Here is a 227,896-nt window from a genome sequence, read left to right as displayed (position 1 = left end):
AATCCATGCGGCTGTAGGTCCAGCTGTGGCGCAGGATCGCCAGATCCACCAGCCCCAGCACCGCGACGATGATCGTCGCCGCCAGCACCGCCTGCGGCAGGAAATACAGCAGCGGCGTCAGGAACAGCGCCGCCGCCGCGATGCCCAGGGCGGTAAAGGCCCCCGCCGCCGGGGTTTCCGCGCCTGCGTCGAAATTCACCACCGACCGGGCGAATCCACCGGTCACCGGGTAGCCGCCCGACACCGCCGCCGCGATGTTGGACGCGCCCAGCCCGATCAGCTCCTGATCCGGGGCGATGCGTTGGCGCCGCTTTGCCGCCAGGGTCTGCGCGACAGAGACGCTTTCGACGAAACCGATGACAGAGATCAGCAGCGCCGATAGGAACAGCTGTCCCCAGAGATCGGCGGAGAAGGACGGCAGGGTCAGCGGCGGCAGGCCGGTGGGCACCTCGCCCACGATGCGCACGCCCCGCTCTTGCAAGTCCAGCGCCCAGACCGTCAGCGTGGACAGCGCCACCGCCAGCACAGGCCCCGCCTTGGCCAGCAGATCCGCCAGGCGCGGCGGCAGGCCAAGGGACCGCAGCAGCGGCTTCAGCCCGCGCCGTACCCAGAACAGAAAGCCGATGGTCGCAGCACCGATGGCCAGGGTGATCAGGTTGGTCTGCCCCAGATTGCCGATCAGGCTGCCCAGCAATTCGGGCAGCGTATGGCCCTGCGCGGGCACGCCGAAGATATGTTTCAGCTGCGAGGTGGCGATCAGCAGGCCCGAGGCGGTGATGAAGCCCGCGATCACCGGGTGCGACAGGAAATTCGCCAACGCCCCCAGCCGGAACAGCCCCATCACCAGCAAGATCCCCCCCGACAGGAAGGCCAGGGTGATCGCCGCCACCGCGTATTCCGCCGTCCCCTGAAGCGCCAGGTTCCCCACCGCCGCCGCCGTCATCAGCGACACCACCGCCACCGGCCCCACCGCCAACGTGCGCGAGGTGCCGAACACCGCATAGGCGACCAGCGGCAGGACAGAGGCATAAAGCCCCATCTCCGCCGGTAATCCCGCCAGCAGCGCATAGGCCAGCGATTGCGGTATCAACATGATCGTCACGATCACCGCCGCCACCAGGTCGTTGGTCAGGGTGGCGCGCCCGTAGTCGCGCGACCAGTCGAGGATGGGCAGATATCGGGCAAGCGCGGCGCGGCGACCGGTTTGCGGGCGGGGACTGGTCATGGCGGGTCCGTTCGGTTGGCGTGGCCTCTGCGGCGCTGGCGTCATATAAATATATTTGAATATGATGCGCAAGCAGGCCGCCCGCTATCCCTCTCCCAGGTAGCGGCGCATCGCGGGGGACGGATCGGCAAAGGCCTGCTCCATAGGCACCGGAGCGGCGGCACGGCCCTCGTCCACCATGATCACGCTGTCGGCGATGCGGCGCGCGTCCTCGGGCGCGTGGGAAACCATCAGCAGGGTCGCGCCGGTTTCCTCGGCCACGCGGGCGACCAGGTCCAGCATGTCGGCGCGCAGCGCCGGGCCCAGCGCGGCAAAGGGTTCATCCAGCAGCAACAGCGGCCGGTCCTGCATCAGCACTCGGGCCAGCGCCGCGCGACTTTGCTGTCCGCCCGACAGCGCGCCGGGGCGGCGGTCGCCCATACCGGACAGGCCGACCCGGTCCAGCGCCTGCGCGATGGCCGCGCGATCTTCGCGCGTCAGGCGGCCCGTGGGGCGCAGGCCCAACCCGACATTGCGCGCGATATCCAGATGCGGAAACAGATTGCCATCCTGGAACAGCATCGCCACAGGCCGCTGCCCCGGCGCCAGCCCGTCAAGTCCGCGCCCCTGCCATCGGATCTGCCCGGCCTGCGGATCGACGAACCCGGCGATGGCGTTCAGCAGCGTGGACTTGCCCGCCCCCGACGGCCCGATCACCGCCACCCGCGCGCCCTGCGACACATGCAGGTCGGCGGACAGGGAAAAGTCCCCCTGGATCAATTCCACAGCATCAAGATCAAGCACGCCCGCCCCCCAGATCAAACAAGGCAAACAGCCCGAAACTCAAACACAGCAGCAACAGCCCGACCCCTGCTGCCGCCTCCATCTGGTAGGCGCCCATCAGGCGGTACATGAACAGCGGCAGGGTGGCGCGCTCGGGATCCGCGAACAGGGTGATCACCCCCAGATCCCCCATCGACAACGCCCCCGCCAGCCCCGCGCCATAGCCCAGCGCAGGTCGCATTCGTGGCAGCAGCAGCCAGCGCAGCCGCGCCAGCCCGCGCAGGCCCAGCTGATCCGCCAGCGGGCCGTGGTCCCGCTCGACCCGGTCCAAGGCCGGGGCGATGACCCGCAGGCAGAACGGCAGAGCCATCAGAACGTTGACCAGCGTCGTCATCGCCAGCGCCAGGCGGCTGGGGGCGATCAGCGGGTTTGCGATCAGGAAATAGCCGGTGCCCAGCACCAGCGCCGACAGGGCCAGCGGCATCAGGCCCAGAACCTCCACCCAGCGGCGGCGGGCGGCGGCAAGGGTCAGGGCCAGCCCGGCGGCCAGCAGCGCCGACAGCACCGCCACCACCAGAGAATTGCCCGCCGCCTGCCACAGCCCGTCCGGCATCCGGTCCAGCCCGCCCACACCGCGCCAACCCACGGCCAGCAACGGCCCGGACAGGAACACCACCGCCACGGACAGCACCGCAGCGTCCAGCAGACGCCACGCCCCCCCCGGCGCATCCCGGCGCATCACGGCACGGTCCAGCCCGGTGCCGCTGCCGTCGGCCACGGTCACGCGCAACGCCACCAGCGCGGCGGTGGCCACGATGGCGAATTGCACCAGTGCCAGCATCGCCGCGCGACCAAGGTCGAAGTCAAAGCGGAACGCCTGGTAGATCGCCAGCTCAACCGTCGTGGCGCGCGGCCCACCGCCCAGGATCAGCGCCACGGCAAACGACCCGAGGCAAATCGCGAAAATCGCCGCCAGCGCGCCGGGCACCACGGCCCGCAACATCGGCCATTCCAACAGGCGGAACACCTGACAGGGCGGCAGATCCAGCTGCGCCGCCAGGCGAAAGCGTTCGGCCGGGATGGCCTGCCACCCTTGCAACAGCATCCGTACCGCCAGCGGCATGTTGAAGAAGACATGGGCCAGTACCACGCCGTGCAACCCGTAGATCCGCACCGGGTCCAGCCCCGCCAGACCCAGCAGATCGTTCACCACGCCCTGGCGGCCAAAGACGGTCAGCAGCCCGGTCACCGCCACCACCACCGGCAGGATGAAGGGCGCGCCGGTCAGCACGATCAGCGCGCGGCGCCCGGCAAACCGCCGCCGCGCCAGGGCGCGTGCCACCGGCACCGCCAGCACGACAGAGACCAGCGCCGACAGCGCCGATTGCAGCAGGGTGAACCGAAGTGCAGCCCAATCCGCCGCTCCCGGCGCCACGCCGCCCCCCGCCCGCCACAGGATCGCGGCCAGCGGGGCCAGCAGGCACAGGGCGACGGTCAGCGCCGCCCCGACGCCCAGCCTGCCGCCTATTGCGACAGGGCGCCGCGCCATTCATCCAGCGCCGCGTCCCGCGCGGCCTGCGCCTCCTCGGCCGACATCAGCAACGGCGTTTCGGGCTGGATCAGCGTCTCGAACCCGGCGGGCAGCCCGCCTTCGGGCAGGACGGCGGGATACATCCAGTTGGTCGTCGGCAGAACCGCCTGCGCATCCGATCCCAGCAGATAGGTCAGGAAATCCTGCGCCAGCGTCTTCTGATCGGAACTCTCCAGGATGCCGGCGACTTCCACCTGCATGTAATGCCCCTCGTCGAAGGGCAGCGCGACCTTGCTGTCGTCTTCTTCCGCGATCAGGTGATAGGCCGGAGAGGTGGTGTAGCTGAGGACCAGATCGGCCTCGCCTTCCAGAAACAGCCCATAGGCTTCGGACCAGCCGGGGGTGACGGTCACGACATTGTCTGCCAGCGCCTCCCAGATTTCGCCCGCGCGGTCGCCATAGGCGGATTTGACCCACATCAGCAGCCCCAGGCCGGGGGTGGAGGACCGAGGGTCCTGGATGACGATGCTGCGATCGCTTTCCGCCAGCGCCTCGAAGGAGGTGGGGTGATCGGCGCCCGCCTGCCCGACAAAGGCGAAATAGCCCCAATCGAAGGGCACGAACCGGCTGTCGTCCCAGGCGATGGGCAGGTCGTATTCCGCGCTGACGCCGTGATCGGCGAACAATCCCGTCTCTGCCGCCGCGCCGATCAGCGCGGTGTCGAGACCCAGCACCACGTCGGCCTCGCTGCGGGGGCCTTCCAGCCGGACGCGCGACAAGAGGGCGGCGCCATCCCCGGCGGCGACGAATTCCACGTCACAGCCGCAGGAGGCCTCGAACCCCTGTTCGATGGCGGGGCCGGGGCCCCATTCGGTATTGAAACTGTCGTAGGTATACACCGTCAGAACGGGGTCCGCGGCCAGGGCCTGGCTGGCAGCCAGACAACCCGCGGCACATATCAGATGCTTCATGGCATCCTCCTTTCGTTGCTACGGGCGAAGAAGAAAGCGGCCTACCCTCTGTGGGATCGGGCCTTACCTTCCCTCCGCCGGTCTTAACCGGGTCAGGTTCAACGGGTTCGCATCGTGCATCTCAGCCACTGGGGCACCCCGAGGTAGGGCCGAAACTAGAACGCCGAAGACGGGAGAGCAAGGGCAACCGCGCCTGGCCGTCACCCGGACAATTGCACCCTCCGCGCCTTTGAGCTAACCCGAAGCGGACCAGCCCGGAGCCTTTCATGTCCTTCAATACCTTCGGCCACCTCTTCCGCGTCACCACCTGGGGCGAAAGCCATGGGCCCGCTCTGGGGGCCACGGTGGATGGCTGCCCGCCAGGCATCCCCATCGACGCGGCCGCGTTGCAGATCTGGCTGGACCGGCGCAAACCCGGCCAGTCGAAATACACTACCCAGCGGCGGGAACCCGATCAGGTGGAGATCCTGTCCGGCACATTCGAAGGCCGGACCACCGGCACCCCGATCCAGCTGATGATCCGCAACACCGACCAGCGGTCCAAGGATTATTCCGAGATCGCCGAGAAGTTCCGCCCCGGCCATGCCGACATCACCTATTGGCAGAAATACGGCATCCGCGATTATCGCGGCGGCGGCCGGTCCTCGGCCCGCGAAACGGCCGCACGGGTGGCGGCCGGCGGGGTGGCCCGCGCCGCGTTGGCGCATCTGGCACCGGATCTGCGGATCACCGGCTACATGACTCAAATCGGCCCGCACAGGATCGACCGCGAGGCGCTGGACCTGTCGATCCTGGATCAGAACCCGTTCTGGTGCCCTGATGCGGGGGCGGCAGAACATTGGGCCGGCTATCTGGACGGGCTGCGCAAATCGGGCAATTCCGTCGGCGCCGTGGTCGAGGTGATCGCCAGCGGCGCCCCGGCCGGGCTGGGTGCCCCGATCTATGCCAAGCTGGACACCGACCTGGCCGCCGCGATGATGTCGATCAACGCCGTCAAGGGCGTGGAGATCGGCGAGGGCATGGCCGCCGCCACCCTGACCGGCGAAGAAAACGCCGACGAGATCTTCATGGGCAATGACGGCCAGCCGGTCTATTCCTCCAACCACGCGGGCGGCATCCTTGGCGGCATTTCCACCGGGCAGGATCTGGTGGTGCGCTTTGCAGTGAAACCGACATCCTCCATCCTGAAGACACGGCAGACGATCACCCGCGCGGGCGAGGCGGCGGAGATCATCACCAAGGGCCGCCACGACCCCTGCGTCGGCATCCGCGCCGTCCCGGTGGGAGAGGCGATGATGGCCTGTGTCGTGCTGGACCACCTGTTGCTGCATCGCGGCCAGATCGGCGAGGCAGGCGGGCGGATCGGCTGAATGCTGAACGTTCTCTCCGTCACCCTGCCGATCTTCGCGATCATCGCCCTGGGCTACGGGCTGACGCTGCGCGGGGTTTTTGCACCGGAACATATGCAGACGCTGGGGCGCTTCGTGCTTCAGGTCTCCTTGCCCGCGCTGCTGTTCTACACCTTTGCCACCCGTGATCTGGGAGAGGTTCTGGATATCCGCTACCTGATCGCCGTGGGCACGGGCGCGGCGGCGACGCAGGCGGTGGCCTGGACCGTGATGCGGGTGCAGGGGCTGGGCCCGATGCGGCGCGCGGTGGCGGTGATGGGCACCGGCTGCTCCAACTCCGCCTTCATCGGCTATCCGATGCTTCTGATCGTCATGCCCGAAGTCGCGGCCCCGGTCCTGGCGATGAACTTCCTGGTGGAGAACTTCATCGGCACCCCCATCGGCCTGACCCTGCTGGAGGCCGCCCGCCCGAACGAGGGCGCCAGCCTGTTGAAACGCGTGGGCCGCCCGGTGCTGTCCGTCCTGCGCCGGCCGATGGTGATCGGGTTGCTGCTGGGCCTGGCCTTTACCCTGACCGGCCTGCCCCTGCCCGCCACCGCCGATCGGTTCCTGTCGCTGCTGTCGGCCCCGGCCGCGCCCATCGCGCTGTTCGTGATCGGCGGCACGCTGGTGGGGCTGGAGATGCGCGGCGACGTGAAGATCGCGGGCCAGATCGCGGCGATCAAGCTGATCGTGCATCCGCTGATGATCTGGCTGTGTCTGGGACTGCCGGTGCTGTTCGGGCTGGGCGCACTGTCGCCCGAGCTGGTCTTTGCGGCGCTGCTGACCGGGGTGCTGCCGATGTATACGATCTACACCATTCTGGCGCAGGACAGCGGCCATTCCGGGCTGGCGGCCATGGCCCTGGTCGGGGCCACGGCGGCATCGTTCTTCACCATCTCGCTGGTGCTGCTGCTCTACCTCTGAGCGCCCTCAGACGGAGGAGGCCGCCAGCGCGGCGTCCATCAGCTCCCGAATCTTGACCTCGCGGGTGTCGGCGATCAGGCGCCCGACCTCGCCGTCGCCCTTCAGCACCACCAGCGTGGACCGGCGTGGCACACGCAGCCGCTGGGTGAATTGCGACCGGGCGTAGGTGTCCCAATCCACGGCGATAAAGGTGATGTTGGCCTCGTATTCCGGGTTCTCGGCCTTCAGCCGATCCATGACCTGTTCCTGCGCCTTGCAGGTGGCGCACCAGCTTGCCTTGAAATCCAGAAACACGGTTTCGCCCGCCGCCAGCCGGTCCTTGACCAGGCCGGGGGTGTAATCCAGCGGCGCGGCGTGGATCGGCAGAGCCAGAAGCGTGGCCGCGGCGGCCCCGGTGGTCAGGAATGCGCGTCGTATCATCAGGTTTCCCTTTCTATTCATATGGAGACAGAGAGGTTGAGCAGCCAATTCGGCATCGCCTCCACTGCCCAGGCCTCGATCGCGTGATGCAGCCGGAACAGGATCGCCAGGCCCACGGCGACGAAGATCACGCCCAGGATGGCGTGGGACCGTTCGGCCAGATGGCGCATCCGGTCGCGGTGCCGGGTCAGCAGCGACCGCGCCCCATAGCCCAACCCCAGAACAAGGGTGGCGACACCGCCGGCAAAGAAGGTCATGATCACCGCCGCGCGGCCCAGGCTCTCCCCCGAGGAGGCCAGCGCGATCGCGCCGCCCAGCGTCGGGCCGACGCAGGGGCTCCAGACCGCACCGAGAAGCAGACCGGCCAGAAACTGGCCTCGTGCGCCGCCGGCCTCGATCCGACCGATACGGGCATCCGCCCCGGCAGCGACCCCCGCCGTGGCCATCGAAAACACCGCCCCCGCGCGCGGCAGCAACAGCACCGCGCCAAATCCGATCATCAGCACTGCCCCCACCTGGGAGATCAGCCGTTCGTCGATGCCCAAGGCAAAGCCGAAACCGGCGACCACCACCCCCAGCACCACGAAGGACAGCGCCATCCCCCCCGCCAGGGCCAGCGGCCCGCGCGGACTGGCCTGCAAGGCAGCGCCCAGGACAATCGGCAGAACCGGCAGCACGCAGGGGTTCACCAGGGTCAGCAGACCGGCAAGATAGGCAAGGATCAGCTCCATGCCCAAGGGTTTACCCGTGCGCGCGCCGCTGTCATCCAACATATCCGTGAGGCATGGCCTCGCCTTGCGCTGACCGGTTCGCCTATCGGGCCGGGGCCTGCTTGGCCAATTGCACGGCCAGGATGCCGGCCATCACGATCAGCACGCCGACCACGTCCAGCGGGCCGATGCGTTCGCCCAGCACCACGGCCGCGACCAGCACACCGAAGAACGGGTTCAGGAAATGGAATGTCGCCGCCCGGACCGCGCCGATCATGTTGACCAGCGTGAACCAGACCCAGGTCGCAATCAGGCCGGGAAACAACGTGGTGTACAGAAAGGCCACGATCAGCTGCCAGGTCCAGGTCACCTGCCAGTCTTCCAGCAGCAGGGCCGCCACGGCCAGGCAGGCCGATCCGACCAGCATCTGCAACCCGACCACCATCAGCACGTTCCCCCCCGACGTCGCGCCGCGCGCCGTCAGGGTCGCAACGCTGAGGGCTGCGGCACCAAGCAGGCACAGCAGAATACCCAGCGGATCGGAGCCCGCCTCGATCCGGGTGCCCATGATCAGGGCGGTGCCCACGAACCCCAGCAACAGCCCCAGAATCGCCAGCCCGCGCAGCCGCTCCCCCAGCAGCAGCCAGCCCGCGGCGCCCACCATCAACGGCATGGTCGACGCGATAATGGAGGCAAACCCCGCCTCGATCCATTGCATGGCGACGAAGAACAGGCCCAGGTACAGCGCGTTCTGGCAGATGCCGAAGATCAGCGTGGCCCGCCACTGGCCCCGGTCGAGGTGCCAGCTTTGTCCCGATGCGCGTGCCACGGCGATGCCGATCATCCCCGCCAGCAGAAACCGCAGCGCCAGCGAGGTCAGCGGCGGCGCCTGCGCCACGATCACCCGCGCCGAGGCAAAGGCCGAGGACCACAAGAACGCGAACAGCAGGCCCAGCGCCACGGCTTTCAGCGTCAGGCCGGGGGCAGCGTCAGGGCCGGAAGAATGCTGCGGGGTCAGGCCGGGAGCGGGGCGCATAATCGTCCTTTCGGGGCAGGTGCGGGCGGTCTGGGGCGGTTGGGGACGGACAGAAACGGGCAGCGGGCGCGTGGACCCCTTGCACCGGCCCCCGCGAAGACCGGCACCCTGCCGCGACTGGCCGGCGGGGGCAAGGCCCGGCAAGCATGCTCCGGCGGGCACGACGCCTGCGGGTGGACACCGACGGGAGGATGCGGACAGGTGGCCGATGCCGGGCGGCACCGTGGACAGCCCCGAATGCGGGGCGGTCGCGGCTACCTTCGGACAAAGAAAAAGGCCGCCCCGAAGGGCAGCCCAATAACAACCGGCAGGGCCGGAGTCGGATCAGCCGTTGACGCTGTCCTTCAATGCCTTGGCGATGGTCATCTTGACCACCTTGTCGGCGTCTTTCTTGATCTGCTCGCCGGTGGCAGGGTTGCGCACCATCCGCTCGGGGCGTTCGCGGCAATAGATCTTGCCCACGCCGGGCAGGGTCACGGCACCGCCGGCCGACACGGCATCGGTGATCACCTTGGTGATCGCATCCAGCGCGGTGGATGCGGTTTTCTTGTCGGTGCCCATTTCCTCGGACAGCTGGGTCACGAGCTCGGTCTTGGTCATCGGTTTCGCCATTTCATGGTCTCCTTTCACTGCCCGGATAATGGGCCTCGTTTGCGCCATTTAACCTTATGTTGCGGGACAACACAAGAATTTGCCCTGCTTTGCAAGCCCTCGCCGAGATGCGCCATATCGTGACCCGAGGTCACAAGAACGCGGTTTCGTCAAAGGACCGCAGCTTGCGGCTATGAATTCGTTCCAGCGGCATGTCGCGCAGCCGTTCCATGGCCCGAATTCCGATCATCAGGTGGCGTGCGACCTGCGTCTTGTAGAAATCGCTCGCCATGCCCGGAAGCTTCAGCTCTCCGTGCAACGGCTTGTCGGAAACGCACAAAAGCGTGCCGTAGGGCACCCGGAACCGGAACCCGTTGGCCGCGATCGTGGCGCTTTCCATATCCAGCGCGACGGCGCGGCTCTGGCTCAGGCGGTGGACCGGGCCGCGCTGGTCGCGCAATTCCCAGTTGCGATTGTCCAGACTGGCCACGGTGCCGGTGCGCATGATCCTTTTCAGATCATAGCCCTTCAACCGTGTCTCTTCGGCCACAGCTTCTTCCAGTGCGATCTGGATTTCGGCCAGCGCCGGAATCGGCACCCAGACCGGCAGGTCGTCGTCCAGCACCTTGTCCTCCCGCAGGTAGGCATGGGCCAGCACGAAATCGCCCAGCGATTGCGAGTTCCGCAGCCCGGCGCAATGGCCGACCATCACCCAGGCATGGGGGCGCAGCACCGCGATATGGTCCGTCGCCGTCTTGGCGTTGGAGGGGCCGACGCCGATGTTGACAAGGGTAATCCCCATGTTGCCGGGCCGTTTCAGGTGATAAGCGGGCATCTGTGGCATCTTCAGCGTGGCGGGGATATCGCCCAGCGGCTCCGTGATCTCGACATTGCCGGTGCTGACAAAGCTGGTGTAGCCGCTGTCGGGATCGGCGAGCGCATTGCGGGCGAACGTCTCGAATTCAGAGACGTAGAACTGGTAATTGGTGAACAGGACGTGGTTCTGGAAATGCTCCGGGTCGGTCGCGGTGTAATGCGCCAGCCGGGCCAGCGAATAATCCACCCGCTGCGCGGTGAAGGGCGCCAGCGGTTCGGTCCCGTCGGCGCCGGGCGCATGGGTGCCGTTGACGATGTCGTCATTGGTGGTCGCCAGGTCAGGAACGTCGAACACGTCGCGCAGCGGGAAATCCGCCGCGCCTTCCTGCGGGATGGTCACCGCGCTGGAGGCGACGGCGAAATGCACCGGCATCGGCGTATCCGAAACGCCGATCACCACTTCCACGTCATGGTTTTCGATCAGCAGCCGGATCTGCTGGGTCAGGTAATTGCGAAACAGATCAGGCCGGGTGATCGTCGCGGCATGGGTGCCCGGCGCCGAGACATGGCCAAAGCTCAGGCGGCTGTCCACCTTGGCAAAGCTGGAGGTGGTCAGCCGGATCTCGGGGTAGAAGGCGCGGATGCGGCCCTGCGGACGGCCCTCGCGCATCGTGGCCTGAAAATGGACTTGCAGGAAATCCGCCGCCTGCCGGTACAACAGCATCAGCCGATCGACCGCCGCGGCGGGATCGCGAAACCCCTGCGGCGCGGGGTGGTCGGGGGTCTGGATGTCGGCGGCTGTGATCTGCGGCATGTGCGGCTCCGGCTTTTGTCTCTTTTGCGCCGTTTTGCCCCTGTAACACAAGGGCCACGCTTCGCACTTGCACCTGGCGGCGGGGGGCCGCATGAACGGGGGATGACCCGGTGCCTTCTCTCTGTCGGTCACGGCTATTCGGCCCGTGCCCTTGCCCGCCTGCTGCCCCGCGATGCCTGGGAGGTTCACGGAACCACCCGCAGCCCGGAGCGCCGCGCCGCGCTGGCCGATACCGGCGTGGTGGCGCATGTCTTTCCCGGCGACGACCTGTCCGGGCTGCTGGACCGGGCGACGCATGTCCTGATCTCCGCCGGACCGGATGACACCGGCGATCCGACCCTGCGCCACCTGCACGCCGCCATCGCGCGCAATGCCGCGCGGCTGGACTGGGTGGGCTACCTGTCCACCACCGGGGTCTATGGCGATCACGGCGGCGGCTGGGTGGACGAGGACACGCCCCTGACCCCCAGCACCCGGCGCGGCCGCGCCCGCGTCGCGGCCGAGACGGAGTGGCGCGCCATCCCCGACCTGCCGCTGCACATATTCCGGCTGGCGGGGATCTACGGCCCCGGACGCGGTCCTTTTGCCAAGGTGCGGGCCGGCACGGCGCGGCGGATCCTGAAGACCGGACAGGTGTTTTCCCGCATCCATGTCGACGATATCGCGCAGGTGCTGGCCGCCTCCATCGCGCAGCCCGATCCCGGCGCTGTCTACAACCTGTGCGACGATGACCCGGCTCCGCCGCAGGACGTCATCGCCCATGCCGCGCAGCTGCTGGGCCTGCCCCTGCCCCCGGCCGAGGATTTCGACACCGCCGAGATGACCCCCATGGCCCGCAGCTTCTATGCCGAAAGCAAGCGGGTGCGGAACGACCGGATCAAGCGCGACCTGGGCGTCACCTTGCGCCATCCCGACTACCGGTCCGGCCTTGCCGCCTTGCTGAAGACAGAAAACACTGGACCTGCGTGAACCGGACAGCGCACCGTGCGTTGGCATCTCATGGAGACAGCAACCATGGCAGACAGCCCCCGCCACAGCGGCACACAGGATTTCCGGCAATTGTCGGATATTCTGGACGCCATGGAAAACGCCGATCGCGACGGACAGATCACCATCGGTGACATCCTGGACGAGGTCGGCACCCGGTCCTTTGCGCCGATCATCCTGGTCCCGGCGCTGATCCTTGTCTCGCCGCTATCGGGGATCTTCGGCCTGCCGACGATCGGGGCAATGTTCATCTTCCTGATCACGGCGCAGAAACTGGTGGGGCGGCACACTGTCTGGATGCCCAATGTGCTGACCCGGCGCGGCGTGCGGACCCAGCGGGTGCAAAAGGCCGTGAGCTGGTTGCGCCGCCCTGTCGCCTGGATCGACGCGCGCACACACCGGCGGCTGACGGCCTTTGTCACGCGGGCGACCAACATGTTCACGCTGACGGTGATCGCCGCCATCTGCCTGGTGATTCCGTTTCTCGAAGTGCTGCCCATGGTCACCTCGGTCTTTGCGGCGGCGATTGCGCTGTTTGCCATCGGCCTTTTGGCGCGGGACGGGCTGTTCACCCTGCTGGGCTATGTTCAGGTGGGCATCAGTGGATGGCTGGTCTGGTGGCTGGTCACCACCGGAACGGGCGGCTGAACTCCCGGCCTGACCCGGACGGGTCCGCGCGCGGGGCCGTTTTCAGGCGCGGCGGCTCAGCCGCTCTACGCCCAGAACGTCCAGCACCCGTGCCTCGATATCCGCAGCGCTCAGCTTTGCGGTGGCATACATGTCCTCGGGCGTGGCCTGATCGATGAAGGTATCGGGCAGAACCATGGACCGGAACTTCAGCCCGCCGTCAAAGACCCCTTCGTCCGCCAGCAACTGTGTCACATGCGCGCCAAAGCCGCCAACGGCGCCCTCCTCGATCGTGATCAGCGCCTCGTGGTCGGCGGCCAGTTGCAGGATCAGTTCCCGATCCAGCGGCTTGGCAAAGCGGGCATCGGCGATGGTGGGGGCGATCCCCCGCGCCTCCAGCGCCTCGGCGGCTTTCAGAACCTCGCCCAGACGGGTGCCAAAGGACAGGATGGCCACGCGCCCGCCTTCGCGGATCATGCGGCCCCGGCCGATTTCCAGCACCTCGCCACGTTCCGGCATCTCCACCCCCTGCCCTTCGCCCCGCGGGTAGCGAAAGGCGATCGGCCCCGCGTCATGCGCGGCGGCGGTGGCCACCATATGCGCCAGCTCCGCCTCGTCGGCGGCGGCCATCACGACAAACCCCGGAAGGTTGGACAGGAAGGCGATGTCGAAGCTGCCCGCATGGGTCGCCCCGTCGGCGCCCACCAACCCGGCGCGGTCCACGGCAAAACGTACCGGCAGGCGCTGGATCGCGACATCATGCACCACCTGGTCATAGCCGCGTTGCAGGAACGTCGAATAGATCGCGCAGAAGGGCCGCAGCCCCCCCGCCGCCAGCCCGGCGGCAAAGGTCACGCCATGCTGTTCCGCGATCCCCACGTCGAACGTGCGCGAGGGGAAGCGTTCGGCCATCAGGTTCAACCCGGTGCCATCGGGCATCGCGGCGGTGACGGCGCAGATGCGGGGGTCTTCTCCCGCCAGCCGCACGAGTTCCTTGCCGAAGACAGAAGTATAGGACGGCGCGTTCGAGGCCTTCTTGGCCTGCTTGCCGGTGGAGACATCGAATTTGCCCGTGGCATGGCCCTTGTCGTCCGCCCGTTCGGCGGGGGCATAGCCCTTGCCCTTCGTGGTGATCGCATGGATCAGGATCGGCCCGTTGGCGCGGGTCTTCACCGTGCGCAGCACCGGCAACAACTGATTCAGGTCATGGCCGTCGATCGGCCCGACGTAGGAGAACCCAAGCTCCTCGAACAGGGTGCCGCCGACGGTCATGCTTTTCAGCATTTCCTTGGCCCGCTTGGCCCCCTCCTGGAAGGGCGGCGGCAGCAGGGACACCGCGCCCTTGGCTGCGGCCTTGAACTCCTGGAACGGGGCGCCGGCATAGAGGCGCGACAGATAGGACGACAACGCTCCCACCGGCGGCGCGATGGACATCTCATTGTCGTTCAGGATGACGATCAGGCGTTTGCCCAGCGCACCGGCGTTGTTCAGCGCCTCGAAGGCCATGCCTGCGCTCATCGCGCCATCCCCGATCACCGCGATGGCATCGCCCAGCCCATGGTCCGGCGCGCCGCCCAGATCGCGTGCCACGGCAAAGCCCAGCGCGGCGGAAATGGAGGTGGAGCTATGCGCCGCACCAAACGGATCAAACGGCGATTCAGACCGTTTGGTGAACCCCGACAGCCCGTCCTTCTGCCGCAGGGTGCGGATGCGGTCGCGACGTCCGGTCAGGATCTTGTGCGGGTAGCTCTGGTGACTGACGTCCCAGATCAGCCGGTCGCGCGGGGTGTCAAACACGGCATGCAGCGCGACGGTCAGTTCCACCACGCCCAGCCCGGCGCCCAGATGGCCGCCCGTCTCGGAAACGGCGGAAATCGTCTCGGCTCGCAGTTCTCCGGCCAGCTGCCGCAATTCCTCATCCGTCAGCCCCTTCATGTCGGCGGGGGCGGCAATACGGTCAAGAAGCGGGGTCTTGGGGCGGTCGATGGTCATGGCGGCCTCCTCCTCTCGGGTGGCTCAGGCTTGGCGCGAGATAACGAAGCGCGCGGCCTCTCGCAAGCGGTCCGCTGCCGCGCCGTAGGGGGCCAGCGCATCACAGGCGGCATCGGTCAGGCGCTGCGCCTCGCCCCGCGCGCCGTCCAGCCCCAGCAAGGAGACAAACGTCGCCTTGCCCGCGGCGTCGTCCTTGCCCACACGTTTGCCGGTGCGGGTCTCGCAGCCCTCGACATCCAAAATGTCGTCGGCGATCTGAAAGGCAAGGCCCAGATCGCGGGCATAGGCGCGCAGCGGCGCGGGATCAGCGCCCGCCATCACCGGCCCGGCGGTGGCCGACCAGTCGAACAGCGCCCCGGTCTTCAGCGCCTGCAACCGGGTGATCTGCTTCAGCGTCAGGGGGGTGGCGGCGGTTTCGGCGGCGATGTCCATCACCTGGCCCAACACCATCCCCGCCCCACCGGCAGAGCGCGCCAGCCCGGCCAGCAGCGCCAGCCGCCGCGCATCCGGCAGGTCGGCCCCCGCCACCAGGTCAAAGGCCAGCGCCTGTAGCGCATCGCCCACCAACACGCCGGTGGCCTGGTCCCATTTGACATGGACGGTGGGCTGCCCCCGGCGCAGGTCGTCGTCATCCATGCAGGGCAGATCGTCATGGACCAGCGAATAGGAATGCATCGCCTCGATGGCGGCGGCCACGTCCAGCGCCGGCGCGCGGTCCACGCCATGCAGCGCCGCGCCCTCCAGCACCAGGAAGGCGCGCAGCCGCTTGCCGCCCGCGCAGGCATAGCGCATGGCCTCGCCCAGCGTGCCCTCCACCGGGGCCAGGCGCTGCGACAGGCGGGTCGACACGGCCGCGACCGCATCGGCCAGCGCGGCGTCGAACATTCAGAGACCCTCGGCCGGTTTCAGCCCGGCGGCGGAGCCGTCGCCATCGGTGGTGATCAGGCGCACCTTTTCCTCCGCTTCCGCCAGCTTGGCGTCGCAATGCTTCTTCAGAAGCGCGCCACGCTCATAAAGGGCGATGGATTGTTCAAGCGCGACCTCGCCGTTTTCCAGCTGGGTCACGACGCCCTCCAGCTCTTTCATCGCCTGTTCAAAGGACATTTCGGGAATCGGCTGATCGGACGGCTGATCGGGCATGGCGGGAGTCTCCTGGTGACCTCGGGCTGCACCATAGGCGGGCGCGGGGCAAGGTTCAATTCCGGCGCGCCGCCCGGGCCCGGATGACGCGGCGCCCCGCCAGATGTCGCGCGCCCGGCGGCGCGGGCAGGACCGCGCGGATTGACGAAACACCACCGCGCTCGCCATTCTGAGGGGATGAACCTGCTGCGCGAAACATCCCTGGATACCCACCCCGAAGCGGCAATCGACGCCGCCCGCCGGATGGAGGAGATCCTGACCGCCCATCCCGACGGCGCGGTGACGGAGATCCTGCGCCTGGTCCCCGACCGGCGCGCGGTCTTTGCCGGGCATTGGCAGGGCAGAGCCGCAATCTTCCGGTTGGCTCTCTGCGCGACGGAAACGGCGGAGATCACCGCCCAATGGGGCGAAATGCAGCGCCTCGCGCCCACGATGTCAGACGGCCCGCACCGCATCGCGTCGCCACTGGCGCTGCTGCCGGGGGGCATTGTGCTGGTGGCCGGCACTGTCGCGGGGGTGCCGCTGCTGAACCATCTGTGGGCGCTGGACCCCGCGCGCCGCATCGCCGAACAGGCCCGCGCCGCCGGATGGCTGGCCGCCTATACCCGGAACACCGAGGATTGGCGCCCGGTCAATCGCGGCCCCTGGCGCAGCTGGGCGGCCGAGGCGGTGCCGCGCCAGCCCCATCCCCGCCTTCAGAAGGTCGAGGCGCGGCTGTTGCAAAAATTCCACCGCCTGTCGCGCCTGATCGGGGGCGATTGCACGTGGCGCACGGTGATCTGCCACGGCGATTTCCATCCCAACAACCTGTTGCGCGACGATCAGGCCCTGCATGGCATCGACCTGGGCGCCGGGCTGCGCGCGCCGGTCTATCGCGACGTGGCGCGGTTTCTGGTCCATGCCGCCCGGCGCGACATGTTGCCCGGACGGCGCCGCCATTTCGGCGTCGATGCGGAGGGTTTCGACGCCTTTGCCGACGCCTTCCGGATGACAGAGCGGGAGCGGACGCTCTACCTGCCGTTCTTCATCACCTTCGAGACGCTGATCCGGGTGGAGCATCCGCGGATGCCGGCCAGACGCATCGCCCATACGCGGGCAATGTCCGACGCCCTGCTGGAGGATCTGCGCCAGCTGGTGCGCGGCTGAGCGGACAGGCCCGCCAGGCCGCGCCGCGCCTTCATCCAGCCCCGGCCCCCGCCTGGCCCCGGCCCCCGGCGGCGATCAGGGCATCCACATGCGACGCGGCAGAGGCGGCCAGCCCCTCCAGCCCGTAGCCCCCTTCGAGGCAGGAGACCACGCGCCCCGCGCACAGCCGATCCGCCGCCGCGCAAAGCTGTTCGGTGATCCAGCCGAAATCCTCGGCCTCCAGCGCCAGACTGGCCAGCGGATCGTCCTTGTGCGCGTCGAACCCGGCCGAGATGAAAATCATCTGCGGCGCGAACCGCTCCAGCAGGGGCAGGATGCGGGCGGTGACGATCTTGCGGTAGATATCGCCCTCCGTCCCCTCCGACAGCGGGATGTTGGTCACGGTGCCATGGGGGCCCGTCTCCGCCCGGTCGCCGGTGCCGGGATACAGCGGCATCTGGTGGGTGGAGACGAACAGGATGCGCGGATCGTTCTGCACCAGATCCTGGGTGCCGTTGCCGTGGTGCACATCCGGGTCGATGATGGCCACGCGGTCCAGCCCGTGGACCTCAAGCGCGTGTTTCGCGGCAACGGCGACATTGCCGAACAGGCAGAAGCCCATCGGCTTCCGCGCCTCCGCATGGTGGCCCGGCGGGCGGGTGGCGACAAAGGCGTTGCGCGCCTGACCCGCCATTACCATATCGACCGCCCGGCAGGCCCCACCCGCCGCCCGCATCGCGGCGGCCAGCGATCCGTTCACCATCCAGGTGTCCGGGTCCAGCTGCACCGCACCCGCCCCTGCCGCCGGTTCGGCGGCGCGCACCGCGTCCAGATGGGTCTGGGGATGGGCGCGCAGAAGCTGCTCATCGGTGGCGCGCGGGGCGTCGTGGCGGTCCAGCGCCTTGCCCTCCAGCGCGGCCAGCACGGCATGAAGCCGCTCAACCCGTTCGGGATGCCCCTCCGGGGTGATGTGGCCGTGGCAATCCGCGTGGGTCAGCAGTGCCGTGGTCATGCGCCTTTCCTCCCTTGTCGTCCGCGCGGGCCTGGCCCGCCTCACTCCGGCATCAGCATGTAGCCCGCGCCACGCACCGTCTGAAGGTAGCGCGGCTGCTTCGGATCGCGTTCGATCTTGCGCCGCAGCCGGGTGATCTGCACGTCCACCGCGCGTTCCTGCGACTGCCCGGCATCCCGTCCGGCGCCGCGGCCCAACTCCTCAACCAGTTGCAGGCGGGACAACGATTCGCCGGGGTGCGCCGCGAAGACCCGCATCAGCTGCACCTCCGTCGCGGTCAGCCGCACCGGCGCATCGCCGCGCCACAACTCCCCCCGGTCAAGATCATAGCGGACCTCTCCCAGGTGCAGCACCTTGGGCACCGCGTCACTGCTGATCGTGTCGGGCACACGGCGCAGGATGGCATTGATCCGCAGCAGCAATTCGCGCGGCTCGAACGGTTTGACCAGATAATCGTCGGCGCCGGCCTCCAGCCCGCGAATGCGGTCCTCCGTTTCGCCGCGGGCGGTCAGCAACAGCACCGGCGTGGCCGAGGTTTCGCGCAGGCTGGCCGTCAGGCTGACACCGTCCTCGCCCGGCATCATCACGTCCAGCACCAGCAGGTCGAATTCCAGCCCCTGCAACAGCCGCCGCGCATGGGCGGCATCGCGCGCCTGCGAGGTCAGGAACCCGTTGCGGCGCAGGAACCGGGCCAGCAGGTCGCGGATACGTTCGTCATCGTCGACGATCAGGATATGCGGCGCGGGGTCGATCATCCCTTGCCCTCCCGCAGGGTGAGGCAGGTGCGGCGCATCTCCGGCTCCATCATCGCTTCCAGCACCTGACGGAACCCGGCGACGGCCTCCGGCCCGGCCTGGCGATAGGCGGCCCGCATCTGGCGGCGCTGGGCATGGGACAGCCGGGCCTCCAGCGCGATGCCTTCTTCCGTCAGGTAGAGGTGTCGCTCGCGCTTGTCGGCACGTCCGACGCGGCTTTCGACCATGCCATCGGCGACCAATGTGCGCAGCACACGGTTCAGCGATTGCTTGGTCACGCCCAGGATGGTCAGCAGACGGTTCACGTTCATCCCCGGCGCGCGGGCGATGAAATGCAACGCCCGGTGGTGCGCGCGCCCGTAGGCCAGCCCCTCCAGGATCTGATCGGGCGCGGCTGTAAAGCCCCGGTAGGCGAAGAACATCGCCTCGATCCCCTGCCGCAATTGTTCGTCCGTCAGGAAAAGGAGGCTGTCGCCCAGCTGTGTATCGGACATGGATCCTCCGGTTTCTGGCCTTTGCGAAACTACGTCAGCGGCAGGGCCAATCCAATACGTTTCTCCGGCCGCGCGGCAATATAAGTCAGCCTTGTTGACATGAAACGAATCTCTGGCTAGGAAAACCCCGTAGCAGCGCAACTTTTTGTCCCTGCCGGACCTGTCGCGCGCAACAAATGAAAATTCTGCAAGGAGACGGGCCGATGAGCGCATATGATGATCGCGACGGCAAAATCTGGTTGGACGGTGAGATGGTCGATTGGCGCGCGGCCAACGTACATCTGCTGAGCCACGCGCTGCACTACGCCTCCTCCGTGTTCGAGGGGGAGCGCTGCTACAACGGCAAGATCTTCAAGAGCGTGGAGCATTCCGAACGCCTTATCGCCTCTGCCCGGATGCTGGATTTCGAAATCCCCTACACTGTCGAGGAAATCGAGAAGGCGAAATACGACATGCTGGCCGCCAACGGCTGGACCGACGCCTATGTGCGCGTCGTCGCCTGGCGCGGCGCGGGAGAGGACATGGGCGTCTCGGCCCGCAAGAATCCCGTGCGCCTGGCCGTCGCCGGCTGGGAATGGGGCAATTACTACGGGGATGCCAAGATGGTCGGTGCCAAGCTGGACATCGCCAAGTGGAAACGCCCCTCCCCCGAGACGATCCCGGTGCATGCCAAGGCCGCCGGCCTCTACATGATCTGCACCATGTCCAAGCACGAAGCGGAGAACAAGGGCTGCTCCGACGCGCTGTTCATGGATTATCGCGGCTACGTGGCAGAGGCGACCGGTGCCAACATCTTCTTCGTCAAGGACGGCGAAGTGCACACCCCGCTGGCCGACGTCTTCCTGAACGGCATCACCCGCCGCACCGTCATCGGGATGCTGAAGGACCGCCAGATCCCCGTGCACGAACGTCACATCATGCCGGAAGAGCTGGCGAGCTTTGAGCAATGCTGGCTGACCGGCACCGCGGCCGAGGTCACCCCCGTGGGCCAGATCGGCGACTATACCTTCGAAGTCGGCGCCCTGACCCGCGATATCGCCGAAAGCTACGAGGCGCTGGTGCGGAGTTAAGTCCACCCACCCCGAACGACGAAGGGCCGGCCCCCGAGGGACCGGCCCTTTTTCATGCGTGGCGCGTGCCCCCTACCCCGGCGACATCCCCCGCAGCCGTTCGGACCGGCGGCGCAGGAGTTCGACCGTGGTCAGCAGCGCGATGGAGATCACCACCAGGATTGTCGCCACCGCCAGGATGGTCGGCGAGATCTGTTCGCGCAGTCCGATGAACATCTGCCAGGGCAGCGTCTTCTGCGCGGCAGAGCCGACGAACAGCACCACGACCACCTCGTCGAACGACGTGATGAAGGCGAACAATCCACCGGAGATCACCCCCGGCAGGATCAACGGCATCTGCACCCGGAAGAACGTGGTGACCGGATCGGCCCCCATATTCGCCGCCGCCCGTGTCAACGACCGGTCGAAGCCCACCAGCGTGGCCGTCACCGTGATGATGACGAAGGGGATGCCCAGGACTGCGTGGGCCAGGATCACCTTGATATAGCCGACAAAGCTTTTTGACAGGCCCAGGGATCCTTCGAGGAAATTGCCCAGCGTCGAATAGAAGAAGAACATCCCCGTGGCCGAGATGATCAGCGGCACGATCATCGGCGAGATCATGATCGCCATGATCGGCCGGCGAAAGGGCACATGCGATTGCGACAGCCCGATCGCCGCCAACGTGCCCAGCGAGACGGAGATCATCGTCGCGATGGGCGCGATGATCAGGGAGTTCTTCAGCGCCAATTGCCAGTCAGAGGTGCCGAAGAAGTCGCGGTAGTGCTTCAGCGAATAGCCCTCGGGGTCAAGGCGCAGCATCTCCGGGGTGAAGGTAAAGAAATCCTCGGCGTTGAAGGACAGCGGCATCACCACCACGATCGGCGCGATCAGGAAGAAGAAGATCAGCCCGCAGATGAACATCAGCGTGTTGTGCCACAGGGTCTGGCCCGGGGTGGAATAGATCGGCACCCCGTCCCGGAAATGGCCGCGCCCGATCCAGTAGACGAACCACGACATCACCGCCCCGATCAGCCCCAGCCCCAGGAATCCGCCAAGGCCGGCGAACAGCAGCCCCACCACGGCAAAGACCGCGATGGTGCCCCAGCGTCCGACCTGCCGCGACGGCGCGAAGGTCAGCAGCCCGTAGGCCAGCCCCGCCCCGATCACCGCGCCGAGGATCACCCCGACCAGCGCCGATCCCAACGCGTTCCCGGCGACAAAGCCGAAGAAGGCCCCCAACACCGCCACCATGGGAATGGTAAAGCCCGTCAGGCTGGGCGTTCCCTTGTCTATGCTCAGATCCGACATGGCGTTACCCCAGCTTCACGTTGTCGATGCCGACGATCTTGTCATAGGCCCAGTAGAGGACCAGCACGACCGCCAGGAGGATGGCGCCCAGCGCGGCCGCAAGACCCCAGTTGAGCGACGAGGAAATGTGATAGGCAATCCGGTTCGAAATGAATGTCCCGGTGGTGCCGCCGACGATTTCCGGCGTGATGTAATAGCCGATCGCCAGGATGAAGACGAGGATGGAGCCCGCCCCGATCCCCGGCACCGATTGCGGGAAATAGACACGCCAGAACGCCGTCCAATTGGTCGCGCCCAGCGATTTCGCCGCCCGCAGATAGGTTGGCGGAATGGTCTGCATCACCGAATACATCGGCAGGATCATGAACGGCAGCAGGATATGCGTCATCGCCACGATGGTGCCGAACTGGTTGTTGATCATCACCAATCGCGACCCGTCCCCGACAAGGCCCATCCAGACCAGTACGTCATTTATCACGCCCTGCTGTTGCAACATCACCTTCCACGCCGAGGTTCGCACCAGAAGCGAGGTCCAGAACGGCAGCAGCACCAGAATCATCAGAAGGTTTGCGGTGCGCATCGGCAGGTTGGCCAGCAACCAGGCGATGGGATAGCCCAGCAGGATGCACGACCCCATGATCATCAGCGACATGAACAGCGTGCGACGAAACAACTTGCCGTAGATCTGTTCGTTGTCGGGCCGCATCTCGAACCCGTCGGCACCCAGTTGGCCATCCACGGCATTCATGAAATAGCCCGGCGTGTAATCCGGCGAATAGACTTGCAGCGTCTTCCAGATCTCGGGCGACAGCCAATCCTCGTCCGCGTCCTCGAACTGCGCCTGCAGGGAAACCGTCTCGAACTCTCCGACGGCGGCGGCAGCCTGTTCCAGGCGCGGGCTGACACCGGCGACATCGGCGCCATTCGTCAGGTCGGAATACAAGGCGGTGAACAGGAAATCCTCGACATCCTCTTCCAGCACCTTGTCGCCTTCGTCCACGTTATACTGCTTCCACCGCTCCCAGGTCCGGGCGGTGAAGGGCAGATGCTCGGCCGCCGGGCCGCTCAGCATTGCGGCCCATGTCTTGGGATCGGCCCATGTCGGGTCCAGCGCGGTGAATTGTTCGGTGTAGATGTCGGTGTCGAACCGGTCCACCCGCCGCCCCGTCTTGCGAAACAGCGAGGACACGCCGGTCTGTTCATAGTTCAGTCGGGTGCCCAGCCGGGTGTGGTTCTTGTATTCGGCAGCGAACCACATATCGACATAGAGCGCGGTGAACGCGTCATCGCCGGGCAGCTCCTGCGCCTCTGAATCCCAATCGGCCAGCACATCCACCGTTTCGGGCAGCGTTTCGGACACGATCTGGTTCTCCACCGATCGGAACAGCATGTCGCCGATGGGCACGATGAAGGTCACGAGAACAAAGATCAGCAGTGGCGCGATCAGCATCAGCGCGCGCATCTTCTCCCGCCGCAAGGCGCGGCTGAGACTGCGTTTCAGCGGCGTGCCGTCAGCGGCCAGCATCGGGCCGGATTGGTCCTCCGCCTGATCGGCAGAGCGTAAGGCATTGTCCGGTGTGGGTCCGGTAACCTTGTCCGGTCCGGTACTGCTGTCGGTCATGTCAGGCGCCCTCCACGACGATAATGGTGCTGGTGGCGGACCTGCGGCGTATCGCGGCGACCTCCTGGTATTCGGGGTCGTGATACGCGGCGCGGGCCGCGTCGTAGCTTGGAAATTCTATGACCACGTGGCGGCTTTCGGCCGTCCCCTCGGGCGTCTCGGACGTACCGCCGCGCACGACAAACCGGCCGCCGAGGCGCTCCAGAATGGGCGTGTCGAGACGGATGTATTCCGCGTAATCGTCGGGGTCGTTCACGGTGATATGGCCGATGATGTACCCTTTGGGCATCGTCGCGTCTTCCCTGTGGTTCTTGTTGTTCCGCGCCGCCTCTCCGGGCGGTTCGGGAAACCGGCCCCCCGAAACGGGGACCGGTGCGGAGCGGACACGTGGCCCGCCCGTCAGGCGCTATGCCTTATTGTGCCAGCCAGGACTGGAACTTGGCGTCGATGTCGTCGCGGTAATCCGCCCAGAACTCGTAGTTGTAGAGGAACGTGTTCCCGGCATTGGCCGGATCGGTGGGCATGTGCGGACCCATCTCGATGCCCAGTTCGGCGTGCTGACCGACCAGCGGCGCGGAGGACGCGCGTGCCGGGCCGTAGGAGATGTATTTCGCCTGGTCAGCCAGACGCTGGGTGTCGGTGGCGAACTTCACGAAGTCCATCACGCGGGCCAGACGATCCTCGGGCAGGCCGGTCGGGATGATCCAGCCGTCCAGGTCGAACACCTGCGCGTCCCACATCATGGCGACGGGCTGGTCCTGCTCCTCGATCACCGAGAACAGGCGACCGTTGTAGGTGGAACCCATGAAGACTTCGCCATCGGCCAGCAGCTGCGGCGTGTCGGCGCCGGCGGACCACCAGATCACGTCGTCCTTGATGGTGCCCAGCTTGGCCAGGGCCTGGTCCTGCCCTTCGGGCGTGGCGAGAACGTCGTAGACGTCTTCCTTGGCCACGCCGTCACACAGCAGCGCCCATTCCATGTTGTTGATCGGACGCTTTTCCAGCGACCGCTTGCCCGGATAGGTTTCCAGGTCGAAGACATCGCAAATCTCGCTGGGCGCGTCGGCGCCTTCGGGAACCATGTCGGTGCGGTAGCCGAAGGTGGTGGAATAGACGATCTGCGGGATGTAGCAATCGCTCACCAGCATGTCGCCGAAATCATCCTCGGCCTTGGAGCCGTCGTCGCCGTCGGCCAGCATCTCGTTGAAGTCGATTTCCATCGCCAGGCCTTCGTCGCACAGACGAATTGCGTCCGCCGCGACGACGTCGACCAGATCCCAGGTGATGTTGTCGGCTTCGTTCATGGCGCGGAGCTTGGCCACGGCCTCGTTGGAGCTTTCGTCCCAGACGATATTCACGTCGGAATTCATCTCCTGGTAGGGCTCCACATAAGCTTTCTGCTGGCTCGCCTGATAGGCGCCGCCCCAGGACACAAGCGTCATGTCGTTGGCCATGTGGCTTTCGGCATGGGCCGAACCCGTGGCGACGGTCAGCGCCGCGGTCGCCAGAAGGGTGTTGGTCAGTTTCATACTGGTCTCCCTAGTTTTACCCGTTTTGGGATTTGTTTGGGCGTCCCGTCACGGGTGCAGACGGGATGCCGCATCGGTCCGCGCCGGACTGGCGGCGCGGATATGCCTTCTCACGCGTCGAGCGCGTGACAATCCTCGGGCAGCCAGCCGATTTCGATCTGCTGGCCGGGCGTCAGACGCTGCTGGTCCGGCGCGTTCCGGGTCTTGATGATGAAATCGTCCTTGCCGGCCACGCGCAGGCGGGTCCGGAAAATGTCGCCCATGTAAATGAATTCAAGCACTTCGGCCTTCAGGGTGTGGGCATCGTCGGACAGGCGGTCACGGTTGTATTCCACCCGCTCAGGCCGGATCGACACCTGCGTCCGATCCCCCACGCCGCCGACATTCACCGCCTTGGCGTCGATGACCTCGCCGTCGTCCAGCTCGACCGTGCACAGACCGCCCGGGCGGATCTCCTTGACCACGCCTTGCAGGGTGTTGTTCTCCCCGATGAACTGCGCGACGAACGAATTCTGCGGGCTTTCGTAGAGCTGATCGGGCGGCGCAAGCTGCTGGATGCGGCCATCGTCGAACACTGCAACCCGGTCCGACATGGTCAGCGCCTCGGTCTGGTCGTGGGTCACGTAAACCACGGTGATCCCCAGGTCATGCGCCAGCTTGGTGATCTCGAATTGCAGGGTTTCGCGCAGCTGCTTGTCCAGCGCGCCCAGCGGCTCGTCCATCAGCACCAGTTCGGGTTCGAATACCAGCGCGCGCGCCAGGGCGATCCGCTGCTGCTGGCCACCTGACAGTTGCGCCGGACGGCGGCCGCCGAAATCGCCCATCTGCACCATGTCCAGCGCACGCATGATCTTGGCCTCGCGGTCGGACTTGCCGATCTTGCGGACCTCCAGCGGAAAGGCGAGGTTCTCGGCCACGGTCATGTGCGGAAACAGGGCATAGTTCTGGAACACCATGCCGATCCCGCGTTTGTGCGGGGGGATGTTGTTGATCGGCTTGCCGTCCAGCTTGATCTCGCCGTGGGTCGCGGTTTCGAACCCGGCCAGCATCATCAAACAGGTCGTCTTTCCCGATCCCGACGGTCCCAGCATCGTCAGGAATTCGCCCTTTGGCATCGTGAGGTTCAAGTCTTTGACGACAAGTATCTCGCCGTCATAGCTTTTCTGCACGCGTTCGAATTCCACGAACGCGGCGCTCTCCGTTGTTTCAGCCAAGATTGGCTCCCCGTTTTTTCCTGCGGCTTTTGCCGCTTATCGTTTAACAACTAAACAGACACAGAGGGTCCAGTGCAACCGTCGGCTGCCCCCCGCTTACAGGAAGAAGCCGATTCGACTCTCTGATCAAGTGACCTAGGGCATACCTTGCGGAAGTCTCGCCTCAATTTCAGGCACTGCCCGAAGACGACCCATTCCGCAACGGAAACGACACCGGTTCCACTGCGGTTTTCACGATATTTTACAATATGTTGCCGCTTATCCTGAAAACGTGCCCAATTGCGTGGCAAAGGCGCATCTTTTGCGCCTTGTGGCCCTGTCGGGTGCGGGAATCTGCATTGCTGCGAGACGCGCCCCCGTGTTCAAAGAAAAAATGCCAAGGCCCGGCAAATGGGGAGACCTGCCATGATGGAACTGCAAAAACATCTGCCCTTTTCCGATGAGGAATATCAACGCCGCCTGAACAAGACCCGCGCCGCGATGGAACGCGCCGGAATCGAGGTGCTGAATGTCACCGACCCGTCGAACATGGCCTGGCTGACCGGCTATGACGGGTGGAGCTTTTACGTGCACCAGGGTGTCGTGGTCTTTCTCGATCGCGATCCGTGGTGGTGGGGCCGGATGCAGGACCGTAACGGGGCATTGCGCACCGTCTGGATGGAAGACAGCCGGATCCACGGCTACATCGACAGTTTCGTGCAATCCACCGACCGCCACCCGATGCAGGACCTGGCCTCCAACCTTGTGGCCATGGGGGTAGGCACCGCGCGGATCGGCGTGGAGATGGAGAATTACTACTACTCCGCCCGCGCCCATGCCGTTCTGACCGCCGAACTGCCTGACGCCACCTTTGTCGATGGCACCGCGCTGGTGAACTGGTGCCGCGCGGTGAAATCGGACGAGGAACTGGTCTTCATGCGCCGCGCCGCGCGCATTTCGGAGAAGATCATCGACGGGCTGCTGGACCGCGTCGAACCCGGCGTACCCAAGAACGAGATCGTGGCCGAGATCTACCGCGACGCGATTCGCGGCGTCGATGACGGCTGGGGCGACTACGCGGCCATTCCGCCGCTGTTGCCCTCCGGCTCTGACGCTGCGGCGCCGCATCTCACCTGGGACGGCCGCGCGTTCAAGGAGGGCGAGGCGACGTTTTTCGAGATTTCGGGCTGCTACCGCCGCTATCACGCGCCGTTCTGCCGGACGCTTTACCTGGGGCAGCCGTCGGACATCCTTCTGGCGGCGGAGGACGCGCTGGTCGAAGGGCTGGAAGCGGGGATCGACGCGGCCCGCGCCGGCAACCGCGCCTGCGATGTCGCCCATGCCCTGGCCGCGCCCTTGGAGCGGGCCAACATCACCCGTGGCGAACGCTGCGGCTATCCCATCGGGCTGAGCTACCCCCCAGATTGGGGGGAGCGGACGATCTCCTTCCGGGCAGAGGACGAAACGGTGCTGGAGGCGGGGATGACCTTCCACTTCATGCCCGGCCTGTGGATGGCTAACTGGGGGCTGGAGATCACCGAATCCATCCTCATCACCCCGGACGGCCCGGCGGAAACGCTGTGCAACCGGCCCCGCAAGATGTTCGTGAAGACATGACCGATCTCGCCACTGCCACCAACATCCTGGAAGAGCTGATCGCCTTTCCCACCGTGTCCTCGGACAGCAATCTGGACATGATGGCCGCCATGGCCAACCGTCTGGACGATTGCGGCGCGCGGGTGGAAATCCACGCCGACACGACGGGGCGCAAGGCCAACCTCTTTGCCACCATCGGGCCGGAGGCACCGGGCGGCATCATGCTGTCCGGCCATTCCGACGTTGTCCCGGTGGAGGACCAGCCCTGGACCGCCGATCCCTTTGCCATGCGGGCCGAGGGCGGGCTGTTCTACGGGCGCGGCACCTGCGACATGAAGGGGTTCATCGCCGCCTGCCTGGCGATGGCGCCCGCCTATGCCCGCCGCACCCTGCGCCGGCCGATCCATTTCGCCTTTACCCATGACGAGGAGGTCGGCTGCCTGGGGGCCCAGTCCCTCGCCGCATTGCTGTCGGATCGGGAGGTCAAGCCCGCGCTGGCCATCATCGGTGAACCGACCGAAATGCGCATCATCGAGGGGCACAAGGGGTGCTGTGAATACACCACCCGCTTTACCGGGCTGGAAGGGCATGGATCGCTGCCCGACCAGGGGGTGAACGCGGTGGAATTCGCCACCTACTTCGTCACCCGCCTGCTGGAACTGCGCGCAGCCCTGCAAATCCGCGCGCCAGAGGGATCGCGGTTCGATCCGCCGTGGACGACGATCAACATCGGCCGCCTGACCGGCGGGCATGTACACAACGTCATCCCCGGCGCGGCGGAAGTGGATTGGGAAATGCGGCCCGTGCAGGATCAGGACCGCGTCTGGGTGCGCGAACAATTGGAGGAATACGTGGACAGCCAGCTGCTGCCCGCCATGCGCCGCATCTGGCCCGCCGCCAGTATCGAGACGGACATCATCGGAGAGGTCGCCGGGCTGGAACCCATGGATCTGAACGCCGCCCGCGCGCTGGTGTCGGAGCTGACGGGCGCCAATTCCGCCGATGTCGTCGCCTTCGGCACAGAGGCTGGGCTGTTTCAGCAGATCGGTATGTCCGCGGTGATCTGCGGCCCCGGCTCCATCACCCAGGCGCACAAGCCCGACGAATTCCTGGCCGCGTCGCAATTGTCGCTGTGCATGGACATGCTGCACCGCCTGGGCGCCCGGCTGGGTCCGCGGCATTGAGAGCAGGGCGCAAGGCGTAATCCCGGGCGGCCCCCGGCCCCGCGATCAGGCGCGGCCGGGGGCGTTTCCCGGATGGTCAGGCTGCGGTGAACAATCCCGCCTCTTTCACCGCCGCCATGCCTTCATCCAGGGACCGGCGGGCGCGGGTGATCAGCTCGTCGATCTCTGCCCGCGTGATGACCAGCGGCGGTGAAATGATCATCCGGTCGCCGACATGGCGCATGATCAGATTGTTGGCAAAGCACCGCTCCCGAACCATGTAGCCGACTGTCCCGGCATCGGCGGCGAATTTCGCGCGCCGCGTCTTGTCCGGGGTCAGTGCCAGCGATCCCATCATGCCGACGATCCGGGCCTCGCCCACCATCGGGTGATCGGCCAGCGCCTCGAATTGCTGTTGCAGATAGGGGCCGGTGTCCTCCGCCACGCGCTGGACGATGGCTTCCTCCTCCAGGATACGCAGGTTTTCCAGCGCCACGGCTGCGGCGACCGGGTGGCCGGAATAGGTGTAACCGTGGTTGAACTCCGTCGCGCCGATCACGGCGGCGATCTCGTCACTGACGATGGAGCCACCGATGGGCTGGTAGCCGGACGACAGCCCCTTGGCGATGGTCATGATATCCGGCGTGAGTCCCATGGTCTGAGAGCCGAACCAGGCTCCCGTCCGGCCAAAACCGCAAATCACCTCGTCCGCGACAAGCAGGATCTCCCGCTCCTTGCAGATGCGCGAAATCTCGGGCCAGTAGGTTTCGGGCGGCACGATCACGCCACCGGCGCCCTGCACCGGTTCCGCGATGAAGGCGGCGATGGAGTCTTCGCCCAGCTCGTCGATCTTGGCTTCAAGCTGACGGGCACAATACAGGCCGAAATCGTCAGGGGACATGTCGCCGCCCTCGGACCACCAATCGGGCTGATCGATATGGGCGATGCCGGGAATCGGCATCCCGCCCTGCGCATGCATCCCCTTCATCCCGCCAAGAGAGCCGGAGCCGACGGAGGATCCGTGATAGGCGTTCCAGCGCGAGATGATCGTCTGTTTGGCTGGCTTGCCCTTTTCTGCCCAATACGTCCGCACCATGCGCAGATTGGTGTCATTCGCCTCGGACCCGGAGCCGGCGAAAAAAACATGGTTCAGATCACCGGGCGCCAGCTCCGCCAGCTTGGCAGCCAATTGCAGCGCCGGCACGGTCGTGGTCATGAAGAAGGTGTTGTAATAGGGCAGTTCGCGCATCTGGCGCGCCGCCACGTCGGCCAGTTCGGACCGGCCATAGCCGATGTTGACGCACCACAGCCCTGCCATCGCGTCCAGGATCTGCGCCCCCTCGCTGTCGCGCAGCCAGATGCCGTTCCCGCCGGTGATGACCCGCGCACCCCGCGCCGCAAGGTCGGTCTGGGTGGTGAACGGGTGCATGTGGTGGGCGGCATCCAACGTCTGAAGCGCCGCCGTTTCCATATGATTGGTAAGGTCCTGCATGGAGACTCCGCTTTTTCTTGTCGAAGGTCACGCTACATCCGGTTCAGGGCAAACGCCATATTGCGCAGACGCCGGATTATTGCTTGGATCGGCGCGCAAGGACGAGAGAACCAAGTCCGACGGGAGAACATCATGACCAAACAGATCGTCACGCTCACAGCCGTCCTGGCACTGGGGGCAACCGCCGCCCTGGCCGAGGAAGTGCGCGTCTACAACTGGTCCGACTACATCGACGAAGAGCTGCTGACCAAGTTCGAAGAAGACACCGGGATCGAGCTGATCTACGACGTCTTCGATTCGAACGAATTGCTGGAAACCAAGATGCTGGCCGGGGGCTCCGGCTATGACGTCGTGGTGCCCACCGGGACGTTCCTGCAACGTCAGATCGCGGCCGGATCGTTTCAGAAGCTGGACAAGTCCCAGCTGCCCAACCACGAAAACCTGTGGGACGTCATCCAGAAGCGCACAGATGTCTACGATCCGGGCGGCGAATATTCCATCAACTACATGTGGGGCACCACCGGGCTGGGCGCCAATGTCGGCAAGGTGACCGAAATTCTGGGCGAGGACGCGCCCCTGGACAGCCTGTCCCTGATTTTTGATCCCGCGAATGCGGAACAGCTTCAGGAATGCGGCATCCACGTTCTGGATGCCCCGACAGAGATGATCCCCGCCGCCCTGACCTATGCCGGCTGGGACAATCCCGATGACAAGAGCGAGGAAGCCCTGGCCAAGGCCGAAGAAGTGCTGAGCGCGATCCGCCCCTACGTGCAGAAATTCCACAGCTCCGAATACATCAACGCGCTGGCGAACGGCGACATCTGCGTCGCCTTCGGCTGGTCCGGGGACATCCTGCAATCGCGCGACCGCGCGGACGAGGCCGACAATGGCGTCGAGATCGTGTTCAACGCTCCCAAGGAGGGCGCGCTGATGTGGTTCGACCAGATGGCCATTCCCGTGGATGCGCCGAACCCCGAGGGTGCGCATAAATTCCTGAACTTCATCATGGATGCGGAAAACGCGGCGGCGGCGTCGAACTACGTCTATTACGCCAACGGCAACAAGGCCGCGCAGGACCATCTGATCGACGACGTGAAGAACGATCCGGCGATCTACCCCAGCGACGAGACGCTGGAGAACCTCTACACCGTCACCCCCTTCGGTCCCAAGGAACAGCGCCTGCTGACCCGGACCTGGACCCGGATCAAATCCGGCACCTGAACGTCCACCGGGCCCGCGTCTTGGCGCGGGCCCAATTCATTTTGCAGGTGACATGCCACAAACCGTATTCGCCCCCTGGGCCGACCCGTCCAACAAACCCCTGATCCGCTTTCAGCAGGTCACCAAACGCTTCGGCGATTTCACGGCGGTCGATTCGCTTGATCTCGACATCTACGAACGCGAATTCTTTGCCCTGCTGGGCCCGTCCGGTTGCGGCAAGACCACGCTGATGCGGATGCTTGCCGGGTTCGAGAACGCGACCGAGGGAAAGATCCTTCTGGCCGATCAGGACATCGCGCCGATCCCGCCGAACCGGCGGGCGGTCAACATGATGTTCCAAAGCTACGCGCTGTTCCCGCATCTGTCGGTCTGGGACAACATCGCCTTTGGCCTGCGCCGGGAGACATCCGACAAGGAAAAGATCGCCGCCCGCGTCGAGGAGATGGTCAAGCTGACGCGTCTGGGCAAATTCGCCCGCCGCAAACCGCACCAGCTGTCCGGCGGCCAACGGCAACGCGTGGCGCTGGCCCGCAGCCTGGCCAAGGCGCCAAAGCTTCTGTTGCTGGACGAACCGCTGGGCGCGCTGGACAAGAAACTGCGCGAGGAAACCCAGTTCGAGCTGGTCGATATTCAGGAAAGCACCGGCACCACCTTTGTCATCGTTACCCACGACCAGGAAGAGGCGATGACCGTCGCCTCCCGCATCGCGGTGATGGACGAGGGGAAGCTGATCCAGGTCGACACCCCCGACCGCATCTACGAGGCGCCCGGATCGGTCTATGTCGCGGATTTCATCGGTGACGTGAACATCATCCCCGGCCGCGCCCACCAGACGGGCGACCGCGTGCAGATGGTCTGGGCCGAAGGGCAACCGCCCTTGTCGGCCACCACCACCCGCGATTTCGGCATCGACCAGACCTGTTACCTGGCGATCCGCCCCGAGAAGATCGCCATTTCCGCCGAACGGCCCCAGGCCGCCAACTCGGTGCAGGGAGAGGTCGTGGATATCGCCTATCTGGGCAATATCTCCACCTATCACGTCCGCATTCCCAGCGGAGAGACGATCAAGGCGCAGGAGGCCAACACCCGCCGCATTTCCCGCCGGTCCTTCACCTGGGAAGACAAGGTCTGGCTGTCCTGGTCGCAGACCGCCGGCGTGTTGCTGGACCGTTGATGCCCCGCCGCACCACATATCCGCCGCAAGGATCCCGCCCATGCGCCGCCTGATCGTTGTCGCCATCCCGTATCTGTGGCTTCTGGCGCTGTTTCTGGTGCCCTTCCTGATCGTGCTGAAGATCTCGCTCAGCGATGTGGCACTGGCCCGACCGCCCTACCTGCCGCAGATCGACTGGTCGGCGGGCTGGCAGGGTTTCCACGATTTCCTGTCACAACTGGATTTCGAGAATTTCATCTTCCTGACGGAGGATAATCTTTACTGGAAGGCCTATCTGTCCTCCCTTCGGATCGCGTTCCTTGCCACGCTGATGACGCTGATCGTGGGCTTTCCCATCGCTTACGCCATGTCCCGCGCCCCGGTGCATTGGCGCGCCACGCTGATGATGCTGATCATCCTGCCATTCTGGACCTCCTTCCTGATCCGGGTCTACGCATGGATGGGAATTCTGTCGCAGGGCGGGCTGTTGAATGCCTTCCTGTTGTGGCTGGGCGTGATCTCCGAACCGCTGACCATCCTGAACACCGACATCGCCGTCTATATCGGCATCGTCTACACCTACCTGCCGTTCATGATCCTGCCGATCTACGCCACGCTGGAGAAACTGGACGAAAGCCTGATCGAGGCGGCGGAGGATCTGGGTTGTTCCCGCACCCGCGCCTTCTGGCTGGTGACGGTGCCGCTATCGCGGCCAGGCATCATCGCGGGCTGTTTCCTGGTATTCATCCCGACCATCGGTGAATTCGTCATCCCCTCGCTGCTGGGCGGATCGCGGACATTGATGATCGGCAAGATCCTGTGGGAAGAATTCTTCAACAATCGCGACTGGCCCGTGGCTTCCGCCGTGGCGGTGATCCTGCTGCTGATCCTGATCGTGCCCATCATCCTGTTTCAGAAGAACGAACAGAAAAACCGGGAGGCCGAGGGATGAACCGTCTCAGCTGGTTCAACACCGTATCTCTGACCCTTGGCATGGCGTTTCTCTACCTGCCGATGGTCATCCTGGTGGTCTATTCCTTCAACGCATCCAAACTCGTCACCGTCTGGGCCGGATTCTCCACCCAATGGTACGGCGAATTGCTGCGGAACGAGGCCTTTCTCGACGCCGCGCTGGTCACCGCGCAGGTCGGGCTGATCTCCTCCACCATCGCGACGGTGCTGGGGACCATGGCGGCCTATGCGCTGGTGCGGCTGGGGCGGTTTCCGGGCCGCACGCTGTTCTCGGGCATGATCTACGCGCCGCTGGTGATGCCCGAGGTGATCACCGGCCTGTCGCTGCTGCTGCTGTTCATCGGGCTGAACATGGATCGCGGTGTGCTGACCATCGTGCTGGCGCATACGACGTTTTCCATGTGCTATGTCTCGGTGGTGGTGTCCTCCCGGCTGGTGAGTTTCGACAAATCGGTGGAAGAGGCGGCGCTGGACCTGGGCGCGACGCCCTGGCAGACCTTTCGTCTGGTCACCCTGCCGATCATCGCCCCGGCCGTGATCTCGGGCTGGCTGCTGGCCTTTACCCTGTCGCTGGATGATCTGGTGATCGCGTCCTTCACCGCCGGACCGTCGGCCACGACCCTGCCGATGAAAATCTTTTCCGCCGTGCGGCTTGGCGTCTCGCCCGAGATCAACGCCCTGTCGACGCTGATGATCGCGGTGGTGGCGGTGGGAGTTATCACCGCCTCCCTGATCACCAAGCGCAGCGCCCTGCGCCAGCAGCGCGAGGAACGCGAAGCCGCCCGCGCCGAGGCGCAGGCCACGACCCCCTTCGCATGACGATCCACCCATGACCCGGTTCGCATGAAACATCGCCACATCTATGGGCCGCATGCCTATTCCCGCATGCCCATCGCCGATTGCTACTGGTCGCAAGACGTGCCCGATGCGGCATTGGACCATCCCCCCGCCACCGGGCGCATCCGCTGCCGCACCCTGGTGATCGGAGCGGGCTACACCGGGTTGAACGCGGCGCTGGCACTGGCCGAGGATGGCGGCGACGTCATGGTGCTGGATGCGCAATTCCCCGGCTTTGGCGCCTCGGGGCGCAATGGCGGGTTCTGCTGCCTGGGGGGGTCCCGCGCGTCGGACGGGGCGCTGCGCCGGTTCGGCACCAAGGCCCCCGCACAGGTCCGCCAGGCCGAAGCCGCCGCCATCGCTCATGTCGACGCCCTGCTGAACCGGCTGGGCATCGACGTCGACCGCCATTCCCGGGGCGAAGCCGTGATGGCCCACAGCCCCGCCATGATGAAGACCCTGCGCGCCGAGGCCGAGACCCTGAACCGTCACGGCCTGTCCGCGCAGTTGATCGAACGCGCCGACCTGCCCGCGCACGGGTTGCACGGACCGAAGTGGCACGGGGCGCTGCATGTCGATGCGGGCTTTGCCCTGCATCCGCGCAAGTATCTGGCCGGGCTGGCGCGCGCCGCCACCCGCGCGGGCGCCCGCATCCATGGCCGCAGTCCCGTGACCGAGGTCCGCGCCGGGGGAAGACAGCTTTGCGTGACCACCCCCACGGCAGAGGTGGAGGCCGATCGCCTGATCGTGGCCACCAATGGCTACATGTCCGAAACCCTGATCCCGTGGTTCCGCAACCGCACCCTGCCCGCACAAAGCGCCGTGATCGCCACCCGCCCCCTGACGGCGCCGGAGCTGGAGGCCCAGGGCTGGACCGCGCCCACCATGGCCTACGAGGAACGGCGCCTGCTGCACTACTTTCACCTGACGCCCGACAACCGCATGGTCTTTGGCCAGCGCGGCGGGCTGATCGCCACGGCGGCGAATGATCGGCGCATCCGGGCGCGGGTCCGGGCGGATTTCGACCGGCTGTTCCCGGAATGGCGCGGGGTGGAGACGCCGTTCAGCTGGTCGGGGATGGTCTGCCTGACGGCCTCGCTGACCCCCTATTGCGGGCCGATTCCGGGGTTGCCGGGGGCGTTCACCGCCTTTGGCTACCATGGCAACGGGGTGGCCATGGGCAGTTACCTGGGCGCCATGCTGGCCGACCTGACCGAAAGCCGCTGCCCGCGCAACCCGCTGCCCCTGGCCTTTACCGCGCCGCCCCCGCGCTTCCCGCTGGGGCGGGCCCGGCGGTTGTGGCTGGCGGCGGAATACGGCTGGGCACGGCTGACCGACTGACCTTGCGTGCGCTCAGCCGCCCCATTGCATGGTCTTGGCCTCGCGGGCCTTGTTCCGCTGGATGCCCAGGTGGCGTTCACGCAGGATGATCGCCACGCCCGCGCCGATGATGATCAACGCGCCGATCAGCATCTGGGCCGTCGGAACCTCCGCAAAGATCAGATAGCCGATGGCCAGCGCGAAAATCATCGAGGCATAGTCGAACGGCGCCACCAGGCTGGCATCGGCAAAGCGGTAGGACGATGTCAGAAAGATCTGCCCGACCCCACCGATCAGCCCCGCCAGCACCAGGTACAGGCATTCCCGCGTCTCGGGGATCGCCCAGCCGAACGGTGCAGTGCACAGCGCCAGCACGCTGGAGGTGCAGCTGAACCAGAACACGATCGCGCTGGTCTGTTCGACCTTCACCATGTTGCGGATGTGAACCTGCGCCAGCGCCGCGCAGACCGCGCCCAGCAGGACGATGACCGCGCCGGCGGCCTCGCCCATTTCCACGGTGGGACCGCGCAGGGCGGTCAGGCGGGGGGACAGGACGATCAGCACGCCGATCAGCCCCACGGCCACGGTGGTGATGCGAAAGACGCCGACCTTTTCGTCCAGGAACATCGCGGCAAAGACGACTGTCAGCAGCGGCGCAGCATAGCCCAGGGCCGTGACCTCCGGCAGGGGCAGAAGGGCAAGCCCGGCGAACATCGATCCCATCGCGCAAGACCCGATGAACCCGCGCCAGACATGGGCCATGGGCGATTTCACCCGCAGGCCGGTGCGTAATTCGCCGCGCGCCACCACCCAGAGAAAAATCACCGGCAGCGCAAAGAACGAGCGGAAGAACACCGCCTCGCCCGGCGGCACCTGGTCCGAGGCCGCCTTGATCAGGGCCGACATGGTGATGAAGCACAGCACCGCCACCAGTTTGAACGTGATCCCCTTCAGTGGTTGCATGTTCCGCCTGTCCGTTGCTGCCATTCCGTTCTCTGCCCCTGCGCCGCAGAGGTCAATCGCAACGCCAGCCTTGCGACATCCGGCCTGTGCCCCGCCTCGCGGGCGGCCCTGTGCGGGGCCCTGCGCGGCGCGGCAGGATTGACCTTGGCCCGCCGGGCGCCCAAGGTCAGGGGCAAATGCGCGCCCGCCGCGCCCAGCACGGAGTAACCGAGATGCCACAGGCCCTGACCAGACCCCTTGTTGCGGCGCTGCCGCTGATCCTGCTTGCGGCAACAGCCCAGGCCCATACCGGCGAAGGCGTGTCGGGCGGGTTTCTCAGCGGGTTCACCCATCCGATCCTGGGCTGGGACCACGTGGTCGCCATGGTGGCCGTCGGCCTGTGGGGGGCGGTGCTGGGCCGGCCGGCGCTTTGGGTGCTGCCGGTGGTCTTTCCCATGGTGATGGCCCTGGGCGGCGCGGCCGGGGTGCTGGGCGTGCCGCTTCCGGCGGTCGAGACGGGGATCGCGCTGTCGGGTGTGGTGCTGGGCCTGCTGGTCGCCTTTGCCGTGCGCGCGCCGATCGGCGTCGCTGCGGTGATCGTCGGCGCCTTCGCGATCTTCCATGGTCATGCCCATGGCACCGAACTGCCGGTGGCTGCCAACCCGGTGGCCTATGGCGTCGGCTTCGTCATCGGCACCGGGCTGCTGCATCTGGTCGGCATCGGGCTGGGCGCCCTGGGCGGTTCCGCCACCGGGCGGGTGGTCCAACGGGCCGCAGGCGGACTGATCGCGGCCGTGGGCGGTGCGTTCCTTCTGGGCCTTGCCTGACCTCTTGCGCGGGTTCCGTCTGACCACCCTGCGCCCGGCGCTGTCCCCGGCCCTGCTGCTGACCGGCGCCGGGGGCGGGGCGTTGGCGCCGCGCCGGGTGTCGGCGCATGCCTTTGCCGCCGGATCCGACAGCTACGACGCCTTTACCGAGGGAGCCGGTTCCGTCCTGCTCTATCCGGAAGTATTGCTGCCATTGGTGGCGCTGGCCCTGCTGGCCGTTCTGCACCGGGCCGAGGCCCTGCCCCGCGTGATGCCCCTGCTGCTGGCCGGGGCCGGGCTGGCCCTGCTGCTGGCTCCGCGGTTGGGCGAGGGCACGGCACCCGCTGCCATGGGGTTCGGGATCGTTCTCGCCGCCCTTGCCGCACTGGTGCCCAACCGCCTGCCCCGTCCGGCGCTGGCGGTTCTGGCGCTGACCACCGGCGGGCTGAGCCTGAGCAGCCTGCTGCACGGGCAGGATCTGTCGGCGCTGCCGGTCACATTGCTGCTGGGCGTGCTGTTCGCCGCGCTGCTGCTGCCGATGACGGTGGGCGGAGCCGCGCGGCTGGTGATGCAGGGCACGGGCGGCTGGCGCGCCATCGCCCTGCGCGTCGCGGCCAGCTGGATCGCCGCCATTCTGCTGCTGATGCTGGCCTTTACCCTGCGGGGGTAGACCGCGCGGGCGACCGGCGGGGCCTACCCGCCCACCGGCCCGCCATATTGGGCATCGGTCACCGGCTCTTCCCAATCGGTGGTGCGACCGTCGAGCGCCTCGTGAATGGCAAGGTGGGTCATCGCCACGTCAGGCGCGGCGCCATGCCAGTGGCGCACGCCGGGCGGGAACCAGATGACATCACCGGGGCGGATCTCCTGGATCGGTTCGCCCTCGATCTGCGCGCGACCGATCCCAGCGGTGACATGCAGCGTCTGGCCCAGGGGGTGATGGTGCCAATTGGTCCGCGCGCCGGGTTCAAAGGTGACCAGCGCGGCCTGCACCCGCGCCGGGGCGGGCGGAGCGGCGACGGGGTCCATGCGCACCCGCCCGGTGAACCATTCTGCCGGGGCCTGGCGCGAAGGGCGGCTGCCGTTGCGGGAAATCTCCATCCTGTTCTCCATTCGCGTAATTCATGTGAAAAGACCCGCCCCCACAGCCGGGGCGGGCCTGTCGTCACGTCATCCGGGCGACCGCGCGGATCATTCAGCCGCATCGCGCCGGGGCAGCACCCAATCCGGGCGCGGAAAATGGCAGGTGTAGCCATTGGGGAACCGCTCCAGATAATCCTGATGCTCCGGTTCCGCCTCCCAGAAATCGCCGGCCGGCTCAACCTCCGTCACGACCTTGCCGGGCCAGAGCCCGGAGGCATCGACATCGGCAATCGTGTCCTCTGCCACCTGTTTCTGCGCCGCGTCGACATAATAGATCGCGGACCGGTAGCTAAGCCCCAGGTCATTGCCCTGCCTGTTCAGCGTCGTCGGATCGTGGATCTGAAAGAACACTTCCAGCAGCCGCCGGTAGGAAATGACTTCAGGATCGAACAGGATCTCGATCCCCTCGGCATGGGTGCCGTGGTCGCGATAGGTCGCATTCGGCACGTCCCCCCCGGTATAGCCCACGCGGGTCGCGGTGACGCCGGGCAGGTTGCGGATCAGATCCTGCATCCCCCAGAAACACCCTCCCGCCAATACGGCACGTTCTTCGCTCATCACAAATCCTCCACTTGATCGACATAGGCGCCGTAGCCCTCGGCCTCCATCTCCGCCTTGGGGATGAAGCGAAGCGCGGCGCTGTTGATGCAATAGCGCAGCCCGCCGCGGTCGCGCGGACCGTCGGGAAAGACATGGCCCAGATGGCTGTCCCCGTGCTTTGACCGGACCTCCGTACGGACCATGCCCAGGGTCCGGTCCTCGATTTCGACCACGTTGTCGGCCTCCACCGGCTTGACGAAGCTGGGCCAGCCGCAGCCGCTTTCATACTTGGCTGCCGAGGCGAACAGCGGTTCCCCCGACACCACGTCGACATAAAGCCCGCTGCGCTTGTTCTCCAGCAAGGGGCCGGTGCCGGGGCGTTCCGTGCCGCTTTCCTGAGTGACACGGTATTCTTCGGGCGTCAGCCGGGCCAGCGCCTCTTCGGTCTTGCGATAGTCAGCCATGGCTACTCCTTGTCTGCTTTCCCATGATGTGGCGGGTTCGGATCCGAAAAAAAGACCCGTCGCGCAACGGTGATCCACCGGCAGGTTTCAGCCAGATGCCGCAGCGGCAATCCAAGGGCAATGGAACTGGCGGTCTCCCGCGCAGGATTTCACGCGTTTTGCGCCGGGACAAGCAGATCCCCGCGCGGATTGCGCAAACCCCACCGCCGGGGGATCCCATTCCTGCCCCGGTCCTTATGTCCCTGTCACAGGCGGCGCCCGAGGAGAGGCTCGCCGACACACACGATCAAAGGAGAGATCCACATGACCTTCCGTTTCAAGCCGCTCGGCGTTGCCGCGATCCTCGCAGCATCCGTTTCCACCGCCGCGCTGGCCGAGGCCGAGGCCGGTCTGGGCGCTGACGTGAACACAGATGTCACCGCCAATGAAGACGGCGCTTCCGTCGGCGCGGGCGTCGATACCGGCGTCACCGCAGGGTCCGACACCACTGCCCAGGTCGGCGCCGATAGCGACCTGAACGCGACCGGCGAAACCGGCACCGCCACCGAGGGCGCCACCACGCTGCGCGCCGGCGCCAATGTCGACATCGAAGGCCTGGAAGACGGCGTTGCGGTGGATACCGTGACCGTGTCCGAAATGAACGTGAACCAGGACAGCCTGGACGCCGTGACCAATGAATTCGGCGGCGAACTGACCAGCATGCGGGAGCAGATCGACGCCAATGCCGACCTGATGGCCGCGCTGGAAGCCGAGGGCTACAGCTCGGAAGACGTGGTCAGCGTCTGGCAGACCGCCGAAGGTTCCGTCTCCGTTCTGGTCGACGACCGCTCCTGATCGGTTTCGCAAAGAACACCCGGATCGACCGGGCGTTTCTCCCCCGCATGTGTCATGGGCCGTGCGGGGGTTTTTTCGTGCCGGGACCGCTCCCGCGCTTTCCGCCGGGACCATCGCGCGGCGGAATCTTGCCGGGCGCTCACCGAAACCGGCGAAACCGCGCCGATCGGGCGGCCACACGTCGGCCGCCGGAAACCCGTTGGGCAGGCTGCGCAATTGGCGCCACGGCGCCCGCCGGAACCGGGATGTCGGGAGGCGCCGATGCCGCGCCGTCGCAGTCAGTCGGCCATAGCAAAAAAGGCCGGAAACCTGACGCCATCTCGCGTCGTTCTCCTTGCATACCTCGAAGGCATTTGCAAAAGGAGGCCCTTCTCATGACCCATGGCACCAGATTTTTCGCCATTCTCGCCGCAACCGCGCTGACCAGCCCGGCCTATGCAGGCTCCGTTTCCGCCGATGTCGGCGCCAGTGTCGGCGATATCGCCGGGGCGGATGTCAGCGTCGGGCTGGGTGGTGACAGCGTCGCCGATGTCGGCGCCAGTGTCGGCCATTCCACCAGCGCCGATGCCGGCGTCACCGTCGGTGGCGCGTCGGGCAACGGCGGCAGCAATGTCGCCGGCGCAGATGTGACCGCCAATGTCGGCGATGCGTCCTCTGGCGGCGGCGTGACCGCCAATGCCGATGCCGGCGCCACGATCGGCGGCAGCACGGATGGCGGCACCACGGGCGGGCAGACCGCCGGGAATGGCACCGGGACCGGCACGTCCGGCGGCACGACGACCGACGGCACCACCACCACCACCACGGAGACCACCGCCGTGGCCGACAACACCGCTCCCGGCTCCACCCTGATCGGCGAGGGTACGGCCCAGGCAGCGGGCACGACCGCCCGGAATTCCGTCCTGCTCTGCTCGACGGGGGACGAAAACTGCGAAAACGAATGACAGATCTTGCAGCGGCAGCCGGGCGGCTCCGCCCGCCCGGCTGAACCTGGCGCGTCCGGCACCCATCGGGGCCGGGCGCGTTTTGGTTCGATCCGTGTGACCGGGCCGTGGGTTACCCCGCGTCCAGCCGCGCCACCGCCCAGCGGGCGGCATCCGCGACCTCTTCAGCAGGATCCTGCGCCAGGGATTGGGCTACGGGCCGCAGTCGCGCCGCCCCGCTGTTGCCGATGGCATACAGCACGTTGCGCACGAAACGGTCGCGCCCGATCCGCTTGATCGGGGAACCTGAGAACCGCGCCCGGAACGCGGCATCGTCCAGCACCGCCAGTTCGGCCAGCGCCGGGGCCTTCAGATCGTCGCGGGCGGCGTAGCGGACCTCCCGGGCGTCCTGCGCGAACTTGTTCCACGGACAGACCGCCAGGCAATCGTCGCAACCGTAGATGCGGTTGCCCATCAGGGCGCGCAACTCAGGATCCACCGGGCCCTTGTGTTCGATCGTCAGGTAGGAAATGCAGCGCCGCGCATCCAGCTGGAAAGGCGCCGGAAACGCATCCGTGGGGCAGATGTCCAGGCATTTGCGGCAGCTCCCGCAATGCTCCTGCTCCGCCGGGTCGGCGGGCAGGTCCACGGTGGTAAAGACCGACCCGATGAAGAACCAATTGCCCAGCCCCCGGCCCAGCAGGTTTGTATGCTTGCCTTGCCAGCCCAGCCCGGCGGCCTGGCCCAGCGGCTTTTCCGGCACCGGCGCGGTATCGACAAAGACCTTCACGGCCTCGCGCTCGCCCGCCTGGGCCAACAACCAGCGCGCCAACCGTTTCAGGCGTTTCTTCACCAGATCGTGGTAATCGCGGTTCTGGGCATAGACCGAAATCGCCCCATGTTCGGGCCGTTGCAGCACCGCCATCGGATCATGCGTCGGCGTGTAGCTTTCGGCCAGCATGATGACCGACCGGGCCTCCGGCCACAGGGCGGCGGGGTCGCCGCGCCAGTGTTTCCGGTCCTCCAGCCACCCCATCTGCCCGTGCCGTCCCGCATCGAGGAAGGCGTCCAGCCGGGCCGGCACCTCCGGCACGTCCCAGGGGCGGCAGATGCGGCAGGCGTCGAACCCTTCGGCCCCCGCCTGGGCCACCAGCGCGGTTTTCAGCTCTGCCGGGGCCATCGGCGCGGAAGTTCGGCGCGCGGCGCCCATCGGATCAGAAATCCAGGTCGGCGTAATGCGCCGGCGGCGGGAAGCCCGCGACATTGTCCATCAGGATATTGCGGAACGCGGGGCGCGACTTGATCTTGGCATACCAATCCTTCACCACGTCGCTGCGGTTCCAATCCACATCGCGGATGTAATCCAGCGACGACAGATGCGCGGCGGCCGCGAAATCGGCCAGCGTCATCCGGTCACCGGCCAGCCAGCGGCGGTGATCCAGCAACCAGGCCATGTAATCCAGGTGATACTTGATCGCCTTGGCGCCGGCCTTGACGTTGCCACTGTCGGGAAAGCCCTGCTTCATCACCTTCTTGTTCACCCGCTCGTACAGCAGCTTCGACGTCACCTCGTGATGGAACTTGTCGTCGAACCACGCCACCAGGCGCCGCACCTCGAAGCGGGCCAGCGGTTCGGAGGGCATCAGCGAAGGTTCGGGATGCACTTCTTCCAGATATTCGCAGATCGCGGCGCTTTCGCTCAGGACATGGCCGTCGATCTTCAGCACCGGCACCTTCCCGGCAGGGTTGCGGCGCAGGAAGGCGGGATCCTTCTCCCAATAGCGTTCCTCGATCAGTTTGACCTCGATCTTCTTCTCGGCCAGCGACAGCCGCACCTTGCGGCAGAAAGGGGACAGGGGGACGTGGAAAAGCTCGGCCATAGTCTGCTGATGTAACCTCGAAACACTGTGTATGTGCCGCCCGTCGGGGCGAAATTCAATCCTCGAAACAGGCGGCGCGGCCATCGCGGGCAATCGTCGCCGCGCCATCGCGAATCCGGGCGGATTGCCGCCGGACATATTCCCCCGGTTGCGATGCCGACCGGCTTTGCGGGGACGGCAGGATCGCCGCCAGACGTGCGGCCTGCACATCCGTCAGCTTTGCCGGAGTGACTCCGAAATAATGGTGCGACGCCGCCTCGATCCCGAACACGCCTTCGTCGAATTCGGCAATGTTCAGGTACACCTCGACGATGCGCCGCTTGCTCCAGAACCCTTCGATCATCGGCGTGATCACCGCCTCAGCCGCTTTTCGGACATAGCTGCGACCGTGCCAGAGATAAAGGTTCTTGGCCACCTGCTGCGTCAGGGTAGAGCCGCCGCGCCGCCCGCCATCGGCAATCGCCAGCCGGATCGCCGACATGTCGAACCCCCAATGGGTGCAGAAATTCGCATCCTCCGCCGCCACCACCGACCGCGCGACCACCGGCGCCACGTCTTGCAGATCGACCCATTGGCGGTCGATCTCTCCCAATCGCAGCCGTTCGCGCAGCATGTAGACCCCGCCGGCCGGATTCACCACGGCGTTCAGCGCGACCAGCCCGGTGAACAGCAGCGCCACCACCAGCACGATCCGCAGCGCCCACCCCAGCAGCCAGTGAAACGGCCGCACGCCGCCCACCTTGCGAGTTGGCTTGCGGGCCGATTTCCGCGCCGGTTTTCGGCCCTTTGCCGTGCTCTTTTTCGCCTGTCTCGCCATCCGTCTTCTATATGCTGCTGCCCGGTCACGGGGCAAACGGGAAACGTGCATGAAAAAGGGGGACCATCGGCCCCCCTTTGATCTTCGCTCTTGTGGCGCGGGTCACTCCGCCGGGACGGCGCTGGCCTCCTGCGAGAGCGGATGCGCCAACTTGTCCAGCATCTCCTTGGGGCAGACCTGGACGAAATTGCCCAGCTCCACATCCCAATGCTGAAGGATGTCGGCGGCCTTGCGGCTGCCCGTCTCCGCAGCGTGACGTTCGACCAACCCGCGCAATTGCTGCTGCCAATGATCCACCGTGACATCGCAGGTCACCAGTGTCTCGTGGTTCAGCATGGTCTGGGCCAGCTCCTCGGGATCATGGAGATAAGCCATGCCGCCGGTCATCCCCGCGCCGAAATTCGGCCCGATGGAGCCCAGGATCACCGCGACACCACCGGTCATGTATTCGCACCCGTTGGAGCCGCAGCCCTCGATCACCACCTTGGCGCCGGAATTGCGCACGCCAAAGCGTTCGCCCGCCCGACCGGCGGCAAACAGGTGTCCGTCGGTCGCGCCGTAAAGGACGGTATTGCCGATGATCGTGTTGGCCGAGGCGACCAGCGGGCTGGCCATCGACGGCCGCACCACGATGGTGCCGCCCGACAGACCTTTGCCGACGTAATCGTTGGCCTCGCCCGAAACTTCGATCTTCAGGCCCGGCGCGGCGAAAGCGCCCAGCGATTGCCCGGCCGATCCCGTCAGCTTGACCGTCAGGTGGTCGGGTTGCAGCGCGTTGCGCATCCCGAATTTCCGCACGATGTGGCTGGAGGTCCGGGTGCCGACGGTCCGGTGCGTGTTCTGCACGGCATAGGACAGTTGCATCTTCTCGCCATCACGCAGGAACCGCGCGGCGTCGCGCACGATCTCTGCGTCCAGGGTATCGTCCACGGCGTTCCGGTCCTTGTCCCGGTTGTAGACGATGTCCTTGGCACCATCGACAGTGATCAGCAGCGGGTTCAGGTCCAGATCATCCAGATGATCCGCACCACGGCTGACCTGATGCAGCAGATCGGCCCGGCCGATCACCTCGTCCAGCGACCGCGCCCCGATGGAGGCCAGGATCTCGCGCACTTCGGAGGCATAGAAGGTGATCAGGTTAACCACCTTGTCGGCATTGCCCGTGAACTTGCCGCGCAGCGCCTCGTCCTGGGTGCAGACGCCGACGGGGCAGGTGTTGGACTGGCACTGGCGCACCATGATGCAGCCCATGGCGATCAGGGCGGCGGTGCCGATGCCGTATTCCTCGGCCCCCATCATCGCGGCCATCACGATGTCGCGGCCTGTGCGCAGCCCGCCGTCGGTCCGCAGCGTCACGCGCGACCGCAGGTTGTTCATCGCCAGCACCTGATGCGCCTCGGTCAGGCCCATTTCCCAGGGCAGGCCGGCAAACTTGATCGACGTCGCGGGGGACGCCCCGGTGCCGCCGTTGTGGCCCGAGATCAGGATGATGTCCGCCTTGGCCTTGGCCACGCCCGCCGCGATGGTGCCAACGCCCGAAGAGGCGACCAGTTTCACCGTGACCTTCACCGTGGGGTTGATCTGCTTGAGGTCGTAGATCAGCTGGGCCAGATCCTCGATCGAGTAGATGTCATGGTGCGGCGGCGGCGAAATCAGGGTCACGCCCTTGGTCGAATGGCGCAGCCGGGCGATCAGGTCGGTGACCTTCATGCCGGGCAGCTGACCGCCCTCGCCTGGCTTGGCGCCTTGGGCGACCTTGATCTCCAGCTCTTCGCATTGGTTCAGGTATTCAGCGGTCACGCCGAAGCGGCCCGATGCGACCTGTTTGATCTTGGCCGACGGGTTGTCGCCGTTGGGTTCAGGTACGAAATGCGCCGGATCCTCGCCGCCCTCGCCGCTGTCAGACTTGGCGCCGATGCGGTTCATCGCCACGTTCAGCGTCTTGTGCGCCTCCGGCGAGAGGGCGCCCAGGGACATGCCCGGCGTCACGAAACGCTTGCGGATGGAGGTGATGCTTTCCACCTCCTCGATCGGGATCGCCTTGGCCAGCGGCTTGATCGCCAGCAGGTCGCGCAGGTGGATCGGCGGATTCGCCTGCATCCGGGCCGAAAACTGCTTCCAGATCTCGAACGAACCGCGATCACAGGCCGCCTGCAACATGTGCATGGTCTGTGCTTCCCAAGCGTGGGTCTCACCGGTCTTGCGCGCCTTGTAGAACCCGCCCATGGGCATGATGTTCTGACCGCCACCCCAGCCAAGCGCCTGTACCGTCTCAACTTTCTTCTGGATGCCGGAGACGCCGATACCGCTGATGCGGCTGGTCATGCCGGGGAAGTATTCCGCACACATGGCGCGGGACAGGCCGACTGCCTCGAAGTTCAGACCGCCGCGATAGGAGGAGATCACCGAAATCCCCATCTTCGACATGATCTTCAGCAGACCCTGATCCACCGCCTCGCGGTAGCGCGCGACCGCTTCTGTCAGGGGCCCGTCCAGCAGGCCCCGATCAATGCGGTCGGCCAGGCTGTCTTCGGCCAGATAGGGGTTCACGATGGTCGCACCACAGCCGATGAGAACGGCGAAATAATGCGGATCGACACATTCGGCAGAGCGGACACCCAAGGAGCAGAAGGTCCGCAGCCCCTTTTTCGTCAGCCAGGAATGCACGGCGGAGGTCGCCAGGATCATCGGCATCGCCACGCGATCCGGGCCTTGCGCCTGATCGGTCAGCACCAGATGGCCCCCGCCAGAGCGCACCGCATCCTCGGCCTCCGCACGGATACGTTCCAACCCCTGGCGCAGGGCATCTTCGCCGCTGCCAGCGGGGAAGGTGCAGTCGATTTCCACCAGGTTGGCGTTGAAATGCTCTTTCAGCTCTTCGAATTGGGCATTGCCGACAAACGGGCTTTCCAGCACCAGAATTTCGGTCTGGGCACTGCTTTCGTCCAGCACGTTCTTCAGGTTGCCGAACCGGGTCTTCAGGCTCATCACGCGGTATTCGCGCAGGCTGTCGATCGGCGGGTTCGTCACCTGAGAGAAGTTCTGCCGGAAGAAATGGCTCAGCGGGCGGTACTTGTTCGACAGCACCGCCGACGGCGTGTCATCGCCCATGGAGGCCAGCGATTCCTTGGCGTCTTCGGCCATGGGCGACAGGATCTGTTCCAGATCCTCCACCGTGTAGCCGGCGGCGATCTGACGCTTGCGCAGCTCTGCACCGGAATAGATCGCGGTTTCCGTCACCGCACCCAGGGCGCTGTCCAGATCGACGATCTTGCCCACCCAGTCGCCAAAGGGTTGGGAGGCGGCCAGCTTGTCCTTGATCTCCGTGTCGTGGAACAGCTTGCCGTCCTTCATGTCCACCGCAAGGATCTGCCCCGGGCCAAGCGCGCCCTTTTCACGCACGGTCGCCTCGTCCGTGGGGACCATCCCGGCCTCGGACCCGGCGATCAGCAGGCCTTCGCCGGTCACGACATAGCGCATGGGGCGCAGGCCGTTGCGGTCCAGCCCGGCGCAGACCCAGCGGCCGTCGGTCATGGCCAGGGCGGCGGGGCCGTCCCAGGGTTCCATCACACCGTTGCAATAGGAATACATGTCCCGCCAGGCCTGCGGCAGTTCCAGCGCCTGCTTGGACCAGCTTTCGGGCACCAGCAGCGTCTTGGCCATCGGCGCGGACCGGCCGGAGCGCACAAGAACCTCGAACACCGCGTCCAGCGCGGCACTGTCGGACGACCCCTGCGGGATGATCGGCTTGATATCCTCGGCCAGGTCTCCGAACGTGGCCGAGGCCATGCGGATCTCGTGGCTTTTCATCCAGTTGGAATTGCCCTTGATGGTGTTGATCTCACCATTATGGGCCAACATCCGGAACGGCTGCGCCAGCCACCATTGCGGGAAGGTGTTGGTGGAATAGCGCTGGTGATACAGGGCAAAGGCGCTTTCGAACCGTTCGTCCTGAAGGTCGGGATAGAAGACGGCGACCTGTTCGGCCAGCATCATCCCCTTGTAGATGATCGACCGGCAGGACAGCGAGGCGATATACAGATGGTTGATCCCGGCGGCGGCCGATGCCTTCTCCACCCGGCGGCGGATCACGTATAGCTCCCGCTCAAAGGTTTCCTCGTCCACGCCCTTGGAGTTGGAGACAAGGATCTGTTCGATCTCCGGACGGGTGGCGTTGGCCTTGTCGCCCAGACATTCGACATCGACGGGAACGTGGCGCCAGCCATAGATGTAATAGCCCATGCGCAGCACTTCGGCCTCGACGATAGTCCGGCAGGTCTCCTGCGCGCCGAAATCGGTGCGCGGCAGGAACACCTGGCCCACGGCGATCAGCTCGTCCTTGCGGGGTTCGTGGCCCGTCCGCTTGATCTGGTCATAGAAGAACGGAACGGGGATCTGGATATGAATGCCCGCGCCATCCCCTGTCAGCCCGTCGGCATCCACCGCACCACGGTGCCAGATCGCCTTCAGCGCGGCGATGCCGGATTCCACCACCTTGCGGCTGGGTTTGCCGTCGATGGACACGACCAGCCCGACCCCGCAGGAGGAATGCTCCTCTTCCTCGGCATACATGCCGTTCTCGGCCATCCACTTGCGCTTTGCTTCCTCGGCGGCGGCCCAGCTTGCATCGTACTTGGTCATGGCTTGTCTCCTTCACAAAGGAAATGATGGCTGTCTTGGGGGGCGGGGCGCGCCGTTGCGCGCGGGGCGGCGGCCCGGTTCATTCGGCCGCCATGACGGTGGCGGCGCCCAGATCCTGAAGGATCGCGGCGGCGCAATCGCGCCCGTCGCGGATCGCCCAGACGACAAGAGAGGCGCCGCGCACGATGTCGCCCACGGCATAGACGCCATCCAGGCTGGTGCGGCCCGATCCGAATTCGGCGCGCACGGTGCCCCAGCGGGTCACTTCAAGTTCGGGCTGGTTCCACAGGGCGGGCAGGTCTTCGGCCTCGAACCCCAGGGCCTTGATCACCAGATCCGCATCTTCGGCGTAATCGCTGCCCTCGATCAGTTCCGGCGATTGCCGGCCCGAGGCATCGGGCGCGCCCAGGCGCATCCGCTGGATCATGGCGCTGCGCACCACGCCGTCGGCGGCGCCGCCCGGCTCGTCCACCCCGGAGGTGAAGCCCTTGGGCGCGGTCAGCCAGACGAATTCGACGCCCTCTTCCTCCGCATTGGCGACTTCGCGTTGGGATCCGGGCATGTTCGCCCGGTCGCGGCGGTAGAGGCATTTGACCGATTCGGCGCCCTGCCGGATGGCGGTGCGCACGCAATCCATGGCGGTGTCGCCGCCCCCGATCACGATGACTTTCTTGCCCTCGGCGTTCAGCTCGCCGCTTTCGTATTCCGCGACTTCATCACCAAACCCGACCTTGTTGGAGGCGGTCAGGTAATCGATCGCGCGCACGATCCCCTGCGATCCGGCACCGGGACCGGGCAGTTCGCGGCTTTTGTAGACGCCGGTGGCGATCAACACGGCGTCGTGCTTGCCCCGGATCGCGTCAAAGGACAGGTCTTCGCCAACGTTGCAATTCAGCACGAATTCGACGCCGGATTTCTCCAGCAGCTCGATCCGGCGCATCACCACGTCCTTCTCCAGCTTGAACCCCGGAATGCCATAGGTCATCAGCCCGCCGCCCCGGTCATAGCGATCGTAGACGGTGACCTGCACGCCTTCGCGGCGCAGCATGTCCGCCGCCGCCAGTCCGCCAGGGCCGGCGCCAATGATGGCGACGCTTTCGTCACGCTCCTGCACGGGGGTGATGGGCTTGACCCAGCCTTTGTCCCATGCGGTGTCGGTAATGTATTTCTCAACCGCGCCGATGGTCACCGTGCCGTGGCCCGACTGCTCGATCACGCAATTGCCTTCGCACAGGCGGTCCTGCGGACAGATGCGGCCGCAGATCTCGGGAAAGGTATTGGTGGCCTGCGACACTTCGTAGGCCTCTTCCAGCCGGTTGGTTGCGGTCAGGCGTAGCCAATCGGGGATGTTGTTGTGCAGCGGGCAATGGCTTTGGCAGTAGGGAACACCACATTGGCTGCACCGTGCCGATTGTTCTTCGGCCTTGCGGGCGGCATATTCGGCGTAGATCTCGTTGAAATCCTGCTTCCGCGCGCCTGCCTCGCGCTTTTCGGGCATATCCCGTTCGACAGTCACGAATTTCAACATCGGTTGCTTTGCCACGGCGCAGCTCCTTCCCGTTCCGGTACAAGTGGCGTTCTACGCAAGGGCCGCGCGAATGAAAAGGCAGAACAACTGACCTATTTGCAAGATTACTGACGCCCGCAGAGGGCTGCGCGCGGCTTTCGGGATGAATTTAGGTGACACTTCGGACCCAACTCCGCCCTTCCCTCAGCTTTTCAATGCGTTATTCAGAGGCCAGAGCCAAAGGAACCTTGCCATGCCGCTTCTGCACCTGTTCATCCTAGCCGTTATCCAGGGGATCACAGAGTTCCTGCCCGTCTCCTCCTCGGCGCATCTGATTCTTCTGCCAGGGCTGACCGGGATGGCGGATCAGGGGCAGGTGATCGACGTGGCCGTGCATGTCGGCACGCTGTTTGCGGTGATGATCTATTTCTGGCCGGACATGCGCGGCGTTTTTGGCGCTCTGCCCGGCCTGCTGCGCGGGCGGACCGACAGCACAGGCGCGCGACTGGCGATCCTGCTGATCCTCGCCACGATCCCGGTGATCCTGTTCGGGCTGGTGCTGAAGGTGACGGGACTTGACGACAGCCTGCGCTCCGTCGCGGTAATCGGCTGGACGATGCTGATCTTCGGCGTTGTCCTCTATGTCGCCGACCGGCGTGGCGATACCGGCGCCGGCGCGCGGGACTGGACGACGCGCCACGCCTGGATCATGGGGTTGTGGCAGGCCATCGCCCTGATCCCCGGCACCTCGCGGTCCGGCATCACCATTACCGCCGCGCTGTTCCTGGGCTACGAACGGCGCGAGGCGGCCAAGCTGTCGATGCTGATGTCCATCCCGACGATCATCGCCGCTGGTCTTCTGGCGGGCGCCGAGGTCGTGGCCCATGCCGACGCGCAGGCCGCCCGGGACGGCGCGATCGCCGCGATCTTCGCATTCGGCGCGGCGATGCTGGCGCTGGTACTGATGATGCGTCTGCTGCGGTCGGTCAGCTACACGCCCTACGTGATCTACCGGATGTTGCTGGGCGGTGGGCTGCTGCTGTGGGCCTACGGGATCGTCTGATCCCGCAGGCAGCGGGATCCCGCGCGGGTTTGCGGGATCAGGCGCGAAGGTTGCGCGCCGAATCCTTGATCTCGGAATATTGGCCGGAGGGGCGGTAGACCCACAGGTAATCTGGCAGCACCGTTTCCGCGGCGACCGGGGCGATTCCCAGCGCGTCGAACCCCGGCTGGCTGCCATCCGCCACGTTGTCCCGCGCCAGGTTGCGCACCTGATCCCGGGTCAGCGTTCCGTTATGGATCAACCCGAAGCTGACGAATTGCACAGCGTCCAGCCCCATCGCCATCAGGTGCGCCACCCAGAACGGCAGACCCAGCAGCAGCTTGCGCCGCCGCACCACGCCCAGCATCCGGGTCATCCACGCGCGGAAGGTCGCGGTGTCCGGGCCGCCCAACTCGTAGATACCACCCGGCGCACGGCCTTCGGCACCCAGCTGCGCGGCCTGGGCCACGTCATCCACGTAGACCGGCTGGAACGTCGTCCCGGCCCCCACCAGCGGCAGGATCGGCGTGATCTTCGCCATCCCGGCGAACCGGTTGAAGAATTCGTCCTCCGGCCCGAAGATGATGGAGGGGCGCAGGATCATCGCCTCGGGCATATGTTCCAGCAGGGCCGCTTCGCCCTCTGCCTTGGTGCGGGCATAGTCGCTATCCGACTCGGCGTCGGCGCCAATGGCCGACACATGCACCAGACGCGCCACCCCCAGATCCTTGCAGGCCCGCGCGATCCGGCCCGGAGCCTCCGCCTGAACGGCGTCGAACCCGTTCTTGCCACGCTCCGACAGGACACCAACGCAGTTCACCGCCGCATCCGCACCCTTCAGAACCTCCGCGACCGAGGCATCGTCGCGGATATTGCAGAACACCGGCTCGACCTGCCCGACGACACCATAGGTCCGCACGAACATCGCTTCGTTCGGGCGGCGCACGGCGACGCGCACGCGCCAGCCGTCCTTGGCCATCCGCCGCGCGACGTAACGCCCGACAAAACCCGATCCGCCGAAAATCGTGACCAGCTTGGACATGGCCAACCTCCAGGTATCCGCAAATTTCCAGTCTTCCTGAGGGTGTTCCTAGCTTCGGAACGGCCCACCGGCAAGACGTTAAGCAATTCCCGGCAGAAATCCTGAAAATCGCCGTTGACACCCCCGGCACCCACCCATATACGCCTGCCTCACGACACCTGCCCAGGTGGCGGAATGGTAGACGCGCTAGCTTCAGGTGCTAGTGTCCGCAAGGACGTGGAGGTTCGAGTCCTCTCCTGGGCACCATTCGTCAACCCCGAAATCCAAGCATGCTTGATTTTCAGGGGTTTTCGACGGGTGCAGCACGAAAACTGCCCCACAATCCGCCCCACACAGAGATCGTAGGTCAGCCAGCCTGGTCACATCCTTCGGGCTGCACGCGCAAGATCATGCAGCCGCGCCGCGTACCACCGAAGTCCCGCATCGACCCGGAGCCGCCGGCCGGCGTCGACCGGAAGAGGGTAGAAGTCCTCGCTCTGAAGCGAGAGGAGCGTGTCGACGGCCTCGTCGAGCGCCATCGCGAGTTCGGGGGCCGCTTCCGACGGAGCGAAGCACGCCTCGATGGCCTGCCGGAACGCTGGGCCGTGCAGGCCCGGAAATCGCCGGAGAAGATCATCGAGGCCGCTCCCATGGCGGCGAAGAAACTCCTGGGTCAGTCGGATGGCGGTGTCCTTGGGCACACCAGTGCCTGAGTTCATGGTGATGGTTTGCAGTTTACCCATGCGGGTCCTCCTTCTTGCCGGGGACCGGCGGCACAGTGCCGCCTTGGAATATCCACCGGACTTCAAGGACCGCCGCGCAGGAGGACGCGGCGGAATGGATCCGCGACGAAGGGACGCCGTCTCGGGTCCGTTTCGACATGCCCGGATGTTCCGGTCCGTTAGCGACAGGTCGAATTCTGAGTTCTTGTAGTCTTGGCTCCGCTACGCTGCTCTCGGGAGCGGCCTCCGAACAAAGGCCGATCACGACAGCAGCGCAGGCCCATCGGGCTATTTACCCCCGGCAAGCCCGCCCTTCTGGAACTCCATGATCGCGGACAGTCGCTCATGGGCCGATAGACGGGCCTCGAAGACCACCGTGCCCGGAGAGCACTTCGAAAATCCCGCCAGCGATGTCGCATACCCGATGGAACTTAGGGCAATGCTGGCCGTCCTGATGATGGGAGCCTCGCAGAACTCGACATCACGTTCTGCGAGCCTTGGCTCGAGGACGATAGCTTTCCCATCGACAAGGAAAGCCACTGCGACGAGGCTGTAGATGGGGGTGTTGCGGTGGATGTGTCGGCACCATGCCGCAGTCCGTCCGAGATCCGCGGCGATCGCGGGCTTTCGGAAGAGCAATTCGGGTTCGAAGTCCATCTGTCGTTCTCCAGTCTCGACGGCTCTCACACAGAAGAGCCGTCGAGACTGGAGAACGCTTTTCGCCTCGATAATCGCGTCCAGATACAATCTCTCCCAAAATTGTGGGTATAGTAGAATTCAACCTCTCTGAAGCTTAACGATTTCCGAGACTTGGCATGCTGCGCAGTCAGCAAGAACGGGTTTTGGGACGTCACGTTCATCCATTCGACGCCGCCCATTCAGTTGCTCAGGTCCCCGCATCCGGATTCAGCCAGCAGATGACCGGGGTCACATGCACGGTGGTACGGGGCGATCCGGCATCTGAACGGGGCGACCTGCATTTTGGACGGGGTCCATCGGGGACCAATTGCTCTGAGCAACCTCAAGCTGGAGCCCCCATGCCCATAAATGATACCTATGTCGTCCCCGCGCCCGTCGTGAATTTCCTGTGCGAACACGAGCGCAGCTTTTTGGCCCTTCGCCTGGTCCATGGCCTGCTCTACGTTCTCGACACTGCCCTCAGAGGCAAAATGGCACTCGTGCCTGCGCACTTCTCCAAGGAACACAGCGTGCGCACGAGCACCCTCGCCGCAGCCGTTGGCCCGGAAAAGGCCACGGACAACCGATGGGTGCACGCGGCGTGCCTCGAGCTCGCCGACCAGAACATCCTGAAGAACCCGACCGTTCAGGGACGGGTGTTCCGGTTCGAACTCGACAAGAAATTCTCCGCGACATTTTCGACTCCGACGACGGCATTCGCGGTCATGCGCACCGATCAGATCCGGCAATGCCGCACCCTACATGACCTGATTTTTCTCTCGCTGACGTGTCTTCACGGCGGCAAGGATCGCCCCCGGTTCCTGCTTCCACGTATTCCTATGCGTCTCGAGCCTGAGTCGTCTCCAAGCTCACTGCTCCCGCAGGAGCCACCAGTGCAGGACCCGTGGCGCGTGCCGTGGTGCAAGTCCAGCCGATCGTGGGTGAACGCAGCAATCCGGACGAGCCAGATACTCGACCATGGCTACCTGATCGCACCGCGCCAGGACATGATCGACGACTTCGTCTCCGAGGTCGCGGTCAAGATCCAGACCACGAAGACGAAGTGGGAGCGCGGCACGCTATACAAGTTTCAACCGGGAACGCGGAGTGTCATCGAGATCCCCACCGGTGGGACCAAGTCCGTGCTGAACGCCGAAGCCCTCGCGCACAAGTGGCACCAGACCATCATCCAGTAGCACGTGAGAAATCGACGCCGGCGCATTTCCGTGCGCCGGCGATCGACTCCAAATCCTTCCCAGACACCAACATCTGGAGAAGAAAATGATCGCCCCCACACCTCACATGCCTGAGAACCTGGCCCAGAAGCTGATCGTTGCCGCCCGATCGTTTCAGCGCGACTACGACGCGATGACCCTCGCAGAAGCGCGTCGACTGCTCGGCCGTCATGACTTCCGAGTGCCCGTCCTGTGCTCTCTTACCTTCCATGGAAACGGCAATCTGAAACAGGTCAACGTGCGTGAAAATCTGAAGTGCAAGGCGCCGTTCCCGAGGCAATTCGTCTCCTCCATCAGGATCTTCGCCACTCCTGAGCAAGGCGCGAACGACCTTCGTTCGGGCTGCTTTCGCTGGATTGCGGAGGACGCTGCCGAAAGGTTTCTGACCGAGAGGCGCCATCGAGCATTCCAGCTGTCCGACGGGGAGATCGAGGCCCTTCTCCGCAGGATCCCGGAGTATGCACCCTATAAGGCCGTCGACTTCGAGGACGTGTGCTTGCTGGCGATCCGGCGGATCGTCGAAACGGAGCATGAGCTGCGCCGCGGCGAAAGCAAACATGCCCGCCTCTTTCGCCACGCGCAGAAGATGCCGAGCGGCTTCATAACGGACCTGGAGGAGGAGCGCGCGGACGCACGGTCTGAGTGGGATGAAGATATCGCGAAGGGATACACCCCCTTCATTCCCTTCGCATACCGGAGTTGGCCCGAGGAGGAGGCTATCGTCCTTGCCCAGAGGCAGCGGACTTATGAGGCCCTTTTTCGGTAAATTCGTGGTGCGCGGAGTGGCGCTCCTGCGCCCTCAGCCGGACCTCGTACGGACGCGGACCGGCGCCTTGCGTCGGACCTTGATCGCTTTCTTGAAGGGAGTGTACGACACCTCGCGCACGTAAGTTTCTGGATCGATCTCGACATCCTGACCTTCGGGCATTTCCATCTTCTCGCCTCTCTGAGCCATAGCGATGACGTCCTCGTATCCTGACCGCAGGGATGTGCTGTGCACCGCCTCCCGCGCGGCGTCTCGTGCCTCCTGTTCCGTCTTCGCATCAGCGATCTTGCGCCTCTCGGCCGCGGCCTCAACCTTGCGCGCGGCCTCCCTCTCGGCCGCGATCCTTTCGGATGCCTCGAGCCGCGCCCGCTCCCGTTCAAGAGCGCGGCGCTGCTCCCAGGCCATCCAAATTTCGGCGTTATGCTCTTGGGTCTCTTTCCGCGCCTTCACGCGACCAGCGTAGTGAGGCGCGGCACCGTGGCTTGCCTGAGGCCCGACGTGCGGCTGTGCGACCAAGCCTACCGGCGCATCGCCCGCGGCCGCCATTTCTTCATTGGATCGCAGATCGACCCGCGCATCAGAACCTACGCGTTGCAGAGCAGCATTAGTCCGAATTTCCCACTCGCCCCGCATGTCCCGAAACTCGGAAGAACGCCCTGGTCCGCGGTCAAGGCTGTGGATCTTCTCCCCGAAGAATCCGGTGTCCGAATCCTTCTCCCGGACGGACTTGAGGATGTGAGCATGAAAGTTGAGGTTGGTTCGTTCAGGGTCTGCGAGGATTCTGAGGTATTCTTCCTGATCGATAGTCCCGGCCCGATACCGACGCTCTACTTCCCGGCCGTCCGACCTGTCGTGAAAGCGCGGGGCGTGGATCGCCCATTGCGCGGCCAGTCCGTATCTGTCCTTGAGATTGCAGCAATAACCGTGAACCAGCCGGCGCATCTCGTCGAGCGGCAGCTCGGCCGGGATCGACACCTTGATCTCACGCGCCATGCGCGCATTCCTCTTTGTTTCAGCGCGCTCGGCTTCGTTCCAGAGCCGTTCGATACCAGTCACCCAATTGACAGCCCCTTCCGCCAAGAGCCCGCCGCGCCGCACGTAGGAAAAGGTCTGCCCTGTCCGCTCATCGTGCAGGCGGCAGCGCGCGATGTAGGCGGCCCGGGCGACGGCACCAGCGGTCTTCCCACGCGTCAGTGGCGAGATGGAAAAATGGCATGCAGCGTGTTTCATGCTGAGGGAGATCAGGCCCCGGCCAGGATCTCGCCACGCCAAGAAGCCCGCGGCAGGCGCGCTGCAAACGGAGTTTGCGTAATTGCGCCTTCCGAGCCTTCGGCTCGTCAGGTTGGAAATCCTACGAAATCTGACTTGGTCGCGAAAAACCTGGAGCGAAGCGCCGAACCAGGCACGACATTCCCTTCGAGAACCGCGATGAAAGGATCCACGGGATGTCGAGAAACCTGAAAAAGATCGAAACGCTGACCCGCGAGATCGAACAGAAGAAGGCGCTACTGTCTGACCTCTCGCAGAAGGCGAAGGAAGAGACTCGCCGCGCCGAAACACGCAAGAAGATCATCTATGGGGGCGCGTTCCTGGCATTTCTCGAGACTGTCCCTGCGGATAAAGCTCAGCAGATTAAGGACAAGATCAATGCCATGATCACGAACAAGAAGGACAGAGAATTCCTCTCCTTACCGGACACGTAAGCTCGAACGCTGCGGCGCCGTTGACGGCTGCCATGGCGACCCGTAGGTTTGGAACAAATAACGAACAGGCGCCCTCATGAAAACCTTCGTTTCCTACTCCCACCGCGACGAAGCCACTCTGGAAAGGCTGAAAGCCCACCTTTCCCCCCTTCGACGCGATGGCCGTATCGAAACTTGGTATGACCGCGAGATTCGCGCCGGCGGCGAGATCGACGGAGAGATCTCGGCCGAGCTGGAAGCCTGTGACATCGTCTTCCTTCTGATCAGCCCGGACTTCCTGAACTCGGACTACTGCATGGACACCGAGATGACCCGAGCCATGGAGCGTCACGACGAGGGAACAGCACGGGTAATCCCGATCATCGTGGAAGACTGCTATTGGAAGTCGAGTCCATTCATGAAGCTCAAGGCGCTGCCGAAGGACGGGAAGCCGATCAGCAACTGGACCAATGAGAACACCGCCTTCCTGAACATCGTCGAAGAAGTTGCCCGCGTCCTCGATGAAATGGATGAGGCGCTTGTTTCGGCGCCAGGCGGCGCAACCCGCCCGGAGGCGCAGCCACGGAAGTATCGGGTCCAGCGGCACTTCGATGACATCGATCGGAGTGACTTTCGAGACCAGGCATTCGATGAGATCCGGAGATATTTCCAGGAGGCGGCGGCCGAGTTGGACACCCTTGAGGAACTCCGCGGTCGGTTCACGGCGAGGTCCGACAAGAAATTCTCCTGCACGGTGGTGAATCGCAGCCGGATGCAGGGCGGGACCGCGCACATCACCGTCCGTTGCTCGACGGGCGGCCATGGGTTCGGGGACATCTCTTATGTCTTCGCGGAAGACTCTGCGGACAACACATCCAATGGGGGCTTCAACGTCGAGAACGACGATTACGAGATGTTCCTGACGGCCACGATGAACTTCATGCGGGGCAACCAGGAAGATCGCATGACGCCCCACCAGGCGGCAGAGAGCCTCTGGACGGAATCCCTGCAGCAAGCGGGAGTGAGCCTTGCCTGAGACAATCCCATTCCGATGCAATAACTGCGGTCATCGATTTACAGCCGACGCGTTGACCGAGAACGAAAAGCGCGATGCCCGCGAGGAGCGCCGGCCCACGTCCAGCATCCATTGCCCAAAATGCAACCGGACCGATATCCGGCGCGGCTGGGAATGACTGCCACCTGATCGCTTTCCCCGGAAACCGTCATCCCCTATCCTGTCGTCGACAAGCCGGGCCGCGAAGATCCGGTGGCAAGAACGAGGGACGGGCATGCCGCTGCTACATTGGCTGACGAGGGATGAGGATCTGCGGGCGGCGGATCGGGTGCCGTATCGGCTGCTCGACGAGGTGCCCGATCTGAGAGCCGGAGAGAGCGACGAGGGGCTGCTGGTGCAGGGCGACAACCTCGAGGCCCTGAAGGCGCTCCTGCCCTTCTACGCGGGCCGGGTGAAGTGCATCTACATCGACCCGCCCTACAACACCCGGTCTGCCTTCGAGCATTACGACGACAGCCTCGAGCATGCGAAATGGCTGGCCATGATCGTGCCGCGCTTGATGCTGCTGCGCGAGTTCCTGAGAGAGGACGGGTCAATCTGGATGTCGATCGATGATCGCGAAGGTCACTACCTCAAGGTCGTCATGGACGAGATATTCGGCCGAAGGAATTTTCGGTGCACCTTCATCTGGAGGAAGGTGGACAGTCCGAACGATAACAAAGTCCCAATTACGCCGGATCACGAGTTCATTCTCGTCTACGAGAAGAATTCTGAACAGGCGGGCTTTCGGCAGAAGAGCGACGAAGGCCTCCTTGAATCTTATCGCATGACCGACGAAGAGCCGCGTCCCCACCGGGATCGATTGATTAAGAAGAATGGAAAGAACTCTTTGCGGGCTGACAGGCCGACAATGTTCTTCCCGATCGAAGCTCCAGATGGAACGGATGCATGGCCGATACATGACGACGGACGTGAAGCCAACTGGGCCTTCGGCAAGAAAGGCATCGAACAACTGCGCAAGGAAGGCCGCCTTATCTGGAAGCAGCGAGAGAGACTGGGCGAAATAGTCTGGGTTCCATACAGCCGAGAATTCGCGAGCAACGATCCCAAACGTCCTAACGAGACAATATGGACAAATGAACACACCACCCGGCAGGCGAAAGCTCACGCAAGAGAACTCCTACCAAGTGTTCAGCCGATCGACACGATAAAACCAGAGAAGCTGATCTCCCGGATTCTCCATATCGCCACCAACCCTGGCGACCTCGTCCTCGACAGCTTCGTGGGCTCCGGAACGACGGCAGCCGTCGCCCACAAGATGGGCCGCCGATGGATCGCGGTCGAGATGGGCGAGCATGCCCGCACCCATTGCGCCCTGCGTATGCAGAAGGTCATCGAAGGCGAACAGGGCGGCATCTCGAAGGATGTCGGCTGGGAGGGCGGCGGCGGCTTCCGCTTCTGCACCCTCGGCCCGGCGGTCTTCGACGAGGACGGCCGGATCGACCCGGCCATCCGCTTTGCCGACCTCGCCCGCCATGTGTGGTTCTCCGAGACCCGGCAGCCCATGACCGACACCCCGGCCGGCCCTCTTCTGGGCGTGCATGGCGAGCGGGCCGTCGCCCTGCTCTACAACGGCATCCTGAAGGATCGCAGCCCCGGGGGCGGCAATGTCCTGACCCGCGCGGTGCTGAAACTGATCCGGGATGACCTCGCCACGGCCGCGCCGGGTTTCGAGGGCGATCTGGTCGTCTACGGCGCCGCCTGCCGCCTGTCCGAGGCCACGCTGAAGGATCAGGGCATCCTGTTCCGCCAGACCCCCTACGACATCTCGGCGAGGACGTAACCCATGCAGCTCAAGACCTACCAGAAGGCCACGCTGGACACCCTCGACGCCTTCTTCGCCCGCGCCCTCGCCACCGGCCCCGCTGAGGCCTTCCAGCACGCCGTGGACGAGCAGGAGAAGCTTGCCCGCCTCGAGAGTCGCATACCAGAGCCACGGACCTACAAGCCCCTCGAGGCGCTCCCTGATGTGCCTTACGTGCCGACCGGCGGCGGCAAGACCCTGCTGGCGGCCGAGACGATCCGCCTGGCCACCCGAAGCTATCCGCGCCGCACATGGCCCCTGACGCTTTGGTTCGTGCCCTCGGACGCGATCAAGTCCCAGACGGTGGATGCGCTGAAGGACCGGACCCATCCCTATCGTCGCAGGCTCGACGAGAATTTCGGCGGGCATGTCCGCGTCTTCGACATCACCGAGTTCGAGATGCTGCGCCCGCAGGATCTGGCGCGGTCGGCGTGCGTCGTCGTCTCCACGATCCAGGCCTTCCGGGTGGCGAACACTTCCGGCCGCAAGGTCTATTCTCACCACGAGGAGCTGGAACCGCATTTCTCCGGTGTGCCCACCGACGGGATGGAGGTCGTGTCGCCCGAGGAGGCGGCCGAGAACGACATGCTGACCGAGGGGGCGGTGAAGTTCTCCTTCGCCAACCTGCTCTACCATCAGCGGCCCCTGATGATCGTCGACGAGGCGCACAACGCCGTCTCGGGCCTGACGCGCGAGGTCCAGGCCCGGATCCGGCCGGCCGCCATCGTCGAGTTCACGGCGACCCCGCGCGGCCGCAACAACATCCTGCATTCCGTCACGGCGAGCGCCCTGAAGGACGAGGAGATGATCAAGCTCCCGATCCGGGTCCGGCCGCATGACGACTGGCGCGAGGCTGTGACGGGTGCCGTGGCGACGCGGAACATGCTCGAGGAAAAGGCGAAGCGGGACCGCAATCACATCCGGCCAGTGGTGCTCTACCAAGCGCAGGCGCGGAACGGGCATCCGACGGTCGCGGAGCTCAAGAAGTATCTCATCGAGGAGAAGCTGATCCCCGAGGACCGGATCAAGATCGCGACCGGGGAGCAGCGCGAGCTGGATGGGGTGAACCTGCGCGATCCTGCAGAGCAGACCCGCCACGTGATCACGGTGGACGCGCTGAAGGAGGGCTGGGATTGCCCCTCGGCCTACGTCCTGTGCGCCACCCAGAGGCTCCAGAGCCGGGGCGCCGTCGAGCAGCTCCTGGGGCGGGTCCTGCGCATGCCCTACGCGGCGCGCCGGAAGAACGCGGCCCTGAACTGCGCCTATGCCCATGTCTCGGAGCCCTCGTTCCGCGAGGCGGCGCAGGCGCTGACCGACAAGCTGATCGACATGGGATTCACAGACGAGGAGGTCCGGGAGTCCCTGAAGCCGCGCGGGGTGGAGCAGAATGACCAGGGAGATCTCTTCGATCCTGATCCCGTGCGCCCGAAGCCCGTCCTTCAGTTCACCGTGCCAGACAGCCAGGATGCTCGTGAGCGCTTGAATGGCTGGCAGGACGAGGGTGTCGACTACATCCAGCGCGATGACGGCACTTTGGTCGTCGGCGTGAAGGGCGAGGTGACCGACGAGATCGCCCAGGGCGTCCGCGAGATCACGCGGGAGGAAGATCATGCCCATTTCGATGCTCAGCTCGAAAAGCATCGGGCAACTGTCGAGGCCAGCCGCACGCTCGCCCAGAAGGGGCATGTCATCGAGATCCCCCAGCTTCTGGTGGAATTGGTGGGCGAGACCTTTCTCGCCGAGACCGATGCGATTATGGAGCGCGTCGACTGGTCCCTTGATCGACATCCGGCCCGCCTGACCGAACAGGAGCTGAGCTTCCACAAGTCCCAGGACGTCATCGAGATCGACCTCGAGGGTGAGAAGCTGGTCTACAGTCGCATGACAGAAGAGCAGCCGATCCTGTCCGGCCTGCATGCTCCTTCGGACGCGGACCTCGAAGCCTCTCTCGTGCAATGGCTGGAGCGCGAATGCCGGGTGCCCGATGTTCCGCAGGCGGAGATGCTGCCGTGGATGGCCGCCATCGTGGCAGACCTGGTCACGAACAGGGAAGTCAGCATCCGCACCCTGATCGACTGGCAGCACCAGATCGCGGCGCGGATCCGGTGGAAGATCCAGGTGATCCGCAATGAGGAAAAGACCCGAGCGCACCAGATGGCGCTGTTCGACGATCAGGCGAAACCGACCTGGTCCGACAGCAACGTGGTTCGGTTCGACGACACGATCTACCAGAACGTGCCCACGCAGACGATCGGAGCATTCCGGTTCAACCGGCACCTGCTCGGTGCCGATCGAGCCCCTCTCATCGATGGAGACCTCAACGGCGAGGAATTCCAGTGTGCCTGGAGCCTCGACAGCCTTGAGGAGGTCGATGTCTGGGTCCGGAACGTAGCGCGGCATCCGGACTCGTTCTCGCTGCCGCGGGTCGGTCGTCGGTTCTACCCGGACTTCGTGGCGAAGCTCCGAGATGGCCGCATCTTCGTCGTGGAATACAAAGGCGAGCACCTGATCGGTGCGCCCGAGGCGCGCGAGAAGGATGCGATCGGGCGGATCTGGGCCCGCACTACGGGGAATGTATTCCTCATGGTGCGGAAGGTGGCCCATGGCGTCGAGATGGCCGATCAGATGAGGAATGCCTTGACGAAGTAAGAGTAGCTTTACCGCGACCAGCGATCCCGAAGCGAGACTACGGATAGGATCTGATGCAAGAAGTATCCGCTCCCTATGTGGGAGCATATGCCTTGACAACGTCATGGGAGCAACATATCTTGACCTTGCTTGAGAACATGGCTAAAGCGCTCTCATGAGGATCATTTCTCGGCCTACACTGCGTGCTTTCGGAGAGCGTTTTCCGGATGCGAAGACTCAGCTCGATGCTTGGTGGGCGGAGGCGAAACGAGCGTCTTGGAGAACACCTTCGGACATCAAGGAGCTGTATCGGAATGCAAGCATTCTCAAGGGCGGACGAGTGGTCTTTAACATCTGCGGGAACAAATATCGACTGGTAGTCAAGTTTGACTACGAAATGGGGATTGGGCTGATCAGGTTTGTAGGAACCCACAAGGAATACGATCAGATAAATGCGGAGGATGTGTGATGATTGAGAATCGTATTCGACCAATTCACTCAGAGCACGATTATCGCTCTGCAATTTCTCGGGTTGAGGACCTCATGGAAAAGGAGCGCTCCGAAGCGGAGAATGATGAACTCGACGTCCTTGCGACACTTGTCGAGGTATATGAAGATCAGCATTTTCCAATGGATGCACCTGATCCAATAAGTGCAATTAGATTCCGCATGGAACAGATGGAGTTGAGCCAAAGCGACTTGTCGCCGATTCTTGGGAGCCGGGCGAAGGTATCCGAAATTTTAGGCGGGAAACGTAGCCTTACTCTCAAGATGATTCGTGCCCTGCACTCGCACTTAGGTATCCCGGCGGATGTTCTTATTCGGGGCGGCAGCAGCCTCCCGGAAGCCCCGGCTGGCATCGATCTCGATTCCTTCCCTTTTGCTGAAATGGCAAAGAAGGGTTGGATAAATAAAACTGCGGATTTCAAAGATCGCGCTGAAGAAATCGTGCAAGACTTGGTCGCTTGCGCCGGTGGTCAAGAGGCGCTTCCCAAGGCGCTTTTTCGGCAAGGTGGGGGCGCAAGAGCAAATGCCAAGACTGATGTAAATGCTCTGCAGGCATGGTGCCTTCATGTGCTCTGTGAAGCCCGCAACTCCGAACTGAAAGGAGTATACGATCCAGAGACGATGGATTTCGATTTCCTTCGTGAGCTGGCCCGCCTTAGTACTTTCGATCAAGGGCCAAAACTTGCTAAGGAAAGGCTTGCAAAACATGGTATTGCCTTGGTGGCTGTCGAACATCTACAGAAGACCTACCTTGACGGTGCAGCGCTCTGGACGATCGACAAGATTCCAGTTGTGGGCATGACGATCCGATACGATCGGCTCGACAATTTCTGGTTTTGCCTGCTCCATGAACTTGCTCACCTTTGGCTGCATTTTCCGGACGGGAGCGACGGGGTTTTCATCGATGATCTGCAGCTCCGAGAACGCCATCATGAAAAAGATGACGATCGAGAGCGGGAGGCCGATAACGTGGCGCAAGAAGCCTTGATACCATCTGATCTCTGGAACGAACATCCGGTGCGACAGCGACCCAGTGTGCAGAATGTCTTGTCCTTGGCCCGTCAAGCGGATGTGCATCCTGCAATTGTCGCCGGCCGCGTGCGACATGAGACAGGAAACTATAGGCTACTTTCGCAGTTTGTCGGTGCGAGAGAGGTACGCCCTCTACTGATAGAAGGAGCCGCATGAGAGCACGGCGAGGCGCCCAACAAGGCGACCCCGCCGCTAAGAAAACGTTAGGGCGTCAACGGCGCGACGCTCCGAACGTAGCCTCGGAACCCGAAGCACTCTCTTGGTAGCACTCGAGAGATAGACTGTTCGGGACTCCAGGGCAAATTATTTCCACAAGCGCCGAGGAGAACGCCACGATGGCGCAGAAGAAGAAACTGACACCCGAGCAGGTGTCTATCATCAAAGCCCGGCTCGCGCAGGGCGACTATCAGCACCGCATCGCGGCGGACTTCGACCTCAATCAAGGTCGGATCAGTGAGATTGCGACCGGTAAGCGCTTCCCGGATGTTCCGGCGTCTGTCTCGGAGACTGAACATGTCTGACAAACTCTTCAAGCCGGGGCAGAAGGCTCCCAAGTCTGGGCAGTATGAGATCACCGGCCCCCGCGGCGGGCGCTCCGGAATTGAGCGGACCGTTACGAAAGGAGAGCCTCTGCCGCCACCAGAAGGAAAGGGACAGAAGTATCGGCTGGTAGATCCGACCAAGCATCGACGCCGCTGATATCGCAAGGGACGCGGCCCACTGTGGGCCGCGTCGACAACAATACTTAACTCAGACCACTTCATCCAGGATGCGGGCAAGATCATTGCTCAGTCCTCGAGTTTCGGCGATAACCCGTTCGAGCGCGAGAACGATAGGCATATATTGTTTTCCATCCTCTCTCGCTTGTACAATGCGCACGATGACCTTGCGGGCAGCTTGGAGATCTTCGACAGTGGGGGGCACGACAACCTTCCATCTAAGTTAAGATGGAAAGGAAGTCGGATCGTTTCGCCAGGTGCAGAAATCATCGCAGTCGCCAGGTTCCGGAAATCAGCATCCGTTGTCAGATCGCCAGCCGACACCAGCGCCGGAAGCTATCGGAGACGATGGCCTTTTTCTTCGAGAAGCCTGTCCACTTCTTCCCAAAGGTCGGCGATCGGCCGCGGTGACCAGCCATCGCCGTCGTAAGCTACCATTTCCTGCAACAGAGCACGAAGCGGTAGGTCGAGTTCACTTCCGTATACCGGTCTGCCACGGACGCGACCTATCGAATGCCCCATGAGAAAGGCACGCTCCTCGTTCTTGATGCCGGCCGCCTTCATGCGATCTTCGAATGAGTGGCGTGTGCCGCTGATGACGTAGCGGCCATCTTCACCTTCAGGGAGCGGAGGGAACAGACCGTTCTCTCGAAGGAACTTGTTCACTGGCCCAGAGAACTTCGCTTTCCCCCGATGCCCGGGAAATCCTGTCGGATTTCGGCGCATTGCCGCCAACGCCGGCCCTTGGAGGACGAGAACCCGCGTTGACGCCTTGCTCTTTAACTCACGCCGATCTGGCCCATCCAGAACGACGCGAAATCTGATGTGGGGAATCGGGTGGTCCAGATGAATATCGGATTCGGGCACATCGTATATTTCCGATGCACGGCAGCCACCGGTCGCCGCGATGATTGCGATGTCTGACGACTCCTGTTCCAATCCTTCGAGGATGCGGTCGTTGATCAGGCGGTTCCTCACCCATGTCTCAGGAAGCGGAAGCTTCTTCCGCTCATCATCTGCGTATATCAGCTTCCCCACGCCCAGTCCCTTGAAGACGTTATTGCGCCTACTCTTCGGCATTCGAATATCATCATAATGTGCGTCAATCATCTGACGAACATATCTGATTTGTTTATTGGCATAGTTTGTGGTCACTCCACCCGGTTCAGCGAGCTTCTTCCAGTGGGCCTCATAGTCGGTCGCATCTTGCTCCGAGATCGTGAGTATCGTCCGTTCACCGATCTGAGCGATGAAATCTCGCGCAGCGCGCTTGAAATTCCCGCACCACTCACGACGCTGACGTGCGTTCTTGGCGCGAATGTCATTCGCCTTCAGGATGGGCATGCGCTGAGCCATCTCGTGGAGGGTCATATCGGGGAGTTCGATGGCTCCGAGTGCCGCCGGGACTGCCGGGGACAGAGGATCCACATTGGCAATGGCCTCGATCCGGGACAGGAGGTCGTTGACAGGCCCTGTAATCAGTTCATCCATTGGGCTGAAGGTCATCCCCCAGGCCTTCAGTAGGTCGACCGAGGCATCGAATGTTGCTCGTGTATCCGCGGCCCGACCTGCGCGGCGTGCCCTCCACTCGTTGAAGAGAGCAAGCCTGACGTTGGCACAGCGTGCTTCGGCCACGACGAGGTCTCTCGTCTTCAGAGACCTGTTGATCTCTCGGAGGGGTTCGACGTCTGCAAACTCATTCGGAACCCGCATGCGGAGGTAGTAGGTCTTGCCACGCAACTCGACATGGCGTGCGGTGTCTGACGGCATAAGAGTTGCCCCACATTATGCCCCACACGGGAGCGGTTCTCGGAAACCCCACCCGCAGCCGGGTGGAGCAATTTCTCCCGAGAAACTGGGAACTTCCGTCAGCCGAGGGAAAAATTGCTTTCTCCCTCGGGTCTGCATCTCCTGGGCACCAAAGTCCCCACCCTGGAATACTTTGGAATTGTTGGATCTTTCGCCATTCAGATCCTCTGCGACGGCCCTCCGGGCCATGTTGGCACGTCCTGTTTTCCCATATTTCCACGAACCGATCGCCCGCGTCTGCGGCGAGGGTTCGCTTCCCTCCGCCCCGACTCTGACGTAGCTTGGCGTCATGTTGGATCTGGTCGCTCTCCTGGTGTTGGCGCTGCCCCTGCTGGCGCTGGCCTTGCGGCGCTGGCGTCGGGGCCGGCGCGCCTATGTCGTGGTGGACGGGTCCAACGTGATGCACTGGAAAACCGGCGCCCCCGATCCGGCCTGCCTGCGCGAGGTGATCACCCACCTGGCCGCGCAGAACCTGGTGGTCACGGTGATCTTTGACGCCAACGTCGGCTACAAGCTGCGCGGAACCTACATGGACGATGCCGCCCTGGCGCGAGTGCTGCGACTGCCGGCCGCCCATGTGCAGGTGGCGCCGCGAGGCACTCCGGCGGACCCGATGATCCTGGCGGCGGCCCGGCGATTGCGCGCCCGCGTGGTCAGCGACGACAGGTTCCGCGACTGGGCGGAGGATTACCCCGAAGTCACACGGCCCGGCCTGTTGTGGCGCGGCGGCTTTCGGCGCGGAAGACTGTGGCTGGACCCCGCGCACTGACCGGGCCGCCCCCGACCCGCACGCCCTGTCTTGTGGCACGCGCGCCCCGCGTCTATCCATGGGCGCAGGGTAAGGAGGAACCATGAAACTATACGATTTTTCCCATGCGCCGAATTGTCGGCGGGTGAGGGTCTTTGCCGCCGAAAAGGGTCTGGACCTGGAATGCGTCCCCGTCGACATGACCAAGCGGGAGCAGATGTCGGACGATTACGCCCGCATCAACGACCGCATGTTGCTGCCTATGCTGGAACTGGAAGACGGCACGCGCCTGCATGAATCGGGGGCGATCTGCCGCTACCTTGAGGAGATGCACCCCGAGCCGCCCCTGTTCGGAACCGACCCGCTGGAGCGTGCGCGGGTCGAGGCCTGGAACCGCCGGGTGGAGCTGGAGGGGCTGACGGCCGCCGCCGAGGTGCTGCGCAATGCGTCCCGTCACTTTGCCGACCGTGCCCTGCCCGGCCCGCGCAACTACGCCCAGATCCCGGAGTTGGCGGAACGCGGGCGCCAGCGGCTGGACGTGTTCTACGACGCGCTTGACCGGCAATTGGGAGAGACCCCCTACCTGGCCGGAGACCGGTTCAGCATCGCCGATATCCTGGCGCTGGTGGTGGTCGATTTCGCCGCATCCGCCGGACGGCACCCGGCGCCCGAAGGCGCGGCCAACCTGGGGCGCTGGCATGCCGACGTCTCGGCCCGGCCATCGGCCAAGGCCTAGCGCGCCAGCGCCGCCGTCAGCGCGGAGGCGGGAAAACAGGTGGCAGGGCGGTTCGCGCCCTCCTGCCAGCGCCCGATGGAACGCCGGGTCTTGAACCCCGGCAAGCCATCCACCCCTCCCACGTCATGCCCCCGCGCCACCAACCCGCGCTGCATCCCCGCGATGTCGGCGCGCGACATCGTGTCGATCCCTTGCCAGGCACTGGTGAAATCGCCGCTGCCAAACTGGATCCGGTCCCCCACATGACCGACGAACAGGGCGTAAAGGTCGCTCATGTTGTATTCCTTCAGCACGTAGAAATTCGGCGTCACCAGGAAGGCCGGGCCCAGCCGCCCTGCCGGCAGCATCAGGGATGCCTGGCCGCGCAGCTCATGGGCCGGGAACGGGCGCCCCGAGACGCGGGTGATGCCCATCGCGGCCCAATCGGACAGCGGACGGCGCTGGTCCGGCCCCTCCAGCGTGCAGGACAGCGCGTCGGGCAACCGCACCTCGAACCCCCAGTCGCGCCCGGCCAGCCAGCCGTGTTCGGCCAGGTAGCGCCCGATGGAGGCCAGCGTATCCGCCTGCGACTGCCAGATATCCGCGCGCCCGTCGCCATCGCCGTCGGCGGCGTAGCGCAGGAAATTCGACGGCATGAATTGCGGCTGCCCCATTGCCCCGGCCCAGCTGCTTTTCATCGCGCCAGGCGGGGCATGACCGGCCTGGGCGATGCGCAGCGCGGCGATCAGTTCGTCGGTGAAATAATCGGCGCGGGTGCTCATGAACCCCTTGGTGCCCAGCACACGAAAGGCATTGTGCGGGATGGGGGCGCGGCCATAGCTGCTTTCCCGGCCCCAGATCGCCAGGATGATGCGGCCGGGCACGCCTGTGGCGCGTTCGATCGCGGCCAGAGTGGCGGCGTGACGGCGGGCCTCGTCCCGGCCGATGGCGGTGGCACCGCGCACCGCGCTGCTGACGAAATAGCGGCCCGGCGCGCCGAATTCGGCCTGGCGCTGGCGCTGCGGGACCTTGGCCGTCGATCCCGGCGGCACCAGATCGGGCAAGTCCCAATCCAGTGTCACCCCCCGAAACGCGGTGTCAAAGGTCGCGCGGGCAACCCCTTCGGCACGGGCGCGGGGCCACACCCGTGCCTCCAGCCAGCCGCGAAACTGGCGTTCGACCGACGCGCGGTCCTGCGCGGCCAGGGCGCCGGGCAGCAGCAGGCAGATCGTCAGAAACAGGACACGCGACACGGACATGGCAAACCTCGGGGCAGGGAAACGCGCCTTGATCCTAGCCGTCCCGCCCGGCCCTGTCGTGGTCCATTCCCGACGCAGGCAACAGGCCGCCGCCATCGCCACAGGAGCGGAGCCATTTGCATCATGGCCGCGCGCGGACTACATCCCCAGAAGCCGAAGCCCACATGCCGGAACACGCCCGTGACCAACCATCTTTACCAGAACGACCTGCCCGAAGGGCTGGACCTTGGCCCCGTGGTCGCGATTGATTGCGAAACCATGGGCCTGAACCCGCATCGCGACCGGCTGTGTCTGGTGCAGATGTCCGGCGGCGACGGCCATTCCCATATCGTGCAGATCGCACGCGGCCAGACCGAGGCGCCGAACCTGGCGCGGATGCTGGAAGACCCCCGGGTGCTGAAGCTCTTTCACTACGGCCGGTTCGACATTGCCGCGATGTTCAACACCTTCGGGGCGTTGGCGGCCCCGGTGTATTGCACCAAGATCGCCTCGCGACTGATCCGCACCTATACCGACCGGCATGGGCTGAAGAACCTGTTGCAGGACCTGCTGGGTGTCGACATCTCCAAGCAGCAGCAATCCAGCGATTGGGGTGCCGAAACGCTGACAGAGGCCCAGCTGTCCTATGCCGCCTCCGACGTGCTGCACCTGCACCGGCTGCGCGAACAGCTGGACATCCGACTGGCCCGCGAAGGTCGGACAAAGATGGCACAGGCCTGTTTCGATTTCCTGCCCACGCGGGCGCAGCTGGATCTGGCGGGCTGGCCGGAGACGGACATCTTCGCGCATTCGTGACCGCAAGGGGCAAGGGGCAAGGGGGCAAGGGCGCAACATGGCACTAAGTGACCGATCCTACACACGGTTCGTGAACTGGGCAAAGATCCTGTTCCTGGTGGCCTCGCTGTCGATCCTGTCCACCGTCTTCCTGACCTCGCGCGGGCGCGATACGTCCAACCATCTGCCCTACACCACCTTTGACCTGCGCGAATCCGCCCGGACCGAACGCGCGACCCGGCCCAGCTTTGCCGGGGTGACGGATTCGGACGACCGCATTGCCTTTACCGCCGAAACCGCCCTGCCGGTGGGCGATGGCCAGATGCTGGCCGACGTGGTGGATGCACGGATCGACCTGGCCTCCGGCGGGACCATCGCCTTTACCGCCGCGAATGGCACCGTGGCCTCCTCTGCCGACCGGGCAGAGCTGGAGGGCGACGTGATCATCACCTCCTCCGCCGGGTATGTCGTGCGGACAGAGCGGCTGATCTCCTCGATGAAGCGAGTGGAGGCGACGGCGCCGGGCGCGATTTCGGGGGAGGGGCCGCCCGGCACCTTCACCGCCGGCGCCATGCACCTGACATCGGATCCCGAAACCGGGGCGGCCGAATTCGTGTTCACCAAGGGGGTCAAGCTGCTATACGATCCCGGAACTGCCGAGGACTGACCCGATGCTGCTGCGTTTCCTGATCCTGACCCTGCTTGCGCTGGCACCTGTGATGGCCTCTGCCCCGGCCATGGCACAGGGCGCCAACATCGCCTTTGGACAGGCCCGCGAGGACCGCGACGCCCCCGTGGAGGTCGAGGCGGAGAACCTGTCCGTCGATCAGAACGACGGCACCGCGATCTTCACCGGCAACGTGATCATCGTGCAGGGGGAGATGCGGATGACCGCGCCGCGCGTGCGCATCGTCTATGACGAGGACGGCGCCCGGGTGGAGGAAATGCGCGCCACCGGCGGCGTCACCCTGGTCTCCGGCCCCGACGCGGCCGAGGCCGACAGCGCCGACTACAACATCGACCGGGGCGATATCCTGATGCGCGGCAACGTGTTGCTGGCCCAGGGGCAGAACACCTTTGCCTCCGACCGGATGGCGGTGAACCTGGATGCCGGCACCGCGCAATTGCAGGGCCGGGTGCGCACCGTCCTGCAATCGGAGTGATCCCATGACCGCCCCCGACCTGAACCTGCGGCAGGGCACGCCCGGGCTGCGGATCGAAAGCCTGCGCAAATCCTATCGCAAGCGCGTGGTGATCCGCGATGTCTCGATGGAGCTGAACCGCGGCGAGGTCGTTGCCCTGCTGGGCCCCAACGGGTCGGGCAAGACGACGACGTTCTACGCCGTCGCCGGGCTGGTGATCCCCGAGGGCGGGCATGTCTTCATCGACGGGCGCGACGCCACCGGCCTGCCGATGTATCGCCGCGCGCGGCTGGGCATCGGCTATCTGCCGCAGGAGATGTCGATCTTTCGCGGAATGAACGTCGAGGACAACATCGCCGCGATTCTCGACATCACCCATTCCGACCGGTTCAAGCGCCGCGAGCGGCTGGAGGAACTGCTGTCCGAATTCTCCATCGAACATTTGCGCCGCGCCCCCGCGCTGGCGCTGTCGGGCGGGGAACGGCGAAGGGTTGAAATCGCGCGTTGCCTGGCGGCCGATCCGAAATACCTGCTGCTGGATGAACCCTTTGCCGGGGTCGATCCGATCTCCGTCGCCGATATCCGCCACCTGGTCGCGGATCTGAAAAAACGCGGTATCGGCGTGCTGATCACCGATCACAATGTGCGTGAAACACTGGAAATCGTCGACCGCGCCTACATCTTGCATGATGGCAAGGTACTGATGTCCGGCACGCCCGACGACGTGGTCAGCAATGACAATGTGCGGCGCGTCTATCTGGGCGACAGCTTCAGCATCCGGTGACCCGCCCGCCGGGCCGATGCAGGCGGGTGTCGGCCGGCTGTCCAGGCATCCGGGCGACAAGCTGCCAGTGTCAGGATTTGGAAAGGCTGATATGCGGAATCCGTTGACAGATCACCGGGATATCCCGTCAAATGATCCCATGGCAGTACACGGTCAGTCCTCTTTCCCCGCTCGGATTTCTTGCAATGATCTGACGTGGATCAAGGACACCGCCCTGCCGATCCACAGCATTCGGACGTAACCCTCTCCGGCGGAATCCCCCGCCGGATCGCGCCCGGATTGTCACGTGAAGGAGACGGAATGCGCTATCAAATCACAGGCAAGCAGATCGACGTCGGCGAGGCCCTGCAGACTCACGTCAAGCAGGGGCTGGGCGAGGTTGTGGACAAATATGCCGAACGCCCGACCGACGCCACGATCGTGTTTTCAAGGAGCGGACATGAATATGTCTGCGAAGCGGTGGTCCATCTCAGCACTGGCTTGAATGCTCAGGCCAAGGCACATGCCACTGAAATCTATGCCTCTTTCGAAGCGTGCAGCACAAAGATGGAAAAACAGCTGCGCCGTTACAAGCGGCGGCTGAAGGACCACCACAAAACGCGCGCGGAACCGGTTGAAAATGTCGCCGCCTCCTCGTATATCCTCGCGTCTGACGAACATGGCGAGGAAGCGGATACAGATACGCTCCAGCCCATCATCGTCGCCGAGATGGAAGCCAGGATACCGTCGCTGTCGGTCGGTGAGGCCGTCATGCAAATGGAATTGGCAGGCGCACCCGTGTTGGTCTTCAGAAACGAGGGTAAGGACAGTCTGAACGTTGTATATCGCCGCGACGACGGCAATATCGGGTGGATCGACCCACGCAACTGACCGGACCATCCGAGACGAGCGAGCAGAGGCATCATGAAACTGGGAGACATCCTGACCCCTTCCGCCGTGAAGGTACTGACCGCTGCATCCAGCAAGAAGCGCTTGCTGCATGAGGTCGGTGAACTTGCGCACCAGGCCCTCAGCCTGGAGCAGGGCGCCGTGGTGGAAGCGTTGATGGAGCGCGAGGCGCTTGGCCCGACCGGAGTGGGGGAGGGCGTCGCCCTGCCCCATGCCAGGCTGGACGGGCTGCAAAGCGTTCAGGGCGTATTCATCCTGCTGGAACAGCCGGTGAATTTCGATTCCGTCGACCGTCAGCCGGTGGATCTGGTCTTTGCCCTCTTTGCGCCGGAACAGGCGGGGGTGGAGCATCTGAAGGCGCTTGCCTCCGTCTCCCGCACCCTGCGGGACGAGAACCTGCGCAAGAAGCTGCGCGCGAACCGCGATATCGCGGCGTTGCACGCGCTGCTGACCACCGAACAGAAGATGAAGGCGGCCTGACAGGCCGTCCTCACGGGGCCGCGCCACGGGATGGCGGGCCCCTGCCCCGCAGGCGTGACCGCAGCGGTCAACGCCAGGGACCGAACCCGAACATCATGTAATCGCGCTGATAGACCTCGGCCGCCCTTGCCTCCACCTCCGCATCGTAGATGCGGGCCAGGGCATGGGGCGTGTCTTCGGGTGCCATCTCCGGCTCTGCCGGGTCGGGAACGCCCAGCTGCTGCGCCAGCGCGGGCAGCCAGGCGGTCATCTCATCCTCCCGCAGGATCAGGTCAGGCAGGGCAAAGCTGCCGAATCCCTCCAGCGCGGAGGCCTGGGTGGCCCAGTTGGCATCGATGCGCACCGCGGTCTGCCCGGCCAGGTTGGCCTTGAGAAAATCAAGAAACGCCAGGAAAGCCGTCCGGTGCTGGGCCAGCGTATATTCCGGGGTGCCGCCCCCCTCCCCCGGGATCGGCAATTTGAACCGTTTGCGCAGGACGCGTCGGATTTCGCCAAAGCTGCCCTTGTCCCGGCTGAGAATACGGCGGCAGAACACGTGATGCGCCCGCGCCACCGGATGACGCAGGATGGTAAAGCTGCGGTGCCCGACGTTCTGGCGTTTCCATTGGCGCAGGGTCTTCTGGTTGAACTTCGCCGGCAGATCGCCGGGTGCCACATCGTCCAGCCCCGCCAGCCAGCGCCGCACCTCCGCCTCCGGCCCGCCCCGCAGCGGCAGGTACATCAGCGGCGTCCGCGCGCCCGCGACGTAGGACGGCACCTGCGCCCCGCGGCGCGGTTCGAAATTCGGCGTGCGGTTCAGGTTGAACCGGTCCAGCCGGGCCAGCGCCTGCTCCATCTCCGGGAAATTGGCCACCTTGTCGGCCAGAGCCTGCGGGTTCTGCGGCTTCAGGCTGCGATCCAGCTCTGTCAGACGCTGCTCCGCCCCAAGAAAGGCGCCCAGCCCGTTGATCACCGCAACGTCCTGTAGATCCTCGTAGGCCAGGTAGAACGCCGTCTGCCCGGTGGTCTGCAACGCATTCAGCACCGTGATCTGGAACGCCTGAAGCGCGCTCATCTGCGCCTCGAACTCCGCCGGATCGAAGGTCACGGTGGTTTCCTTGCGCCGCCGGACATCGGTCAGTTTCCACTGCCCGGTCTGCTGCGCAATCTTCCACGACACGTAGCTTTCGGCCGGATTGCGGGTCAACACGATCTTCGCGCAGCGCGGATCGGGCAGGGCGATATCCAGCACGCGGGGATCGTGGTCGTGAAAGAACCGGAACCCCGCCAGCCCCGGCGCGGCCTTCACCGCGTCGATCAACTGCGCCGGATCGGCATCTCGGGTCTCCTGCGATATGCCAAGGCAATCGTCGCGGTTGGGATAGCCGATGAAATGCGGGTTGAAGGCCTCTCCCAGGCAGGACAGGTGATCAAAGGCGTTCAGGTTGGTTTCCAGGAAATTGGACCCTGTGCGCATCTCGGCAAAGACGATGAAATAGTCGAACCGGCTCATTTCTGTACCAGATATGGTTTGCGTGTCTTGCCGGGCCGCGCCCCGCCGGCCGGGTCGTCCAGGGCGGGGAAATCCCCCATCAGGTAGGGATGCATCCCCTGGTTCTTCAGCGTTTGCAGGAACTGGCCAAAGCCCGACAGGTCGGCCATCTTCGGCGCCTCCGTCAGACGGCGGGCGCTGCGGGTCTCCATCTCGTCGACGGCAGTCTGCAACGGCTCCATCGGGCTTTCAACGAATTCCGCCATGGTCCAGATGCGGAACCGGGCCTTGGCATGAGGGGAGCGCAGGGCCTCCAGAAATTCCGATTCGACCTTTTGCAGGCGCGCCGCCTCCGCCCGGATTTCACCGAAATTCAGGTTTGACCGGAACAACGGCACCGCCCAGGCCCCCGAGATCACGGCGACCTGCGCATTGCTGTCAGCGGTCAACAGCGGCACGATGCCCTGGTTGTCGGCGGGACCATATTGAAAGCACTGACGTTCGCCCCGGGTGTTCCAGATCATGTTGGTCAGGTAGGCGCCCGGATTGGCGTCACGGATCGCGGCACGGGCCGACAGCGCGCCATTGATCACCGGCTGCCGCCCGGCGAATTCCGCATCCCCCGGCCCGAAGACATGGCCATGCACCCGCACCCCGCTGGTCCGCGCCAGCCACATCTCGAAATCTTCGAACAGCTCTGCAAATCCTTGGAATACGGTATATTTCGATGATGTCAGCCCATTCTCCCACCCGCCGTGGGGGAACCGGCTTTGCATGTAGAGGCCCGGCCGCCCGCGTGTCCGACGCTCAACCGCCTTGGAGAATATGCGGTCGATCTTGCCGGGATTCGGCTCTGTCCGCTTGCCGCCCTCCGCATCGGTCAGGAAGACGCGGTAGAGGCGATTGGCCTGGGGCCAGATCTTGCGCGCGACAAAGCAATCGGACCGGCGCAGCAATTGCAGGTGATCGTCATAGAAAATATGCGGTTTGCCCTGAAAATCGAACTTCGACAGGGTCAGCGAGCGGCTCTCGATATCTGTGGAATAGCGCCGGGCCAGCGTCTGGAAATAGCTTTCGTCCGGAATCCAGACCCGGCGGAAATAGCGGTCATGCAGCCTGCGGTCCGGGTCTTCAAGGATGGCGGACAGCGTGCGCCGGGTCAGGCACCACCACTGGCTGCCCATATGCGGCACCAGCCCCTTGGGGATGCGGCGCCGGAACCCCAGGCGCCGTTGCAGTGCGACATAGCGGTCGAACAGCCGCCGCTGCCGTTTCCATGAAAACGGAAAGCGCAGGGTGAACCGCTCCGCATCCAGCCCGCCGACGGTCCAGGGGACATCGGCGGTGGTCGCGCTTTCGATGAAATCGGTCTGCGGGCGGGCGGCCAGGTAGTCCTGCAACTCCCGCACCGGGCGCAGCGGCAGGCAGGAGCCGGAGGCCAGATAGACGTGCCGCACCTCGGGAAAATCGTGCAGCATCTTTTCCGATGCGCCCTGCGTGGCCTGCACGATCCCCCAGGTGCCCCAGTCACAGCGGAACCGGGGGGAAAACCGGATCTCGGTTTCGTCCGACAGCTCCTTGCGAAAGGCGCGGTAGGCGCGGGCGCTGACCTTTGCGTCGCAATGGATCACCACCGGGCAGCCCGCCGCCGTCCAGTGCCGCGCCACCTGCGCGGCCCGGCCCAGCGCGGTGTGCACCAGCATGACGATCCCGACACTCATCCCTGCCCCCTGCCGGCCACGAGGCGGGACGCGGAGGGTAGTGCGCTCATGCCCAATTCCCCTTGGACATCAGGCCCAGAATCTCCAACTGGCGCCAATTGATGTATTTTTCCGACCATTTGCACCACAGGTCCGGGTTGTCCTTCAGATGCGCCGCATAGGCGGTATATTCCTTGGAGGCGGCATAATGCTGACGGCGGGTCAGTTCTTCTTCGGCCTTGGCGGTGAAGGTGTCCAGAAACTTGGCATGGAGCAAGACGCCGCTGGCTTTTTCTCCGCCCCATTCGTCATAAACCTGGTTCAATCCACGCGGCAACAGCATGTGGGTGGAGGAGACATAGGCATAGCTGCGGTCCCATTTCACCAGCGGGATCTTGTTCAGCGCCGGGGCCTTTTCCGGGGTATCGGCAAAGAACACCCGTGTGCGCGGCCCGCCCTGGATCCACAGGTTGCCATAGGTCGGATTGCGCCGGATCGTGTAATTGCCGGCGTCGAACCAGCTGGCGATCTCCATCGGGTTCTGCCCGGCACGATAGGGCTGCGCGTCGATCCGGCCCTTGGGATACATGTCCAGCAGCATGGCCGAGAACGACTTGATCGAGGACGCGTCCAGCCAATCGGTCAGCGCCGGCAGGGGACGCGTGTCGCAGAACGGGTAGATCAGGAATTCGTCCGGATCGACGACGAGCGTCCAATGCCCATGGGCATGGCGCATCTGCAACGCGGTCAGCCAATCCATCCCGAACCGCGCCCGCTTGTAACTGCCGCGCGTGGTCCAGACCGAACAATCCTGCTGCCCCGCCAGATAATCGCCCGACCCGTCGTCACTATCATTATCGACGAAAAAGAAGTGAGAGACGCCCAGGTCGCGGTAATATTGCAGGAAATAGGGCAGGCGGATCAGTTCGTTCCGCACGGTGGAAAACAGCAGGATATCGCGCCGCCGGATGGTGCGGGTACGGTCCGCCAGGTTGCGCAGCTGGTGCTGTTTGCGACGCGCGCGAACCAGCCAACGCTTGCGCCGCAGCCGCAGCCGGTATGTGTTCACAGCGCCCAATTCCGCCCCTTTGCCCCGTCATCCGTGCCCGACCGGGATCAGATCACCGCCAGCACGGTATCGAAATGGTCGCCCCAGCCCGGAAGCGCGCGGGACTGGCCCACAGGTCCGGGCCCCGTCCCGGCCACATGATCCCGCGTCATGTTCATTATCTGTTTCGCCCAAGCATAGATATCGTTCCGGGGCAGGTAAACGGGAAACTCCCCCAACACCTCGCGCAGGGCGGGCAGGTCGTGACACAGCACCGGAACCCCGGCCAGCGCCGCCTCTGCCGGGGGCAGGCCGAAACCTTCGGCCAGGCTGGGAAACAGCTGCGCCGTGGCGTGGCGGTGCAGGGTGACGATCTGACCATCGCTCAGTCCCGGGCATTCCAGAACGGCATGTCCCGCCAGCGGATGGGCCTGCAACCGATCCAGAAGCGCGGTATTGCGCCAGCCGCGCGCGCCGCAGATCAGCAGGCGGGGCACCTGTCCGGGCGGCAGCTTGTCGGCCATCTCCTCCCAGGTGTCCAGAAGATGGGCGTGGTTCTTGCGCGGCTCTATCGTGCCGATGACGGTGAAATAGGGGTGGCCGTCGCGCAGCGCATTGGCCAGCCAGTCGGGCAACGGCTCGGGCGCGGCGGCGGTGACACCCAGCAGGGCGGGCACGATCGGCGGTTGCGGCACGGCGGGGTTGAAATGGCGGGTGATGCCGGCGGCGGTGGTGCGGGAATTGGCGATCACCAGATCGGCTTGCCGCTGCACCAGATCCAGGAAGGCGCGAAAGCGCGGCACGCTTTCCGGACGCTGCCAGTCCGGGTGGTCCAGCGGGATCGTGTCATGCACCAGAACGGCGATGCGCAGGCGCGGCACCCGGCGCAGCGCGGTGCAGATCCGGGCGGTCAGGTTGGTGTGGCCGGTATTCAGATAGGTGGTGCCGGGCGGCAGGATGCGGCGAAGAACCTCCCCCAGGCCGCGCCGGGGCGCACGCGCCCGCGCCAGCCGATAGGCATCCGCCTGCCCCCGGCGCTGGTCGGCATCCAGCCGCCGCGCCAGCCGCATCAACGGCGGGGCCGCGCCCCAGGGCACCGCGCCCGTCACCCGGTCGCGCAACGCCGCCATCCCGGCCCGGTCCAGCACGGCGTGGCCCCAGAAACAGCGTACCAGCCCATAGACAGGATCGTCGCGGCGCAGCAATTCCGACAGGTAGGCCAGTTCGACCCGGTCCACCCCGGTCAGCCCGCGCCCGGCGCGGCTGACCAGCCGGGTCAGGTCCAGCAGCCGGGCGGCGGGACGCTCAGCCCTCGTAATGTCCGCTTTGGTGCCACCGCCAGGCATCGGCAATCATCTCCTGCAAGGTCGAGCGGCCGGGCGACCACCCCAGTTCCACCCGCGCGCGGGTGGAGCCGGAGACCAGCCGGGTGCAATCGCCCGCCCGGCGCGGTCCTTCTTCCCACGGGACGGGGCGGTTTGTCACCACGCCGGAGGCATCCATGACCTCGCGCACCGAAAACCCGGTGCCGGTACCAAGGTTGAACACCCGCGTGCCGCGCCCGTCCAACAGCCAGCGCAGGCCCAGCACATGGGCATCCACCAGGTCGCAGACATGCACGTAATCGCGGATGCAAGTGCCGTCGGGCGTGTCGTAATCGGTGCCGAAGATGGTCAGCTCCGGGCGCTTGCCGTCGATTGCCTCAAGGATGATGGGCACCAGATGCGTCTCGGGACGGTGGAATTCACCTACCTCCCCCTCGGGATCAGCCCCGGCGACGTTGAAATAGCGGAAGATCACCGATTGCATCCCGGCGGAATGGCCGAAATTCTCCAGGATTTCCTCGATCGCGCGCTTGGAGGAGCCATAGGCGTTGATCGGCAATTGCGCGCTGTCCTCGTCCAGCAGGACGTTGTCCTGTTCACCATAGGTCGCGCAGGTGGAGGAGAAGACGAAGTTCAGGCACCCCGCCTCTGCTGCCGCCTCGATCAGGTTGAGCGAGCCAAGCACGTTGTTCCGCCAGTAGCGACCCGGCTCGGACATGCTCTCTCCGACCTGGCTGAGGGCGGCGAAATGCATCACGGCGACGGGGGAATATTTGGCAAAGACCTCCGCCAGTCGCGACTTCTCCAGCAGGTCGCCCTGTTCGAACGGGCCGAATTTCACCGCGTCCTTCCAGCCGGTGACCAGATTGTCGAAAGTGACGGGCACGAACCCCGCCGCGCGCAGCGCCTTGCAGGCATGAGAGCCGATGTAGCCCGCGCCGCCTGTTACCAGAACATGTGCATTCATGCGTGGGATCCGCGCGCTCTATTCGGCCGCGGCCCGGCTGCCGCCCACGATATCCTGAAGGTATTCCATCAGCTCCCCGCGCAGATCGTCGCGCGACAGGCCAAAGGACACGGTGGCCTGAAGGAACCCGGCCTTGGAGCCGCAATCGAAGCGCTGCCCGTTGAACCGGTAACCCAGCACGTCGCGCCCGGCGTTGATTTCCTCGGCGATGGCGTCGGTCAACTGGACTTCGCCGCCCTTGCCCTTCTTCATCTGGTCGAGGTTCTTCATGATCTGCGGTGTCAGCAGGTAGCGGCCGATGACCGCCAGGTTCGACGGCGCCTCGCCCGGTGCGGGCTTCTCCACCATACCACCGACAGAGACGACATTGCCCTTCGTCTCCTTCACGTCCAGCACGCCATAGGCATGAGCCTTGTCCTCCGGCACTTCCATGGCGGCGACCATGTTGGTGGGATTGTCCTCGAAAGCTTCGACCATCTGTTGCAGGCAGGGCTTGTCGGCGGCGATCACGTCATCGGGCAGGATCACGGCGAAAGGTTCGTTGCCCACCAGACGCCGCGCGCACCAGACTGCGTGGCCCAGGCCCAGCGCCTTGTGCTGGCGGATATAGGCGATCGCGCCACTGTCCATGTTGGTGGTCTTGAGAATGTCCAGCAGGTCATCCTTCCCCTTCTTGCGAAGTTCGGATTCCAGCTGCGGGGAATGGTCGAAATAATCCTCCAGCGCGCCTTTCCCGCGAGAGGTGACGAAGATGAATTCCTTGATCCCGGCGGCGCGCGCCTCGTCGATGGCGTATTGGATCAGGGGGCGGTCCACCAGAGTCATGATTTCCTTGGGAACCGATTTCGTCGCCGGCAGGAATCGTGTGCCCAGGCCCGCAACGGGGAAAATTGCCTTTGTAATGCGTTTCTTCACTGGTCGACCTCATAATTCATTGTGCGGATACCGGTTGATGCACGGATCCCAAGGCTAACATGCCCTTGGTTAATGATACATGTTCACCCTTGGTGAATTGAGGCGGAACCGCGGTATCATCGTGGAACTGCCAACGTCTCAGGCATCTTCGCGGTTCCACCTCTGGCGGGTGATCCGGGCCAGTTCCCGGCGCTGGCGCGCGGCCGGGGTCCAGAGTCGCAGCAGCCGGTCGCTCCGGTCACTGCGCCCCCACAGCCCCCCCGCCTGCCGCCACAGGCCGGTTTCGGCCTCCATCGAGACCTTGTGAAACAGGGCGCTCAGGCTGAAATCCAGCAGGGTGACGGGCCGGCCTTGCCGGGCCAGGGCGCGGGCCTGCGCCCGGATGGCATGGCGGCGGAACGGTTTGGTGCGCAGCACCACGGGCGCGCCGCGCAGGCGGGGCGGAACCGGACGGAACCAGCCCGGCGGGTGCGGAATGGGCGGCAAGGTGTCGCCGGGACGCATCAGCCCCTGTGCCAGCCCGTGATCCAGCCGCCGCAACAGGCGCCGCACCCCGGCAGGGTCCAGCCGACCGGTCACCATGTGCTCCAGCAGCCAGCGGCGACGTTCAGCGCGGAATCGGGCGCGGGCCCCGTCGCGGCTGTCCTGCGGGCAATGGCGCAGCAGGAAGGCCGACAGGCTTGCCCCGATCTCATAAAGGTCACGCGGCGTGCGATCAGCCCGGCGCAGGGCACTGGCGGCATAGCCGTGATGCACCTCGGCCAGGGGCACCACCGCGGTAACGGCCCCGGCACGGGCCAGCCGCATGTTCACATCCGCCTCGTCCAGGTAGAAGGCGAAGGCCGGATCGAACCCGCCGATCCGCGCCAGTTCACTGCGCCGGAATGCCATGTTGGTGCCCACCGTCTTGATCCCCCGCCCCGGCGCACCGGTCAGCAGGGTGGTGCGCTGCGGATCGACCTCCAGCGGCACGGTGTCGCCCGTGGGGGTGATCGCAGCGGCGCGGGATTGAAAGGTGATGCCGTTGCGCCCCCGGACAAAGCCGGTGGCGGCGGCCACGCGATCCTGCGCGAAGGGGCGCGCCAAGTGGGTCAGCCAGGCGGTTTCCGGCACCGCGTCATCGTCGATGAAGGCGACGATTTCGCCCGCTGCCACCGCCACGCCCCGGTTGCGCGCCACGGATATGTTGGCGCGGTCGAATTCCACCAGCTTGGCCTCCGTCGCGAGGGCAGAGCGGCGTACCACCTCGGCGCCCTGCGGGCAGGCGACCACCACGACTTCGAACAGGTCATAAGCCAGGCGCGACAGGCCGGTCAGGCAACGGGCCAGCTCGGCCGGGCGGTGACGGCTGACGACAATGACGCTGACCGGCAGGGGGGCCATCGTTCAGGGCGCCTTCAGGTCGACCCCGGGGGCAAGGGCGATGAAGAACGGATTCTCGTAGCCGTCCTTGCCGTAGGTCAGGGGGCCATGGTCGTCGAACCGCACCACCTGTCCGCCCGCGCCGCGCAGCACGGCATCACCGGCGGCGGTGTCCCATTCCATGGTGCGACCCAGACGGGGATAGAGATCGGCCTCCCCCGTGGCGACAAGGCAGAATTTCAGCGACGACCCGGCAGAGCGGCTGTCGGCCACGGCATATTTTCCGATATAGGCATCCGTCGCCGCATCCCGGTGCGACTTGGAGGCCACGACCGCCAGTGCGGCGTTGTCCGGCGTGCCGACGCGGATGGGTTTCAGATCGCCCGGCGCGGACGGGTCCAGCGCGCCGGTTTCCTCGACGCTGGTGCCATCGGCAAGGGTATAGAACATCCGGCCACGTGCCGGGGCATAGACGACGCCACGGACCGGCACGCCGTCCTCCACCAGCGCGATGTTGACGGTGAAATCGCCGCGCCGCTTGATGAATTCCTTGGTTCCGTCCAGCGGATCGACGATCAGGAAGGTCGCCGCCCCACCAGCGTGGGAGGCCGCCTGTTCCTCGGTCACCAGGTAGACATCCGCGAAGGCGTCGCGCAACCCGGCCGAGATCAGCGCATCCGCCGCCTCGTCCGCGGCGGTGACCGGGCTGTCGTCCGACTTGGCCTTCACCTCCAAATCGTCGCTTTCGTAGATCTCCATGATCCGTGCCCCCGCTTCGATCGCAAGCCGGCGCATTTCGGCCACAAGGTGTTGGTAATCCACTGCCTGATCCTTTGTCCCTTTTGCGCGCCCGGCCGCCGCGATTGATGGGCGGGGGCGCATCGCATATCATCGCCCATAGGGGCACCATCCGGTTTCGACAAGAAAAACACCCCCGGGCAGGCAAAGGCAACGAGATGTTTGAACAACGCAAGCCGCAGAACACCCTGGGCTCCGCCGTCGCGATGCTGGAGCTGATCTACCATTCCACCGCCCATGCGATCCGCAAGACCCACAACAACGCCATCCTGTCGATCCTGAACAACCTGATCCGGATGATCGTGATGATGGGCGTGTTCTACGCCATGTTCGCCATCCTGGGCCTGCGCGGCAATGCGATCCGGGGCGATTTCCTGCTGTTCGTGCTGTCGGGCGTGTTCCTTTACATGACCCATGTGCGCACCGTCGGCGCCGTCGCCGGGGCCGAAGGACCGGCCGCCCCGATGATGAAACATGCGCCGATGAACACCGTGATCGCGATCCTGTCGGCGGCGCTCTCGGCGCTTTATGTGCAGGTGCTGACGCTGGCGGTGATCCTGTTCGTCTACCACGTCGCCTTTGTCCCCGTGGAAATCGAAGACCCGATCAGCGCCTTTGGCTGCGTGCTGATCGCCTGGTTCACCGGGATCGGGGTCGGCATGATCTCCATGGCGTTGAAACCCTGGTTCCCCGAAGCGACGGCGATCCTGACGCAGCTGTACACGCGGGCCAACATGATCGCCTCGGGCAAGATGTTCGTGGCCAACATGCTGCCAGGCTACATGCTGCGGATGTTCGACTGGAACCCGTTGTTCCATGCCATCGACCAGGCGCGGGGCTACACGTTCATCAACTATTTCCCGCGCTATTCGAACTGGCATTACCCGGTGCTGGTGGGTCTGGCGCTGCTGATGATCGGCTTCATGGCGGAATTCTACACGCGCAAGCATGTCTCCCTGTCCTGGGGCGCGCGGCGCTAGGAATCAGTCGACCACCCGCAATGTCAGGTTCAACCGCCCGCCGCCGTGCAGCAGGGTGGAGGACCCCGGCCGGATACGGTCCACCCCGTGAAACAGCAGGCGCGCCGGGCCGCCCATCACCGCCACATCGCCGGAATCCAGCCAGACCGATTCAGTCTTTCCGCCGCGTTCGGTGTTGCCGATGCGAAACAGCGCCGATTCCCCCAGCGAGACAGAGACAACGGGCCAGCCGAAATCGGCCTCGTCCCGGTCCTGGTGCAGGCCCATCCGGGCGCCTTCGCGGTAATGGTTGACCAGGCAGCAATCCGGCCGCCGGTCCAGCCCGGTCACTTCGTCCCAGATCCGCAGCACCCGGTCGGGAATCGGCGGCCAGGGCTGGCCGTCCGGGTGCCGCGCCTCGTAGCGATAGCCACGCCGGTCGGTGATCCAGCCATAGCGCCCGGCCGAGGTCATGCGCACCGACATCTCCTTGCCCCATCGGGTCACGGGGGTGACAAACGGCGCGGCACGCACGACCCGGCGCAGATCCTCGACCAGAGCTTCCTGCGCGGGTCGGTCCAGAAAGGCCTTCAGGATCCGCACCCCCCGTATCTCCAATGTCTCCGCCATGTTTTCCGTCTCCCCGCCCGGACCGCCCAGCCGTGCGCGACCTTACGTCCGCACTGCAACGTTTTGCAAAATTTGGCCCGTGGCGGCGCCAACCCGGCTTGCAGCCCCCATGGCCCCTTCTTATATACGCCGAGAACCGTGGCAGACAGACATCTGGCCGCCGCGTCTCGAACGGGTGGCGGATGCCGCAACGGGTCTTCCTCCCGTCACATCGCCTCAATTGGAAGGGATTGAACACATGGGTAAAGTGATCGGTATCGACCTCGGGACCACCAACTCCTGCGTTGCCATCATGGATGGTTCGCAGCCCAAGGTCATCGAAAACTCCGAAGGGGCGCGCACGACGCCCTCCATCGTCGCCTTTACGGATGACGAACGTCTTGTCGGTCAGGCCGCAAAGCGCCAGGCCGTTACGAACCCAAGCAACACCGTCTTTGGTGTCAAACGCCTGATCGGCCGCCGCGCCGACGATGCGGACCTGGCCAAGGACAAGAAGAACCTGCCGTACAACGTGATCAACGGCGGCAACGGTGATGCCTGGGTCGAATCCAAGGGCGAGAAATATTCGCCCAGCCAGATCTCTGCCTTCATCCTCGGCAAGATGAAGGAAACGGCGGAAAGCTACCTGGGCGAAGAGGTGACGCAGGCCGTCATCACCGTCCCCGCCTATTTCAACGACGCCCAGCGTCAGGCCACCAAGGACGCCGGCAAGATCGCCGGGCTGGAAGTGCTGCGGATCATCAACGAACCGACGGCTGCGGCCCTGGCCTATGGCCTGGACAAGGACGAAAGCCAGACGATCGCGGTCTATGACCTCGGCGGCGGCACGTTCGACGTGACCATCCTGGAAATCGACGACGGCCTGTTCGAAGTGAAATCCACCAACGGGGACACGTTCCTGGGCGGTGAAGATTTCGACATGCGGATCGTCAACTACCTGGCCGAGGAGTTCAAGAAAGAGCACTCCGTCGACCTCACCCAGGACAAGATGGCGCTGCAACGTCTGAAAGAAGCGGCGGAGAAGGCCAAGATCGAGCTTTCGTCGTCCTCGCAGACCGAAATCAACCAGCCGTTCATCTCCATGGGGGCCAATGGCCAGCCGCTGCACATGGTCATGAAGCTGACCCGTGCCAAGCTGGAAAGCCTGGTCGGTGACCTGATCAAGGCCTCGCTGAAGCCCTGCCAGGCCGCGCTGAAGGATGCCGGCCTGACCAAGGATGACGTGGACGAGGTGGTCCTGGTCGGTGGCATGACCCGCATGCCCCGCGTGATCGAGGAAGTGACCAAGTTCTTCGGCAAGGAACCCCACCGCGGTGTGAACCCGGACGAGGTCGTCGCCCTGGGCGCCGCCATCCAGGCCGGTGTTCTGCAAGGTGACGTGAAGGATGTCGTCCTGCTGGACGTCACGCCCCTGTCCCTGGGGATCGAAACGCTGGGCGGTGTCTTCACCCGGCTGATCGACCGCAACACCACGATCCCGACGAAGAAGTCGCAAGTCTTCTCCACCGCCGAGGATCACCAGAACGCCGTGACCATCCGGGTCTTCCAGGGGGAGCGGGAAATGGCTGCGGACAACAAGATGCTGGGCCAGTTCAACCTGGAGGACATCCCCCCCGCACCGCGCGGTATGCCGCAGATCGAAGTGACGTTTGACATCGACGCCAACGGCATCGTGTCGGTCGGCGCCAAGGACAAGGCGACCGGCAAGGAGCAGACGATCACGATCCAGGCCTCCGGCGGTCTGTCCGACGCGGACATCGACAAGATGGTCAAGGACGCCGAGGAAAACGCCGAGGCGGACAAGGCCCGCAAGGATCTGGTCGAAGCGACCAACCAGGCGGAGAGCCTCATCCATTCGACCGAAAAGTCGATGGAAGAGCACGGCGACAAGGTCGATCCCACCACGATCGAGGCCATCGAACTGGCCGTTGCCGCCCTGCGGGACGAGCTGGAATCCGGCGATGCGGACAAGATCAAGTCCGGGATTCAGAACGTCACCGAAGCCGCGATGAAGCTGGGCGAGGCCATCTACAAGGCGCAACAGGACGACGGTGAGGAGCAACAGCCCGCCGCCGATACCGCCGCCGGATCGAACTCGGAAGACGACGATATCGTCGACGCCGATTTCGAAGATCTGGACGACGACAAGCGTGCGTAAAAAGGCATAACGGAACCTTCGGGGCCGGTCCTCCTTTCGGGCGGGCCGGCCCTCTGCGTTCCAGAGGAAGGGAAACCCTCTCGTGGCGAAACGCGATTATTACGAGGCTCTCGGCGTATCGAAATCCGCCGATGCCGACGAGCTCAAGAAAGCCTTCCGCAAGAAGGCCAAGGAGCTGCATCCCGACCGCAACAAGGACAACCCCGGCTCGGAAGAGCAGTTCAAGGAAGTCAACGAAGCCTACGAGGTCCTGCGCGACGCCGAGAAGAAGGCCGCCTATGACCGGTTCGGGCATGCGGCCTTCGAAGGCGGAATGGGTGGCGGCGGTGGCCGTCCCGGTGCCGGTGGACAGGGCGATTTCGCCTCGGCCTTCTCGGATGTGTTCGACGATCTTTTCGGCGATTTCATGGGCGGTCGCGGGGGCGGTGGGCGCCAGCGCGCAACCCGTGGCGCCGACCTGCGCTACAACCTGCGGGTCACGCTGGAAGAAGCCTATGGCGGGCTGCAGAAAACCATCAATGTCCCGACTTCGGTGCAATGTACCGCCTGTGACGGTGCCGGTGCCGAAGGGGGTGTCGAACCCACCACCTGCCCCACCTGTTCGGGCATGGGCAAGGTTCGGGCGCAACAGGGATTCTTTACCGTCGAACGCACCTGTCCGACCTGTTCGGGCATGGGTCAGATCATCAAGAACCCCTGCAAGGCCTGCGGTGGCCAGGGCCGTGTGGAGCGGGACCGCTCCCTGTCCGTGAACATCCCCGCCGGCGTCGAAACCGGCACCCGCATCCGCCTGGGTGGCGAGGGGGAGGCCGGGCTGCGCGGCGGCCCTTCGGGCGATCTCTACATCTTCATCGACGTGGCGAAACATCCGCTGTTCGAACGGGATGGCAAGGATCTGTTCTGCCGCGTACCTGTGTCGATGGCCGCTGCGGCCCTCGGTGGCGATATCGAGGTGCCGACGATCGACGGCGGCCGATCCCGCGTGAAGATCCCCGAAGGCAGCCAATCCGGCCGCCAGATGCGCCTGCGTGGCAAGGGCATGCCCGCCCTGCGCGGCGGTCCGGCGGGTGACATGTTCATCGAACTGGCCGCCGAAACCCCGGTTAACCTGACGTCGAAGCAGAAAGAACTGCTGCGCGAATTCGAGGAGCTGTCGGCGGACAACAATCCTGAACGGGAGACATTCTTCAAATCTGTCAAAGGGTTCTGGGATTCCATGAAAGGGTGATGCCCCTGGCGCCTCTCCACATTACCACAGAGCCGGCCCCGAAAAGGGCCGGTTCTTTCGTATCTGGTGAGTGGGATTTAACCTTCTCTAAACTTTCGGCGCGGATGCTGACGGCATGTCCGATCCCGCGTTCCACGAATCCCCGCACCTCTTCTCCGATGACGAGGCCCCCGCCCAGGCGCTGCAATCCGGGGGGCGCCTGCCGTCCTATATCCGCGATCATCGCGCCCGGCTGCGCGACAGGTTCCTGACGGCGGGGGCACATGCGCTGGCGGATTACGAGATGCTGGAACTCATCCTGTTCCGCGCGATCCCTCGCCGCGACGTGAAACCACTGACACGCGCCCTGCTGGACAGTTTTCACGATTTCAACGGCGTGTTGACCGCCCCGCCGGATCGGCTGTCGCGGATCAATGGCGTCGGCCCCGCCGTCATCTGCGAGCTGAAGGTGGTGGAGGCCGCAGCCCAGCGGCTGGCCCGCTCCCGCGTGATCAAACGCGATGTCGTCAGCTCCTGGCAGGCCCTGCTGGACTATTGCCACGCCACCATGGCCCATGGGGAGGTCGAACATTTCCGGGTTCTCTACCTCGACCAGAAGAACAACGTGCTGGCGGACGAGGAACAGGCGCGGGGAACCGTCAATCACGTCCCGGTCTACCCGCGGGAGGTCGTGAAACGTGCCCTGGATCTGAATGCCAGCGCCTTGATCCTGGTGCATAATCACCCGTCAGGCGATCCTTCGCCTTCTCCCGCGGATATCGACATGACGGAACAGATCGAACGCGCCTGCGCGACCATGGGGCTGGTCCTGCATGATCACCTGATCATCGGGCGATCCCGCGAAATCAGCTTTCGCGCCGATGGCTATCTCTGATCTTCCGGCTCTGCTGCGGCGGCATCCTCCCGCAACCAGACCTCCACCCGTCGGTTCGCCTGCCGGCCCCAGGCGCTGTCGTCGCAGGCCATGGGCAGCGCCTCGCCAAAGGACGCAACCTCAAGCGACACCCGTTCCAGCGATCCGTTCACGACACTGGCGCGGATGGCTTCGCGCACGGCCTCCGCCCGTTGAAGAGAGATCCCCCGGTTCAACTCCGCACTGCCCGCCCCGTCGGAGAAACCGATCAGAACCACCCGTTTGCCGTCGAATTCGCCGCTTTCCAGCGCGCTGGCCAGCAATTGCACGTTGGACTGGGATTGCACGTCCAACACCGTTGACCCGGCGCGAAACCGAAATGTCGGTGACAGGCGCTGCATCGGGCCCAACACGCGGACCATGCGCTGCAACTCGGCCAGGCTGGTCTCTGCCCCGGCCTGCCCGATGGCGTTGGCGAACCGCTCCCCCTGGTCGGCGATGGCGATCCGCTCCATCGCCTGGTCGACGAACCCGGCCCGGCGAATCACCAGCTGGGCAGAGGGGCCGGCGACATAGGCCAGAAATTCGCGCGCCAGTTTGGGCAGGCGATATCCCGGCCGGTACAGCAGCACCGGCATGGTCAGGGGGTAATCCTCTGTCTTGGCGGCGCGGCGGGTGGCACCCACCGTGAAGCCGCAGGCGCCGGAGAGCCGGAGGGGCTTGGTTTCGCCCGGCTCGCTTGCCACGGCAAGGCCGATGGCAAAGGGGTCGGTCATCACCGCGTCGATCAGCCCGGCATTGTCACGGTGGCGCGTGGCCGTGTCGCTGGCGACCAGCTTGGCCGGTTGCATCAGAAGATCTTCCGCCGCCTGTCCCGGTCCGCTGTCGGCGTCGCGCAGGTGCACGGCGATGGGGGCGTCCGGGCCGCCCAGATCGCGCCAGTTCACCACCTCTCCGGCAAAGACCCGCGCCAGGTCGGGGACAGAGATCCGAGCAACCGGGTTGTCGGGCGCGACGACCGGCACCAGCGCATCCAGCGCCACGACCAGCGACCGACCGCGCCGCCGCAGATCGCCCAGCCCGGCTTCCTGCGCCAGGGCGTTCTCGTTGGTGCGAACTTCGCGCAGCGCCATGACGATATCGGCGTGATCGGCCAGAAGATCGGCGAAACCTTCGTTGGTGGTGCCGCTGCGAATCACGAATTCTCCGGCCAGACGCCCCTGTTCGGCATGGGTCAGCGTATAGCGCACGACCCCCTGCTCGATGTCCTCGCGCCCGACGGAATAGCCATAGCGCAGGCCAAACCCCTCTACCAATGCCGGCATCAGGACATCGCCCGCCGTCGCAGCGCCGGAAATTTGCAGCCGGGCGACATAACTTTCAAGATCCGGGCACCCCGGGCCAGCGCACAGGACACCGGTACCATCCAGGGTCAGATCTCCGAAATCGGTCTGGACACGGTAGAATTCACCGTCGAAGCCCAGCAGGTTGCCCACGATTTCGACGCTCCCGTCACGGGAGGTCAGCGTGACATCCTGGGCGAAGGCCAAGCCTGCGCTCCATACCAAAAAAAGTGCGGCGATCCTCGCCGCACGCCAAATGTGCATCCAGTGCCCCTTGGGACCGCCCGTCAGTTCCGGGCGATCTTCAGGTCATTCACAATGTTTTTCAACACCAGATACTCTCCCGTCGCGTCGCAATCGGGAACCGTGACTTCCAGATCATGGCTGTCCGCCATTTCCCCACGCAGCACCGACAGGACAGAGGCATCGACAGACCGCCCACAATTGTCGGTTGTCACCTCTGCCTCGATGCTGATCGCGACGGTGCCGTTCGTTTTGGCGGTTGCGGTGGGAAAGGTGTAGACATCGGCCAACATGGGCTCAGGCGCCTCGGGATTGCCCAGACGGGTGATCAGGCCACCCTCGCCGCGCGCGGGGATCGTGATGTCGCGATCAGCGCCCGCATAGACATGTCCGGCACTGTCGTAATCGGCGCCATATTCCAGTGCGTGCAGGCCGAAACCCGCACCGCCCTTCCATTGCAGAACGGTGCGATCGTAAAAGTCGATGGACGGCACTTCGGCGAAGGCCATTACCGTGGTTTCATCAGAGAAGGAGATGAAGAAACCCGCCGATTCAGCCAGCGCGGGCACCGTGACGTTCAGACGTCCCTCGGCATCCGTCACCTCGGTAAACACCAGCCCCTGATGAAGAATTGTCACCCGGTCATCGCCCAGACAGGGGGCTGCGATCTCAAGAGCGACCATCGCTGCGGCGCCTGCGGTGGCCTTGGCGGTGGGCACGCAGGCGGCGTCATTCACAATGGGCGCAGATCCGGCGGCGGGCAGGCTGTCACCCTCGGCAAGGGCCAGGCGCACGGGGTCGGGCATGTCGGGACTGGTGTCATCAGATTTCGGCGCCGATACATTGAGCACATCGCCCATGCCAGGCGCGGTTCCTGCCGACAGGTTGTCCGCCAGATCCGGGCGCGGAGAAGGCGCCTGCGCATCGCGTGACACGGGTGCGTCCTGCGGCGCCGAGCCGGAGACCGGCAAGCTGGCGGAGACGAATTGAGCCCCCTGCGGCGCCGCGGTCACCGCCGCGTCCAGAGACACCGGAGGCTGCGCCAGGTCGACCGCTTCCGCAACCTCAGGCTGCGACGCGTTGTCAGGCTGGAGAGCGGAGGAAACGGGGGCGGGGCCGGAGGATCGAAACATCGACATGGAGCCGACAGCCGTCTGCCCCTGCATCATGTAGCCAACGCCGCCCGCCGTGGCCACGGCGGCGACACCCAATGCGATCTTGCGTACCAGTGACATCGAACCCTCCACGATTCCATCGCGTCGGAGCAGGATATCGCCCGGAAAAAGGGCGCCCATGTGGCACCGGGGGGGAGTCTATGCGACGCCCTTGCCCGCCTATGCGGCGTATTCGGGGAGGGGCCGGGCGTTCAACCGCCCGGCGTGTTGCGCGTGGTCAGACCAGCGCGCCGTGGCAATGCTTGAACTTCTTGCCCGATCCGCAAGGGCAGGATTCGTTGCGCCCCGGATTGCCCCAGGTGGCGGGGTCGTTCTCGTCGAACCCTTCGCGGGCGGCGCCCTGAACGTCGGGATCGGCCTGGCGCGCGGTGCTCTGCTCTTCCAGCGCGGCGCGCTGCGCGGCGGCCTGACGTTGCAGCTGGGCCATCTGGGCCTGCATCTCTTCCTCTGTCGGGGGGCGGATGTTGGACAGGGTCCGGGTCACGTCCTCCCGCAGGCTGTCCAGCATGGACTGGAACAGGGCGAAGGCCTCGTTCTTGTATTCGTTCAGCGGATCGCGCTGCGCATAGCCACGGAAGCCGACGACCGAGCGGAGATGCTCAAGCGTGAGCAGGTGTTCGCGCCATTTGCCATCGATCGTTTGCAGCAGAACCTGCTTTTCGATCATGCGCATGTTCTCGGGGCCGAAGGCGGCTGTCTTGCTGGCCATCAGCTCGTCGCTGGCCTTTTCCAGGCGTTCTGCGATGTCCTCATCGTCCACGCCTTCTTCGTTCGCCCAGTCGGCAACCGGTACATCCAGGCCCAGATGTTCGCGCGCCGCCTGTTGCAGCCCCTCGGTATCCCATTGATCCGCGTAGGTTTTGGGCGGCATATGGGTCTGGATCAGGTCGCCGATGACTTCATAGCGCATGTCCTGCACGATTTCGGACTGGTCCTGCGCTTCCATGATTTCCCGACGCTGGGTAAAGACCAGTTTCCGCTGATCGTTCATAACGTCATCGAATTTCAGCACCTGCTTGCGCTGATCGAAATTGCGCCCCTCGACCTTGGCCTGGGCGCGTTCCAGCGACTTGTTCACCCAGGGGTGAATGATCGCCTCGCCTTCCTTCATCCCCAGCGAGGACAGCACCTTGTCCAGCCGTTCGGAGCCGAAGATGCGCATCAGGTCATCTTCGAGCGACAGGAAGAAGGATGAGCGTCCAGGATCACCCTGACGGCCCGAACGGCCGCGCAGCTGGTTGTCGATGCGACGGCTTTCGTGGCGTTCGGTGGCCAGGACGAACAGGCCTCCGGCCTCCAGCACCTTCTGCTTTTCCTCGGCATGCTGCGCCTCGATCCGGGCGCGCACTTCTTCGGGGTCGGCCTCGGGATCGGTTGACAGGGCCTCGTGCACCTTCATCTCGACGTTGCCGCCCAGCTGGATGTCGGTGCCGCGGCCGGCCATGTTGGTGGCGATGGTGATCGCCCCCAGTTTGCCCGCGTCGGCGACGATCTGGGCCTCTTGTTCATGGTGCCGTGCGTTCAGCACATTATGCGGCAGCTCTGCCGCCGTCAGCAGCTGGGCCAGCGTCTCCGACTTCTCGATGGAGGTGGTGCCGACCAGGACCGGCTGACCCTTGGCATGGGCCTTGGTGATTTCCTTGACGATGGCTTCGTATTTCTCCCGCTGGGTGCGGTAGATGGCGTCATCCTCGTCCAGCCGCGCGATGGGACGGTTGGTCGGCACTTCGACCACGCCCAGGCCGTAGATCTCGGCGAATTCCTCCGCTTCGGTCATGGCGGTGCCGGTCATGCCCGACAATTTGTCATAAAGGCGGAAGTAGTTCTGGAACGTCACCTGCGCCAGGGTCACGTTCTCCGGCTGGATCTGCACGCCTTCCTTGGCCTCGATCGCCTGATGCAGGCCCTCGGACAGGCGGCGGCCGGACATCATGCGGCCGGTGAATTCGTCGATCAGGACCACATCGTCGCCGCGAACGATGTAATGCTGGTCGCGGATGAACAGCTTGTGCGCGCGCAGGCCCTGGTTGACGTGGTGCACGATGGTCGTGCTCTCGGGATCATAGAGGGTCTGCCCCTCTTCAAGCAGCCCGGCCTCGTGAAGCTTCTGTTCCAGGAATTCGTTGCCATCTTCGGTGAAGGTGACAGAGCGCTGTTTCTCGTCGACGCTGAAATGCTCCTCGGTCAGCGAGGGGATCAGCCGGTCGATGGCGATATACAGATCGCTGCGGTCCTGCGCCGGGCCCGAGATGATCAGCGGGGTCCGGGCCTCGTCGATCAGGATCGAATCGACCTCGTCGACGATGGCGAAGTTGTGCCCGCGTTGCAGCATGTCCTTCAGGTCGGACTTCATGTTGTCGCGCAGGTAATCGAAGCCGAGCTCGTTGTTCGTCGCATAAGTGACGTCGGCGCGATAGGCATCGCGCTTCTCCGCCTCGTTCTGGCCGGGGTAGATCACGCCGGTCGTCAGACCCAGGAAGCCAAAGACCTTCCCCATCCATTCGGCATCGCGCCGCGCCAGGTAATCGTTCACCGTGACCACATGCACGCCCTTGCCGGACAGCGCGTTCAGATAGGCCGGGAAGGTCGCAACCAGGGTCTTGCCCTCGCCGGTCTTCATTTCGGAAATATTTCCCTGGTGCAGGAAAATCCCGCCCATCAACTGGGTATCGAAGGCGCGCAGGCCCAGGGCCCGGCGGGCGCCTTCCCGGCAATTGGCGAAGGCTTCGGGCAGGATCGAATCGAGGCTCTCACCCTTCATCGCGCGGCTCGCCAGGACCTCCGTGCGGTCCTTCAGCTCGGCATCGCTCAGCTTCTCGAACTCTGGTTCAAGCGCGTTGATCTTCTCCACGATGGGGCGTGTCGCCTTGATCTTGCGGTCGTTTGGCGTGCCAAACACCTTTTTGGCGAGAGTTCCGATACCCAGCATGTTCGATCCGTTTCCGCTTCTGACATCATCGTGTGTCGGGGGCTGCTTGTGCCGCCGTGCCGCGGATTCTATGAACGTGACCAACAGGCCGCGGGCCCAAGACACCAAGGCGATGTAAGTCCCGCACCTGAGAGTGTCAACGCCGCGCCCCGGCGCGGCCAACCGAAGGATTCCTCATGTTGCACAAGATGACCTGCGCCGCAGTGATGGCGCTTGCCCTCCCGACGCTTGCCTTTGCCCAGGATCAGACCCAATCCCAGACCACGGCAGAGACCGCACCGGCCGAAGACACGGCCCCCGCCGCCAGCGCCGACACCGTGCTGGCCAGCGTCGGCGACACGGACATCACGTTGGGTCACGTCATGCTGGCCCGGGCCGCACTGCCCCAACAATACCAGCAGATCCCGGTGGAGATGCTGCTGCCCGGCATCGTCGACCAGCTGATCCAACAGGTCGTCCTGGCCGAGGCGATGGAGGGCGACACCCCCCGCCGCGTCGAACTGGCGCTGGAGAACGAGCGGCGGTCGCTGATGGCCTCGCAGGCCGTGGCGCAATTCCTGGAAACCCCCATCTCGGATGCGGATGTGCAGGCGGCCTATGACGCCAAGTACGGCGAAACCGAATCCGCGACGGAATACAACGCCTCCCACATCCTGGTGGAAACCGAGGAAGAGGCCAACGCCGTGGTGGAAGCCCTGAACGGCGGCGCGGATTTCGCGGAAACGGCCAAGGAAAAGTCGACCGGCCCCAGCGGCCCCAACGGCGGCGAACTGGGCTGGTTCAGCGCCGGCATGATGGTGGAAGAGTTTGAAAACGCTGTCATGTCCATGGAAAAGGGCGCGATCAGCGATCCGGTCCAGACGCAATTCGGCTGGCATGTCATCACCCTGAACGATAGCCGGGAGAAGGCGGCACCCGCATTGGAAGAGGTCCGCGCAGAGTTGGAAACGACCCTCCAGCAAGAGAAGGTCAAAGCCTATATTGACGGACTCGTCGAAAAGGCGGATGTGGATCGGAGCGCCGTCGAAGGGTTCGACGCGTCGCAACTCAACAACGCTTCGCTGCTGGAGTAATCCATGGTCGCCACCTCCGTCTCGCCCCTCGCCCCCGCATCCTTTCCCGATCTTCCAGTGATCGGAGGGGTCCGATTCGCGGTGGCCGAGGCGGGGGTGAAATACCGCGACCGGCCCGACGTCTGCCTGATCGCGCTGGACGCGGGCACCACGCTGGCCGGGGTTTTCACCCGGTCGGCCACGCGGTCGGCGCCGGTGCTGGATTGCCAGGCCAAGATCGGCATCGCCTCTACCGCACCGGCGGCCATCGTCGTCAATTCGGGCAATTCCAACGCCTTCACCGGCAAGAACGGCGTTGCCTCCACCCGCGCGGTGACCGGCGCTGTGGCCAGCATCCTGGGGATCGAGGAAACGCGCGTCTTTTCCTCTTCCACCGGGGTGATCGGCGAGAAACTGCCCCATGAAAAGATCGTGAACAAGGTCGCGGACCTTGCCGGCGACCTCTCCCCCGAGGGGATGGAGGACGCGGCACGGGCCATCATGACCACCGACACCTTCGCCAAGGGCGCCGCCGCGGATGTCACCATCGGCGGCGCCAAGGTGCGGATCGCCGGGATCGCCAAGGGGTCCGGCATGATCGCGCCGGACATGGCGACGATGCTGGTCTACCTCTTCACCGATGCCGCCGTCGAACAATCCGTGTTGCAGGACATGGTGTCGTCGATCTCCGACCTGACGTTCAACTGCATCACCGTGGACAGCGACACCTCCACCTCCGACACGCTGCTGATGGCCGCCACCGGCGCTTCCGGTATCCGCGTGACCGAGGGGGACACCAATTTCATCGAGGCCCTGCGCGGCGTCATGCTGGACCTGGCCCATCAGGTCGTCCGCGACGGCGAGGGCGCGACCAAGTTCATCGAAATCCACGTGACCGGTGCCGCATCGGATGCAGACGCCCGAACCCACGCGATGTCCATCGCCAATTCACCGCTGGTGAAAACTGCGATCGCGGGGGAAGACGCGAATTGGGGCCGCATCGTCATGGCGATCGGCAAATCCGGTGCCCAGGCGGATCGCGATCTGTTGTCCATCCGGTTTGGCGACGTGACCGTGGCTGAACATGGCTGGGTCGCTCAGGGCTATTCCGAAGACCAGGGTGCCGCCCACATGAAAGGCGACAAAGTCGAGATCGGCGTGGATCTTGGCCTGGGCGGCGGCACTGCCACGGTCTGGACCTGCGACCTGACCCACGGCTACATCGACATCAACGCCGACTATCGCTCGTGAAGGTCGTTCTCGTCTCTGCCGTCGCGTTGATCGACGTCGACGGCCGTGTATTGCTGGCCCAGCGGCCCGAGGGCAAGTCCATGGCGGGCCTCTGGGAATTTCCCGGCGGCAAGGTGGAGCCCGGCGAGACGCCGGAGGCCGCGTTGATCCGCGAATTGCACGAAGAACTGGGCATCGACACCTGGTCCTCCTGTCTGGCGCCGTTGACCTTCGCCTCGCACAGCTACGACGACTTTCACTTGCTGATGCCGCTGTTCGCCTGCCGCAAATGGAACGGAACGCCGCAACCGCAGGAAGGGCAAGTCCTAAAATGGGCACGGGCGCATGAGTTGCGGGATTTCCCCATGCCGCCGGCGGACATCCCCTTGATTCCCCTCCTGCGCGACTGGCTTTAAGCGCCGATTTCCGTCACCTCGGCAAATATAGGTCACGATATCGCCCTTGATTCGCCACATTGCGGTGAGGGCCCGCCGATTCCACCTACAAAATCCCTAAATTAAGGTGTACACATCGAACTCGATATTTGGGGGAATAGTGCCATGCTCAGAACCATCATCCTCGGATCCTGCATTTCCGTTCAGGGTCTCTTCGTGCGGTCCCTGGCCGATGGCCGGATCGAAGTCCGCGTCGGCGACCGCCTGTTCGCCGGCCGTCCAGTCAGCGCATCCGCCGCCGCCTGAACACTCCGGCCGCCAGGCCACACCCATCGCGCACATGAAAAAGGGCAGCCCCATCGGGACTGCCCTTTTTCATGTCTGTCATCCGCAGGTTACAGGGTCCGCGTGACTTCCTGACGCTCGAAGATCTCGATGACGTCGCCGGCGCGCACATCTTCGTAATTCTCGAACGCCATGCCACATTCCTGGCCGGATTGCACTTCGGACACTTCGTCCTTGAACCGTTTCAGCGTCTTCAGCGTCCCTTCGTGGATCACCACGTCGTCACGCAGCAGGCGCACCCCGGCGGACCGGCGGGCGATCCCCTCGGTGACAAGGCACCCGGCGACACGGCCGACGTTGGACACCTTGAACACGTCCTTGATCTGCGCATAGCCGATGAAGTTCTCGCGGATCTCGTTCGACAGCAAGCCGGAGGCCGCCTGTTTCACGTCATCCACCAGATCGTAGATCACCGAGTAGTACCGGATCTCCACGCCTTTCTGGTTCGCGGCATTCCGTGCCGGCGCATTGGCCCGCACGTTGAAGCCGAAGACCGGCGCGCCGGAGGCTTCGGCCAGGCCGATATCGCTTTCGGTGATGGCGCCGACACCGGAGTGCAGGACACGCACGCGCACCTCGTCGTTGCCGATCTTTTCCATCGCCTGAACGATGGCCTCGGCAGAGCCTTGCACATCCGCCTTGACCAGGATCGGAAGCTCGGAGACTTCCTTGTCGTCCTTGGCCTTCTGCATCAGCTGCTCAAGGGTCGTGGCGGCACCTGCGGCGGCACGCTGATCCTTGGCTGCCTGCTGGCGATATTCCGCGATCTCGCGGGCCTGCGCTTCGGTCGCGACGACGTTCAGGACGTCGCCGGCCTCCGGCGTGCCGTTGAGGCCCAGAACCTCCACCGGGACGGAGGGGCCGGCATCCTTCACGCGGGCGCCCTGGTCGTTCTCCATGGCGCGAACCTTGCCCCATTGCTCCCCGACGACGAAGATGTCGCCCTGGCGCAATGTGCCGCGCTGAACCAGAACCGTGGCCACGGGGCCGCGGCCAACGTCCAGCTGCGCCTCGATCACGGCACCTTCGGCAGCGCGATCGGGGTTGGCTTTCAGTTCCAGGATCTCAGCCTGCAAGGCAATGGATTCCAGCAGCTCGTCCAGACCCGCGCCGGTCACGGCGGAGACTTCGACATCCTGCACCTCGCCCGACATCTTCTCGACGATGACTTCGTGCTGCAGCAATCCTGCGCGCACCTTGTCGGGATCGGCGGCGGGACGGTCACATTTGTTGATCGCCACGATCATCGGCACGTTGGCGGCCTTGGCGTGGTTGATGGCCTCGATCGTCTGCGGCATGACCGAATCATCCGCAGCCACCACCAGCACGACGATATCCGTCACCTGTGCCCCGCGCGACCGCATGGAGGTAAAGGCGGCGTGACCCGGCGTATCCAGGAAAGTCAGGACAGCGCCGCCATCGGTTTCCACCTGGTAGGCGCCGATATGCTGGGTGATCCCGCCGGCCTCGCCCGCGACGACCTTGGTCTTGCGGATCGCATCCAGCAGAGAGGTCTTCCCGTGGTCGACGTGGCCCATGATGGTGATTACCGGCGGACGTGCCTTCAGATCGCCTTCGGCATCCTCCACCCGGTGGATAACATCCTCCACGTCGGAGGCGGAGACCCGAACAACCCGGTGGCCGAATTCCTCGATGATGAGTTCGGCAGTGTCGGCATCGACCGTCTGATTCTGCGTGACCATCATGCCCATGTTCATCAGGGACTTGACCACGTCGGCGACGCGTTCCGCCATGCGGTTCGCCAGCTCCCCGACCTGAATGGCCTCGGGCAGTTGCACGTCACGCACGACCTTCTCGCGCTGCTGGGCACCGCCCATGGCCTTCTGACGGGCGCGCTCCTGCTTCCGCTTCATCGCAGCCAGGGATTTCTGACGCCCGCCTTCGCCGCCCGTAAGCGCCTGATTCAGGGTCAGTTTACCGGCACGACGGCCGCCGTCATCCCGGCCACGTCCGCGGTTGCGGTCGTCGCGCTCAGGCTGGGCACGGCCACGGGGCGGCGTCGCCTTGGGGCTGCGCTGCGGCTTGGCGTCGTCCGCTGCGGGCGCCGGCTGGGCAGCTTGCGCTGCGGCACGCTTGGCGTTCTCTTCCTCTTCGCGGCGGCGGCGGTCTTCTTCCTCCGCCTTGGCGCGGGCCTTTTCCTCGGCCTCGCGCTGCTCACGCTCTTTCTGTTCCGCTTCGTCGCGGCGGCGCTGCCGTTCCTGCTCCCGGGCCTTTTCCTCGGCCGCGCGTTGGGCGGCTTCGTCCGCTTCACGGGCCTTGGCGGCCTGCACAGCCTTCAGCCGACGCTCCATCTCTGCGTCGGTGATGCCCGCGGGACGCCGCGAGGGATCGCCCAGAGGGCCGGAACCGCCGCCGGATCTGGAGCCAGCACCCTGCTTGGGCACCACAACCCGCTTGCGCTTCGTCTCCACCACGACGTTCTTGGTGCGCCCGTGGCTGAAGCTCTGCTTCACGTTCCCCGACCGGGGACCGCCACGCACACCCAGAGTTTTCTTGCCGTCGTTGTCGCTCATCTAGCTTCAGTTCCTTTCGGGCGGCCCCTGCCGCCTCTCGTCGTCGTCAAGCCGTAGGCCTTTCAACCTTGCGGCTTCCTCTACAACACGTTTGCTCGCACCACCAGTTCCTAAGGCGGCGTGTATGACAGTTTCACGACCGAAGGCCAAGCCCAGCTCGTTCGAGGTGAGCCAGCCGATGAAGCTGCCGCCATAAGGCGTGGACAATTTCGACTTGCCACGCCCTGATCCGTCACTGGCCTGGACCAGCACTTCGGCACGGTCCTTGTACAGCCAATCCTTGACTTTCTCGTATCCGGCAACGGCATCGCCGGATTTGCGCGCCATGGCCAGAAGGTCCGTCACGCGCCGCAAAAGCAGTGTTTCCACCAAGTCCGGCAGCCCGTCGGGCACGATCACCGGCGCCTTTGCGCCACGGGCAAACAATTTCTTTTTCACCGCCGTTTCAAGGGCGGAGCGATTCGCGCTGACCCAGATGCCCCGTCCGGGCAGCTTTTCCAGCACATCCGGGACAATTTGCCCCTCCGGGTCCGCCACGAACCGGATCAACCCGCCCTTGGGCGCGGTCTCGCCGGTTGCGACGCATTTCCGTTCGGCTTCGGCCTCGCGGGATCTGGTCTGTCCGCCTCGGGTCATATCGTTCACCCCCGGCCCGTCCGGCCTTACGCCTCGGCCTCCTCCGGCGCGTCATCGCCGCCGGCGTCGGTCTCTTCCTCGGTTTCCGCCTCCAGATCGGCGGGATCAACCCAGCCCAACTGAATGCGCGCGGTCATGACCATCTGCTGCGCCTCCTCCAGGGAGACATCGAATTTTTCCAGCAGACCTTCGTCCTTGACCCGCTCGCCATTGACGGAGGTCCAGCCACCGGCCAGTTCCCAATCCGCGCAGGTTGCGAAATCTTCCAGCGTCTTCACGCCGTCTTCGGCCAGGGCTTCGATCATTTGGGGTGTCAGACCGTCGAATTCAACCAGGCTATCCTCGACACCCAGTTCACGCGCGTGTTCCAGCGCCGCCTTGGCACGGGCTTCCAGGTAATCGCGGGCACGGGCCTGAAGCTCGCCGGCGGTGCTTTCGTCCACACCATCGATGACCAGCAGTTCGTCCGCCTCCACATAGGCGACTTCCTCAAGATTGGTGAACCCTTCGGAGACCAGAAGCTGGGCAAAGAACTCGTCCAGATCCAGCGTGTCCATGAACAGCTTGGTCCGTTCCTCGAATTCCTTCTGACGGCGGGCGGATTCCTCCTCCTCCGTCATGATGTCGATGTCCAGCCCGGTCAGCTGAGAGGCCAGGCGCACGTTCTGACCGCGCCGGCCGATGGCCAGGCTCAATTGCTCGTCGGGCACGACGACCTCGATCCGCTCCGCTTCCTCGTCCAGGACGACCTTGGTCACCTCCGCCGGTTGCAGCGCGTTCACCAGGAAGGTCGGCTGATCCTCGTTCCAGGGGATGATGTCGATCTTCTCGCCCTGAAGCTCGTTCACGACAGCCTGCACGCGGCTGCCGCGCATCCCGACGCAGGCGCCCACAGGGTCGATGGAGCTGTCGTAGGAAATCACCGCGATCTTGGCCCGCGACCCGGGATCGCGGGCGACGGCCTTGATCTCGATGATGTTGTCGTAGATCTCCGGCACTTCCATCTTGAACAGCTCGGTCATGAATTCCGGCGCGGTCCGCGACAGGAAGATCTGCGGGCCACGGGTCTCCCGGCGCACATCCTTGATGTAGCAGCGGATGCGGTCCTTCGGGCGATAGCTTTCACGGCCGATCTTCTCGTTTCGGCGCAGGATCGCCTCGCCCCGGCCGACGTCGACGATGACATTGCCGTATTCCTCGCGCTTGACCTCGCCGTTGATGATCGTGCCAACGCGGTCCTTGAACTCGTCGAACTGGCGGTCACGCTCTGCTTCGCGGACCTTTTGCAGGATCACCTGCTTGGCCGATTGCGCGGCGATGCGGCCCATTTCAACCGGCGGAACCTCTTCGACGAAGGTGTCGCCCACCTTGGGGTCGGCCATGTATTGCTTGGCCTGGTCCACGGTGAATTCGGCCTGGTAATTCTCCAGTTCCTCTTCCTCCACCACGGTGCGCACGCGGGTAAAGGTGGCGCGGCCGGTCTTGCGGTCGATGCTGACCCGGATGTCCATCTCGGCGCCGTAGCGGCTCTTGGCGGCGCGGGCGAGGGATTCTTCCATGGCGTCCACGACGAGGCCCGGATCAATCATCTTCTCGCGGGCGACGGCCTCGGCGGTCTGAAGCAGTTCAAGCTGGTTGGCAGAGGTGATCGCCATGTCTTAGTCCTCCTCGGAACCGGATTCCGTTTCGACGGAATCAAAATCGTTTTCATCCAGGTCGCCCGCCTTCTTGCGGACCTTCAGCATTTCGCGGACCAGTTCATCGGTCATCACCAGCTTGGCCTCGGCCAGCCAGTCGAATTGCAGGCCGATGGTGCCCTCGTCGACATTCACCAGCACCTCGCCGCCCTCGACACCCGCCAGCATCCCGCGAAAGCGTTTGCGGCCTTCGATCAGCTCGGCGGTTTCCAGCTTGGCTTCGTAGCCTTCGTAGGTCTCGAAATCCTTCAGCCGGGTCAGGGGGCGGTCGATCCCGGGGCTGGAGACTTCCAGGTCATAGGCATCGGCGACCGGATCCTCGACATCCAGCACGGCGCTGACGGCGGTGGAAATCTCGGCGCATTCATTGACCTCGATCCCGCCTTCGGGACGTTCGGCCATGATTTGCAGGGTCTTGGTGTTGCCGCCCATCAGGCGCAGGCGCACCAGTTCGAACCCCATGTCTTCGATGACGGGGGTCACGATTTCAGCCAGGCGGCGGTCGATGGCGGTTTTGGCGATCAGGTCGGTCATATCATCCGGGCACAAAAAAACGGGCGCGCGGCCCGTTGTAGCATCCGGTGGAGCGTCGGAGCCCTGCACCAACACGCCGCTGTTGAGGGGGATATAGGCCCGCCCCGTCAAAGTTGCAAGCGGATTCCGGGGCCACCCCTCGCACCCGACCGTCCGGCGACCGGCAAACCGGGCCCGTCCGGCACCCCACGGGGTCGCAACAGACCCCTCCCCCCCGCCGGAGGGAGGTGCTAAGGCATTGCCGCAACGGAAGGAACTGCCCATGACAGACATTGCCCCCCAACCCGCGCCGTCCCCGCCCCACCCTGGCTGGGTGCTGATAGAAGACACCGGATTCCTGGGCCACATCGGGCCGATCTGGCGGCTGGACCGCGACAGCGCGCCGGCCCTGCTGGGGTTTGACGCCGCCGACCATCACCGCAACACCAATGGCGTGGTCCAGGGCGGAATGCTGATGACACTGGCGGATCGTGGCATGGGGATGGCGGCACATGGCGCCTCCCGGACGCCGGTGGCGACGATCTCCTTTACCTTCGACTTCCTGGCGGCGGCTGAAATCGGCCGGTTCGTGGAACTTCACCCCGAAGTGATCCGCATGACCGGCGGCATGGTCTTCATGGAGGGCCGGCTGTTTGACGGCGACGCCCTGATCGGACGTGCCTCCGGTGTATGGAAACGGCTGAAACCGCGCCGTTAGGTCGCCGCGATCCGGTTCATCACCCGCACCAATTCCTCGGAAATGCCGGGTTCGGACAGCGCATGGCCCGCCTGCCCGATCATCCGCAATTCCGAATTCGGCCAGCGGCGCGACAATTCCCACGCCGTCTGCGGCGGGCAAACCATGTCATAGCGCCCCTGCACGATCACCCCGGGGATGTGTTCGATCCGGCCCATGTTGTCCAGGATCTGCCGATCCTCGCCCAACCAGCCGCGATGGGTGAAGTAATGGTTCTCCAACCGGGCAAAGGCGCGGGCGTAATCCGCCGGCGGCTCTCCTCCGTGCCCGCTGGAGGAGATGGAGGCCAGCGCGTTTTCCCATGTGGACCAGGCCTTGGCGTGGATGACCTCCTGCCGCATGTCACCGCAGAACAGGCGCCGGTGATAGGCGCCGATCATGTCGTGACGTTCGTCCTCGGGGATCGGCGCGATGAAGCGCTGCCAACTTTCGGGCCAGAAGGCCGCAGCACCGCCGCCGTAGAACCAGTCCAGCTCCCCTTCTGTCATCAGGAAGACGCCGCGCAGCACCAGATGGGTCACGGCCTGTGGATGCGCCTGCGCGTAGATCAGCGCCAGCGTCGCCCCCCAGCTGCCGCCGAACACCGCCCAGCGCGGGATGTTCAGTGTCTCGCGGATCGTCTCGATGTCGCGCACCAGGTGCCAGGTCGTGTTGTCCTCGACCGAGGCATGCGGCCGCGACCGGCCACAACCGCGCTGATCGAACAGGATGATGCGATAGCGGTTCGGATCGAAGTAGCGTCGCATCGCCGGGCTGCATCCACCGCCCGGCCCGCCGTGCAGCACCACGACGGGCCGCCCTTCGGGGTTGCCCGCCTGCTCGACGTAGATGGCATGGCCTTCGCCCACCTCCAGCACCCGTTGATCAAACGGGTCGACCGGAGGATAGAGAAATTGCGCTGCGCTCTTTTGGCCCAAATGCTTGTCCATGAAACGTCCTATGTTAAGGGCTGATCACAACATGAAGTGCAGGAGCGCCGAATGCAAACGGCAGGCAACACCGTAGACCCCGCAGAGGTCGCCAAATTCGAGGCCATGGCCCAGGAATGGTGGGATCCGCATGGCAAGTTCAAGCCGCTGCACATGCTCAACCCCTGTCGGCTGGACTACATCACCACCCAGATCGCGGCGGAATTCGGCCGCGATCTGACCGCGCCGCACCCGTTCGACGGGCTGCGTCTGCTGGATATCGGTTGCGGCGGCGGGCTGCTGTGTGAACCCATGGCCCGGCTGGGCGCCACGGTCGTCGGCGCCGATGCGGCGGCAGGCAACATCCCTGTCGCCCGGGTCCATGCCGAACAATCCGGGCTTGAGATCGACTATCGCCACACCACCGCCGAGGCGCTGGCGCAGGCGGGTGAACACTTCGACGCCGTGCTGAACATGGAGGTCGTCGAACATGTCGCCGATCCCCTGTCCTACCTCACCGCCTGTCACGATCTGCTGCGCCCCGGCGGGCTGCACCTGTGTTCGACGATCAACCGCAATCCCAAAAGCTTTGCCATGGCCATCGTCGGCGCCGAGGTGGTGATGCGGTGGCTGCCGCGCGGAACCCACGACTGGCAGAAATTCATCACCCCGGAGGAGCTGTTCGACCTGCTGCGCCGTGCCGGGCTGGACCCCGTTGATCGCAAGGGCTTTGTCTTCAATCCGATCAGCTGGCAATGGCGCCTGTCCGATCGCGATCTGTCGGTGAATTACGTCACCGCCAGTCTGCGGCCGGAATAGACCGGGCCAACCGCGCCCCTGCCGCCAACAGGACGGGAACCGCCGGCACCGCGCTGCGTTGGCTGGCCATGATGCCCGCCCGCGCCCTGCCCCGTCGATGATCGACGCGCTGTCCCTGCCCGTCGTGCTGATCCTGTTCGCCGGATCCGCCGCTGTGGTGGCGATCTGCGGCGTGGTCATGACCGGCCTTGCCGACCGTCTGGCCGACCGCACCGGGCTGGGGGAGGCCATCGTTGGCGCCGTGATCCTGGGCGCGGCGACGTCGCTGTCGGGGACCGTCGTATCGGTCACGGCGGCGCTGGACGGGCGCGCCTCGCTGGCGTTTTCCAATTCCATCGGCGGGATCGCGGCGCAAACGGCCTTCCTCGCGCTGGCCGACATGGTGTTCCGCCGCGCCAACCTTGAACACGCGGCGGCGGAGGCCACGAACCTGGTTCAGGGCATCCTGCTCAGCTTCCTGCTCCTGCTTCCCTTCGCCGCCTTTGTCACGCCCGAAGTGACCATCCTGGCGGTGCACCCCGTCTCGCTGCTGATCCCGGCCGCCTATCTTTCCGGGTTGGCGATCAGCCGCGCGGTGCGGGCCGACCCGATGTGGCACCCGGTCAACACCCGCGACACCCGGCAGGATGCCCCGGAACCGGAGGACAGCGCCACAGCGCGCAAGCCCACCCCCCGGTTGGTCGCGGAATTTGCCGGATTGATGACGGTGATGGGCCTCGCCGGTTGGATAATTGCCCAAAGCGGCGCCGCCGTCGTCGACCGGATCGGCCTGTCGGAATCGCTGGTGGGCGCGCTGATGACGGCGGTCGTCACCTCCCTGCCCGAATTGGTCACCACCATCGCCGCCGTGCGGCGCGGCGCGTTGCAGCTGGCCGTGGGCGGGATCATCGGCGGCAATACCTTCGACACGCTGTTCCTGACCGCCGCCGACACCGCCTATCGCGACGGGTCGCTATATCATGCGGCCACGCTACAGGATTATTTCTGGGTGGTTACCGCCGCGCTGATGAACGTCACGTTGCTGGGCGGGCTGTTCGTGCGCGAACGGCGCGGCCCGGCGGGGATCGGGTTCGACTCGCTGGCGCTTCTGGGGATCTACGGCGGTGCGGTGGCGATCCAGATCCTGGCCTTTGCCTGACCGGGGCCCGGCGGGGGCGGGGGACGCTACCGCTCGTCCTCCATGTTGGCGCGGAGGTCGCGCAGCACGGGCAGCGCGGCGCGCACCTTGTCATCGCCGATGCGGGTCACGACCTCGGTGATCATCGGCGCGATGGCCGACAGCGCGGAATCCCGCGCCTGCCGCCCGGCGGGCGACACGGTGACCATCTTGCGCCGGGCGTCGTCCCAATCGGGGCGAATATGGACATAGCCCGCCCATTCCAGTTTCGACAGCGTGTTGGTCATCGCACCGCGCGTCACGTGAAACGCCTGCGCCAACTGCGCCGGGCTGCGCTCCCCACCAACCCGCGCCAGATGGTTCAGCACCGAAAAATGCGAGATTTCCATACCCTTGGGCATCACGCGGCTCAGCCGATTGCGAATCATCTGGTCGGCGGCGAGAACCTCGGAAAACAAGGCGATGGCCAGGGAATTGGAGGCGTCGTTCATTGCAGCCGGACATTGCGATCGTGGGTGAGGGAGGGCACCCGCGCCCGCGCGCCATCCACCGCCGCCGGGTCCAGATCCACATAGCCGATACCCGGTTCGGTCCCCATGTCCAGCAGGACCTCCCCCCAGGGGGCGACAACCATCGAATGGCCGTGAGTCTTGCGCTGCTTGCCCCGCGTGGCGGCATGGGTCCCGCATTGCGCAGGCGCCAGGACATAGCACCCGGTCTCGATCGCGCGGGCGCGCAGCAAGGGTTCCCAATGGGCGGCCCCGGTGACCGGAGAGAAGGCCGCCGGCACGGTCAGGATCGTGGCACCGGCCTGCGCCAGCATCCGGTGCAGGTAGGGGAACCGCACGTCGTAGCAAACCGTCATTCCGATGGTGCCAAAGGAAGTCGGCGCCACAACAGCGCGGGCACCGGGGCGGTAGCCGGCCGATTCGCGGTAGGTCTCCGTCTCCGAAACCTGCACGTCGAACATGTGAACCTTGTCGTACCAGGCGGCGATACTGCCGTCCGGAGCGACCAGGAAGGAACGGTTGGCGAACCGCCCGTCGGCATCGCCGGTCTTCAGCCCCAGTGAGCCGATCAGCACCCAGATCCCCAGCTTCGCCGCCTGCGCGCGCAATCCGGACAAGGTGAGATCCTCCGCCTCCCCGGTCAGCACGGCCTGCTGATGACTGCGGGAGGCGGAGACACAATTGCTGACCTCCGGCGTCAGGACGAACCCCGCGCCCCGCCCGGCCGCCTCCGCCACGCGGTCCCGCAGCATCGCCAGGTTCTCCTCAGGCAGGTCGGAGGAGGTGATCTGAAGCAGCGCAGCCTTCATGCGCCTGCCAGCAGCGTATCCAGCTTCCCCGCGCGTTCCAGCGCCTGAAGCTCGTCATTGCCGCCGACATGCGTCTTCCCGACAAAGACCTGCGGAACGGTGTGGCGACCGTTGGCACGTTGCATCATCTCCTGTTTCATCTGAGGGTCGCCCAGAACGTTGATCTCCGTGAAATTGACCCCCTTCTGGGTCAGCAGGCGTTTTGCCATGTGGCAAAAACCGCAGAGGGGAGAGGTGTAGATTTCGACAGGTTGCATAAGAGACTCCGGTGTTCTTTTCCCGGAATTTAGGGCGGTTTGCCCACCCGCGCCAGTACCAGCACCGAAACTGGTCCCGATCCAGCCGCCAGACAGGCGCGCGTTGCCTCAGCCAGGGTGGCGCCGGTGGTCATCACGTCGTCCACCAGAAGGACCGGCCGCCCCGACAGCCCGGACGCATGGCGCGGCGCCACTGTCATCTGCCCCGCCAGCGCATCAAACCGTGCCTCCCGGCCCAGCCCGTCCAACACCCGTGTGGCGCCGGTGCGGATCAGCAGGTCCGGCACATCCGTCAGCCGCGCCTGCCGGGCGATCCCTCGCGACAGCAGCGCCGATTGGTTGTAGCGCCGTCGCAGACGCCTGCGCCAATGCAACGGCACCGGCGCGACGATCATCTCCGGCACGGCCAACCCCCGCGCCGCCCGAACCATCCAATCCGCCGCCGCTATGGCGATATCGTCGCGATCCGCATGTTTCAGCCGCAACACCAGGTCACGCGCCCGCCCCTCGTACAACAGGGCCGCCCGTCCCCGCAGCCAGGGGCGTCCCGTTTTCATGCAATCGTCGCACAGCGCATGTTCCCCGGCCTCCCCGCCCGGCAGACCGATGCCGCAATGATCGCATATCACGCCGCCGATGAACGGTGTCTCCCGCCAGCAGGGCCCGCAAAGTCCGAAATCGCTGCCCACCGCCGCGCCGCACCCCAGGCAGGCCGGTGGAAACAGAAGCCGCAGGGCGGATTGCATGTGCTGCCTCATCACCCTATCTCCGCCCCATGCATGCGCCCGACCTATTTGACTCGCAGGCCCTGACCCTGCATCGCGCCCGGCGGATCGACCCGGCGATGTATCTGCACGACCTCGTAGCCGATGACCTGCATGATCGCCTGTCGATCGTTAACAGGGAGTTCACAGAGGCCGTTCTGATCACGGGTTTTCCCGAATATTGGAATCAAAAGGCACGCAATCTGCCCGTGAACCCGCGAAGCCTGCAAGCAGACGACGTGCTGGACCTGGCCCCCGCCAGTGCCGATCTGATCTTGCACGTGATGGACCTGCACTGGCGCAACGATCCCGTCGGTCAACTGATCCAATGCCGACGCGCCCTGCGCCCCGACGGGTTGCTGATCGCCGTCTTTCCGGGCGGCGAGACATTGACAGAACTGCGCCAGGCGCTGGTTCGGGCGGAATTGGCGCTGACCGGCGGCGCCCATTCCCGTACCGCGCCCATGGGCGACCTGCGTGACATGGGCGGCCTGCTGCAACGGGCCGGGCTGGCCTTGCCGGTGGCCGACCTGGACCGCCACACGATCACCTTTCCCGACTTGACCACTCTGGTTCGCGACCTGCGCGGGATGGGCGAGACCTCGGTGCTGCGCGACCGGCCACGCCAAATCCCGCCGCGCCTCTTGTTCCCCGCGGCCGAGGCCGCCTACCGCGAGGCCCATGCAACCGACGACGACCGCCTGCCCGCCACGCTTGAGCTGCTGACCCTGACCGGATGGGCGCCGCACGACAGCCAGCAACAGCCCCTGCGGCCGGGATCTGCGACACAATCGCTCGCCCAGGCGCTTGGGGTGCCGGAAACGCCGGCCAAGGATTGACCCGCGCGCCCGGTCGTCTATCTCCGCCGGATAGCCACAGGAGACCGACATGGCCGATCCCCTCCGCCCGACCCACGCCCCCGCCGATCACCCTGTTCTCCCGCGGGAGAAGGTCGGCGTGCTTCTTGCCAATCTCGGCACGCCCGACGGCACCTCCTATTGGCCGATGCGGCGCTACCTGAGCGAATTCCTGTCCGACCAGCGGGTGATCGACTACCCGCGCTGGAAATGGCAGCCGATCCTGCAAGGCATCGTCCTGACCATCCGGCCGTTCAAATCCGGCGCGGCCTACAAGACGATCTGGAACGAGGCGGCGGACGAAAGCCCCCTTATGACAATCACCAAGCAGCAGACCGCCAAGCTTTCGGCCCGCCTGACGGACCGCTACGGGGCGCGGGTGATGGTCGATTACTGCATGCGCTATGGCAACCCTTCGACGGAATCCAGGGTCCGCGCCATGGTCGCGGCGGGTTGCACAAAAATCCTGTTCTGCCCGCTTTATCCGCAATATGCGGGCGCCACGACGGCCACCGCGAACGACCAGTTCTTCCGCGCCCTGATGGCCGAGAAATGGCAGCCCGCCAGCCGCACCCTGCCGCCCTATTTCGACGATCCCGCCTATATAGATGCGCTGGCCGCGTCGGTTGAAAACGGCTACGCTCAGGCGACGGAGAAGCCCGACATCCTGGTCTGTTCCTACCACGGGTTGCCGTTCCGCTACCTGACGGAAGGCGACCCATACCATTGCCATTGCGTTAAGACGACGCGCCTGCTGAAGGAACGTCTGGGCTGGGCGGATGACGCCATCACCACGACATTCCAGTCAAAGTTCGGCCCGGAAGACTGGTTGCAGCCCTACACCGTCGAGGAGGTCGCCCGCCTTGCCCAGGCTGGGAAAAAGCGGATCGCGGTCATCGCGCCGGCCTTCTCCGCCGACTGCATCGAAACGCTGGAAGAGATCAACGAGGAGATCCGCGAAAGCTTCGAACATGCAGGTGGCGAGGATTTTACCTACATTCCCTGCCTGAATGACACCGACGCCCATATCGACGCGCTGACGGGGCGGATCCTGGCGAACCTGGCGGGCTGGCTGGACTGAGCCCCGCCGGGGCCGCGCGCGCCGCAGCCACAAGGCAGACACAACCGGACATGAAAAAAGGCGGTGGATTGCTCCACCGCCTTCATTCTTCAGACTGTATTGCGCGACTTAGTCGGCAACAGCAGCTGCGATCACTGCCAGAATCAGCAGCGGGATCAGGATGCCAGCAGAGGAGCTGGTGGTCTCTTCAACGATGACCGGAGCTTCGATGATCGGCTCGGCGTAGGAGCCGGCCATTGCGGTCGAAGCAGCACCGGCGAAGGCAGCGGCGAGAACGAGTTTCTTCATGTTATCCTCCAGATATTTGCCCTCCGGCGCAGCGCCGGAAAGCACCCAAGACTTACCTCGTGAGTATGTCTAAGCAGCTTCCAAATACGAATGCAAATGCAACTTGGCCCGGGGGCGCGCAGGTCTGGGGAAATGTCGTCAAATAAGCAACACTTGCGTGCCCACACGGGCCAACTCGTACAGCTCTTCGATATGCTCGTTGTACAGGCCGATGCAGCCGTTGGAGGATTTCCGACCGATCTTGCGCGTGTCGTGGGTGCCATGGATCCGGTAATAGGTCCAGCTCAGATGCAGGGCACGGGTGCCCAATGGGTTGTCCGGGCCGGGGCCCACGTAATCTGGCCATTCAGGATTGCGCTTCTTCATCGACGGGGTCGGGCGCCAATCCGGTTCGGGATCCTTCAGCGTGACGCTGGTCCGGCCGCGCCGGGTCAGGTCATCGGTCAGGGGGACGGAGGTCGGGTATAGCTTGTAGATCGACTGATCCTCGCTCCAGTAATGCAGGGCGCGGCTGTCCACGTCGACCAGGATCGCACCCTTGCGCGTGTCAGAGAAATAGGGCCGCCAGTCCAGCGACCGGAAAGAGGACATGTTGCGGCGCACGATCTCGTTCGGATCCCGCTCCACCACGGTCGAATTCTCGAACGGGGTGCGGTAATCGGCGCCAGCTGTTTGAGACAGGGCCGGAGTGGCAAGCAGCGCCGCACCACCGGCAAGGAACGCGCGACGGGAGGATATGGGCGATTTCTTCATGCTCATGATGTCTTTCCAGGATAACGGAATTTTGCCGCAATCATATGATGCAAACCGGTCGCTCGCAATTCAAAGGGGCGTCATCTGGCCCCGTTTGGCCCGGAAGGGTTTGAAAGACGGCGCAAGGGGCGCTAGATCTTCTTCGAAACAATGAATTCGGGTTCCATGCGCCTTACCTTTGCTACTGCTTCCGCCGCACTGATCGCCTTGGGCGCCTGTGCCACGCCCGCCCCGCAGGAGACCCGCCTTGGCGCGGACGGAAAGCCGCTGCCGCGTCTTTACCGCATCCCCGCCAGCGGTCAGGGCAAGATCCAGTACGAGATGCTGGATGCCGTCAACGCCCTGCGCCAGGCCGCCGCCGCCCCGCCGGTAGAGCTGAACGCCGCGCTGAACGCCGCCGCCGCGACCCATTCGCGCGACATGGCCCGGCAGAACCGGCCCTGGCATTTCGGATCTGACGGCTCCTCCCCCATCGAACGCGTTGCACGCGCCGGTTACCCCGGCATGATGCTGGGAGAGAACATCTCCGAGACCTATGAATCGGAGCTTGAAACCCTGTCCGCCTGGATGGACCAGACCGATACCCGCCGCGTCATCCTGGACAAGCGCGCGACCGATCTGGGCTTTTCCTGGCACCAGGAAACCAACGGCAAGATCTGGTGGACACTGCTGATCGGCGGACGGCCGGTCACGCCGGGCAGCGCCTGAGGGTAAGCCCCTGAAATCATTTGAATTTCACCCCTCCCGCCAGACCGGGCGGGGCGCTTTGGTTTGCGCCTATCGGTAGATGGAGATCGGGGTGCCGTCGCGGACCATGGAATAGATCTCTTCCATCTCGCGGTTGGAGACAGCTATGCATCCCGCCGTCCAGTCACGCCCGCCCTTCCGATATTTCCAGGGCCGACCGTGGATGAAGATATCCCCGCCGGGGCTTTTCTGCGCCTGCTGCGCAAAGGCGCGGTCATCCGGGTTGGGATAGTTGATCCCAATGGACAGGTGGAATTCACTGTTCGGGTTGCGGCGGTCGACCGTATATTCACCCTCCGGGGTTTTTCCGTCCCCTTCGAACTGCTTGTGCCCGGCAGGGGCAAAGCCCAACCCGATGTCATAGGATTTCAGCACCTCCTGCCCATGCAGGAGGTACATCTTTCGATCCTCCTTGAACACGGCGATGTGTGTCACCTCTGGCCCGTGATAGGTCTTGAACTTGGAACAGGCCGTGGCAGTCAGGGCCAGGGCCAATACCAGAAGGATGCGGAAGAAGCGCATGGGAAACTGCCTCGTTTTTATGCGATTTTCCTCACCGATACAGGGTTCCCCCCGCCTCTGAGAAGGGGCATTCGCCCGCTCACGCGGAAGTGAGCGTGAAACCCGCGACCACCTCCACATGCGGAGACCAGCGGAACTGGTCGACCACGGTGACAGGGCCCATCACGTATCCGGCCTCCACCAGCGCCCGCGCATCCCGCGCGAACGTCACCGGATTGCAGGAGACATGGGCCACCACCGGCACCTGCGCCGCCGCGATCTGCGCAACCTGTGCCGCGGCGCCGGCGCGCGGCGGGTCGATCACGACGGCATCGAAACCGGCCAGTTCTTCCGCCGTCAGCGGGTCGCGGAACAGGTCTCGCCGTGCGGTGGTCAACCGATGCAACCCGCCCGCCTTGCGCCAGGCCAGGGCGAGCGCCTCGATCATCGCGGCGTTGCCTTCGACGGCATGGACTTCCGTACCGGCGGACAACGGCAACGCAAAGGTGCCACAGCCGGCGAAGAGATCCGCGACCCGTTTGGCGCCCCGTGTCACGCTCAGGACCGCATCGCGCAAGGCGGCCTCCCCCTCCCGCGTGGCCTGAAGGAAAGCGCCGGGGGGCGGCACGACGCGGGCCGGTCCCATCTGATGCGACGGCGGGCGACGGGTCACGACGACCTCGCCTTCCCACGACAGGCGGGCCAGATCCTGCGCCTGCGCCACCTCGGTCAAGCTCAGGCGCAGTGCCTCGTCCAATGGTTTGCCGCCCGTGACCTCTACATCCAGACCGCCATCCGACAGGCTCACCTTCACAGAAATCTCGCCCTTGCGTGCGGCCCCTGACCGGGCCACAGCCCGCGCCGCCGGAAGGCCGGCCATCAGCCCGGGCAATAGCAGCTGACAATGCGAAATCTCGACAATGCTGCCCGAAGCCCGACCGTGGAACCCCGCCAGCGCCCCCTGCTTGGTCCGTCGCGCCGACAGGACCGCCCGCCGCCGCGAGCGCGGCGGAGAAGTCAGAACCGAACCGATCCCAAAGCCAAGGCCCTGACGACGCAACGCTTCTTCGACGATACCGCGCTTCCAATCCGCGACGAAATCGTCTCCGGCATGCTGCACGGCGCAACCACCGCACGATCGAAAATGGCGGCACGGCGCCGCAACCCGCAGAGGCGAAGGTTCGAGAATGCGCAGCTCCGCCAGTCGGTCGCCTTGCAATGTGCCGCTGACGACCTCCCCCGGAAGGGTCATCGGGGCGAATACGGGCCCACGGGCGATTCCATCGCCATGATGGCCCAAGCTTTCGATCTGGTAAGTATCCATGTGCCGCATCTATCCCAGCCCGCGCAGCTGGGGAAGTCATCGGATGACGGCCTCTCAATGATAGAACCATTGCGAAAACTCGCCGAAATCCCGGCTGACCTGATCCTGCTGCACAGGCGAAAGCACCTTGAGATAGTCAAAAACCACCTCCGGCTGGACGCTCATTCCCCGCGTGTTCTTGTAGCGCAGGTTGTGTAACACCGTGTGTTTCAAGCGGAATTCCAGCCCGACATGGCGAAACATCCGCTCCATCACCTGCCTGGCGTTCATGGCCAACCCTTCAAGCGACAGACAGTGAACATTGGGCCACCCGACGGCTTTGACATGTTCGGCATAACACGTTCTGAGATATGCAATTTTCGAAGGCCTGTAGACGCCGTACCACGCGTTGAAATCCTGAGCCGAGGCCCGTTTGAAATCCGACGCAACAATCGCGCGGGGGTCTTTGAACGTGACGATAATCGGTCGCCCGCCTGCGCGATTCGTCACCGCCTCCAACGCGGACAGATATCGTGGCGTTTTATCGAAAATCCGTCGCACATCCGGTTTTAGCACCCGAGAACTCGACGATAGCCGGTCATAGAATTCCCCGAAATCAGGCGCCTTGCAGCAATCTTCGAACTCCGCCTGCGTCACGCCCCAACCTTTGACCATATGACTTGCAAACGGCTGAAAGTCCGCAAATTTTTCCGGACATTCACATAGCAGAACGCCGCATTCGAATCCCGAATCCACGCCGTCAACCTGGCGGAACAGGTCCGACACCAGGGTCGTGCCACTGTGCTCCAGCCCACAGATCAGAAACGACGGCAGCATTTTGTTAAACCTTTTTGCCTAGCGATAGAGGAAGGCGCCGTTCCGACCCATCCGGCCCGGTGCCTGTCAGATGAATAATGGGGATCAGGTTAAGAAATGGTTTTTTTCGATTTCGGATTGTTCGATGTCTACGTTCGCTGACCCTCCTGCGGAGCCGGGTCGAAACCGCATCGCCTCGATTGTGCGCGATTTTGCAGCCCGCAGTAGCGAAGGCGTGGCGCCCCCCCCCGGTTTCGACGTGGCCTCCTATCTCGACATCAATCCCGATGTCGCTGCGATTTGTCCGCCCGGCCCTGATCAGGAAAAGGTCGCGATCCGCCACTTCCGCAACCATGGAGCGAGCGAGATGCGTCGCCTGCTTCGTGATGGGCAGGGGATCGACCACCCGGACAGCCGCCTGCTGACCGACCCGGACATGCGCCAATATTGGCGCGCCTGGCTCCGCGTGCTGACCGGCGGCACCGGGCAGACGATAATGGACCTGTTGCGCTCTCACCCCCGTGCCATCTGGTTGCAGCTGGGGTTTTCCGTTCTGACCTACCTTGCCGCGCGGCCCAACCTCGCCGCCGAGGTCGAGTCCGTGGAGGAAGCCGCGTTCCATTTCCTGGAATTCGGCCTGGAGGAGGGGATTCACGGGCGCCCCGAACGATGGGAAAACGATTTTGTTCTCGCCCGTTATGGCGTGTCGACGGAAGGTAAGACCACCGCTATCGCACTCCTGTCGGAGCTGCGCGGCACGGCCCTCGCGACCTCTGCCCACGGCTTTTGCCTCCCGCTGACAGAAGTTGAGTTCTGGCATGGTTTCGGCCTGGCCGGTCAGGCTTGCGCAGAGCGGTTCGACCCCGATTTCTACCATGCCGCCGCAACCCGCGACGGCATTCCCCCCAGTCGAACGGACCGATTGCCCCTGATCCGCCACTTCTGCAGCCACGGCATCCGCGCCGGGCTGCCCCTGGGGCCCGGCCTGCAACCAGAGGATGACTTCTTGGCCGATCCTGCCATTCAGGACCACAACCCGCCCGTTGCGGGGACGGCGCCGCTTCCGGTTCGGTATCGGTGGTGGTTGAAATCCGGCCTGACCGTCGGCGCCGCGCCCAACCTCGCGGCCTGGGCACGGATGACCTACGGGCTGTCGCTTCCGCCGGGCATCACCACCCAGCTTAAGCGCGCCGCCCTGGCCGACCCGACGCTCCGCCCGTTGACGATGGCGGGACGCATCGGCCACCTGGTTGCCCACCCCCTGCCCGGCCTGGCGGCTTGCGACGGCCAAGCGACCGGTATGCCGCAATTTCTGACCGATGTCGCGGATCGTCTCGCTTTTGGAAAGGACAGTGACAGCGCCCTCTCCCTTTACCGCCTGGCGTTGGAGGCCATGCCAGATTTTTCCCGTGCCCGCGTGCACTTGGCGGACCTGTTGCAGCGACAGGGCCGGTTGATCGAATCGCGCCACCAACGTCAGAAACTGCCACCGGACACTCGCGGAGGCTGGAATCGTATCGCCTCTGGCCGGATCGCACTGGATCTCGGCAACCCGGCAGAGGCGGCAGATCACCTGGCCTCCCTGCCCGAGGACGGCGAAGGTGATGTCGCCCTGAAACAAGCACGCGACGCACTGGCGACGCAGCTCGTCAACAAGGTTTGGCAGAATCATCCCGAGCATGTAGCGACAGAAGGGTTGCTTGCCACCCAGAAACTGCTGCGGCGCTGCCTGACCGCTTTCGCGCCGCCGCATCCCTGGCCATCGCCGCCTTTTCGTCCGACAAGATCGGTCGCAGTGATTGCCGGGACCGACCTGCCGCAATGCCACCTCTATCGTGCCGAACAGAAAATCGACCAGCTGACCGCCGCCGGCCTGAACGCGACCCTCTACGATACCTCGGACGACCTGGCCGCGTTCAAGACTGCCATCGGAACCCATGACACAGCGATTTTTCACCGTCTGCCGGCCGTTCCACCGGTGGTTGCCGCCATTCTGACCGCACGTCGATCCGGGTTGATGACGGTTTATGATATCGATGACCTGGTGTTCGACACCGCGCATTTTCCGCCGCCGCTCGACGATTACGCCGGCCAGATCAGCGCCGCAGAACACGGGACGATGGCCTGTGGCGCAGTGCTGTTCGATCATGCCATGCGCCTGTGCGATATTGGCATCGCCTCGACCGCCGCGCTGGTTCCGTTTCTCCGAGAACGGGTCCGCACCGGCCAAGTCCTGCACCATCCCAACGCATTGGGAAAGAAGCATTTATCCGCGATGAACCTCCCGTCAAACCAGCCACGACCCAAAGATCGCGTCGTAATGCTCTATGCCTCCGGAACCAAGGCACATAAATCGGCTTTTCACGACATCCTGGAGCCGGCCCTGGCCCGAATTCTCCGCCGTTTTCGAAACCGGGTGGAGCTGCGCCTCATCGGAGAGTTTGGCACGTTCCGCCACCTTGATACATCCGACCCTGCGGTCACGCTTCTGCCGCCGAACTTTGACTTCAGTGCCTATTGTGCCCTGCTGGCGGAGGCGGATATCGCACTATCGGTGCTTGCTCCCACAGAGTTTACGCATTGCAAAAGCGAAATAAAATGGCTTGAGCCTGCGCTTTTCGGGATTCCCGCAGTGGTCAGTGCAACCGACACCATGCGAGATGTGGTGATCGACGGGGAAACCGGTTTTCTATGCACAACCAGCAAGGAGTTTGCCCAAACGCTCTCCCGCCTGATCCGGCAGCCCGACCTTCGAGACCGAGTTGGCCAAGCCGCCAGAACCGCCGTTCTCGCCTCACGTCAGCCCGACCAGATGGGACGGCGGCTCGTTCAGGGGCTGGCAGGGGTAACCACCGGCCTGCCAGCCAGGGGCCGCGCAGCCGAACACCGAACTACCAAGATTGCCCACCCTGCAATTCAGGCCCCGAAGACGAAGCCCAAAATCTTGCTGGTGAATGTCTTTGCTCCGCCGCAGCGGATCGGTGGCGCCACGCGTGTGTTTGAAGATCATCTGCGCCTGCTCCGCGATTCCTCTGCTGAAAAATACGAGGTGGAGATCCTGTGCACCGCGCCCGGCCCCACCGTCCCAGAGCTGCAAATCGGCGAGTGGAACGGGTTGCGCCGCTGGGCGATCGCGGTCGGCAGCGATGACGAAATGCGCGGCCACAACCCACGAATGACCACACCTTTCACCGAACTTCTACGACATGCCGCGCCAGATTTGGTGCATTTTCACTGTATCCAACGCCTGACCGCCACCATCGTTGATGAAACCCGCCACGCCGGCCTGCCCTATGCCATCACGGCACATGATGGGTGGTGGATTTCGCCCAACCAATTTTTGCAAAATCCGCGCGGCCAGCAGGAGTTGTACGATTTTTCCGATCCGATAAATCTTCCTCCGCGCGCGCAATCCTTGCAGGCCGCATTAACGGGCGCCCAGGCGGTACTGGCCGTATCGGCCCCTTTCGCAGCACTTTACCAAAGCTGCGGCGTCCCCAATGTGATCACGCTGGCGAACGGCATCTCTTCGTTTCATCCGCTGCCACGCCTCCCGTCGTCAGATGGTCGTTTGCGGTTGGGACATTTCGGCGGGGATACCCGTCACAAGGGCGCACATCTCCTGCGGGCTGCCTTGACCTCATGCGACTATCGGCACCTGTCGCTCACCCTCGTGGATAACGCCATGGCACCAGACAATTGTCGCACCGAAACCTGGGGTACGACGCCGGTCACACGGATCGGACGCCAACCGCAAGACGCCATGCCGGCCCTGTTTGCACGAACCGATGTGCTCCTGGCTCCTTCTGTCTGGGAAGAAAGTCATGGTCTGATCACCCGAGAAGCATCAGCCGCCGGACTTTGGGTCGTGGCCTCCGACCGGGGTGCGATCGGCGGCGATATCATCGAAGCAAAATCGGGGTTTCGCATTTCGGTGGCGAATTATCTGCCCTTGGCGGCTGTGTTATCGGAATTCGACAGAAATCCTGCCCATTTTGCCAAACCGCCGGCACCCCCCCCCGTCCTTCGTCCCGTACATCATCAAGTCACCGAACTGACAAAGCTTTACGACACCTGGCTGTCAGAGAGGCGGACGGGAGAAGACATATTGGTCTGATGGCAGGCGATTGCCCCTTCGATGCTATCGAACCAGGTCAGCCGCCCCCCCTCCAGAACCGCGCCAGCGGTGCAACTTTGCCGCAGGAATTCCATCGAATGACTGACGACGATCGCCCCCGCACGCTTCAGCCGCGCCTGAAAGAAAGCCTCGCTTTTCCGCCGGAAGGCAGCATCCCCGACAGCGGTAATCTCATCCACTAGATAGGTATCGAATTGCAACGCCATGGTCATACCGAAGCTGAGCCGCGCCTTCATTCCGGAGGAATAGGCACGTACGGGGAGGTGAAACTTCGGTCCCAACTCGGCAAAATCGCGGACGAACCGGATCATTCCCCCGCTATCGGCCCCGTAGATTCGTGCCACGAACCGGACATTCTGCACCCCGGTCAGATCCGGGTGCAACGCACTGGCCAACCCGAGGGGGAACGATACACGGCCACTGGTCAGCACTTCGCCAGAGGTGGGGGCACAGGTACCCGCAATCAGCCGCAGAAGGGTCGACTTTCCGGCGCCGTTTCTCCCCAACAGCCCGACACTGACCCCTGTCGGAAAGCAGGTATCGATCGAATCAGCCACGACCAGGCGCCGCCCATCCAGGACGTGGATCTTTGTCAGGCCGCGCAGCACGATCATGCGCTAGCGCCTGTCCTTGAGCGCATAGGCGGTCAGCAATGTAGCCGCCCAGAGCAGCGTGGAAAAAAGCCCGACAAGTACCATCCACAACCATCGGTCGGGATGCGTTGGGGATTCGGCCAACGTCGGGTTGATATGCGCTGCCAGGTACCGGCTTTGCCGTATGGCCCTGGCTTGGGCAGCATCGAAGGCCGCAAATGCCGTTTCATAAGCCCGCTCTGCCACCTGTACATCCACTGCCAAACGTTCGTACTCTCCCAGAAGGTCCGCGAAGGCCGGATCTTCGCGACCATTCCCGTCACCCTCTCCCAGCTTCTGCTTTTCCCCGGCAATCCGGGCTTCGATCACGTCGACGCGGCGTTCGGACTGTCGGATTCGCGGGTCTTGCGCACGGGCTGTCTGGCGCAGCAAGTCGAGATCGATCATCGATTGCGCCAGCTGAGCCTGAAGCGACGTCAACAGGCTGGCCTGACCGTGGATCGTGGCCTGCGGATCGACGATCTGGGTTCGGTTGCGAAACCGCGTCAATGCGCTGCGGGCCCGTTTCAGCAGATCGACGGATCGCGCCAGTTCGACCTGGGCATGGCGCGTGGCATCTCTGCGGGCCTCGTCCGACAACCTGTTGATCATGATGGAACATTCGCGCAGGATCAGTGCGGCGATCGCTTGGGCATCACGGGCGGAATAGGCTTGGACCTCGAGGTCGATCAATCCCGTACCATTGTCCGTGTTGACTTGGACGCGCCGGCGCCAGTGCCGGGTCAGATCTTCGATCCTGCCCGGGGGTCTGAACGCGAAGACCGGATCACCCGCCAGCCAGCCCCCAGGTTGCGACCAGGCCCTGCGCAAATCCAACCCGGCTTCGATGCGGCGCACCAGCACGCCGCTCTGGATAAAGCGATAGAGAATATCCGTATCCGACGATGCTTTTCCGGCCAGGGCGCTCATCCCGCCCATGAAATCCAACGCCGGTCCCTGGTCGTCGGCCCGGACCGAAAACCCCACGCGGGAGACGAATCGGTCTGCCGCACGCGTCCACAAATACCAGCCCGTCACCGCCAATGGCATCACAACCATGACCATGAAAGTCATCATGACTGCGCGATGTCTTCGCCGAAACCGCGCGGGGCGGACGGGTGGCGGGACAGGTCGTCCCAGCCCTGCATTGGAAACACCGCTCACCTGTGGATCCTTTCGTGACCCGTGTTGTTCAGATCGTCATGGCAACACGGAACGGCGCGCGGTTTCTTCCTGCGCAACTGAATTCCATCGCCGAACAGAAGCATCAATCCTGGCAATTGCTGGTCGGGGACGACCGTTCCGACGATGGAACCCGCGCGATTCTGAGGGGGTTTGCGGCCCGGCACCCCGGCCGTGTCTGCATCGTGACCGGACCGGGGCAGGGAGTTGCCGCAAATTTCCTGAACCTCACCCAGCGCGCAGTCGAGAGAGCGCCGGGGATGCCATTGGTCTTTGCCGATCAGGATGACCTGTGGTGGCCGGGACGGTTGGGCAGTGCCCTTGCGGGCATGGACGCAGGGGCCGGCGACGTGGTCGCTCATGCGTCGCGCATCGTGCTGATCGACGCGCAGGATCGGTATCTTGGCTGCGGAGGTCGGGTGCAACGCGGACCGTCCTTTGGCAATGCGTTGGTTCAAAACGTACTTCCCGGGCATGCTCTGGCCCTGTCGCCGGCGGCAGCCCGGACATTGGCCCGATCCGCCCCTGTGGCACTGGCGGCCGGGGTCGCGTTTCACGATTGGTGGGCTTACCTTCTTGTTGCTGCGGTCGGTGGCCGGATCACGCTGGGGACAGAAGTCACCGTCGGATACCGGCAGCATCGGGGCGCCCAATTTGGGTATGGCGCCCGGCACCGCATTGCGCGGGCCTGCGCGGCGATCAGCGGTACATATGCCGACTGGATTTCCGCCAACCTCGCTGCCTTGGCCCGGATCGAGGATGTCAGCCCAGAGGCGCGGCGCCTCGCCGAATCTTTTTCCGACGCACGGATCAACCGACGGGCCCACCTGTCGATCGGACGCCATGGCGTTCATCGACAAGGAGGCGCAGGAGACATGGCCTTGCGGGCGCTGGCGTTTATCGGGCGGCTCTGACGTCATTGGACTGCTCTGAGTCGGGAGATCAGGCTGCGATCCAGGACCACAAAACCGGACACCTGCCGCGCCGTAACGGGGTCCAGTTCGCTCAACAGCCTTGGCCAGGCGGCGGCTCCCGGCCTGGGACCGGCATTGATCGCAGGCGGGATGTCGACGTTTCGCGCCAGCAGTTGGGACATTCCCGTAGCGGCCTCCTCCATCGCGTCGGTAAAGAAAACGCGGTTCAGCTTCTTTGCGTTGGTTTCCGCCAGGGTCAGCCTCTCTTCGTTGGAGAGCGCGTCGTATTCCGCGCTGCCGCGCACCCGGCCGGTGGCAAGGTAGCGGGTTTGTGCATTGTCGTAGTGATCGCGAATGAAGTTGCGCCAGATTGCGTCACCCCCTTGGAAATATGCGCTGGGCGACCAGATGAGAGCCCGGTGCAAACCCAGATATTCCGGGCGCGCCAGGATCGCAGGGTCCAGGTGGGCGGCCTTGTGCCGAAGGTAGTAGTAGAATGAGGCGATCCGCTCCTCCGGGTTACGGAGAAGGGTGAACACCAGATTGTCGCCGCCAGGAAAATCGGCTGCGTCCCAGTCCAGATGCCCGGAATAGAGCCTGTAGCCCCGGGGAAATTGACCTTGCCCGGAACACGCCTGCGTATGAACCCGAACAGGGGAAACGCCTTTGCGCCCATAGACCCGCATGAGCGCCGCGTGCACCGCCTGACCGCCAGTGCGCGGAATATGAGCAAAGACACAGATCGGCAGCCGCTGCGCGCGCGCGCGACCGAAACGCCAGGTCATCATGCTGTCGCCTCCGCAAGGTCAAGGACATCCGGGGTGAACGGCGCCTCCGTCATCGATTGCACCGCATGAGCGAACTTTCCCGGCTGCGCGGGGTCGAGATGCGCAAGTTGCCAGGGTGCGTATCGCCACCAGCGGGATCGCAGCACTGGCGAGATCAGATCGGGCGGCAATCGGTAGCGCTTGATATGCGCGGGGTTGCCGGCGACCACGGCATAAGCCGGCACGTCCTGAGCGACCACGGCACCCGCCGCCACCACGGCACCGTCACCGATGCTGACACCGGCGCAGATGATCGCGGCATGGCCGATCCACACGTCATTTCCGATCCGCGTGACTTGAACCCGGGTCGGTGGTCGGCTCGGTTTGACCCTGTAGGCGTGGAACTCCGCAGCGCCATTGAAACCACCGCCCAGATCAAACAGCCGGTCGCCAAGATAGAAGGAGGGGCTGGTACTGACCCAGTCGGTGGGGTGGTTCTGGCGCCCGATCTGCACGTCTTCGCCGAAAGAACAGTAGCGGCCTATCCTGGCGGCAAAGCAGTAGCCGGAGACCTGGTAGGAAAAGGCACCGAGGTCGAGCGAGTGTTCGAACTGGGTCCACTTCAGGCTGGCCGGCGCCTCGATCCGGGTATTGCGGGGGAGGGAAACCCGGTTGCCGGGCCGCGACAGCAACTCGATCCCGCGCGCGGCCAGGGTGGCACGGCTGACTTCGACACGGGTCATGCGGCAATCGTCCGGCGCGGCCCTGCCCCCGGACCGCGGGCGCGGGCATCCATGGCGAGAGCCTGCCAAACCCGTCCCGCGGCGACCGAAGGGTCGGGATGGTACGGCAGCAGGTGACCGTTTGGTGCCTTGGCAAGGGCCTCCCCCTGGGCGCCAAGATCGAAGCCCAGCACAGGCAGACCGGTGGCAAGCGCCTCCCATGTGGTGAAGGAAAACGTTTCCGGCCAGACCGACGCGATCAACCAATGCGTGACCCCGTAGCGGCGGGCGAGGCCGGAAATCTGACGGGGGACATACCCGCCATGGATCATGGCATCAGGGATAGGGCATGTCGGATCCAGGTTGCCCATGATCACAAGATCGCCCCCCAGCGCATGCAGGTGCGGAGAGAGCGAGGCCAACACCCTTGCCCCCTTGGCCGGGTTCGCATGGCCCAGCACTCCCAGACAAAGCGCGCTGCCCGAAACCGGCGCGCGGATCGCGGCAGGAACGTGAGGCAGGCGATGGGGACGGATGTGGATACGGTCGGCGAGGCGAGGCCATTGATCCGCAACCAGATCCGCGCTGGCAGCACTGAAGACCGTCATCTTGTCGGACGCCTCTGCCAGATTGCGCCATTCCGATTGCCAGTGGCGCAGCGTAACCAAACCCCCATCCGGGCGCCTGAGGGCATGGGCTGGATCGCCCTCCTCCGGCAGGCCGCGAAAGGCGTCGTTACGGCCCAGCAACGTGTAGGAGGGGGAAAGAGGGAAATAGTCGTGGAAACACAGTTCAAGCCTGTCTTCTGGCCCTTTCAACCCACACAGAAAACCGGGCAGGGTGATCGGATCGGGATCACCGACCCCGCAGGAATAGGAGATGTGGCGCCGGGATGGCAGCGCGCACAGGGTCTGAACCATGGCGGTGTCATCGGTTTCACCCGTCACGACGACACCGACGGCGTGGAGTTCCAGGCGCCAGCGGCGCACGCCGCCGACGCGCAGGACAAGCGCGGCGCCGTGGTCTTCGGTGTCCTTGGCCAGGCGCTGGCCCAGGGCGGTTTCCGCCCCGCCGCCCATCGAATGGGCAAGATGCACCGGAAGGGCGCCGATCGCCCCGGCCCAGGTGATGCCCAGCGCCAGGCGCGCGGCCAGCAGGGGATCGCGCGCGATGAAATCCTGCACTTGCTGATCATGGTCGGGGTGACGGCGGGCAATCAATGCGTTGTGGCGCGTGACCAACGCGGCTTTCCTTGTGCCGAAACTGCCGCCACCGCGATGTTCGACGAAAACGCCCGGGTGGATCAGGTGGCGCCCGCCCAGGGCGCGGATCCTGTGGCACCAATCGACTTCCTCGCCGTAGCCGGGGGAAAACACCGGGTCGAAACGGGGCACGCGTTCCAGCCAGCGGCGGGAGATTGCCATGCAGAAACCCACCCCGCAGGGCGCGTCGACCGGGGCCATGGCCAGCCGGGCGGCGACCTGGTCCATTGCCGCCGCCTGGCCTGGCAACAGGTCGACCTGTCCGCAGATCACCGGGGCCGATGCGATCTCTGCAAAGTTGGACATCGGCGTCACGCTGGCGATCCTGGGCCGCGACAGCGGCGCCAGCAGACGTGGCGCCCAGCCGGACGGCAGGAAGGCGTCGGAATTCAGTAGAACGATCGGGCCCCGGCCCTGCGCCAGCGCAGCGGAAAAGCCGCGGTTCGCAGCATCCGGAAAGCCGCGATTGCGCGGCAACTCGATCAGGGTGGTGCACGAGCGGCGGGCGGCACACCATTCCCGCAGGAAAGGACGCACAGCAGGGTCGGCGGAACAGTCGTCAACGATATAGAGGTGCCAGGGCAGGCAGGTGTTCCGGTCAATCCGGTCCAGGGTTTCGCGCAGCAGCGCCAGTGCGTCATGCACCGGCAACACGATCGCGACCGGCCCCTGGTACCCGCCGGGATCGGGACCATCGCGCCAGGCCAGCGGTGGCAGCACCGCCGCGCCCGAGAACGGGACCAGCCCCAGATGCGTCTTTACCCTGTGCCGGGCTTGCAGGCGCCGGGCCGGGTCGCGCATCAGCGCGCATAGCATCAGCGCCGGCGCAGCCCGCAGGAAGTCGCGCAGAAATCGCAGGGGCAGCCACCTGCCCCGCGGTATCCCGTGGGCGGCAAGATAGCGCGCGCGCAACGCAAGAAGATGTGAAACCATTCCGATCCCGTCCGTCATACCAACCATTCGGCTGGCACCAGATCACCCGGATCAGGTTTCCGTTCGCTTAATTTTCCCACCCTTCAGAGCGGTTTTTCCGGCGAATTCTACAGATCCTCCCCGGCAGGCTCCGGGGAATCGTCTTGCAACGCCCCGGCAACATCGGCCCCGACTGCGGCCCAGTCGCGCAGGTCGGTGGCCGCGATTCGGTCCTCCAGCGCCTGACGATGGGCGGGGTCGCACAGGCGCCGCACGCCCTTCGAGATCGAGGAAATCGAGGCCGGATCACAATATTCCACCAGTTCCCCCCCCACTTCGGGCAGGGAAGTCACAGCGGAGACGAGGCCCGTTTTTCCATAGGCCAACCCCTCTCCAACGGGCAGGCCCCAGCCCTCGTAAAGGCTTGGCATCGTGGTAAAAACGCAATGCCGGTAAAGATATTCCAGGTCGTCGTCGCCCGGCTGTTCAACGATCTGCACCCAACCGCCCCACCCGCCTGTCGCGTCGAAGGCGCGGAAGAAATCGTCGTTCAACCATCCCCGTTTGCCCGCAAGAACCAGGCGCGGCAGGTCGACGCCGTCCTCCTGTGCCAGGCGCGCCCAGGCCTGCGCCAGGCGCCAGTTGTTCTTGTGCGCGGCCATGGTGCCCACACAAAGCGCATAGGGCAGTTTGGCCACGTCCCGTATATCCGCGCGGCGATGCCGTTCCGCGCTGAGCCCCTTGCCAACCTCCGCCGCAATGTGGCCCGAGACGGTCGCCTGGGCCAGTGGCGTGACGTGGATCGGCACCGACCACCCCTGTTCGGCCTGGACCTGCGCCAGATCACGGGCGGTGGCCTGGGAATTGGCCAGGAAGATCGTGGCCAGCCCGGCCATCCGCGTCAGCCAATCCAGGAAATGCGCCGGGTTGCCATGCACCATGCCGGGCAGTTTCAACGGGATGACATCGTGGATCAGAACTGCGATCCGGGCGCCCTGGCGGGTCAGCGCGGTCAGCGCGTCCACCGTCTGGGGCGTGTCCCAGCCAGAGCCGAGGATGCAGACGACATCCCCCGGCGCCACATTCAGGGGCGTCGCAACCGGCGCGCGCAGGGCCGCATCCGCCGGGGCGCGGCGCAGGTCGCGCCATTCCGCGACGCTCAGTCCGCGGCGCCGCAGGTAGCTTTCGTTGCCCCGCGCGGCTTCGAGGTCAAGGCGGGCCTTGTGATAGCGGTATTTCAGCGTCCCGCGGGGGTATTTGTGCAAGGTCTGGTCCGCCCGGTCGCGGGGCGGCTTGCCCCCGCGATCCAGTGCCAGCGCCGCCGCGACGGCATGCGGGGCCATCCGGTCCAGCGCCAGCAAGGGGCCGGCGGAACAGGCAACATATCCACCGCTGCGCGCATCGTGGCGGATCAGCCGGATGTTATCGGGCCCCAGCGACTGCGCGGCGTGGCGGATGATCATCAGCGCGGCACGCTGGATCCCCGCCAGGGTGTGATTGCTCCCGACCTGGGCCGCGATATCGGTGATGTCGAAATGGTACACCGCCTGCTCCGCGCCTAGTCGTAGCTTTGCTTTTGCGCGCCGAACATCCCGGCATACAGCCCGCCCTGCGCCATCAGATCGGCATGGCTGCCCGTTTCCACCACCTTGCCGGCGTCCAGCACGTAGATCCCATCGGCATGGGTGATCGCGGAAAGACGATGCGCCACGATGATCGTGGTCTTGCCCTCGGACAGTCGGGACAGGGCGCGCTTCACCTTGTCCTCAGTGCGTTGATCCAGCGCCGAAGTCGCCTCGTCCAGCAGCAGGATCGGAGCAGAGCGGAGGAAGGCACGCGCGATGGCGATCCGCTGTTTCTGCCCGCCGGACAGCTGACTGCCCTTCGGCCCCAGCGGCGCGTCGCCACGGGCGCGGATCAGGTCGGCGATCTCTGCGTCTTCGGCGGCGGCCCAGATTTCGTCATCCGTGGCCTCGGGCCGGACATAGCGGATGTTTTCCCAGATCGAATTGTTGAAGATCACGATATCCTGCGCCACCACGGAGAACGCATTGCGCAGTGCCTTGACCTGCAACTGGTTGATCGGGGTGCCGCCGATGCGGATTTCTCCGCCGTCGACATTGTAGAGCCGGGTGAGAAGCGACAGGATCGTGGTCTTGCCGGAGCCCGTCGCGCCGACGATGGCGGTGGTGCCGCCTCCGGGGATCGTCACGTTCAGCCCCTCGAACAGGGGGTGGTCGGCGGAATAGGAGAAGGTCACGTCATCCAGCACGATATCGCCGGTCAAGTCGAAATCGGCGCGCGCCTCGGGCGCGTCCACGATCGACGGCTTCACCCTGTAAAGGCTGCGCACCCCGTCCAGGATCACCAGGTTGGCCTGCAACCGGGCAAAGAATTGCGCCAGCAGGCGGGCCGGGTCGAAGACCAGCACCAGCCCCAGCAGGAAGGCGATGATCCCGGCGCCGTCCAGCCCGTAGTCGCCCGACAGCACCATGTAGCCGCCGCCGCCGATCACCAGCACGTAGACAAAGGCCGACATCAGGTCGATGGAAGGCATCACCAGCGCCTGCGCGGATTGCAGGCGGATGGTCAGGCCGCGGATTTCGCGTGTGGATTTCAACAGGCGTTCCCGTTCGTTGGGCTCCTGTCCCGAAATCTTCACGGTGCGCATGCCGTTGGTCATTTCCTCGATCCCGCCCATGTAATTGCCCATGGCGTTTTCCGCGCTGGCCTGGATCGACTTGATCCGCGAGGACACGGCCTGCATCAGCAGGATGATCATCGGCAGGACCAGCACGAAGGCGGCGAAAAGGACCGGCGACTTGTAGATCAGGTAGGCGGAGACGATCACCACCGTGGCCGCATCGCGCACCGCGCCGACGGTCTGCTGACCGACGAACTGGCTGAGGTCGTCGGCCTGGTTTACCAGTCGCAGGATGATTTCCCCGGCCGGTGTCTTTTCGAAATAGGCCAGGTCCAGTGTCATCAGGTGGTCGATCAGGTCGCGGCGCAGCTCCAGCACCGCCTCCGAGGCCAACCAGACCGACACGCGAGGCACCAGGTAGGACATCAGCGCCCGCATCGCGAAGAGAAAGAAGACCACGGCGCAGACCTTGATCAGGTCGCTGGCGGCTCCATCCTCGAAAATGACGCGCAGGCCATCCTCTGTCAGGGCCAGGAATTGCTGGTAGACCAGCCCCTGCACCAGGATCATGCCCAGCACCACCAGCAGAAGCGGCGCGCGCTTTTTCAGGTAGGTGGACCAGAACCAGCGGATATTATCCTTGTCCTGATCATTGAACATTGCGGGGCGGTCAGTCTGGGTACGGCGGAACGGAAGTCGCATGTCTTGCCTCGTCTCGGCCTCGTCTCGGGCTTCGGGGCATGTAGCCTCTTTCCCGCGCCGCGTCACCCCTTCGGCGGGTTCGGGACGGGCGGGGGTCCGCCTCCGCCGGGCGTATCCATCGAAAGAAGCAGGCGCTCCGGCACCGCTCGCGGGTGTTTTGTCGCGAAACTCACCGCGCCGTCCTCGGGCGGAGGCCGCCCGCCCATAGCCCGCCGGAGGTGTGGCGCGGCGTTGCGTTCTGCGGTAGCAGGGGAAAAACCCCGGTGGAGACAGCACATATGGCGGCAATCGAGGCAGAGACGGCACAGATCGACGCCGTCGGACGCAAGGTTCTGGAGACGGAAAGCGCGGCCCTCCAGCGCCTATCGACGGAACTTCCGGCGGATTTCGCCCCGGCCGTGCAACGCATCTTGGCGCTGGAGGGTCGAGTGATCGTCGGCGGCATCGGCAAATCGGGCCACATCGGTCGCAAGATCGCGGCCACGCTTGCCTCGACCGGGACGCCGGCGCTGTTCGTTCATGCCTCCGAAGCCAGTCACGGCGACCTGGGGATGATCGGCGCCGGAGATGTCTGCCTGCTGATCTCCAATTCCGGGGAAACCGCCGAATTGGGTGACATCATCGCCTATACCCGTCGGTTTTCCATCCCGTTGATCGGCATTTCGTCGCGCGCGGACAGTGCGCTGATGCGCGCCGCCGACCTGCGCCTGCTGCTGCCCCCCGCGCCGGAGGCCTGCCCGATGGGCATGGCGCCGACCACCTCCACCACCATGACGCTGGCCCTGGGCGATGCGCTGGCGGTGGCGCTGATGGAATGCCGCGGCTTCCGGGCCGAACATTTCGCCGTCTTCCACCCCGGCGGCAAGCTGGGCGCGCAGATGGCCCGCGTCAGCCAGTTCATGCACGGTGGCGGCAGCCTGCCCGTGGTCGACGTGAACACGCCAATGGCCGACACGCTGCTGGAAATGACCTCCAAGGGGTTCGGCATCACCGCCGTCACCCGTGACGACGGTAGCCTGGCCGGGATCGTCACCGATGGCGATCTGCGGCGCAAGATGGATGTGCTGATGCAAAGCCGGGCGGGCGATGTCGCCACCCGCAATCCGGTCACCGTCTCGCCCGATCTGCTGGCGGCCGAGGCGCTGGCCCTGATGAACGAGCGCCGGATCCTGGTTCTGCTGGTCGTCGATGGCGCGCATCGGCCGCTGGGGGTTCTGCATGTCCACGATCTGTTGCGCGCGGGAGTTGTCTGAATGAAAAGTGTCATCGTGATCCCGGCCCGCTACGCCTCCTCCCGCTATCCGGGGAAGCCGCTGGCCGAACTCACCCTGCCCGACGGCAGCCGCAAGAGCCTGATCCGCCTGTCCTGGGAGGCCGCCTGCCAGGTGGAGGGGCCCGACGCGGTATTCGTCGCCACCGATGACGACCGGATCCGCCAGGCGGCGGAGGCGTTCGGCGCTCAGGTCATCATGACCACGCCGGAGGCCCGCAACGGCACCGAACGCTGCGCCGAGGCGCTGGCCAATGCCGGGCTGGCCGCCGATGTGATCGTCAACCTGCAAGGCGACGCGCCACTGACGCCGCCCTGGTTCGTGGAGGCGCTTCTGGCCGAGATGGCCCGCCAGCCGCAGGTCGGCATGGCGACCCCGGTGCTGCGTTGCGATCCCGTCACCTATGGCCATTTTGTCGAGGACCGCAAAGCCGGACGGGTCGGTGGCACCACCGCCGTGTTCGATGCGGCGGGCGATGCCCTCTACTTCTCCAAGGAAGTCGTGCCCTATGTCGACCCCGGCAAGCTGCCGGATCCCGTGCCCGTCTTCCATCATGTCGGTGTCTATGCCTACCGTCCCGAGGCGCTGAACGCCTATCTCGGCTGGGCACCCGGCCCGCTGGAATCTCTTGAAGGATTGGAACAGCTGCGCTTTCTCGAAAACGGGCACAAGGTCCGCTGTGTCGAGGTCGACGGGCGTGGCCGCGTGTTCTGGGAGCTGAACAACCCCGGCGATGTCGCCCGGATCGAAACCGTATTGAAGGAGCAGGCCCAATGACCGACCCGCGTATCGTCGAAATCGGCGGCATCCCTTTTGGCGGCGACAATCCCATCGCCCTGATCACCGGCCCCTGCCAGCTGGAAAGCCTGGATCACGCCCGCATGATGGCCGAGAAGATCGCCGAGGCCTGCGCGCCCACCGGCACCCGGTTCATCTTCAAGGCGAGCTATGACAAGGCCAACCGCTCCTCCATCTCCACCCGGCGGGGGCTGGGCATGGAGAAGGGTTTGGAAATTCTGGGGCGCATTCGCGACGAATTCGACGTACCTGTCCTGACCGATGTGCACGACCCCGCCCAATGCGCCCCCGCGGCCGAGGTCTGCGACGTGCTGCAAATCCCAGCCTTTCTGTGCCGGCAAACCGATCTGCTGCTTGCGGCGGGCAAGACAGGCGCGGCAGTGAACATCAAGAAGGGGCAGTTTCTGGCCCCCTGGGACATGGCCAACGTGGCGGAGAAGGTCGCCTCTACCGGGAATGACCGCGTGATGCTGTGCGAACGCGGAACATCCTTCGGCTACAACACCTTGGTGACGGATTTCCGGGGACTTCCGACGATGGGGGCGACCGGATGGCCGGTGATCTTCGACGCCACCCATTCGGTCCAGCAGCCCGGCGGGCAGGGCACCACCAGCGGCGGACAACGTGAATTCGCGCCGGTTCTGGCGCGCGCGGCCTGCGCGGTGGGGATTGCCGGATTGTTCATCGAAACCCACGAAGACCCGGACAACGCCCCCTCGGACGGGCCGAACATGATCCCGGTGGACCGGATGGCAGGGCTGATCGCCGAATTGCGCGCATTTGATGCATTGCGGAAGGAGGGCGTGCAGGGGATCTGACGAATGCTAACCCTTTGGTAAGGTTTGGCATGGCAGAACACCGCAAGTTGGTTGCTTGCGAGGGGCGGATGCCCGACCTGTCGTCACATCATGATCCGCCTTTGCGCCCGGTCATGCCCCGCATGATCACCGGCCGGGTTATCCTGGCCCTTGTCTTGCGGGAAATGTCGACGACCTATGGCAGATCGCCGGGCGGGTATCTCTGGGCGATCCTGGAACCGGCCCTGGCGCTGGCCCTCATGGTGGCGATCTTCGCCGCCGGATTTCGCACGCCGCCGCTGGGCCGGGATTTCGCGATCTTCTTTGCCACCGGCTACCTGCCATTTGCCATGTTCTCCGCAACTTCGCAGAAGGTCGCGCAAGCGTTGAATTTCAACCGACAATTGCTGGGCTTTCCCCGCGTGACCTTCCTTGACGCCCTGTTGGCCCGGTTCCTGCTGGCGGTCCTGACGCAGGCGATGGTCTCTGTCGCAATCCTGGCGGGCATCGTGATGCTATTCGAAACCCGCACGATCCTGGATCTGTCGGTGATCGTCGGCGGCTTTGCCCTCGCCGCCGGCCTCGGGCTGGGGGTGGGGGTGCTGAACTGCCTGCTGATCTCCCGGCATCAGGTCTGGCACAGTGTCTGGTCAGTGCTGACGCGACCACTGGTTCTGGTTTCCGGCGTCCTCTTCTTGCATGACGGCGTGCCGGAACCCTGGCGCGGATGGCTGGAATGGAACCCGCTGGTCCATGTCACCGGGCTGACCCGAAGCGGATTCTACCATGGCTACGATGCGGGCTATGCCGACCCTCTTTATGTGACAGGGTTGGCCCTTGGCCTGGGAACCATGGGATTGCTGTTCCTGTCGCGATGGCACCGCGACCTGCTGGATCGATAGATCAGACCTCCCGCCAGGCGGTCCAGCTGCCACCGGCGAACACTCGGACAAAGATCTTGTTCCGGTCCGCCGGAGGATCTGTCAGATGGGCCGTCTGCGTTGTTCCGCCCTGCCCGTCCGCTGCGGTCCGTACTGTGCCGCAGGCGCCCGATCCGCCGGGGGTGGCGGCGGTGGTGGCGTCGAACCGCGACAGCCCTTGCGGCAGCGCATCCAGATCGCCGCCTGACGCATCCATCGCGGCGATCTCCGCCCCTTGGGGCAGGATCACCCGTCCGCTGGCCGGATCGCATCGCAAGCTGTCGACCCAGTTGGCGCCATCCACGCTTACCTTGATGGCAAAGGTATCGCTCCCCGTGGTCCCCATCTCCGCGCGCCCCGCCCACCCGGTCTGGAACAGCAGGCTGGCGGTTTCCGCCGGCGCGGACTTGTTCACCGTGATCCGATGGCCGGCCCCGGCGTGAGACAACAGCGTGCCCTGCCCCTGCACCGCCAGAACATTTGCCACATCGGCTGTGGTGCCGATCCCGACCCCGTGAAGGTTGTCCAGTTCCGGCAGGTCCGCAATCCATCCGGTACCGTCAAACACCAGGGTTTGACCCTCTGCCAGACAATGCGCACGCCAACCGGGGCCGGGGACCGTGTAGATCCAGCCACTGGTATCCCAGCTAGCCACCTGTCCCGCCCGCCCCGCCCAATCGCCGATGGCACCGGCGGCGATCAGATGGCTCTGTCCGGTCGCCGGTTCGGCGGGGGGCTGGATGCGATCGCGATCCTCCACCGCCAATTGCACCGCGATGTCGAGCCGGCGTAGCGCCTCGTTATGAGTGACATGCTTCTGGGCTTGCGCGGGTTGCAGATACGGCAGGGACAGCTTGGCAGAGGTATCGGACATCGGGGCGCTCCTGTTCGGGTCGGTCCCGAGGCTAGGTGCAGGAATGTTAACGACCCGGTGGGCCACCGTAACGATAGGCCCCGCCCCGTCCCCAGCCGCAAACGCAAGTCCGGCCTAGGACGTTTCCCGATCCGCCCCCAGAAACCCGCCCGATTGCCGGGCCCAATACCGGGCGTACAACCCGTCCAGCGCCAGCAATTCATCGTGACTGCCCAGCTCGACAACGCGGCCGCCATCCATCACCGCGATCCGGTCCATATGGCTGATCGTGGACAGGCGGTGCGCGATGGCCAGAACGGTCTTCCCCTCCATCACACGGTCCAGCGCCTGCTGGATCTGGGCCTCCGATTCGCTGTCCAATGCGCTTGTTGCTTCGTCCAGGACCAGAATCGGCGCGTCCTTCAGGATGGCGCGAGCCAGAGCGATGCGCTGCCGTTGGCCGCCGGACAATTTCACCCCCCGTTCCCCCAGCCGCGCGTCGTAGCCGGTGTTGCCCAGGTGATCCGCCAGTTCAGGGATGAACCCGCCGGCCTCGGCTTTGTCAGCGGCGGAAAACAGCGCTTCCTCCGTCGCATCCGGGCGACCGTACATGATATTTTCCCGGGCGGAGCGATTGAACATCGCGGTTTCCTGCGTGACCATCCCGATATGATGGCGCAGGCTGTCCTGCGTCACGTCGCGAATGTCCTGCCCGTCGATCTCCACCCGCCCGGTTTCGGGATCGTGCAGGCGCAGCAACAATGCGACCAGCGTGGATTTTCCCGCTCCCGAAGCCCCGACGATGCCCAGTTTCTGCCCGGCCGGGATCTCCAGGTCGATGCCCTGCACCCCGCCGGTGTCGCGCCCGTAGGCAAAACTGACGTCGTGAAACCGGATGGTGCCGCCTTGAACCCGCAGACCGGTGGCACCGGGACTGTCGGGCAGGCGACGCGCCCGTGCCAGGGTTTCCATCCCGTTCTCGACCTCGCCGATATTGGCGTAGATCGCCATCAGGGTGAAACTGACCCAGCCGGTCATCTGCGCCACGCGCACTGCGATGCTCCCCGCCGCGACGATGTCGCCCTTGCTCGCCATGTCGATGGACCACAACCACAGCGCGCCGCCGACCAGCACCACCGGAAGAACTCCGGCCAATGTCATCAGGCAGATGCGGAACCCGGCCGACAGGTAGCCAAAGCCGACCGCCGTCCTGCGAAACCGCTGCATTGCGCCCAGGGCGGCGCGGTCCTCGTGATCTGCATGGGCGAACAGCTTCACCGTCTTGATATTGGTGATCGTATCGACGATCTGTCCCGACAAACCAGCCCGCGCCCCGGCGCGCTTGGCCGATTGGTGGCGGATACGCGGCAAAAAATACCGGATCAGCAGGACATAGGCCCCAAGCCAGACGATGAACCCCACCGCCAGCCGCCAGTCGATGGACACCATCAACGCCACCGCCCCGCCCATGGAAGCCAGGGCAAACGCAACGACATTGATCAGTTCGACCACAACGTCGGTCATCGCGCGCCCGGTCTGCATCTGCTTTTGCGAGATGCGACCGGCGAAATCGTCGTCAAAGAATTCGACCGATTGGCCCAATGTCCAGCGGTGCAGCCGCGACAGCACAAGGTTGAAGACATTGGGCGCGATCACCACCGATACCGCCGCTGAATTCAGGCCCAGAAGGATCGGCCGCGCCAGCAGAAAGAACACCAGCGTCAGCGCGATCAGCCCCATGTTGTGAACCGTGAAAAACCCATCGGGGCCCAGCGCGTCTGCCGCGTCGATGACCCGCCCCAGGATGTAGGCGGTGCCGGCCTCCATGACCCCTGCCGCAGCGGAGAGAAGGGCCGCAATGACCAGCGCGGGAAAGGCCCCGCGCAGGCCCCAGCGCAGGAAGGCCAGCAGCCTTTGCGGCGGCGGGCCGTCGGCGTGGGCAAAGGCGTCGATCAGGTTTTCTGGTCTTTTCAAGGGCATGGGCAGGATCCGATCCCGGCGAACATCCACCCTTGCCCCTGTGCGGTCAAGCCCGGTTCAGCAAGGCCGCGCGGTCGAGCGTAAAACCGGACGCGATCCAGGTCGCCTCCAGTCGCCGTAACGTCGCGCCAAGCTGCGGGCCGGACAGAGCCGGCATCAGATCCGCCGGCCGGACCGGGAAAACCTGCGCGGCGCCAGCTTCGGCGGCCAGCATTGCCTCCGGGTCCAGCGGCAGTTCGAACAATGCCGCGCGCAGCAACAGGATGTCCCGCGTCAGGACCGCGCCATGTCGATAGCCCAGCTCTGCGGGCGCCGCCGGGCTGGCCATCGCATCGCGCAGCAGCGCCAGCTGCCTGGCCTCTGCCTTGGAGAGGCGCAGGGCGGAGGCGGGGTCTTCGCCCCCGAGGATGGCCAGGCGGCGAATCGGGTCGGGGGCGACCCTGTCTTCAAGGTGGACCAGCGGGCCCAACCCCCGCGCGTCTGCCCCCGGCAGGGCCAGGGACAGGGCGCCGCATTGCGCCATCACCGCAACCGATTGCGCCGGGTCGTGCGCGCTCAGCAATTTGCGCATTTCGGCACCGATGCGTTCGCGAGACAGGCTGTCGATCCCCTCGACCTCCTGAGCGATGGCGGCGAGGGTCTCTGTCTCCATCCCGGCGTCGGGATCGCCGTACCAGGCGTGGAACCGAAAGAACCGCAGGATACGCAGGTAATCTTCGCGAATGCGTTGCGCCGGATCCAGGATGAACCGGAATCGCCGCTGCGCGAGATCTGCCAGGCCCTGGCCCACCGGGTCCAGCACAGTGCCGTCGGGCCGGGCGTAAAGGGCATTCATGGTAAAGTCGCGGCGCAGGGCGTCGTCTTCCATCCGCGCGGCAAAGGCCACGACAGCGCGTCGGCCGTCGGTTTTCACATCGCGGCGAAAGGTCGTTATTTCAAAAGGCTGGCCGGAGGCAATCACGGTGATAGTGCCATGATCGATCCCTGTCGGCACCGCTTTCATTCCGGCGTCGCGTGCCAGCGCCATCACCTTTTCCGGGTGGGCATCGGTGGCAATGTCGATGTCGCCGACCGGCACATTCAACAGCGCATCGCGCACGCAGCCACCGACAAACAGCGCCTGGTGCCCGGCCTCGGTCAGCATCGCGCAGACCGCCTGCGGCGCCGGTTCGGCGATCCAACGGGCCGTGATGCGGGTCATCTGTCCAGGGCCGCTGCCAGCCGGCGCAGCATCAGCGCCGTCGCGCCCCAAATGTAATAGGGCCCCCAGGGGACGGTGTAATATTGCCGCATCACGCCGCGCCAGCGCCGCCCCTGGACCTGGTATTGGCCCAGGTCCAACAGATGCGCCATCGGCACCCGGAAGACTTCGGCGACTTCGCCCGGTTCGGCGATGATGTCGAACGGTGCGGAAATGCGGGCAATGACCGGGGTCACGCTGAACGCGGTGACGGTCACATGGGGCGTCAGGTAGCCCAGGATTTCGACCCGGTCGCGCGGCAGCCCGACCTCTTCTTCGGCCTCGCGCAAAGCGGCGGCGGTGACATCGGGGTCGGTCGGATCGACCTTGCCACCGGGAAAGGCGATCTGGCCGGGATGATGTTTCAATGCCGGCGAGCGGCGGGTCAGCAGGACGTGAAGATCGCCGCCGACATCCTCCAGCGCGACAAGCACACCGGCCGGGCGGGTCTGGCCACTGCTGGTCGGGGCCAGTTCCGGGTTCAGGTCGAAATCCGACGAAGGCGGAGGCGGCGTTTCCAGCGCCTCCGCAATCCGTCGGTAACTGGCTTCTTCAGCCTTCATCATCGCCCTTCCGGGGTGCTTCGGCCTCGAACCCGACGGTGGCGGGGTCCAGAACGTAATGGGCACCGCAGAATTGGCAATCGGCTGTGACCGTGCCTTCGTCCGTGGTCATCTTTTCGATGTCCCGGGCGGAATAGATCGACAGGCTTTGCCGCACGCGGTCCTCCGAACAGGTACAGCCGAAGCGCACCGTCTGGGCGTCGAAGACCCGGGGCTGTTCCTCGTGAAACAGACGCATCAGAAGCTGCGTCGGCGTCACGTTGGGACCGATCAGTTCCAGCGCCTCCACCGAATCCAGCAGGATGTTGGCGCGGTTCCAATCCTCTTCCTCGTCGCCGTCCACCAGGTCGGAGGCAACCAGAAGACCACCGTCGCCGGTGCCGCCCTCGCCGGTGACCGAAGGGGAGGCCTTGGGCATTTTCTGCAACATCATGCCCCCCGCGCGCCAATGTTCGGCGCCGCCCACCTCGGTCGAGCGGCCAAAGCTGAGGGAAAACCGGGTCGGCAGTTGTTCGGACTGGGCGAAATAGGCCTCCGCACATGCGGTCAACGAGCCGCCGGCAATCGGGGTGATCCCCTGATAGGGCTGCATCCCTTCCCCCTGGTCGATGAGGATGGCGAAATACCCCTCCCCCAATTGGTCGAACGGGGCGGCGTCAGTCAGACGGTCGCGGGTGAACCCGGCATAGGCGCGGATGCGGGCGGGTTCGCCTTCGGCAGTGGGGCCGTAGTAATCGGTCGCGATCATGCGTACCGCGCCCTTGGTCTGAACCTGAAGGGACAGCTTCCACCGCAGTTTGATCGTCTGGCCGATCAGGGCGGTCAGCAGGGCCATTTCAGCCACCAGCGCCTCCACCACGGGGGGGTAGTCGTGCTGCCGCAGCACACCTTCGAGCACCCCGTCCAGGCGCGCGACACGGCCACGGATGTCGGATGTATCCAGCTGGAACGGCAATACCGTGTCGTCCCAGGCGATCTTGCTGCCTATTGTCATGAGGTCCTCGACGCTTGCTCTTGGCATAACCCGGTGCGAGGTAAGGGGCAAGCGAGCCGGCTTCAAGGAGCGATGGGCAAATGAGACGATACGGAGCGCGACCGGACCCCGATCGCCGCTACACCGCCCGGCCGGGCGCCTATGCCATCCTGCCGCGGGGCGGGCGGGTGCTGGTAACCCTTCAATCCGGGCCGGAGCCCGAGCTTCAGCTGCCCGGAGGAGGCATAGACCCCGGAGAATCCGCGATTTCCGCCCTGCACCGCGAGGTGGAAGAGGAAACAGGATGGGCCATTGCGGCGCCACGCCGGGTGGGTATGTTTCGCCGCTTTGCCTACCTGCCGGAATACGATCTGCACGCCGAGAAGATCTGCCATGTCTTCGTTGCACGGCCCCTGCTGCAACGCGGTCCGCCGACGGAACCGGGGCACTGCGCCCTGTGGATGCCCCCCGCCGCCGCGGTGACGCGGCTGGCCAACCCGGGCGATGCGGCGCTGCTGCGACAGGTGATGGGGCGGAGGTGATCCCGCGCCGGGCGCTAGATCAGGAATTCCGCCAGGATCGTGTCGTGGGTGATATCGCGGTAGGTAAAGCCATGCGCGCCCAAACGGTCGAACAGCGCATCGAAATCCGCAGCTTCCCTGGCCTCGATCCCGATCAGGACCGAGCCGAAATTGCGCGCCGATTTCTTCAGATATTCGAAGCGTGCGATATCGTCGTCAGGGCCCAGCAGGTTCAGGAATTCCTTCAGCGCACCGGGCCGCTGCGGCAGGCGCAAGATCAGGTATTTTTTCACCCCGCCGTGGCGTTGCGCCCGTTCCTTGACCTCGGGCAGGCGTTCGAAATCGAAATTCCCCCCGGAGGTGATACAGATCACCCGCTTGCCCCGGATCTCCTGTGCCAGGGGGGCCAGCGCATCGACGGACAGCGCCCCGGCAGGTTCCAGCACGACGCCCTCGATGTTCAGCATCTCCAGCATGGTGATGCAGATCCGGTCCTCGGGCGCGGCCAGCACGTCACCGGCCGCGATCCCCGCCAGCCGGGCCCAGGGCTGTTCACCGATCCGGGCCACGGCCGCGCCGTCGACAAAGCTGTCCACCTTGTTCAGCGTTACGGGCTGCCCTGCCTCCACCGCAGCGGCCAGAGACATGCCTCCGGCGGGTTCGACGAATTTCAACCCCTGGTCGGGGCCGAAATAGCTGCGGATGCCCGCCGCCAGCCCGCCCCCGCCCACCGGCAGCACGATCAGATCCGCACCACCGGGCATCTCTGCCTCGATCTCGGCCCCGATGGAGGCCTGACCCAGGATCACGTCCTCATCGTCGAAGGGCGCCAGAAAATGCCCCCCCGCCTCCGCGCAGAAGGCCTTGGCCTCCGCCAGGGTGTCGTCGAAATAATCGCCGATCAGCCGGATCTCGATATGATCGCCGCCGAAGATGCGGGTTTTCTGGATCTTCTGCTGGGGCGTGGTGACGGGCATGAAGATCACGCCATCCACCCCGAAATGCCGGCACATATAGGCCACGCCCTGCGCATGGTTGCCCGCGCTGGCACAGACGAACAGCCGCGCGCCATCGGCCCGGCGCATCGCGTTGAAGGCGCCGCGCAGCTTGTAACTGCGCACGGGCGACAGGTCTTCGCGTTTCAGCCAGATGTCGGCGCCATATTTGTCCGACAGGTGATCGTTGCGCGACAGCGGGGTCGCGGGAAAGACCTGGCGCATCGCCACCATTGCGGCGCGGGCGCGGTCGCGGAAATCTTCTTGGTCGCTCATCGTCTTTCCATGCCCCGGCGCGGCGGTCTGGGCAAGGGCACAACCTTGTGCCTTTGGCGAAAACCGGCTATCGCCGCCGGTGATCATTGCGAAGAGGACGAACATGACCGCTCCGAAGAAAGTTGTCCTGGCCTATTCCGGCGGCCTCGATACCTCCATCATCCTCAAGTGGCTGCAAACCGAATACGGCTGCGAGGTCGTGACCTTCACCGCCGACCTCGGCCAGGGGGAGGAGCTGGAGCCCGCTCGTGCCAAGGCCGAGTTGCTGGGGATCAAGCCCGAGAACATCTATATCGAGGACATCCGCGAGGAATTCGTACGCGATTTCGTCTTCCCGATGTTCCGCGCCAATGCCGTCTACGAAGGGCTGTACCTGCTGGGCACCTCCATCGCGCGGCCGCTGATTTCCAAGCGCCTGATCGAGATCGCCGAGGAAACCGGCGCCGATGCCGTGGCCCATGGCGCCACCGGCAAGGGCAACGATCAGGTGCGGTTCGAACTGTCCGCCTATGCGCTGAACCCCGATATCAAGGTGATCGCGCCGTGGCGGGAATGGGATCTGTCCTCCCGCACCAAACTTCTGGCCTTTGCCGAGGAAAACCAGATCCCGATCGCCAAGGACAAGCGCGGCGAGGCGCCGTTCTCCGTCGATGCGAACCTGCTGCACACCTCTTCCGAGGGGAAAGTGCTGGAAGATCCGGCAAATGACGCGCCCGATTACGTCTACCAGCGCACCACCCACCCCGAAGAGGCGCCCGACACCCCCGAATTCATCGAAATCACCTTTGAAAAGGGTGATCCGGTCGCGATCAACGGGGAGGCCATGTCCCCCGCCACGATCCTGACAAAGCTGAACGAACTGGGTGGGAAGCACGGCATCGGCCGTCTGGATCTGGTCGAAGGCCGGTTCGTCGGCATGAAATCCCGTGGCATCTACGAGACCCCCGGCGGCACCGTCCTGCTGGAGGCGCATCGCGGCATCGAACAGATCACCCTGGACCGGGGCGCCGCCCACCTGAAGGACCAGATCATGCCGCAATATGCGGAACTGATCTACAACGGCTTCTGGTTCTCGCCCGAACGCGAAATGCTTCAGGCGCTGATCGATCGCAGTCAGGAGCACGTCTCCGGCACCGTCCGGCTGAAGCTGTACAAAGGTCTGGCGCGCACCGTCGGCCGCTGGTCCGATCACTCGCTCTACTCCGAAGAGCATGTGACCTTCGAAGATGACGCCGGCGCCTATGATCAGAAGGACGCCGCAGGGTTCATCAAGCTGAACGCCCTGCGTCTGCGCCTGCTGGCCATGCGGGAACGGCGGCTGAAGACGTAATCGCAAGGGTTTCACATGAAACGCCCCAAAGCGCAGGCTTCGGGGCGTTTTTCATGCGCGGGGCATTCTTGCGGCTGGGGCAGGATCAGGGGACCAGCTTTTCCGCCACCAGCCTGTCGTAATAGGGCATCGCGGCCTGCGCGATCCGTTCCACGCGCCTGTCCTGTTCAGGCAGATCCCCCTCGGGCCCGGCAAAACCCGTGGATCTATGCACCGCCGCGTACCAATGCGGCGCCCAGACGCCATCCGCAGGCTTGGGCCCCGCAGGCCAGGACAGCATCGCCGGATCCCAATCCAGCCCCAGCCGATCGCAGATCGCGCGCAACATCCCCTCGGGATCGCGGCGAATATCGGCGCTGTCGACCACCACGGGATCCAGCCCCCGGTCGCGCAGGATATCGAACAGCTCGGCCAGTTGCAGGAACCCGACATCGGCGAGGGTGACATTGTCATACCCCTTGGCAAAGCTGGAGATCACCCGGTCGGGATGGCGCAGCAGGATCAGGTGCCGGCATTGATCCAGCCAGTCCAGCGGCGTGTCGGGCAGGATATGCTGAGCCATGTGCTTGTGATAGACATGGCGCCCCTCGGGCAGCGGCGCGATCAGGTCGGCGACCACGGTGCCCATGTCGTCGGACTGGGCGGCCAGCACCTGTTCGCGCATCGGGTGATACAGGCCGGTACGCGTCAGATAGGCGGCGTAGAACGGTTCGTCCACGGCCGTGAAATCCGCCCGGTTGCCAAAGGCATACATCATCGCGGTGGACAGGTTGCGCGGCCCGGACCAGGCGGCGATCCTCATGCCCCGACCTCCTGCATGACGCGCGCCTTGTACAGCTCTCGCAGGCGGGCCGTCACCGGACCCAAGGTGCCGTCGCCGATCACCCGACCGTCGATTTCCCCCACCGGCGTCTGCGCGCCGAACGTCCCGGTCAGAAAGGCCTCCTCCGCGCCGTAGCACTCCACGAGAGAGAAGTTCCGCTCGAACACCGGAATGTCGTTCCGCCGACACAGGTCGATCACATGCCCCCGGGTGATCCCGTTCATGCAGTAATCCCCGGTAGAGGTCCAAACCGCGCCCTTGCGGACGATGAAGAAGTTGCAGGCGTTGGTCGTGTTCACGAAGCCATGGACATCCAGCATCAGCGCCTCGTCGGCACCTGCCTTTTCGGCGGCGATACAGGCCAGAATGCAGTTCAACTTGGAATGGGAGTTCAGCTTGGGATCCTGGGTCATCGGCAGCCCGCGTTGATGCGGCACCGTGGCCAGCCGGATCGGCCGCCCGACGCGCGGAACGGAATGTTCCGCGATGATCGCCACCGTCGGCCCCGAACGGGACAGCGACGGATGCTGGAACGGCCGGGACTTGACCCCGCGCGTGACCATCAGCCGGGCATGGGCATCCGTTTCCATGCCATTTGCCTGGCGCACCGCCTCCAGCGCGGCTTTCAGGCCGGCACGGTCGATGCCGATGTCCAGGTCGATGGCCAGCGCTGCCTCGAACAGCCGGTCCAGATGCGCATCGACGAAGGCCCAGCGCCCGTTGTACAGCCGCAGCCCCTCCCAGATCCCGTCGCCCAGCATGAAGCCGCTGTCATAGATGCTGACCTTGGCGTCCTGCGCGGCGACCACCTTGCCGTTCAGCCAGAACATCAGATGATCGTTGCGGGGGTCATGATCGGCGTCATGGGTCGTCTGTTCGGTCATACATTCTCCACTCTTGAACCGAAGCAGGTTTGCACGAAAAAAGCCGAGGCGGAATACGCCCCGGCAGTTATCTGATTGAAAACCAATGGAACGAGGGTGGTGAATACGGGTCGCACCCCGCACTCACCCATGCGGTTCTCGGCCATAGACACGTAAGCCGGGAGCGGGAGTTTCAATTATTTTTCTCTTCTGCAAAAAATTTTCGCCCCCCTCCCTCACCGGACGTCACCAAGCCGTGAGAGGGCTATCGCCGGCGCCCCTGCCCCGTCAGGCTGGCCGCGATACAAACGGAGGTTCCCATGCCCAGATCACCCAGTTTTCCCCTGCGCGCCCTGACCCTGCTGGCCGCGACCGCCCTGCCCCTGACCCCCGTCCAGGCCGCCCCGACCGAGGAGATCATCGTCGCTGGCGGCTGTTTCTGGTGCGTCGAAGCGGATTTCGAGAAGATCCCCGGCGTGACCGAAGCCGTATCAGGCTTTACTGGCGGGGATGTGAAAAATCCCAGCTACAAGCAGGTCACCGGCGGCGGCACCGGCCATTACGAGGCAGTGCGCATCACATTCGATCCCGATCGTGTTTCACGTGAGACATTGTATGACCGGCTGGTGCATTCCATCGACGCCGTAGATGACGGCGGGCAGTTCTGCGACCGCGGCAACAGCTACCGCCCCGCGATCTTTGTCGCCAACGCGGCAGAGCGTGCCACCGCCCAAGCTGTCCTGGACGACGCGGCGCAGGAGCTGACGTCGCGCGGTATCACCGATCCGATCGTCGTGCCGCTGCTGGACCAGGGACCATTCTACGATGCAGAGGCCTATCATCAGGATTACTACAAGAGTCAGGATCTGATCCTGACCCGGTTCGGCCCCCGGCGAAAGGAAAAGGCCTATGAGCTGTATCGCGACGCCTGCCAGCGCGACGCGCGGCTGCGGCAGCTCTGGGGCGACGCGGCCTTTCCCGGGGTGGGTGGCTAGACCTCGTCGCGCCTGGGGATCACGTCGGCGGTGCCGTGGCGCGTGACCATCAGTGCGGCGGCCCGCTGCGCCAGGTCCAGCGCGTCCGCCATAGCCAGCCCCTGATCCAGCCCGGCCACCAGATAGCCGGTGAACGTGTCGCCCGCGCCGGTGGTATCCACCGGGGTCACGCGCGGTGCGGCGACGTCACGGGTGGTGCCGGGGCCGGTGGCAATCCAGCGGCAGCCAGCGCCGCCACGGGTGATCACCACATCGGCCACTGGCAGCGCCTCGGGCGCGGTGCCGGTGGCACGAGTCAGCTGGTCGGCCTCCACCTGGTTCATGACCAGCAGGTCCAGGTGATCGAGCATTGCGGCAACGGCCGTGGCCTCGAACGGGGCGGCGGCATAGGCCAGGCGCAACCCGCGGGCGCGGACCAGGCGGGCAAAGGCCTGCTGGCCCGTTGTCTCGTTCTGGGTGATGGCGATGTCCCCCGGCCGGGCCGCGTCCAGCGCGGCGGCAACCATTGCATCGTCGATCTGCCGGTTGGCACCTCCCAGGATGATGATCTGGTTCTCGCCCGCATCGTCCACCGCGATGATCGCCTGTCCCGACGGACCGTCCAGAACGGCGATATGGTCCACGCCGACGCCGTAATCCGCCAGCCGGTCGCGCATCCAGATGCCATCCTGACCGACGGCGCCGATCTGCTGCACCATTGATCCCGCTCGGGCGGCGGCGACGGACATGTTGGCGCCCTTGCCGCCCAGCCCCTGGGCAAACCCGGTGGCGGTCAGCGTCTCTCCGGCCACCGGCAGATGCGGCAGACGATAGACCAGATCGGCATTGACCGAGCCGAGGTTCCAGATCGTCATCGGATCACTTCACCTTGCAGGCGGCCAGCACGGCCATGTTCAGGATGTCGTTGACGGTGGACGTGGTGGAACAGACCTGGATCGGCTGGTCCACGCCGGACAGGATCGGGCCGACCACGGTGGCGCCCGCCATCTCCTGCATCAACTTGACCGAGATGCTCGCCGAATGCCGCGCCGGCACCACCAGCACGTTGGCATTGTCCGTCAGCCGGGCAAAGGGATAGGCAGCCCGCGACTTGGCGTTCAGGGCCACATCTACCGTCATCTCCCCCTCGTATTCGAAATCGACCCCCCGTTCCTTCAGTACGCGCGGGGCGACGTGCATCTTGGTCGCGCGCTCCGACACCGGATAGCCGAAGGTGGAGAAGGACACGAAGGCGACGCGCGGTTCCAGCCCGAAGTCGCGCACCACCTCGGCAGAACGTTCGGCGATGGTGGCCAGATCGTATTCGTCCGGCCATTCATGCACCAGCGTATCGGCGACAAAAACAATACGCCCCTTGTGGATCAGCGCAGTGACCCCCACGGCGCCATGTTCGGCATCGGCGTCGAAGACATGGTTGATCAGCTCCATCACATGGGCCGATTTTCGCGTCACGCCGGTGATCATCGCATCGCCATGGCCATGGGCCAGCATCAGTGCGGAAAAGACGTGGCGATCCCGCGCCGCCAGGCGGTGGATATCCACCTGGTCGTGGCCGCGCCGTTGCAGCCGGTCGTAGAGAAAGCTCTTGTACAGTTCCAGATTGCCGGTGTTGGCGGCGTTGACGATCTTCAGTTCCTTGAAGGCGTCACCCATGCCGGCGGTTTCCAGCTTTTCCCGAACGTCCTGCTCTCGGCCGACGACCAGCGCCTCCCCCAGCCCGCCACGCTGGTACAGCACGGCGGCGCGCAGGACGCGGGGGTCGTCACCCTCGGCAAAGATCATGCGGGCCTGGGCGTTACGGGCGCGGGCATGAATGCCGCGCAGGATGCTGGCGGTCGGATCCATGCGGGTCTTCAGGCTCAGCTCGTAGGCATCCATGTCCACGATGGGCCGCCGTGCGGCACCGGTGTCCATGCCCGCGCGTGCCACGGCAGGCGGGATGCGGAAGATCAGGCGCGGATCGAACGGCGTGGGGATGATATAGTCCCGGCCAAAGGTCAGCGCCCGGCCATAGGCCATGGCGACCTCGTCCGGGACGTCTTCGCGTGCCAGCTTGGCCAGGGCCTCGGCACAGGCGATCTTCATCTCGTCGTTGATGGCGCGCGCGTTGATGTCCAGCGCACCCCGGAACAGGTAGGGAAAGCCCAGAACGTTGTTCACCTGGTTGGGGTAATCGCTGCGGCCCGTGGCAACGATCGCGTCCTCGCGCACCGCATGGGCGTCTTCGGGCGTGATCTCGGGATCGGGGTTCGCCATGGCAAAGATCACCGGATCCGGCGCCATGGAGATCACCATCTCCTGCGTCACGGCCCCCTTGGCCGACACGCCCAGGAACACGTCCGCGCCGTTCATCGCATCGGCCAGGCTACGCAGGTCCGTCTTCACCGCATGAGCCGATTTCCACTGGTTCATCCCCTCGGTCCGGCCCTGGTAGATGACGCCCTTGGTGTCGCACATGATGCAGTTTTCATGCCGCGCGCCCATGGATTTCAGCAGTTCCAGACAGGCGATGCCGGCAGCACCCGCCCCATTCAGGACGATGCGCACGTCTTCGATCTTCTTGCCTGACAGGTGCAGCGCGTTGATCAGACCGGCGGCACAGATCACGGCGGTGCCGTGCTGATCGTCGTGGAAGACGGGGATATCCATCTCTTCCTTCAGGCGCTGCTCGATCATGAAGCATTCGGGCGCCTTGATATCCTCAAGGTTGATGCCGCCGAAGGTCGGGCCCATCAACTTTACCGCCTGGACGATCTCGTCCACGTTTTCGGTGTCCAGCTCGATGTCGATGGAATTCACGTCGGCAAAGCGCTTGAACAGCACCGCCTTGCCCTCCATCACCGGCTTGGAGGCCAACGCGCCCAGATTGCCCAGCCCCAGCACCGCCGTCCCGTTGGAGATCACGGCGACCAGGTTGCCCTTGTTGGTGTAATCATAGGCCGTCTCGGGACTTTGGTGGATCGCCTCGCAGGGCACGGCGACACCGGGAGAATAGGCCAGGCTCAGGTCGCGCTGCGTGGTCATCGGGACCGTGGCGCTGATCTCGAACTTGCCGGGCGTCGGCTCCAGGTGAAAGGCCAGGGCGTCTTCCGGGTTGATCTTGATCCTGCTCATGCGCTGCACTCCTCCAAAGGCTTTCTGCTCTTACACGGGGCGGTGCCGCCGCTCAACCGCTCGTGGCGGTTTCGGCTTTCGCCCGGCGGCGGGGATTTGTACCGTGGCGCCGGTAATTTCACGGGGGACCACAGTGAACAAAGCCGCCAATGTCACGCCCATGATGGCGCAATTCCTGGAGATCAAGGCGCAATATCCCGACGCGCTGCTGTTCTACCGGATGGGCGATTTCTACGAGATGTTCTTTGACGACGCGACCGCCGCCGCCGCCGCGCTGGACATCGCGCTGACAAAACGCGGCAAACATCTGGGGGAGGATATCCCCATGTGCGGCGTGCCGGTGCATTCGGCGGAAAACTACCTGCTGACCCTGATCCGCAAGGGGTTTCGTGTGGCCGTCTGCGAACAGATGGAAGACCCGGCCGAAGCCAGGAAACGCGGATCCAAATCCGTGGTGCGGCGCGATGTCGTCCGCCTGGTCACCCCCGGCACCCTGACCGAGGATTCCCTGCTGGAGGCCCGGCGCCACAATTACCTGGCCGCCTTTGCCACCGTGCGCGACACCCATGCGCTGGCCTGGGTCGATATCTCCACCGGGGCGTTTCACGTGATGCCCCTGCCGCAGGTGCGGCTGGGCCCCGAACTGGCGCGGCTGACCCCGGCCGAACTGCTGATCCCCGACAGCGCCGAACCCGACCTGCGTCCCGTGGCCGAGGATCTGCGCCTGCCGCTGACCCCTCTGTCCCGCGCCAGTTTCGACAGTACCGGCGCGGAGGTCAAGCTGTGCGATCTGTTTCGCGTCGGCACGCTGGACGCGTTCGGCAGCTTCGGCCGGGCCGAGATCGCGGCAATGGGGGCCATCGTCGATTACCTGGAGATCACACAGAAGGGGAAATTGCCCCTGCTGCGTCCGCCTCAGCGCGAACAGGGCGAGGCGATCGTGCAGATCGACACCGCCACCCGCCGCAATCTGGAGGTGACGCAGGCCCTGTCCGGCGGGCGCGCCGGATCGCTACTGGCGGCGATCGACCGGACGGTGACGGCGGGCGGTGCGCGGCTGCTGGAACGGCGGCTGTCTTCCCCCTCGCGCAGCGCGGACGTGGTGGAGGACCGTCTGGCCTGCGTCGATTTCGCCGTGGCCCAGACCCGCTTTGCCGGCGACATCCGTGATCTTTTGCGCCGGGCGCCCGACCTGGACCGGGCGCTGTCACGGTTGGCACTGGACCGTGCGGGGCCGCGCGATCTGGCTGCGATCCGCAACGGGCTGGCGCAGGCGCAGGCGATCCGCGATCGCTGCACGGAGGCCGAGCTTCCCCCGCTTCTGCTGCGGGCCGCCGATGATCTGGGCGGACACGATGACCTGCTGGACCTGCTGGACCAGGCGCTGGTCGCCGAACCGCCGCTGCTGGCGCGAGACGGCGGGTTCATCGCGCCGGGCCATGACGCGGAACTGGACGAGGCGCGCAAGCTGCGCGACGAGGGGCGCGGCATCATCGCCACGATGCAGGCCGACTACGCGGCAGAGACAGGCATTTCCGCCCTGAAGATCAAGCATAACAACGTGCTGGGCTATTTCATCGAAGTCACGGCCACCCATGCCGACAAGATGCTGCAACCGCCCCTGTCCGAACGGTTCAAACATCGCCAGACCACCGCCAACCAGCTGCGGTTCACCACCCCCGACCTGTCGGAGCTGGAAACCCGCATCCTGAATGCCGCCGGACAGGCCCAGGGGATCGAATTACGCCTGTTTGCCGAACTCTCCCACGCGGTGATCGACGCAGCGCCGCAGATCGCGGGCACGGCGCGGGCGCTGGCGGAATGGGATCTGGCAATTGCGCTGGCCGACCTGTCGCGGGCAGAGAATTGGACCCGACCGTTGGTCGACACCTCCCGCGCACTGGAAATCGAGGGCGGCCGCCACCCGGTCGTCGAACAGGCGCTGCGCCGCGACGGCGCGCCCTTTATCGCCAATGATTGCACCCTCAACGCAACAGGGGACGGCGCGGCGATCTGGCTGCTGACCGGGCCGAACATGGCCGGTAAATCCACCTTCCTGCGACAGAACGCGCTCATCGTCCTGCTGGCGCAGATGGGCAGCCACGTCCCCGCCCGCCGCGCGCGGATTGGCATGGTCTCTCAGGTGTTCAGCCGCGTCGGTGCGTCGGACGATCTGGCGCGGGGGCGGTCCACCTTCATGGTGGAGATGGTGGAAACCGCCGCGATCCTGAATCAGGCCGACGACCGCGCGTTGGTCATCCTGGACGAGATCGGGCGCGGTACGGCCACCTATGACGGGCTGTCCATCGCCTGGGCCACGCTGGAGCATCTGCACGGCGTCAACCGCGCCCGCGCCCTGTTCGCCACCCATTATCACGAAATGACCGAACTGGCGAAGCGGCTGGAGGGCGTGGACAATGCCACCGTTGCCGTGCGGGAGCACGAGGGCGACGTGATCTTCCTGCACGAGGTGCGAGCCGGCGCCGCCGATCGCAGCTATGGCGTGCAGGTCGCGCGGCTGGCCGGGCTGCCGGACAGCGTGGTAGCCCGCGCCCGCGATGTTCTGGCCTCACTGGAGGAAAACGCCCGCACCGGGGGCGGGCCCAAGGCCGTGATCGACGATCTGCCGCTGTTCGCCGCCGCGCCTCCGCCGCAGCCACAGTCGCCGCAGACCGCCGCACTGCCCGATGCGCTGGCAGAGCTGCTGGCCAATCTGCACCCCGACGACCTGTCGCCGCGCGACGCACTGGATATGCTCTACAAACTGAAAGAGGCGTCGCAATCGGGCTGATTGCAACGCCTCTGTATCCGGGTCGGAGGTCCAGCCGCCGCAGCGGCGCGGCGATCAGCCCTGGTTGGACGACACGCCGACCTGCGCGGGGCGCAGCAGCCGGTCGCTCAGCATGAAGCCCTCGGCCGAGACCTGGATGATCTCCCCGGCCTTGGTGCCGGGCACGGGGGCCTCGAACATGGCTTCGTGCATGTTGGGATCGAACTTGTCACCCACCTGCGGCGAAACGGGTTCGATGCCGTGGCGCTGGAACGTGTTGACCAGGTCGCGCAAGGTCAGTTCCACCCCTTCCAGCAGCGGCGCGTCCTCAACCCCCTTCTCGCCAGCCGCATCCAGCGCGCGGCGCAGGTTGTCATAGACGGGCAGCAGATCACGGGCCAGTTTGGACCCGCCGTATTGTTCTGCCTCGCGGCGCTGCTTGTCCGCGCGCTTGCGGGAGTTCTCGGCATCGGCCAGGGCGCGCATGAACTTGTCTTTCAGCTCGTCCCGTTCGGCCCGCAATGCGTCCAGCTCGATCGCGTCTTCGTCGTTTTCTTCTTCCTCAAGACGGAGGGATTCCTCTTCGATGGAATCGATATCGTCCAGAAACTGTTCGTCCTTCGGCTCAGCCATCGCTCACCTCTGTTGCCGGTTCGAGATCATCCGCCCGACCAGCTGCGCTGTGTAATCCACGATCGGCACGATGCGTCCGTAGTTAAGCCGCGTGGGCCCGATAACGCCTACCGCGCCGATGATCTTTCGGTCTGCGTTCATATATGGAGAGACCACCAAAGAGGAACCCGAAAGTGAAAAAAGTTTGTTCTCGGAGCCAATGAAAATACGCACCCCCTCGCCATCCTCGGCCAGATCCAGGAACTCGGCGATATCCCGCTTGCGCTCCAGGTCGTCGAACAGGCTGCGGATCCGTTCCAGGTCTTCCTCGGGCGCGCCTTCGCCCAACAGGTTGGCCCGGCCACGCACGATCAGCCGCTCATGCTGGGTCGTGTCCTCGGCGTCCCAGACGGCCAGCCCGCTTTCCACCAACGTCTGCGCCAGCGCGTCGATTTCCTGACGGCGGCGGGTGATCTCCTCCGCGACGGCGTGGCGGGCCTCCCCCAGGGTGCGGCCCTCGATGATGGCATTCAGGAAATTCGCCGCCTCCCGCATCGAACTGGGCGTCTGGCCAGGCGGCGGGTTGAAGATCCGGTTCTCCACATGGCCATCGCCGAACACCAGAACCACCAGCGCCCGGTCATGCGCCAGCGAAACAAATTCGATATGCTTGATCGGTGCTTCGTGTTTCGGCGCCAGAACCAGCGATGCCCCCTGCGTCGCCCCCGACAGCGCGGCGCCGATCCGGTCCAGCATTCCGCCGATATCGCCCTGATTGCCCAGCGTCGCGTCCAGCTTGGCCCGGTCTGAGATATCCAGATCCCCGACCTCAAGAAACCCGTCCACGAACATGCGCAGCCCTTGCTGCGTCGGCACCCGCCCGGCGGAGATATGCGGACTTTCCAGCAGGCCCAGGAATTCCAGATCCTGCATCACGTTGCGCACCGTGGCGGCGCTGACCTTCTCGCTCATCAGGCGGGTCAACGTGCGGGAGCCGACCGGCTCCCCGTTGTCGATGTAGCCTTCGACAACCCGGCGAAACACCTCGCGGGAGCGGTCATTCAATTCGTCCAAGATCGATATGCGTTCTATCATTCTCTGCCCTGCCCTGCCTGTCATGAAAGAGGCCGGGACGCAAAAATCAACGGGGCGCTTGCCATCACAGGTGTCGCACGCGTATCACGCCCCCGACAATCCCCGGAGGTAACATGCGACCGTCAGGACGCGACTTAAACGAAATGCGACCGGTTTCAATCGAAACCGGGATCACGAAACATGCAGAAGGCTCCTGCCTGATCCGCGTGGGTGACACCCATGTGATCTGCACCGCCACGGTCGAAAGCCGCGTGCCCCCGTTCATCAAGGGCTCTGGCCTGGGTTGGGTGACCGCAGAATACGGCATGTTGCCGCGTTCGACCACCTCGCGGATGCGGCGCGAAGCCTCCGCCGGAAAACAGGGTGGGCGCACGGTGGAAATCCAGCGCCTGATTGGTCGGTCCCTGCGCGCCGGTGTTGACCGTGTGGCCCTGGGCGAACGCCAGATCTCCATTGATTGCGACGTGATCCAGGCCGATGGCGGGACGCGCTGTGCCTCCATCACCGGCGGTTGGGTTGCGCTGCGCCTGGCGGTGAACAAACTGATGAAGGCAGGCGAGGTGATTTCCGACCCGCTGGTCGATCCCGTCGCCGCCGTCTCCTGCGGGATCTATGCAGGCCAGCCCGTGCTGGACCTCGACTATCCCGAAGACAGCGAAGCCGGCGTGGACGGCAATTTCGTCATGACCGGATCCGGCCGCCTGATCGAAGTCCAGATGTCGGCCGAAGGCTCCACCTTCTCCCGCGCGCAGATGGATGATCTGATGGGTCTGGCAGAAAAAGGCGTGGCCGAGCTTGCCGCCCTGCAAAAGGCCGCTTGCGATGCGTAAATTCAGCGGCGATCGCCTCGTCATTGCCAGCCACAACGCCGGCAAGTTGCGGGAGATCGCCGCGCTGCTGGACCCCTACGGGATCACCGTCAGCTCTGCCGCCGACCACGGCCTGGCAGAGCCTGCGGAGACGGAGGACACCTTTGCCGGCAATGCCCGGATCAAGGCCCACGCCGCCGCACGCGGCACCGGTCTGCCCGCCCTGTCCGATGACAGCGGCATCACGGTGGAGGCGCTGAACGGCGCGCCCGGCGTCTATACCGCCGATTGGGCCGAAACGCCCGAGGGCCGTGATTTTCCCATGGCGATGACCAGGGTCTGGACCCTGCTGGAAGAGAAGAACGCCCCTGCCCCGCGCCGTGCGGCTTTCAACTGCACGTTGTGCCTGGCCTGGCCTGACGGTCATGACGAACTGTTCGAGGGCCGCGTGAATGGACAGGTCGTTTGGCCAATGCGCGGTGCACAGGGATTTGGCTTTGACCCGATCTTCCTGCCCGACGGCGAAACTGAAACATTCGGCGAAATGGACCCGATCCGCAAACACGAGATGTCGCACAGGGCAGATGCCTTTGCGAAGTTCGTAAAGGGTTGTTTTGACTGAGGATTGGCAGGCCGGCGGCTTTGGCATCTATGTGCATTGGCCGTTCTGCCAGTCCAAGTGCCCCTATTGCGACTTCAATTCCCACGTCGTGGCAAACGTGGACCAGTCCCGCTGGGCCCGCGCCCTGTGCGCAGAGCTGGAGCGTTACGCGGAAATCGTCCCCCATCGTATCGTGAATTCAGTGTTTTTTGGAGGTGGGACCCCATCGCTGATGGAACCCGCCACCGTGGACGCTGTTATCTCCACCATCCGCCGTCTCTGGCCCCAGGGCAATGACGTTGAAATCACCCTGGAGGCGAATCCCGGATCGGTGGAGGCCGGGCGTTTCGCCGGATATGCTCAGGCCGGGGTGAACCGTGTTTCTCTGGGCGTACAGGCCCTGAACGACGCAGATTTGAAACGGCTGGGACGTCTGCATTCGGTAGATGAGGCGCTGCGCGCCTTCGACATCGCACGCAATCAGTTCAATCGGGTCAGTTTCGATCTGATTTATGCGCGCCAGAACCAAACCTTGCAGGATTGGGAAGCCGAATTGACCCGCGCGCTGTCGCACGCGGTGGATCACCTGTCGCTCTATCAACTCACGATCGAAGACGGCACCGCGTTCGGCGACAGGTTTGCCCGAGGTGGTCTTCGTGGTCTGCCCGAAGACGATACGTCTGCCGATATGTATTTGATAACTCAGGAAATCTGCGCCGCACACGGCTATGAGGCCTACGAGGTATCAAACCACGCCAAGCCCGGCGCAGAAAGTCGGCACAATTCACTTTATTGGCGCTATGGCGACTATCTCGGCATCGGCCCGGGCGCCCATGGGCGCGTTACGCGTCACGGCCAGCGCCACGCAACCGAACAGCCCCGTCAGCCAGGCGCCTGGCTGGCTGCTGCCGAACAAGGCAATGCTGATAGCGTATTTGTTCCTCTGTCAGGTCGGGACCAAGCCGAAGAATACCTGCTGATGGGCTTACGTCTTGCCGATGGTATCGATCTTCACCGCCTGGCCAGCCTGAACGGCACCCGCGTGAAAGAGGCGCCGATCGCCTTGATGCAGGAACTGGGTATGATCCACCGCGACGGCCACAAGATATGGGCTACCCCTCAGGGTCGGATGGTTTTGAATGCCGTCCTCTCCGAATTGGCGGCGGCGCTCTGAATGCGGCTGCTTTGGGCGGTCTTCGGCTTTACCGCCCTGGCTCTCGGCGGGTTGGGCATCGCCCTGCCCCTTCTGCCAACCGTGCCGTTTCTGCTACTGGCAACATTCTGCTTCGCACGCTCGTCCGAACGACTTCACAATTGGCTGATAAATCACGAAAAACTCGGCCCGCCGATACGGGATTGGCAGGAAAACGGCGCGATCTCCCGCCGGGCCAAGGTATTGGCGACGCTCTCGGTCCTTGCGGTTTTTTGTCTGTCGGCCGCCATCGGGTTGCGCTCCGAACTACTGATGATCCAGGGCGCAACGCTTTGTTGTGTGATGGTTTTCCTATGGACGCGGCCTAACGGCCCGCGCTGAGGATCTGGCACAACTCATCCAGCTGGTCCAGGGAATCGTAGCGAATCGTCACCGCCCCGCCTTCAGCACCGGGCTTGTGATCCACGAACACCCGCATACTGAGCGCCGCGGAAAGATCACCCTCCAACGCCTTTGTGTCGGCATCCTTGTCGACCGCAGCACGCGCCACCGAAGGATTTTTCGGCGCCTCATTGCCCGATTTTGCCAGTTTTTCGGTCTCCCGTACCGACAAACCGCCTGCGATCACCGTTCGGGCGAGATCCACCGGCGAGTCCGAGGTGATCAAGGCCCGAGCATGCCCTGCCGACAATTGCCCCTCACGCAGGAATTCCTGAACCTCATCAGGCAGTTGCAGCAGGCGAAGCACATTCGCGATATGGCTGCGGCTCTTCCCCAGAGCCTCCGCCAGTTTTTCCTGCGTATGGCCGAATTTCCCCATCAACTGGCGATACCCGGCTGCTTCTTCCACCGGGTTCAGGTCTGCGCGCTGAATATTCTCGATAATCGCGACTTCCAGAACCTCTGTATCGTCGAAATCTCGCACCAATACCGGCAATTCATGCAAGCGGGCCAATTGTGCCGCGCGCCAACGCCGTTCCCCCGCCACGATTTCATACAAATCGGACGTTCCGGGCTTCTGCCGCACGATCAAAGGCTGGATCACGCCTTTGGTTTTGATCGAATTGGCCAGTTCCTTCAGCTGATCTTCGGTGAAGCTGCGGCGCGGCTGATCTGGATTCGGAACGATTCGTTCGATCGGGACCAGAAGATCCGGGCGTTTCGGAACGCCGTTCCCAGCCTCCCGTGTTGTGTCCTCGGCCGAAACATCAGCCATCAACGCCGAGAGCCCACGGCCCAGACCACGGTTTTTTTTCTTTTCCATCTGCTGCCTCTTATCTTGGTCTCGTCAGGCCGCGGCCATTTGGTTCTTTTCCATCAATTCCTGCGCCAGGGCCCGATACGCAGCCGACCCCTTGGACCCGCCATCAAACTGCAAAACCGGCATCGCATAGGACGGGGCCTCACTGACACGCACATTTCGGGGAATGATGGTCCGAAACACCAGATCGCCTAGGTTGTCACGCGCATCTTCTTCGACCTGCTGCGAAAGGTTATTGCGAGAATCGTACATTGTAAGAACGATTCCTTCGATCCGAAGGTTCGGATTCGCGGATTGCCGCACCTCACGAATGGTCAGCATCAGCTGCGACAGGCCTTCGAGCGCAAAAAACTCGCTTTGCAGTGGCACCATGACCGAATGCGCCGCCACCATCGCGTTCACCGTAAGAAGGTTCAACGAAGGCGGACAATCGATCAGAATGTAATCATATGCAAACCGCTCCATCGCTGGCTGACGCAGTGCGTCATGCAACAGATAGGAGCGTTTTTCGTTTGCAATCAATTCGATATCCGCAGAGGACAGATCTATGGTGGCCGGGACGATTTCCAATCCGTTCACGTCTGTCTTCAAGATGACTTCGTCCAACGGTACTTCGTCCAGAAGAAGTTCGTAAGTCGTATGCTCCCGGTCCTCCGCCTCGATCCCCAGCCCCGTGGATGCATTCCCCTGAGGATCCAGGTCAATCAACAATACCTTGTTGCCCTGTTCAGCCAGTGCAGCGCCAAGGTTGATCGCGGTCGTGGTTTTTCCGACACCACCTTTCTGATTGGCCACAGCGATGATTTTCGGACCGCCGGTCCTCAAGAGGTCTGGCAAGGGTGAACTCCTTCGATCTTAAGGATGACAGCATCTGGATCGGTTTTACTGCGAATGGCTTCCCAGTCAAAGCGCCATTGTTCCTGTGCCCGGGAAACCTCATCTTTCCAGGTCACACCCTTTGAAAACAAGGCGATTCCCCTTGGCGCAAGATGTAGATCGGCGAATTCCAGCAACCGGGAGAGAGGCGCCAGCGCCCGGGCGGAAAGAACTTCGGCCATTAGAGGAGGTATTGATTCGATCCGCTCCGCCAATACGTCGGCTGGAGCGTTTGTATCGCGTATCACCGTCCGAAGAAAAGTCGCCTTGCGCGTATCAGATTCGACCAAGGTAACGCGCTTTGGCGTGCCACGGTCGCGTGCAAGAAGTGCCACGGGAAGACCGGGAAATCCGCCGCCGCTTCCCAAGTCAACCCAGTGTTGGCATTTAGGTGCAATATCGGCAACCTGAAGAGAATCACTCATATGACGTGTCCACAAGTCCGCTACTGTGGATTTGGCCACCAGATTGATCCTTGGGTTCCACTTCTTCAGAAGGGCGGCATAAGTTTCCAACGCCCCGTATGTTTCACGTGAAACATTCTCGCGATTCATGCGGATTTAACCTCCCGACGACGACGGAGGCGAGAGAGAATCAAGGCAAGCGCAGCAGGAGTCATGCCCTCGATCTTCCCGGCCTGGGCAAGATTTGCGGGTCGCGCGTGAGCAAGCTTTGCTTTCAATTCGTTGGATAGGCCGTCCAACACTGAAAAATCAAATTCATGTGGGATTTCATGGTGTTCATCGCGCCGGAGCGCCTCGACATCCAGCTTCTGTCGTTCGATGTAATTCGCATAAAGCGCATCTCTTGACAGTTGCGCCGCGACATCGGGATCAATCTCATCTACGCGGTCATTCAACGACCGAAGATCATCGAACGACACATCAGGAAATGCGAGTACCTGGAAAAGAGACCGGCGCGACCCATCCTGGCTAACTGCCAACCCCGATTGTTGAAGCTCCCGCGATGTTACTGAAATATTCTCAAGAAGACACCGCCCAGTTTCAAGCTCTTCAGCCTTTTTCGAATACGTCTTGGCACGCTGCCTGCCAACCAGACCAGTGGCAATCCCCAGCGGGGTCAACCTCTGATCCGCATTATCCGCCCGCAAGGACAGTCGAAATTCCGCGCGTGAGGTAAACATCCGATACGGTTCTGTCACGCCCCGGCTGGTCAGATCATCCACCATGACGCCGATATAGCTGTCCGCGCGGCTGAACATCAACGGATCCCGATCAAGTGCTATAAGCGCCGCGTTTGTTCCGGCTACCAGACCCTGCGCGGCGGCTTCTTCATACCCTGTGGTCCCGTTTATCTGGCCTGCGAGATAAAGTCCCGGAACTGCTTTCACTGCCAGTTTGAGATCGAGAACGCGAGGATCCACATAGTCATATTCAATGGCGTAGCCCGGTTGCAAAATTTCAGCTGACTCCAACCCATTGATAGAACGTACATAATCCTCCTGGACGTCCTCAGGTAGAGACGTGGATATACCGTTGGGATAGATGACGTCGTCCGTCAGACTTTCGGGTTCAAGGAAGATCTGATGCGACGTCTTGTCCGCAAATCGAACAACCTTGTCCTCTATCGACGGGCAGTACCGCGGGCCGATCCCATCGATATGTCCGCCGTACATCGCGGAACGATCAAGGTTTTGGCGAATGATTTCGTGTGTGCGTTCATTTGTATGCGTCACTCCGCAGGAAACCTGCGGCGTAGCTGTGCGCGTGGAAAGAAACGAGAAAAATACCGGGTCGTCATCTCCTGGTTGTGCTCCAACAACACTCCAGTCGATCGTTTTCCCGTTCAGTCGCGGCGGAGTCCCTGTTTTCAATCTTCCAAGTGGAAGACCAAAGCTGTCAAGCCGTTCAGCCAGACGGATCGACGGTTTATCGCCCATTCGCCCACCAGAAACTGTTCTATCACCGACATGGATAAGGCCCCGCAGAAATGTGCCCGTCGTCAGAACAACAGCTGATGCGGCTATTTCACTACCGTCGGAAAGGACAACGCCTGTAACCTGGTCCCCCGCCATCAGAAAATCGGCGACCTCTCCTTCAACCACCGACAAACCTGGGCAATTCTGAATCTCTGAAAGCATCTCATTTCGGTAGATGGCGCGATCGGCCTGGGCTCGCGGTCCTTGCACGGCCGGTCCCTTGCGGCGATTCAACAGCCGAAATTGTATGCCTGCTTTATCTGCGACGCGTCCCATGACGCCATCAAGTGCGTCAATTTCCCTGACCAGGTGCCCCTTGCCCAAACCGCCGATGGCCGGATTGCAGGACATAACCCCGATTCCGGAAATATTCAGTGTTATCAATGCTGTGCTGGCGCCAATTCGTGCAGCTGCATGGGCGGCGTCACACCCTGCGTGACCACCCCCTACGACTATGACGTCAAAATGTTTCACGTGAAACACTCCTATTTGCCGATGCAAAAACTAGAGAATATCTCATCCAAAAGGTTCTCGACATCGACGGCACCTATCAGAGAATCGAGCGCGCGGATAGCGTCACGAATATCTTCTGCAATCAGATCTGCGAGAGCGGAGTTCGCCACCAACGCACCACGCGCGTTTTCCAAAGAAGCCAAGGAGCGAACCATCGCGGCACGATGGCGTTCGCGCGTAGCGATACCAGCACCCGCAACACGTTCCCTCAATTCGTCCGAAATCTCTCTGACAAGAACATCCAGCCCTTTGCCGGTGACCGCACTGATGGCTTGCGGATCCCCGGTCAGGTCCCCCTTGGTTCTGAAAACGCAATCACCCGGACGAAGCGCAAAAAGCGGCTCCTCGCCGCCCGCGACAAGATAGACGCAAAGATCCGAAGCCTCTGCCCTTTGGCGCGCGCGATCAATCCCCATGGTCTCCACGATGTCATCAGTCTCTCGCAGCCCGGCAGTATCAAGAAAGGTTACCGGTAAACCGGCCAAATCCATCCGGACCTCGATCACGTCTCGGGTCGTTCCAGCGATATCCGAGGTGATCGCCGCGTCACGACCTGCCAAGGCATTGAGCAAAGTGGATTTTCCCACATTCGGCGCGCCAAGAATCGCCACTTCGAAGCCAGACCTTATCCGCTCGGCGATAGAGACGCCGCGGACCTGATGATCCATGGTTTCTATCACGCGCTCAACCAACGCAATGACTTCGGGTGTGACGTCCACCGGAACATCCTCATCCACGAAATCTATCGTCGCCTCGATGAGAGAGGCCGCGCGAATCAGATCGAGACGCCAGCCATTTGCCAAATCCCCAAGCTGACCGGACAGGATCCGTTGGGCCTGAAGGCGTTGCGTCTCGGTCTCCGCGTCAATGAGATCCGCCAATCCTTCGACCTGTGCCAGGTCCATCCGACCGTTTTCCAACGCGCGCCGGGTGAATTCCCCAGCCTGGGCAGCGCGAAACCCGTTCAGCTTGCCAAGCCGCGAAAGCACCGCCGTTGTGATGGCTGGACTGCCATGTATCTGAAGTTCAACGATATTTTCTCCGGTAAAACTAGCCGGAGCATCGAACCGCAGAACAAGAGCCTCGTCCAGCAAGGATCCGTCACGGTCCTTCAAAGCGCGCAGTGCGATAACGCGTGGAGGCGGATCAGCTATTTGAAAGGCCGCGAAGACATCCCAAGCACGAGGGCCTGAAATCCGGATGACGGAAACGCCCGCCCGGCCCGGCGCGCTCGCCAGGGCAAAGATGGTTTCCATGGACAACTCCTTCTCGGGGCGATCCCGAGATCAGGTATTCATCGAATCGAAGAATTCCGAATTGCTCTTGGTTTGTTTCAACTTGGAGATCAGGAATTCGATGGCGTCCGTCGTGCCCATCGGGTTCAGAATCCGACGCAGAACAAAAGTCTTTTGCAGATCGATTTTGTCCACCAGAAGCTCTTCTTTGCGGGTGCCGGATTTCAGGATGTCCATGGCCGGGAACACCCTTTTGTCTGCGACCTTGCGATCCAGAACCAGCTCAGAGTTCCCGGTGCCCTTGAATTCTTCAAAGATGACTTCATCCATGCGGCTGCCCGTATCAATCAGCGCAGTCGCAATGATGGTCAGAGATCCGCCTTCCTCGATATTTCGTGCGGCGCCGAAGAACCGTTTAGGACGTTGCAGGGCGTTGGCGTCGACACCGCCGGTCAGAACCTTGCCCGAAGACGGCACTGTCGTGTTGAAGGCACGCCCCAGACGGGTGATGGAATCCAGCAGGATCACCACGTCGCGCTTGTGTTCCACCAGGCGCTTGGCCTTCTCGATCACCATTTCGGACACCGCAACGTGACGCGCGGCAGGCTCATCGAAGGTAGAGGAAATCACTTCCCCCTTCACGGAGCGCTGCATATCCGTCACCTCTTCAGGCCGTTCGTCGATCAGCAGGACGATCAAATAGCATTCCGGATGATTCGTCTCGATCGAATGCGCGATATTTTGAAGCAAAACCGTCTTACCCGTTCGTGGCGGCGCCACGATCAGAGAGCGCTGGCCCTTCCCGATCGGCGCGACCAGGTCGATGATTCGGGCAGAGCGATCCTTGATCGTCGGGTCCTCGATCTCCATCGTCAGGCGTTCGTCGGGATAAAGCGGCGTCAAGTTGTCGAAGGACACCTTGTGGCGCGCGCGCTCCGGCTCTTCGAAATTGATCTTCATCACCGAGGTCAGCGCGAAGTATCGTTCATTATCATCGGGTTGCTTCATCAGCCCCTCGACCGTGTCGCCGGTACGCAGGGAGAATTGGCGGATCATGTCGGGGGAGACGTAGATATCATCGGGGCCCGGAAGGTAGTTCGCTTCGGGCGAACGGAGGAAGCCGAAACCATCCTGAAGCACTTCGAGCACACCATCGCCGCCGATTTCCCAGCCTTCATCCGCACGCTCGCGGAGAATCTGGAACATCATCTCCCCCTTGCGCATATTGGAGGCGTTCTCGATCTCAAGTTCCTCTGCCATGGACAGCAAGTCCTTGGGGCTCTGTGCCTTGAGATCAGAGAGATTGAGGCGTTCGTTGCTCATGAAAATATCCTCGACCGGCCTGATGGGCGCGCGATCTGTGCCATGCAATGGGAAACTCCGGCCCGGACGGGCGGTTGCGGTGGTATTTAGGGATGCGTCGGCCGCGAGTCAATCGTCCTTGACGCCGGGCCTGGTGGCTCAGAACCGCAGAACAACCGAAAAAACGATGAGCACAAGGAGCATCGTCGGCAATTCGTTCATCATTCGGTAACGTTTTCCGGTCAATCTGTTCTCACCAGCTGTGAAATCCTTCCTCCGCCGGCCCAGCCAGTGGTGAAACCACGTCATTGCGAGAACGCCTGCTGCCTTCGAATACGGCCAGATCGCGCTCCAGTCGACGATTCCGGGCGTCAGGGCCAGCATCAAACCAAAGACCCAGGTGGCGATCATGGCCGGGTTCATGATCGCGCGGAGCAGTTTCCGCTCCATCTCCTGGAACAGGGGGTCGATGGGGCCACCGATTTCGGCACGTTCCGCGTGATAGACGAAAAGGCGCGGGAGATAGAAGAGACCCGCCATCCAGGCGACGACGGACACGATGTGAAGCGCCTTTGTCCAAGGGTACAGAGTGATCAACAGGTCGGTCATCCCACGTCTCCGCTTCTTCTTTCTAAGAATCTTAAAAGAGATGTTGTTGTTGTTTGTCGACCCGGATTCCTGTGGATTATCGACTCCCGCACAGTTTCATCCACATCTTCACAGGCTGCGTACATCGGGTGGATAAAACTTTCGACCGATTTTGCCGTCTTGGAGAAAAAGCAGCAAAATGAGAGATTTATGGATGAAAAGCCGCAGGATAATCCTGTGGATAACTCTGTGTAGGAAACAGGAAGAACCGTGTTTTGGGGACAGATCGGTTTATCCCCCCCACAGGGGGGCGACTCAGTGCGAATCTGTTCACGACTCACCTACTTATCCCGTCGCGGCGGGAGCCTTGCACCTCCTCCCCAAATTGCTCAGAACTTAGTCGCAGGTTTTACAGCGGGTTTTCCACAGAGATGTCCCCCACGTCCTCCTCTCTTGTTCTTGCCTCCGGGTCGCAGATCCGGGCGCAGATGTTGCACGCGGCGCAGGTGTCTTTTGTCGTTGAAAAGGCGCGGGTGGACGAAGCGATGGTCAAAGCGTCGCTTTTGGCGGAGGGGCATCGCCCGCGCGCGGTGGCCGATGCGCTGGCAGAGATGAAGGCGCAGAAAATCAGCGCGCGACGGCCCGAAGCTCTGGTGATCGGCTGTGATCAGGTTCTGAACCTGGAGGGGGAGATTTTTGACAAACCCGCCACGCCGCAGGACGCCGAAGCCCAGATCCGCGCGCTGTCCGGCAAAAAACACATGCTGCATACCGCCGCCGTGATCAGCGAGGCCGGGCAGCCGATCTGGCGGCATGTTTCCGACGTCCGGCTGACGATGCATCCGCTGTCCGAGCCCTATATCCGCGAATACGTGGGGCGAAACTGGCCCGCGATTGGTCAATCCTGCGGCGCCTACCAGGTGGAGGCCGAGGGGATTCGCCTGTTTTCGCGCATCGACGGCGACCATTTCGCCATCCTCGGCCTGCCGATGATCGAGCTGCTGCATTATCTCACCGTCAAAGGTATTCTGACTCGATGAGCGTTGATTTCATTCCCCTTGCCGGCGTGATCGGCCATCCGATTGCGCATTCCCGGTCGCCGAGGATTCACCAACATTGGCTGCGCAACCGCGGTTTGCGGGGCCACTATGTACCGATGGATGTGCATCCCGATCATCTGGAACAGGTGTTGCGGACGCTGCCCAATATGGGCTTTGTCGGGCTGAACGTGACCTTGCCGCACAAGGAACGAGTGCTGGAAATAGCCGATCTCGTCACCGATAGGGCGACATTGATCGGGGCGGCAAACACATTGATATTTCGCGCCGATGGCAAAATTCATGCTGACAATACAGATGGTTACGGGTTTCTTGAAAATCTGAAACAAGGCGCCCCCGATTGGCAGCCCGAGGCCGGTCCGGCCGCGATCCTGGGCGCGGGCGGCGCAGCGCGGGCGGTTGTGGCCTCTCTTCTGGATATGGGGGTGCCAGAGCTTCTGGTCGCCAACCGCACCCGCATCCGCGCCGAACGGCTGCGCGCGGATTTTGGCAAACGGTTGCGGGTCGTGGAATGGGTCCAGGCCGGTAACATGATCGAAGAGGCGAATCTGGTCGTCAACACCACGTCTCTCGGCATGGTCGGGAAGCCGGAGCTGCGCGTGCCGCTGGACGGGCTGCATCCGGGGCAGGTCGTCACCGACCTGGTCTACGCACCGCTGAAAACCCACCTTCTGGCCGAAGCGGAAGCGGCGGGCGCCACCATCGTCGACGGTCTGGGCATGTTGCTGCACCAGGCGGTGCCGGGCTTCGAACGGTGGTTCGGCGAGCGGCCGGAGGTCGACGAGGCCGTGCGGAAGGCGGCGCTGCGATGAGTTTTCTTCTGGGTCTGACCGGCAGCATCGGCATGGGCAAATCGACCACAGCCCGCCTGTTCGCAGAGCGCGGTTGCGCGGTCTGGGATGCGGATGCTGCGGTGCATCGCCTCTATGCGCCCGGCGGCGCGGCGGTGGTGCCGATGGGTGCCGCATTTCCCGATGCAATCGTCGACGGCGGCGTCTCGCGGGAGGCGCTCAAACGGATTATCGCCACCGATCCCACCGCGCTGAAGCGGATCGAAACCATCGTGCACCCGCTGGTGGGCGAAGATCGCGCCGCTTTCGTTGCGCAGGCGCGGGCGGATATCATTGTGCTGGATATCCCCCTGCTGTTCGAGGGCGGCAGTGCCGACCGGTTCGATGCCACGGTGACAGTCTCGGCCCCCGCAGAGGTCCAGCGCCAGCGGGTTCTGGACCGGGGCGCCATGACCGCTCCGCAGTTCGAGATGATCCTGGCCAAGCAGATGCCGGATGCGCGGAAACGGGCGCTGGCGGATCACGTGGTGATCACCGATACGATGGAGCATGCGGCCCAACAGGTCGCGGCCATCGTCGACGCCATCCGCAAAAGGCTGCAACATGCGTGAAATCGTTCTTGATACGGAAACCACCGGGTTCGACCCTTTTTCCGGCGACCGCATCGTGGAGATCGGCGCGGTGGAGCTGTTCAATCACATGCCCACCGGCGGGCAGTTTCACGAATATCTGAACCCGCAGCGCGACATGCCAGAAGACGCGTTTCGCGTGCATGGCCTCAGCTCGGATTTCCTGGCGGACAAGCCGCTTTTCGCGGATGTGGCGCAAAAATTCCTGGATTTCGTGGGTGATGCCAAGCTGGTGATTCACAACGCGGAATTCGACATGAAATTCCTGAACGCGGAACTGGGCTGGCAGAACATGCGCCGCCTGCCCGACGATCAGGCGATCGACACGCTGGCCATCGCGCGGCGCCGGTTTCCACGCGCGCAGAACTCGCTGGATGCCCTGTGCCGGCGGTTTGGCATCGACAATTCGTCGCGCACCCTGCACGGCGCGCTGCTTGATAGTGAGATCCTGGCCGAAGTCTACCTGGAGCTGATCGGCGGGCGGCAACCGGATTTCGGGCTGAACGTGGACAATGAGGGCGACAGCACCCGGCAGACCGGCGAGGCCTGGCGCCCCAGCCCGCGCCCGACGCCCCTGCCCGCGCGATTGCGCGAAAACGAACGCGCCGCCCATGAGGCTTTCGTGGAAAAGCTCGGGGACGGCGCGCTTTGGAAGACGCTTTAGCCGCGGATCAGTTCGCGGGCGCCGCGGTTTTCTGAGCTTCGACCCGGCGGGCCAGCTCCTGCCGGTAGAGGGAGACGAAATCGATCGTGTCCAGGTTCAGCGGCGGGAAGCCCCCGTCGCGGGTCACGTCCGACACGATGCGGCGCACGAAGGGGAAGATCATGCGCGGGCATTCGATCAGCAGGAAGGGGTGCATCTGCTCTTCGGGGACGCCGTCGATGGTAAAGATGCCCACATATTCGATTTCCAGGATGAACAGCTTTTCAGCCGGATTTTCCTTGGACACCGATTCCACGTTCAGCTTCAGGATCACCTCGTAGGTGTTCTCCGCCTCGCGCTTCTTGGCATCCAGGCCGACCTGAACCCGGACGTCGGGCTGCACCGAACCGGTGCTGCCCTTCTGGGCCAGGATATTTTCGAACGACATGTCGCGGACATATTGCGTCTGCACGTTCATCCGGACCTGCGGCTGCTGGGCAGCCGCGCCGTTTTGCTCTTCGCTCATGCTCTCTTCTCTCCCGAGGCGTAAAAAGTCGGGTTTTGGTTAGCAGGAAGAGCCCCCTGCCTCAACTGCGCGATGGGTCACGCAACGTCATCGTCAGGTCGGTTTCAGTGCTTTGTCCAGCCCGAGGGTCGGTGAGTCGCCGTTTTGGGCGGATCGACCTCGGTATATTCCCCCTCAAGGATGTCGGGACGTGTGGGCCGGGCGTCCCGGTAGGGCCCCCGCGCCGTGGGGCCGGCGGAAAATCCCTGCACCCGGATGCGTTTGCGCAGCCAGTGGAATGCCACTTTGCGGAAGGCTGGCGTCAGCAGGGCAAAGCCCACGACGTCGGTGAAGAAGCCCGGCGTCAACAAAAGTGCCCCGGCCAGCAGGATCATCGCCCCGTCGGCCAGCGGTTCGGACGGATCGTTGAGCGTGCCGAAACTCTGGCGGATGCGGTTCATCGCCAGCGCACCCTGCGCGCGCACCAGCCAGGTGCCCAGGATTGCGGTCACCAGCACGATGGCCAGGGTCCAGCCCAGGCCGATCACGCCACCGACCTGAATGAACAGGGCAATCTCGATCATCGGGATCGCAATGAATGCAAACAGAAGCCACATGAACGTCATCTCCTTCCGGCGCTGGTAGACTTGAGTGCGCCCAGCACCTACATAAGAGCGAGCAAGACGCATTACCATGTTGCCGGCAAAGAGGTGCTCATGAACTCTCCCATTCTACAGCTTCTCGTTCTGGCGGGGATCGCCGTATTCCTGATCCTCCGGCTTCGGAATGTTCTGGGCACGCGCGAAGGTTTCGAAAAACCCCCCGTCGCGAACGAGGAACCGCGCCAGATGCCCCGTGATCACGGGTTCGAGGTGATCGAGGGCGGCCCCGATCCCGACATTACCGACCACGTCGCCGAAGACAGCCCCGCCGCCCGCGCCCTGGCGGAGATGAAGGCGGTGGAACCCTCGTTCAACGTCACCGAATTCCTGGCCGGTGCGCGCGGCGCCTACGAGATGATCCTCATGGGGTTCGAGCGTGGCGACCTGGCGGAGATCAAACCGTTCCTGGATCAGGAGGTCTACGCCAGCTTTGCGGAGGTGGTTGAAGCGCGCGAACGTGACGGTCTGAAAATCGAGGCGGAGTTCGTCGGTGTGCGCGACATGAAGTTGATCGACGTGAACTTCTACCCCCAGGACAACCTGGCAGAGCTGACGGTTCGGTTCACCGGGCAGCTGACCTCGGTCGTGCGCGACCGCGCCGGCGAGATCATCGAAGGCGTGCCGGGCGAGATCAAGACACAGCGCGACAGTTGGACCTTTGCCCGCCACATGGGCGAGGACGACCCCAACTGGCAGCTTGTCGCCACGGGCGAATGATCCGGGCGGCGGCGCTGGCTCTGACCCTTGCCGGGTCCGTGGCAGAGGCCGCCGAGACGACGTATTCCGTCCTGTCGTTCAAGGATCTTGTCGGTTGGCCGACAGATGACCACGACGCCGCGCTGAAGGTCTTTCTGAAGACCTGCGGCGACATGAAAGACCCCGATTGGCAGGCCATCTGCAAGGTCGCCGCCAATCAGCCGGCTGGGCGGACGTTCTTCGAATTGTTCTTTACGCCGGTTCTGATTCAGGACGGCACCCCGGCGCTGTTCACCGGCTATTTCGAACCGGAATTGCGCGGCTCCCTCACCCCTACGGATGAATATCGGTATCCCGTCTATGCCATGCCCCCGGAGGCGCGGGGCAGCGGGGTCTGGCTATCGCGGCGCCGTATCGAAGAGGATCTGCCTCTGGCCGGGCGCGGGCTGGAAATTGCCTGGGTGGATGATCCGGTGGAATTGTTCTTCCTTCAGATCCAGGGCTCCGGGCGTGTGCTGTTGCCGGACGGCTCGCATCTGCGGTTGGGTTTTGCCGGGTCGAACGGGCACAAGTACCGGTCCATCGGTGTCGAGCTTGTCCGCCGCGGCATCTACGACCAGCACCAGGTATCCGCCCAGGTGATCCGCAACTGGGTTCGGCGGAATCCGGTCGAAGGCGCGGAATTGTTGAAACATAATCCCGGCTACGTGTTCTTTCGCGAGGTGCGCGATGTCTCTCCCGAGGAAGGGCCGAAAGGCGCGATGAACCGGTCCATCACCGAGGGACGCACCGTCGCGATCGACCCGGCCTATATCCCGCTGGGCGCGCCGGTCTGGGTTGAGAAACAGGGCAACCGCAAACTGTTGCGCCTGATGATCGCGCAGGATACCGGGTCCGCGATCAAGGGACCGCAGCGTGCCGATATCTTCACCGGCACCGGCCATCATGCCTGGCGACAAGCTTCCCGGATGAAGGACGGCGGGCGCATGGTGGTCCTTATGCCGATCCAGCGGGCCTATGCGATGATGACGGAACTGACAGAATGAACCGGCGCCTGACTTCGGATGAGCTTGACCTCTGGCGCAAGGTGGCAGAGCGGACGGAGCGCCTGCACGACAGCACCTCGCGGGAGGTCGCGCGCCCCGCGCCCAAAGCTCCCACCTTGCGCCGTCGAGAGGCCGTGCCGCAGGACATGCGCATCGGCAAACAGGTGAAATCCCCCGCCCCCGCGCATGATCTACAGGCGGAGTTGACGGAAAGACTGCACGGCCTCCCCCTGCGGATGGACCGGAAACTGCACGGCCGGATGACCCGAGGCAAGCTTGCGCCCGAGGCCCGGATCGACCTGCATGGCATGACCACGGACCGCGCCCATACCGCGCTGCGGGGGTTCGTCCTGCGCTGCGCGCGGGAGGGGATGCGGCTGGTTCTGGTGATCACCGGCAAGGGGCGGGACGAGGCCGGCACGAACATCATTCCCGACCGCAAGGGGGTGCTGCGCCACCAGGTGCCACAATGGCTGTCCTTGCCGCCATTGTCACATCTGGTCCTTCAGATCACCCCGGCCCACCGCAAGCACGGCGGGCACGGGGCCTATTACGTCTATCTCACGCGCAATCGCTAAAGCACGTAGCGGCTGAGATCGGCAGAGGCGGCAAGTTCGCCCAGATTTTCCTGCACGAAGGCCTCGTTGACCTCCACCGTCTGCCCGCCCCGGTCAGGCGCGGCAAAGGACAGTTCTTCGAACACCCGTTCCATCACGGTATAAAGCCGCCGGGCGCCGATGTTCTCCACGCTCTGGTTGACCTCCGCCGCGATGCGGGCCAGCGCGGCAATGCCATCGTCGGTAAAGGTGACTGTTACCTCTTCGGTACCCATCAGGGCGGTGTATTGCCGGGTCAGCGCGTTGTCCGTCTCGGTCAGGATGCGGACGAAATCGGCTTCGGTCAGGGGTTTGAGTTCCACCCGGATCGGCAGGCGACCCTGCAATTCCGGCAGCAGATCGGAGGGTTTGGCAATGTGGAACGCCCCGGAGGCGATGAACAGGATATGATCCGTCTTCACCGGCCCGTACTTGGTCGAGACGGTCGTGCCCTCGATCAGCGGCAGCAGGTCGCGCTGCACCCCCTCGCGGGAGACGTCGCCGCCACGGGCATCGGTGCGGGCACAGACCTTGTCGATCTCGTCCAGGAAGACGATGCCGTTTTCCTCCACCGAACGCAGGGCGGCGCGGTGGACCGTCTCGTCGTCCAGCAGCTTGTCGGCTTCCTCGCCGATCAGCATGTCATGGCTTTCGGCGACGGTCAGTTTCTTGCGGACGGTGCGCCCGCCGAAGGCCTTCCCGAATAGATCGCCAAGATTCATCATCCCCATCTGACCACCGCCGGGCTGGCCCGGCACATCCATCATCGACAGCGGGTTGGAGGTGTCGGCCACGTCCAGCTCGATGATGGTGTCGTCCAACTCTCCGCTGCGCAGCTTCTTGCGGAACATCTCCCGCGTGCCTTCGCGGGCGTCTTCTCCGGCGATGGCAGTGATCACGCGATCTTCGGCGGCGGCATGGGCGCGGGTCTTCACGTCCTCGCGCATGTGGTCGCGGGTCATGGCGATGGCGGCATCCACCAGATCGCGCACGATCTGTTCGACATCCCGTCCGACATAACCGACCTCGGTGAACTTGGTCGCCTCGACCTTGAGGAACGGCGCGCGGGCCAGTTTCGCCAGGCGGCGGGAGATTTCGGTTTTCCCGACGCCGGTCGGGCCGATCATCAGGATGTTCTTGGGATACACCTCGTCGCGCAGGTCATCGGCCAGCTGCTTGCGCCGCCAGCGGTTGCGCAGGGCTACGGCCACGGCACGTTTCGCGTCCTTCTGGCCGATGATGAAACGGTCGAGTTCCGAGACGATCTCGCGGGGGGTCAGGTCGGTCATGAGAGCCTTTCCAGATGTGCGGGGGGAAGAAAGGCGCGGAACCGGCCCAGGGGCAGCCGGGTGACCAGCATACCGCGGAACCGGGCCCAGTTCGCGCCAAGAAGAACAAGAGCCACGCCAAGGCCCAGGATGACCCAGGCGGCCAGCTCGCCGTTTGTGTCGGGCGACAGCGTGACGATCACGCCCACCACATAGGTGATCGCGGCCAGAAGAAACGATCGCCGGTCGATCAGCACCGCCACCAGCGCAAAAAACGCCATGACGATCATCAGCACGGTGCGGGTGCCAGCCGCGTCGCTGGACAGGACCGAAAGGGCGACGGTGTTGATGATCATCGGGGCGGCCACCAGGTGCAGCCAGAACCCCTGTGCCGCGCGGCGGGTGACGCGGTGCGGATCGCTGGCGTCGAACCGCATCGCCACGGCAAAGGTCAGCAGCCCCAGCACCAGCGTGATCCAGCCAAAGCCGCCGGCGTTGGACAACAGGAAGATATCGGTCAGATCCTCCGGCGTGCCGACCCGCGTGGCCACCGCCAGCTGCGCGATGGCAAACAGCCCCACGGCCACGACCGCCAGCGCAAAGGGCACGCGGAACCGCAGCCAGTAGACCAGCACTGCCGCCATGGCCAGAAGGCCCGGCGCGATGAAGCTTTCGTAATCGCGCAGCGCCACTGACAGGATGCCAGACAGCCAGTTGCCGAAGCCGAACACCGCGACGGTGGTGAACATCAGCGTCAACAGGATCGCGGGGCCGATCATGCGGCGGCGGCGGATGAAATATTCCGACAGCGCCCAGACCAAAGCGCCGGACAGCACGCTGATCACCAGCAGCACGACCCGCAGGTCATCCAGGTTGTCACCGACGATGACGCCGACGGTGGCGGTGTACCCGGCGGCCAGGATCAGCAGGCCGACGATGATGAAGATCTCGTTGAAGCCGCGAAACAGCTCGAACGGTTCATCGCCGGGGTCCAGCCCCTCCCGCGCGCCGGTGCGGCTGTGTGCCAGCGCGGTCAGCGCTGCGGCCTGGCGCTCGGACAGGACGCCGGCCGCGACAGCGGCGCGGATGTCATCGGTTCCGATCACGCGATGGATTCCACGATGACATTGCCATTGGTGAACACGCAGATATCGGCAGCGATGGCCATGGCGCGGCGGGCAACCTCCTCGGCGTCGTGATCGCTGTCCATCAGGGCGCGCCCGGCGGCCAGCGCGTAGTTCCCGCCCGAACCGATGGCGATCACGTCATGTTCGGGTTCCAGCACATCGCCGGCGCCGGTGATGACATAAAGATCCTTGCCGTCCGAGACGATCAGCATCGCCTCCAGCTTTTGCAGGTACTTGTCGGTGCGCCAGTCCTTGGCCAGTTCCACGCTGGCGCGGGCCAGCTGTCCGGGCGTCGCCTCCAGCTTGGCTTCCAGCCGCTCCAGCAGGGTGAACGCATCGGCGGTGGACCCGGCGAATCCGGCCACCACGTCATAGCCACCCGGCGACAGGCGGCGGACCTTGCGGGCGGTGCCCTTCATCACGGTATTGCCGACGGACACCTGCCCGTCTCCTGCGATCACGACACGCCCGCCCTTGCGGACTCCGATGATCGTCGTCCCGTGCCATCCGGGAAAGTCGTTGTCGGCCATTGTGATCCTCCTGTGTTGGGGTGGTATATGCGGTGCCGGTCCGGGGCGGACAAGGGCGCGTCGGCTCGGCCGGGCGTCTCGCCGCTTGTCCGGACGGTTCCCGCGACGTAGCATTTGTTGCATGGCCGAGTACCGGGAAATGAACATCTATCTGGATCCGCCGCTGCTGGCTTCGGCGCGCGCGGGGGCGCATAATTTCCTGTACCTCCTGCGGCGCACGTTGGAAGGGCACGGCTACGAGGTGGAATTCCACCCCACCGGCAGCGAAATGCGCAGCCTGGCGCCGCGCCGGCCGGGATTTGCGATGTTTCACATGGAACATCCGACCCATTCGCGCGCCTTCACTTTCCGCCGGGTCTACCAATATCCGTTCTGGACGATCGAGACCGACGCCGCGCGCTGGAACTGGAACGTCGCGCTTGCGGATTTCTCCAGCGCCCGGATCCCGGACGATGCGGCCAGCAAGTTCATGCACCGCTGGCAGACCCGCCTTTACGGCGCGCGCGCTCTTCACGCCCGGCGCAACGGATTCGTCTACGTGCCGCTGCAAGGCCAGTTGCTGCGCCGCAGATCGTTTCAGAGCGCCTCGCCGCTGGAGATGCTGAAACGTACGCTGGAACAGGAGGACCGACGCAAGATCCTGGCCACGCTCCACCCCAAGGAGATCTACCACCCGGAGGAGCTTCAGGCGCTGGAGGCCCTGTCCGGCGAGCAGCCGCGCCTGCGGATCGTGCGCAGCGAGATGGTGGAGATGCTGGAGGGCTGCGACTACGTCGTCACCCAGAATTCCAGCGCGGCCTTCGCGGCGATGTTCTTTGGCAAGCCTTCGCTGCTGTTCGCGCGGTCGGATTTCCATCACATAACGCTGGGGCCGGATGATTTCGACCGCATCGCCAGCCATGTGCCGGATTACGCCGGATATGTCTGGTGGTTCTGGCAGCACATGTCGATCAACGCCGGACGCCCGGAGGCAGAGGAAAAGATCGCCGCCGCGCTGCGCCGCTGCGGAATGGAGCTCTGACGCGCCCGCAGGCCGGGCCACGCCCCAGGGCCGTCCGCCATGCAGAAGGGGCGCCCGGTTGGACGCCCCCTGAAACCTCGATCCGGCGATCCGGCGATCTGACGGATCAGATGCTGTCTTCGATCCAGCTTTGCAGCGCGGCTTTGGGTGCGGCGCCACTGCGGTTGGAGATGATCTCGCCGTCCTTGAAGATGAACAGCGCCGGGATGCCGCGCACGCCCATGGACATGACGGTGTTGGGGTTGCTGTCGGCGTCGACCTTCACGATCTTGACCTTGTCGGCCAACTCGTCGGACAGTTCTTCCAGCGCGGGGCCGATCTGCTTGCACGGGCCGCACCATTCGGCCCAGACATCGACCAGCACGGGCTTGTCTGCTTGCTTAACTTCGGCATCGAAGGTGTCATCGGTTACGGCGACGGTGGCCATGGGAATTCTCCAGTCAGCGTGTGTCAGGGCCTGAAGGTATGGGCGCCTCTGGCCGGGGTCAAGGCAGCCGCGCCTCGCGAAGCGCGGCGGTCACAAGATCGTGCGGCAGCTCCATCAACGTGCCAGTGGCGGTCCACAGGATCGCCGTGTCTATGCGCTGGCCGGGATAGATCTGCGCCAGCATCGCGGCATAGGCTCCCATCTGGCGCAGCAGCCCTGCGGGCACGGCCTCGGGCGTGCCGGGGACCACGGCGTTGGTCTTGAAATCGACAGCCAGAACGTGGCCGTCGCCGGGGATCAGCAGGTCGATCACGCCGTGCAATCGGGCGCCACCCAGTTCGTCCAGCGCGGCGGTCACCGGGATTTCCCCCAGCGCGCTGCCATCGAACAACGGGCGCAGCGCCGGGCGCTCCAGCAACTCAAGCGCCTGCCGGGTGATCTCCTGCGCCTCGGCCGGGTCTGCCACCGGGTCGCGGACCAGCAAACGCGCGGCCAGGTCGGCCCGGGTTTCAGGTGCAGCGGCAGGCAGGTGTTCCAGCAGCAGGTGCATCATGGCGCCGCGACGCAGCGCGATGGCCTCCTCCTGCCCGGCCTCCCCCGGCAGGGCCTTGGCCCCGCCCAGGTCCGACGGGCTGACCGTCACCGGGCGCGGTGGCGCGGGCGGCGGGGTGCTGTGGGTCCAGTCAGGCGGCGTGACCTGCGTGGCCGGCCGGGCCACCGCATCGGGCGGTATGGTGCCGTGCCAATCGCCCGTCTCGATCCGCAGGCCGGGGCCAGTGGGCGTGTCCACCCGGATCGCCCCCTGTGCCTTCATCGCCTCCTCGATCCGGCTGTACCAATCGTCGCCGTCTTTCCCCAGCTTGCCGGCAGCGGCGACGATCAGCCACGATTCCGCTCGCGTCATCGCGACATAGAGCAGCCGATCGCGTTCTTCCTCCATCCGGGCGATGTGGCGGGCGCGCAGTTCCTGGTAGGCCTCGGGCGCCTGGGCGGAGGGGACGGACCACAGCGCCACGTCATCGGCGGGCACCACCGCGCTGTCATAGCGGGTGGCGCGGTCATAGGTGTCGGGCAGGATCACCACCGGGGCTTCCAACCCCTTGGCGCCGTGAACGGTCATCACGCGGATCTGGTTGGCGGCGGAATCGACCTCCCGCTTGATCTCCGTCTCGTCGCTTTCCATCCAGACCAGGAAGCCGGTCAGGCTGGGAATTTCCGTCCGCTCGTAGGCCAGCGCCTGGTCCAGCAGGGCGTCGATGCCGTCTTCGGCCTCCTCCCCCAGGCGGCGCAGGAACTTCAGTCGCCCGTCATGGCGGATCAGGACGCGCGACAGCAGGTCGTAGGGGCGCAGATAATCCACCTGTTCACGCAGATCGCGCAACGCGGCCACGGTGGCGGGGAACTCTGCCTCCCGCCGCACCAGCTCGGGCCACAGGCGCGGGCCGGCACGGTCATGGGCCAGGTCATAAAGCCCCCGCTCTCCCCAGTTGAACAGAGGCGATTTCAGCACCACTGCCAGCGAGAGGTCGTCCTCTGGCAAGGCAAGAAAGGACAGCAGCGCCGTCAGGTCGCGTACCGCCAGCTCTCCGCCGACCTTCAGCCGGTCGGCGCCCGCGATGGGCAGGCCCTGCTCCTTGCAGGCGCGAATGATCTCGGGAAAGATCCCGTTTCTGCCCCGGACCAGGATCATCACGTCGCCGGGTTCGACGCGGCGTTGGATATACGTTCCCGTATGGCCGATCTCGGCGGGGATGGTGCCGGTTTCGATCATCTCCCCGATGCGGGTGGCCAGGGCGCGGGCCAGAATGACATTGTGATGATCCTGGCCCACACGGTCGACGGGATCGTACCAATCGCCGGGGTCGTCCTCCGTCACCGGTTCGACATGACCCCACAGATCGACGCGGCCGGGCATCCGGTCCTTGAATGCGCGGTGGGTCTGGGTAGGGCTGAACCCGGCATCGGCGCGCCCTTCGAACACCCGGTCCACCAGCGACAGCACGGCGGAGGAGGAGCGGAAGGAATATTCCAGTTCAAGCCGTTGCAGGTCACGGCCGACATCGGCCAGCCGCTGGCCGAATTCCTCCTGCATGCGAATGAACTCCGCCGGATCGGCCCCCTGGAAGGAATAGATCGACTGTTTCGTGTCGCCGACCACGAACAGGGTGCGCGTCACCTCGTCCCGCGCGCCCTGCCCGGTGGTGAATTCGCGGGCCAGCAATTCGATCACCTGCCATTGCACGGGCGAGGTATCCTGCGCCTCGTCCAGCAGGATGTGATCGATCCCCCCATCCAGCCGGTAGAGCACCCAGGCCGAGACCGCCGGATCGGTCAGCAGATCCCGTGTCTTGAAGATCAGGTCGTCGAAATCCAGCCACCCGCGCAGCAGCTTCGCCTGCGCATAACGGTCCAGGAAATCGCGGGCAAAGGCGTTCAGAACCTCTGCCCGATCGATGGCCCGGACGGATTTCATCCGGTCGGACGCGACAAAGAGGCGCTGGGCAAAATCGTCGTACCATTCGATCAGTGCGGGATTGTCGTCGCGCACGCCCTTGGTCGGGAATTTCTTGCGCACCGTGCCGGCGGTGGTCAGGCACAGCTGTTGCGCCGTGTCGAACAGGGCGCGCGGATCGTCGGGCAGCAGGGCCAGCGGCGCGCCGGCCTTTTGATCCGTGGATTTGCTACTTTGGCGCAGAACCTCGCCCAGGCGGGTCATCGCCTCTGCGTCGCCGGGCTCGAACGCCTCTGCCAGAACGGCGGCGGTGTCGACATCCGGCCCCAGGTCGAAGACCGCGGCGATGCTGGCCCGGTCGCCGGACCCCCGAAACAGATCGCGCGACCCGGCAATCGTGGCGGTCAGCCGGTCCAGAGATGTCTCGGTGGAGCGCACGACCAGCGCGTCCAGCAGATGCGCGGTCTCTCCGCTGGCGATCTCGTCCACCACCTCGGCGCGCAGGTTGGCGGCGCTGCGGTCGTCCAGTTCGGTGAACTTGGGCGATACCCCGGCTTCCAGCGGGAAGCGGCGCAGCAGGGCAGAGCAGAAGGAATGAATGGTCTGGATCTTCAGCCCGCCGGGCGTCTCGATGGCGCGGGCGAACAGGGTGCGGGCATGGGCCAGGCGGGCGGCGTCGATGGTTTCCTCCTCCCCCAGCTGGGCAAGGGCGTCGCGCAGCGCAGGTTCAGGCAGCATCGCCCATTCCCCCAGCCGCCGGAACAGGCGGTTCTGCATCTCGCTTGCCGCCGCGCGCGTATAGGTCAGGCACAGGATGTTTTGCGGCGACACGCCCTGCAACAGCAGCCGCGCCACCCGGTCGGTCAGCACCCGCGTCTTGCCCGACCCGGCATTCGCCGACAGCCAGGTGGATCGGTCGGGCGCCGCGGCGGTGATCTGGCGCAGGGTGGCCTCGTCGCGCGGGATACCGGTCATGGCATGTCCTCCGGCTGGGGATCGTCGGTGTAATCCCATTCTCCGAACCGCGCGAGAAGATCGTAATCCCCCGCCGCCGCATCCCGTTTCATCGCGGCACGAGAGGTATAGCCGCGTTCCGGCTGCAACCAGGCTGTGATCAGGCGGGTCAGCTCCTCCCAGGCCTGCCCGGGGGGCACGTCCTCCAGCGGCACGGGCACTTCCTTGGGGTCGTTCGACAGTTGGATATAGATCGCCTCCGCCACGGCCATCGGCCCCATCCTGGCAAATCCAGCGCGTTCGGCGATCGCGGCCTCCAGCAGCAATTGCTTGGCAAAGAACTTCTGCTCCTTGGCGCTGGGCGCGCTGCCGGTCTTGTAGTCATAAAGCCGGTAGCGCCCGTCGCGGTCGCGATCCACGCGGTCGGCCTTGGCCGTCAGGGTAAATCCGAGGGATGGGATTTCCGCCCTGCCCTCCGCCTCAGGGCTGGTCAGGTCAAGATGGGCCTGCCGGTTGTCCTCCCGCTCGCAGAACCATTCGGCGATGCGCGCGATCCGGGAGTGCCACAGCAGCCGCGCCTCCGTCCAGGGGACCAGATCGGACAGCACCTGCGCCGCGACATCGGTCAGCGCCTCGGGGGTGTTGGGCAATGTGCCGTCCTGCAATCCTTTCACGAAGGTTTCAAACACCTCATGCGCGATGATCCCGCGCAGCCGCGCATCCGGCGCCTTCATCAGCGGATCCAGCGGGCGAAGGCCGAGAATTTTCTTGGCGTAGATGGCATAGGGGTCGCGGATCAGCTTTTCGACCTCTGTCACCGACATCTTGCGCGGTCGCGCCGCCACCGGTGGGCGCGGCGACGGGCGCGGCGCGGGTTGCGGCGGTCCGGCATCTTCCAACCGGCGCGCCAAGGCCAGCCATTCGGCCCCGCGCGCGGTCATGTCGGCCCAGGCCTGCGGGCCAGCGGGGGGCAGGCCGGACATCAGGTTCTTCAGCCGGTTCAGCCAGCGGGAGGCAACGGTTTCCGCGCCCTCCGTCTTGGTCGCGCGGGTCAGCCAGACCTGGGGCGCGGCGACGGCCTGCTGGAAATCATGCGCCGACAGCCCGATCCGCCGATCCGGCAACAGCAGCCCTGCGGCCTTGCGCAACGGGCGGTTCAGCCACAGGTCCGGCGTTGGCGCCTCGGGCCAGCTGCCTTCGTTCAGTCCGGCCAGGATGACCAAACCGGCGCCCTGCACCCGCGCCTCAAGCGTGCCCCAGATCAGGATATCGGACCGGGGTTCCCCCGGTTTGCGCATGTCTTCGCCTGACAGGATGGCACCAAAGATCGCGTCGTAATCCCGTGCGGTGACGGTGCCGCCGTGATCGGCATCGAGCGCCAGGCGGGCAACGACATCCTGCGCCTTTTCCCCCCCGTCGCGGCGCCACATCGTGATCTCCGCATCCTCGGCACAGCCCCGCGTCAGGCGTTCGGCCAGTGCCACGTGGGTTGCCAGCCGCGTGGCCACAGGGCGGGTCTGCGCATCGCGCCGGTCCATCACGCAATCGGCCAGCCAATCGCACCATTGGCGGGCGTGGTCCGTCCCTTCGGCATGGGCGAACGCGTCCAGCGCGGCGCGGTCGGGGAAGGCAGGGCCGTGGCGGCGCAGGCGCAGTTCCAGCTGTGCGGTCAGCGCCAGATGCCGCCCCCGCTGGCCGCCGGAATGGCACAACGGGTGTTTCAGCAGGGTCAGCAGCCCCTCCGCCGTCAGATCCTCGATGAACAGCGCCCCGACATGGCGCAGGAACCGGCCTTGCGGGGTCAGGTGCAGCGGCTCGCCGGCGGAATCGTCGGCGACGATGCCCCAGCCGTCCAGCGCGGCTTCCACCTGACGGGTCAACATGCGGTTCGGGGTGATCAGCGCGGCGGTGCCGCCGTCCTCCACGGTTTTGCGCAGGCGCAGGGCGATGGCCTGGGCCTCCAACCGCATCGACGGCGCCTCGATCAGGGTGACATGTTCGGTCGCGGTGGCAAGTCCGTCCAGCGCGGGGCCCTCCGCCAGCCATTGATGCGTCACCGGCGCGGGGCGAAGCGCCAGAGATATCAGCCGGTTACGGTCTTGTGGCACCTCGCATTGCGCCCATGGCTTCACCTGGTCGGGGCGCAGTTCCAGATGTCGCGTCAGCCGCGCAAAGCGGAACTGGGGGTGATCCTCCCCCGTCAGCGCATCGTCCAGCCCGTCCCAGACCGCGGCCGGGAGGTCAAAGTCGAAACCGGGCAGAACCACCGCGCCCTGCGGCAGCCGTGCCACCGCCTGCATCAACATGTGCGTCGTCCCGCGTGAGCCGGTCGAACCGGCCAGGATCACCGGATGCTGCGGCGGCTGATCCTGCCAATGGGCGATCAGCCCGCTGACAAGCTTGCGGCTGCGCGCCTCCGGGTCAGGCAGATCCTCGCGCCCGGCCAGCTGGGTGACGATGGTCAGGAACCGCTGGGCGCGGACCCAATGGCCGGACTGGTCTTCGACGTCCAGCGCGGCGATGTCGCCGGGCGTCACCCCCTCCCCCTGCATTTCGTCCATCAGGGCGGCCAGGCTGTCGGCCAGGTCATACAGATGGGCGCGCGGTGCCAGGTCCGGCTCCGCTTCCAGCAACGCGCCGACCAGCTGCGCCAATTCCAGACGCCGCCGTATGGGTGACACGGCAGGCGGAACCGCAGCCGCCGCACCCCCGGCCAGTGCCAGGTCCGTTACCAGCATGATGCGCGGCAACAGGGCGGGCGGCCCCGCGTCGAACAGGGCGCGCAACCGCCGCGCCATCCGCCGGGTGTTCACGATCAGAACGGTGCGGCCGATCTCGTGCGGGGGGGCGTGGGCCAGCCTGTCGCGCAGTCCGTCGATCAGGGCGCGGGGGAAATCCGCGCCGGGTGGCAGGCCGAACAGGCGTGCCTGGTCGGTGGGGTCAAACATCGTTCAGCATCTCCTCCGCCAGGGAAATGCCGCCGGGATGGCCGACATCGCACCAGCGCCCGGGATAGGGCAACAGCCGCAGCCGATCCGCCGCGATCATCCGGTCCCACAGCAGGTTCAGGGAAAAGGCACCGGGCGGCATGTCGTGCAACAGGTCGGTGCGGATGATCTGCGCCCCGGAATAGATCAGCCCCGACCCACGCCGCACCCGCCCCTGCGGAGCAGAGATGAAATCCCCCTGCCCGCCATGACCCACAGCGTTCTGGGGCGGAATACCCAGCAGCAGCGCATCCATTCGTGCGCCGTCCCAAGCCTGCGCCAGCAATTCCAGCGGGGAGGGGCCGGACCAGACCGCGTCCGTGTTCATGGTAAAGACCGGACCATCCCCCAGTTGCGGCAAGGCATGGCGCAAGCCGCCGCCGGTATCCAGGATCTTGGGCTGTTCGACCAGCACGGGGATGCCGCGCGGCGACAGGTGGGCGACGATCTGGTCAGCGCGGTAATGGGCATTCGCCGCGATGCGCAGCCCCGTCATCCCGGCGGTCTGGGCCAGGGCATGGTCGATCAGCGCCTGCCCGGCCACCCGGATCAGGGGTTTGGGCCGCGTGTCGGTCAGTGGTCGCATCCGCGTGCCGAAGCCGGCCGCGAACAGCATCAATCCGCCCGGAATGTCCCGCATTTGTCTTTCAGCTCCGTCAATCGTTCCGGGGTGGGGGCGGCAAACCTGGCGCGCACCGCCGCGATCAGGTCGTCGAACCCGCCCCGGTCCAGGCAGCGCTCAAGATAGAAATGTACGCGCGGCAGGAACTCGACGTAATGCGGCTTGCCGTATTTCAGCGACAGGCGCGGGAACACGCCGTAGAGGCGCAGGGCCCGTTGCACGCCCATCAGCCAGTAACTTTCGCGAAACCTTTGCGCATCGACGCCGGTCGTCGCAATGTAGCGGTCGATCATCGCCGCCTCCACCGCCGGGGAGACGTCGCGGCGAGCGTCCTGTAGCAGCGACACCAGGTCATAGGCCGGGTAGCCGAGCATCGCGTCCTGGAAATCCAGCTGGCCGATGCGGGCGGGTCCGGTGCGATCGGGCAGCCACAGCAGGTTTTCCGCGTGGTAGTCACGCAGCACGAGGACCGAGGGCGGACCGGCGACGCGGTGGATCGTCTCGCGGACCAGCGCGCCAAAGGCCACGCGGTCCCCCGGCGCGGGGTCGCGCAGGTACCAATCATGCGGAAGACAGGCCATTTCCGCCATGAGATCAGGGCCATAGGGCTTCAGCCCGTCAGGCGGCGGGGCGCTGTGCAAATGGGCCAGCGCGTCCGTCGCGGCCGCATAGAGCGGCATTTCACGCTCCGGATCGGCGGCCACCACGCGGGCCAGCAGGTCATCGCCCAGATCCTCCAGCAACAGGAACCCGCGCGCGCTGTCCCGGGCCAGGATCCGCGGCGCCGACAGCCCGCGGCTCGTCAGGAATTCCGCGATCCGCACGAAGGGCCGGGTGTCCTCGCCGGTGTTTGGCGGGGCGTCCATCAGTACGGCGGTGCCGCCATCGGCCGCGAGCAGTCGGTCATAGCTGCGCAGGGAGGCATCGCCGGCCAGCCGCGTCACCCGCGCCGTGCCCCAACCCGCCTGCGTCAGGAAGTCGTGTTTCGCGGCCTCACGCATGGCGGGTCAGCTCCTTCAGCAGGGGGGTGTATCGGTGCGGTGCCGTCAGGGTCAGCTGCCGGGCGTCCGGGTCGCCGGGGGGGGGGCGCAAGGTCAGGGTCATGGCGTCGGCCGGGGCCAGATCGCCCAGCCGGTCGGGCCATTCCACCAGGCAGATGGCGGTGCGAAAGGCGTCTTCCAGCCCCAGTTCGATGACCTCCGCCGGGTCGGTCAGGCGGTAGAGATCCGCGTGCCAGATCGCGCCACTGTGCCCGTCGTATTCCTGCACCAGCGTGAAGGTGGGTGAGGGGATGTCCTCCGCTTCCGTCAGCAGGGTGCGGATCAGGCAGCGGGCGAAATGGGTTTTCCCGGCGCCGACATCCCCAACCAGCAGCAGGCAATCGCCAGGGCGCAGACGCGGCGCGATGCGGCGGGCCAGGTCGCAGGTGGCCGTTGCATCCGGCAGGTCGATCTGAAGGGTCGTTCGGCACATGGCCGGACCTTACCCCGACACCCCGCGCCTGCAAGTCCTATGAATGTTCGGCGCGGACAGGTTCCGGCAGGTGATGCACCGACCCGTCCTCCAGCACCTGCTCTGCCACGGTAAAGGTGACCATCGCGGCACCGCCCGACAGCGGGATCAGGCGGACCCGGATTTCGTTGCCCGAGTCGCCGACGACGGTGCCCGACCAATCCGACCGGATTGTCAGGGAATGCATCCGGGACACCAGTTCGGTCAGTACCTCGGGCGTGCGACAATGGTCGCGCCAGACGTCCAGCATGGCGCGCAGGGTGATGACCGGTCCGTCCACCGGTTGCGGCACGTCCCACAATTGCAGGAAGGCGTCGTTGCAATATCCCATCGTGCCATCTGCGGCAAAGACGGCGATGGCGTCGGCCATGGCGTCCAGTACCGATTGGCTGAGGGTCATCTGCTGGCGGAACTGGCGGGTCAGTGTGACCTCTGCGGTGATGTCATCGACCAGAAAGGCCAGCGCCCCGTTCGGATGCGGGCGTCCGATGACCCGGTAGGTGGCGCCGCTCGGAAGGCTCCACCGGTCCTCGTAGGTGCCCTTGGCCGCCGCGCTGGCGAGAGAGCGGAGATGCTCCCGCCAGCTGGAATAATTCTTCGGCTCCGGCATGATCTGCTTGTCCCGCAGCCGGTCAAACACATCGGTAAAGGTCGGGCGGGAGGCCATGAAATCCGCCGACAGCGTGGTCAAGTCGACCAGTGCGGGGTTGAACAGCATCAGCTCCCGCTCCCGGCTGAAGATCGCCAACCCGGTATCCAGCTGGGCAAAGGTTTTCGTCAGGGTCTGAACGAAATTCTGTTGCGTCCCCTCCGCCCGGATCTGGGCTGTCACGTCCTGCGCGGCGTAGTGCCAGCCTTGCGGTCCCGGGGTGCCGATCACGTCGTAGGTCTTTCCGGATTGCTGACCGCGCGGATCCAGCGGCGTCCGGTAGAGACGGGCCCGCGCCCGGCGCGGATCGGGCAGCGTTTGTTCGGGGCCATCCATCAGCGGCGGTTGGTCGCGATCGTGCATCACGGTTTCCAGTTGCTGATATTCCGCGTTGCGCCAATGTACCTGGCCCTGAGCATCCGTCTGCCAGACAGGAAACGGCAGATTGTCCAGCTGCGCGCGGCTGTCCATCACGGAGATCTCTCTGAGCCGCATCCGATGCGAGTCCAGCGGGGTGATCGGCGCGGCTTCGCGGAAATACAGGCTGACCACGTCGCCATCCCGGTCGATGCACAGGCGCGCCTGGTCGGTGGGCAGCCGGGCGCGCAGGTCGATCACCTCTTCCTCCGGAACGTCGGCGGGGGTGGCGGGCAGATCGGGAAACCGGGGGCGCAGCAGATCGGCCAGCCGGGACCAATCGTCGGCGCCGGTCGGGTGGGCCAGGGTTCCGGCCCAATCTTCCGGCACGATGACAAGTCGCGGACCGTTGAACCGGAACAGGACCATGCGTTCGGACACCGGCCGCGTCGGAGCGGTCCCGCCACCAAAGTTCCGGCCGCCGAAGATCAGGATGCCCGCCACGCATATCACCGTCAGAATGGAGCTGGCGACAAGGACGAGGATCAGTTCATGAAGATTATAGCCACTCATCTGAAAATCACTTTCTCGGCGGTGCTGCCTCCGCCTGAATTCCGACGATTACGCGGCAAGAACATTAATTAATTGTTAACACCCACTCGGGTAGTGAGACGGATTTTCGGTATTCAGACGGCAATCGGGCGATTTTCACCCAGGGCGGCCCGGTCCGCGGCGTCCTGCGCGGCGATCACGCGGCGGGGCCAGGTTACGGCGACGATGGCGCCCTGGCGTTCGGCCTGGTCGGACGGCGGGTCCGTACGGTCGTGTCCGTTGGCAAAGCTCAGCTCTGCCCCGGTCCGTTCCAGCAGCGTCTTGGCGATGAACAGACCCAGGCCCATCCCCTCGTATTCCGGTCGGGCGGAGCGGTCCAGATGCGCCCGCCTGCGGCGCACGAAGGGGTCGCCGATCCGACCGAAGATGTTCGGCGGATAGCCACGGCCGTCATCCATGATCCGCACGGAAATCATGCGGTCGTTCCAGCCGGTTTCGATCCAGACGTCGGCGCGCGCGAAATCCACGGCGTTCTGAACCAGGTTGCGCAGGCCATGTATGACCTCGGGCCGGCGCAGGATGGCGGGCGGGGCCTCTGCTTCGGGGGTGCCGGTTGCGGTCTCGAAACGAATGCGTTTGCCCCGGTTCATGTGGGGTTCCGCGGCTTCCTCCACCACGGCGGTCAGGGGGGCATGGCGCAGGTGGGGGTCGTCCTTTCCCGCCCGCCCCATGGAACGCAGGATATCGCGGCAGCGGTCGGCCTGACCCCGGATCAGCAGGGCATCTTCCTTCAGCTCTGGCCTGTCATCCAGTTCCTCTGCCAGCTCGGCCGAGGCAAGTTTGATCGTCGCCAGCGGTGTTCCCAGCTCATGCGCGGCGGCGGCCACCACGCCGCCCAGATCGGTCAGCTTCTGTTCTCGGGCCAGGGCCATCTGGGTCGCTTGGAGGGCGTCGGACATGGCGTGCATCTCTGTCGCGATCCAGCGCGAATAGATCCCCATGAAGATGACCGCGATGACGATGGCCAGCCAATTGCCGAAGACGAAAACATCGGCCATCCGCAATATCGCGCCGGCCTCGGTCTGCAGCGGCAGGTAGAACTGCGTCAGCAGCGTACAGATCACGATCGCCGAAGAGCCGACAAACATCGAGGATCGCGCCGACAGCGCCGCCGCCGAAACCGTGACCGGCCCCACGATCAGTATGGAGAACGGATTGTGCAGTCCGCCGGTCAGGTACAAGAGCACCGCAAGCTGCACCAGGTCGAACATGACCATCAGCAGGTTTTCCGCCTCCGACAGGCGCTTGTTCTCGGGAAAGATGACCTGCGCCACCAGGTTGCCGATGACGGAAATCCCCACGACAAAGAAGCACAGGCCATAGGCCAGTTGCAGATGGTAGACCTCGCCCGCGACCATCAGAGCGGTGAACTGGCCGCAAACGGCGCCCCACCGCAGCAGGATCATCGTGCGCAAGCGGATCCAGTTGCCGCGATCGCGGCCCTTGATGACGGGGAAATCTGTCTCGGCCATGTGATCGCATCCGGGGCTGGGGTCGGGCAGGATGCAGCCTAGGCGCGGCGCGGGCCACAGGCAACAAGGGGGCGGTCAGCGTGACGCCGGACCGCACCGGCCTGTGACCGCAGACCGCATTGCCTGCCGACATGCGCACCGTAGATGAAGATGCACCACAGGCGAAGGTTTGACGCGGCATTCCCGTGGACCTAAGACAGAAGGGCCTGCGGGCCAGCGCAAAGGAGAAGCCATGAGCGACGAGATCGATCTGGGTGAGGACCGAAGCCTGCTTCTCATCGACGATGACGAGCCGTTCCTGCGCCGCCTGGCCAAGGCGATGGAGAAACGTGGCTTTGACGTGGAAACCGCAGGCTCCGTTGCGGCGGGTCGTGCCATCGCCACCGCCCGGCCCCCCGCCTATGCCGTCTGCGACCTGCGGCTGGAGGACGGCAACGGCCTGGACGTGGTGGAAGTCCTGCGCGAGAAGCGGCCCGATTGCCGCGTCGTCGTCCTGACCGGCTACGGCGCCATCGCCACCGCCGTCGCGGCAGTCAAGATCGGCGCCACCGATTACCTGTCCAAACCCGCCGACGCCAATGACATCATCAACGCCCTTCTGGCGCGCGGCGACGAATTGCCCCCGCCGCCGGAAAACCCGATGAGCGCGGATCGCGTACGTTGGGAACATATCCAGCGCGTCTACGAGCTGTGCGACCGCAACGTCAGCGAGACCGCCCGCCGTCTGAACATGCACCGCCGCACGTTGCAGCGCATCCTGGCCAAACGGTCCCCCCGCTGAACGGGGCCGCACGGCCGGCTCGCGGAAGACGCCCGACCTGTCAGAGGTCGCAGCGCTTCAGCACCTTGTCCACCACGCGACCGTCGCCCAGGCGGTAACCCTCCTTGCGGCCGTAATCCTCGAAGCCGCGGCTTTGGTAATAGGCCAGCCCACCGATATTGTCGGCGCGGATTTCCGCGTCGATCCAGGCGTATCCCGCCGCGCGCGCAGCGCCTTCCGTTGCCGCGAACAGGCGCGAGCCGATGCCCAGGCCGGTGTGCCCCTGCCGGGAAAAGGTTGCGATGCTCGCGACATCGGGGCCATGGGCGCGGTGGGGTTCGACATATTGGAACCCCATGATCCGGCCCTGCGCATCCTCGGCGACATGCCAGATACAGCGCGCATCGGCCCGCATCTTCGCGGCGATATCGGGGCCGGAGACCGGATCGGTCATGGCGGTGGTGCTGCCCTCCGCGATGATCTCGTTCAGCAATTCGGCCATGGGGCGGGCGTCCAGCGGCCCGGCGCGGCGGATGTGGATCATGGCAATTGCTCCAGCAGTGCGGCATGTCGCGCAGTGAAATCCTCCCGCACCGCCACCGGAGCCCGCAGGGAGATATCCAGCCCCGCGATCAGCGCACCATCGGGCCGGCCGAAGAATTTCGTCGCCTCGCTTTCGGTGAAGCCGGCGATTTGCGTCGCCTCCATCCAGGCGCTGACCCTGTCGGCCTTCTTGATCTGTTGTTTCAGCCGCTTGGGCGTCAGGGCCGGGAGGCCGAACCGGATGTGGATCGCCGCCGACAGCCGGTCGTCCAACTTGCCGTAATCGGGACCGACGGCGGCCTTGACCGGGGAAATCATGTCGCCGATCACGTATTCCGGCGCGTCATGCAGCAGCGCCGTCAACCGGGCCGTCGCGCCCGCGCGGGGGTGCAGCCGGCCAAAGATCGCCTCCACCAGAAGGGAATGTTCGGCCACGGAATAGGGGAAATCGCCGCGCGTCTGCCCGTTCCATCGCGCGACAAAGGCCAGCCCGTGGGCGATATCCTCGATCTCGATATCCACCGGGGTCGGGTCCAACAGGTCCAGCCTGCGCCCCGAAAGCATCCGCTGCCATGCCCGCGCCTGTGCCATCGATCGTTCACCTCTTCGTCACGGGGCCTACCTACAAAGGCCCCGCAGCGATTGTCGAGCGGGAAAGCAGGTGCTATCCCGCCGTCACCACCAGACACCCGGGGAGATGCCACATGGCCGCCGATTACATCGTCAAGGATATTGCCCTCGCCGCCTTTGGCCGCAAGGAACTGGACATCGCCGAGACGGAGATGCCCGGCCTGATGGCCCTGCGCGACGAATACGGCACGGCCAAGCCGCTGTCGGGCGCGCGCATCGTCGGGTCGCTGCACATGACGATCCAGACCGCCGTCCTGATCGAAACTCTGGTGGCGCTGGGCGCCGACGTGCGCTGGGCTTCGTGCAACATCTTCTCCACCCAGGACCACGCCGCCGCCGCGATTGCCGAGGCGGGCGTTCCGGTCTTTGCCATCAAGGGCCAGACCCTGACGGAACATTGGGACTATCTGGACCGGTCTTTCCAGTTTGCCGACGGGCCGAACCTGATCCTGGACGATGGTGGCGACGCGACGCTGTACATCCTGCTGGGCGCCCGGATCGAGGGCGGCGAAGATTTCGGCGTCCCCACCTCCGAGGAGGAAGAGGCGATTCAGGCCCAGATCAAGGCCCGTATGGCACAAAGTCCCGGTTGGTTCACCAAGATGCGCGATCAGATCAAGGGCGTGTCGGAGGAAACCACCACCGGCGTGCATCGCCTGTACGAGCTGGTCCGCGACGGCCGCCTGCCCTTCCCGGCGATCAACGTCAATGACAGCGTGACCAAGTCGAAATTCGACAACAAATACGGCTGCAAGGAATCGCTGGTGGACGGCATCCGCCGCGCCACCGATACGATGATGGCGGGCAAGGTCGCCGTGGTCTGCGGCTATGGCGATGTCGGCAAAGGCTCGGCCGCGTCGTTGCGTGGTGCCGGGGCGCGGGTCAAGGTGACGGAGGTCGATCCGATCTGTGCGCTTCAGGCCGCCATGGACGGGTTCGAGGTCGTGACGCTGGAAGACGTGGCCGACAGCGCCGACATCTTCATCACCACCACCGGCAACAAGGATGTCATCCGGATCGAGCATATGCGCGCGATGAAGGACATGGCCATCGTCGGCAACATCGGCCATTTCGACAACGAAATTCAGGTGGCCCACCTGAAGAACCACAAATGGACCAATATCAAGGACCAGGTGGACATGATCGAGATGCCCTCCGGCAATCGCATCATCCTGCTGTCCGAGGGACGGCTGCTGAACCTGGGCAATGCCACCGGCCATCCCAGCTTTGTCATGTCCGCCTCGTTCACCAACCAGGTGCTCGCCCAGATCGAGCTGTGGACCAAGGGCGATGAATACGACAACCAGGTCTACATCCTGCCCAAGCATCTGGACGAGAAGGTCGCCCGCCTGCATCTGGATCGTATCGGGGTGAAGCTGACGAAACTGGCGCCGGAACAGGCCTCCTATATCGGCGTCACGCCCGAAGGCCCGTTCAAGCCCGAACATTACCGCTACTGATGCGGGTCGTCGTTTATGGCGTAGGGGCGATCGGCGGCACATTGGCCGCGGCGCTGGCGGATGCGGGCTTTCCCGTCATCGGCATCGCGCGGGGCCGGCAGCTGGACGCGATCCGCAAAGACGGGCTGACACTGCGCAGCCCGGATCGGGTGATCCACGCCCGGTTCGATTGCGTTGCCGCCCCGTCCGACATCGACTTTGCCCCCGATGACGCGATCCTGCTGACCATGAAGTCGCAGGACACCATGGCCGCGTTGCAGGATCTGCGCGCCGCCGGGGTCGACAATCAGCCGATCTTCTGCGCCCAGAATGGTGTCGCGAACGAGGCGATGGCCGCGCGGATCTTTCCCAATGTGCACGGGATCTGCGTGATGATGCCCTCCTCCTTCGTGGAGCCGGGGCAGGTCGTGTGCAGCGCCACGCCGAAACTGGGGATGTTTGACATCGGCCGCTACCCCTCGGGGCATGATCACGCCGACACGGCTCTGGCCACGGCGCTGGATGCGGCCGGGGTGAAAAGCTTTGTCCAGGATTGTGTGATGGACAGCAAGTATGGCAAGCTGTTGCTGAACCTCAACAATATCATCGACGCTGCCCTGGGCGCCGGGGTGGCGACGGGCGATCTGTCCGACCGCATCCGCGACGAGGGGCGGCAGGTGCTGCGTGCGGCGGGCATCCCCTGGCGGGAGGTCGGCGGCAGCGATCCGCGTCGCAAGGAATTCGTGCAGCAACGTCCGGTGGATGGCGCCGCGCGGGTCGGTACCTCCACCTCGCAGAGCCTGGCGCGAGGCACCGGCTCGGTCGAGACGGACTTCCTGAATGGCGAGATTGCGCTGATCGCCCGCCAGGCCGGGATCGCCGCGCCGATGAACGCCGCCGCGCAACGCCTGTCCGCCCGTCTGGTCCGGGACGGGGCGCAACCTGGCGCGATGTCCCTTGCCGCGCTAACGGGGCTTCTGACGGCGGAGTGAGCCGCCGCCAGTGCCTCTCTCGGGCGTGGGCAATTGAGGCTTTGACCTGTGGCTGTCCCTGAGTAGTCTTTTCCCAGCCCGTGATCGCGGGCGACAGACTGGAAAAGCTGGAGACACCTCATGGGCAAGCGTGACGATCTGATCGCCAAATACGCCGAAGATCTGAAAACCAAGTGCGGCATGACGCCGGACATGGATCTGTTGACGAAAGTGACGATCGGCTGCGGCCCGTCGATCTACAACGACGACGCCTCCACCGTGGCGTCCAGCCAGCCGGCGGAGCTGGAGACGGTCAAGACCAATTTCCTGATCAAGAAGCTGGGGCTGAGCGACGGGCCCGAACTGATGTCCGGCATCGACGCGGTGATCGAAACCTACGGCAAGTCCGAGCGGAACAAGTATCGCGCCGTCGTCTACTACATGCTGACCAAACATTTCGGCAAGGAAAGCGTCTACGGCTGAACCGTGCGCCGTGGTTGACGCGGCGTTTTCCATAAAATCCGAACTAGTACCACATTGATGCAATGGCGGATGTGTGCAAATCTGCATTCACGGCGCGGCACAGGTCGCGCCACGCGTTTCATGTGTGGTGGTAAGGGAGCACATGGGGACCACGGGAGACCGGCGCCGACCGACATCCCGTGGAAAACAGCCGCAACCGGATGTTGCGCGACCTGCGGTCGGGGTGGGGCCCGACCGCAGGTTTTCTGTTGTATACCGGCGCGGTCTGATATCGACGGCGCCGCGCCCCGACGCGGATCAGGCGAACAGGCCCAGAACCAGGCCGATCACGCCACAGCCCGCAACCGCATAGCCGCCGTCGATCAATGCCAGCTTGGCCGGGCGCCCGGCATAGGCGGTGTTCATCGCGATCCAGGGCGCGATGAAGAACAGACCGATGCCCAGGCCGGACACCAGCCCCTTTCCGGCGCCGGTGATGCCTGCCATGGCGAACATGTGCCGCATCATCCCGGCCACCAGGATCATCGCGATGGCCGAGACGACATAGGGCAAGGGGCTGTCCCCTTCCGCCGGTTTGCCATCCGGACCGCGCGCAATTCCCGCCGCCGCCATCCACGGATTGGCCAATGTCATGTACCAGGCCGCGCCCATTCCGAATCCCGCCGCTGCCGCGACAATCACTGCGATCAAACCCATCTTCTTTCCCGTCTTCTGTCATCCGTCGGGCACCGGCGCCCGTGACGACAGGATGCCCCAAGGCACCCTGCCGTCCAAAGGTGAAATTTTCCTGAAATCAGGATGGGTCCGTCGCGCCCATCTGGCAGATGATCTGCCATTCCTGCGGCGTGACCGGCTGGACCGACAGGCGCGAGTTGCGCACCAGGATCATCTCGGCCAGGTCGGAATTGGCCTTGATCGCGTCCAGCGCGACGGGTCGCGCCATCGGTTTCAGCGCCCGGATATCCACGCAGTCCCACCGCGCGTCTTCGGTGGTGCTGTCGGGATGGGAGGTGGCGCAGACCTCCACCAGGCCGACGACCTCCCGGTCCTTTTGCGAGTGGTAGAAGAAGCCCCGGTCGCCCAGGGCCATCTCCCGCATGAAGTTGCGGGCCTGGTAATTGCGCACTCCGTCCCATTCCTCGCCTTGGCGGCCCTTGGCGACCTGGTTGTCCCAACTCCAGGTCGAGGGTTCGGATTTGAACAACCAGTAGCGCATCAGCCGATAACCTTGTTCCAGGGCAGCAGCGATACTTCGGAAAACAGGCCCGCGCGGCTGTAGGGATCGCCGACCACCCATTCCTGCGCGGCGGCCAGGTCTGCCACGTCCAGCACCACCAGCGATCCGCACATGGCACCGTCGGCGTCCAACAGCGGGCCAGCCATGGCGACGACGCCAGTGTCCTTGAGATAGGCCAGGTGGGCGTCCCGGTTGTCCTTGCGGATCGAAAGCGCACCGGGTTTGTCCTTGGCGTGAAGTGCGACAAGCATGTTCATTCCTCCTTGAGTGGGCGATTGAGCAGACGCCCCATGGCGTCCTCGATGGAAATGGTGCGTTGGCACAGCGCGGCGACGACCTCGGTGATCGGCATGTCCAGCCCGCGGGCTCCGGCCAGGTCCAGCACCGCGCGCGATGTGGCGGCGCCCTCGACCGTAATGGCGTCGTCGAACCCCTCGTCCCGACCCAGGGCACGGCCGAAGCGGTAGTTGCGCGATTGCTCCGACGTGCAGGTCAGGGTCAGATCGCCGAACCCGGCCAGCCCGGCCAGCGTTGTCGGCTCGGCGCCAAGGTGCAGGGCCATGCGCTGCATCTCGGCATAGCCGCGGGTCATCAGGGCGGCGCGGGCACTTTCGCCCAGCCGCGCGCCCATGGCGGCACCGCAGGCGATGGCCATCACGTTCTTCAGCGCGCCGCCCAGCTCTGCCCCCGTGACATCCGCCGTGCGATAAAGCCGAAGGTTGCGCGCCGTCAGCCGCTGCTGCAAGTCGGCCCCGCAATCGGCATCGGCACAGGCCAGCGTCAGAGCGGTGGGCAGTCCCCGCGCGATATCGGCGGCAAAGCTGGGGCCGGTCAGCATGGCAAAGGTCGCATCCGCAACGCATTCGTCGACGATCTCCGACGGCCGTTTGCCGGTGGACAATTCGATGCCCTTGCAACAGGCCACCAGAACCCGACCGCGCAGCGCATCGGCATGGGTGGTCAGCAATGCGCGCAGTTTCTGCATCGGCACGGCCAGCAGGACCGGCCCGTCCTGGGGCAGGTCCGCGATCCGGTCGGTGACGGTGATGCTGGCGGGCAGGACAACGCCCGACAGGCGCGGCACCGCCCGCGTGTCGCGCATCCTGGCCACTGCTGCCGCGTCCCGCGCCCAAAGGGTCACGGCCCCGCCTGTCCGGGCAAAGGAAATGGCGAGCCCGGCGCCAAACGCCCCTGCACCCAGGATGGAGATCATGCCTTTGCCCCCTTTTTCCCGCTGCCCAGCATGCCCGGTGCAGCCCCGTCCAGCGGCCAGCGCGGACGGGCAGCCAGATCCATGCCGTCGCGCTGCCCGGCGTCGAACAACTCCATCCCTGCATACGCGATCATCGCCGCGTTGTCGGTACAGAGTTTCAGCGGCGGTGCCACGAATTCCACTCCCCGCGCGGCGCAAAGATCGGCCAGCCCGCCCCGGATCGCCTGGTTGGCCGCGACACCGCCCGCCACGGCCAGCGCGGGTGTGGCCGGGGCCTCCGCCAGATAGAGATCCAGCGCGCGCCGGGTCTTTTCCACCAGCACGTCGCAAACAGCAGCCTGGAACCCTGCGCACAGATCGGCGCGATCGCCCGCCCGCAGGCTGTTGTCCTGCATCACCCCGTCCCGCGCCCGCAGCACGGCGGTTTTAAGCCCCGAAAACGACATGTCGCATCCGGGCCGGTCCAGCAACGGACGTGGCAGGGCAAAACGGGCCGGATCGCCGGTGCCGGCCTCGGCCTCGACCGCCGGGCCACCGGGCTGCGGAAGGGCCAGCAGGCGCGCGACTTTGTCAAAGGCCTCTCCCGGGGCGTCGTCGATCGTGCCGCCCAGGCGGGTGAACGCCTGCGCGCCGCGTACCAGCAGGAACTGGCAATGCCCGCCAGAGACCAGCAAAATCAGGTAGGGATAGGCCAGGCCATCGGTCAGCCGCGGCGTCAGCGCGTGCCCGGCGAGGTGGTTCACCCCGATCAGGGGCAGCCCGCGCGCGGCGGCGATCGCCTTGGCGCACATGACGCCGGACAGAACGCCGCCGATCAGTCCCGGCCCGGCGGTGACGGCCACGGCATCCACCGCGTCCAGCGTCACGTCGGCCTCCGTCAGGGCCCGGCGGACGCAACCATCCAGCTTCTCCGCATGGGCGCGGGCCGCGATCTCGGGCACCACCCCGCCAAAAGGCGCGTGCAACGCCGCCTGCCCGCTGACCACCGAGGACAGGATCCGCGCCCGGCTGCGGGCGCCCTCCCGGGTCAGGATCGCGGCGGCGGTGTCGTCACAGCTGCTTTCCAGCCCGAGTATCGTCAGCTTGCCGTTCATTCAGGGATCCGTTGCGCAGGGAACCTCTGGCAGGTAACACCGGAAGCAGATGTGGACAACTATGTCGGGACAGCGATGACGGCGATCCTTCTGACCCGGCCGGAACCGGATGCGTCAAGATTGGCCAGCCTCCTGCGCAGGGATCTGCGCGGGGTCCATGTCGAGGTTTCGCCCCTTCAGCGCATCCGCTTTACCGGCACCACGGCAGAGGCAGGCCCAGACACGCGCCTGATCTTCACCTCGCGCAACGGGCTGCGGGCCTGGCATGATGCGGGCGGGCCGCCCCTGCCCTGCTATTGCGTGGGTCATGACACCTGGGCCATGGCGCGGGACATGGGCCACCAGGCGACATCGGCCAATGGCCGGGCAGAGGATCTGCTGCATCTTCTGTTGGACACAAGGCCCGACGCCCCGCTGCTGCACGTGCATGGCACGCACCATCGCGGCAATATCGCCGCGCGCCTGTGCCGCGCGGGGCTGAATGCGCGGGGGGTGGCGATGTATGACCAGCGCGCCATCGCGCTGACTCCGGCCGCGCTGACGCTGCTGGGCGGTGGCACCCCGGTGGTCGTGCCACTTTATTCGCCAAGATCGGCAAAACTCTTCCGCGATGCCGGGATTGGTGACGCCCCCCTTTTTATCGGGGCAATCAGCCCCAGTTTAGAAGAAGAGATCCAGGCCATCCCGGCCATAATGCGCCTGATCGCCGATCGGCCGGATTCGGCGGGGATGTTGACCTGTATCAAGGGATTGTTGGCCGCCGCCCGTCAGCTTGAGGCCGGGCGAGGCGGCAGGTAGACAGGAATTGCTGCACCTGCGCAGTAGACGGAATCGAGAGGGAAGGCGCGTGGCCAGGAAACCGAAGCCCGAGGGTGGCGAACAGGTGAGCGACAAGACAAAGGGCGACGCGGCGGTCTCGCCGCCCGACCCCACGCCGAAGGACGAGACACGCGCCACCGGCGACGCGGCGCCACCGGCGGCTGACCTGCCCCGCGACGATCTGGCCGACAAGGATCTGTCCACGACAGACCTGATCGACACCCGCCCCCCGGTGGAGCCGCGCGCCACCGGCGACGACCCCACCGGCGCCCGCGCTGCGGGTGCGCAGCCTGATGTTCACCCCGGGGATCCCGGCGAAACCCCCGGTGACGTTCCGGATGGTCAACTCCCTGAAACAGAGACTGACATAGACCCTGATAAAGGCGCATTCGAAGCGGCTGAAACCACGTCTCCGCCGGACCTCACCCCCCCGGCAGAGCCGGAGGCCACCGCCCAACCCGCCCGCCGCTCCGGCTTTGGCCCGGCGGTCCTGGGCGGTGTGGTTGCTGCCTGCATCGGCTTTGGCGCGGCGGTGATCCTGTTCCCGCAAGGTGTGCCCCTGCTGGGCGGCGGCGCCGACATGCAGGCCGAGCTGGAGCGGCGCCTGACCGAACAGCAAGCGGCGATCGACGATCTGCGCGCGGCCGTGGAAACCGGGCCGGACCTGTCCGCCCTCGATGGGCTCAGCGCTCGGGTGGCCGACGCCGAACAGGCCCCTGCCGCCCTCTCTGCTCGGCTGGACGAGCTGACCGCGCGGCTGGAAACCGTGGAACAGCGCCCGATCTCGCAGGGCGCCGACGCAGAGACGATCCGCGCCTACGAGGCAGAGCTGGCCCGGCTACAACAGGCCATGTCCGACCAGCGCGCGGAGGTCGAGGCGCTCGTCACCGATGCCCGCCAGATCAAGGCAGACGCGGCCGAAACCTCGCAGCAGACCCAGCAGCGCGCGGCCCTTGTCGCCCTGCGCGGTGCGATCGACGAAGGCGCGGCGCTGACCGGCCCGGTGCAGACCCTTGCGGAGGCCGGAGTGGAGATCCCGCAACCCCTGGTGGATGCGGCAGACAATGGTGTGGCCACGATGGCCAGCCTGCGCGCCGCCTTTCCCGATGCCGCCCGTGATGCGCTGAACACCGTGCGCGGCGGCGAAGGGCGGCCGGCCTCGCTCGGGGATTTCCTGCGCAGCCAGCTGGGCGCGCGATCCCTGTCCCCCCGCGATGGCGACGACCCCGATGCCATCCTCTCCCGGACGGAGGCGGCCCTGCAATCGGGCCGTTTGGACACTGCTGTCGCGGAGGTGGAGGTCCTGCCGGATCCGGCCCTGTCGCAGATGCAGGACTGGCTGGACCGTGCCCGGTCGCGCCTCGCCGTCGTGACCGCAACCGAGGCGCTGACCTCTCAACTGGATGCCAAGTAAGGAACGCCCCGGATGCTTTGGTCACTTGTCAAAATCGTTGTTTTTGTTGCCCTTGTTGCCGCAGCCACCCTTGGCGCCAGCTACCTGCTGGACCTTGACGGCGGCGTGCGCGTCGCCTTTGGCGGCTATGAATACAACCTGACCCTGCTGAAATCCGTGATCGCGCTGACGCTGTTGGTCGTGGTTATCTGGCTGCTTCTGAAACTCGCCGGACTGCTGATCGCGCTGCTGCGCTTCATCAATGGAGACGAAACCGCGCTGTCCCGCTATTTTGACAGAAATCGGGAACAGAAAGGGTTCCAGGCGCTGAGCGAGGGCATGATGGCCCTGGCCTCCGGCGAAGGTCGGCTGGCCTTGTCCAAGGCGCAGCGCGCCGATCGCTATCTGGATCGACCAGAGCTGACCACCATGCTGACCGCCCAGGCGGCAGAGCTGACCGGCGACAAGAAGAAGGCGGCGGAGGCCTACAAACGTCTGCTGACCGAGGACAAGACCCGGTTTGTCGGCGTGCGCGGCCTGCTGAAGCAGAAACTGGACGATGGCGATACCGAAACGGCGATGAAGCTGGCGGAAAAGGCTTTTGCCCTGAAACCCGCCCATGCGGAAGTTCAGGACCTGCTGCTGAAACTCCAGGCGGAGCAGAGGGATTGGCAAGGTGCGCGCGCCACCTTGAAGGCCAAGCTGCGCCACGGCACCCTGCCCCGCGACGTGCACCGCCGCCGCGACGCCGTCCTGGCCCTGTCGGCCGCCCGCGACGTCATCGACGAGGACGCCGGCATCGAAGCTCGCGAAGCCGCGATCGAAGCCAACCGCCTTTCCCCGGACCTGATCCCCGCCGCCGTTTTCGCGGCGGAGACCTATATCACCCAGGACAAACCGCGCTACGCCACGCGGGTGCTGAAAAAGGCGTGGGAGGCGCAGCCGCATCCCGACCTGGCCGCCACCTTCGCCGCTCTCGCTCCCGAGGAAACCCCGGAGGAGCGGTTGAAACGGTTCACAGCGTTGACCAAGGTGCATCCCGATCACCGCGAGACCCGGCTTCTCAATGCGGAGCTGCTGATCGCGGCGGAGCATTTCCCCGACGCCCGCCGCGCTCTGGGTGACCTGGTGACCGAACAGCCGGACGCCCGCGTCCTGACAATCATGGCCGCGATCGAGCGGGGTGAAGGGGCCTCCGACGCCATCGTCAAGGGTTGGCTGGCGCGTGCCGTGACGGCCCCGCGCGGGCCGCAATGGATCTGTGACAATTGCCATCATATCCACGGCGATTGGGCGCCGGTCTGCGAAAATTGCGGCGGATTCGACACGCTGTCCTGGCGGGACGCCCCTTCGGCTGAGACGTCGACGCCGATGTCGCAGCTGATGCTGCCCCTGATCGTCGGACGCCCTGATGACGCCGCTCCCGTTCCCGCCCCGCTTCATGCCGCCACGCCGGCTCCGGAGGAGAACCCGCACCCCCCATCAGAAAGCCATACGACGGAACCCGAGGAAACATCGGTGGCCGACGCCGAAATCCTGCCACCGGAGGAAGGTCAGACGCGGGAAGATGCACGGGAAAAATAGATCTTTCCGAACCCGGAGCGGGGTGTTATAGCCCCGCTCCACAGGGCCGCGACAGCGGTGCGTAGTGACCAGTCCGGCCATGTTGCGGCCACGACGGAAGAAGGATGCCGGTGTAGCTCAGCTGGTAGAGCACGTCATTCGTAATGATGGGGTCGTAGGTTCGAGTCCTATCACCGGCACCATTCTTCTCTCCCCCCTTTGGTTGATATCAGATGCGGCTGCACCCGGGGCGATGCCCGCGTGTTAGGCTGGTTCAAGTGCCCGTCCGCCTGGGCACGGGTGGAAAGCCGCAGCCGTGGCGTCACGCGCAAGGGCAGCGGGGATAGGTGCAGCACAGTGCAGATCATGATCCACAGATCCAGCCCCGATGCGCAACGACGGGCATGGATCAGGTCCAGCCGCGCCTTGGCGGGCAGGCAATGCCGTCGATAAAGCTGATCTGCCTCCCCAGCGGTGCGGGCGCCGGAAAGAAGTGCAGCCTCCCGGTCGAGCCATAGCAGCGTACCCAACCCCGTCAGCCCCGGACGCATTCGCAGGACACGGGCATAAAGCGCGGGAAAGGCATCGACATATTCGGGTAGCGGAGGGCGCGGCCCGACAAAGGACATGTCCCCGCGCAAAATGTTCCAGAGCTGCGGCACCTCGTCCAGGCGGGAACGTCGCAATCCTGCGCCCAAAGGTGTGATCCGCGCCCGCATGGCCCCACCGCAGACCCCGATATCCCCGGGGTCCGGGCGCATCGTTCGGAACTTTACCAGCCGAAACCGCCGGTTTGGTGACGCCATCCGTTCCGACACATGAAACACGGGACGTCCGTCCCGCAGCAGCACGGCCAGCGCGATGCCCAACGCCAGTGGCGCCAGGACCATTGCCAAGGTCAACGCCAGAACCACATCCATGAACCGTTTTCGCCAGGTCATCATGCCTCTCGTCGTGACGGGGCCAGGATTGGCCCCGCCTGAACCTAGGCGAGAAGAGGTTGCGAACCGGTAAAGATCCGACGTTCAGAATGTCTGATCATAGTCCCCGACTGAGGATTCCATACGCAAAAAACCGTCAATTTCGGCGAAAATGCGCCGCAGTTCCGCCTCGCTTTCACTGCTTTCACAGACCACCACGAGGTTCGGCGTGTTGGAACTGGCCCGCACGAGGCCCCAGCTGCCATTGTCGAGAATCACCCGTGCGCCGTTCACCGTGACCACCTCCTTGATCGGGCGCCCTGCAAGGGTCCCGCCCGCTGCGGCATGGGCGGAAATTCGGGCGACGATGCGATCAAGTGTATGATATTTCTCGGTATCCGGACAATGAGGCGATAGTGTCGGCATCGAATATGTACGCGGTAGGGCCCGGCGCAGATCGGACATGGACTGATCGGGATTGCGGTCCATCAGCTTGCAGATCTCAACCGCGACGCGCATCCCGTCGTCGTAGCCGCGGCCAACCGGTTCTGCCAGGAAGTAGTGCCCCGACTTTTCGAAACCGGCAAGCGCGCCCAGTTCCTTGACCCGTCGTTTCATGTGGCTGTGGCCGGTTTTCCAGTAGTCGGCCTTGGCCCCGGCGGCCTGCAGTTCCGGATCAGAGGCAAACAGCCCGGTGCTTTTGACATCCGCCACGAAAGTGGCACCGGGATAGAGTTTCGACAGATCCCGAGCCATGATGACCCCGACCTTGTCGGCAAAAATCTCCTCTCCCTCGTCATCGACGACGCCGCACCGGTCCCCATCGCCGTCAAACCCCAGGGCCAGATCCGCCCCCGAAGATTTCAGCGTCGCGGACATGTCGTGCAGCATCTCCATCGCCTCGGGGTTGGGATTGTAGTGGGGGAACGTGTAATCAGGGGTTGCATGGCTTTCCACGACCTCGACGCCGATCCGGCGGAACAGCTCGGGGGCAAAGGCGCCCGCGGTCCCGTTGCCGGTGGCGCAGACGATTTTCAATTTGCGCGTCATGCGGAAATCGCCAACTAGATCATCAAGATAGGCTTCGCGAACCCCATCGGCGAATTCATAGGAACCGCCATCTGCGGCCTCCCCGGTGCCCGAGAGAACGATATCGCGCAGTTCTGCCATCTCGTCCGGGCCGTGGGTCAGGGGCCGCTCAAATCCCATCTTTACCCCTGTCCACCCGTTGGGGTTGTGAGACGCTGTGACCATCGCCACCGCTGGAACGTCAAGGTGAAACTGTGCGAAATAGGCCATGGGCGACAGGGCGGGGCCAATATCCTTTACCGCGATACCGGCCTGCATCAGGCCCAGCATCAGCGCATTCTTGATCGACAGTGAATAATCCCGATAGTCGTTGCCGACTGCGATCACCGGGGCGATGCCCCGCCGCCGCATCTGCGTGCCCAGCCCCAGACCCAGGGCGGTCATGCCCGGCAGGTTGATTTCATCGGGATATTTCCAGCGCGCGTCATATTCGCGAAATCCGGTGGGGGCGATCATCGGATCGCGCAGAAATTCCCAGGTGTTCGGGGTCACGGTGGCGGCAGGCTTGGTCATGGGATGTCTCCTGTGTGGCCCGGTGGCGGGCCTGACGTGGCTTGCTCCCTTGATAGGGAACCGTCCCGCAGCGTTCAACGCAGGATCATGGCAATAGGCGAAGGATGGTTGATCCACCTGCGCACAAGCGGGTAGATGAGCCAGAACGGCATCTGAAAAGGCAGTCAAATGGCCAGGAAACTCTTCGGGACCGACGGCGTACGAGGACGGGCGAACAGCTGGCCCATGACGGCGGAAAACGCATTGAACCTGGCCGCGGCGGCGGGTCGCTACTTCCGCCGTGACAAGCAGGAGCATCGCGTGGTGATCGGCAAGGATACGCGGCTGTCCGGCTACATGCTGGAAAACGCGCTGACGGCCGGATTTACCTCCACGGGGATGAATGTTTTCCTGTTGGGCCCGGTACCGACCCCGGCCATCGGATACCTGACCCATTCGCTGCGCGCGGATATCGGGGTCATGATTTCGGCCAGCCACAATCCTGCGGCAGACAACGGGATCAAGTTCTTTGGACCCGACGGGTTCAAATTGTCCGACGAGGCAGAACGCCGGATCGAGGAGCTGATGGCGCAGGGTGTGGCCCCCTGTGCCCCGGAGAATATCGGCCGCGCCCGGCGGTTCGAGGATGCGCGCGGCCGTTATGTCGAATATGCCAAGACGACCTTTCCAAGGCGTAAACGATTGGAGGGTTTGCGCATTGTCTTGGACTGCGCCAACGGTGCCGCCTACCGGACCGCGCCCGACGTCCTGTGGGAGCTGGGCGCGGAGGTGATCCCCATCGGGGTGAAGCCCGACGGCCTGAATATCAACGAGGATTGCGGGTCCACCCACCCGGCAACTGCGGCGCAAAAAGTGCGGGAAACCCGGGCGGATATCGGGATCTGCCTTGACGGTGATGCAGATCGTGTGACTTTGATCGACGAACGTGGGCAGGTTGCCGATGGCGATCAGATCATGGGGCTCATCGCGTCACGTTGGGGCGAAGAGGGGCGACTGGCCCAGAACACGCTGGTGGCGACAGTCATGTCGAACCTGGGGTTGGAGCGTTACCTGGCTGGGCGCGGGATCGCGCTCGAGCGTACGGCGGTGGGCGACCGGTATGTGGTGGAGCGGATGCAGGCCGACGGGTTCAACCTGGGGGGCGAGCAATCCGGACATATCGTGATGTCCGACTACTCGACCACCGGCGACGGGCTGATCGCGGCACTGCAATTCCTGTCAGCCATGGTCGAAACCGGCCGTCGGGCTAGCGATCTGGCGCGGGTTTTCGACAAGGTCCCGCAGCAACTGATCAATGTGCGCTATGCCACCGGAAAGGCGCCCCTGACCTCGGATCGGGTACAAGAGGTGATCAACGCGGCACAGAAAACTCTGGGCAAGGGGGGGCGGTTGCTGATCCGCGAATCGGGCACCGAACCTTTGATCCGGGTCATGGGAGAAGCGGAAGATACTGCTCTTCTGGATCGCGTGTTGACCGAGGTGACAGAGGCCGTTCGCGCTGAAAGCTGACGCCTGCAGGACATGGCACGGGCCAGGGGGGGCGAAAAATTCGCGACCTTCTTCTTTCGGGACGCAGGTCGTTTCAGTCCGCAGCGTAAGGCCGGGTCTGCAAGTCGCGGCTAGACGGTTCGACCCGAGGCGAAATTCACACCTGCGGCGCGCATCCCTTCTTCGGCTGCGGCCAGAGATCCGTCAAGGTCGATCGCCCGGCATAGATCGCGGCGCAGAGTCACTGAATAGCCCAGTTTTGTCGCATCTACCGCCGAGAAGTAGACGCAAAAATCCGTGGCCAAGCCAACCAGCGTCAGCGCGCTTATTCCCCGGTCGCGCAGATAGCCGTTCAGCCCTGTCGGGGTGGTTCTGTCATTCTCGAAAAAGGCAGAATAGCTGTCGATTGCTGGACGGAACCCTTTTCGGACAATTAGATCCGCCCGGTCGACGGCAAGTCCGTCGTGAAAATCAGCGCCAGCACTCCCTTGAATACAATGGTCGGGCCACAAGACCTGGGCTCCGTAGGGCATATTAATCACATCGTAGGGTCGCTTTTTCCCATGCCGGCTGGCAAAGGAGGAATGGTCGGCCGGATGCCAGTCCTGGGTCAGGATGACCGTGTCATGATCAGCCATGAGGGCGTTGATTCCGGAGACGATTTCATCCCCGTTCGTGACCGCAAGAGCGCCGCCGGGGCAGAAGTCGTTCTGGACGTCGATCACGATCAGGGCATGGGGCATGAGGGCTCTCCTTTTCGTCGAAACGAAAGTGGCCGATGGCGCAGCGGCCGTCAACGTAGCTGCACCGGGTGGATACGTCTGACCGCGATAGTTAACCCCGTTGCGCGGCGCGACCAGAGCGACTATTTGCCCGGCCATGTACCATATCGCCGCTTTGTACCACTTTACCCGCTTTTCCGATCCGACAGCCTTGCGTGGACCGCTGCTCGCCTTCTGTCAGGCACGGGCGGTCACTGGGACATTGTTGCTGGCGTCGGAAGGTGTGAACGGCACCATCGCGGGATCTGAAGAGAGCATTGCGGCAGTTCTGGACTATCTTCGCGCCTTGCCCGGCTGTGCGGATCTGGAGTGGAAGATCAGCCATGCCGCTCTTCAGCCTTTCGGCAGACTGAAGGTTCGGGTGAAGAAGGAGATCGTAACGATGGGACAGCCTGATGTCGATCCGCGTGCCCGCGTTGGGCATTATGTCGACCCTCAGGATTGGAATGACCTGATCAGCGCCCCCGACGTCGCCGTGATCGATACGCGAAACGACTACGAAGTTGCCATCGGGACATTCGACGGTGCGATTGATCCCGGCACCGCCTCCTTTCGCGATTTTCCCGCCTGGTGGGAGGCGAACAAATCCCGGTTCCATAACAAGCGGATCGCGATGTTTTGCACCGGAGGTATCCGGTGCGAAAAATCCACGAATTTTCTCATTTCCCAGGGTGTCGAAGATGTGTTTCACCTGAAAGGCGGCATTCTCAAGTACCTTGAGGTGGTGCCCAAGACGGACAGCACATGGCAAGGGGAATGTTTTGTCTTTGACGGCCGCGTCTCGGTCGGCCATGGGTTGGCGGAGGGTCCGCATCTTCTTTGTCACGCTTGCCGCCGTCCGCTCCTTCCCGAGGATCAGGGGCATCCGGCATACGAGGAAGGCGTGGCTTGCCATCATTGCGCGGCCGAATCGACCGACGCGGACAAGGCCCGTTTCCGGGAGCGTCAGCGCCAGATAGCCCTTGCTCGCGAACGAGGGGAGAATCATTTGGGTCGCGCTGATTTCAAGTGATGGATGCGCTGCAATCTGCATCGGTCAATTCCTGCCACCTATTCAACTTGCCCAGTTCTACCGCACGTGGTGTTAACAGGTCCCTAAAGAGCGCACTTTTTTGCCTTCGCTCGGAAAGCATGACAGTTTTTCACGTGACGCGACTACGAACAAAGGGCGCGCCGGAGGACTGAGAATGCCCTATGAAGTCGCGCGACTTGCCGGGTTCGAATTGGCGTCGTATGTGTCGTCCATATTCAGAATGGAGAGCGGGCGATAGCCAATATTCTACGGACTATGCCACCGGAGATTGTCACCTGCTTGCGTCGGCTGGGCCTGGGCGAGCCAGGGGCGGTGACGCCCCTTCGGGGTGGCAGGCGCAACATTGTCTGGCGGGTAGCCATGCCTGGCGGTGACGTCGCGGTCAAACTGTATGATCCGCATCAGGAAAGTCGGGTTTTTCCCAACAATCCCAAGGCGGAAGCGCTCGCATTGAAGGTTCTGTCGGGGCATGGACTTGCGCCGGAGTTTCTAGCGCAGGATACGGCGGGGAAGACACAACCTTTGGTTGTCTATCGCTACCTGACGGGACATGTGGGAGAATATGCTCCGACGGCTATTGGGCGATTGTTGCGCAAGTTGCATGGAGTGCCATCGCCACGATTGCGAAGCGCACCCGATGGCTCAGCCACGTTGCGCAGAGAGGTGCTCCGGATGGCGCAGGCGCTGCCAGAGGGATTGAGAGAAGATCTCATGTTTCATCTGCCCGAGCGTGATGTGCCCCCATGCAATCAGAAGGTGTTTCTTCATGGCGATCCGGTACCTGGGAATATCCTGTCTGAGGACGACGGACTGCGTTTGATCGATTGGCAATGTCCCGCGCAGGGTGACCCTGTCCATGACCTTGCTATTCACCTCTCACCGGGGATGAACGTCCTGTACGGCGCTGCTCCGCCCTGCGGGGCCTACCGAAAGGCATTTCTGCAAGGATACGGAGATCCAAAGGTTGCCGATAGGTTGCAAGCTCTGACACCGTTCTATCATGCTTGGCTGGCAGCCTATTGTGCCATCCGTGTGGCGCAGGGAGAGGTGGATTACCGCGCGGCCATGGAACTGGAGCTGAGCGCATTGCGCAAAAATTAACTTCCGCGAAAGATTCGCCCTGTAAGACCGGAGGCATCCGGAACCGAACCTTCAATAGCAGCGGATTTCACCAGATGCATGTCACCCTGCCAGACCAATTGCCAACGTCAGCGCGGCACCGACCGCACCACCGATGGTGGCCCAGATCACCGCGGCGCGCCAGCGGTTTGGCCGTAGCGGTTTGGGCTCGGCAACCTGACGCATCAACGCCTGCTCAACCAGCCGCGGTAGTCGCGGCCCGAACCTGGCCATCACCTGTGCGGCCCTTGTCAGGTCACGGGCCAGCGCGCGCGGGCCGAGGTTCTTGCCGATATAGTCCTGAACGATGGGCTGGGCGATTTCCCAGATGTTGATCTGCGGGTTCAGCGATCGTGCCACGCCTTCGACCACGACCATGGTGCGTTGCAGAAGGATCAGCTCTGTGCGCGTTTCCATTCCGAATTTCTCAGTCACCTCAAAGAGGTAGGAAAGAAGTCGGCCCATGGAAATTCGCGTCGCATCCATGCCGAAAATCGGTTCGCCAACAGCTCGAAGGGCGCGCGCGAATTCGTCGACATCCCGGTCGGCAGGGACGTAGCCGGCCTCGAAATGGACTTCGGCGACACGACGATAATCGCGCCTGATGAAGCCGTAGAGGATCTCGGCGTAGACCCGGCGGGTGTATTCGTCGATATGGCCCATGATCCCGAAATCATAGGCGATGATAGTGCCGTCAGGGCCGACCTTCAAATTGCCCTGGTGCATGTCGGCGTGAAAATAGCCATCGCGGAGCGCATGGTTGAGGAACAATTGCAGCACCCGTTCGCCCAGCACCGCGCGATCGTGGCCCGCGGCATCCAGCGCGACATTGTCGCCCATCGGGACGCCGTCCATCCAGTCCATGGTCATGACCCGGCGGCTGGACAGATCCCATTGAACCGCAGGCAGGCGGAAGCCCTGGTCTTTCTCGGTGTTGGCGGCGAATTCGCTGGCGGCGGCGGCTTCGAGGCGAAGATCCAGTTCGGCGCGAACGACTCCGTCAAAATGTTCGATCACATCGGAGGGGTGCAGCCGCCGGAAGCTGCTGGACAACCCTTCGATGAGAGTGGCGGCGAGGTAGAAGGCATCAACGTCGCGCCGGAACGCCCGTTCGATCCCGGGGCGGAGGATTTTCACAGCGACCTCACGTCCATCCTCGCGGAGCCGCGCATGATGCACCTGAGCGATGGAAGCGGCGGCGACGGGTTCGGAAAACTCCGAGTAGATCTCGTCCAGCGGTCGGCCCAACTCCGCCTCGACGGCGTGCCGGGCTTCGTCCATGCCGAAGGGAGGGAGCTTGTCCTGGAGAACGCGCAACTGGCGTGCCAGGTCGGCGCCCACCAGATCGGGGCGGGTGGACAAGACTTGCCCGAATTTGATGTAGGCCGGGCCAAGGGCGGTCAACGCACGGGTGGCCGGGGGCATCGCGGGATCGCCCCTGTCCCCCAGCCATTGAAAGGGCCAGCCGAGGATTCGGGCGGCGGCGCGCAGCAAGGGGGGCGCTTCGTAGGCGTCGAGCACCACGCCCATGGCGCCGGTGCGTTCCAGCGTGGCGCCGGTGCGGATCAGACGCCAGATATTGTGCGGGCCGCGCATCTCAGACCTTCCAGCCGGAGTGCAGGCAGGCGATGCCCATGGTCAGGTTACGGTATTTCGCATTGGCGAAGCCGGTCGTGCGAAGCATGTTCAGGAAGGTTTCCTGGTCCGGGAACTTGCGGATCGATTCCACCAGGTACTGATAGCTGTCACGATCCCCGGCGATCATCTGACCCATCGCCGGGATCAGGTTGAAACTGTAGCGATCATAGGCCCATTGCAGCGCGGGCGTCGGGATCTGGGAGAATTCCAGCACCATCAGCCGACCGCCGGGACGCAGCACGCGGTAGGCCTCCGTCAGGGCGACCTCGGGGCGAGTGACGTTTCGGATGCCGAAGCTGATCGTGTAGGTGTCGAACGTGTTGTCGGCGAAGGGGAGGGACATCGCGTCCCCCACCACCCAGTCCAGCGCATCGGTCATCGCGGTCGCTTCTGCACGTTGCCGGCCGGCGACCAACATCGGTTCGGTCAGGTCCAGAACCGTCGCATGGCCGGAACCCGCGCGTTTGAGAAACCGAAAGGAGATATCCCCGGTGCCGCCCGCCACGTCCAGCAGTTTTTGACCGGGGCGTGGTGCCAGCCAGTCCATCATCGCATCTTTCCACAATCGGTGGATGCCCAGCGACATGGCGTCGTTCATGATGTCGTATTTCGTGGCGACGGAGGAGAAGACGCCTTGCACGCGGCCGGCCTTCTCGGCCTCCGGCACTTCCTGAAATCCGAAATGTGTGGTCTTTTCGTTCATGGTGCTTGTGCTTATCTCGTCTGTGCCCCGTTATAGGCCGCCAACCTGTCGCCGCAATGCGGCCAATGCGCAAGGTGTCATGCCCGAACTGCCCGAAGTGGAAACCGTCCGTACTGGTCTCTCCCCCGCGATGGAAGGGGCCGTGATCACCCGCGCGCAGGTGAATCGTCCCGACCTGCGCTGGCCCTTTCCCGACCGCATGGCCGATCGCCTGACCGGCCGCAAGGTAGAGCGGCTGCGCCGCAGGTCCAAGTATATCCTGGCGGACCTCGACGGCGGCGAAAGCCTGCTGATCCATCTGGGCATGTCCGGGCGTATGACCGTGTCCGGCGATCCGCTTGGCCAGTTCGTGCATGACCACCCGGCGGCGGAGAAACATGACCATGTGGTGCTGGACATGGACAATGGCGCGCGGGTCACCTTCAACGATCCCCGGCGGTTCGGGGCGATGGACCTGCTTCCCACCGATGGCGCGCAGGCGCATCCCCTGTTGGCCCGGCTGGGGCCGGAACCGTTGGGAAATTCCTTTGACGGGGTCTACCTGGCGCAGGCTCTGAAATTCCGGCGCAGCCCGATCAAGGCGGCGCTGCTGGATCAGCGGGTCGTGGCGGGGCTGGGCAATATCTACGTCTGCGAAGCGCTTTTTCGCGCCGGGATCTCGCCCTTGCGACGATGTGACCGGATTGCATCAGCGCGGCTGACCGCGCTGGCGCCGATCATCCGCGATGTGTTGGCGGAGGCGATCGCGGCGGGCGGTTCCAGCCTCAAGGATTTCCGGCAGGCGAGCGGCGAACTTGGCTATTTTCAGCATCGTTTCGAGGTCTATGGCCGCGAGGCTGAGGCCTGCCGCGCGCCCGATTGCGGCGCCTCGATTCGGCGGGAAGTGCAGTCGGGGCGGTCGTCCTTCTTCTGCCCGCAATGTCAAAGATAGCTTGAACCAAAGGGGCAACCTGTTAGGGAATCGATCCTAACCGAAACGTCAGGGACCGCTTTTCATGGCCTACGAGACGATCATCGTCGAAATCGAAGATCACATCGCGCTTATCAAACTGAACCGCCCGGACGCGATGAACGCATTGAACCAGCAGGTCTTTACCGAGTTGGCAGAGGCCCTGGGCGCGGCACAGAAGAACGACAAGGTGCGCTGCATCGTTCTGGCCGGGTCCGAAAAATATTTCGCCGCGGGGGCCGATATCAAGATGATGTCGGAGAAAAGCTTCGTCGATGTCTTTGCCGGGGATCTCTTCTCTGCCGAGGCGGGCGCCATCCTGCGGGTCCGCAAGCCGATCATCGCCGCCGTGTCGGGCTATGCCCTTGGCGGCGGCTGCGAATTGGCGATGATGTGCGATTTCATCATCGCGTCGGATACGGCCAAGTTCGGCCAGCCGGAAATCAACCTGGGCGTGATCGCCGGGATCGGTGGCACGCAGCGCCTGACCCGCGCGGTCGGCAAGGCCAAGGCGATGGACATGAACCTGACCGGCCGCTTCATGGATGCCCAGGAGGCGGAGCGTTCGGGCCTCGTCTCGCGCGTGGTTCCGTGCAAGAAGCTGATGGAAGAGGCGATGTCCGCCGCCGAGAAGATCGCGGAGAAATCCATGATCACGGTCATGGCGGTCAAGGAGGCGGTGAACCGCTCGCAGGAGGTGTCCCTGTCGGAGGGGCTGCTGTTCGAACGCCGGGTGTTCAACGCGCTGTTCGCGACCGAAGACCAGAAGGAGGGCATGAACGCCTTTCTGGAAAAGCGCGAGGCGCAGTTCCGCGACCGCTGAACCGGGCCCAAACCCTTGATCGTGACGCGCGCCCCGGCCTCCGGCGGCGCGCGTTGTCGTTCGGGGGCCGCTTGCGCTTGCCGCGCGGTTCCGCAACTGATGCAGCAGGGAGAAGTGGCGGCATGCGTCGCCCGACAGGAGGAACAGCATGGATTTTCACGGCAGAACGGCCATCGTCACCGGCGGGGCGCAGGGCATCGGCGCGGCGCTGGTCCGGGCGCTGCACGCGGCGGGCGCGGCTCATGTTACCGTCGCGGACCTGAAGGGGGACGCAGCGCGGGAGGTCGCCGCAGAGGTCGGCGGACTGGGCCTGGAGATCGATCTGCGCGACCGCGCGCAGATCATCGACATGATCGACCGGACGGAACGGGACCATGGCCCGGTGTCGCTGATGTGTTCCAATGCCGGGATCGCCAACGCTTTCGATCTGAGCGTGACCAATATCGCGGGCGCCGCGCCCGAGGAATGGCAGGCTGCCTGGGAGGTCAACGTGATGGCCCATGTCCATGCCGCCGGCCATCTGGTGCCATTGATGAAATCGCGCGGCGGTGGCTATTTCCTGCACACCGTCTCGGCTGCCGGGCTATTGTCTCAGGTGGGGTCGGGGCCCTATTCGACGACCAAGCACGCTGCCGTCGGCTTTGCGGAATCGCTGGCGCTCAGCCACAGGGACGATGGCATCCGCGTCTCGATCCTGTGTCCGCAGGGGGTGGCGACGCCGATGCTGTCCGGGATCGGCGGCGCCGGCCCGCAGGCCGGTGACGGCGTGCTGAGCGCGCGGGAGGTGGCCGATGCGGCGCTGAAGGGCGTGGCGGAGGAACGGTTCCTGATCCTGCCGCACCCGCAGGTCACCGGCTACATGCAGGCCAAGGTGGAGAATTACGACCGCTGGATCGGTGGTATGGCCAAGCTGCAACGCGCCTATCGCGCCGGTGCGGAGACCGGCACGGGCTGACGCGCTACCCGCCGGTGTAGTCGGCGGGAGCGGGGCCACGATAGGCGGCTGTGAAGTCCTCCGGTGCGTCGCCCGGATCGAAGACGTGGCGCAGGATGCCCACACGCCCCTCCGGCCCCTGCGCCGCCTCGATCTGGGCGTCGGAGCGGGTCACCCGCTGTGCCGACCGCAGCGCCCAGCGGTGCAGATGCGCCCTAAGCCGCGCCACCTGCTGGGCGCAACCGGGATCGGCGCCACGGTCCTGAACCTCCTGCGGATCGCTTTGCAGGTCGAACAGCATGGGACGGAATCCACCCTCGGCGTGGATCAGTTTCCACCGGCCGTCAAAGACCATGAACAGCCGCGCATCCGGGATGGCCACGTCCAGCGACTTGCGCATCGGCGTGGTGGAGTAGTCGTATTCGGAAATCGTCACCTCGCGCCATGTCTCCGGCGTCTCCCCGTGCAGGAACGGCAACAGGGACCGGCCCTCGACGATATGGCGCGGCACTTCCGCGCCTGCCGTCTCGATGAAGGTGGCGGCCAGGTCGATGGATTCGACCAGCGCGTCACAGGTCGTGCCCCGCGTGCCATCGGCGGCGGGCCGGGGGTCGACGATGATCAGCGGCACTTTCACCGATTGCTGGTGAAACAGATCCTTTTCGCCCAACCAATGGTCGCCCAGGTAATCGCCGTGATCGGAGGTCAGGACGATCATGGTGTTGGCGCTCTCTCCGGTGGTGTCCAGCCGGTCCAGGATCCGGCCCAGCTGGTCGTCGCATTGCCGGATCAGCCCCATATAGGCCGGGATCACCTTCGCCCGGACCTCGTCGCGGGCGAAGGTGCGGGCGATCTCGCTTTCCATGAAGGCGCGAAACACGGGGTGGGGGTCGTCCCGTTCCGCCGGGCTGCGCACCGGGGGCAGAACATGCTCCACCCCGTAAAGCGCGTGGTAGGGCGCGGGCACGATATAGGGCCAATGTGGTTTGATATATGACAGGTGCGCGCACCACGGCCCGCGCGCGGTGTCCAGGAACTCGAGACAGCGATCGGTCAGCCAGGGTGTTTCGCTGTCTTCTTCGCGGATGTTGGCGGGCTTGTCGGCATTGGCGGTGAACCAGCCGCTGGCCATCTGGCCGTCAACGATGCCGGCATTGGCAAAATCGGCCCAGGGGTTGTCCGAAGGATAGCCGCGGGATTTCAGGAAATCGTTGTAGGGGCTGCGCTTGCGGTCGTAGGCGCCGGCCGGTCCAACGCCCCACAGGCCGTCGTCGCGCACCACCGGATCGAACCCGCATTCTGCCTGCCGCGCGCCGATCACGCTGTCCGGGGACAGGCCCAGCCGGGCCATGCCCTCGGCGTCGGCGACCATGTGGGTCTTGCCGATCAGGTGGCAGGACATGCCCGCGTCGCGCAGGTGATCGCCCAGCGTGCGTTCGCCCACTCGCAGCGGGAATCCGTTCCATTGCGCCCCGTGGGAGGAGGCGTAGCGCCCGGTGTAGAAACACATCCGGCTGGCACCACAGATCGGCGATTGCACATGCGCCTGGGTGAACCGCAGACCGCGCGCGGCGAGGCGGTCGAAATTGGGCGTCTTCAGGTGTGGATGCCCGGCACAGCCCATGTAGTCGAACCGCAGCTGGTCATACATGATGAACAGAATATTCACGACATCTCCGATATTTTGGCGGATCCTAGCGGAGCTGCCTTGCGCAGGCCAAGAGGGGCTTGTCTCCGGGTGCGTTGACCCTAGGTCCAATTTTCTAGCAAAAGGAGAGTAGTCGATAGCCGCCATCGAATCCGATTGTGCGTTGCCTTGGGCGGAAATGTACTAATTCATATGTATTCGGACTCCTGAATACAGGTTTTCGGGGCGGGGGTTCGGTGTATCGATTTGCGAAGATTGCACGCGAAAACACACGCATGGCGCGAATCAATTTAGGGTTTGAGAGGGTGTTGACGTGATTTGCCGAAAAGATGTTTCAGAAGACCGGGCGGCGCAGAGCGACAGCCGGGCGGAGATGGCGCAGCGGCTGCGCGACCTGCGCGAGGCGCGCGGGCTGACAATCCAGACGGTCGCGGACCGGGCCGGGATCGCGATTTCGACGGTCTCCAAGATCGAGCGGAACCTGATGGTGCCGACGTATGACCGCTTTGTCCGGCTGGCGCGTGCGCTGGAGGTGGAACTGGCCGACCTGTTCGGAGAGGGCGGCCGCAAATTCGAGCCGGGCGGCCTGGTGATTGCCCGCCACGGCGATACCGTGGCCATGGAGACCGAGGGCAACCGGTTCGATGTCCTGTTTCCCGGTGTCGCCCATATCACCATGACACCGATGATCTGCACCCTGACCCCCTTGGCTCAGATGGACGGAGTCAGCCCCGCCGGCCATCCGGGAGAAGAGTTTCTTCTGGTTCTTGAAGGGCAGGCGCTGGTGCGGTTGGATGGGGTGGAAGACGTGATTCTGGGGGCAGGCGACAGCCTGTACTTCGACAGCGTCCGCCCGCATTTCTACGCCGGGCTGGGCGATACCGCGGCGCGGGTATTGATCGTCGGTGCCAACCTTGAGCATCACCGGCTTTCCGCGGTCCGCGCGGGAGCGCAGGACCGGGACGGCGGTCAGGGTGGTGGCCAAGACGAAGGGACGAGGGGCTGAGGCGGCCCCTCGCGGCGCGATCACATGTGCCAAATGCCGGCAAACCGCCGATGCCTTGTTGACTCCGCGACGAGTCACCACTAAAGCAGCGTCTTCAGAACGCACGGAACCCAGTAACGGGAACGAACACCTATGGCTAACTCGCCCCAATCCAAGAAACGCGCCCGTCAGGCCGACCGCCGTGAGGCAGTGAACAAGACGCGCCGCTCGCGGATCCGCACCTTCCTCCGCAAGGTCGAGGAAGCGATCGCGTCCGGTGACAAGACCGCCGCTCAGACTGCCCTGCGCAACGCTCAACCCGAGCTGATGCGCGGCGTCACCAAGGGTGTCTTTCACAAGAATACCGCAGCGCGGAAGATGTCGCGCCTGTCCTCGCGGGTCAAGGCGATCGCCTGACTTCCTACAAGTGATTGATGGTAAAAGGCGCGGCATTTGCGGCGCCTTTTTTCATGTGTGGCCGCTGTGTCTGCACCTCGCGATTCTTTTCAGACAAGCGTCTAGTCAAGCGCGTTGTGCTGTTGATAGGGCCGCTGAACCGTTGATACCTTGGCGGGTATAGCGATTCAGATCGCACACTTGGGGGGACATAGCGGCTCGTTTCGAGGCGCGCGCTAATCGGCCATGGCACGCAGGATGTGCCTTTCGATGAGCTATGTCCAAGACAGAAAAACTTTGTCGCAGGATGCGATCCTGGGTCGATTGATCCGGGTTGCCGTCCGCCGATGCGGCTGTGGGCCCGGTCTGTGACCGGAACCCGACTCTTGGGGGGAGTTCGGGCCACGAAAGGATTTTGTCGGGTGATCTGAAACCGCGAGGCCGGCAGCTGAGCCGGGAAAAATATGGAACGTGGGGCGAAGATACAAAGATGACGACCGAACAATGGGGCCAAGTGAAGCAGAAACTCCGGCAGGCACTGGGGGCGAACAATTACGAACACTGGATCGAGCCGCTTGAGATGGATTCCGTGTCGAACGGCGTTCTGACCCTGATGGCGCCCTCGGCCTATGCGGGCACGTATGTGAAGCGCAACTTCGGCGACACCATCCTGGGCGAGATTGCCAATCTCGGCTCTGACGTGCGCCGTGTCGAATTCACCTCTGCCCCCGCTCAGGCCAACCGTGGGGCCGCGCCCCGTTCCGACGCCCCCGCGACCCCTGCCCCCCGGCCCAAGGCGCCCGCCACCACCACCAGCAAACAGGACAAGATGCTGCAACCTGCGCCGCTGGATCCCGGCTTCACCTTTGACAGCTTCGTGGTCGGCAAGCCGAACGCGTTGGCCCATGCCGCCGCCCGTCGCGTGGCCGAAGGCGACCAGGTCGAATTCAACCCGCTGTTCCTGTATGGTGGCGTTGGCCTGGGCAAGACGCACCTGATGCACGCCATCGCCTGGAAGCTGAAGGAATTGAATCCTGACCTGAACGTCGTCTACCTGTCCGCCGAACATTTCATGTATCGGTTCGTCCAGGCGCTGCGCGACCGCAACATGATGGATTTCAAGTCGCTGTTCCGCAACGTGGATGTCCTGATGGTCGATGACGTGCAGTTCATCGCCGGAAAGGACAGCACACAGGAAGAATTTTTCCACACCTTCAACACTTTGGTGGAGAACGGGAAGCAGATCATCATCTCGGCCGACAGCGCGCCCGCCGCGATTGCCAACATGGAGGAGCGGATTTCCTCGCGCCTGTCCAGCGGGCTGGTCGTGGATCTGCATCCCACCGACTACGAATTGCGACTGGGTATCCTGCAATCCAAGCTGGAGAGCTACCGGGAGAAATATCCCGATCTGCAAGTCGCCGACGGGATCATGGAATTCCTGGCCGCGCGAATTTCCACCAACGTGCGTGTGCTTGAGGGGGCGCTGACCCGGCTGTTCGCCTTTGGCATGCTGGTGGAGCGCGAGATCACGATGGAGCTGACGCAGGATTGTCTGGCCGATGTGCTGCGCGCCTCGGAGCGCAAGATCACGATCGAGGAAATCCAGCGCCGCGTGGCGGAACACTTCAACATCCGCATCTCCGACATGATCGGGCCGAAGCGGGTGCGCAGCTTTGCCCGGCCGCGCCAGGTTGCGATGTTCCTGTGCAAGAAGCTGACCAGCCGGTCCCTGCCGGAGATCGGCAAGCGGTTCGGCGGGCGCGATCACACCACGATCATCCATGGCGTGCGCCGGATCGAGGAGCTGATCCAGAAGGACAGCCAGCTGGCAGACGATCTGGAGATGTTGCGCCGCACTCTGGAGGCCTGATCCGGGTCGGGAAGCGCCGCGAAACCGGGCGGGCTGTGTCCTGCGTGCCGCGCTGCGCTTGACCCTTGCCCGAAACCCGGTGAAAACGGAAAAAATCGTTGTATCGGGGGCCGGAACAGGTAGCGTTCTGGTCCCGATATCGGACAGGAGCGAGGGCCATGAAATTCAGCATCGAACGCAGCGCGCTGCTAAAGGCCGTCTCGCAGGCGCAATCGGTGGTGGAGCGGCGGAACACGATTCCCATCCTCGCCAATGTCCTGATCGAGGCGGAAGGCAACGAGGTCCAGTTCCGCGCGACCGACCTGGATATCGAAGTGGTCGACAAGGCCGCCGCGATGGTCGAACGCGCGGGCGCCACGACGGTCAGCGCCGTGACCCTGCATGAAATCGTGCGCAAACTGCCCGACGGGGCGCAGGTGTCATTGACCGATGATGGCGCGCATGGCCGGCTGACCGTGGCCGCCGGGCGGTCGACCTTCAACCTGGCGACCCTGCCGCGGGAGGATTTCCCGGTCATGGCGTCCTCCGAATACGCATCGAACTTTACCGCGCCCGCGCCGGTTCTGCGCCGCCTGTTCGACAAGTCGAAATTCGCCATCTCGACGGAGGAGACGCGGTACTACCTGAACGGCGTCTACATGCATGTCGCCGAGGACGAGGGCACCCGCAAGCTGCGCTGTGTCGCGACCGATGGTCACCGGCTGGCGCGAATCGATGCCGATCTGCCCGGCGGGGCCGAGGAAATGCCCGGCGTGATCGTGCCCCGCAAGACGGTGGGCGAATTGCGCAAGCTGCTGGACGATGACGAGCTGGAAGTCGCGGTCTCCGTCTCGGAAACCAAGGTCCGGTTCGCCACGCCGCATATCACCCTGACATCCAAGGTCATCGACGGCACCTTCCCCGATTACGGCCGCGTCATTCCGTCAGGCAACACCCGGCGGCTTGAGGTCGATGCCTCCGAATTCGCGCAGGCAGTGGACCGTGTGGCCACCGTGTCCTCCGAACGGTCGCGTGCCGTGAAGATGAGCCTGACGGAAGATCGGCTGGTCCTGTCCGTCAACGCGCCCGACAGCGGCGCAGCCGAAGAAGAGCTGGCCGTGGCCTATGGCGACGACAAGCTGGAGATCGGGTTCAACGCGAAATACCTGCTGGAAATCGCCAGCCAGGTGGATCGGGAGAACGCGGTTTTCCTGTTCAATTCCTCTGGCGATCCGACCCTGATGCGCGAGGGGAACGATACCTCCGCCGTTTATGTCGTCATGCCGATGCGCGTCTGACCGGACGCATTCCTTTGCCTTGTTTCCGGCCTGACGGGCCGGGGCGGGGCCTATCCGGGGGCGCGCCATGCAGGGGCTGACCCTTACCCGCCTGACATTGTCGCATTTCCGCTCCTGGCGGCACGGCACCGTGGAAACGGATGGCCGTCCGGTGGCGATGCACGGCCCCAACGGGGCGGGAAAGACCAACCTGCTGGAGGCGGTTTCTCTGTTCTCTCCGGGGCGGGGGCTGCGGCGCGCGCGGGCGGAGGATCTGTCGCGCCGCCCCGAGGCTTTGGGCTGGAAGCTGACGGGCCGTCTGGACACGCTGGGGCAGGGGCACGAGGTCACGATGGGCGCAGAGGCCGGAAGCAGCCGCGCCCTGCGCATCGACGACAAGGCGGCGCCGCAGGTCGCCCTGGGCCGGATCGCGCGGGTTCTGTGGCTGGTGCCGGCCATGGACCGGCTGTGGATCGAAGGGGCCGAGGGGCGGCGGCGGTTCCTGGATCGCATGACGCTGAGTTTCATGCCCGGCCACGCCGACGCAGCGCTGGCCTATGAAAAGGCGATGCGTGAACGCAACCGCCTGCTGAAAGACATGGTGCGTGATGCCCATTGGTATACCGCGCTGGAAACCCAGATGTCGGAGGCCGGTGCGCAGCTGACCGCCAACCGCATGCATGCACTGGACCTGATCACACAGGCGCAGGCGGGGGCAGAGACGGCCTTTCCCGCCGCCGACCTGGCGTTGACCCATCCCGACGGACCCCTGCCCGATGGCGCCGATGCCCTGCGCGCCGCCTGGCGCGACGGGCGCGGCCGGGACATGGCAGCGGGGCGCACGCTGCTGGGCCCGCATCGCGCGGACATGGAGGCGCATTGGCCGGCCAAGGGGATCGCGGCGCGCGATGCCTCCACCGGAGAGCAGAAGGCGCTGCTCGTCTCCCTGATCCTGTCGAATGCGCGCGGATTGGCGCGGGATTTCGGCGCGCCACCGATCCTGCTGCTGGACGAGGTCGCCGCTCACCTTGACGCCACCCGCCGTGCTGCTCTTTATGACGAGGTCTGCGCCCTGGGCGCGCAGGCCTGGATGACCGGCACCGGGCCGGAGCTTTTTGAGGAGTTGGGCAGCCGCGCCCATCACATCGAGATCACCGAACAGGGCGGCGAAAGCGGCCTTCTGGAAAGGACGCCATGACGCCACAACGGATATCGCTCGTCACGCTGGGCACCGACGACCTGCCGCGCGCCCGCGCCTTCTATGCCGCGCTTGGCTGGACCGAAGCGGAAAGCCAGCCGGGCGTCGCATTCTACCAGTTGGACGGCATGGCGTTGGGCCTGTTCGGGCGCGCAGATCTGGCAAAAGATCAGGGCCGGCCGGGCGTGGATCTGGGCACCGGGGCGGTCACGCTGGCGCAGAACTTCACTGACCGCGCCGGGGTCGACGCGGCCTATGCCGCCGCGCTGGCGGCCGGGGCCACCGCACTGAAAGCGCCGGAGCCGGTATTCTGGGGCGGCTATTCCGGTTACTACGCTGATCCCGACGGGCATGTCTGGGAAGTCGCACATAATCCTTTCTGGCCGCTGGACGATGACGGCCGCCTGACCATTCCGAGGCCCGAATGAGTATTTCCCTGGCCGAACTGGCCTTTTACGCCGGGGCGCTGTTCGTCCTGTTTCTGACACCGGGGCCGGTCTGGCTGGCCCTGACCGCACGTGCCATGGCGGGCGGCTTCCATGCAGCATGGCCGCTGGCCTTGGGCGTTGTGGTGGGCGATGTGCTGTGGCCGCTGCTGGCGATCCTGGGCGTGACCTGGGTTGTGGGGCAGGTGACGGGCCTGATGGTCGTGCTGAAATTCGTTGGCGCCGCGATGTTCCTGGTGATGGGCGCCCTTCTGATCCGCAACGCCGACAAGTCGATCGCCAGCGACAGCCGCCTGACGCGGCCGGGCATGTGGGCGGGGTTCATCGCCGGGCTGGCGGTGATCCTGGGTAATCCCAAGGCGATCCTGTTCTATATGGGGGTGTTGCCCGGCTTCTTCGACCTGACGGCGATGACGGGCTGGGACATCGCGGCGATCAGCGTGATTTCCGCGTTGGTGCCGTTGATCGGCAACCTGATCCTGGCCTATTTCATCGACCGCGCGCGGCGGCTTCTGTCCTCCGGGACGGCGATCCGGCGGACCAATATCGCGGCCGGTTGCCTGATGATCTGCGTCGGTCTGGTGATCCCCTTTACCTGAATGCGCCGCGGCCCCGCCGCACCGGCGAAACACTGCCCCGGGACCACCCCAAACTTCGTGTCATGCGCGTGACAATCCCCCCTGGGGGCAGTATAAAATCGACAACTGGAAAAGGATCTCTCCCGCATGGCCGACACCCAACCTGCAGAACCGCAGTACGACGCGGATTCCATCAAGGTTCTCAAAGGGCTGGACGCCGTCAGGAAACGCCCCGGCATGTATATCGGGGACACTGACGACGGGTCCGGCCTGCACCACATGATCTACGAGGCCGTCGATAACGGTATTGACGAGGCGCTGGCCGGTCATGCCGATTACGTCTCGGTCACGATCCATGCCGACAATTCGGTTTCCGTGCGTGACAACGGCCGTGGCATTCCTGTGTCGATCCACTCGGAGGAGGGGATTTCCGCCGCCGAGGTCATCATGACCCAGCTGCACGCGGGCGGGAAATTCGACCAGAATTCCTACAAGGTGTCGGGCGGTCTGCACGGCGTCGGGATCTCCGTGGTGAACGCGCTGTCCGATTGGCTGGAACTGCGGATCTGGCGCGATGGCAAGGAACATTACGTCCGGTTCGAGAACTCGGAGACGGTCGATTCCCTGCGCGTGGTCGGAGATGCCGACGGCCAGAAGGGGACGGAGGTGCGGTTCCTGTCCTCGCTTCAGACGTTCTCCAATCTGGATTACGATTACGCGACGCTGGAAAAGCGCCTGCGCGAACTGGCGTTTCTCAACTCCGGTGTGCGTATCGTGCTGGAAGATCACCGCCCCGCCGAGGCCCTGAAGACAGAGCTGTTCTATGACGGCGGCGTGCGCGAATTCGTGAAATACCTCGACCGGTCCAAATCGCCGTTGATGACCGATCCGATCTTCATTCAGGGGGAAAAGGACGACATTGGCGTCGAGGTGGCGATGTGGTGGAACGACAGCTACCACGAGACGGTTCTGCCCTTTACCAACAACATCCCGCAGCGCGACGGCGGCACCCACATGGCAGGTTTTCGCGGGGCGCTGACCCGGACCCTGACCCGCTATGCCCAGGAAAGCGGTATCGCCAAGCGGGAGAAGGTCAGCTTTACCGGCGATGACGCCCGCGAGGGTCTGACCTGCGTCCTGTCGGTGAAGGTGCCGGATCCCAAGTTTTCCTCCCAGACCAAGGACAAGCTGGTCTCCTCCGAGGTGCGTCCGGCGGTCGAAAGCCTGATGAACGAAAAGCTGACGGAATGGTTCGAGGAAAACCCGAACGAGGCCCGGATGATCGTCGGCAAGATCGTGGAGGCCGCTCTGGCCCGCGAAGCCGCCCGCAAGGCCCGCGAACTGACCCGGCGCAAGACGGCGATGGACGTGAACTACCTGGCCGGGAAGCTGAAGGATTGTTCATCCAAGGACCCTGCCGAATCCGAATTGTTCCTGGTGGAGGGCGATTCCGCCGGCGGCTCCGCCCAGACGGGTCGGGACCGGCGCACCCAGGCGGTGCTGCCCCTGCGCGGCAAGATCCTGAACGTGGAACGCGCCCGGTTCGACCGGATGCTCTCCAGTCAGGAGATCGGCAATCTGGTGATGGCCCTTGGCACCGGAATCGGCCGGGACGAGTTCGATATTTCCAAGCTGCGGTACCACAAGATCGTCATCATGACCGACGCGGACGTGGATGGTGCGCATATCCGGACGCTGTTGCTGACGTTCTTCTACCGGCAGATGCCGCAGCTGATCGAGGGCGGGTACCTCTACATCGCACAGCCGCCGCTGTTCAAGGTCGCACGCGGCAAGTCCGAAGTCTACCTGAAGGACCAGCCCGCGCTGGAGGACTACCTGATCAACCAGGGGACCGAAGGGGCGCTGCTGCGCCTCGGCAATGGCGACGAGATCGCGGGCACCGACCTGGTCCGCGTGGTCGAGGAGGCCCGCCAGACCAAGCGTATCCTCGAAGCCTTCCCCACCCATTACCCGCGTCACATCCTTGAACAGGCCGCCATCGCCGGCGCCTTCACCCAGGGCCAGCTGGATGGTGATTTGCAGGACGTGGCCGACCGCGTGGCGCAACGGCTGGACCTGATCGCACTGGAATACGAACGCGGTTGGCAAGGGCGCCCGACCCAGGACCGCGGTCTGCGCCTGGCCCGCATCCTGCGCGGGGTGGAGGAAGTCCGCACGCTGGACGGGCCCGCCTTGCGGTCCGGGGAGGCTCGGCGCCTCGGCCAGATGACGCAATCCTTGCGCGACATCTACAGCCAACCCGCCCGCCTGATGCGGCGCGACCGGGGGCAGAACATCCACGGCCCGCTCGACCTGCTGGAAGCCATCCTGGAGGAGGGCGAACGCGGCTTGCAATTGCAGCGCTACAAGGGCCTGGGGGAGATGAACCCCGAACAGCTGTGGGAAACCACCCTGGACCCCGAGGCACGCACCATGTTGCGAGTGGAGGTGGATGACATGGCAGAGGCCGACGACCTGTTCACCAAGCTGATGGGCGACACCGTCGAACCCCGCCGCGAGTTCATCCAGACCAACGCGCTGAACGTCGAAAACCTGGATTTCTGAGGGGGTTGTAGGTGAGCGGGTGTTTTTTCGCGGTGCGCATATTTTTTCGCGTGACCGGGTCGGGGCGGGGCTGCGTTTCCTATTTATTTCAGATGGTTAGCGCAAGGTCTTGGCCTTGACGGTTTTTGGAGCTGCGTCGCGCAGGGCACGTGGAACAGCGTCTGCAAAACGAGCGAGCTTTGCCTTTCGGTCTCGGTTGATGCGCATTGCCCATCAACCGAGACCGTAGCCTACTTCTCCGCAGGAAGGCCTTGGGCCTCAGCTCAGCGTTGAAAGCCGGCGTGGCGACCGCAGGGAGCGCACGTAATCTTCAATTGCGGCCCCGGTCTTGATTTGACTGGATTTTATGTGCCTCATTTCCGAGTTCGCGAAAGAGGTGCGTGATGCCAGAATTGGACCCCAATATAGCTTTTCCGATCGCCGTCCTGATATTCCTGATCGGCTTTCCGCTTTTTCTCATTCTATTCCTGGTCGCGCGAAGGCGGACAAAGCGCCTCGGTCGCGTGCTCGATCAGGAGAAGACCCGGGCCGCCGAAGACCGCTACCGGATCCTCGCGGAGGAAAAGGAGAAGCGGCAGGCGATCGAGCAGAAATACTCACCGATCATCGATATGGAGGCCGAGGTCGGGCGGTTGAAAGCTGAGTCTGACGAGTTGGCCAGGAATATCGACGACCTGCGATCCAGCTACGCCAGTAAGCGCGAGACCATGAAGAAGCTCGAGCACCAGGTCGCGGTTTATGACGAGCGCCTCGCCTTCGCAGAGCTCGGTGTCTATGAACGTCACTTCGATTTCGGGGACAGTGAGATATTCAAGGAGCAGATCAAGCAGATACGGGAGAAGCAGAAGGCGATGGTGTCGCAGAAGACCGCCGCCATTTGCCCGACCGATTGGACCGTCGATGGCAGCCTCTCCAAGGGGCAGACCATGATCAACCGTCAGATGCGACTGACCATGCGCGCCTTCAATAACGAATGCGAGGCGGCGATCGCGAACACGCGTTGGAACAACGTGGTCGCCATGGAGAAGAGGATCCTGAACGCCGCGAAGCAGATTAACTCGGCCAATGCCTCCATGAACCTTTCAATTAACGAGCGATACGTCTCGCTCAAGCTGAACGAGTTACACCTCACCCACGAGTATCGGGAGCAACTCAAAATCGAGAAGGATGAGCGGGCCGAGCGCGCCCGAATGGAGCGCGAAGAGAAGAAGCTGCTCGCCGAGGCAAAGGCCGCTGAGAAGGAGGAGCAGAAATATCAGGACATGCTCGACAAGGCCCGCCAAGAGGCTGGTGTCGACGAAAGCCGTATCGCGGACCTTCAGGCCGCCTTGGCGGAGGCCCACGCAAAGACAGAGCGCGCGAAAGCGATGGCCGAGATGACGAAGTCTGGTTACGTCTACATCATCTCGAACATCGGCAGCTTCGGCGAAGAGGTCGTCAAGATCGGCCTGACCCGACGCCTTGATCCGGACGATCGCGTGAAGGAGTTGGGCGACGCGAGCGTGCCGTTCGGCTTCGACACGCACGCCATGATTTATTCGGACGAGGCGCCAGCTCTCGAGAACGCCCTGCACCGGGAATTCGCCGACCGCCGGATCAACGTTTCAAATATGCGCAAGGAGTTCTTTCGCGTCGACCTGGAGGAGGTGGAAGATGCTGTGAACCGCTTGGCGCCGGACGCCAACTTCTTCAAAGATCGCGAGGCCCAAGAGTGGCACGAAACCTTGGCACGTCGTAGGGAGCAGGCCGAGTTGTGGAGACAAGGTGCGGAAGAGGCGCTGCCCGAGACGATCTTGACCTGCTCCCCTGAAACGTCCGGTGTTTTGAGTTAGCCTGTTCTCCAACTGAGGAGACAGACGATGAAGAGAAGCCGTTTCAGCGAAGAACAGATCATTGGGATATTGAAAGAGCATCAGGCTGGGCTTGGAGCGAAGGAGCTTTGCCGCAAGCACGGTATCAGCGATGCGACATTTTACAAATGGCGGTCCAAGTATGGCGGGATGGAAGTGTCTGATGCGAAGAAGCTGAAGGCACTGGAAGTTGAGAACGCCAAGCTAAAGAAGTTGCTGGCTGAGCAGATGATGGACGTGTCGACGCTCAAGGAAATGCTGGGAAAAAACTTTTGAGGCCCGGCTCACGCAGAAACGCCGTGACCTGGGCCATGAAAGAGAAGCGATACAATCAAAAGCGCGCCTGTGCCTTGGCCGGTATTGATCCACGGGTCTATCGACGTGTGTCGAAGCGGCCAGCGGATACGGAGCTGCGTGGGCGGTTGAAAGAACTGTCGTTTGAGCGTCGACGGTTTGGCTATCGTCGGCTGCACATTCTGCTGCAGCGCGAAGGCTGGCACATGAACTGGAAGAAGCTGTATCGGATCTACCGCGAAGAAGGATTAACAGTGCGTAAACGTGGCGGACGCAAGCGCGCCATCGGGATCAGAGCACCCATGACGATCCCACAGGGGCCGAACCAGCGATGGTCGCTCGACTTCGTGTCTGACAGCCTATCGTGCGGTCGCCGGTTCCGCATCTTGAACGTGATTGATGACTTCAGCCGCGAATGTCTGGCCGCTGTGGTCGACACCTCGCTCTCAGGTCAGGTGACCGCGTAGGTCGTGAGCTGGATAGGATTGCCGAAATGCGGGGCTACCCATGCATGGTGGTCAGCGATAATGGAACCGAGCTGACCAGTAACGCGATCCTGAAAGGGCAAGAAGACCGCAAGGTCGACTGGCACTATATCGCCCCTGGCAAGCCGATGCAGAATGGGTTTGTCGAAAGCTTCAACGGCAGGATGCGCGACGAATGTCTGAATGAGCACCTGTTCGATAGCCTGCGCCACGCCCGCGACCTGATCGCTGCCTGGCGCACCGACTTCAACTACCACCGCCCACACACAAGCCTCGCTGGCCTCACGCCAGCGGAATATGCTAACCGGTCAAAGAAGGACCAAAACCTGAACAGAGCTAACCCAAATTAGCGGACTCAATGGGGAGCAGGTCAGTTCATATACGGCTCTCCAGGTTACTGCTCTTGAAAGCTTGTGTATAGAAAGCCCGTTTGTCATACGTTGTGAAAGTGTTCGAGTGTGGACTCTCGCTGCTACGGACGGAAGCAAAGGTGCCGTCTCGCGGTGTCTGGATCGTTGAAAGAAGTCTTAAATGTTTCCGCGCAGAAACCCGATACTCGCTATAACTCCTTGGAGTGGAAGGCGAATGAAATCCACATGATCAGATGGGGCATCACCTATCTTCTGCACGCGCAACAGCGTGATCGTCGGCTATTTCGATGGAATAGCTCATTTAATTTTCAGGTCTGAAAAGTGTCTTTGGTATTGAAGATGGTGCGGGCTTTTCCGCGAGGTCGAACTACCGAAGAATTGCTTGTGCTTGTCGGTGCTGCTTTTTCTCATGACAAGCGGCTCGCTGCGATCGCTGAGCTGGACCAGCTATTGAGAGATGGCCTTGTTGAAAAGGCACATGATGGGCGTTGGCGCGCCAAGCGCATGAACTTCGCGACAGGTGCGCCAAGTGTGGCGGTAACCACGCAACAAAAAGACGCGGGTTCTGAAACCGTCATTCATGCGGCCGCTGCAACATTCGCGTCTGAGCCACTTTCGGTAGAACCGTTTGATGTAGAGAGCGCTGGAGATGGAAGTGTCGATCCTCAAGCGCTTATCAGATACTGGCGTTCTGCACTGCGTGCCGATCCACGTGGCGCAATCACGCAAGTAGCCGATAAGCACGGGATCGAATGGTCGCTCATTTCCGGACGGGGCCCCATCAACCCCGGAGAGGACCGTTGCCTTCGAATTTCGATTGATCTTGCTGCAATCAACCCTGCTTTTCAGGAAGCTCTCGTTCGTCGAGAAGGCCATGAGAACGCGCTCGCAATCGGCTGGCCCATCGCGGTGGGTCGCCGTGGCGGCGTGCCGATATTCCAGCCCGTCGGGATGTTGGCCGCCGCTTGGAAGCGGGAGGCCGAAACACTCGTGCTGACGGTCGATGCTGACGACGTCCTTTTGAACCCGGACTGGGTGCGGAGTGCCGCCCGTGCGAGCGGCTGGAATCGTGGAGATCTGGCTGACCTTTTCTCCGCGGACGATGGCCTCGGACTACGCGCGGATGATTTCCTGGAGAAGCTCAGGGTTGCCGTCGCAAGCCAGATTCGTGGGCGCCTGGTGGGGGAGGATCTCGCTTCCCAGCTCGATGCCTCCGCTCAAGGCATTTATGACAGCGCGGCGATCGTCCTCCCGACCGACTCGTCGTTCACTGCAGGTGCGGCGCGCGACCTCGACACAATCGCGACGTGGCCATCGGAGCGGATCGCGCGGACGGCGCTCGGCGAAGTGCTCGGGATCAAAGGCGTAACGAACGCGAATCCTGTCGAGGCCATTGATGCGGTCCCCTTGAACAAGGAGCAATTGCGCGCCGTCCGCGGTGCCTGCGAGGAGCCGCTCACGGTCGTGACCGGCCCACCTGGAACCGGGAAGAGCCAGGCGATCGTCTCAATGGCGGCCTCCGTCCTTGCGGCCGGCGGGAGCGTTTTGGTCGCGTCCAAGAACCACCAGGCCCTTGATGCGGTGGAGGATCGCCTCGGGTCTCTCGCGCCGGACGTGCCATTCACGGTTCGCACGCTCAATCCCAATGACGAGACGGACACTGGATTTTCGGATGCGCTCAGGAAACTCTTGGAGAACGAGAGCCGATCGCGGGCGACCTCCGTAGACGAATTGGCCTTGGACAAGCTGATCGATACGGCGCACCGGCGGACGGAGGCTGTCGATGCGATCGATCGTATTGCCGAGCTCGAATGCGAGATATCGGACGTCCTCGAACGGATTGATCTGCATGAAGCGCATGGCCGAGATGAGGTCACGCCAACACAGGCCCGAGAGGCGTCCACGGGTGTCCTGCGGCGTCTGATTTCTTGGCTCCGATCGGTCTTCACCGACCGAGCCGTTCGGGGGGAAGCGGCTATCCCGGACAACCTCGAACGTCGCGGCATGAGTCTTTCAGACCTTCGGCGAACACTGGTGACCCTGCGCTCGATGAGAGAAAGGCTGGGCGATCCGGAAGATCCGATCGAGTTGGGCGAGAGGATCCGCGAGGCGACAGGCCAGCTTCTGCCCGTCATCTTTTCGGCCCGGTGCCACCTCTCCGAGGGCGAGCGGCGGGAATTATCCGAAAACTACGACGATTGGACGTTCAACGGTGGCAAGGGACATCCGCCATCCGACCTTTCGAAGGCCTTGATGAGTCATCGGCCCCTGTGGCTCGCATCGATCCTCGGGACCCCTCGGCGCGTTCCACTCGACGACGGCCTGTTCGATCTCGTGATCTTCGACGAAGCGAGCCAGTGCGATATCGCCACGGCGATCCCACTCTTTGCCCGAGCGAAACGGGCGGTTGTGGTGGGCGACGACAGGCAGCTGTCCTTCATCCCCCAGCTCGGCCAGGCCCAGGATCGCAACCTTATGCAGGCCCAGGGCCTGCCCGTCTCCAGAATGGGGCGGTTCGCGCAGAGCCGTAGGTCGTTGTTCGATTTCGCGTCGCGGGTTCCGGACGCCCGGAGGATCACGCTGCGCCATCAATACAGGTCAGCAGGGCCGATCGTCGATTATATCAGCGAGACCTTCTACGGGGGCCAGCTGCAGACCTCGCATGATCCGCGAGGGCTGGTGGTGCCGGCCGGTGTCAAACCGGGCATCGCGTGGGAGGATGTGCCGGCGCCGGCGATCCCACAGATTGGTAATGTCAACCCGGCCGAAGTCTCCGCGATCGTGCGGCATTTGCGAAAGCTCCTGGTGGACGAAGAATATGGTGGCAGCATTGGTGTAATCACCCCCTTTCGAGCACAAGTTCTCGCGCTCGAGACCGCGATTTTGGCGGCCATCGACCGGCCCAAGCTGACGGCCTGCGACTTCAAGGTCGGAACGGTCGACGGTTTCCAGGGACAGGAACGCGATCTAATCCTTTTTTCACCTTGTGTCGGGCCACGCAGTCCGCAATCCGGGATGACGTTTTTCCAGAGGGACACTCGTCGCCTCAATGTCGCCATTTCTCGCGCTCGCGCCGTTGCCATCGTATTCGGTGATCTCGGGTTCGCGCGGACCGGTCAGTCGAAGGCGCTCGGGAAGCTCGCTGCGGTGGCCACTGAGCCGCGGACCAGAAAAGGCGAGGGTGTTTTCGACAGCGATTGGGAGCGCAAGGTCTACCACGCGCTGAAAGAGCGGGGCCTGGATCCGCACCCCCAGCACGAGATCGCGGGGCGGCGGCTCGACTTCGCGCTGTTCGGTGCGAGCGGCACAAAGCTCGATCTCGAGGTGGATGGGCGCAGGTGGCACGAAAGCCCGGATGGGCGCCGAAAGACCTCGGACCTCTGGCGCGACCATCAACTGAAATCCCTTGGCTGGCGCGTGCGCCGGTTCTGGGTGGACGAACTATCAAGTGATATGGAGGGGTGTCTTGACCGAGTCGAACAAGACCTATCGTAAGTCGAGCAGAAACACCGCGGTCGCGCTGTTTCTGGGAGGCGCTGCGATCATTGCCTCCGGTTTCTTGGTGATGCAGGTAAACTCGTTGGATCGCAGATATGGGCGCATCGAAGAGAACCTTACGTACTACACGGAACAATTGAACTCGGAGCAGCAACGGCTGGAGATCGCGCGCGAACAATATCGCGAGCTGTCGGATCGGATCCAGAATCTGGATCAGGAGGTTGCCAGCGCCGAAAACAACCGACAAAGCGCCGCGCAGCGCGAAGCCGATGCCGTCGCGCGCCTTGAACAAAGCCAGGCCGAGCTGACCGCCGTTCAAGAACGCCTTGCGGAAGCACGTCGGATCATTGCCGAGGCTGAGCGGCTGGACCGCGAAACCACTGCGGCGCTGGAACGCAAGGCAGATCTCGACGTCGAAATTGCCGATCTGGAAGACGACGTGGAGCAGCTCGATGCCCGACAGCGGGACTTGTCCACCGACGTCGAAACGGAAAGGCGCGCGCTCGACACCCTCGAAGAGCGGCGGTCGGATCTTCAGGCCGAGGTGGATCGGCTTGCCCCCACTGTCGAGGATCTTCGCGCCCAAGAGCGCCGCGTCGAGCGACTGTCGGAGGAAGAGGACGAACTTGCCGGCAACAGGGATGCGCTAACCGCGGACATAGCGGAGGCAGAGGCGGAACTGGCAACACTCGAGCGGGATATCGAGGCATCGGGCGACCGGTTGCGCGCGCGGAACGCGGAAATAGAAGAAGCCGAGTCGCGCCGCGATGACCTCGCGGCGGCGGTCGACGCTCTTGCGGCAGAGGAGTCCGACCTCGAGGCGGCTGTCGCGGGGGCGGAACGGCGCCTTTCGGTTCTTCAGAACGAAGCCGATGTGGCCGAGACCGCGCTGGCCCGGACCGAGGCGGGACGCGCAGAGGCGACCGAAACCCTCGAGACTGTCCGAGAAGACCTCGCCGCCGACAGCGCCCGACTGTCGGCCCTGCTGGCGGACGTCGCCGCCGCCGAGGAAGAGCTTGCGGCGCTCGAGGCCAGCCGCGCCGAACTTCGAAACCTTCAGGCGGAGGTCGACCGTCTGGCGACGCGCCGCTCGACGCTCGAAACCGCCCTGCCGGATCTTGAAAGCAGTCTTCAGGAGGCAAGGGACAGCCTGGCCACCGCTGAAGCAGAGGTAGAGGCGG

The 227,896-nt window shown here is 64.4% G+C and carries 210 protein-coding genes, 2 tRNA genes, 1 pseudogene and 1 riboswitch (2 of these 214 running past the window's edge); of the genes and pseudogenes, 97 read left to right on the top strand and 116 right to left on the bottom strand.

Annotation, left to right across the window (positions count from 1 at the left end):
• The 4 genes from G5A46_RS05860 to thiB form a co-directional block, all read right to left on the bottom strand.
• Nucleotides 1-1,225, bottom strand: partial view of a SulP family inorganic anion transporter gene (locus G5A46_RS05860; protein WP_163848176.1) — the 5' portion only. It extends 554 nt beyond the left edge of the window; only the first 1,225 of its 1,779 coding nucleotides appear in the window; it begins with the start codon at nt 1,223-1,225; its stop codon lies off the left edge, out of view.
• Between the two features lie 84 nt (nt 1,226-1,309).
• A complete protein-coding gene (locus tag G5A46_RS05855; protein WP_163848175.1) occupies nt 1,310-2,008 on the bottom strand; it encodes a thiamine ABC transporter ATP-binding protein in 699 nt (232 codons plus the stop codon).
• A complete protein-coding gene (locus G5A46_RS05850; protein WP_163848173.1) occupies nt 2,001-3,536 on the bottom strand; it encodes an ABC transporter permease family protein in 1,536 nt (511 codons plus the stop codon). The genes G5A46_RS05855 and G5A46_RS05850 overlap by 8 nt, the downstream gene beginning before the upstream one ends.
• A complete protein-coding gene (gene thiB, locus G5A46_RS05845) occupies nt 3,512-4,489 on the bottom strand; it encodes a thiamine ABC transporter substrate binding subunit (RefSeq protein ID WP_163848171.1) in 978 nt (325 codons plus the stop codon). Before thiB ends, G5A46_RS05850 begins: the two co-directional genes overlap by 25 nt.
• 52 nt (nt 4,490-4,541) lie before the next feature.
• Nucleotides 4,542-4,640, bottom strand: a riboswitch (TPP riboswitch).
• A gap of 115 nt (nt 4,641-4,755) precedes the next feature.
• Here thiB and aroC point away from each other — a divergent pair.
• Together aroC and G5A46_RS05835 are read left to right on the top strand one after the other, a co-directional pair.
• A complete protein-coding gene (aroC, locus tag G5A46_RS05840; RefSeq protein ID WP_163848169.1) occupies nt 4,756-5,859 on the top strand; it encodes a chorismate synthase in 1,104 nt (367 codons plus the stop codon).
• Complete coding sequence (locus G5A46_RS05835) at nt 5,860-6,804, top strand: AEC family transporter (RefSeq protein ID WP_163848167.1); 945 nt, start codon at nt 5,860-5,862, stop codon at nt 6,802-6,804.
• Nucleotides 6,805-6,810: 6 nt separating this feature from the next.
• Here the strand turns inward: G5A46_RS05835 and G5A46_RS05830 are convergent, their stop codons facing one another.
• From G5A46_RS05830 to G5A46_RS05810, 5 genes are all read right to left on the bottom strand, one after another.
• The gene (locus tag G5A46_RS05830; protein ID WP_163848165.1) at nt 6,811-7,224 is read right to left on the bottom strand and encodes a thioredoxin family protein; all 414 of its coding nucleotides are present in this window, start codon (nt 7,222-7,224) and stop codon (nt 6,811-6,813) included.
• Between the two features lie 17 nt (nt 7,225-7,241).
• Nucleotides 7,242-7,955, bottom strand: a complete 714-nt coding sequence (locus tag G5A46_RS05825; protein ID WP_163848163.1) for a cytochrome c biogenesis CcdA family protein — start codon at nt 7,953-7,955, stop codon at nt 7,242-7,244.
• Between the two features lie 82 nt (nt 7,956-8,037).
• A complete protein-coding gene (locus tag G5A46_RS05820) occupies nt 8,038-8,910 on the bottom strand; it encodes a DMT family transporter (RefSeq protein WP_163849895.1) in 873 nt (290 codons plus the stop codon).
• A gap of 384 nt (nt 8,911-9,294) precedes the next feature.
• Nucleotides 9,295-9,582 (bottom strand): HU family DNA-binding protein, encoded by a 288-nt coding sequence (locus G5A46_RS05815; RefSeq protein ID WP_163848161.1) that lies wholly within the window; start codon nt 9,580-9,582, stop codon nt 9,295-9,297.
• A 130-nt stretch (nt 9,583-9,712) separates the two neighbouring features.
• Nucleotides 9,713-11,191 (bottom strand): AMP nucleosidase, encoded by a 1,479-nt coding sequence (locus G5A46_RS05810; protein WP_163848159.1) that lies wholly within the window; start codon nt 11,189-11,191, stop codon nt 9,713-9,715.
• 102 nt (nt 11,192-11,293) lie between these two features.
• Between G5A46_RS05810 and G5A46_RS05805 the strand changes: the two genes are divergently transcribed.
• Both G5A46_RS05805 and G5A46_RS05800 read left to right on the top strand, forming a co-directional pair.
• Nucleotides 11,294-12,160, top strand: coding sequence for an SDR family oxidoreductase (locus G5A46_RS05805; RefSeq protein ID WP_163848157.1), 867 nt, complete (start codon nt 11,294-11,296; stop codon nt 12,158-12,160).
• 45 nt (nt 12,161-12,205) lie between these two features.
• Nucleotides 12,206-12,826 carry an exopolysaccharide biosynthesis protein gene (locus tag G5A46_RS05800; RefSeq protein ID WP_239520628.1) on the top strand — a complete coding sequence of 207 codons (621 nt, stop codon included), beginning with the start codon at nt 12,206-12,208 and terminating at the stop codon, nt 12,824-12,826.
• 42 nt (nt 12,827-12,868) lie between these two features.
• Here G5A46_RS05800 and dxs read toward each other — a convergent pair whose 3' ends face one another.
• The 3 genes from dxs to G5A46_RS05785 are packed head-to-tail and all read right to left on the bottom strand — an operon-like array spanning nt 12,869 to nt 15,937.
• The gene (dxs, locus tag G5A46_RS05795; protein ID WP_163848155.1) at nt 12,869-14,797 is read right to left on the bottom strand and encodes a 1-deoxy-D-xylulose-5-phosphate synthase; all 1,929 of its coding nucleotides are present in this window, start codon (nt 14,795-14,797) and stop codon (nt 12,869-12,871) included.
• A gap of 24 nt (nt 14,798-14,821) precedes the next feature.
• Entirely contained in the window at nt 14,822-15,682 is an 861-nt protein-coding gene (locus G5A46_RS05790) for a polyprenyl synthetase family protein (protein ID WP_163848153.1), read from the bottom strand.
• On the bottom strand, nt 15,683-15,937 hold the full coding sequence (locus G5A46_RS05785) for an exodeoxyribonuclease VII small subunit (protein ID WP_163848152.1): 255 nt from the start codon (nt 15,935-15,937) through the stop codon (nt 15,683-15,685).
• A 141-nt stretch (nt 15,938-16,078) separates the two neighbouring features.
• Between G5A46_RS05785 and G5A46_RS05780 the strand changes: the two genes are divergently transcribed.
• Nucleotides 16,079-17,083 carry a phosphotransferase gene (locus G5A46_RS05780; RefSeq protein WP_163848150.1) on the top strand — a complete coding sequence of 335 codons (1,005 nt, stop codon included), beginning with the start codon at nt 16,079-16,081 and terminating at the stop codon, nt 17,081-17,083.
• Between the two features lie 31 nt (nt 17,084-17,114).
• Here the strand turns inward: G5A46_RS05780 and G5A46_RS05775 are convergent, their stop codons facing one another.
• The 3 genes from G5A46_RS05775 to G5A46_RS05765 are packed head-to-tail and all read right to left on the bottom strand — an operon-like array spanning nt 17,115 to nt 19,323.
• A complete protein-coding gene (locus tag G5A46_RS05775) occupies nt 17,115-18,074 on the bottom strand; it encodes a histone deacetylase family protein (protein ID WP_163848148.1) in 960 nt (319 codons plus the stop codon).
• 41 nt (nt 18,075-18,115) lie between these two features.
• Nucleotides 18,116-18,829 carry a response regulator gene (locus G5A46_RS05770; protein ID WP_163848146.1) on the bottom strand — a complete coding sequence of 238 codons (714 nt, stop codon included), beginning with the start codon at nt 18,827-18,829 and terminating at the stop codon, nt 18,116-18,118.
• Complete coding sequence (locus G5A46_RS05765; RefSeq protein ID WP_163848144.1) at nt 18,826-19,323, bottom strand: MarR family winged helix-turn-helix transcriptional regulator; 498 nt, start codon at nt 19,321-19,323, stop codon at nt 18,826-18,828. The genes G5A46_RS05770 and G5A46_RS05765 overlap by 4 nt, the downstream gene beginning before the upstream one ends.
• Nucleotides 19,324-19,526: 203 nt before the next feature.
• On the opposite strand from G5A46_RS05765, the gene G5A46_RS05760 reads away from it, so the two are divergent.
• Nucleotides 19,527-20,393 (top strand): branched-chain amino acid aminotransferase, encoded by an 867-nt coding sequence (locus tag G5A46_RS05760; RefSeq protein WP_163848142.1) that lies wholly within the window; start codon nt 19,527-19,529, stop codon nt 20,391-20,393.
• 72 nt (nt 20,394-20,465) lie between these two features.
• Here the strand turns inward: G5A46_RS05760 and G5A46_RS05755 are convergent, their stop codons facing one another.
• From G5A46_RS05755 to G5A46_RS05735, 5 genes are all read right to left on the bottom strand, one after another.
• Nucleotides 20,466-21,683 (bottom strand): ABC transporter permease, encoded by a 1,218-nt coding sequence (locus G5A46_RS05755; RefSeq protein WP_163848140.1) that lies wholly within the window; start codon nt 21,681-21,683, stop codon nt 20,466-20,468.
• Between the two features lie 4 nt (nt 21,684-21,687).
• The gene (locus tag G5A46_RS05750; RefSeq protein ID WP_163848138.1) at nt 21,688-23,304 is read right to left on the bottom strand and encodes an ABC transporter permease; all 1,617 of its coding nucleotides are present in this window, start codon (nt 23,302-23,304) and stop codon (nt 21,688-21,690) included.
• Nucleotide 23,305: 1 nt separating this feature from the next.
• Complete coding sequence (locus tag G5A46_RS05745; protein ID WP_163848135.1) at nt 23,306-23,593, bottom strand: DUF1330 domain-containing protein; 288 nt, start codon at nt 23,591-23,593, stop codon at nt 23,306-23,308.
• Between the two features lie 124 nt (nt 23,594-23,717).
• Nucleotides 23,718-24,833, bottom strand: a complete 1,116-nt coding sequence (locus G5A46_RS05740; protein WP_163848134.1) for an extracellular solute-binding protein — start codon at nt 24,831-24,833, stop codon at nt 23,718-23,720.
• Between the two features lie 110 nt (nt 24,834-24,943).
• Nucleotides 24,944-26,047 carry an ABC transporter ATP-binding protein gene (locus G5A46_RS05735; protein WP_163848132.1) on the bottom strand — a complete coding sequence of 368 codons (1,104 nt, stop codon included), beginning with the start codon at nt 26,045-26,047 and terminating at the stop codon, nt 24,944-24,946.
• A gap of 405 nt (nt 26,048-26,452) precedes the next feature.
• On the opposite strand from G5A46_RS05735, the gene G5A46_RS05730 reads away from it, so the two are divergent.
• Nucleotides 26,453-27,643, top strand: a complete 1,191-nt coding sequence (locus G5A46_RS05730) for a M24 family metallopeptidase (protein WP_239520627.1) — start codon at nt 26,453-26,455, stop codon at nt 27,641-27,643.
• Nucleotides 27,640-28,806 (top strand): acetylornithine deacetylase, encoded by a 1,167-nt coding sequence (gene argE / locus G5A46_RS05725; protein ID WP_163848130.1) that lies wholly within the window; start codon nt 27,640-27,642, stop codon nt 28,804-28,806. The genes G5A46_RS05730 and argE overlap by 4 nt, the downstream gene beginning before the upstream one ends.
• Nucleotides 28,807-28,882: 76 nt before the next feature.
• On the opposite strand, the gene G5A46_RS05720 is transcribed toward argE, so the two are convergent.
• A complete protein-coding gene (locus G5A46_RS05720) occupies nt 28,883-30,277 on the bottom strand; it encodes an aspartate aminotransferase family protein (protein WP_163848128.1) in 1,395 nt (464 codons plus the stop codon).
• Nucleotides 30,278-30,409: 132 nt separating this feature from the next.
• Here G5A46_RS05720 and G5A46_RS05715 point away from each other — a divergent pair, with 132 nt between their 5' ends.
• The 5 genes from G5A46_RS05715 to G5A46_RS05695 are packed head-to-tail and all read left to right on the top strand — an operon-like array spanning nt 30,410 to nt 35,801.
• On the top strand, nt 30,410-31,498 hold the full coding sequence (locus tag G5A46_RS05715; RefSeq protein ID WP_163848126.1) for a polyamine ABC transporter substrate-binding protein: 1,089 nt from the start codon (nt 30,410-30,412) through the stop codon (nt 31,496-31,498).
• Between the two features lie 52 nt (nt 31,499-31,550).
• The gene (locus tag G5A46_RS05710; protein WP_163848125.1) at nt 31,551-32,672 is read left to right on the top strand and encodes an ABC transporter ATP-binding protein; all 1,122 of its coding nucleotides are present in this window, start codon (nt 31,551-31,553) and stop codon (nt 32,670-32,672) included.
• A 40-nt stretch (nt 32,673-32,712) separates the two neighbouring features.
• Entirely contained in the window at nt 32,713-33,603 is an 891-nt protein-coding gene (locus G5A46_RS05705; protein ID WP_163848123.1) for an ABC transporter permease subunit, read from the top strand.
• Nucleotides 33,600-34,442 (top strand): ABC transporter permease, encoded by an 843-nt coding sequence (locus G5A46_RS05700; protein ID WP_163848121.1) that lies wholly within the window; start codon nt 33,600-33,602, stop codon nt 34,440-34,442. Before G5A46_RS05705 ends, G5A46_RS05700 begins: the two co-directional genes overlap by 4 nt.
• A gap of 24 nt (nt 34,443-34,466) precedes the next feature.
• Nucleotides 34,467-35,801 carry an NAD(P)/FAD-dependent oxidoreductase gene (locus G5A46_RS05695; protein WP_163848119.1) on the top strand — a complete coding sequence of 445 codons (1,335 nt, stop codon included), beginning with the start codon at nt 34,467-34,469 and terminating at the stop codon, nt 35,799-35,801.
• Nucleotides 35,802-35,813: 12 nt separating this feature from the next.
• Here the strand turns inward: G5A46_RS05695 and G5A46_RS05690 are convergent, their stop codons facing one another.
• Nucleotides 35,814-36,743 (bottom strand): DMT family transporter, encoded by a 930-nt coding sequence (locus G5A46_RS05690; RefSeq protein ID WP_163848117.1) that lies wholly within the window; start codon nt 36,741-36,743, stop codon nt 35,814-35,816.
• Nucleotides 36,744-36,955: 212 nt separating this feature from the next.
• Here G5A46_RS05690 and G5A46_RS05685 point away from each other — a divergent pair, with 212 nt between their 5' ends.
• Together G5A46_RS05685 and G5A46_RS05680 are read left to right on the top strand one after the other, a co-directional pair.
• A complete protein-coding gene (locus tag G5A46_RS05685; RefSeq protein ID WP_163848116.1) occupies nt 36,956-37,549 on the top strand; it encodes a HupE/UreJ family protein in 594 nt (197 codons plus the stop codon).
• Complete coding sequence (locus G5A46_RS05680; RefSeq protein WP_204318695.1) at nt 37,542-38,198, top strand: hypothetical protein; 657 nt, start codon at nt 37,542-37,544, stop codon at nt 38,196-38,198. The genes G5A46_RS05685 and G5A46_RS05680 overlap by 8 nt, the downstream gene beginning before the upstream one ends.
• Before the next feature lie 23 nt (nt 38,199-38,221).
• Here G5A46_RS05680 and G5A46_RS05675 read toward each other — a convergent pair whose 3' ends face one another.
• The 3 genes from G5A46_RS05675 to msrB all read right to left on the bottom strand — a co-directional run bounded on the left by G5A46_RS05675 (nt 38,222) and on the right by msrB (nt 39,675).
• Nucleotides 38,222-38,629 carry a (R)-mandelonitrile lyase gene (locus G5A46_RS05675; protein ID WP_163848112.1) on the bottom strand — a complete coding sequence of 136 codons (408 nt, stop codon included), beginning with the start codon at nt 38,627-38,629 and terminating at the stop codon, nt 38,222-38,224.
• 90 nt (nt 38,630-38,719) lie between these two features.
• Complete coding sequence (gene msrA / locus G5A46_RS05670; protein WP_204318694.1) at nt 38,720-39,229, bottom strand: peptide-methionine (S)-S-oxide reductase MsrA; 510 nt, start codon at nt 39,227-39,229, stop codon at nt 38,720-38,722.
• Nucleotides 39,229-39,675, bottom strand: coding sequence for a peptide-methionine (R)-S-oxide reductase MsrB (gene msrB, locus G5A46_RS05665; RefSeq protein ID WP_163848107.1), 447 nt, complete (start codon nt 39,673-39,675; stop codon nt 39,229-39,231). The genes msrA (G5A46_RS05670) and msrB overlap by 1 nt, the downstream gene beginning before the upstream one ends.
• A gap of 303 nt (nt 39,676-39,978) precedes the next feature.
• Between msrB and G5A46_RS05660 the strand changes: the two genes are divergently transcribed.
• Both G5A46_RS05660 and G5A46_RS05655 read left to right on the top strand, forming a co-directional pair.
• Complete coding sequence (locus G5A46_RS05660; RefSeq protein ID WP_163848106.1) at nt 39,979-40,509, top strand: hypothetical protein; 531 nt, start codon at nt 39,979-39,981, stop codon at nt 40,507-40,509.
• Between the two features lie 374 nt (nt 40,510-40,883).
• Nucleotides 40,884-41,453, top strand: a complete 570-nt coding sequence (locus tag G5A46_RS05655; RefSeq protein ID WP_163848103.1) for a hypothetical protein — start codon at nt 40,884-40,886, stop codon at nt 41,451-41,453.
• A gap of 112 nt (nt 41,454-41,565) precedes the next feature.
• Here the strand turns inward: G5A46_RS05655 and queG are convergent, their stop codons facing one another.
• The 5 genes from queG to G5A46_RS05630 all read right to left on the bottom strand — a co-directional run bounded on the left by queG (nt 41,566) and on the right by G5A46_RS05630 (nt 50,313).
• A complete protein-coding gene (gene queG, locus G5A46_RS05650) occupies nt 41,566-42,642 on the bottom strand; it encodes a tRNA epoxyqueuosine(34) reductase QueG (RefSeq protein WP_239520626.1) in 1,077 nt (358 codons plus the stop codon).
• Nucleotides 42,643-42,646: 4 nt separating this feature from the next.
• Nucleotides 42,647-43,312: an FtsZ-binding protein FzlA gene (gene fzlA, locus G5A46_RS05645; protein ID WP_163848102.1), complete on the bottom strand. Its 666-nt coding sequence runs from the start codon at nt 43,310-43,312 to the stop codon at nt 42,647-42,649.
• A gap of 55 nt (nt 43,313-43,367) precedes the next feature.
• The gene (mtgA, locus tag G5A46_RS05640) at nt 43,368-44,129 is read right to left on the bottom strand and encodes a monofunctional biosynthetic peptidoglycan transglycosylase (RefSeq protein ID WP_163848100.1); all 762 of its coding nucleotides are present in this window, start codon (nt 44,127-44,129) and stop codon (nt 43,368-43,370) included.
• A 102-nt stretch (nt 44,130-44,231) separates the two neighbouring features.
• Nucleotides 44,232-48,770: a glutamate synthase large subunit gene (gene gltB, locus G5A46_RS05635; protein WP_163848099.1), complete on the bottom strand. Its 4,539-nt coding sequence runs from the start codon at nt 48,768-48,770 to the stop codon at nt 44,232-44,234.
• 79 nt (nt 48,771-48,849) lie between these two features.
• The gene (locus G5A46_RS05630; RefSeq protein WP_163848097.1) at nt 48,850-50,313 is read right to left on the bottom strand and encodes an NAD(P)-dependent oxidoreductase; all 1,464 of its coding nucleotides are present in this window, start codon (nt 50,311-50,313) and stop codon (nt 48,850-48,852) included.
• 217 nt (nt 50,314-50,530) lie between these two features.
• On the opposite strand from G5A46_RS05630, the gene G5A46_RS05625 reads away from it, so the two are divergent.
• The gene (locus G5A46_RS05625; RefSeq protein WP_163848095.1) at nt 50,531-51,340 is read left to right on the top strand and encodes an undecaprenyl-diphosphate phosphatase; all 810 of its coding nucleotides are present in this window, start codon (nt 50,531-50,533) and stop codon (nt 51,338-51,340) included.
• 37 nt (nt 51,341-51,377) lie between these two features.
• Here G5A46_RS05625 and G5A46_RS05620 read toward each other — a convergent pair whose 3' ends face one another.
• Nucleotides 51,378-52,361 carry a complex I NDUFA9 subunit family protein gene (locus G5A46_RS05620; RefSeq protein ID WP_163848093.1) on the bottom strand — a complete coding sequence of 328 codons (984 nt, stop codon included), beginning with the start codon at nt 52,359-52,361 and terminating at the stop codon, nt 51,378-51,380.
• Between the two features lie 160 nt (nt 52,362-52,521).
• Between G5A46_RS05620 and G5A46_RS05615 the strand changes: the two genes are divergently transcribed.
• Nucleotides 52,522-52,607: transfer RNA gene (locus G5A46_RS05615), tRNA-Leu, on the top strand.
• 113 nt (nt 52,608-52,720) lie between these two features.
• On the opposite strand, the gene G5A46_RS05610 is transcribed toward G5A46_RS05615, so the two are convergent.
• Both G5A46_RS05610 and G5A46_RS05605 read right to left on the bottom strand, forming a co-directional pair.
• A complete protein-coding gene (locus tag G5A46_RS05610; RefSeq protein WP_163848091.1) occupies nt 52,721-53,083 on the bottom strand; it encodes a hypothetical protein in 363 nt (120 codons plus the stop codon).
• Nucleotides 53,084-53,350: 267 nt separating this feature from the next.
• A complete protein-coding gene (locus G5A46_RS05605) occupies nt 53,351-53,719 on the bottom strand; it encodes a hypothetical protein (RefSeq protein ID WP_163848090.1) in 369 nt (122 codons plus the stop codon).
• Nucleotides 53,720-54,099: 380 nt separating this feature from the next.
• On the opposite strand from G5A46_RS05605, the gene G5A46_RS05600 reads away from it, so the two are divergent.
• Both G5A46_RS05600 and G5A46_RS05595 read left to right on the top strand, forming a co-directional pair.
• On the top strand, nt 54,100-54,936 hold the full coding sequence (locus G5A46_RS05600; protein WP_163848088.1) for a hypothetical protein: 837 nt from the start codon (nt 54,100-54,102) through the stop codon (nt 54,934-54,936).
• Nucleotides 54,937-55,021: 85 nt separating this feature from the next.
• Nucleotides 55,022-55,741, top strand: coding sequence for a hypothetical protein (locus G5A46_RS05595; RefSeq protein ID WP_163848086.1), 720 nt, complete (start codon nt 55,022-55,024; stop codon nt 55,739-55,741).
• A gap of 33 nt (nt 55,742-55,774) precedes the next feature.
• Here the strand turns inward: G5A46_RS05595 and G5A46_RS05590 are convergent, their stop codons facing one another.
• The gene (locus G5A46_RS05590; RefSeq protein WP_163848084.1) at nt 55,775-56,971 is read right to left on the bottom strand and encodes a MobA/MobL family protein; all 1,197 of its coding nucleotides are present in this window, start codon (nt 56,969-56,971) and stop codon (nt 55,775-55,777) included.
• 215 nt (nt 56,972-57,186) lie between these two features.
• Here G5A46_RS05590 and G5A46_RS05585 point away from each other — a divergent pair, with 215 nt between their 5' ends.
• From G5A46_RS05585 to G5A46_RS05555, 7 genes are all read left to right on the top strand, one after another.
• A complete protein-coding gene (locus tag G5A46_RS05585; RefSeq protein WP_163848082.1) occupies nt 57,187-57,444 on the top strand; it encodes a hypothetical protein in 258 nt (85 codons plus the stop codon).
• 76 nt (nt 57,445-57,520) lie between these two features.
• On the top strand, nt 57,521-58,459 hold the full coding sequence (locus G5A46_RS05580) for a toll/interleukin-1 receptor domain-containing protein (protein WP_163848080.1): 939 nt from the start codon (nt 57,521-57,523) through the stop codon (nt 58,457-58,459).
• Between the two features lie 253 nt (nt 58,460-58,712).
• Nucleotides 58,713-60,281: a site-specific DNA-methyltransferase gene (locus G5A46_RS05575; protein WP_163848078.1), complete on the top strand. Its 1,569-nt coding sequence runs from the start codon at nt 58,713-58,715 to the stop codon at nt 60,279-60,281.
• 3 nt (nt 60,282-60,284) lie between these two features.
• Nucleotides 60,285-62,951 (top strand): DEAD/DEAH box helicase, encoded by a 2,667-nt coding sequence (locus G5A46_RS05570; protein ID WP_163848076.1) that lies wholly within the window; start codon nt 60,285-60,287, stop codon nt 62,949-62,951.
• A gap of 154 nt (nt 62,952-63,105) precedes the next feature.
• Nucleotides 63,106-63,399: a type II toxin-antitoxin system HigB family toxin gene (locus tag G5A46_RS05565; protein ID WP_163848074.1), complete on the top strand. Its 294-nt coding sequence runs from the start codon at nt 63,106-63,108 to the stop codon at nt 63,397-63,399.
• Nucleotides 63,399-64,625 (top strand): ImmA/IrrE family metallo-endopeptidase, encoded by a 1,227-nt coding sequence (locus tag G5A46_RS05560; protein WP_163848072.1) that lies wholly within the window; start codon nt 63,399-63,401, stop codon nt 64,623-64,625. The genes G5A46_RS05565 and G5A46_RS05560 overlap by 1 nt, the downstream gene beginning before the upstream one ends.
• A 179-nt stretch (nt 64,626-64,804) precedes the next feature.
• On the top strand, nt 64,805-64,990 hold the full coding sequence (locus tag G5A46_RS05555) for a helix-turn-helix domain-containing protein (RefSeq protein WP_163848070.1): 186 nt from the start codon (nt 64,805-64,807) through the stop codon (nt 64,988-64,990).
• A gap of 229 nt (nt 64,991-65,219) precedes the next feature.
• Here G5A46_RS05555 and G5A46_RS05545 read toward each other — a convergent pair whose 3' ends face one another.
• Complete coding sequence (locus tag G5A46_RS05545) at nt 65,220-65,393, bottom strand: hypothetical protein (protein ID WP_163848066.1); 174 nt, start codon at nt 65,391-65,393, stop codon at nt 65,220-65,222.
• 131 nt (nt 65,394-65,524) lie between these two features.
• Nucleotides 65,525-66,958 carry a DUF6538 domain-containing protein gene (locus G5A46_RS05540; RefSeq protein ID WP_338050023.1) on the bottom strand — a complete coding sequence of 478 codons (1,434 nt, stop codon included), beginning with the start codon at nt 66,956-66,958 and terminating at the stop codon, nt 65,525-65,527.
• 328 nt (nt 66,959-67,286) lie between these two features.
• Here G5A46_RS05540 and G5A46_RS05535 point away from each other — a divergent pair, with 328 nt between their 5' ends.
• Nucleotides 67,287-67,766 (top strand): NYN domain-containing protein, encoded by a 480-nt coding sequence (locus tag G5A46_RS05535; protein WP_163848063.1) that lies wholly within the window; start codon nt 67,287-67,289, stop codon nt 67,764-67,766.
• Nucleotides 67,767-67,848: 82 nt separating this feature from the next.
• Nucleotides 67,849-68,481 carry a glutathione S-transferase family protein gene (locus G5A46_RS05530; RefSeq protein WP_163848061.1) on the top strand — a complete coding sequence of 211 codons (633 nt, stop codon included), beginning with the start codon at nt 67,849-67,851 and terminating at the stop codon, nt 68,479-68,481.
• On the opposite strand, the gene G5A46_RS05525 is transcribed toward G5A46_RS05530, so the two are convergent.
• Nucleotides 68,478-69,719, bottom strand: a complete 1,242-nt coding sequence (locus G5A46_RS05525; protein WP_163848059.1) for a lytic murein transglycosylase — start codon at nt 69,717-69,719, stop codon at nt 68,478-68,480. The two genes, G5A46_RS05530 and G5A46_RS05525, sit on opposite strands and share 4 nt — an antisense overlap.
• Before the next feature lie 180 nt (nt 69,720-69,899).
• Between G5A46_RS05525 and G5A46_RS05520 the strand changes: the two genes are divergently transcribed.
• The 6 genes from G5A46_RS05520 to G5A46_RS05495 all read left to right on the top strand — a co-directional run bounded on the left by G5A46_RS05520 (nt 69,900) and on the right by G5A46_RS05495 (nt 73,787).
• Nucleotides 69,900-70,514, top strand: a complete 615-nt coding sequence (locus G5A46_RS05520; protein WP_163848058.1) for a ribonuclease D — start codon at nt 69,900-69,902, stop codon at nt 70,512-70,514.
• Nucleotides 70,515-70,551: 37 nt separating this feature from the next.
• Entirely contained in the window at nt 70,552-71,160 is a 609-nt protein-coding gene (locus G5A46_RS05515; RefSeq protein WP_163848055.1) for a hypothetical protein, read from the top strand.
• 4 nt (nt 71,161-71,164) lie between these two features.
• Complete coding sequence (gene lptA, locus G5A46_RS05510) at nt 71,165-71,656, top strand: lipopolysaccharide transport periplasmic protein LptA (protein ID WP_163848054.1); 492 nt, start codon at nt 71,165-71,167, stop codon at nt 71,654-71,656.
• 4 nt (nt 71,657-71,660) lie between these two features.
• Nucleotides 71,661-72,419: an LPS export ABC transporter ATP-binding protein gene (gene lptB, locus G5A46_RS05505; RefSeq protein WP_163848052.1), complete on the top strand. Its 759-nt coding sequence runs from the start codon at nt 71,661-71,663 to the stop codon at nt 72,417-72,419.
• Between the two features lie 300 nt (nt 72,420-72,719).
• Nucleotides 72,720-73,289 (top strand): ribosome hibernation-promoting factor, HPF/YfiA family, encoded by a 570-nt coding sequence (gene hpf / locus G5A46_RS05500; protein WP_163848050.1) that lies wholly within the window; start codon nt 72,720-72,722, stop codon nt 73,287-73,289.
• A gap of 33 nt (nt 73,290-73,322) precedes the next feature.
• Nucleotides 73,323-73,787: a PTS sugar transporter subunit IIA gene (locus tag G5A46_RS05495; RefSeq protein WP_163848048.1), complete on the top strand. Its 465-nt coding sequence runs from the start codon at nt 73,323-73,325 to the stop codon at nt 73,785-73,787.
• A 67-nt stretch (nt 73,788-73,854) separates the two neighbouring features.
• Here the strand turns inward: G5A46_RS05495 and G5A46_RS05490 are convergent, their stop codons facing one another.
• The 8 genes from G5A46_RS05490 to cysQ form a co-directional block, all read right to left on the bottom strand.
• Entirely contained in the window at nt 73,855-75,279 is a 1,425-nt protein-coding gene (locus G5A46_RS05490; RefSeq protein ID WP_163848046.1) for a sulfotransferase domain-containing protein, read from the bottom strand.
• Nucleotides 75,276-76,979, bottom strand: coding sequence for a DUF5927 domain-containing protein (locus tag G5A46_RS05485; protein WP_163848044.1), 1,704 nt, complete (start codon nt 76,977-76,979; stop codon nt 75,276-75,278). The genes G5A46_RS05490 and G5A46_RS05485 overlap by 4 nt, the downstream gene beginning before the upstream one ends.
• A 46-nt stretch (nt 76,980-77,025) precedes the next feature.
• Nucleotides 77,026-78,036, bottom strand: a complete 1,011-nt coding sequence (locus G5A46_RS05480; protein WP_163848042.1) for a glycosyltransferase family 2 protein — start codon at nt 78,034-78,036, stop codon at nt 77,026-77,028.
• A gap of 38 nt (nt 78,037-78,074) precedes the next feature.
• Nucleotides 78,075-79,352, bottom strand: a complete 1,278-nt coding sequence (locus tag G5A46_RS05475) for a glycosyltransferase family 4 protein (RefSeq protein ID WP_163848040.1) — start codon at nt 79,350-79,352, stop codon at nt 78,075-78,077.
• Nucleotides 79,312-80,298 (bottom strand): UDP-glucose 4-epimerase GalE, encoded by a 987-nt coding sequence (gene galE / locus G5A46_RS05470; protein WP_163848039.1) that lies wholly within the window; start codon nt 80,296-80,298, stop codon nt 79,312-79,314. Before galE ends, G5A46_RS05475 begins: the two co-directional genes overlap by 41 nt.
• A gap of 18 nt (nt 80,299-80,316) precedes the next feature.
• On the bottom strand, nt 80,317-81,213 hold the full coding sequence (gene galU, locus G5A46_RS05465) for a UTP--glucose-1-phosphate uridylyltransferase GalU (RefSeq protein ID WP_163848037.1): 897 nt from the start codon (nt 81,211-81,213) through the stop codon (nt 80,317-80,319).
• 138 nt (nt 81,214-81,351) lie between these two features.
• The gene (locus tag G5A46_RS05460) at nt 81,352-82,596 is read right to left on the bottom strand and encodes a glycosyltransferase family 2 protein (protein ID WP_163848035.1); all 1,245 of its coding nucleotides are present in this window, start codon (nt 82,594-82,596) and stop codon (nt 81,352-81,354) included.
• Nucleotides 82,597-82,599: 3 nt separating this feature from the next.
• Nucleotides 82,600-83,397: a 3'(2'),5'-bisphosphate nucleotidase CysQ gene (gene cysQ, locus G5A46_RS05455; RefSeq protein WP_163848033.1), complete on the bottom strand. Its 798-nt coding sequence runs from the start codon at nt 83,395-83,397 to the stop codon at nt 82,600-82,602.
• Nucleotides 83,398-83,531: 134 nt separating this feature from the next.
• On the opposite strand from cysQ, the gene G5A46_RS05450 reads away from it, so the two are divergent.
• A complete protein-coding gene (locus G5A46_RS05450; protein ID WP_163848031.1) occupies nt 83,532-84,353 on the top strand; it encodes an ABC transporter permease in 822 nt (273 codons plus the stop codon).
• A gap of 3 nt (nt 84,354-84,356) precedes the next feature.
• Here G5A46_RS05450 and G5A46_RS05445 read toward each other — a convergent pair whose 3' ends face one another.
• Nucleotides 84,357-84,962 carry an alpha-ketoglutarate-dependent dioxygenase AlkB family protein gene (locus G5A46_RS05445; protein WP_163848029.1) on the bottom strand — a complete coding sequence of 202 codons (606 nt, stop codon included), beginning with the start codon at nt 84,960-84,962 and terminating at the stop codon, nt 84,357-84,359.
• A gap of 238 nt (nt 84,963-85,200) precedes the next feature.
• Between G5A46_RS05445 and dnaK the strand changes: the two genes are divergently transcribed.
• The 3 genes from dnaK to radC all read left to right on the top strand — a co-directional run bounded on the left by dnaK (nt 85,201) and on the right by radC (nt 89,222).
• Nucleotides 85,201-87,120, top strand: coding sequence for a molecular chaperone DnaK (gene dnaK, locus G5A46_RS05440; protein ID WP_163848027.1), 1,920 nt, complete (start codon nt 85,201-85,203; stop codon nt 87,118-87,120).
• Nucleotides 87,121-87,202: 82 nt separating this feature from the next.
• Complete coding sequence (dnaJ, locus tag G5A46_RS05435) at nt 87,203-88,348, top strand: molecular chaperone DnaJ (protein ID WP_163848025.1); 1,146 nt, start codon at nt 87,203-87,205, stop codon at nt 88,346-88,348.
• Nucleotides 88,349-88,463: 115 nt separating this feature from the next.
• Nucleotides 88,464-89,222, top strand: a complete 759-nt coding sequence (radC, locus tag G5A46_RS05430) for a RadC family protein (RefSeq protein ID WP_163848023.1) — start codon at nt 88,464-88,466, stop codon at nt 89,220-89,222.
• Here radC and G5A46_RS05425 read toward each other — a convergent pair.
• The 3 genes from G5A46_RS05425 to secA all read right to left on the bottom strand — a co-directional run bounded on the left by G5A46_RS05425 (nt 89,213) and on the right by secA (nt 94,891).
• On the bottom strand, nt 89,213-90,808 hold the full coding sequence (locus G5A46_RS05425) for a phosphate ABC transporter substrate-binding/OmpA family protein (protein WP_163848020.1): 1,596 nt from the start codon (nt 90,806-90,808) through the stop codon (nt 89,213-89,215). The genes radC and G5A46_RS05425 overlap by 10 nt on opposite strands.
• A 23-nt stretch (nt 90,809-90,831) precedes the next feature.
• Nucleotides 90,832-92,022, bottom strand: coding sequence for a hypothetical protein (locus tag G5A46_RS05420; RefSeq protein WP_163848018.1), 1,191 nt, complete (start codon nt 92,020-92,022; stop codon nt 90,832-90,834).
• Nucleotides 92,023-92,179: 157 nt separating this feature from the next.
• Entirely contained in the window at nt 92,180-94,891 is a 2,712-nt protein-coding gene (gene secA / locus G5A46_RS05415) for a preprotein translocase subunit SecA (RefSeq protein ID WP_163848016.1), read from the bottom strand.
• 176 nt (nt 94,892-95,067) lie between these two features.
• On the opposite strand from secA, the gene G5A46_RS05410 reads away from it, so the two are divergent.
• The 3 genes from G5A46_RS05410 to G5A46_RS05400 are packed head-to-tail and all read left to right on the top strand — an operon-like array spanning nt 95,068 to nt 97,589.
• Entirely contained in the window at nt 95,068-95,964 is an 897-nt protein-coding gene (locus G5A46_RS05410; RefSeq protein WP_239520624.1) for a peptidylprolyl isomerase, read from the top strand.
• A gap of 3 nt (nt 95,965-95,967) precedes the next feature.
• On the top strand, nt 95,968-97,194 hold the full coding sequence (gene argJ / locus G5A46_RS05405) for a bifunctional glutamate N-acetyltransferase/amino-acid acetyltransferase ArgJ (RefSeq protein ID WP_163848014.1): 1,227 nt from the start codon (nt 95,968-95,970) through the stop codon (nt 97,192-97,194).
• On the top strand, nt 97,191-97,589 hold the full coding sequence (locus tag G5A46_RS05400) for a (deoxy)nucleoside triphosphate pyrophosphohydrolase (RefSeq protein ID WP_163848012.1): 399 nt from the start codon (nt 97,191-97,193) through the stop codon (nt 97,587-97,589). The genes argJ and G5A46_RS05400 overlap by 4 nt, the downstream gene beginning before the upstream one ends.
• Nucleotides 97,590-97,685: 96 nt before the next feature.
• On the opposite strand, the gene G5A46_RS05395 is transcribed toward G5A46_RS05400, so the two are convergent.
• Genes G5A46_RS05395 through rimP form a run of 5 tightly spaced genes read right to left on the bottom strand, consistent with a single transcriptional unit; the run spans nt 97,686 to nt 103,314 of the window.
• The gene (locus G5A46_RS05395) at nt 97,686-97,928 is read right to left on the bottom strand and encodes a hypothetical protein (protein ID WP_163848010.1); all 243 of its coding nucleotides are present in this window, start codon (nt 97,926-97,928) and stop codon (nt 97,686-97,688) included.
• 35 nt (nt 97,929-97,963) lie between these two features.
• Entirely contained in the window at nt 97,964-100,447 is a 2,484-nt protein-coding gene (gene infB, locus G5A46_RS05390) for a translation initiation factor IF-2 (protein ID WP_163848008.1), read from the bottom strand.
• Nucleotides 100,448-100,453: 6 nt separating this feature from the next.
• Complete coding sequence (locus G5A46_RS05385; protein WP_163848006.1) at nt 100,454-101,083, bottom strand: RNA-binding protein; 630 nt, start codon at nt 101,081-101,083, stop codon at nt 100,454-100,456.
• 26 nt (nt 101,084-101,109) lie between these two features.
• Nucleotides 101,110-102,738: a transcription termination factor NusA gene (gene nusA / locus G5A46_RS05380; protein ID WP_163848004.1), complete on the bottom strand. Its 1,629-nt coding sequence runs from the start codon at nt 102,736-102,738 to the stop codon at nt 101,110-101,112.
• A 3-nt stretch (nt 102,739-102,741) separates the two neighbouring features.
• Nucleotides 102,742-103,314 carry a ribosome maturation factor RimP gene (rimP, locus tag G5A46_RS05375; protein ID WP_163848003.1) on the bottom strand — a complete coding sequence of 191 codons (573 nt, stop codon included), beginning with the start codon at nt 103,312-103,314 and terminating at the stop codon, nt 102,742-102,744.
• Between the two features lie 262 nt (nt 103,315-103,576).
• Here rimP and G5A46_RS05370 point away from each other — a divergent pair, with 262 nt between their 5' ends.
• Nucleotides 103,577-104,011: a PaaI family thioesterase gene (locus tag G5A46_RS05370; RefSeq protein WP_163848001.1), complete on the top strand. Its 435-nt coding sequence runs from the start codon at nt 103,577-103,579 to the stop codon at nt 104,009-104,011.
• Here G5A46_RS05370 and pip read toward each other — a convergent pair.
• Nucleotides 104,008-104,979: a prolyl aminopeptidase gene (gene pip, locus G5A46_RS05365; RefSeq protein ID WP_163847999.1), complete on the bottom strand. Its 972-nt coding sequence runs from the start codon at nt 104,977-104,979 to the stop codon at nt 104,008-104,010. The genes G5A46_RS05370 and pip overlap by 4 nt on opposite strands.
• A gap of 51 nt (nt 104,980-105,030) precedes the next feature.
• Here pip and ubiG point away from each other — a divergent pair, with 51 nt between their 5' ends.
• Nucleotides 105,031-105,777, top strand: coding sequence for a bifunctional 2-polyprenyl-6-hydroxyphenol methylase/3-demethylubiquinol 3-O-methyltransferase UbiG (gene ubiG / locus G5A46_RS05360; protein WP_163847997.1), 747 nt, complete (start codon nt 105,031-105,033; stop codon nt 105,775-105,777).
• A 97-nt stretch (nt 105,778-105,874) separates the two neighbouring features.
• Nucleotides 105,875-106,915 carry a sodium:calcium antiporter gene (locus G5A46_RS05355; protein WP_163849890.1) on the top strand — a complete coding sequence of 347 codons (1,041 nt, stop codon included), beginning with the start codon at nt 105,875-105,877 and terminating at the stop codon, nt 106,913-106,915.
• A gap of 26 nt (nt 106,916-106,941) precedes the next feature.
• Here the strand turns inward: G5A46_RS05355 and G5A46_RS05350 are convergent, their stop codons facing one another.
• From G5A46_RS05350 to G5A46_RS05335, 4 genes are read right to left on the bottom strand one after another with little or no spacing between them, the layout of a single operon-like run.
• Entirely contained in the window at nt 106,942-107,385 is a 444-nt protein-coding gene (locus tag G5A46_RS05350; protein ID WP_163847995.1) for a MarR family winged helix-turn-helix transcriptional regulator, read from the bottom strand.
• On the bottom strand, nt 107,382-108,212 hold the full coding sequence (locus G5A46_RS05345) for a carbon-nitrogen hydrolase family protein (RefSeq protein ID WP_163847993.1): 831 nt from the start codon (nt 108,210-108,212) through the stop codon (nt 107,382-107,384). Before G5A46_RS05345 ends, G5A46_RS05350 begins: the two co-directional genes overlap by 4 nt.
• Entirely contained in the window at nt 108,209-108,469 is a 261-nt protein-coding gene (gene grxC, locus G5A46_RS05340) for a glutaredoxin 3 (RefSeq protein ID WP_163847992.1), read from the bottom strand. The genes G5A46_RS05345 and grxC overlap by 4 nt, the downstream gene beginning before the upstream one ends.
• Nucleotides 108,470-108,498: 29 nt before the next feature.
• Nucleotides 108,499-109,227 (bottom strand): ComF family protein, encoded by a 729-nt coding sequence (locus tag G5A46_RS05335; RefSeq protein WP_163847990.1) that lies wholly within the window; start codon nt 109,225-109,227, stop codon nt 108,499-108,501.
• Between the two features lie 17 nt (nt 109,228-109,244).
• Between G5A46_RS05335 and G5A46_RS05330 the strand changes: the two genes are divergently transcribed.
• Nucleotides 109,245-110,072, top strand: coding sequence for a methyltransferase domain-containing protein (locus G5A46_RS05330; RefSeq protein WP_163847988.1), 828 nt, complete (start codon nt 109,245-109,247; stop codon nt 110,070-110,072).
• Between the two features lie 49 nt (nt 110,073-110,121).
• The gene (gene hemH / locus G5A46_RS05325) at nt 110,122-111,171 is read left to right on the top strand and encodes a ferrochelatase (RefSeq protein ID WP_163847986.1); all 1,050 of its coding nucleotides are present in this window, start codon (nt 110,122-110,124) and stop codon (nt 111,169-111,171) included.
• 108 nt (nt 111,172-111,279) lie between these two features.
• On the opposite strand, the gene G5A46_RS05320 is transcribed toward hemH, so the two are convergent.
• Together G5A46_RS05320 and G5A46_RS05315 are read right to left on the bottom strand one after the other, a co-directional pair.
• Nucleotides 111,280-111,459 (bottom strand): hypothetical protein, encoded by a 180-nt coding sequence (locus G5A46_RS05320; RefSeq protein ID WP_163847984.1) that lies wholly within the window; start codon nt 111,457-111,459, stop codon nt 111,280-111,282.
• 138 nt (nt 111,460-111,597) lie between these two features.
• Complete coding sequence (locus tag G5A46_RS05315) at nt 111,598-112,218, bottom strand: L,D-transpeptidase (RefSeq protein WP_163847983.1); 621 nt, start codon at nt 112,216-112,218, stop codon at nt 111,598-111,600.
• A 159-nt stretch (nt 112,219-112,377) separates the two neighbouring features.
• On the opposite strand from G5A46_RS05315, the gene dalA reads away from it, so the two are divergent.
• Nucleotides 112,378-112,920 (top strand): divisome-associated lipoprotein DalA, encoded by a 543-nt coding sequence (dalA, locus tag G5A46_RS05310; RefSeq protein WP_163847980.1) that lies wholly within the window; start codon nt 112,378-112,380, stop codon nt 112,918-112,920.
• Between the two features lie 69 nt (nt 112,921-112,989).
• Here the strand turns inward: dalA and G5A46_RS05305 are convergent, their stop codons facing one another.
• From G5A46_RS05305 to G5A46_RS05295, 3 genes are all read right to left on the bottom strand, one after another.
• Complete coding sequence (locus G5A46_RS05305; RefSeq protein ID WP_163847978.1) at nt 112,990-113,481, bottom strand: L,D-transpeptidase family protein; 492 nt, start codon at nt 113,479-113,481, stop codon at nt 112,990-112,992.
• Nucleotides 113,482-113,560: 79 nt separating this feature from the next.
• Nucleotides 113,561-114,784 carry a class I SAM-dependent RNA methyltransferase gene (locus tag G5A46_RS05300; RefSeq protein ID WP_163847976.1) on the bottom strand — a complete coding sequence of 408 codons (1,224 nt, stop codon included), beginning with the start codon at nt 114,782-114,784 and terminating at the stop codon, nt 113,561-113,563.
• Between the two features lie 54 nt (nt 114,785-114,838).
• Entirely contained in the window at nt 114,839-115,600 is a 762-nt protein-coding gene (locus G5A46_RS05295; RefSeq protein WP_163847974.1) for a sulfotransferase, read from the bottom strand.
• Nucleotides 115,601-115,724: 124 nt separating this feature from the next.
• Between G5A46_RS05295 and G5A46_RS05290 the strand changes: the two genes are divergently transcribed.
• The gene (locus tag G5A46_RS05290) at nt 115,725-119,696 is read left to right on the top strand and encodes a glycosyltransferase (RefSeq protein WP_163847972.1); all 3,972 of its coding nucleotides are present in this window, start codon (nt 115,725-115,727) and stop codon (nt 119,694-119,696) included.
• Here the strand turns inward: G5A46_RS05290 and G5A46_RS05285 are convergent.
• Both G5A46_RS05285 and G5A46_RS05280 read right to left on the bottom strand, forming a co-directional pair.
• On the bottom strand, nt 119,645-120,331 hold the full coding sequence (locus G5A46_RS05285; protein WP_163847970.1) for an ABC transporter ATP-binding protein: 687 nt from the start codon (nt 120,329-120,331) through the stop codon (nt 119,645-119,647). The two genes, G5A46_RS05290 and G5A46_RS05285, sit on opposite strands and share 52 nt — an antisense overlap.
• Before the next feature lie 3 nt (nt 120,332-120,334).
• Nucleotides 120,335-121,426 (bottom strand): KpsE/RkpR family capsule polysaccharide export protein, encoded by a 1,092-nt coding sequence (locus G5A46_RS05280; protein ID WP_163847968.1) that lies wholly within the window; start codon nt 121,424-121,426, stop codon nt 120,335-120,337.
• 101 nt (nt 121,427-121,527) lie between these two features.
• Here G5A46_RS05280 and G5A46_RS05275 point away from each other — a divergent pair, with 101 nt between their 5' ends.
• Nucleotides 121,528-122,445: a glycosyltransferase gene (locus tag G5A46_RS05275; RefSeq protein ID WP_163847966.1), complete on the top strand. Its 918-nt coding sequence runs from the start codon at nt 121,528-121,530 to the stop codon at nt 122,443-122,445.
• Between the two features lie 2 nt (nt 122,446-122,447).
• On the opposite strand, the gene G5A46_RS05270 is transcribed toward G5A46_RS05275, so the two are convergent.
• From G5A46_RS05270 to G5A46_RS05250, 5 genes are all read right to left on the bottom strand, one after another.
• A complete protein-coding gene (locus G5A46_RS05270; RefSeq protein ID WP_163847964.1) occupies nt 122,448-123,233 on the bottom strand; it encodes a sulfotransferase family 2 domain-containing protein in 786 nt (261 codons plus the stop codon).
• Nucleotides 123,230-123,955 carry a DapH/DapD/GlmU-related protein gene (locus tag G5A46_RS05265; protein WP_163847962.1) on the bottom strand — a complete coding sequence of 242 codons (726 nt, stop codon included), beginning with the start codon at nt 123,953-123,955 and terminating at the stop codon, nt 123,230-123,232. The genes G5A46_RS05270 and G5A46_RS05265 overlap by 4 nt, the downstream gene beginning before the upstream one ends.
• Nucleotides 123,952-126,129, bottom strand: a complete 2,178-nt coding sequence (locus tag G5A46_RS05260; protein ID WP_163847960.1) for a glycosyltransferase — start codon at nt 126,127-126,129, stop codon at nt 123,952-123,954. Before G5A46_RS05260 ends, G5A46_RS05265 begins: the two co-directional genes overlap by 4 nt.
• 107 nt (nt 126,130-126,236) lie before the next feature.
• The gene (locus G5A46_RS05255) at nt 126,237-127,652 is read right to left on the bottom strand and encodes a glycosyltransferase family 4 protein (RefSeq protein WP_163847959.1); all 1,416 of its coding nucleotides are present in this window, start codon (nt 127,650-127,652) and stop codon (nt 126,237-126,239) included.
• A gap of 14 nt (nt 127,653-127,666) precedes the next feature.
• Nucleotides 127,667-129,454: an ABC transporter ATP-binding protein gene (locus tag G5A46_RS05250; protein WP_239520622.1), complete on the bottom strand. Its 1,788-nt coding sequence runs from the start codon at nt 129,452-129,454 to the stop codon at nt 127,667-127,669.
• 278 nt (nt 129,455-129,732) lie between these two features.
• Here G5A46_RS05250 and G5A46_RS05245 point away from each other — a divergent pair, with 278 nt between their 5' ends.
• Genes G5A46_RS05245 through G5A46_RS05230 form a run of 4 tightly spaced genes read left to right on the top strand, consistent with a single transcriptional unit; the run spans nt 129,733 to nt 133,222 of the window.
• On the top strand, nt 129,733-130,707 hold the full coding sequence (locus tag G5A46_RS05245) for a KpsF/GutQ family sugar-phosphate isomerase (RefSeq protein WP_163847957.1): 975 nt from the start codon (nt 129,733-129,735) through the stop codon (nt 130,705-130,707).
• A complete protein-coding gene (locus G5A46_RS05240; RefSeq protein ID WP_163847955.1) occupies nt 130,708-131,502 on the top strand; it encodes a 3-deoxy-manno-octulosonate cytidylyltransferase in 795 nt (264 codons plus the stop codon). It begins immediately after the preceding gene.
• The gene (kdsA, locus tag G5A46_RS05235; RefSeq protein ID WP_163847953.1) at nt 131,499-132,341 is read left to right on the top strand and encodes a 3-deoxy-8-phosphooctulonate synthase; all 843 of its coding nucleotides are present in this window, start codon (nt 131,499-131,501) and stop codon (nt 132,339-132,341) included. Before G5A46_RS05240 ends, kdsA begins: the two co-directional genes overlap by 4 nt.
• A gap of 29 nt (nt 132,342-132,370) precedes the next feature.
• Nucleotides 132,371-133,222: an ABC transporter permease gene (locus G5A46_RS05230; protein WP_239520621.1), complete on the top strand. Its 852-nt coding sequence runs from the start codon at nt 132,371-132,373 to the stop codon at nt 133,220-133,222.
• Nucleotide 133,223: 1 nt separating this feature from the next.
• On the opposite strand, the gene G5A46_RS05225 is transcribed toward G5A46_RS05230, so the two are convergent.
• The 5 genes from G5A46_RS05225 to hslO form a co-directional block, all read right to left on the bottom strand.
• Entirely contained in the window at nt 133,224-134,114 is an 891-nt protein-coding gene (locus G5A46_RS05225) for a DUF2793 domain-containing protein (protein ID WP_163847951.1), read from the bottom strand.
• Between the two features lie 114 nt (nt 134,115-134,228).
• On the bottom strand, nt 134,229-136,073 hold the full coding sequence (locus G5A46_RS05220; protein WP_163847949.1) for an ABC transporter ATP-binding protein: 1,845 nt from the start codon (nt 136,071-136,073) through the stop codon (nt 134,229-134,231).
• A gap of 46 nt (nt 136,074-136,119) precedes the next feature.
• The gene (locus G5A46_RS05215; RefSeq protein ID WP_163847947.1) at nt 136,120-137,274 is read right to left on the bottom strand and encodes a CCA tRNA nucleotidyltransferase; all 1,155 of its coding nucleotides are present in this window, start codon (nt 137,272-137,274) and stop codon (nt 136,120-136,122) included.
• On the bottom strand, nt 137,271-137,876 hold the full coding sequence (locus G5A46_RS05210) for a CoA pyrophosphatase (protein WP_163849887.1): 606 nt from the start codon (nt 137,874-137,876) through the stop codon (nt 137,271-137,273). The genes G5A46_RS05215 and G5A46_RS05210 overlap by 4 nt, the downstream gene beginning before the upstream one ends.
• Nucleotides 137,866-138,870, bottom strand: a complete 1,005-nt coding sequence (gene hslO, locus G5A46_RS05205) for an Hsp33 family molecular chaperone HslO (protein WP_163847945.1) — start codon at nt 138,868-138,870, stop codon at nt 137,866-137,868. The genes G5A46_RS05210 and hslO overlap by 11 nt, the downstream gene beginning before the upstream one ends.
• Before the next feature lie 80 nt (nt 138,871-138,950).
• Here hslO and G5A46_RS05200 point away from each other — a divergent pair, with 80 nt between their 5' ends.
• The gene (locus G5A46_RS05200; protein WP_163847943.1) at nt 138,951-139,391 is read left to right on the top strand and encodes an NUDIX domain-containing protein; all 441 of its coding nucleotides are present in this window, start codon (nt 138,951-138,953) and stop codon (nt 139,389-139,391) included.
• Between the two features lie 14 nt (nt 139,392-139,405).
• On the opposite strand, the gene ilvA is transcribed toward G5A46_RS05200, so the two are convergent.
• Nucleotides 139,406-140,641: a threonine ammonia-lyase IlvA gene (gene ilvA / locus G5A46_RS05195; RefSeq protein WP_163847941.1), complete on the bottom strand. Its 1,236-nt coding sequence runs from the start codon at nt 140,639-140,641 to the stop codon at nt 139,406-139,408.
• 103 nt (nt 140,642-140,744) lie between these two features.
• Between ilvA and G5A46_RS05190 the strand changes: the two genes are divergently transcribed.
• The gene (locus G5A46_RS05190) at nt 140,745-141,971 is read left to right on the top strand and encodes an argininosuccinate synthase (RefSeq protein ID WP_163847939.1); all 1,227 of its coding nucleotides are present in this window, start codon (nt 140,745-140,747) and stop codon (nt 141,969-141,971) included.
• Between the two features lie 85 nt (nt 141,972-142,056).
• On the opposite strand, the gene G5A46_RS05185 is transcribed toward G5A46_RS05190, so the two are convergent.
• Entirely contained in the window at nt 142,057-142,773 is a 717-nt protein-coding gene (locus G5A46_RS05185) for a sulfotransferase-like domain-containing protein (RefSeq protein ID WP_163847937.1), read from the bottom strand.
• Nucleotides 142,770-143,678 carry a D-amino acid aminotransferase gene (locus tag G5A46_RS05180; RefSeq protein WP_163847935.1) on the bottom strand — a complete coding sequence of 303 codons (909 nt, stop codon included), beginning with the start codon at nt 143,676-143,678 and terminating at the stop codon, nt 142,770-142,772. The genes G5A46_RS05185 and G5A46_RS05180 overlap by 4 nt, the downstream gene beginning before the upstream one ends.
• A gap of 299 nt (nt 143,679-143,977) precedes the next feature.
• Here G5A46_RS05180 and msrA (G5A46_RS05175) point away from each other — a divergent pair, with 299 nt between their 5' ends.
• Nucleotides 143,978-144,652, top strand: coding sequence for a peptide-methionine (S)-S-oxide reductase MsrA (msrA, locus tag G5A46_RS05175; RefSeq protein WP_163847933.1), 675 nt, complete (start codon nt 143,978-143,980; stop codon nt 144,650-144,652).
• Here the strand turns inward: msrA (G5A46_RS05175) and G5A46_RS05170 are convergent.
• Both G5A46_RS05170 and G5A46_RS05165 read right to left on the bottom strand, forming a co-directional pair.
• Nucleotides 144,649-145,506 carry a ribokinase gene (locus G5A46_RS05170; protein ID WP_163847931.1) on the bottom strand — a complete coding sequence of 286 codons (858 nt, stop codon included), beginning with the start codon at nt 145,504-145,506 and terminating at the stop codon, nt 144,649-144,651. The two genes, msrA (G5A46_RS05175) and G5A46_RS05170, sit on opposite strands and share 4 nt — an antisense overlap.
• Nucleotides 145,507-145,510: 4 nt before the next feature.
• Complete coding sequence (locus G5A46_RS05165) at nt 145,511-147,766, bottom strand: NADP-dependent malic enzyme (protein WP_163847929.1); 2,256 nt, start codon at nt 147,764-147,766, stop codon at nt 145,511-145,513.
• Between the two features lie 160 nt (nt 147,767-147,926).
• On the opposite strand from G5A46_RS05165, the gene mutS reads away from it, so the two are divergent.
• Nucleotides 147,927-150,557 carry a DNA mismatch repair protein MutS gene (mutS, locus tag G5A46_RS05160; protein WP_163849886.1) on the top strand — a complete coding sequence of 877 codons (2,631 nt, stop codon included), beginning with the start codon at nt 147,927-147,929 and terminating at the stop codon, nt 150,555-150,557.
• Nucleotides 150,558-150,611: 54 nt separating this feature from the next.
• Here mutS and G5A46_RS05155 read toward each other — a convergent pair whose 3' ends face one another.
• Entirely contained in the window at nt 150,612-151,169 is a 558-nt protein-coding gene (locus tag G5A46_RS05155; protein WP_163847927.1) for a nucleotide exchange factor GrpE, read from the bottom strand.
• Between the two features lie 3 nt (nt 151,170-151,172).
• Complete coding sequence (hrcA, locus tag G5A46_RS05150; protein WP_163847925.1) at nt 151,173-152,243, bottom strand: heat-inducible transcriptional repressor HrcA; 1,071 nt, start codon at nt 152,241-152,243, stop codon at nt 151,173-151,175.
• A 113-nt stretch (nt 152,244-152,356) separates the two neighbouring features.
• On the opposite strand from hrcA, the gene rph reads away from it, so the two are divergent.
• From rph to G5A46_RS05130, 4 genes are read left to right on the top strand one after another with little or no spacing between them, the layout of a single operon-like run.
• Nucleotides 152,357-153,073, top strand: a complete 717-nt coding sequence (gene rph / locus G5A46_RS05145) for a ribonuclease PH (RefSeq protein ID WP_163847922.1) — start codon at nt 152,357-152,359, stop codon at nt 153,071-153,073.
• The gene (gene rdgB / locus G5A46_RS05140) at nt 153,066-153,674 is read left to right on the top strand and encodes an RdgB/HAM1 family non-canonical purine NTP pyrophosphatase (protein ID WP_163847920.1); all 609 of its coding nucleotides are present in this window, start codon (nt 153,066-153,068) and stop codon (nt 153,672-153,674) included. The genes rph and rdgB overlap by 8 nt, the downstream gene beginning before the upstream one ends.
• Entirely contained in the window at nt 153,667-154,827 is a 1,161-nt protein-coding gene (gene hemW, locus G5A46_RS05135; RefSeq protein ID WP_163847918.1) for a radical SAM family heme chaperone HemW, read from the top strand. The genes rdgB and hemW overlap by 8 nt, the downstream gene beginning before the upstream one ends.
• On the top strand, nt 154,828-155,187 hold the full coding sequence (locus G5A46_RS05130; RefSeq protein WP_163847916.1) for a YbaN family protein: 360 nt from the start codon (nt 154,828-154,830) through the stop codon (nt 155,185-155,187).
• Here the strand turns inward: G5A46_RS05130 and G5A46_RS05125 are convergent.
• The 7 genes from G5A46_RS05125 to hemJ form a co-directional block, all read right to left on the bottom strand.
• Entirely contained in the window at nt 155,171-156,070 is a 900-nt protein-coding gene (locus G5A46_RS05125; protein WP_163847914.1) for a ParB/RepB/Spo0J family partition protein, read from the bottom strand. The genes G5A46_RS05130 and G5A46_RS05125 overlap by 17 nt on opposite strands.
• 24 nt (nt 156,071-156,094) lie before the next feature.
• Nucleotides 156,095-156,904: a ParA family protein gene (locus G5A46_RS05120; RefSeq protein ID WP_163847912.1), complete on the bottom strand. Its 810-nt coding sequence runs from the start codon at nt 156,902-156,904 to the stop codon at nt 156,095-156,097.
• A complete protein-coding gene (rsmG, locus tag G5A46_RS05115; RefSeq protein ID WP_163847910.1) occupies nt 156,889-157,497 on the bottom strand; it encodes a 16S rRNA (guanine(527)-N(7))-methyltransferase RsmG in 609 nt (202 codons plus the stop codon). Before rsmG ends, G5A46_RS05120 begins: the two co-directional genes overlap by 16 nt.
• Nucleotides 157,494-159,356 carry a tRNA uridine-5-carboxymethylaminomethyl(34) synthesis enzyme MnmG gene (gene mnmG, locus G5A46_RS05110; protein WP_163847908.1) on the bottom strand — a complete coding sequence of 621 codons (1,863 nt, stop codon included), beginning with the start codon at nt 159,354-159,356 and terminating at the stop codon, nt 157,494-157,496. The genes rsmG and mnmG overlap by 4 nt, the downstream gene beginning before the upstream one ends.
• Nucleotides 159,357-159,367: 11 nt before the next feature.
• Nucleotides 159,368-160,651: a tRNA uridine-5-carboxymethylaminomethyl(34) synthesis GTPase MnmE gene (gene mnmE / locus G5A46_RS05105; protein WP_163847906.1), complete on the bottom strand. Its 1,284-nt coding sequence runs from the start codon at nt 160,649-160,651 to the stop codon at nt 159,368-159,370.
• A gap of 30 nt (nt 160,652-160,681) precedes the next feature.
• The gene (rho, locus tag G5A46_RS05100) at nt 160,682-161,953 is read right to left on the bottom strand and encodes a transcription termination factor Rho (RefSeq protein ID WP_163847904.1); all 1,272 of its coding nucleotides are present in this window, start codon (nt 161,951-161,953) and stop codon (nt 160,682-160,684) included.
• A gap of 138 nt (nt 161,954-162,091) precedes the next feature.
• Nucleotides 162,092-162,541: a protoporphyrinogen oxidase HemJ gene (gene hemJ, locus G5A46_RS05095; protein WP_163847903.1), complete on the bottom strand. Its 450-nt coding sequence runs from the start codon at nt 162,539-162,541 to the stop codon at nt 162,092-162,094.
• A 410-nt stretch (nt 162,542-162,951) separates the two neighbouring features.
• Between hemJ and G5A46_RS05090 the strand changes: the two genes are divergently transcribed.
• Genes G5A46_RS05090 through dnaQ form a run of 4 tightly spaced genes read left to right on the top strand, consistent with a single transcriptional unit; the run spans nt 162,952 to nt 165,662 of the window.
• Nucleotides 162,952-163,560 (top strand): Maf family protein, encoded by a 609-nt coding sequence (locus G5A46_RS05090; RefSeq protein ID WP_163847901.1) that lies wholly within the window; start codon nt 162,952-162,954, stop codon nt 163,558-163,560.
• The gene (locus tag G5A46_RS05085) at nt 163,557-164,390 is read left to right on the top strand and encodes a shikimate dehydrogenase (RefSeq protein WP_163847899.1); all 834 of its coding nucleotides are present in this window, start codon (nt 163,557-163,559) and stop codon (nt 164,388-164,390) included. The genes G5A46_RS05090 and G5A46_RS05085 overlap by 4 nt, the downstream gene beginning before the upstream one ends.
• Nucleotides 164,387-164,980 (top strand): dephospho-CoA kinase, encoded by a 594-nt coding sequence (gene coaE / locus G5A46_RS05080; RefSeq protein ID WP_163847897.1) that lies wholly within the window; start codon nt 164,387-164,389, stop codon nt 164,978-164,980. The genes G5A46_RS05085 and coaE overlap by 4 nt, the downstream gene beginning before the upstream one ends.
• Complete coding sequence (dnaQ, locus tag G5A46_RS05075; RefSeq protein ID WP_163847896.1) at nt 164,973-165,662, top strand: DNA polymerase III subunit epsilon; 690 nt, start codon at nt 164,973-164,975, stop codon at nt 165,660-165,662. Before coaE ends, dnaQ begins: the two co-directional genes overlap by 8 nt.
• A 7-nt stretch (nt 165,663-165,669) precedes the next feature.
• Here the strand turns inward: dnaQ and secB are convergent, their stop codons facing one another.
• Both secB and G5A46_RS05065 read right to left on the bottom strand, forming a co-directional pair.
• Nucleotides 165,670-166,167 (bottom strand): protein-export chaperone SecB, encoded by a 498-nt coding sequence (secB, locus tag G5A46_RS05070; RefSeq protein WP_163847893.1) that lies wholly within the window; start codon nt 166,165-166,167, stop codon nt 165,670-165,672.
• Nucleotides 166,168-166,271: 104 nt separating this feature from the next.
• On the bottom strand, nt 166,272-166,763 hold the full coding sequence (locus G5A46_RS05065; protein WP_163847891.1) for an FxsA family protein: 492 nt from the start codon (nt 166,761-166,763) through the stop codon (nt 166,272-166,274).
• A gap of 99 nt (nt 166,764-166,862) precedes the next feature.
• Between G5A46_RS05065 and G5A46_RS05060 the strand changes: the two genes are divergently transcribed.
• From G5A46_RS05060 to G5A46_RS05050, 3 genes are read left to right on the top strand one after another with little or no spacing between them, the layout of a single operon-like run.
• Nucleotides 166,863-167,525 (top strand): Tim44/TimA family putative adaptor protein, encoded by a 663-nt coding sequence (locus tag G5A46_RS05060; RefSeq protein WP_163847890.1) that lies wholly within the window; start codon nt 166,863-166,865, stop codon nt 167,523-167,525.
• On the top strand, nt 167,522-168,550 hold the full coding sequence (gene mltA / locus G5A46_RS05055; protein WP_163847887.1) for a murein transglycosylase A: 1,029 nt from the start codon (nt 167,522-167,524) through the stop codon (nt 168,548-168,550). The genes G5A46_RS05060 and mltA overlap by 4 nt, the downstream gene beginning before the upstream one ends.
• Nucleotides 168,547-169,128 carry a Smr/MutS family protein gene (locus G5A46_RS05050; RefSeq protein ID WP_163847885.1) on the top strand — a complete coding sequence of 194 codons (582 nt, stop codon included), beginning with the start codon at nt 168,547-168,549 and terminating at the stop codon, nt 169,126-169,128. Before mltA ends, G5A46_RS05050 begins: the two co-directional genes overlap by 4 nt.
• Here the strand turns inward: G5A46_RS05050 and hslU are convergent.
• The 3 genes from hslU to hslV are packed head-to-tail and all read right to left on the bottom strand — an operon-like array spanning nt 169,125 to nt 172,071.
• Nucleotides 169,125-170,435, bottom strand: coding sequence for an ATP-dependent protease ATPase subunit HslU (hslU, locus tag G5A46_RS05045; RefSeq protein WP_163847883.1), 1,311 nt, complete (start codon nt 170,433-170,435; stop codon nt 169,125-169,127). The genes G5A46_RS05050 and hslU overlap by 4 nt on opposite strands.
• On the bottom strand, nt 170,432-171,520 hold the full coding sequence (locus G5A46_RS05040) for a hypothetical protein (RefSeq protein ID WP_163847881.1): 1,089 nt from the start codon (nt 171,518-171,520) through the stop codon (nt 170,432-170,434). The genes hslU and G5A46_RS05040 overlap by 4 nt, the downstream gene beginning before the upstream one ends.
• Complete coding sequence (gene hslV / locus G5A46_RS05035; RefSeq protein ID WP_163847878.1) at nt 171,517-172,071, bottom strand: ATP-dependent protease subunit HslV; 555 nt, start codon at nt 172,069-172,071, stop codon at nt 171,517-171,519. Before hslV ends, G5A46_RS05040 begins: the two co-directional genes overlap by 4 nt.
• A 139-nt stretch (nt 172,072-172,210) precedes the next feature.
• Between hslV and G5A46_RS05030 the strand changes: the two genes are divergently transcribed.
• Nucleotides 172,211-173,092: a hypothetical protein gene (locus G5A46_RS05030; RefSeq protein ID WP_163847876.1), complete on the top strand. Its 882-nt coding sequence runs from the start codon at nt 172,211-172,213 to the stop codon at nt 173,090-173,092.
• Between the two features lie 106 nt (nt 173,093-173,198).
• Here the strand turns inward: G5A46_RS05030 and trxA are convergent, their stop codons facing one another.
• From trxA to regB, 8 genes are all read right to left on the bottom strand, one after another.
• Complete coding sequence (gene trxA, locus G5A46_RS05025) at nt 173,199-173,519, bottom strand: thioredoxin (protein ID WP_163847875.1); 321 nt, start codon at nt 173,517-173,519, stop codon at nt 173,199-173,201.
• Nucleotides 173,520-173,577: 58 nt separating this feature from the next.
• Nucleotides 173,578-176,946: a double-strand break repair helicase AddA gene (gene addA, locus G5A46_RS05020; RefSeq protein WP_163847873.1), complete on the bottom strand. Its 3,369-nt coding sequence runs from the start codon at nt 176,944-176,946 to the stop codon at nt 173,578-173,580.
• Complete coding sequence (gene addB / locus G5A46_RS05015; RefSeq protein ID WP_163847871.1) at nt 176,943-179,873, bottom strand: double-strand break repair protein AddB; 2,931 nt, start codon at nt 179,871-179,873, stop codon at nt 176,943-176,945. The genes addA and addB overlap by 4 nt, the downstream gene beginning before the upstream one ends.
• Nucleotides 179,866-180,552: a nucleotidyltransferase family protein gene (locus tag G5A46_RS05010; protein WP_163847869.1), complete on the bottom strand. Its 687-nt coding sequence runs from the start codon at nt 180,550-180,552 to the stop codon at nt 179,866-179,868. The genes addB and G5A46_RS05010 overlap by 8 nt, the downstream gene beginning before the upstream one ends.
• Entirely contained in the window at nt 180,528-181,535 is a 1,008-nt protein-coding gene (locus G5A46_RS05005) for an aminoglycoside phosphotransferase family protein (protein ID WP_163847867.1), read from the bottom strand. The genes G5A46_RS05010 and G5A46_RS05005 overlap by 25 nt, the downstream gene beginning before the upstream one ends.
• Nucleotides 181,528-182,007: a tRNA (adenosine(37)-N6)-threonylcarbamoyltransferase complex ATPase subunit type 1 TsaE gene (gene tsaE / locus G5A46_RS05000; RefSeq protein WP_163847865.1), complete on the bottom strand. Its 480-nt coding sequence runs from the start codon at nt 182,005-182,007 to the stop codon at nt 181,528-181,530. The genes G5A46_RS05005 and tsaE overlap by 8 nt, the downstream gene beginning before the upstream one ends.
• Nucleotides 182,008-182,044: 37 nt before the next feature.
• Nucleotides 182,045-183,625 (bottom strand): PAS-domain containing protein, encoded by a 1,581-nt coding sequence (locus G5A46_RS04995; protein WP_163847863.1) that lies wholly within the window; start codon nt 183,623-183,625, stop codon nt 182,045-182,047.
• 113 nt (nt 183,626-183,738) lie between these two features.
• Nucleotides 183,739-185,136: a sensor histidine kinase RegB gene (gene regB, locus G5A46_RS04990; RefSeq protein ID WP_163847861.1), complete on the bottom strand. Its 1,398-nt coding sequence runs from the start codon at nt 185,134-185,136 to the stop codon at nt 183,739-183,741.
• A 232-nt stretch (nt 185,137-185,368) separates the two neighbouring features.
• On the opposite strand from regB, the gene G5A46_RS04985 reads away from it, so the two are divergent.
• The gene (locus G5A46_RS04985) at nt 185,369-185,917 is read left to right on the top strand and encodes an ActR/PrrA/RegA family redox response regulator transcription factor (protein ID WP_163847859.1); all 549 of its coding nucleotides are present in this window, start codon (nt 185,369-185,371) and stop codon (nt 185,915-185,917) included.
• Nucleotides 185,918-185,957: 40 nt separating this feature from the next.
• Here G5A46_RS04985 and G5A46_RS04980 read toward each other — a convergent pair whose 3' ends face one another.
• Nucleotides 185,958-186,440, bottom strand: coding sequence for a GNAT family N-acetyltransferase (locus tag G5A46_RS04980; RefSeq protein ID WP_163847857.1), 483 nt, complete (start codon nt 186,438-186,440; stop codon nt 185,958-185,960).
• On the bottom strand, nt 186,437-187,030 hold the full coding sequence (locus G5A46_RS04975; RefSeq protein ID WP_163847855.1) for an HD domain-containing protein: 594 nt from the start codon (nt 187,028-187,030) through the stop codon (nt 186,437-186,439). Before G5A46_RS04975 ends, G5A46_RS04980 begins: the two co-directional genes overlap by 4 nt.
• 113 nt (nt 187,031-187,143) lie before the next feature.
• Here G5A46_RS04975 and ahcY point away from each other — a divergent pair, with 113 nt between their 5' ends.
• The 3 genes from ahcY (at nt 187,144) to G5A46_RS04960 (ending at nt 189,962) form a co-directional block, all read left to right on the top strand.
• Nucleotides 187,144-188,529, top strand: coding sequence for an adenosylhomocysteinase (gene ahcY / locus G5A46_RS04970; RefSeq protein WP_163847853.1), 1,386 nt, complete (start codon nt 187,144-187,146; stop codon nt 188,527-188,529).
• On the top strand, nt 188,529-189,500 hold the full coding sequence (locus G5A46_RS04965) for a ketopantoate reductase family protein (protein ID WP_163847851.1): 972 nt from the start codon (nt 188,529-188,531) through the stop codon (nt 189,498-189,500). The genes ahcY and G5A46_RS04965 overlap by 1 nt, the downstream gene beginning before the upstream one ends.
• A 120-nt stretch (nt 189,501-189,620) precedes the next feature.
• Complete coding sequence (locus G5A46_RS04960) at nt 189,621-189,962, top strand: DUF2853 family protein (protein ID WP_163847849.1); 342 nt, start codon at nt 189,621-189,623, stop codon at nt 189,960-189,962.
• Nucleotides 189,963-190,259: 297 nt separating this feature from the next.
• Here the strand turns inward: G5A46_RS04960 and G5A46_RS04955 are convergent, their stop codons facing one another.
• From G5A46_RS04955 to tsaD, 5 genes are all read right to left on the bottom strand, one after another.
• On the bottom strand, nt 190,260-190,658 hold the full coding sequence (locus tag G5A46_RS04955) for a DUF1761 domain-containing protein (protein ID WP_163847847.1): 399 nt from the start codon (nt 190,656-190,658) through the stop codon (nt 190,260-190,262).
• A gap of 97 nt (nt 190,659-190,755) precedes the next feature.
• Entirely contained in the window at nt 190,756-191,178 is a 423-nt protein-coding gene (locus G5A46_RS04950) for an EVE domain-containing protein (protein ID WP_163847844.1), read from the bottom strand.
• Complete coding sequence (locus tag G5A46_RS04945; RefSeq protein WP_163847842.1) at nt 191,178-191,450, bottom strand: YciI family protein; 273 nt, start codon at nt 191,448-191,450, stop codon at nt 191,178-191,180. The genes G5A46_RS04950 and G5A46_RS04945 overlap by 1 nt, the downstream gene beginning before the upstream one ends.
• A 2-nt stretch (nt 191,451-191,452) precedes the next feature.
• Nucleotides 191,453-192,412, bottom strand: a complete 960-nt coding sequence (locus G5A46_RS04940; protein ID WP_163847840.1) for an NAD(P)H-dependent glycerol-3-phosphate dehydrogenase — start codon at nt 192,410-192,412, stop codon at nt 191,453-191,455.
• A complete protein-coding gene (gene tsaD / locus G5A46_RS04935; protein ID WP_163847839.1) occupies nt 192,409-193,506 on the bottom strand; it encodes a tRNA (adenosine(37)-N6)-threonylcarbamoyltransferase complex transferase subunit TsaD in 1,098 nt (365 codons plus the stop codon). The genes G5A46_RS04940 and tsaD overlap by 4 nt, the downstream gene beginning before the upstream one ends.
• Nucleotides 193,507-193,557: 51 nt before the next feature.
• Here tsaD and G5A46_RS04930 point away from each other — a divergent pair, with 51 nt between their 5' ends.
• The 4 genes from G5A46_RS04930 (at nt 193,558) to G5A46_RS04915 (ending at nt 197,484) form a co-directional block, all read left to right on the top strand.
• Nucleotides 193,558-194,304, top strand: coding sequence for a uroporphyrinogen-III synthase (locus tag G5A46_RS04930; protein WP_163847837.1), 747 nt, complete (start codon nt 193,558-193,560; stop codon nt 194,302-194,304).
• A gap of 49 nt (nt 194,305-194,353) precedes the next feature.
• Nucleotides 194,354-195,739 (top strand): mitofilin family membrane protein, encoded by a 1,386-nt coding sequence (locus G5A46_RS04925; RefSeq protein WP_163847835.1) that lies wholly within the window; start codon nt 194,354-194,356, stop codon nt 195,737-195,739.
• A 12-nt stretch (nt 195,740-195,751) separates the two neighbouring features.
• Nucleotides 195,752-197,302 carry a heme biosynthesis protein HemY gene (locus tag G5A46_RS04920; protein ID WP_163847833.1) on the top strand — a complete coding sequence of 517 codons (1,551 nt, stop codon included), beginning with the start codon at nt 195,752-195,754 and terminating at the stop codon, nt 197,300-197,302.
• Nucleotides 197,303-197,408: 106 nt separating this feature from the next.
• Nucleotides 197,409-197,484 (top strand) — tRNA-Thr (locus tag G5A46_RS04915).
• Here G5A46_RS04915 and G5A46_RS04910 read toward each other — a convergent pair.
• Together G5A46_RS04910 and G5A46_RS04905 are read right to left on the bottom strand one after the other, a co-directional pair.
• Nucleotides 197,473-198,222, bottom strand: coding sequence for a sugar transferase (locus G5A46_RS04910; protein WP_163847831.1), 750 nt, complete (start codon nt 198,220-198,222; stop codon nt 197,473-197,475). The two genes, G5A46_RS04915 and G5A46_RS04910, sit on opposite strands and share 12 nt — an antisense overlap.
• 84 nt (nt 198,223-198,306) lie before the next feature.
• Nucleotides 198,307-199,803 (bottom strand): phosphomannomutase/phosphoglucomutase, encoded by a 1,497-nt coding sequence (locus G5A46_RS04905; protein WP_163847828.1) that lies wholly within the window; start codon nt 199,801-199,803, stop codon nt 198,307-198,309.
• A 168-nt stretch (nt 199,804-199,971) separates the two neighbouring features.
• Between G5A46_RS04905 and glmM the strand changes: the two genes are divergently transcribed.
• Nucleotides 199,972-201,312 carry a phosphoglucosamine mutase gene (glmM, locus tag G5A46_RS04900; RefSeq protein WP_163847826.1) on the top strand — a complete coding sequence of 447 codons (1,341 nt, stop codon included), beginning with the start codon at nt 199,972-199,974 and terminating at the stop codon, nt 201,310-201,312.
• 110 nt (nt 201,313-201,422) lie between these two features.
• Here the strand turns inward: glmM and pncA are convergent, their stop codons facing one another.
• Entirely contained in the window at nt 201,423-202,034 is a 612-nt protein-coding gene (gene pncA / locus G5A46_RS04895; protein ID WP_163847824.1) for a bifunctional nicotinamidase/pyrazinamidase, read from the bottom strand.
• Nucleotides 202,035-202,170: 136 nt separating this feature from the next.
• Here pncA and trhO point away from each other — a divergent pair, with 136 nt between their 5' ends.
• Together trhO and G5A46_RS04885 are read left to right on the top strand one after the other, a co-directional pair.
• Nucleotides 202,171-203,085: an oxygen-dependent tRNA uridine(34) hydroxylase TrhO gene (trhO, locus tag G5A46_RS04890; protein WP_163847822.1), complete on the top strand. Its 915-nt coding sequence runs from the start codon at nt 202,171-202,173 to the stop codon at nt 203,083-203,085.
• Nucleotides 203,086-203,361: 276 nt separating this feature from the next.
• Nucleotides 203,362-204,207, top strand: a complete 846-nt coding sequence (locus G5A46_RS04885) for a phosphotransferase family protein (protein ID WP_163847820.1) — start codon at nt 203,362-203,364, stop codon at nt 204,205-204,207.
• An 81-nt stretch (nt 204,208-204,288) separates the two neighbouring features.
• Here the strand turns inward: G5A46_RS04885 and ubiB are convergent, their stop codons facing one another.
• Nucleotides 204,289-205,821: a 2-polyprenylphenol 6-hydroxylase gene (ubiB, locus tag G5A46_RS04880; protein ID WP_163847818.1), complete on the bottom strand. Its 1,533-nt coding sequence runs from the start codon at nt 205,819-205,821 to the stop codon at nt 204,289-204,291.
• A 1-nt stretch (nt 205,822) separates the two neighbouring features.
• Nucleotides 205,823-206,566: a bifunctional demethylmenaquinone methyltransferase/2-methoxy-6-polyprenyl-1,4-benzoquinol methylase UbiE gene (ubiE, locus tag G5A46_RS04875; RefSeq protein WP_163847816.1), complete on the bottom strand. Its 744-nt coding sequence runs from the start codon at nt 206,564-206,566 to the stop codon at nt 205,823-205,825.
• A gap of 79 nt (nt 206,567-206,645) precedes the next feature.
• On the opposite strand from ubiE, the gene mutM reads away from it, so the two are divergent.
• The 3 genes from mutM to G5A46_RS04860 all read left to right on the top strand — a co-directional run bounded on the left by mutM (nt 206,646) and on the right by G5A46_RS04860 (nt 209,293).
• Nucleotides 206,646-207,497 (top strand): bifunctional DNA-formamidopyrimidine glycosylase/DNA-(apurinic or apyrimidinic site) lyase, encoded by an 852-nt coding sequence (gene mutM / locus G5A46_RS04870; RefSeq protein WP_163847814.1) that lies wholly within the window; start codon nt 206,646-206,648, stop codon nt 207,495-207,497.
• A 64-nt stretch (nt 207,498-207,561) separates the two neighbouring features.
• Nucleotides 207,562-208,338 carry an enoyl-CoA hydratase gene (locus G5A46_RS04865; RefSeq protein WP_163847812.1) on the top strand — a complete coding sequence of 259 codons (777 nt, stop codon included), beginning with the start codon at nt 207,562-207,564 and terminating at the stop codon, nt 208,336-208,338.
• Between the two features lie 148 nt (nt 208,339-208,486).
• Nucleotides 208,487-209,293, top strand: a complete 807-nt coding sequence (locus tag G5A46_RS04860) for an SDR family oxidoreductase (protein ID WP_163847810.1) — start codon at nt 208,487-208,489, stop codon at nt 209,291-209,293.
• A 4-nt stretch (nt 209,294-209,297) separates the two neighbouring features.
• Here G5A46_RS04860 and G5A46_RS04855 read toward each other — a convergent pair whose 3' ends face one another.
• Nucleotides 209,298-210,941 (bottom strand): sulfatase-like hydrolase/transferase, encoded by a 1,644-nt coding sequence (locus G5A46_RS04855; RefSeq protein ID WP_163847808.1) that lies wholly within the window; start codon nt 210,939-210,941, stop codon nt 209,298-209,300.
• A 292-nt stretch (nt 210,942-211,233) separates the two neighbouring features.
• On the opposite strand from G5A46_RS04855, the gene G5A46_RS04850 reads away from it, so the two are divergent.
• The 12 genes and pseudogenes from G5A46_RS04850 to G5A46_RS04795 all read left to right on the top strand — a co-directional run.
• On the top strand, nt 211,234-211,926 hold the full coding sequence (locus tag G5A46_RS04850; protein ID WP_239520616.1) for a helix-turn-helix domain-containing protein: 693 nt from the start codon (nt 211,234-211,236) through the stop codon (nt 211,924-211,926).
• 132 nt (nt 211,927-212,058) lie between these two features.
• Nucleotides 212,059-212,322, top strand: coding sequence for a 30S ribosomal protein S20 (gene rpsT, locus G5A46_RS04845; protein WP_163847806.1), 264 nt, complete (start codon nt 212,059-212,061; stop codon nt 212,320-212,322).
• 469 nt (nt 212,323-212,791) lie between these two features.
• Nucleotides 212,792-214,174 (top strand): chromosomal replication initiator protein DnaA, encoded by a 1,383-nt coding sequence (gene dnaA, locus G5A46_RS04840; protein WP_163847805.1) that lies wholly within the window; start codon nt 212,792-212,794, stop codon nt 214,172-214,174.
• Nucleotides 214,175-214,332: 158 nt separating this feature from the next.
• Entirely contained in the window at nt 214,333-215,451 is a 1,119-nt protein-coding gene (gene dnaN / locus G5A46_RS04835; protein WP_163847803.1) for a DNA polymerase III subunit beta, read from the top strand.
• Nucleotides 215,452-215,518: 67 nt separating this feature from the next.
• On the top strand, nt 215,519-216,628 hold the full coding sequence (recF, locus tag G5A46_RS04830) for a DNA replication/repair protein RecF (RefSeq protein WP_163847802.1): 1,110 nt from the start codon (nt 215,519-215,521) through the stop codon (nt 216,626-216,628).
• Nucleotides 216,625-217,056, top strand: a complete 432-nt coding sequence (locus G5A46_RS04825; RefSeq protein ID WP_163847800.1) for a VOC family protein — start codon at nt 216,625-216,627, stop codon at nt 217,054-217,056. The genes recF and G5A46_RS04825 overlap by 4 nt, the downstream gene beginning before the upstream one ends.
• Nucleotides 217,053-217,673 (top strand): LysE family translocator, encoded by a 621-nt coding sequence (locus G5A46_RS04820; protein WP_163847799.1) that lies wholly within the window; start codon nt 217,053-217,055, stop codon nt 217,671-217,673. Before G5A46_RS04825 ends, G5A46_RS04820 begins: the two co-directional genes overlap by 4 nt.
• 126 nt (nt 217,674-217,799) lie before the next feature.
• Entirely contained in the window at nt 217,800-220,217 is a 2,418-nt protein-coding gene (gyrB, locus tag G5A46_RS04815; protein WP_163847797.1) for a DNA topoisomerase (ATP-hydrolyzing) subunit B, read from the top strand.
• Between the two features lie 383 nt (nt 220,218-220,600).
• Entirely contained in the window at nt 220,601-222,049 is a 1,449-nt protein-coding gene (locus G5A46_RS04810) for an SNIPE associated domain-containing protein (RefSeq protein ID WP_163847795.1), read from the top strand.
• Between the two features lie 27 nt (nt 222,050-222,076).
• A pseudogene (locus G5A46_RS04805) lies at nt 222,077-223,196 on the top strand (IS3 family transposase).
• Between the two features lie 348 nt (nt 223,197-223,544).
• Nucleotides 223,545-226,712, top strand: coding sequence for an AAA domain-containing protein (locus tag G5A46_RS04800; RefSeq protein ID WP_204318692.1), 3,168 nt, complete (start codon nt 223,545-223,547; stop codon nt 226,710-226,712).
• Nucleotides 226,684-227,896, top strand: the 5' portion of a protein-coding gene (locus G5A46_RS04795; RefSeq protein ID WP_163847792.1) for a coiled-coil domain-containing protein. 416 nt of this gene lie beyond the right edge of the window; only the first 1,213 of its 1,629 coding nucleotides appear in the window; it begins with the start codon at nt 226,684-226,686; the stop codon falls past the right edge of the window. Before G5A46_RS04800 ends, G5A46_RS04795 begins: the two co-directional genes overlap by 29 nt.

The organism is Pseudooceanicola aestuarii, from assembly GCF_010614805.1.
Taxonomy (GTDB): Bacteria; Pseudomonadota; Alphaproteobacteria; order Rhodobacterales; family Rhodobacteraceae; genus Pseudooceanicola; species Pseudooceanicola aestuarii.
Note: the sequence above shows the minus strand (reverse complement) of the source record. Positions and strands in the feature narration are given on the sequence as shown.

Coding starts and splice junctions, on each gene's coding strand:
- hslU (WP_163847883.1), bottom strand. CDS start 170,435: ATGACCGACCTGACCCCCCGCGAGATCGTCTCGGAACTCGACCGTTTC.
- radC (WP_163848023.1), top strand. CDS start 88,464: ATGTCCGATCCCGCGTTCCACGAATCCCCGCACCTCTTCTCCGATGAC.
- G5A46_RS05460 (WP_163848035.1), bottom strand. CDS start 82,596: ATGGCCCCCCTGCCGGTCAGCGTCATTGTCGTCAGCCGTCACCGCCCG.
- G5A46_RS05425 (WP_163848020.1), bottom strand. CDS start 90,808: ATGCACATTTGGCGTGCGGCGAGGATCGCCGCACTTTTTTTGGTATGG.
- mltA (WP_163847887.1), top strand. CDS start 167,522: ATGATCCGGGCGGCGGCGCTGGCTCTGACCCTTGCCGGGTCCGTGGCA.
- G5A46_RS05730 (WP_239520627.1), top strand. CDS start 26,453: ATGATGGAACTGCAAAAACATCTGCCCTTTTCCGATGAGGAATATCAA.
- G5A46_RS05260 (WP_163847960.1), bottom strand. CDS start 126,129: ATGGTTTCACATCTTCTTGCGTTGCGCGCGCGCTATCTTGCCGCCCAC.
- G5A46_RS04960 (WP_163847849.1), top strand. CDS start 189,621: ATGGGCAAGCGTGACGATCTGATCGCCAAATACGCCGAAGATCTGAAA.
- G5A46_RS05200 (WP_163847943.1), top strand. CDS start 138,951: ATGAGACGATACGGAGCGCGACCGGACCCCGATCGCCGCTACACCGCC.
- hrcA (WP_163847925.1), bottom strand. CDS start 152,243: ATGATAGAACGCATATCGATCTTGGACGAATTGAATGACCGCTCCCGC.
- G5A46_RS05165 (WP_163847929.1), bottom strand. CDS start 147,766: ATGAGCAGGATCAAGATCAACCCGGAAGACGCCCTGGCCTTTCACCTG.
- hslO (WP_163847945.1), bottom strand. CDS start 138,870: ATGACAATAGGCAGCAAGATCGCCTGGGACGACACGGTATTGCCGTTC.
- G5A46_RS05065 (WP_163847891.1), bottom strand. CDS start 166,763: ATGTGGCTTCTGTTTGCATTCATTGCGATCCCGATGATCGAGATTGCC.
- rsmG (WP_163847910.1), bottom strand. CDS start 157,497: ATGAATCGCGAGAATGTTTCACGTGAAACATACGGGGCGTTGGAAACT.
- G5A46_RS05740 (WP_163848134.1), bottom strand. CDS start 24,833: ATGAAACTGACCAACACCCTTCTGGCGACCGCGGCGCTGACCGTCGCC.
- G5A46_RS05320 (WP_163847984.1), bottom strand. CDS start 111,459: ATGAAGAAACTCGTTCTCGCCGCTGCCTTCGCCGGTGCTGCTTCGACC.
- G5A46_RS05825 (WP_163848163.1), bottom strand. CDS start 7,955: ATGGAGCTGATCCTTGCCTATCTTGCCGGTCTGCTGACCCTGGTGAAC.
- G5A46_RS04810 (WP_163847795.1), top strand. CDS start 220,601: ATGCCAGAATTGGACCCCAATATAGCTTTTCCGATCGCCGTCCTGATA.
- G5A46_RS05305 (WP_163847978.1), bottom strand. CDS start 113,481: ATGCGCTTCTTCCGCATCCTTCTGGTATTGGCCCTGGCCCTGACTGCC.
- G5A46_RS05815 (WP_163848161.1), bottom strand. CDS start 9,582: ATGGCGAAACCGATGACCAAGACCGAGCTCGTGACCCAGCTGTCCGAG.
- addB (WP_163847871.1), bottom strand. CDS start 179,873: ATGTTTGACCCCACCGACCAGGCACGCCTGTTCGGCCTGCCACCCGGC.
- G5A46_RS05090 (WP_163847901.1), top strand. CDS start 162,952: ATGTCCCCCACGTCCTCCTCTCTTGTTCTTGCCTCCGGGTCGCAGATC.
- lptB (WP_163848052.1), top strand. CDS start 71,661: ATGACCGCCCCCGACCTGAACCTGCGGCAGGGCACGCCCGGGCTGCGG.
- G5A46_RS05530 (WP_163848061.1), top strand. CDS start 67,849: ATGAAACTATACGATTTTTCCCATGCGCCGAATTGTCGGCGGGTGAGG.
- G5A46_RS05155 (WP_163847927.1), bottom strand. CDS start 151,169: ATGGCTGAGCCGAAGGACGAACAGTTTCTGGACGATATCGATTCCATC.
- rpsT (WP_163847806.1), top strand. CDS start 212,059: ATGGCTAACTCGCCCCAATCCAAGAAACGCGCCCGTCAGGCCGACCGC.
- ubiB (WP_163847818.1), bottom strand. CDS start 205,821: ATGCGCGGCCCGCACAATATCTGGCGTCTGATCCGCACCGGCGCCACG.
- rimP (WP_163848003.1), bottom strand. CDS start 103,314: ATGACCGACCTGATCGCCAAAACCGCCATCGACCGCCGCCTGGCTGAA.
- G5A46_RS05005 (WP_163847867.1), bottom strand. CDS start 181,535: ATGCGTGAGGCCGCGAAACACGACTTCCTGACGCAGGCGGGTTGGGGC.
- G5A46_RS05570 (WP_163848076.1), top strand. CDS start 60,285: ATGCAGCTCAAGACCTACCAGAAGGCCACGCTGGACACCCTCGACGCC.
- G5A46_RS05130 (WP_163847916.1), top strand. CDS start 154,828: ATGCGGCTGCTTTGGGCGGTCTTCGGCTTTACCGCCCTGGCTCTCGGC.
- G5A46_RS05580 (WP_163848080.1), top strand. CDS start 57,521: ATGAAAACCTTCGTTTCCTACTCCCACCGCGACGAAGCCACTCTGGAA.
- G5A46_RS05270 (WP_163847964.1), bottom strand. CDS start 123,233: ATGATGACCTGGCGTTTCGGTCGCGCGCGCGCGCAGCGGCTGCCGATC.
- G5A46_RS05210 (WP_163849887.1), bottom strand. CDS start 137,876: ATGAAGGCTGAAGAAGCCAGTTACCGACGGATTGCGGAGGCGCTGGAA.
- G5A46_RS04865 (WP_163847812.1), top strand. CDS start 207,562: ATGGCCTACGAGACGATCATCGTCGAAATCGAAGATCACATCGCGCTT.
- G5A46_RS05475 (WP_163848040.1), bottom strand. CDS start 79,352: ATGCCTGGCGGTGGCACCAAAGCGGACATTACGAGGGCTGAGCGTCCC.
- G5A46_RS05540 (WP_338050023.1), bottom strand. CDS start 66,958: ATGCCGTCAGACACCGCACGCCATGTCGAGTTGCGTGGCAAGACCTAC.
- ubiE (WP_163847816.1), bottom strand. CDS start 206,566: ATGAACGAAAAGACCACACATTTCGGATTTCAGGAAGTGCCGGAGGCC.
- gyrB (WP_163847797.1), top strand. CDS start 217,800: ATGGCCGACACCCAACCTGCAGAACCGCAGTACGACGCGGATTCCATC.
- rdgB (WP_163847920.1), top strand. CDS start 153,066: ATGCGTAAATTCAGCGGCGATCGCCTCGTCATTGCCAGCCACAACGCC.
- G5A46_RS05560 (WP_163848072.1), top strand. CDS start 63,399: ATGATTGAGAATCGTATTCGACCAATTCACTCAGAGCACGATTATCGC.
- gltB (WP_163848099.1), bottom strand. CDS start 48,770: ATGACCAAGTACGATGCAAGCTGGGCCGCCGCCGAGGAAGCAAAGCGC.
- G5A46_RS05660 (WP_163848106.1), top strand. CDS start 39,979: ATGACCTTCCGTTTCAAGCCGCTCGGCGTTGCCGCGATCCTCGCAGCA.
- pip (WP_163847999.1), bottom strand. CDS start 104,979: ATGGACAAGCATTTGGGCCAAAAGAGCGCAGCGCAATTTCTCTATCCT.
- coaE (WP_163847897.1), top strand. CDS start 164,387: ATGAGTTTTCTTCTGGGTCTGACCGGCAGCATCGGCATGGGCAAATCG.
- galE (WP_163848039.1), bottom strand. CDS start 80,298: ATGAATGCACATGTTCTGGTAACAGGCGGCGCGGGCTACATCGGCTCT.
- G5A46_RS05775 (WP_163848148.1), bottom strand. CDS start 18,074: ATGACCACGGCACTGCTGACCCACGCGGATTGCCACGGCCACATCACC.
- G5A46_RS04905 (WP_163847828.1), bottom strand. CDS start 199,803: ATGACCAAGCCTGCCGCCACCGTGACCCCGAACACCTGGGAATTTCTG.
- G5A46_RS05250 (WP_239520622.1), bottom strand. CDS start 129,454: ATGCGACTTCCGTTCCGCCGTACCCAGACTGACCGCCCCGCAATGTTC.
- G5A46_RS05245 (WP_163847957.1), top strand. CDS start 129,733: ATGGCGGCAATCGAGGCAGAGACGGCACAGATCGACGCCGTCGGACGC.
- G5A46_RS05030 (WP_163847876.1), top strand. CDS start 172,211: ATGAACATCTATCTGGATCCGCCGCTGCTGGCTTCGGCGCGCGCGGGG.
- mutM (WP_163847814.1), top strand. CDS start 206,646: ATGCCCGAACTGCCCGAAGTGGAAACCGTCCGTACTGGTCTCTCCCCC.
- G5A46_RS04860 (WP_163847810.1), top strand. CDS start 208,487: ATGGATTTTCACGGCAGAACGGCCATCGTCACCGGCGGGGCGCAGGGC.
- G5A46_RS04945 (WP_163847842.1), bottom strand. CDS start 191,450: ATGCTTGTCGCACTTCACGCCAAGGACAAACCCGGTGCGCTTTCGATC.
- G5A46_RS05830 (WP_163848165.1), bottom strand. CDS start 7,224: ATGATACGACGCGCATTCCTGACCACCGGGGCCGCCGCGGCCACGCTT.
- G5A46_RS05625 (WP_163848095.1), top strand. CDS start 50,531: ATGCCGCTTCTGCACCTGTTCATCCTAGCCGTTATCCAGGGGATCACA.
- G5A46_RS05745 (WP_163848135.1), bottom strand. CDS start 23,593: ATGCCCAAAGGGTACATCATCGGCCATATCACCGTGAACGACCCCGAC.
- lptA (WP_163848054.1), top strand. CDS start 71,165: ATGCTGCTGCGTTTCCTGATCCTGACCCTGCTTGCGCTGGCACCTGTG.
- dxs (WP_163848155.1), bottom strand. CDS start 14,797: ATGACCATCGACCGCCCCAAGACCCCGCTTCTTGACCGTATTGCCGCC.
- G5A46_RS05085 (WP_163847899.1), top strand. CDS start 163,557: ATGAGCGTTGATTTCATTCCCCTTGCCGGCGTGATCGGCCATCCGATT.
- nusA (WP_163848004.1), bottom strand. CDS start 102,738: ATGGCGATCACCTCTGCCAACCAGCTTGAACTGCTTCAGACCGCCGAG.
- G5A46_RS05180 (WP_163847935.1), bottom strand. CDS start 143,678: ATGACCGAACAGACGACCCATGACGCCGATCATGACCCCCGCAACGAT.
- queG (WP_239520626.1), bottom strand. CDS start 42,642: ATGGGCGCCGCGCGCCGAACTTCCGCGCCGATGGCCCCGGCAGAGCTG.
- G5A46_RS05290 (WP_163847972.1), top strand. CDS start 115,725: ATGTCTACGTTCGCTGACCCTCCTGCGGAGCCGGGTCGAAACCGCATC.
- G5A46_RS04950 (WP_163847844.1), bottom strand. CDS start 191,178: ATGCGCTACTGGTTGTTCAAATCCGAACCCTCGACCTGGAGTTGGGAC.
- mutS (WP_163849886.1), top strand. CDS start 147,927: ATGATGGCGCAATTCCTGGAGATCAAGGCGCAATATCCCGACGCGCTG.
- rho (WP_163847904.1), bottom strand. CDS start 161,953: ATGAGCAACGAACGCCTCAATCTCTCTGATCTCAAGGCACAGAGCCCC.
- G5A46_RS05240 (WP_163847955.1), top strand. CDS start 130,708: ATGAAAAGTGTCATCGTGATCCCGGCCCGCTACGCCTCCTCCCGCTAT.
- G5A46_RS05170 (WP_163847931.1), bottom strand. CDS start 145,506: ATGACGATCTGGAACCTCGGCTCGGTCAATGCCGATCTGGTCTATCGT.
- msrB (WP_163848107.1), bottom strand. CDS start 39,675: ATGGCTGACTATCGCAAGACCGAAGAGGCGCTGGCCCGGCTGACGCCC.
- G5A46_RS05720 (WP_163848128.1), bottom strand. CDS start 30,277: ATGCAGGACCTTACCAATCATATGGAAACGGCGGCGCTTCAGACGTTG.
- G5A46_RS05445 (WP_163848029.1), bottom strand. CDS start 84,962: ATGGCGGAGACATTGGAGATACGGGGGGTGCGGATCCTGAAGGCCTTT.
- G5A46_RS05385 (WP_163848006.1), bottom strand. CDS start 101,083: ATGACCCGAGGCGGACAGACCAGATCCCGCGAGGCCGAAGCCGAACGG.
- addA (WP_163847873.1), bottom strand. CDS start 176,946: ATGACCGGTATCCCGCGCGACGAGGCCACCCTGCGCCAGATCACCGCC.
- G5A46_RS05060 (WP_163847890.1), top strand. CDS start 166,863: ATGAACTCTCCCATTCTACAGCTTCTCGTTCTGGCGGGGATCGCCGTA.
- G5A46_RS05335 (WP_163847990.1), bottom strand. CDS start 109,227: ATGAGGCAGCACATGCAATCCGCCCTGCGGCTTCTGTTTCCACCGGCC.
- G5A46_RS05515 (WP_163848055.1), top strand. CDS start 70,552: ATGGCACTAAGTGACCGATCCTACACACGGTTCGTGAACTGGGCAAAG.
- G5A46_RS05490 (WP_163848046.1), bottom strand. CDS start 75,279: ATGAGCCGGTTCGACTATTTCATCGTCTTTGCCGAGATGCGCACAGGG.
- dnaK (WP_163848027.1), top strand. CDS start 85,201: ATGGGTAAAGTGATCGGTATCGACCTCGGGACCACCAACTCCTGCGTT.
- G5A46_RS05190 (WP_163847939.1), top strand. CDS start 140,745: ATGACCGCTCCGAAGAAAGTTGTCCTGGCCTATTCCGGCGGCCTCGAT.
- G5A46_RS04940 (WP_163847840.1), bottom strand. CDS start 192,412: ATGATCTCCATCCTGGGTGCAGGGGCGTTTGGCGCCGGGCTCGCCATT.
- trhO (WP_163847822.1), top strand. CDS start 202,171: ATGTACCATATCGCCGCTTTGTACCACTTTACCCGCTTTTCCGATCCG.
- G5A46_RS05535 (WP_163848063.1), top strand. CDS start 67,287: ATGTTGGATCTGGTCGCTCTCCTGGTGTTGGCGCTGCCCCTGCTGGCG.
- G5A46_RS05010 (WP_163847869.1), bottom strand. CDS start 180,552: ATGCGGGACATTCCGGGCGGATTGATGCTGTTCGCGGCCGGCTTCGGC.
- G5A46_RS05610 (WP_163848091.1), bottom strand. CDS start 53,083: ATGGGTAAACTGCAAACCATCACCATGAACTCAGGCACTGGTGTGCCC.
- G5A46_RS05690 (WP_163848117.1), bottom strand. CDS start 36,743: ATGCAACCACTGAAGGGGATCACGTTCAAACTGGTGGCGGTGCTGTGC.
- G5A46_RS05710 (WP_163848125.1), top strand. CDS start 31,551: ATGCCACAAACCGTATTCGCCCCCTGGGCCGACCCGTCCAACAAACCC.
- hpf (WP_163848050.1), top strand. CDS start 72,720: ATGCGCTATCAAATCACAGGCAAGCAGATCGACGTCGGCGAGGCCCTG.
- G5A46_RS05395 (WP_163848010.1), bottom strand. CDS start 97,928: ATGGGGCTGCCCTTTTTCATGTGCGCGATGGGTGTGGCCTGGCGGCCG.
- G5A46_RS05700 (WP_163848121.1), top strand. CDS start 33,600: ATGAACCGTCTCAGCTGGTTCAACACCGTATCTCTGACCCTTGGCATG.
- hemJ (WP_163847903.1), bottom strand. CDS start 162,541: ATGACCGACCTGTTGATCACTCTGTACCCTTGGACAAAGGCGCTTCAC.
- ubiG (WP_163847997.1), top strand. CDS start 105,031: ATGCAAACGGCAGGCAACACCGTAGACCCCGCAGAGGTCGCCAAATTC.
- G5A46_RS05330 (WP_163847988.1), top strand. CDS start 109,245: ATGCATGCGCCCGACCTATTTGACTCGCAGGCCCTGACCCTGCATCGC.
- G5A46_RS04820 (WP_163847799.1), top strand. CDS start 217,053: ATGAGTATTTCCCTGGCCGAACTGGCCTTTTACGCCGGGGCGCTGTTC.
- tsaE (WP_163847865.1), bottom strand. CDS start 182,007: ATGTGCCGAACGACCCTTCAGATCGACCTGCCGGATGCAACGGCCACC.
- ahcY (WP_163847853.1), top strand. CDS start 187,144: ATGGCCGCCGATTACATCGTCAAGGATATTGCCCTCGCCGCCTTTGGC.
- G5A46_RS05575 (WP_163848078.1), top strand. CDS start 58,713: ATGCCGCTGCTACATTGGCTGACGAGGGATGAGGATCTGCGGGCGGCG.
- hslV (WP_163847878.1), bottom strand. CDS start 172,071: ATGGCCGACAACGACTTTCCCGGATGGCACGGGACGACGATCATCGGA.
- G5A46_RS05765 (WP_163848144.1), bottom strand. CDS start 19,323: ATGTCCGATACACAGCTGGGCGACAGCCTCCTTTTCCTGACGGACGAA.
- dnaQ (WP_163847896.1), top strand. CDS start 164,973: ATGCGTGAAATCGTTCTTGATACGGAAACCACCGGGTTCGACCCTTTT.
- G5A46_RS05620 (WP_163848093.1), bottom strand. CDS start 52,361: ATGTCCAAGCTGGTCACGATTTTCGGCGGATCGGGTTTTGTCGGGCGT.
- G5A46_RS05565 (WP_163848074.1), top strand. CDS start 63,106: ATGAGGATCATTTCTCGGCCTACACTGCGTGCTTTCGGAGAGCGTTTT.
- secA (WP_163848016.1), bottom strand. CDS start 94,891: ATGCTGGGTATCGGAACTCTCGCCAAAAAGGTGTTTGGCACGCCAAAC.
- recF (WP_163847802.1), top strand. CDS start 215,519: ATGCAGGGGCTGACCCTTACCCGCCTGACATTGTCGCATTTCCGCTCC.
- G5A46_RS05685 (WP_163848116.1), top strand. CDS start 36,956: ATGCCACAGGCCCTGACCAGACCCCTTGTTGCGGCGCTGCCGCTGATC.
- G5A46_RS05215 (WP_163847947.1), bottom strand. CDS start 137,274: ATGACCCGCATCACGGCCCGTTGGATCGCCGAACCGGCGCCGCAGGCG.
- G5A46_RS05695 (WP_163848119.1), top strand. CDS start 34,467: ATGAAACATCGCCACATCTATGGGCCGCATGCCTATTCCCGCATGCCC.
- tsaD (WP_163847839.1), bottom strand. CDS start 193,506: ATGAACGGCAAGCTGACGATACTCGGGCTGGAAAGCAGCTGTGACGAC.
- G5A46_RS05300 (WP_163847976.1), bottom strand. CDS start 114,784: ATGGATACTTACCAGATCGAAAGCTTGGGCCATCATGGCGATGGAATC.
- G5A46_RS05750 (WP_163848138.1), bottom strand. CDS start 23,304: ATGACCGACAGCAGTACCGGACCGGACAAGGTTACCGGACCCACACCG.
- argJ (WP_163848014.1), top strand. CDS start 95,968: ATGGTCGCCACCTCCGTCTCGCCCCTCGCCCCCGCATCCTTTCCCGAT.
- G5A46_RS05230 (WP_239520621.1), top strand. CDS start 132,371: ATGGCAGAACACCGCAAGTTGGTTGCTTGCGAGGGGCGGATGCCCGAC.
- G5A46_RS04975 (WP_163847855.1), bottom strand. CDS start 187,030: ATGGCACAGGCGCGGGCATGGCAGCGGATGCTTTCGGGGCGCAGGCTG.
- infB (WP_163848008.1), bottom strand. CDS start 100,447: ATGAGCGACAACGACGGCAAGAAAACTCTGGGTGTGCGTGGCGGTCCC.
- G5A46_RS05420 (WP_163848018.1), bottom strand. CDS start 92,022: ATGTCACTGGTACGCAAGATCGCATTGGGTGTCGCCGCCGTGGCCACG.
- G5A46_RS05410 (WP_239520624.1), top strand. CDS start 95,068: ATGTTGCACAAGATGACCTGCGCCGCAGTGATGGCGCTTGCCCTCCCG.
- G5A46_RS05280 (WP_163847968.1), bottom strand. CDS start 121,426: ATGATGACTTTCATGGTCATGGTTGTGATGCCATTGGCGGTGACGGGC.
- G5A46_RS05285 (WP_163847970.1), bottom strand. CDS start 120,331: ATGATCGTGCTGCGCGGCCTGACAAAGATCCACGTCCTGGATGGGCGG.
- G5A46_RS05345 (WP_163847993.1), bottom strand. CDS start 108,212: ATGAAGGCTGCGCTGCTTCAGATCACCTCCTCCGACCTGCCTGAGGAG.
- G5A46_RS04885 (WP_163847820.1), top strand. CDS start 203,362: ATGCCACCGGAGATTGTCACCTGCTTGCGTCGGCTGGGCCTGGGCGAG.
- G5A46_RS05525 (WP_163848059.1), bottom strand. CDS start 69,719: ATGTCCGTGTCGCGTGTCCTGTTTCTGACGATCTGCCTGCTGCTGCCC.
- G5A46_RS04825 (WP_163847800.1), top strand. CDS start 216,625: ATGACGCCACAACGGATATCGCTCGTCACGCTGGGCACCGACGACCTG.
- G5A46_RS05355 (WP_163849890.1), top strand. CDS start 105,875: ATGATCGACGCGCTGTCCCTGCCCGTCGTGCTGATCCTGTTCGCCGGA.
- G5A46_RS05295 (WP_163847974.1), bottom strand. CDS start 115,600: ATGCTGCCGTCGTTTCTGATCTGTGGGCTGGAGCACAGTGGCACGACC.
- G5A46_RS05600 (WP_163848088.1), top strand. CDS start 54,100: ATGCCCATAAATGATACCTATGTCGTCCCCGCGCCCGTCGTGAATTTC.
- hemH (WP_163847986.1), top strand. CDS start 110,122: ATGGCCGATCCCCTCCGCCCGACCCACGCCCCCGCCGATCACCCTGTT.
- G5A46_RS05050 (WP_163847885.1), top strand. CDS start 168,547: ATGAACCGGCGCCTGACTTCGGATGAGCTTGACCTCTGGCGCAAGGTG.
- G5A46_RS05450 (WP_163848031.1), top strand. CDS start 83,532: ATGTTTGAACAACGCAAGCCGCAGAACACCCTGGGCTCCGCCGTCGCG.
- G5A46_RS05485 (WP_163848044.1), bottom strand. CDS start 76,979: ATGAGTGTCGGGATCGTCATGCTGGTGCACACCGCGCTGGGCCGGGCC.
- mnmE (WP_163847906.1), bottom strand. CDS start 160,651: ATGGAAACCATCTTTGCCCTGGCGAGCGCGCCGGGCCGGGCGGGCGTT.
- G5A46_RS05220 (WP_163847949.1), bottom strand. CDS start 136,073: ATGCCCTTGAAAAGACCAGAAAACCTGATCGACGCCTTTGCCCACGCC.
- aroC (WP_163848169.1), top strand. CDS start 4,756: ATGTCCTTCAATACCTTCGGCCACCTCTTCCGCGTCACCACCTGGGGC.
- G5A46_RS05315 (WP_163847983.1), bottom strand. CDS start 112,218: ATGAGCATGAAGAAATCGCCCATATCCTCCCGTCGCGCGTTCCTTGCC.
- regB (WP_163847861.1), bottom strand. CDS start 185,136: ATGGCCGAGACAGATTTCCCCGTCATCAAGGGCCGCGATCGCGGCAAC.
- G5A46_RS04910 (WP_163847831.1), bottom strand. CDS start 198,222: ATGACCTGGCGAAAACGGTTCATGGATGTGGTTCTGGCGTTGACCTTG.
- trxA (WP_163847875.1), bottom strand. CDS start 173,519: ATGGCCACCGTCGCCGTAACCGATGACACCTTCGATGCCGAAGTTAAG.
- thiB (WP_163848171.1), bottom strand. CDS start 4,489: ATGAAGCATCTGATATGTGCCGCGGGTTGTCTGGCTGCCAGCCAGGCC.
- G5A46_RS05590 (WP_163848084.1), bottom strand. CDS start 56,971: ATGAAACACGCTGCATGCCATTTTTCCATCTCGCCACTGACGCGTGGG.
- G5A46_RS05715 (WP_163848126.1), top strand. CDS start 30,410: ATGACCAAACAGATCGTCACGCTCACAGCCGTCCTGGCACTGGGGGCA.
- dnaN (WP_163847803.1), top strand. CDS start 214,333: ATGAAATTCAGCATCGAACGCAGCGCGCTGCTAAAGGCCGTCTCGCAG.
- G5A46_RS05785 (WP_163848152.1), bottom strand. CDS start 15,937: ATGCCCGATCAGCCGTCCGATCAGCCGATTCCCGAAATGTCCTTTGAA.
- msrA (WP_163847933.1), top strand. CDS start 143,978: ATGCCCAGATCACCCAGTTTTCCCCTGCGCGCCCTGACCCTGCTGGCC.
- fzlA (WP_163848102.1), bottom strand. CDS start 43,312: ATGGCCGAGCTTTTCCACGTCCCCCTGTCCCCTTTCTGCCGCAAGGTG.
- pncA (WP_163847824.1), bottom strand. CDS start 202,034: ATGCCCCATGCCCTGATCGTGATCGACGTCCAGAACGACTTCTGCCCC.
- mtgA (WP_163848100.1), bottom strand. CDS start 44,129: ATGGCGAGACAGGCGAAAAAGAGCACGGCAAAGGGCCGAAAACCGGCG.
- G5A46_RS05370 (WP_163848001.1), top strand. CDS start 103,577: ATGACAGACATTGCCCCCCAACCCGCGCCGTCCCCGCCCCACCCTGGC.
- G5A46_RS05675 (WP_163848112.1), bottom strand. CDS start 38,629: ATGGAGATTTCCCGCAACGGCAGCCGCCCTTCGCGCCAGGCCCCGGCA.
- grxC (WP_163847992.1), bottom strand. CDS start 108,469: ATGCAACCTGTCGAAATCTACACCTCTCCCCTCTGCGGTTTTTGCCAC.
- G5A46_RS05595 (WP_163848086.1), top strand. CDS start 55,022: ATGATCGCCCCCACACCTCACATGCCTGAGAACCTGGCCCAGAAGCTG.
- G5A46_RS05850 (WP_163848173.1), bottom strand. CDS start 3,536: ATGGCGCGGCGCCCTGTCGCAATAGGCGGCAGGCTGGGCGTCGGGGCG.
- G5A46_RS04955 (WP_163847847.1), bottom strand. CDS start 190,658: ATGGGTTTGATCGCAGTGATTGTCGCGGCAGCGGCGGGATTCGGAATG.
- G5A46_RS04985 (WP_163847859.1), top strand. CDS start 185,369: ATGAGCGACGAGATCGATCTGGGTGAGGACCGAAGCCTGCTTCTCATC.
- G5A46_RS05265 (WP_163847962.1), bottom strand. CDS start 123,955: ATGACCCGTGTCGAAGTCAGCCGTGCCACCCTGGCCGCGCGCGGGATC.
- argE (WP_163848130.1), top strand. CDS start 27,640: ATGACCGATCTCGCCACTGCCACCAACATCCTGGAAGAGCTGATCGCC.
- glmM (WP_163847826.1), top strand. CDS start 199,972: ATGGCCAGGAAACTCTTCGGGACCGACGGCGTACGAGGACGGGCGAAC.
- G5A46_RS05790 (WP_163848153.1), bottom strand. CDS start 15,682: ATGTTCGACGCCGCGCTGGCCGATGCGGTCGCGGCCGTGTCGACCCGC.
- G5A46_RS05760 (WP_163848142.1), top strand. CDS start 19,527: ATGAGCGCATATGATGATCGCGACGGCAAAATCTGGTTGGACGGTGAG.
- G5A46_RS05585 (WP_163848082.1), top strand. CDS start 57,187: ATGTCGAGAAACCTGAAAAAGATCGAAACGCTGACCCGCGAGATCGAA.
- G5A46_RS05755 (WP_163848140.1), bottom strand. CDS start 21,683: ATGTCGGATCTGAGCATAGACAAGGGAACGCCCAGCCTGACGGGCTTT.
- G5A46_RS05835 (WP_163848167.1), top strand. CDS start 5,860: ATGCTGAACGTTCTCTCCGTCACCCTGCCGATCTTCGCGATCATCGCC.
- G5A46_RS05185 (WP_163847937.1), bottom strand. CDS start 142,773: ATGAGGATCGCCGCCTGGTCCGGGCCGCGCAACCTGTCCACCGCGATG.
- G5A46_RS05495 (WP_163848048.1), top strand. CDS start 73,323: ATGAAACTGGGAGACATCCTGACCCCTTCCGCCGTGAAGGTACTGACC.
- G5A46_RS04965 (WP_163847851.1), top strand. CDS start 188,529: ATGCGGGTCGTCGTTTATGGCGTAGGGGCGATCGGCGGCACATTGGCC.
- G5A46_RS04995 (WP_163847863.1), bottom strand. CDS start 183,625: ATGAGTGGCTATAATCTTCATGAACTGATCCTCGTCCTTGTCGCCAGC.
- dnaA (WP_163847805.1), top strand. CDS start 212,792: ATGACGACCGAACAATGGGGCCAAGTGAAGCAGAAACTCCGGCAGGCA.
- msrA (WP_204318694.1), bottom strand. CDS start 39,229: ATGAGCGAAGAACGTGCCGTATTGGCGGGAGGGTGTTTCTGGGGGATG.
- G5A46_RS05225 (WP_163847951.1), bottom strand. CDS start 134,114: ATGTCCGATACCTCTGCCAAGCTGTCCCTGCCGTATCTGCAACCCGCG.
- kdsA (WP_163847953.1), top strand. CDS start 131,499: ATGACCGACCCGCGTATCGTCGAAATCGGCGGCATCCCTTTTGGCGGC.
- G5A46_RS05800 (WP_239520628.1), top strand. CDS start 12,206: ATGGCAGACAGCCCCCGCCACAGCGGCACACAGGATTTCCGGCAATTG.
- G5A46_RS05605 (WP_163848090.1), bottom strand. CDS start 53,719: ATGGACTTCGAACCCGAATTGCTCTTCCGAAAGCCCGCGATCGCCGCG.
- G5A46_RS05705 (WP_163848123.1), top strand. CDS start 32,713: ATGCGCCGCCTGATCGTTGTCGCCATCCCGTATCTGTGGCTTCTGGCG.
- G5A46_RS05770 (WP_163848146.1), bottom strand. CDS start 18,829: ATGATCGACCCCGCGCCGCATATCCTGATCGTCGACGATGACGAACGT.
- G5A46_RS05125 (WP_163847914.1), bottom strand. CDS start 156,070: ATGGAAAAGAAAAAAAACCGTGGTCTGGGCCGTGGGCTCTCGGCGTTG.
- G5A46_RS05810 (WP_163848159.1), bottom strand. CDS start 11,191: ATGCCGCAGATCACAGCCGCCGACATCCAGACCCCCGACCACCCCGCG.
- G5A46_RS04920 (WP_163847833.1), top strand. CDS start 195,752: ATGCTTTGGTCACTTGTCAAAATCGTTGTTTTTGTTGCCCTTGTTGCC.
- G5A46_RS05555 (WP_163848070.1), top strand. CDS start 64,805: ATGGCGCAGAAGAAGAAACTGACACCCGAGCAGGTGTCTATCATCAAA.
- G5A46_RS05805 (WP_163848157.1), top strand. CDS start 11,294: ATGACCCGGTGCCTTCTCTCTGTCGGTCACGGCTATTCGGCCCGTGCC.
- secB (WP_163847893.1), bottom strand. CDS start 166,167: ATGAGCGAAGAGCAAAACGGCGCGGCTGCCCAGCAGCCGCAGGTCCGG.
- G5A46_RS04980 (WP_163847857.1), bottom strand. CDS start 186,440: ATGATCCACATCCGCCGCGCCGGGCCGCTGGACGCCCGCCCCATGGCC.
- dalA (WP_163847980.1), top strand. CDS start 112,378: ATGCGCCTTACCTTTGCTACTGCTTCCGCCGCACTGATCGCCTTGGGC.
- ilvA (WP_163847941.1), bottom strand. CDS start 140,641: ATGAGCGACCAAGAAGATTTCCGCGACCGCGCCCGCGCCGCAATGGTG.
- G5A46_RS05350 (WP_163847995.1), bottom strand. CDS start 107,385: ATGAACGACGCCTCCAATTCCCTGGCCATCGCCTTGTTTTCCGAGGTT.
- rph (WP_163847922.1), top strand. CDS start 152,357: ATGCGACCGTCAGGACGCGACTTAAACGAAATGCGACCGGTTTCAATC.
- G5A46_RS05655 (WP_163848103.1), top strand. CDS start 40,884: ATGACCCATGGCACCAGATTTTTCGCCATTCTCGCCGCAACCGCGCTG.